Raw genomic sequence first — 210771 nt, 5'->3', positions numbered from 1 at the left:
CTTTTTTCTTTTTGGTTCTTTTTGTGGACCTGGGGTGGGGGGGGGGGGGGGGGGGGGTGGGGGGGGGGGGTGGGGGGGGGGGGTGGGGGGAAAACCCCACCCCCCCCCCCACGACCCACCCGCGCCGACGACTCGGATAGGTCCGTTCGGCCCGGAATTTCACCGACGAACGGACACTGCCGCCCGTCCCCCGGACGGGTAGTGTGCCGTGGCATGCATGAGGGGCAGATCGACCTCCTTCCGGGCGAACGGGTCATCTGGGCCGGGCAGCCGGTGCGCAGGCCCCTCTTCAATCCCGGTGACCGGTTCAACGTCCCCGTCGGACTGCTCTGGCTCGGTGGCGTCACGGCGTTCTTCGCCGCCAACCACGACACGGCGTTCCACATGGCCGCGTGGGTCGTGCTCACCGCCGCGGGCGTCTTCCATCTCGCCGGCAGGCCCCTGATCCGCTACCTCAGGCTTGCTTCGACGACGTACGCCGTCACGGACGGCAGGGTCATCGCGACCAGTTCGCTCGTCCGCCGCAAGGAGGAGTCCGCGGCGCTGGCCGGACTGGCGGATCCCGTCGTCACGCCCGGGCCGGGCAAGACCGGGACGATCACCTTCGGCAGGCTCGGCGTGCTGGCGTGGGCGTCGGCGAACTTCGGCGCGGGTACCGGGAAGGACCGCGAGCCGCCGGTCATCCTCGTGGGTGTCAGCGACGTGGCGAAAGTGCGCGAGAAGCTCGCGAAAGCCGTCGACGAGGCACGACAGCGCCAGGGATCGATGGCCGGAGAATGACCCGACTGTGTGCTATACAACCGTGCGGCTGATGTTACCGGCCGGTACACTCGGGCGGTCGTCCAGCGCCGGAGGTGCACCGTGCCCTATCCCACGGACCGTGAACGGGACCGCCCCTGGGTGATGCGGACCTACGCGGGCCACTCGTCCGCGGCCGCGTCCAACGAGCTGTACCGCCGTAACCTCGCGAAGGGGCAGACCGGCCTCTCGGTCGCCTTCGATCTGCCGACGCAGACCGGCTACGACCCGGATCACCAGCTGTCCAAGGGCGAGGTCGGCAAGGTCGGCGTCCCGGTTTCGCATATCGGCGACATGCGGCGCCTCTTCGACGGCATCCCGCTCGCCGAGGCCAACACCTCGATGACGATCAACGCGCCCGCCATGTGGCTGCTGGCGCTCTACGTCTCCGTCGCGCGCGAGCAGGCCGAAGCCGAGGGCCGTGACGTGGACGAGGTGCTGGCCAAGCTCACCGGCACCACGCAGAACGACATCATCAAGGAATACCTCTCCCGAGGTACCTACATCTTCCCGCCGGGCCCGAGTCTCCGCCTGATCACCGACATGATCGCGTGGACCGTGCACCACGTGCCGAAGTGGAACCCGATCAACATCTGCAGCTATCACCTGCAGGAGGCCGGCGCGACGCCGACGCAAGAGGTCGCGTACGCGTTGTGCACCGCCATCGCCGTCCTCGACGCGGTCCGCGACTCCGGGCAGGTCGAGCAGGCCGACATGGCCAAGGTGGTCGCACGGATCTCGTTCTTCGTCAACGCCGGTGTGCGGTTCGTCGAAGAGATGTCGAAGATGCGCGCGTTCACCGCGCTCTGGGACGAGATCACCCGGGATCGTTACGGCGTCACGGATCCCAAGGCGCGACGGCTGCGCTACGGCGTGCAGGTCAACTCGCTGGGCCTGACCGAGGCGCAGCCCGAGAACAACGTCCAGCGCATCGTGCTGGAGATGCTCGCGGTCTCGCTTTCCCGCGGCGCCAGGGCGCGCGCGATCCAGCTGCCCGCGTGGAACGAGGCGCTCGGCCTGCCCCGGCCGTGGGATCAGCAGTGGGCGCTGCGGATGCAGCAGGTGCTCGCGTTCGAGACCGACCTGCTCGAGTACGAGGACATCTTCGACGGCTCGCACGTCATCCAGGCCAAGGTCGACGAGATCATGGCCGGCGCGCGCGAGGAGATCGCGCGCGTGCAGGATCTCGGCGGCGCCGTCGCGGCCGTCGAGAGCGGCTACATGAAGTCCCAGCTCGTCGCCTCGCTCGCGGAGTACCGGCGCGGTATGGAGAACGGCGAACGGATCCTGGTCGGGGTCAACAAGTTCGAGACCACCGAGCCTTCGCCGCTGCAGGCCGAAGGGGCCAAGGCGATCGAAACGATCGACCCCGCCGTCGAGAAGCAGGCCGTCACCGCGATCGAGGAATGGCGGACGCAGCGCGACAACGCGGCCGCCGAGTCGGCGCTGGAGAAGCTGAAGGCCATCGCGAAGACGTCGGAGAACCTGTTCGAGGCCACGATCGACTGTGCCCGCGCCGGGGTGACCACCGGCGAATGGTCGGGCGCGCTGCGCGAGGTGTTCGGCGAATACCGCGCTCCCACCGGGGTTTCCGCGTCGGCGGCCGCGGGTGAGGGCAACGAGGAGATCCGCCGGGTCCGTGAACGGGTCAAGGCGACGAACACCGAGATCGGCGAGCGGCTGCGGATCCTGGTCGGCAAACCCGGCCTAGACGGGCACTCGAACGGCGCCGAGCAGGTGGCCGTGCGGGCGCGCGACGTCGGTTTCGAGGTGGTGTACCAGGGCATCCGGCTCACCCCGGAGCAGATCGTCGCGGCCGCCGTCCAGGAGGGTGTGCACGTCGTCGGGCTTTCGGTGCTCTCTGGTTCGCATCTCGAGGTCGTGCCGCAGGTCGTGGACGGTTTGCGGGCCGCGGGCGCGGGCGACATCCCGGTCATCGTCGGCGGCATCATCCCGCCGGACGACGAGAAGCTCCTGCTGGAGCGGGGGATCGCGAAAGTGTTCACGCCGAAGGACTACGAACTCACCGACATCATGGACGGAATTGTCGGATTGGTGCGGGAGCGCCACGGTCTGAGCACATAAGGTCACCGTAAATCTCGGTACCGTAACGGCAGGTGGTTCGTCACCCGCTCACACTGCCCGCGCCAAGGTACCCACCTACGTTTCGATTAAAACCGATTAATCGAAAAGAGGTGCCGCGATGGTGCACGGCGAGTGGTCGAGGCGGGAGTTCTTCCGGCGGTCAGCGGTTCTGGGAGCGGTGACGATCGGTGGTCCGGTGCTGCTGTCCGCGTGCACGTCCACGTCTTCCGGGGACGCGTTGCAGGCGGCCAAGGACGCGAAGAAGATCAGGATCGGTATCGCGAACGAAGCGCCGTACGGTTTCACGGACCAAGGCGGCAGGGTCACCGGTGAGGCACCCGAGGTCGCCCGCGCCGTCTTCAAGGCCATGGGCATCGACAACGTGGACGCCGAAGCGGTCTCCTTCGACCAGCTGATCCCCGCGCTCAACGCCAGGAAGTACGACGTCGTCGCGGCGGGCATGAACATCAAGAAGGAACGCTGCGACGCGGCGGCCTTCTCGATCCCCGACTACTCGGCGCTGACCGCTTTGCTGGTACCCAAGGGGAACCCACAGCAGGTGCTGAAGTTCGAGGACATCGCGGCCAAGAAGGTCAAGGTCGCCGTGCTCTCGGCGGCCGTGGAGAAGGGGTACGCCACCGACTCCGGCGTCGCCGAGGACCAGATCGTCACCCTCGATTCGCAGGACAACATGCTCCGCGCGGTCACCGACGGCCGGGTCTACTGCGCCGCGCTCACCGACATCTCCCTCAAGGACGTCCTGGCGAAGAGCCCCGGCGCGGCCGCCGAAGTCACGCCAGGCTTCGACCCGATCAAGGACGGCAAACCGGTCGTGTCCGCCGGCGCCTTCGTCTTCCGCAAGGACGACGACCCGTTGCGTGAGGCGTTCAACGTCGAACTCAAGAAGCTGCAGGACAGCGGCGAATGGACCAGGATCGTGACACCGTTCGGGTTCTCGGCGGACAACCTGCCGAAGCCCGGTGTCACCACCGAGACACTCTGCGCGGTGTGACGGGGCGAACCACATGTCCTCGTCGGTATCGCATATCATCACGTCCGTCCTCAGTGGACTGACCGCGACCGTCACCGCGGCGCTCGGCGGGATCGCGCTCACCGTGGTGCTCTCGCTGGCCGCCGGGCTGGCGCTGAGATCCCCGTCCCGGCCGGTGCGGGGGATTTCCCGGGTCTACGTCGAGATCTTCCGCGGCACCTCGGAAGTCGTCCAGCTGTTCTGGCTCTACTTCGTGCTTCCGGTGCTGGTCGGCCTCCAGCTGGTGCCGATGTTCGCCGGGATCCTGGTGCTGGGGCTCAACCACGGGGCCTACGGCGCGGAGATCGTCCGCGGCGCGGTGAATTCGGTCCCGCGCGCGCAGTTCGAGGGCGCCGTCGCGCTCAACCTGAGCCCGGCCCAGCGGATGCGGCGGGTGATCCTGCCGCAGGCGTTCGCGGAAATGCTGCCACCGTTCAACAATCTCTTCATCCAGTTGCTGAAGAGCACCGCACTGCTGTCGTTCATCGGGGTCCCGGAGATGGCCCGCCAAGGTGAACTGCTGCGGCCGGTGTTCAGTGCCGAGATCGGCTGGATCTACGGCACCGAACTCGTGCTCTACCTCCTGCTCGCGTTGCTGATCACGAGCGGGATGCGGCTGCTGGAACGGCTCGCCGCGCGGCGTCTCGGCCGGGCCCCGGCCAAGATGACGGCCACCGCGGGAGGTGTGTGATGGATTGGAGCTGGGAATCCGCCGCGAAATCGGTTCCCCTTCTGCTGGAAGGGCTTCTCGTCACCGTCGAGATCACCCTGCTGGCCTCGGTGGTCGCGTACGCGCTCGGCCTGGTGTTCGCGCTGATCCGCCGGACGGGGATTCCCGTGTTGTCCCAGGCGGTTCTGCTGTTCATCGAGTTCGTCCGCAGCACGCCCTTGCTGATCCAGGTGTTCGTGCTCTACTACGTGATCCAGCCGGTGGGCGGGATGACGTTGTCCCCGTTCACCACCGGTGTCATCGCGCTCGGCGTGCATTACGCGACGTATGCGGCCGAGGTCTACCGTGCCGGGATCGAGGCTGTCCCGAAAGGACAGTGGGAGGCCGCGACCGCGCTGAACCTCCCGAGGTCGCGGGTGTGGACCGCGGTCGTCCTGCCGCAGGCGGTGCCACGGGTGCTGCCCGCGCTCGGCAACTACACGATCTCGATGTTCAAGGAAACGCCGTTGCTGCTGGCGATCGGCGTCGTCGACGTCCTGGCGAGGGCGAAGGAGGTCGGCGCCGACACGTTCCGCGTCGTCGAGCCGTACACCCTGGCCGGGGTGCTGTTCCTGCTGGTGAGCCTGCCGGCTTCGATTCTGGTGAGAAGGTTGGAGCGACGTGCCGCCCACAGTTGATTCCCCGATGATCCGGTTCTCGCAGGTGGTCAAGTCCTACGGAGACCACGTCGTGCTGCGCGACCTCGATTTCACCGTCGCGCCAGGGGAGTTCGTCTCGCTGATCGGGCCGAGCGGGTCCGGGAAGACGACGATCCTGCGGCTGCTGATGACACTGGAGAAGGTCGACGGCGGCACCATCGAGGTCTGCGGCGACTATCTGAGCCATATGAAGCGCGGCGAGAAACTGGTACCCGCGGACGAGAAGTACCTGCGGGAGGCGCGCAAGCGGATCGGCATGGTGTTCCAGCAGTTCAACCTGTTCCCCAACATGAACGTGCTGCGCAACATCACCGAGGCGCCGATCCATTCGCTCGGCGTCGCCAGGGACGAGGCCGAGGCGCGGGCCGCCGAACTGCTGGAAATGGTGGGTCTCACGGACAAGAAGGACGCGCACCCCACCCGGCTTTCCGGTGGCCAGCAGCAGCGCGTCGCGATCGCCCGCGCGCTCGCGATGCGGCCGGACGTGCTGCTGCTGGACGAGGTGACGTCGGCGCTCGACCCGGAACTGGTCGCCGACGTCCTGCGCGTGCTGCGCGAGATCGCGACGTCCACCGACATCACGATCCTCTGTGTCACGCACGAAATGCAGTTCGCGCGGGACGTCTCGGACCGGGTGATGATGTTCGACCAGGGGCAGGTGCTGGAGGACGCCACGCCGGACAAGCTGTTCAACGACCCGGAGCACGACCGGACGCGGCGGTTCCTCAAGGCGGTCATCGACCGGGCGTGAGGCTCACGACCGCGTCGGTGCAACTGGTCGTGAGTGGCGATTCGGGTTAGAACACGAATCGCCACTCACGACCAACTTGACCCAGTCCGGCCCGGCAGTCTCAAAGCCTCCCGAGGATCTCCTTCGTCGAGGTGACCGTGGCGAACCCGCCCCCGTGCAGGTTCGTCGCGGTCGCCTTGGAGAGCTCGTCCGCGGTCAGGACGCTGCCGTCCGGCCCGGCGAGGTCGAAGGTGAAGGTGGCGTCGAGCGCGAAAGTCACGTCGTAGCCGAGGTTCCCGCCGACGCGCGCGGTGGTCTCGCAGCAGAAGTTCGTCTGGATACCGGCGAGCACGAACGACGTGATGCCGCGCGTCTTCAGCCAGCCGTCGAGATCGACGTCGCCGTGGAAGGCCGAGTTGACCTTCTTGCCGAACACCAGGTCCGCGCGCACGCCGTCGAGTTCGGGCTTGAAGTGGTTGCCCTCCTGTCCCGGCTGGAGCGACGAGCCGGGTTTCACGGAGTCGTGGTGCACCAGCACGATCGGCAGCCCGCGCTCCTGGTAGGCGTCGACGAGCGCCTTGATGTTGGCTTCCGCGCCGGGGTTGTTGCGCGGGCCCCAGACGGGCTTGTCGAAGCCGCGCTGGACGTCGATCACGAGCAGGGCCTTGTTTTCAGTGGTCATGGCGTCGAGTTTCACGCGTTCCGCCGTCGTCGGGGAGTGGCAGACGAAGCGCGATGCGGTACTTTCCTGCCATGCGAACCGTGGGTGTGCTCCTCCTGCCGGGCAGCCGGTCTTTCGATCTGGGTGTGATCGGCGAGGTCTGGGGCGTGGACCGGACCGACAGCGGTATCGGTCCCTTCGAGGTCCGGCTCTGCGCGTCCGGCCGCGGCTCGATCGCCGTCCATCCGTTCGGCCGGATCGAGGCCACCCATGGGCTGAGCGGGCTGGCGGGCTGTGATCTCGTCCTCGTGCCCGGCCGGGTTGACCCGCACGCCGGGGTGCCCGCGGCCGCCGTCGCCGCGCTGCGCAAGGCGCACCGGGCGGGGATCACCGTGGCGTCGCTGTGCTCCGGGGCCTTCACGCTAGCCGCGGCCGGGTTGCTCGACGGCCGCTCCGTCACCACGCACTGGCGGCTGCTGGACGATCTCGAAGCCGCCGCTCGCGACGCCGTCGTCCAGCGGGACGTCCTGTTCACCGACGAGGGCGACGTCCTGACCTCCGCCGGGGTGGTCGGCGGGCTGGATCTCTGCCTGCATCTGGTGCGCCGCGAGCACGGCGCCGAGGTCGCCGCCGCCCTCGCCCGGCGGCTGGTGATGCCGCCCGCGAGGGAAGGTGGCCAGCGGCAGTACGTCGACAACCCGTTGCCGCCCAAGCCGTCGAGGCCGAGCGTGTCGTCCACAATGGACTGGGCGCTGGAGCGGATCGCCGACGACATCGGCGTCGACGACCTCGTCGGTCACGCCGGGCTGAGCGAGCGGACCTTCCATCGCGAGTTCGCGGCGGCCACCGGCGTGACACCGGGGCGGTGGCTGCGCGCGCAGCGGGTGCGGCTCGCGCGGCGGCTGCTGGAGACCACCGAGCTCCCGGTCGAGCGGGTCGCGCAGCGTTCCGGCCTCGGCACCGCCGCCAACCTGCGGCGAAGGCTCCGTGCCGACGTCGGTGTCGGGCCCGATTCGTATCGCCGGACGTTCCGGTCGGTTACCGTCGAAGCATGGCCGAGTACGAGCACATCCTCGTGAAGCGGGACGGCGACACCGTCACGATCACCATGAACCGCGCCGCGCGGCGGAACTCGCTGTCGGCGGACCACCTCGCCGAGCTCGTCGCGGCGTTCCGCGAGGCCGGGGACACCGACGCCACCGGGATCGTCCTGGCGGGCGCCGGGCCGGTGTTCTCGGCGGGACACGACTTCGGCGACGTCGCCGCGCGCGACCTGATGGGCGTGCGCGAGCTGCTGCGGCTGTGCACGGATCTGATGGGCACGATGCGGTCCGTCCCACAGGTCGTCGTCGCGCGGGTGCACGGGCTCGCGACCGCCGCGGGCTGCCAGCTGGTTGCCTCGTGCGACCTCGCCGTCGCCGCGGAGTCCGCCGGGTTCGCCCTTCCCGGTGGCAAGGGCGGCTGGTTCTGTCACACGCCCGCGGTGCCGGTGGCGCGCGCGATCGGGCGGAAACGCCTGATGGAGCTGGCACTCACCGGCGACGTCGTCGACGCCGCGACCGCACTGGACTGGGGCCTGGTGAACCGCGTCGTGCCGGACGACTCGCTGGACGAGGCCGTCGCTTCGCTGCTCGGACGTGCGACGCGGGGGAGCCGGGCCAGCAAGGCGATGGGCAAGCAGACCCTCTACGCGCAGCTGGACCGGCCCGAGGCCGATGCCTACGCGCTGGCGCTGGAGGTGATGGCTTCGGCTTCGCAGCTGCCCGGTGCACGTGAGGGGATGGCGGCCTTCCTGGAGAAGCGTTCCCCGGTGTGGCCCGACTGAGCCACGCTGGGCGTGCCATGAAGGACGCTTTCATAGCAAAATTTGCTATGAAAGGCCCCTTCATGGCACGCGCGGGTGGGGGTCAGAGTCGCTCGCGCATGAGCAGAAGTGTGTAGGCGGCCAGCGTCTGTGAGTCGGTGATGTCGCCCGAAGCGATCATCTTCTCGAACTCCCCGCGCTCGAACCACGCCGTCCGCATGTCCTGCTCCTCGACCTCGCGCTGGGCTTCACCCTGCGTGAGATCGGTGGCGAGGAACACGTGCCCGCGCTGGCTCGAAAACCCGGGCGCGACGTCGGTCTTGCCGAGGTCGGCCATCGAGCCCGCGATCAGCCCGGTCTCCTCCCGCAGTTCGCGGGCGGCGAGTTCGAGCGGCGGGACGTCGGCCAGCTCGGGCGCGGTGCCCATCGGGAACTCCCAGCGCCGCATCCCGACCGGGTAGCGGAACTGTTCGACCAGGTGAAACCGGGCCCCGTCGAACGGGATCACCACGGCACAGGTGGGTTTGTCGACGACGGCGTAGATCCCCTCGGAACCGTCGAGCCGCCGGATGGCGTCCTCGCGCAGGGTCATCCAGTTGTTCCGGTACACCTCGCGGGAGCTGACACGCTGAACGGGGTCCATGCGCACAGTATCGCCGTGCTTGTCCTACCCTCGCGGGGTGCGCCTTGTGATCGCTCGCTGCCAGGTCGACTACGCCGGCCGTCTGACCGCCCATCTGCCGATGGCCACCCGGCTGCTGCTCGTGAAGGCCGACGGCTCGGTGTCCGTGCATTCGGACGACCGCGCCTACAAGCCGCTGAACTGGATGAGCCCGCCGTGCTGGCTGATCGAGGACGGCAAGCTGTGGATCGTCGAGAACAAGCAGGGGGAGAAGCTCGTCATCACGATCGACGAGATCTTCCACGACCACCCCCAGGAACTCGGCGCGGAACCGGGACTGCAGAAGGACGGTGTCGAGGCGCACCTTCAGGAACTGCTCGCCGAGCACATCAAGACCCTCGGTGAGGGCTACACCCTGGTGCGGCGGGAGTTCCCGACCGCGATCGGGCCGGTCGACATCATGGCCCGCGACGCCGACGGGGCCAGTGTCGCCGTCGAGATCAAGCGGCGTGGCGAGATCGACGGCGTCGAGCAGCTGACGCGGTACCTGGAACTGCTCAACCGCGACCCGCTGCTGGCGCCGGTGCAGGGCGTCTTCGCGGCGCAGATCATCAAGCCGCAGGCGCGGGTGCTGGCCGAGGACCGGGGGATCCGGTGCCTCACGCTGGACTACGACGCGTTGCGCGGCATCGAATCGGACGAGTTCCGCCTCTTCTGAGTTTCGCGAGTAGTCCTCTGGATGCGGTAGTTGAACGCGCAACCACCGCATTCAGAGGACTACTCGCGTCGGCTCCTCGCGGCGAACAGCCGATATCGAATCGAGTCCTTCGATTTGTATCTGTATTCTTTCTCGCGCCACAGAATGCCCAAAAGGGCGGCGAGAAATTAACGAACTCGCGTTCTCCTGCAAAAGAACCAGCTATTTCTGTGCCATTCGGGTGAACGCCGGATTGCCCGGTCTCGCGCTGTGTCACACTCGATTTCCGCGAGGGGTATCGCCGACATGCGGCGGTCGCGGGTGCAGGGGTGATGTGCCATGGCTGATTCTCGGAAGAACGTCGATCTCGTGCTGGAAGGCGGCGGCGTCAAAGGTATCGGGCTGCTGGGCGCGGTGCTGGAGTTGCACGAAGCCGGTTATTCGTTTCCCCGGATCGCCGGGACGAGCGCGGGCGCGATCGTCGCGACACTGGTCGCCGCGTATCAGAAGGCGGGCAAGGATCTCGGTGGTCTGGAAGCGGTGATGAACGACTTGGACTGCCGCCGTTTTCAGGATCAGTCGCTCGACAAGGTCACCGGCCCGATCGGCGACGGCGTCGATCTGCTCCTGCACGACGGGATGCACTCCGGTGAGTATCTCACCGAATGGCTCACGCCGTTGCTGGAAGAGGTCGGAGTGCGCACCTTCGCCGATCTCGCCATCGAGGATCCCGAGGGTGCTTTGCTTCCGTACCAACGGTATTCCCTCGTCGTCCACGTCAGTGACCTGACCCGTCGCGTGCTCGTCCGGTTGCCTTGGGACTATTCCCAGTACGGCCGCGATCCCGGTGCGGAGAAAATCGTCGACGCCGTCCGCGCGTCGATGTCGATCCCGCTCTATTTCCGGCCGGTGCAGTTCGACGTCCACCCCGAGGGGACCGTCACGTGGGTCGACGGCGGCCTGCTGTCGAACTTCCCGATCACCGTCTTCGACCGGACCGACGCGAAGAAGCCGAGGTGGCCGACCTGGGGCGTGAAGCTGTCCGGGGAACCCGCGGGCGGCAACGACAAACCGGTGAAGAGCGCGTTGCGGATCGCCATCGGTTCGCTCGAAACCCTGCTGTCGGACTGGAATCGTTACCGGTTGCACGAGGAAGGTGTGAACCGGCGGACGGTGTACGTCGACACGACCGGGGTTTCCGCCGTCGACTTCGGGCTCGGCGAAGAGGAGAAGAAGCGCCTCTTCGAAAGCGGGCGGGAGGCCGCGCGGCGGTTTCTGGAAAAGATTGTGCCGCAGTGAACTCGCCGGCGGTATTCCGGTGGGATGAGGGATAGGAGGATCCCATGCGTTATCGCCCGATCGGCAGCGACCCGGCGGACGGCCGCCTCGGCCGGTTCGTCCCGGACGACTGGCGCCACGTCGAGCGCTATCCGCTGACCGCGCTGGCCACCGAGGACCGGCCCACCCGGTCGCCGGTCGTCATCGGTGTCAACTGGTACAAGGAATTCGACGTACCGGAGAAGGACGAGAAGTCCGGCGAGTTCTTCGTCGCGAAAGGCGGAGCGAAATCGCTCACGAGGATCCGCGGCGGGCACTGCGTCTGCCTCGAACCCGGTGAATCGACCGACGGTGACACCCAGTACGCCTTCTACGACCAGGGCAAGGAAGGCGCCTGCGTCGGCTTCGGCTGGTCGCGCTGCATGACGATGTTCAACGGCGACCTGTACGCCGCGCGGTGGCTGTGGGACCAGTCGAAGCTCCGTGACGAATGGGGCGAGACCAACCCCGGCGACAACAACGGCACGTCCGTCCGCGCGGCGGCCGAGGTCCTGCTCGAACTGGGCCACGTCCCGTGGTCCGAGACCTACACGGACGACGACCACGTCAAGCGGGCCGCCTACACGCCCGACGTCAAGAACGGCATCCAGGCCTATCGCTGGGCGAAGACGGTCGACGAGGTGCACGAGGTCCTGGGCAACCCGCGTGCCGACGAACTCGGCGCCGTGCCGTTCCTCAACTCGTGGGGCTCGGGCTACCCGCACCGCACGTACCTGCCGGACGACGTCCTCGCCCGGTTGATCGAGGAGGACGGCGAAGTAGGCCTGCCCACGGACCGGTAAACCCCCACCGGTCACGGGAAAGGGCCGTTCCCGGCGGAAGCCCGGAGCGGCCCTTTTCGTGCTGCGTCCTAACGGTCGAAGGTGATCCCGGTCCGCACTCGCAGCTCGGTTCCGGGACAGCCCGAGCCGGCGGGACGTTCCGCCGTGAACGTGTACCCCTGGTCGCTCGCCACGGGGAACTCGACGCGCACCAGGCTGTCGCGGGAGACGGCCTCGGCGGCCACCGCGCCGCCGACCGAGACGTGCCACCGCACCTCCGCCTCGCAATCGGGCAGTTCGACGGACAGCATGCCGGTACCTCGTTTCGACGGCCGGTGGACTCCCGCGAACCGGGTCTCGACCTTCCCACCGGGAGCCAGTTCGTAGATGTGCATCGGTGCGCATAACGTCGCTTCGCCCGCGTTCGGGCACTCCTGCACCGTCCGGGGTGCGTCGCCACCCGCGACCGTGGTCCGCACGTGATCCGGCAAGGATGCCAGCACGAGCGCGATCACGCCGGCGGCGGCGAGAAACCCCGCTGCCGAGGTTGTCGTGGCCAGTACGGCGCGCACCCGCTGCCTGATGGTCTCGACCCGCTCCCGTGCGGCGGCTTCCACTCGCTCCAGCACCTCGGGTTTGTCCGTGGCCGCGGAGATGAGCAGCGCGAGATCGCGGGTCGTCCCCTTGGTGGCCCGGTATGCCAGCCAGGCCGCGATGACCGCCAGCAAGGCGCTGACGATGCCCGCGATCCAGGACGCGCGCTCGACAAGAGTCCAGTCCATCGAGGCAGCCAACCGGATGTGCCGCGGCGCCGGGACGGCAGTTCTGCCGCTGATCGGACAGGAATTGTCAAGAATTGACCCGAAACAGACACGTCAGGGCGGTCGCCGCCCACCCGTACTGCCGCTCCTGAATCCATGCAGTATGGTCCGCGATTGACGCGATACCGGCGTTTCTCGTGGACATTTTCACTATGGAGGTGGGTCGGTTGCACGTGCTGGCCGATGCGAACCTGCGGCTCGACGCAAGTCCGATCGACTACGTCCTGCTCGCCTTCTATTTCGCACTGGTGCTCGGCATCGGGTACATGGCGCGAAGGTCGGTCTCGAGCAGCCTCGACTTCTTCCTCTCCGGCCGCTCGCTGCCCGCCTGGGTCACCGGTCTCGCCTTCATCTCGGCGAACCTCGGCGCGGTCGAGATCATGGGCATGTCGGCCAACGGCGTGCTCTACGGCCTGCCGACGGTCCACTACTTCTGGATCGGCGCGATCCCGGCGATGCTGTTCCTCGGCATCGTGATGATGCCGTTCTACTACGGCTCGAAGGTCCGAAGTGTCCCGGAGTTCATGCTCCGCCGGTTCGGCAAACCCGCCCACCTGGTCAACGGCATCAGCTTCGCGAGCGCGCAGATCCTCATCGCGGGCGCGAACCTGTTCCTGCTCGCCAGCGTGGTGAACCTCCTGCTCGGCTGGCCGCTGTGGGTGTCGATCATCGTCGCGGCCGCGGTCGTGCTCTCCTACACCGCGCTCGGCGGCCTCTCCGCCGCGATCTACAACGAGGTCCTGCAGTTCTTCGTGATCGTCGCGGCGCTGCTGCCGCTGACCATCGTCGGCCTGGTGAAGGTCGGCGGGTGGCAGGGCCTTGTCGACAAGGTCACCGCGAGCCCCGGCGGCGAAGCGCAGCTGCACTCGTGGCCGGGTGACAACCTCACCGGCTTCGGCAACAGCTTCCTGTCGGTCCTCGGTCTCGTCTTCGGTCTCGGTTTCGTGCTGTCCTTCGGTTACTGGACCACGAACTTCGTCGAGGTCCAGCGCGCGATGGCGTCGAAGAGCATGTCGGCCGCGCGGCGGACGCCGATCATCGGCGCCTTCCCGAAGATGCTGATCCCGTTCATCGTGATCATCCCCGGCATGATCGCCGCGGTCACCGTTTCCGAGTACGTCCAGGACAAGCAGGTACTGCTCGACGGCGGCGACGCGCCGAGCGGCGTGACCGCGAACAACGCCATCCTGCTGCTGATGCGCGACCTGCTGCCCAACGGCATGCTCGGGGTCGCGCTCGCCGGTCTGCTCGCCTCGTTCATGGCCGGGATGGCCGCGAACCTGAGCTCGTTCAACACCGTGTTCACCTACGACATCTGGCAGTCGTACGTGAAGAAGAACGAGTCGGACGGCTACTACCTCCGGCTCGGCCGCCTGGTCACCGCCATCGGCACCGTGCTCGCGATCGGCACCGCGTTCATCGCGTCGAACTCCGGGAACATCCTGACCTATCTGCAGGATCTGTTCTCCTTCTTCAACGCGCCGCTGTTCGCCACCTTCATCCTCGGCATGTTCTGGAAGCGGATGACGCCGACGGCGGGCTGGGTCGGCCTGGTGTCCGGTACCGCCTCCGCGATCACCGTGTGGCTGCTGTCGCAGGCCGGGGTCCTCGGGCTCACCGGGCAGGGCATCAGCTTCGTGGCCGCCGGTACCGCGTTCGTCGTCGACATCGCGGTCAGCGTCGGGGTCTCGCTCGCCACCGCGCCGAAGCCGGAGGCCCAGCTGGTCGGCCTCGTGTACTCCCTCACCCCGAAGGAGTCGCTGAAGCACGACGAGACCGGCGACGACGCGGGCTGGTACCGCAAGCCGGGACTGCTCGCGGGCATCGTGCTGATCCTGACCATCGTGCTCAACATCATCTTCTAGGAGGCCGGAGATGGCTGCGTCGCAAGCTCCCAAGAAGGCCGGCGTCTTCGACATCCGGCTGATCATCGCCCTGCTCATCGGCGGCTACGGGCTGGTGCTCACGATCATGGGCCTCTGGTTCACCACCGACGAGGAGCTGACCAAGGCCGCCGACGTCAACATCAACCTGTGGGCGGGCATCGGCATGCTGGTGTTCGCGGCGCTGTTCGTGCTGTGGGCGAAGCTGCGGCCCATCGTGGTGCCGCCCAGCACCGAGGACGGGGAATAGCCGGGTTGTCCGGACACCGGCGAGGGGCTCCGGCTACCGTGCACTTCGTGCTGTTCAACGCTCGACGTCGCCGGATCGCGTCCGTGCTGGCCCTGGTGGCCGCGCTCGGCGCGGTGTCGGCCTGCGGTCAGAACCTCGGCAAGTCCAACTTCGCCCGCACCACCGTCGCCGCCGAACCCGGCTCCGGTAACGGCTCGGTGCCCGACGGGGACATCAACGATCCGGCGGTCACCCCCGCGGTGCTGCGCACGATCGACCCGTGCGGGCTGGTGAGCAAGGAAGTCATGGGCGGCCTCGGCACGCCGGAGGACCCGACGGCGAACCTCAGCTCGTTCGGCACCTGCCGGGCGAAGGCCGTGGACGCCGGCGGCAAGGCACTCACGGTCAGGGTCGAGATCGGCGCGTCGATCTACTCCTCGATCAACGGCGTCACCGTTTCGGCGGTCGACGGGCTGCCGCAGATCGAGCGGAAGGACAAGGACGGAAAGACCTGCGACGTCGGCATCATGACCCTGCGCAAGCCCGAGCGCGGGATCAACTTCTCGGTCACCTACGACGGCGGCGACCCGTGCGCGACAGGCCGTGCGGTGGCCGCGAAGGCCGTGAAGAGCCTGCACGCGTCACCGGCGAAGTACCCGGCCGTCGCGGGCACGCTCACCGGTGTCGATCCGTGCACCGCCGCCGATACCGCCGTCCTCAACGAGGTGGTGCCGCACGGCGCCGCCACGCTGAACTCCTTCCACTTCTGTGACTGGACACCGGGCTCCAATCCGCGGATCTCGATCGGCTTCCGCCGCGCCCTTCCGCCGGCGGAACGCGACGGGAACAAGAAGATCGACATCGACGGCGTCGCCGTGTACCAGAAGGTCGGCAGCGGCAGCGACGCCGAGTGCAAGCTCGAGTGGCAGCACAAACCGTGGGCGGACGACGAGGTCGAAATCGTCAGCGTCAACTACAAGAACTACGACGAGAAGAAGGACGAAGCGGCGTCGTGCGGCAAGGCGGCCAAGGTCGCCAAATCGGTGATCTCCAAGCTGCCGAAGCCCTGACGCTGGCGGCATCCGGCCGGGCGAGGTAGGAAGGGGACACCCCACCCGCCGACGGCCGGAGGCCACCCTTGAAGAAGATCATCAACGACCCGAAGACGGTGGTCGCGGAATCCCTGCGCGGCCTCGCCGCGGCGCACGCGGACGTCCTGCGCGTGGAGGACGACCCGGCGCTCGTGGTGCGGGTGGACGCGCCCGTGGCGGGCAAGGTCGCGGTGATCTCCGGCGGCGGCTCCGGGCACGAACCGCTGCACGGTGGCTTCGTCGGGCAGGGCATGCTCGCGGCCGCCGTCCCGGGCGCGGTGTTCACCTCGCCGACGCCGGACGCCGTGGAGGCCGCGGTCAAGGCCACCACCGGGGACGCGGGCGCGTTGCTGATCGTGAAGAACTACACCGGCGATGTGCTCAACTTCGAGACCGCCGCGGAACTCGCCGCCGCCGAAGGGCTGGACGTGCGCAGCGTGGTGATCGACGACGACGTCGCGGTCAAGGACTCCACCTACACCGCCGGCCGTCGCGGGGTCGGCGGCACGGTACTGCTGGAGAAGATCACCGGTGCCGCCGCCGAACGAGGCGACTCGCTCGACGCGGTGGAGGCCTTGGCGCGCAAGGTGATCGGCCAGGTCCGGTCGATCGGGGTCGCGCTCACCGCGCCGACCGTGCCGCACGCGGGCGAGCCGAGTTTCGACCTCGCCGACGACGAAATCGAGTTCGGCATCGGCATCCACGGCGAACCCGGTATCGAACGGACCGCCGTGATGACGGCCGACGAACTCGTCGCGCGCATGGTCGAAGCGGTGGTCACGGATCTGCCCTTCGCCGAGGGCGACAAGGTCCTGCTGTTCACGAACTCGATGGGCGGGACCCCGCTGGTCGAGCTGTACCTGGCCCACGGGATCGCCGAGCGGCTGCTGGCCGAGCGTGGGATCGTGGTCGAACGGCGGCTGGTGGGGCCGTACATCACCAGCCTCGAGATGCAGGGGATGAGCCTGACGTTGCTGAAACTGGACGACGAGCTGACCGAGTTGTGGGACGCGCCGGTGAACACCCCGGCCCTGAGGTGGGGAGTCTGATGGCCTGCACCGCCGAGACGCTCGCCGCCGCCTTGCGGGCGGCGGCCGTGGTGATCGCCGAGCATCGGGTCGAGCTGATCGAACTCGACCGCGCGATCGGCGACGCCGACCACGGCGAGAACATGGACCGGGGGTTCACCGCCATCGTGTCCGCTTTGGACACCGCCGTCCCCGAAACCCCCGCCGCGGTCGCGAAGCTCGCCGCCACGACGCTGATCTCGAAGGTCGGCGGCGCGGCTGGACCGTTGTACGGCACGGCTTTCCTGCGCGCGTCGGTCAAGCTGGGCGACGCGGCCGAAGTGGACGGTCCGCTGCTCGTCGAGGCCCTGCGCGCGGCACTCGAAGGGGTGCAGGCGCGAGGCAAGGCCGTCGGGGGAGACGCGACCATGGTCGACGCCCTGATCCCCGCCGTCTCCGCCGCCGAGGAAGCCTCCGGATCCGGCATCGCGGAGATCCTGACCGCGGCGGCGGACGCCGCGGACAAGGGCGCCGAGTCCACTGTGGAGCTTGTGCCGCGCAAAGGCAGGGCCTCGTACCTCGGCGAGCGGGCGATCGGGCATATGGATCCCGGTGCCCGTTCGACGGCGCTACTGCTGCGCGCGTTCGCGGAGGCCGCCAAGTGAGCGTCGGAATCGTGCTCGTCTCCCACAGCGCCAAACTCGCCGAAGGGCTCGCGGAACTCGCCGCGCAGATGGCGCCGGACGTCACCATCGCGGCGGCGGGCGGCCTGGCCGACGGCGGGATCGGCACGGATTACGACGAGGTCGTCGCCGCGACACAGCGCGCCGAGTCGGGATCGGGCGTCGTCCTGCTGTACGACCTGGGCAGCGCGCAGATGACCGCGGAACTGGCCGTCGAATCGCTCGCCGATCCGTCGGCCGCGGTCGTCGTGGACGCGCCGCTGGTCGAAGGCGCGATCGCCGCCGCCGTCGCGGCGCAGGGCGGGGCGGACCGCAAGGCCGTCGCCGAAGCGGCCGCGGCGTCGGGCGCGCCACCGGACCTGACGTTCGACGAAGGTACGCAGGACGGCGAGAGCAGTGTCGAACTCACGCTGCGGAACGACGTCGGACTGCACGCGCGGCCCGCCGCGGTCCTGGTCCGCAGTATCGCGGGGCTGGACGCGCAGGTCACCGTGCGGCTCGGCGACGAGACCGCGGACGCCAACAGCGTGCTCGCGCTGATGGCGCTCGGCGCTCGTCAGGGTGACCGGATCGAGGTCCGGGCGAAGGGGGCGCAGGCCGAGGAAGCGCTCGCCAAGGTCAAAGATCTCGTGGACCAGAACTTCGGCGAGTGAGCTGACGTCTCATGCCGTGAAGGCCTCCTTGCCTACTCTGAGGGTAGGGAAGGAGGCCTTCACGGCATGTGGGGCCGCAAAACGTTCCCTTCGGCCTTCGTCCGCGAGTGACACTTACTCGATTCGGAGGGTGACAGCCGCTGCTTTCCGCGCCCTGGCATGGCACGATCGGAGAAACTACCAGCGAGTAACCTCCGGAGGCCGGTTGTGGCGCGGGAAATCTCGAGTGTGGGAGTCATCGGTCTCGGTACCATGGGTGCCGGGATCGCCGAGGTGCTCGCGCGGAGCGGCGTGTCCGTCGTCGCGGTGGAGATCGACGACGACGGCGTTCAGCGTGGCCGGGGCCATCTGGAGCATTCGACCGAACGGGCGGTGACCGGCGGCAAACTCGACGCCGACGGCCGGAGCGCGCTGCTGGACCGGATCCGATACACCACGTCGCTGACCGAACTGTCCGATGTGGACCTGGTGATCGAGGCGATCCCGGAGAACCTCGAAGCGAAATCCGACGTGTTCGCCCAGCTGGACAAGATCACCGGCCCGGACACGATCTTCGTCTCGAACACCTCCTCCCTGTCGATCACCGAGATCGGCGTGCACACCGCGCGGCCGGGCAAGGTCGTCGGGATGCACTTCTTCAACCCGGCGCCGATCCTCAAGCTGGTCGAGATCGTCCGCACCGTCGTCACCGAACCCGAGGTGGTCACCGACGTCGTCGCGTTCGCCGAACGCCTCGGCAAGACCCCGGTGGTGATCGGCGACCGCGCCGGGTTCATCGCCAACGCCCTGCTCTTCGGGTACCTCAACCACGCCGTGCGGATGTACGAGCAGCGCTACGCCACGCGCGAGGATCTCGACGCGGCGATGCGGTTCGGCTGCGGGTATCCCATGGGGCCCTTGGCTTTGCTCGACCTCATCGGGCTGGACACCGCGTACGAGATCCTCGACACGATGTACCACCAGTCGCGCAACCGGCTGCACGCGCCGGCGCCGCTGCTGAAGCAGATGATCACCGCCGGACTGCTCGGCCGGAAGACCGGCCGGGGTTTCTACACCTACGACGAGCCCGATTCGCCGACGGTGACCGACGCGGTCACGAAGTCCACAGTGGACAGCGTGGCGCCTCGTGAGGTGCGCAAGGTAGGCGTCGTAGGGACCGGGACCATGGCGACGGGCATCGTCGAGGTGTTCGCGAAACGCGGTTACGAGGTCATCCTGCGGGCGCGGAGCGCGGAGAAGGCCGCGGCGTCGGTCGCGCGGGTGAAGAAGTCGCTGGACAAGGCCGTCGTCAAGGGCAAGCTGTCCGAGGAAGACGCCGCCGCCGCGCTGGGCCGGATCTCGCCGGCGGTGGAGTTCGAGGAACTGGCCGACGTCGACCTCGTGGTCGAGGCGGTGGCCGAAGACCTGGCCGTCAAGCAGGCGGTCTTCGCCGCGCTCGACGACGTCGTGAAGCCGGGCGCGGTCCTGGCGACGACCACGTCGTCCCTGCCGGTCATCGAATGCGCGGCCGCCACCTCGCGGCCTTCGGACGTGGTCGGCGTGCACTTCTTCAATCCGGCGCCGGTGATGAAACTCGTCGAGGTCGTCTCGACCATCGCCACCGCGCCCGACGTGATCGCGACGGTCGACGCCGTCTGCGCGGCCGTGGGCAAGCACCCCGTGCACTGCGGCGACCGGGCCGGGTTCATCGTCAACGCGCTGCTGTTCCCGTACCTGAACGACGCGGTGAAGATGCTCGAGGCGCACTACGCGGAAGCCGACGACATCGACACCGCGATGAAGGTGGGTTGCGGCCTGCCGATGGGCCCGTTCGAACTGCTCGACGTCGTCGGGCTGGACGTCTCCCTGGCGATCCAGCGGACTCTGTTCAACGAGTTCCGCGAAGAGGGCTTCGCGCCCGCGCCGCTGCTGGAACACCTCGTGACCGCCGGACGGCTCGGCCGGAAGACCGGAAAGGGGTTCAAGGACTACTCGGCCCGGTAACTTGGTGGCATGCCGGTTTCCTCGGGGGTCAGGAAGCGGATCAAGGAGCTCCTCGATCCGGACGACGAGATCCACTACGTGTTCCCGGCCGACATCTTCGGCAGTACCAATCCCAGCGTGTTCTTCGCGGTGACCCGCAAGACGATCACGGTCCTCACCACCGGGTACCTGAGCCGGAAGACCCCGAAACGGGTGGTCGCGACGACACTGCGGAATCACCGGATCGGACCGGTCGACACGTCGACCGTCCCGTGGTTCAAGTTCAACGGCGTCGACTACGAGATCGACGACGAGTACATCTCCGTCGTGCACGCCGCCGATGCCGAGATCATGCAGGCAAAACCTGAAGATCCGCTCCCGGACCTCTAAGCTCCCGGGAGTGCGTCAGCTCACCTACGACGGGGTGCCCATCCCCGGTCTGAACGACCTGGTCCGGACGGCCATCCGGCTGCATCCCGCGCCGGGAGTCCCCGGTCCGGACGAAAGCCACTTCGGCGGCCCGCTGCTCTGGCCGTCGGACGAGCCGTGGCCGGAGTGCCCGGTGACCTGGCCGCCCGACCCGGACGCGTCCGACGACGCGTGGACGGGCGGGCATCCGCTCGACGAGCCGGTCCCGGCGATGGTCGTCGCGGCGCAGTTCTTCCGCGACGACTTCCCGGAGCTGCCCTTCCCGGAGGGCACCGACGTCCTGCAGATCCTGTTCTGCCCGATGGACCACGACAGCCCGCACCAGCAGGGGCCCGCGGTCCGGCTGGTCTGGCGTGACGCGGGCGAGGTGCGGGACATCGCGGACCCGCCTCCGGCCCCCGAGAACGCCGAAGCCGCCTACGTGCCGGATCCCTGCGTTTTCGAACCGTGCTCGATCGACGAGCTGCCCCGGCTCTGCGACTTCCCGGCGGAGACCCGCGCCGCGCTCGGCATTCCCGAGGGCGCGGGCGACGACCCGGAGGGCTGGCCGGAGCTGGACCAGTACTCGAAGATCGGCGGCTGGACCGCCTGGGACGCGACCGATCGGCACGAGCTGGGCTGCCGGGAGTGCGGCGCCGACCTGCGCCAGACGATCGCGCTGGCCTCGGAGGAGCACGAGGTCGGCTGCGGATGCGAGGTCGCCGAGGGCGAGGCGGCGGGCTGGTCCTTCCACCGCCAGGGGGTGCTGAACGTCTTCACGTGCCCGACCGACGTCACGCATCCCTTCAAGGTCCGGATCGATTAGCCGGGCGGTAGCAAAGGTCCCCCGCTCCAGTGCTGGAAGACCAGGTTCGTGTGCACCCGGGCGACCTCGTCGCGGGCGGTCAGTTCGTCGAGCACCAGCCGTTGCAGCTCGGTCGCCGAAGCGGTGGCGACGTGCGCGAGGAAGTCGTCCGGGCCGGTCAGGTGGTAGACGGCGCGGACCTCGGGCAGGGCGAGCAGATGCTCGACGAACGAATCGACCAGCGCGCGCCGGTGCGGACGGACCTGCACGAACAGGAGCGCTTCGAGCGGGCGGCCGAGCTTGGCCGCGTCCACCTCGGCGCGCTGGCCGATGATCACCCCGAGCTCGCGCAGCCGGTTGACGCGATCGAGACAGGTCGAGGGCGCGACGCCGACTTCGGCCGCCAGATCCTTGTTCGAGATCCGGGCGTCGTTCTGCAAGAGCCGCAGAATTCGAAGATCAACCGTACTCAGTTCGACGGAATCCGACATCAGCGAATGATATCCGAGGATATTGCGGACAATCCGAAGAAAATCGCACTATCTGGAGTATGACCGCAACGCTGCGCACCCGAGCCGTCCACGCCGGCCGTGACGATCTCACGGACCTCGGCGTCCACGCCGCTCCGCTCGACCTGTCCACGACCTACCCGTCGCGGGACAGCGTCGAGGAGGCGGGCCGCATCGACGAATTCGCCGCCTCGGGATCACTGTCCGGGCTCCCGGTCTACGGGCGGCTGAGCAACCCGACCGTCGAACGCTTCGAGAAGGCGCTGGCCGAACTCGAAGGATTCGACGACGCCGTCGCGTTCGCCACCGGCATGGCCGCGGTCTCGGCGTCGCTGCTCGCCGCCGTCGCGCAGGGCAAACGGCATGTCGTCGCCGTCCGGCCTGTCTACGGCTGCACCGATCACATGCTCACGTCCGGTCTGCTCGGTACCGAGGTGACCTGGGCCGATCCGGAAGGCGTCGCGTCGGCGCTGCGGCCCGACACCGGGTTGGTGCTGCTCGAAACCCCCGCGAACCCGACCCTGCGCGAGGTCGACATCGCCGAGATCGTGCGTGCCGCGGGCGAGGTCCCGGTGCTGGTCGACAACACCTTCGCGACTCCCGTGCTCCAGCGGCCGGGGCGCCACGGTGCCCGATTCGTCCTGCACAGCGCGACCAAGTTCCTCGGCGGGCACGGCGACGTCATGGGCGGCGTGGTCGCTTGCAGTGCCGAAGACGCGGGGATGCTGCGGCAGATCCGCTTCGCCACCGGAGGCGTGCTGCACCCGCTCGCCGGGTACATGCTGCTTCGCGGCCTCTCGACTCTTCCGCTGCGCGTCAACGCCGCGTCCGCGACGGCCGCCGAACTCGTCGAGCGGCTTCGCGGCCACGCGAACGTGAGTGCCGTGCACTACCCGGCCGTCGGTGGTCCGTTGATCGCGTTCGAGGTCGAGGGCGATCCGCACGCGCTCATCGGCGCGGTCCGGCTGATCACCCCGGCCGTCAGCCTCGGCAGTGTGGATTCGCTCATCCAGCATCCCGCCTCGATCAGCCACCGGATCGTCGCCGAGGACGACCGGCGCGGCGCGGGGGTCACCGACCGGCTCATCCGCATGTCGGTGGGACTGGAGGACGTCGAGGACCTGTGGCACGACCTGGATCAGGCCCTCAAGTCTTGCTGAATTCTGCGATCGTCATCACCGGGATGTCGACAAATCGTCCGGCCTGGCTAACCTGGTCGGGTGAAAGATCTGGTCTCGTCCTGGGTGGAATCTTCGGCTCGTAGCACGCTTTCCCGGCTGCACCAGCAGATCGGTGTGGCCGGGCTCGCCGCGGCGGCGGCCGTGCCCGGGCTGTCGGCCGTCTTCGATCAGCACTCCGCCGCGGTGCGGGACATCCTCGCGGCGGGGGTCGAAGGTTCGGCGGCGGTCGCCGGGGTCGTCCTTCTCGCCGGCTACACGCGCGGGCTGCTCGACGAGGCGAAGGCCAAGGGGTGGACGTTCCGCATCCCGGCCGATCTGCCCGCCTGGACCACCAGCGACTGGATGACCGCGCGGCTGGTCGGCGTGTGTTCGCTGGCCGCCTCGATGGACGACCGGCGGACCCAGCCGACCGGGAACGGGTAGGGCGGCCGGACGCCCCACCCGCTCCCGTGGAAGGTCAGCGGTACTCCGGCGGAGGGGGCATGTTTCCACCGGGGGGCCGCTGGCCGGGATCCTGGTGCTGGGGCATCTGACCCTGGCTGGGCGGGAACTGCTGGTGCTGAGTCGGCGCGTTCGGGTTCGCGGCGTGATGCCCGGCGGACACCGGCTGGTGGACCGTCGTCCGCTCGGCAGGCACCTCACCCGAGCGGCCGGCGTCCTCGCGACCGCGCTGGTAGGCCTCGGCCTGCGCCTTCGCGGCGGGGATCTCCGCCTCGGCCCGGCCGAGCCAGGTCTCCCAGCGCTGCTGCATCGGCTTGATGAGACCACCACCGACACCGACGACTGCGATCCCGCCGACCGTGGCGAGCACGGTGATCAGCACCGGCATCGTGACCGCGGTGGCCACGCCGATCTGGTTCAGCGCGGCGATCGCGCCGAGGCCCCAGATGAACACCGAGGCGATGGTGGCGAGCACCTTGCCGTAGGAGACACCGCCGAGGGCGTTGCCGATCAGGTCCTTGACCGCCTTGGCGACCGCGCCGGCGATCACCACGATGACGATCGCGACGATGGCGCGCGGCAGCCACGCGACGATGTCGTTGAGCAGCGCGCTCACCGGGTTCGGACCGAACACGCCGAACGCGAACTGCAGGGCGATCAGCAGGATCGCGTAGTAGACGATCTTGCTGATGATGCTCGACGCGTCGAACTGGCTGCGCGCGAGCATCTGCTTGAAGCCCCCGCGTTCGAGGAGCCGGTTGAACCCGACCTTCTCGAGCACCATGCTCACGGCCTTCGAGAGCGCCTTGGCGATCAGCCAGCCGATGAACAGGATGACCAGGAACGCGAGCAGTTTCGGGACGAAGGTGGCGACCGAACTCCAGGCGCTCGACACGCCCTGACCGAAGTCGACGGCCGCCAGTGCTGATGTGGCCACTGGACTTTCTCCCTTCCCACCACTGGAGCTTCCAGACTGGTGGGAAGGGGGTACCCGCCGTTCGGGCGATCACACGTTGCGCCACCCGAACGGGTGGGTCAACTGCAGCAGCCGCCTCCGCAGCAACCGCCTCCACCTGCGGGAACAGGGGCGGGACCGGAGGCCGACCCGGTCAGCGCGACGGTCGTCAGCAGTTTGACGGTGTCCTGGTGGCCCTCCGGGCACGGCGCGGGCGCACCGGACTCGCTCATCGGCCGCAGCAGTTCGAAGGTTCCGGCGCATTCGCGGCAGCGGTAGGCGTAAGTCGGCATGCCGGCATTATCCCATCTCCTTCCGGCCTCCGGGATGGCAAGCTGGCCGGGTGGAACTGCCTGTCGCGGCGCATGTGCCGCACCTCGGCCAAGTCGTCCCGTCCGTGCTCTCCGCCCTCGGCGCCGACGGGTTCGTGAACTCCCTGAGCCTGGCGGAGGCGTCCAGTGCCTGCGTCCTGCTCATCGACGGTCTCGGCTGGGAACTGCTGGCCGAGCACGCCGCCGACGCGCCCGTGCTCACCCAGCTGGCGAAGTCGCCGCTGCGGGTCGGTTTCCCGGCGACGACGGCGGCCGGTCTCGGCGCGATCGGCACCGGGCTGGCGTCGGGGGAGCACGGACTGGTCGGCTACAGCTTCGAGGTGCCGGGCACCGGCGTCCTGAACGCGCTGCGCTGGAGCAGCCATGTGGACGGCGGCGATCTCCGCGGCGCGCTGCCGCCGCGCGAGGTGCAGCCGCTGCCGACGACGTTCGAACGCGCGGCGGCCGCCGGGATCACGACGAGCGTGGTGTCTTCGGCGAAGTTCGCCGACACCGCGCTCACCCGCGCGACGCAGTCCGGTGCGCGTTACGTGGGTGTCCACGCGCTCGGCGACCTCGCCGCCTGTGTCCTGCACTGCCTCGAAATGCGGCCGGCGTTCTGCTGGGGCTACCACAGCGAACTCGACATGCTCGGCCACATCTACGGGCCGGGTTCGGCGCCGTGGCGGATGCAGCTGCGGCAGGTCGACAGGCTGGTGGAGTCCATTGTGGACGGATTGTCACCCGGTGCGCTCCTCGCCGTCGTGGCCGACCACGGCATGGTGACGGTCGAGGGTGCGCTCGACATCGACGAGACCCCCGCGCTGCTCGGCGGCGTCCGGGCGATCGGGGGCGAGGTCCGGGCACGGCACGTCTACAGCGAACCGGGTGCGGAGGCCGACGTCCTGGCCGCCTGGAGCGAGGTCATCGGTGACCGGGCGTGGATCCTCCCGCGCGACGAGGCCATCGAGGCGGGCTGGTTCGGGCCCGTCTCCGACCGGGTGCGCCCGCGTATCGGCGACGTGGTCGTGGCGTCGAAGGGACGGTTCGGGCTCGTGCGGGAACTGGCCGAGGCCGTCGAGTCCTCCTTGGTCGGCCAGCACGGCTCGCTGACCCCGGCCGAACAACTCGTCCCGTTGGTCCTCGCGCGCCGTTGACCCGCATTTAGTCCTCTGAATGCGGTAGTTGCACACGCAAGGACCGCATTCAGAGGACCAAATGCGTCAGGCGGGCTTCCTGGCCGAGAACTTCACGGAGCGCTTGGGCACGTGGTCGACCTTGATGTCGGTGAACCCGGCGTCGGTGAGCCGGGGCCAGAGCGAAACCGGGTCGAGGGCGTTCATCGTGTCGCCGATGTGGAGCAGCCGGAACGGCAGACTCTCCAGGCTGTCGATCGCGCGCAGAACGCCGCCGGGGCGGAGCACGCGGAACGCCTCGGCGAAGATCGCGTCCTGCAACGCCGTCGTCGGCACGTGGTGCAGCATCGTGAAACAGACGACCGCCGAGAACTCGCCGTCCTCGAAGGGCAACGCCGCTCCGTCGCCCTGGACGATCCGCACCCGGCCGTCGAACTCCCGTTTGAGGAGGTCCGCCGACGCTTCGTCGATCTCGACGGCCGTGAGCCGGGGAACGAGCCCGACGAGCGCGCGCGTGGTCGCGCCGAAGCCCGGGCCGATCTCCAGTACGGAGTCGCCGAGGTCGAAGCCGGCGACGTTGCCCGGCATCTCGTGGGCGACGGCCTTCGCCCACAGCGCGGAACTGCAGAGTTTGCGGTGCACCAGGTTCATCGGCATGAACCCGAAGCTAGCCATGACCGGTAGGCGATAGGCTGCCAAGTGATGTCGCAAATCGGACTCCTGCCACCGATGTCGACGGCGATGGTGCTCGGCGAGATGGATCTGCCCGCGGGCACCTGGCTCCCATGGCACGAGCACGACGGCCACCAGCTCGCCTGGGCGGCCCGGGGGATCTTGAGCGTGAACGTCGGTGAGCGGCACTGGGTGCTGCCGCCGACACGGGCGCTCTGGATCCCGGCAGGTGTCGTCCACCGAACCGGCGCCACCGCGCAAACCGTGCTGCGGGGGATCTACGCCGCCCGGGTCCGCTGCCCGGTGCGCTGGCCCGAACCGACGCTCGTCGCCGTCCGCCCGCTGCTGCGGGAACTGCTGGAGCACCTCGGCGCCGCCGACCTCGGCGACGACGCGCGCCGCCGGGCCGAGGCCGTCGCCTTCGATCTGCTCGAACCGGTGGACGTCGTGCCGATCACCGTGCCGATGCCGTCGGACGGACGTGCGCTGACCGTCGCGCGAGCGGTGATCGCCGATCCGGCGGACCGCCGCGGCCTCGCGGACTTCGCCCGCGACGCGGGCGCGAGCGAACGCACGCTCGCGCGCCTGTTCCTCACCGAATGCCGTACGACGTTCGGCGCGTGGCGCGTGCAGGCACGGCTGCGCGCGTCCTTGCCGCTGCTGGCCGAGGGCATGCCGCTGACCGCGGTCTCCCGCCGGATCGGCTACTCCTCGCCGAGCGCGTTCGTCGCCGCCTTCCGCCGCGCGGTCGGTGTGACGCCGGGCGCTTACTTCGGCGGCTGACCGTGGCGTGATCCGCCTTCAGTCACGCGAGATCCGCCTTCAGTCACGCATGATCCGGCGGACGACACGCGTGATCGGATGGATGGCAACCCGCGGCACAGGGATCTCAGCGTGTTGTCCCGCTGATCACGCGAAACCGCCACGCGCTCCGTATCCAAACGTCGAGCGAGCGGGATCACACGGCACCTCGCCGTATACCGTTTCGGCGTGCCACGACGTAACCGGCCCGAACGCGGTGGACGCCCTGACCTCGGCGCGTCGACCGGCTGGGCGCGCTCCGAATCCGCCGCCGACGGCGACTGGCTGGTAAGCACCGTGCCCGGCGCACACGCCACCAAGGACTATCGCTGCCCCGGTTGCGATCACGAGATCCGGCAGGGAACCCCGCATGTGGTCGCCTGGCCCGCCGACGACACCGGCGGGGTCGCCGACCGCCGCCATTGGCACAAGGCGTGCTGGGGCGCGCGGTCCCGCCGCCGCCCTGGCCGCTGGTGATTCAGCGCCGCAGGTGCAGTGAAGGTTCGCCCGCGAATTCCTCCTCCGTGTGGATCGTGAAACCGAGCCGCTCGGCGACCCGGATCGAAGGTTTGTTGGACACCATGATGTTGGCGATCACCGGCACGTCGGGGATCTCCCGCTCCGCCCATGCGACGACGGCGGCCGCCATCTCCGTGGCGTAGCCCTTGCCCCAGGTGAACGGCCAGAAGCGGTACGCGAGGTTCAGCACGCGCTCGCCGTTCCGTTCGTGATACCGGACGCCGCCGAAGCCGAGGATCGTCTCCGGATCGTCCAAAGCGGACACCGTGAGATAGCCGAACCCGTGCTCGGCCCATTGCTTCATCCAGGCGTCGTAAAGCTCGTTCGCACCGTCGACGGTGTGCGGCTCCGGGTTGAACCTGTTCGTCTCCGGATCGGCCTGCAGCGCGACGATGTTCTCGCGATCCGCCTCGCGCAGCCTCCGCAGCAGCAGCCTCTCCGTCTTGATCTCTGTCAGCACGGATCTGACGGTAGCGCCAGGGTGCGACAGAATTGCCGCCATGAACGCTCTCCCACTGGTCCTGCTGCACGCCTTCCCCGTCGACGCCCGCATGTGGGACGCGGTCCGCGCGCCGCTCTCGGAACGCCTGCGGCTGATCACGCCCGACCAGCGCGGCCTCGGCCGCAGTCCGCTGCCCGAGACCGACCGGGAGCCGGATCTGGCCGACGCCGCGCGCGACGTCGTGGCACTGCTCGACCGGCTCGGCCTCGACAAGGTCGTCCTCGGCGGCTGCTCGATGGGCGGCTACCTGACGATGGCGGTGCTGCGCCTGGCGCCGGAACGGGTGGGCGGCCTCGTGTTCATCGACACGAAGGCGACGGCCGACACTCCCGAGGCCGTGCGGACCCGGCACGATGTCGCGGCCAGGGTGGAAGCGGAAGGCACCGGCTGGATGCCCGAGGCCGTCACACCCGGATTGCTCGCCGAAAAGGCCCGTCCGGAGGTGGCAGAACGACTTCGCGAACTGATCACGACGCAGCCTCCGTCCGGTGTCGCGTGGGCGGCGCGCGCGATGGCGGCGCGGCCCGATTCGCTCGAAACGCTGCGCTCGGCGGACGTGCCGGCGCTGGTCGTGGTCGGCGAAGAGGACGGCCTGACTCCGCTGGAGGAAGCGAACATCCTGGTGGAAACGCTGCCGGACGCGACCTTGGTCGTGCTTCCCGAGGCCGGGCATCTGACACCGCTGGAGGATCCGGCCGGAGTCGTCGAAGCGATCTTGGGCTGGTACCCCGCTTAAGAAACGTTTCCCTCGCCCCTTCCAAGGTATAGCGGACCCCGGGGCTTGCGGCAAGCCCCCATTCCCGGTCCACAATTCGTGCCTTCACGTTTTGCCGAAGGGGGATTCCCATGCGTGTACTCCTGTCCACTATCGGGACGAGGGGTGAGGTGCAGCCACTGGCGGCCTTGGCGGTGCGATTGCGGGAACTCGGCCAGGAAGTCCGGCTTTGCGCACCGCCCGATTTCCGTGACTGGGCCGAAGGTCTCGGGATCTCTTTCGCTTCGCTGGGGCCGGAACTCCGGTCGACCGCGAAGCCGGATTCCGCCATGACCAAGGCGATGGCCACACCCGAGGGGCGGCGCGCGATGGCCGAGGCCATGGTCGTCGGCCAATTCGAGACGATGCCGGAGGTGGCCGAAGACTGCGACGCCGTCGTCGCGGGAATGGCCTTGAACATCGCCGCCCATTCGGTGGCCGAGCGAAAAGGAATTCCCTATTTCTTCACCGCATACTGCCCGATAACGCTGCCTTCATTACACCATCGTCCGCCCGTTTTCGCGGGATGGGCGCCGGAGAATCCCGACGCCGCCATCCCGGCCTTGTGGGCCGACGACGCACGACGATGGAACGAGCACTGGGGCGGGGTGCTGAACGCGCAGCGGAAAATGCTCGGTCTCCCGCCCGTCGACGACGTCCGCGGGCATGTCTTCACCGAGCGTCCGTGGCTGGCCGCCGATCCGGTGCTGGCGCCGTGGCGGGGACCGTCGGCGCTCGACGTGCACCAGACCGGCGCCTGGATCCTGCCTGACCACAGTCCGTTGTCCCCGGAACTGGAGGCGTTCCTCGACGACGGCGAGCCCCCGGTCTACTTCGGATTCGGGAGTATCCGCGCCCCTGAGGAGATCGCGAAGGCGATGATCGAATCGGCGAGGGCGCACGGGCGGCGGGCGATCGTGTTCCGCGGCTGGACCGAGCTGGCGCCGATCGACGACGAACCCGACTGCCTCGCCATCGGGGACGTCAACCAGCAGGCGCTCTTCCCGCGGGTCGCGGCGGTCGTGCATCACGGCGGTGCCGGTACGACGACGGCGGCGACCCGGGCCGAGGTGCCGCAGGTGCTCGTCCCGCAGATGTTCGATCAGCCGTACTTCGCGCGGCGCGTCGGGGAACTCGGGCTGGGGACGTCGATCACCGGGGAGCCCTCCGCCGAAGCGCTGACCCTCGCTCTGGGCGAGGTGCTGCGCCCCGGCGTCGCCTCGCGGGCGCGTCAGGTCGGCGGTGAGGTGCGGACGGACGGCGTCGACGTGGCGGCGAAACTCCTGATGGACGCCGTCTGACCCCTGCATTTAGTCCTCTGAATGCGGTAGTTCGCATCGCCAACGACCGCATCGAGAGGACTAATTGCGGGAGAAGTAGCGCTCCAGGGCGGCTTCTGCCTCCGGTAGCCGCTCCGGGAACCGCCGCGCGATCACGAACCGCCAGGGGACCTCGAACAACCGCCGCAACGCGATGAACGGCTCCAGCGACGAGGGCGCCACATCGGCCGGGTACGCGTCCAACGTCGCGTGCCCGGCCTCCGCGAAGAGCACGCCGAGGTCCCAGCCGAGCGGCCCGCGCCAGGTGTCCTCGAAGTCGAGCCAGCACGGCCCGGCCGCCGTCGCGACGACGTTCCCCCGATGGGCGTCACCGTGCAACGGACGCGCCGCGGTGTCCGGCAGCGCGGCCGCCACCCGTTCGAGTTCGTCGTACAACCGGGGCGCCGCCCCGCCCATGAGGGCACCATGCCGGTCCAGCAACGTCCGGAGTTCGCGGACGGGCCCGAGTTCGGGCAGTTCACCGGGGTAGTCCGCGAGCGCGTCGTGCACCCGGGCGAGCGAAAGCGCGACCTCGTGCGGCGACAGCGTGTGCCCCGGCTCGTGCGGCGTGTAGTGCCAGAGAGTGACCGGGAGGCCGTCGGCGAAATGCGGTCCTGCCGGGGGATCCGTGGTGGGTGAGACGACGAGCACACCACGTTCCGTGAGGTACTTCGACAGCTCGACGTCGCGTCTGAGCCAGTCCTCGGGCGAGGACCGCGCGAGGCGCGTCGTGCCGGGCACCCGCGCCACCACCGGACCCAGTCTCACCAGCACGTTCGACTTGAAATGCAGGACATCGGGGGTGCCGGTCGGGAGCCCGTACCGGGCACCGACGGCGACCGCCGCGGCCACTCCCGCGCGGGTGTGTTCGTCGGTCACGGCGCGATCTTGCCAGCCGGTGCGCGCGACTGTCGGTAGTGAGGGCTACGATCCCCACTAGCCGCCGGAGTGGGTCCCGAACCCGCCCGGCGACCGCAAATTGACCACCACAAGGTTTGAGTGTTGGAGGCAGGAGTGACGGCCGTAGCCCCCAAGCCGATCGCCACGCGCCCGTATCCCGCGCGCGAGTCGGTTAAGGGTTCGTACCTGCTGCGGTTGTTCCGCACGACGGACCACAAGCAAATCGGCATCATGTACCTGGTCACGTCGTTCGCCTTCTTCATGGTGGGCGGCGCGATGGCGATGCTGATCCGCTCCGAGCTGGCGCGTCCCGGGCAGCAGTTCCTTTCGCAGGAGCAGTACAACCAGCTGTTCACCATGCACGGCACGATCATGCTGCTGCTGTACGCGACGCCGATCCTCTTCGGTTTCGCGAACTTCATCCTGCCGCTGCAGATCGGTTCGCCCGACGTCGCCTTCCCGCGGCTGAACGCGTTCTCGTACTGGCTGTACCTCTTCGGCGGCCTGATCGTGATGTCCGGCTTCCTGACCCCGGGTGGCGCCGCCGACTTCGGCTGGTTCGCCTACACCCCGCTGTCGGATGCCATCCACTCGCCCGGTGTCGGTGCCGACCTGTGGATCTCCGGTCTGGTCGTGTCCGGTCTCGGCACCATCCTCGGTGGCGTCAACATGATCACCACGGTGGTCTGCCTGCGCGCCCCCGGCATGACGATGTACCGGATGCCGATCTTCACCTGGAACATCCTGGTCACCAGCATCCTGATCCTGCTGGCGTTCCCGATCCTGACCGCGGCCCTGATGGGCCTGCTGGCGGACCGGCATCTCGGGGCGCACGTGTTCGACCCCGCGAACGGCGGCGTGATCCTCTGGCAGCACCTGTTCTGGTTCTTCGGCCATCCAGAGGTCTACATCGTCGCGCTACCGTTCTTCGGGATCGTGTCGGAGATCTTCCCGGTCTTCAGCCGCAAGCCGATCTTCGGGTACAAGGGCCTGGTCTGGGCGACGCTGGCGATCGCCGCGCTGTCGGTGGCCGTGTGGGCGCACCACATGTACGCGACCGGCGCCGTGCTGCTGCCGTTCTTCTCCTTCATGACCTTCCTGATCGCGGTCCCGACCGGCGTGAAGTTCTTCAACTGGATCGGCACGATGTGGAAGGGCCAGCTGTCCTTCGAGACGCCGATGATCTTCTCGATGGGCTTCATCGTCACGTTCCTCTTCGGCGGTCTGACCGGCATCATGCTGGCCGCGCCGGCGATCGACTTCCACGTGTCCGACAGCTACTTCGTCGTCGCGCACTTCCACTACGTGCTCTACGGCACGATCGTGTTCGCCACGTTCGCCGGGATCTACTTCTGGTTCCCGAAGATCACCGGCCGCATGATGGACGAGAAGCTCGGCAAGTGGCACTTCTGGACCACGTTCATCGGCTTCCACGCCACGTTCCTGGTGCAGCACTGGCTCGGCGCCGAAGGCATGCCGCGCCGGTACGCGGACTACCTGCAGTCCGACGGGTTCACCACGCTGAACACGATCTCCACGATCGGCGCGTACATCCTCGGTGCCTCGACGCTGCCGTTCATCTGGAACGTCTTCAAGAGCTACCGGTACGGCGAGATCGTCACGGTGGACGACCCGTGGGGCTACGGCAACTCGCTCGAATGGGCGACGTCCTGCCCGCCGCCGCGGCACAACTTCACCGAGCTGCCGCGGATCCGGTCCGAGCGTCCGGCGTTCGAGCTGCACTACCCGCATATGGTGGAGCGCATCCACAAGGAGGGTGAGATCGGCTTCTTCGGGAAGCAGAAGGTCAACACCCACCGGGCGCCGTCCCAGGTGCTCACCGAGGCGGCCATGCCGGGTGATCACTCCAAGGACAACTCCAGCGAGAAGTGACCCGATAAGCGGAAACGGCGCGTGCCTTGCCTCACACAGGGGCAAGGCACGCGCCTTTTTTTGCTTTGGCTGAGGGAGACTGACCCCCGTGACGCAGACACCAGTTCTCATCACCACCACCGGTCCCGACAAGCCGGGTGTGTCCTCGGTGCTGTTCGCCGTGCTGTCGCGCCACGACGTCGACGTCCTCGACGTCGAGCAGGTCGTCATCCGCGGCCAGCTGGTGCTCGGTGTGCTCGCCGGCGTGTACCGCGACCCCGAGGGCCTGCAGGAGTACGTCGAGCAGGCGATGGCCTCGGTCGGGATGCAGGTCGACGTGAAGATCGGCTCGGCCATCGGCGCCGACCCGTTCGCCATCGGCCAGAAGGACTCGACGCATGTCCTGCTGATGCTCGGCCGCCCGGTGACCGCGCGGGCGTTCTCCGACGTCGCGCGCCGTCTCGCCGCGCTGGACGTCAACATCGACTCGATCCGCAGCGTCGCCGACTATCCGGTCACTGGGCTGGAGCTGTACGCCTCGCTCGCCCAGGACACTCCGGAGGCCGACGCCGCGCTGCGCACCGCGCTGGCGGACGCCGCTGTCGAGGCCGGGATCGACATCTCGGTCGAGCGGGCCGGGCTCGCCCGCCGCGCCAAGCGCCTGGTCGTCTTCGACGTCGATTCCACGCTCATCCAGGGCGAGGTCATCGAGATGCTCGGCGCGCACGCCGGCGTCGAACCGCAGGTCCGCGAGATCACCGAGGCCGCGATGCGCGGCGAGCTGAACTTCGGCGAGTCGCTGGAGCGCCGGGTCGCGCTGCTGGAGGGGCTTCCGGAGACGGTGCTGGACGAGGTCGCCGCGTCCATCGAGCTCACCCCGGGCGCGCGCACGACCATCCGCACGCTGAAGCGGATGGGCTTCCGCTGCGGGGTCGTTTCGGGTGGTTTCACCAAGATCATCCAGTCGCTCGTGGACGACCTCGGCCTCGACTTCGCCGCCGCGAACGAACTCGAAGTCGTCGACGGCAAGCTCACCGGCCGGGTGGTCGGGGACATCGTCGACCGCGCGGGCAAGGCGACGGCGCTGCGCCGGTTCGCCGAGGAGTACGAGATCTCGCTGGAGCAGTGCGTCGCCGTCGGTGACGGGGCGAACGACATCGACATGCTTTCGGTCGCCGGGATGGGGGTCGCCTTCAACGCGAAGCCCGCGCTGCGCGAGGTCGCCGACACCGCGCTTTCCCACCCATACCTCGACGCCGTGCTGTTCCTGCTCGGGGTCACCAGGGCCGAGATCGAGGCTGCCGACGCGGCCGACGGTCTCGAACTTTCCCGGCCATGAGCGTCCTGGAGCCGCTGGCCGCGCGCTACGCGTTCTGGCTGGGGCTGCCCGCCGAGGATACGGTGGACACCTCCGACGAGGATCCCGCCGAGGTCCGGGCCATGCCGGTGATCCTGCGGATGGAACGGGCAGAACCGCCGTCGCGGACCGCCCTGCTGGAGGCCGCCGCGGCGGCCGCGGTCGCGGTCTGTCTCGACGAACGTGCCGAGCCCGAGGGCGAATGGCACGACCCGCTCAAGGCGTGGGTCGACGGCCGGATCCGCAAGGTCGCCCGGCGGGCGCGCGGTGCGCACTGGCGGGCGGTCCAGGAACTGCCGGGGATCACGGTCGAGGTCGACGGCGCCGAGGCGCGGGCCTTGCTTCCCTGCCGCGTCGTCGAGACGCCCAAGGAGGTCTCGCGGTTGCAGATCTCCGGGAGCGAACTCCCGGCCGACGAGCCGGGGCCCGCGCCGGACGGTGTCCCGCGGCTGCTGCTGAACCCCGAGGTCTCGATGACCGTCGGCAAGGGCTCGGCCCAGGTCGGGCACGCGACGATGATCCTCGCGTCACTGCTGGACGAGGCCGAACGGGCGGCCTGGGCCGGGACCGGGTTCCGGTGCTCGGTGCGGACCCCGCCGGTCGCGACCTGGAAGGCGCTTTGCCCGGTCGAGGATCCCGAAGGTTCGTGGCGCCGTGACGGCGTCGTCGCGGTCCGGGACGCCGGGTTCACCGAAGTCGATCCCGGAACAGTCACGGTCATAGCCCAAAGGGCTTAGCCTCCTATACTCCCCGCATGGGTGACCGGCTGATCGCCGGGCGCTATCGCTTGGAGGAGCGGATCGGCGCCGGGGGCATGGGTGTGGTCTGGCGTGCCACCGATCTGGACCTCGGCCGGGTCGTCGCCCTCAAACGCTCACAGGCCGGGGACAGCGGCCAGATCCGGCGCGAGGCACGGATCGGCGCGGGCCTGCATCACCCGAACGTCGTCACCGTCTTCGACGCCGTGATCGACGGTGACGATCGCTGGCTCGTCATGGAGTACCTGCCCTCGCGCAGCCTCGCCGACGTCATCGACGCCGACGGGCCGCTGCCACCCGGCAAGGTGGCCAAGATCGGGGTCCAGCTCGCCGCGGCGCTCGCGGCGATGCACGAGAAGGGCATGGTCCACCGCGACCTCAAACCGGGCAACGTCCTGGTGGCCGACGACGGTACGGCCAAACTCACCGACCTCGGCATCGCGCAGTGGGCGGAGGTGACCCGCACCGGCGGCGGCCTCGACGTCGGGACGCCCGGCTACGTCGCGCCGGAGATGGCCGAAGGGCGGCAGGCGGGTGCCGCGGCGGACGTGTTCTCGCTGGGCGCGACACTGTTCGCCGCCGTCGAGGGCACGTCGGTGTGGGGAGACGCGAGCGTCGGTCCGTTCGTCCAGCTCCGGCGGGCGACGTCGTACACGCTGGAACCGATCCGCCGGGCGGGACCGCTGGCGCCCGCGCTGATGGAACTGCTGCGGCGCAAACCCGCCGGGCGGCCGGACGCCGTCCGCGCCGCCGAGCTGCTGTCCGAGGTCGCGGACGTCGCCGTACCCGTGCGGACGCGACGTTTCCGGGTGACCAAGCGCGCCATCGCGATCGCGGCCGTCGCGGCCGTGCTGATGTTGACCGGGGGCCTGCTCTACGCCACTAGGGAACCCGCGTCGATCGCGGCTGGCCCGCCGTCCGAACTGGTCGGTGACCGGCGGACGGCGGATCCTTGCTCGCTGGTCGACCCTTCCGTGCTGAACCACCTCGGGACCCCCGAGCCGGACAGCGCCACCGGCAACTTCAACGCCTGCGGTGTCCGGCTGCGCCTGAGCCCCGACGAAGAGGACATCGTCGACATCCGGCTCGAACTGACGACGCCGACGTCGCCGTTGCTGGACAAGCCGATGCCAGGGCGGCTGATCGTGCGCGAGATCCCGAGCGACTCCGAAGACAAGTGCGCACGGGGTATCCCGCTGCCGGACGGCAACCAGGTATGGGTGCACGCCCGGCACATCCGGAATTGGCACGCGCAACTCTGCGACTACGTCGATCCGGTGGCCACGCACGCGGTGAGCGTGCTGAACCGGGAGCCGGTCGAACGGCGTCCCGCTCCCTTTCCCGCCGGTTCGCTCGGGAGTCTCGACGCCTGCGCGCTGGGCGGGGATCTGCCCCAGGCGATCGTCGGCGGTCCGGCCGCGCCTAATCCGGTGTTCGGCAACTGGGAGTGCTCCTGGAACCATCGCGAGACCGAGGTGACGATCCGGTTCGAACGAGAGCGGGCGCCGTTGGAGGACGACGGCAGACGGGTCGCTCTCGGATCGCGGGAAGCCTTCGTCGAGGTCTCGGCCGAGTGGAAGGCTTGTCAGGCCGAGATTCCGCACCGGACCTTCGCCGGCAACGGTCGTGCCATGATCGAGACGGTGGAGATCTACGTCGCGGACAAGGTCAAGCAGCCGCAGGAGATGTGCCCGGCCGCGGAACGGCTGGCCGGCGAGATCGCCCCCAGGCTGCCGCCACTCTGAAAGAGAAAGACCAGGCCGCGTCCTGCCGACGTCGATGGCGGACGCGGGTTCGCCTACGGACACTGAAAGGGAAGCCGTGTCTTTGGAAGTCCAGCGCGACGGTGAGCACCGCTTCATCGGCCGCAACGAACGCGGTGCCGAGGTCGTGATCGGCCGCAAGGGCGCCGAGGGCGCCTTCTCGCCCGCCGAACTGCTGCAGATCGCGGCGGCGGGCTGCTCGGCCGTCACCGCCGAGAACCTCATCACGCGCCGGATCGGTGAGGACTCGAAGTTCCGGGTCGGCGTGACGGCGGACCAGCGGGAAGGCGCTTCGGAGCTCGACGCCGTCCATGTGGCTTTCGACGTCGACGTGTCTTCGCTCGCCTCTGAGGAGCGCGAGGCGCTCGCGGGGGCGGTGGACCGCGCCATCGAGCGGCTGTGCACGGTGAGCCGGACGTTGAAGAAGGGCATCCCGGTCACGGAGAGCTTCCCGGTCGAGTAAGCCCTCCCTCGCGTGCAATGAAGGGGCCTTTCATAGCAAAATTTGCTATGAAAGGCCTCTTCATTGCACTTGGGCTCAGTGTTTGGCCGGGTGGCCTTCGGCACTCCAGACCACGTACGCCTCGTCGGCGTCGGTGGTCATGGCCTCGATGAACTTCTCGTTGTCGAAGCCGGGCAGCGTCTGCAACCGCTCGATCAGCGCGTCGGCGGCCGGGTCGCCGCTGGGGATCGCGGTGCCCTTCCCGTCGGCGCCGGCGAGCATGAAGAAGACGTCTTCCTTCCACGGGCCTTCAGGGATCACTCTGACCACCACCGCGGACAGCTCGGACCACGTGACGGCTTCCTCGCTTCCGTCCGCGAGCTGGCGCCGCACTCCGGTGTCATCGACGCTGACGGTCCGGGATTGTGCGTTGGGCGACTCGTGGGACAACCGGTTCTCCCTGTCTTCGGCGTTCCGTTAACGGTACTCGGCCGTGTTCCAGGCCACTCAGGCCGGGGCGGCGGCGTCGAGGCGGCGCAGCGCGTCGCGGGCGACCTTCGGATCCATGGTCGGCCAGAACGGCGGCAGCGAGGCGCGCAGGAATCCGCCGTAGCGGGCGGTGGCCAGCCGCGAATCAAGGATCGCCACGACGCCGCGGTCGCTGACCGAGCGGTGCAGCCGTCCGGTGCCCTGTGCGAGCAGCAGCGCCGCGTGCGTGGCCGCGACGGTGAGGAAACCGTTGCCGCCTCTGGCTTCCACGGCTCGCTGCCGGGCCGAGGAGACCGGGTCGTCCGGGCGGGGGAACGGGATCCTGTCGACCACCACGAGCTGGAGCGACGGGCCGGGCACGTCGACGCCCTGCCACAGCGAAAGCGTGCCGAACAGGCAAGTGCGCGCGTCCTCGGAGAACTTCTGCACCAGCAGGCCGGTGGCGTCGTCACCCTGGCAGAGGATCGGCAGGTCGAGCCGCTCCCGCATCTCCTCGGTGGCCTGCTTCGCCGCGCGCATCGAGGAGAACAGGCCGAGTGTGCGCCCGCCCGCGGCCTCGATCAGCTCGGCCAGCTCGTCCATGGTCGAGGGCTGCAAGCCGTCCCTGCCCGGCGGCGGCAGATGCTTGGCCAGGTAGAGGATTCCGTTGCGTTTGTGGTCGAACGGGGAGCCGACGTCGAGGCCGGTCCACTTCGGGCCGTCGGCGTCGTCGCTGTCGGCGGGGGCGGCCTTGTCCGTCGCCGCGCCCGGTGCCTTGTCTACCCTGGCGCCGCCGGGCGGGAGACCCCATTGGCGGGCCATGGTGTCGAACGTGCCGCCCAGGGTCAGCGTCGCCGAGGTGAGGACGGTCGTGTGCTGGTTGAAGACCCGCTCCCGCAGCAGACCGGCGACACCCAGCGGAGCGACCTTCAGCGCGGGCGGGCGAGGGTTCGTGGAGAAGCGGTCCCCGGTCAGCCAGACGACGTCGCGCTGATGCGCCTTGTCGTCGTCGAAGGCCTCGAGCAGCCGGACCGCGGTGTCGTGGACCTCTTCGAGCAGCGACCGCGCCAGCTTGCGGGCCGTGGCCTCGTCGACGTCCTCCTTGCGGTCCTTGCCGAGCGCGGTGAGGCAGCGATGCGCGGCGTCGCGGACCGCGGGGATCGCGCCGGTGAGGGCCTGCGGCAGCGAATCCATCCGGCCGGACGGCAGGTCGTCGAGGATCAGGGCCAGCCCGTCGCCCGCCTCCAGCAACTGGTCGGCCACCTCGTCGTCGACCAGTTTCCCGCAGCGCCGGGCGGCGGCGGAGACCATGCCGCTGGTCAGCTCTCCGGTCGCCACGGACGTCACGCGGTCCACGAGGTCGTGCGCCTCGTCGATGATCACCAGGTCGTGCTCGGGGAGCACCTGGTAGCCCTGCAGCGCGTCGATCGCCAGCAGCGCGTGGTTGGTGACGACGACGTCGGCCTTGCCCGCCTCGGCGCGGGACCGCTCGGCGAAACAGTCCGTGCCGATGGGGCAGCGCGAGGCGCCCAGGCATTCCTTGGCGGTGACCGACACCTGGCGCCACGCCTGGTCCGAGACGCCGGGGACCAGCTCGTCGCGGTCACCGGTTTCGGTGTCGGACGACCATTCCCGCAGCCGCGTGACCTCCTTGCCGAGCCGGGAGACGGCGAACGGGTCGAACAACTGCTGATCCTCCGGCTCGTCCGGGGCGCCGGAATCGAGCCGGTGGAGGCAGAGGTAGTTACGGCGGCCCTTGAGGATCGCGAAGGTGGGCTCGCGGCCGAGGGGCTTCTTCAGCGCCTTCGCCAGCCGGGGGAGGTCCCTGTCGACGAGCTGGCGCTGCAACGCGATGGTGGCCGTGGAGACCACGACCGTGGCTTCCTTCTCGACCGCGTGCCGGATCGCGGGAACGAGATAGGCCAACGACTTCCCGGTACCCGTGCCCGCCTGGACGGCCAGGTGCTCGCCGGTGCGGATGGCGCGGCCCACGGCGTCCGCCATCTTGACCTGGCCCTCGCGCTCGGCACCGCCCACGGACTCGACCGCGTGGGTCAGGAGTTCGAGGACACCGGGGAAATCAGCACGGGAGGGCACGGGACAAGACGATAGCCGGGGGCACCGTCAAGATCGTCCGCCCCGTGCAATGAAAGGTCCCTTCCTTGCAAATTTTGCGAGGAAGGGACCTTTCTTGCAGCTCGTGGGGCTATGAAAGGACCGGTCACGACTCCTTGCGGCCGTGCTTGTCTTCAAGGAGAGGCGAGACCAGCGCCCAGGTGCCCGGAAGCAGCGCGGCCGCGACGGCGATCTTCAGCGCGTCACCGATCAGGAACGGCACGACACCCTTTTCGAGCGCGGTCGACAGGCCGAAGCCGGTCGACGCCATCAGCCACGGCACGCCGACCGAGTAGATGGCGAGGTTGCCCAGCACCATCGTCCCCGCCGTGCGCAGCGGCGTGCGGTCCCCGCCGCGGCCGGCGAGCGCGCCGACCAGTGCGCCCGCGAGCACGAAGCCGACGATGTAGCCGGCGCTGGCGCCGAACAGGCCGGAAGAACCGTTCTGGAACCAGCCGAATCCGGCCGCGCCGACGGCGAGGTACAGCGCCATCGACAGCGCGCCGCGCTTCCAGCCGAGCGCGGCGCCGACCAGCAGGGCGGCGAACGTCTGGCCGGTCATCGGCACCGGGGAGCCGGGCACCGGGATCAGGATCTGCGCGGCCGCGCCGGTCAGGGCGGCACCACCGGCGACCAGGACCGCGTCACGGACCAGTGCGCCGGGAACGAGGTCGGCGAGAACCGGACGGGTGCCGGTCACAGACAGCGAAGACACTCAGACCTCCTATGAGTACACGAATGTGAACCGAGGTTAACGTCAGAAGACGGGTCGCGGACCGAATGTCGGCCACCTCACGGTCATCGCGCGTCCACTCGTCCGGGTGGCATGACCCTGCACGGGACCGGTGGTTGGTGGAGGCTGCCGGACATGAGGAAACCCGTTTCGAGGCTGTTGTCGGTGACGATGCTGACCGGGGCGCTGGTGGCGGGAGGTCCGGCGGTCGCGTCGGCCGGGCCCGCCCCCGCGACGGCGGCCGCGTCGGTCGGATCGCTCGACGTGGAGATCGGCGACGAACACGTGGTCACGGGCGAACTCGCGCCGTGCGACGTCGACGGTCCCTTGACCGCGAAGACCCAGGGCGGCGTCGTCGGCGACTTCGCCCGGTTCAGCGGGGGTGAGTCGCGCTGCGGCCGGAACGGCGCGGTGGCCGTCGGCGAGGCGGCCGGGCGGCGGTTCGAGACCACCCTGCTCAAGCGGTTCGGCGGTCCGGTGATCAAGGTTCGCACGTTCATGGCGAAGTGCAGCACCACCGAGGACGGCAGCCTCGGCTACATCGAGTTCGGCGACGTCACCGGGTTCACTCTGCCGGAGAACATCCCGCAGAACTACCGGCTGACCATCGCGGGCGGCAAGGGCGGGACGGCGCTGGCGTCGCTCACGGTCAACGAGACCGTCACGCCGACGCCGCCCGACGGGAGCCTCGTGACGCACATGCTGCACATCAAGCTGTTCCCGCAGGGTGGCGGTCCGGCGAAGGGCGACATCTACCTCGGGACCGCGCGCTGCGACCCGTACGGCAAGAAGAAGCCCTAAGCCGCATTTCGTCCTCTGGATGCGGTCCTTGCACACGCAAGTACCGCATCCAGAGGACGAAATGCGTCAGGTGCGTGAGACGTACTTCGCGGCCGCCGCGACGAACTCACTCGCGCGGGTCGCCAGATCTGTCAGCGACCCTTTCGAGGTGAGCGCGTCACCGACCAGCGGCGTGGCGGCCGCGACGGCGATCGAGCCCGACTCGAGGTACTTCGCGACGTCGGCCAGGTGCACGCCGCCCGTCGGCACCAGCGGGATGTCCGGCATCGGCGCCCGGACCGCCCGCAGGTAGGCGATCCCGCCGACGGCCGCGATCGGGAAGACCTTCACCGCCGCCGCGCCGAGACGCCACGCCTGGTCGATCTCGGTCGGGGTCAGCGCGCCGCAGATCACCGGCAGCCCGCGTTCGTGCGCGCGCTCCATGACCAGCGGGTTCACCGTCGGCGTGACCAGGAAGGTCGCGCCGGCGTCCGCCGATTTGTCCACATCGGACACCTCGCGCACGCTGCCGGCGCCGATATGCGCGTCGTCGCCGAGCTTCTTGCGGATGGTCGCGATGGCGTCCGTGGCGCCCGGCGTGGTCAACGCCGCTTCGAGCACTCGCAAGCCCGCCGCGTGCAGCACCGTGGCGGCGTCGGCGAACCGGCTCGCTTCCGCGGCCCGCAAGATCGCGACGAGCCGGTTTTCGATCAGGGTGTCCTGGAGGTCGTGCTGGATCATGCGGCCGGGACCGGCGCCTTTCCGGTGTAGGTCACGCCCGCCTCGTCGAAGTCCTTGAGCGCGGCGTCAACGGTCGGCTGCGAGCCGCCGACCGTGAGGTCAAGCAGCACCCGGACCTTGAAACCGGCCTTCGCCGCGTCGAGCGCCGTCGCGCGGACGCAGAAGTCGGTCGCTATGCCGACGACGTCGACCTCGGTGACGTCGTGCTCCTTCAGCCACGCGTCGAGCGTCTTGCCGTCGCGCGCGTTGCCTTCGAAGCCGGAGTACGCGGCGGTGTACTCGCCCTTGGAGAAGACCTCGCTGATCGGGACCACGTCGAGCGCGGGGTGGAACGACGCGCCGGAAGTGCCCGCGACGCAGTGACGCGGCCAGCTGTCCTTGAAGTCCGGTGTCTCGCTGAAGTGATCGCCCGGGTCGATGTGGTAGTCGCGAGTGGCGACGACGTGCGCGTAACCGCCTTCCGCGGCCTGCTTGGAGATCGCTTCGGCGGCGGCGGCGCCGCCGGGCAGGCCGAGCGACCCGCCTTCGCAGAAGTCGTTCTGCACATCGACCACGATCAAGGCGGTCCCCATGTGTTGCTCCTGAGTTCTCTTCAGACGAATACGGTCGGGATGGCGGGCTCCCCGTGCGAGAGCTTGAGGCCTTCCCATGGAAGGCTCACCAGCGCCCGCCGAAGCCGCTGGCGCGCGTCGTCCAGCGTGGGCAAATCATCCACTGTCCGGCCGTCCCGGACCAGCGGAATCTGCAATTCGTGGTCGTTCGGTCCCTGTTCCGGGACCTGCGAGGCGGCCGTCCAGATCACCTCTTCGACGGCGGTGCCGGTCTCGCGGTGCCGTCGCAGCGCGGATTTCCGGCCGCCGCGGGATTCCTTGTGCGCGCTGCGCTTGGCGACCGGCCTGCCGTCCACCTCGACGAGCTTGTAGACCATCCCCGCGGTCGGCGCGCCGGAACCGGTGACGACCGAGGTCCCGACGCCATACGCGTCGACGGGTTCCGCGCGCAACGCCGCGATGGCGTGCTCGTCGAGGTCGCCCGACACCACGATGCGGGTGTCCTTGGCGCCGAGAGCGTCCAGCTGCTCGCGGGCCTTGCGCGCCAGCGGGCCCACGTCGCCGGAGTCGATGCGGATCGCGCCCAGTTCGGTCCCGGCCACCCGGACGGCCGTTTCGATGCCCTTGGTGATGTCGTAGGTGTCCACCAGGAGCGTGGTGTCGGTGCCCATCTTGTCCACCTGCGCGCGGAACGCCTGTTCCTCGCTGTCGTGCAGCAACATGAAGGCGTGCGCGACGGTGCCCCGCGTCGGGATCCCGTAGCGGCGGCCGGCTTCGAGGTTGGAGGTCGTGGCGAAGCCGGCGAGGTACGCGGCCCGCGCGGCGGAGACGGCGGCGTACTCGTGCGTGCGGCGGCCACCCATCTCGATGATCGGCCTGCCGTGCGCGGCACCGGACATCCGCGCCGCGGCGGACGCGATCGCGCTGTCGTGGTTGAGGATCGAGAGGATCAGCGTCTCCAGCACGACGGCCTCGCCGAAGGAGCCGGTGACGGTCAGGATCGGGGAACCGGGGAAGTAGAGCTCGCCCTCGGGGTAACCGTCGATGTTCCCCGAGAAGGAGTAGTCCGCGAGCCACGAAAGGGTGGCGTCGTCGACGACGGCCGTCGCTTCCAGCTGGCTCAGCTCGGCGTCGGTGAACCGGAAGTCGGCGATCGCGTCGAGGACCCGCCCGGTACCCGCGACGACGCCGTAGCGGCGGCCGTCGGGCAGACGACGTGCGAAGACCTCGAAGACGCACGGCCGGTCCGCCGTCCCGTCGGACAGGGCGCTGGCCAGCATGGTCAGCTCGTAGTGGTCGGTGAGCAGCGCGGTGCTGGCGCCAGTGGCCGCCTCGGGGAAACCCATGGCACCAGCCTATTCACCCACATGGCCGGACCTGCCAGCCCATACCGGAACGGGCCCGTGACACCATGGAGTGCATGTCCACGCCTGTCGCATCCGAGCAGACGCAGGTTGATCCACAGGGAGTAGAGGTCGTCTCTGAGGACAAACCCTGGCGGACGGTCGTCTGGAACGATCCGGTGAACCTCATGTCGTACGTGACGTACGTGTTCCAGAAGCTGTTCGGTTACAGCCGGGACCACGCGACGAAGCTGATGCTCGACGTGCACCAGAAGGGCAAGGCGATCGTGTCGTCCGGTTCCAAGGAGAAGGTGGAGACCGACGTCGCGAAACTCCACGCGGCCGGCCTCTGGGCCACCATGGAGCAGCCTTCATGAACGGATGGCGCCGCAAGGGCGACACCATCGTCGCGGGGTTCGAGCAGCAGGAGGCCGCGGTGCTGCGTGGCCTGGTCAGCCAGCTGGAGGACATGCTCACCGCGCGCGCCGAAGAGGCGCCGCAGGACGAGTTGGCCGAACTGACCGGCATCCGGATGGGCCCGACCGAATCGCCGGACGACCCGGTCCTGTCCCGGCTGCTGCCGGACTTCCACAAGCTGGACCCGGACAACCCGACCCGCGAGGACATCGACTCGGCCGCCGCGATGCGGTCGATCCACGAGCCCGAGCTCCTGGACAAGAAGGTCGGCGTCGCCAAGATCGTGCTGGACACCCTGCCGCGTGACGGCGGGAACGTCCGGCTGACCTTCGAGCAGGCCGACGCGTGGCTGGGCGCGCTCAACGACGTCCGGCTGGCGCTGGGCACCGCGCTCGACGTCACCGAGGACATGCCCGACGAGTTGCCCGAGGACGATCCCCGCGCGCCGCATCTCGGCGTCTACCACTGGCTGACCTGGGTGCAGGAGACCCTCATCCAGTCGCTGACGTCATGATCACCGACGTCCCGGGGGTGCTGGTCGGGCATCACGAGCGGGTCGGCGACGGCTGGGCGACCGGGACGACGGTCGTGCTGGTCCCCGGCGGCGCGGTCGGGGCCGTCGACCAGCGCGGCGGCGCGCCCGGAACGCGCGAGACCAACCTGCTGGAGCCGGAGAACCTGGTCCAGCACGTCAACGCGATCTGCCTGTCCGGCGGGAGCGCGTACGGCCTGGCCGCCGCGGACGGCGTCATGCGCTGGCTCGCCGAGCGGAACCTGGGCATCCCGGTGGGAGCCGAACCGCACGAGGTGGTGCCGATCGTGCCCGCCGCGGTGCTGTTCGACCTGCCGCGCAGCGAGTGGGGCAACCGTCCGGACGCCTCCTTCGGTTATGCGGCCTGCGAAGCGGCCGTCGGGGGTCCGGTCGCGCTCGGGACCGTCGGTGCGGGCGCAGGGGCGAAGGCGGGATCACTCAAAGGCGGGATCGGGACGGCCTCGGAGAAGGTCGGGGAGTTCACCGTCGGCGTCGTCGCCGCCGTGAACGCCGCCGGCGAGGCCGTGGATCTCTCGACGGGGCGCGCGTACGCGGCGGACCACGAGGTCGACGGCGAGTTCGGCGTCCGCTGGCCCGATCGGCCTGGTGACGTCGAGGCGAAGGCGGCGGGGCTCAACACGACCATCGGCGTGGTCGCGGTCGACGCGGCGCTGTCCAAGGCGGAGGCGCGGCGGCTCGCCGTGGCCGCGCAAGACGGTCTCGCCAGGGCCGTGCGGCCCGCGCACACGATGTTCGACGGCGACACGGTGTTCGCGCTGGCGACCGGCGATCGGGAACTCCCCGGCGGCGCGGGTCCCGTCGCGGCGGCGCGGCGCGCGTTGGTGCTGGACACACTGTGCTCGGCGGCCGCGCGGGTCTTCGGGCGCGCGATGGTGCACGGTGTGCTTTCGGCCACTTCGGCGGGGGACATGCGCGCGTACCGCGACGTCTGGCCCGAAGCGTTCTCCTGACCACGCGTTTCGTCCTCTGAATGCGGTAGTTGCACACGCAAGGATCGCGTTCAGAGTACGAAACGCGGGTGTGAGTGGCGGCGATCTCAGAGTGTGGACCAGCCCTTTCCAGCACCTAAGATAGGCGACGTGCTCCGGATCCGCCGTGAACTCGTCGACGAGATCGTCGCCCATGCCCGTCGTGACCATCCCGACGAGGCGTGCGGGGTGATCGCCGGTCCCGAGGGATCGGACAGCCCCGAGCGGTACATCCCCATGTTGAACGCGGCGCGCTCGCCGACGTTCTACGAATTCGACTCGGGTGATCTGCTCAAGCTCTACCGCGAGATGGACGCCAACGACGAGGTGCCCGTCGTCATCTACCACTCGCACACCGCGACTGACGCCTATCCGTCCCGAACCGATGTCTCGTACGCCTCGGAACCCGACGCGCACTACGTGCTCGTTTCCACCAAGGACCCCGATTCGCACCAGTTCCGGTCGTACCGGATCGTGGACGGGGAGATCACCGAGGAGCCCGTCGAGATCATCGGCTGAACCCGGGCCTGGGAATAACCCGGCCCGAACAGAACGTCTGCGTAGCAGAGAACCCACCGGAGGTAGAAAACCATGGCCGTGACCGTGTCCATCCCGACCATCCTGCGTACGCACACCGACGGCGAGAAGTCCGTCGAGGCGACCGGCAAGACCGTGCTCGAGGTGATCGACGACATCGAGTCCCGCCACGGCGGCCTCAAGGCCCGCCTGGTCAAGGAAGAGAAGCTGCACCGCTTCGTCAACGTCTACGTCAACGACGAGGACGTCCGTTTCTCTGGCGGGCTCGAGGCCGAGGTCAAGGACGGCGACACCCTGACCATCCTGCCCGCCGTGGCCGGTGGCTGATCGATGGCTCGCTTCGAGTCGCTGCTCGACGCGCTCGGCGGCACGCCGCTGGTCGGCCTTCCCCGGCTTTCGCCCACCCATGACGTGCGGTTGTGGGCGAAGCTGGAGGACCGCAACCCGACCGGTTCGATCAAGGACCGCCCCGCGCTGGCGATGATCGAGGCCGCCGAACGCGAAGGCACGCTCCGGCGCGGCTCCACGATCCTGGAGCCGACGTCGGGCAACACCGGGATCGCGCTCGCGATGGCCGCGAAGCTCAAGGGCTACGGCCTGGTGTGCGTGATGCCGGAGAACACCTCGACCGAGCGCAAGCAGCTGCTGCAGGCGTACGGCGCGCGGATCGTCTTCTCCCCGGCCGCCGGCGGGTCCAACGAGGCCGTGCGCCGGGCGAAGGAACTGGCCGAGGCCAACCCGGACTGGGTGATGCTCTACCAGTACGGCAACCCGGCCAACGCCGACGCGCACTACCGCGGCACCGGGCCCGAACTGCTCAAGGACCTGCCGACCCTGACGCATTTCGTCGGCGGTCTCGGCACCACCGGCACCCTGGTCGGTGTCGGGCGCTACCTGCACGAGGTGAAGCCGGACGTGCAGATCATCGCGGCCGAACCACGCTACGGCGAGCTGGTGTACGGCCTGCGGAACCTCGACGAGGGCTTCGTGCCGGAGCTCTACGACGCGAGCGTGCTCAATGGCCGGTACTCCGTCGGCGCGTACGACGCGCTTCGCCGGACCCGCGAGCTGCTGGAGCACGAAGGCATCTTCGCGGGGATCTCGACGGGTGCCGTGCTGCACGCGGCGCTGGCCGTCGCAGAGAAGGCCGCCGCCGCGGGGAAGCCCGCCGATGTGGCCTTCGTGGTCGCTGACGCGGGGTGGAAGTACCTCTCGACGGGCGCGTACTCCGGCTCGCTCGACGAAGCGGCCGAAAGGCTCGACGGGCAGCTCTGGGCCTGATCCGCGTCACCCTGGCCTCGTGAGTGGTAAGGACGGTTAGGGCTAAGGGTGTCTCAGGCACCTATTGAATGTGGCGGCATTGGTCGTGAGTCCGTGAAGGCCTCCTTCCCTACCCTGAAGGTAGGGAAGGAGGCCTTCACGGACTACGCGATCGCCCACCCGCAGCCCCAGCAGCCCAGCAACACCAGCAGCCCCAGCAACACCAGCAGTCACAGCGGCGCCGCGTGAAGGCCCCCTTCCCTCGGCTCAGCCGAGGAAACTCGACCTGCACCCCTTCCCGAGTACAGGAAGGGGTGCAGGGGCGAGCAAGGGTGGCGGTGGCGTGGTGGGGCATGTCTCGTGAGTGGTAAGGACGGCTAGAGCCAACGGTGTCTTGCGTACCTACCGGAGGTGACTGCCGGTCGATCGCGGGTCCGTGAAGGCCTCCTTCCCTACGCTCAAGGTAGGGAAGGAGGCCTTCACGGACACCAGAACGCCGGCAACGGCACGTTCAGGCTGGTCCAGGTCCCCTCGTGAGTGGTAAGGACGGTTAGAACCGTCCTTACCACTCACGAGACCCAGCGCAAGGGCGACGCTGGCACGATGGCGGGTATGAAGGTCATCGGGTTGCTGGGCGGGATGAGCTGGGAATCGTCGGCCGAGTACTACCGGCTGGTCAACGAACGCGTCCGCGAGCTGCGCGGCGGGTATCACTCCGCGCGCACCGTGTTGTACTCCGTGGACTTCGCCGAGATCGAAGCGATGCAGGCCGAAGGTCGCTGGGACGACGCCGGGCGGGAACTGAACCGCGCCGCCCTCGCGCTCGAAGCCGCCGGAGCGGACTTCGTCGTCCTCTGCACCAACACGATGCACAAGGTCGCCGACCAGCTCGTCGACGGCCTGGGCGTGCCGCTCCTGCACCTCGCCGACACCACGGCGACCGCGATCAAGGCCGCGGGCGTCGGGCGTGTCGGGCTCCTGGGCACCGGTTTCACCATGGCCCAGCCGTTCTACCGCGAACGCCTCGCCGCGCACGGCCTCGACGTGCTCGTGCCCGGCGAAGAGGACCGCAAGACGGTGCACGGGGTCATCTACGACGAACTCGTCCACGGCGTCGTCACCGAAGACTCCCGTGAGCGGTACCGCGACGTCATCGCGAGGCTCGTCGAGGAGGGCGCGGAGGGCGTCATCTACGGCTGCACGGAGATCGAGCTGCTCGTCGGCCCTGAGGACAGCCCGGTGCCCACCTTCCCCACCACCAGGCTGCATGCCGAAGCGGCCGTGGACTACGCGCTGGGCAAGGCCTCACTCCCTCCCGCGGTGTGACGTTCGTGCTGGGCGACGGCCTGCCGCCACAGCCTGTCCTGTTCCTCACCGGTGAAACCGCCGCGCGGCACGCCGAAGACGTCCTCGATCGCCGCCCACCACTCGGCCGGTGATTCCAGCACGGTCTTGCCGCCCGGCAGACCGCTCAAGGTCAGCGCGCGCAGCGAATCCACTCCCTCCGCGTCGCGCCGCTGCACCACCAGCGTGCGGACGAAACCGGAATCCTCGGACGTGGACAGCTCGACGTGCTTCTCGGCGAAGTCGGCCATCACGGCCGCCTCCGGCGCGAAATCCATCCCGACGAAACTGCCCTGCGGATCGTGATCGAGCCGCCAGCCGCCGGGAGTGACCTCCGAGGGCCGTATACGGAACACCAGCGGCCCCTGTTTGTACTCGCCCTCACGCAGCGGGAGCGGCTCGTGGACGCCGTCACCGAGCCCGACGTCGACCAGCCAGCCGGCGTCGGGTTCCTCCGGCAGCCCGGTCACCGTCAGCGCCAGATGGTTGAGGTGGATCCCGGACCGCGCGCCCGCCATCTGTGCCCCGCTCGGATGGCGGGTGACCTGGTAGCCGAGCGCCCGCAGCAGTGCCGAGAAGGCGCCGTTGAGGTGATAGCAGTAGCCGCCGCGGCCGGCGGCGATCCGGCCGAACGACACCGCCGGGTCCAGGGACGTCACCCGGCCCAGCTGGACCTCGAAATCCTCGTATGGCACCCGCTCCACATGGGCCGCGTGCAGCCGGAAGAGCGCGTCGCGGCTCGGCGGCTCGTGCTCGAGGCCGAGTCGCGCGAGGTAGGCGGGCACGTCGACGTGCTCGGAAGAAGGAATCCCCATGTGATCGACCGTAACGGCACCCACCGACAAATCAGGGTTCTCACGGAGGCGATCTCGCCGTTCGCCGTCGTAGCCTGTGGAGGTGACCACTTTGCCTCCCCTGCCGGCCCCGGCGAGCGAGCCGTCCGGTACGGATCCGGCCAAACGCGTCCTGCCGCCGAACCCGAGGGCCGCGGCGATCGTCGCACTGGCCTTCACCGTGCTGCTCTACCTGGTCGAGCTGGTCGACGTCGTGCTGCCCGCCGACCTCGACCAGGGCGGCATCCTCGCCCGTGACCTCTCCGGGCTTGACGGCGTGCTCTGGGCGCCGTTGCTGCACGCGGGCTGGGGGCATCTGTTCTCCAACACCGTCCCGGTGCTGGTGTTCGCCTTCCTCGCGATGTCCGCGGGCATCGGCCGGTGGGTGCTGGTCACCGCGATCATCTGGGTGCTCTCCGGCGTCGGAGTCTGGCTGATCTCGCCGGGCGGCACGGTGACCGTCGGAGCGTCCGGCGTCGCCTTCGGCTGGCTCGCGTTCCTGCTGGTCCGAGGCATTTTCAACCGCGCTGTCGGGCAGATCCTGGTGGCCGTGGTGCTGCTCGGCATCTGGAGCGGGATGCTCTGGGGACTGCTGCCGGGTGATCCGAACGTCTCGTGGCAAGGCCACCTGTTCGGTGCGCTGTCCGGGGTCTTCGCGGCCTGGTTGATGGCGCGGGTGGACAGGTCCCAAGCCAGGAAAGCGACCGGTCCCGGTAGCCTCGCCGTGTGACCAAGCCGAGCGCCGACGCCCCCATCGGCGTCTTCGATTCCGGAGTGGGCGGGCTCACCGTCGCCAGGGCGATCCTGGAACAGCTGCCCGGTGAGCAGTTGCGCTACGTCGGCGACACCGCCCGCAACCCGTACGGTCCGCTACCCATCGCCACCGCGCGCCAGTACGCGCTGGAAGCGCTGGACGACATCGTCGAAGGCGGGGTGAAGGCACTGGTCATCGCCTGCAACACCGCCTCCGCCGCCTGCCTTCGCGACGCGAGGGAGCGCTACGACGTCCCTGTGATCGAGGTCGTCCTCCCGGCCGCGCGCCGGGCCGTGTCCGCGACGCGCTCCGGCCGCATCGGCGTGATCGGCACCGAGGGCACCGTGCGGTCGCGCGCCTATGACGACGCCTTCACCGCCGCGCAGGATGTCGAGATCACCAGCGTCGCGTGCCCGCGGTTCGTGGACTTCGTCGAACGCGGGATCACCACCGGGCGCCAGGTGCTCGGGCTCGCACAGGGCTATCTCGAACCACTGCTGGACGCGCAGGTCGACACGCTGGTCATGGGCTGCACGCACTACCCGTTGCTGTCCGGGGTGCTGCAGATCGTCATGGGCCAGGACGTCACGCTGGTGTCCAGCGCCGAGGAGACCGCGCGTGACCTCGTGCGCGTCCTCACCGAGGCCGACCTCCTCGCCGAGCGCGACACCCCGCCGCGGCACGAGTTCGTCGCCACCGGATCCGCCGAGCCGTTCACCAGACTCGCTCAGCGGTTCATGGGCTTCGCTCCGGGTGTGCTGGCTCCCACCAGCGCCTAAATCGCCGATTCCGTGCTTAAGGTGTCACAGTGCGTCTCACGATCCTCGGCTGCTCCGGCAGCATCCCCGGGCCCAACGCCGCCGCGTCCGGCTACCTGATCGAGGCGGACGGGTTCGTCCTGGGGCTCGAACTCGGCAACGGGACGCTCGCCAGGCTTCAGGCGCTGCGCGACCCGTTCGAACTGGACGCGCTGATCCTGTCGCACCTGCACCCCGATCACTGCGCCGACGTCAGCGCGCTCACCGTGCTGCGGCGCTACCACCCCGCGCTGCCGTACCCGGCTAGGCCGCGGCGGCTGCCGGTGTACGGGCCGTCGGACGTGCGGGAGCGGCTCACCTACGCGTACGCGGCGAACGAGGACGAGCGGGCGACCACCGATCTCTCGGACGTCTTCGCCTTCGACGTCCTGCGGGCCGAGCCCATGAAGATCGGGCCGTTCGAGGTCACCGCGGTCCCGGTCGACCATCCGACCCCGGCCTTCGGCCTGCGGTTCGCGCACGGCGGCAAGACCCTCGCCTACACCGGGGACACCGGCGTCTGCGACACCCTGGCCGATCTCGCGGGCGGCGTCGACGTCCTGCTGTCCGAAGCGTCGTGGACCGACTCGCCCGACCGGCCCGCCGGCGTCCACCTGTCCGGCAAGGAAGCGGGGGAGCTGGGACGCAAGGCCGGGGTCGGGCGGCTGCTGCTCACCCACGTCGCGCCCTGGACCGACCGCGACGCGGTCCTCGCCGAGGCGGCCGTCGCGTTCCCCGCGGCCGAGCTGGTCGAGCAGGGCGCCGTCTACGACCTCTGACGCGGGGTTCTAGAGTGGCTGCCGTGGCGAGAAAAGACGGCAGGAACGACGACCAGCTTCGCGACATCAAGATCACCCGTGGCTTCCAGCGGTGGCCCGCGGGTTCGGTGTTGATCGAATTCGGCGACACCCGGGTGCTGTGCGCGGCGAGCGTCACCGAAGGCGTCCCCCGCTGGCGGGCCGGTTCCGGCCTCGGCTGGGTCACCGCCGAGTACGCGATGCTGCCGTCGGCGACCAACACCCGCAGCGACCGCGAATCCATCAAGGGCCGCGTCGGCGGCCGCACCCACGAGATCTCCCGGCTGATCGGCCGGTCCCTGCGCGCCTGCATCGACCTGGCGGCGCTGGGGGAGAACACGATCGTCATCGACTGCGACGTCATCCAGGCCGACGGCGGCACCCGCACGGCCGCGGTGACCGGCGGCTACGTCGCGCTCGCCGACGCTGTCACCTGGCTCGGCGCGGCTGGCCGCCTCGCCGACCCGCAGCCCCTTTCGTCTTCGGTGGCCGCGGTGAGCGTCGGCGTCGTCGACGGCCGGGTGCGCCTCGACCTGCCCTACGAAGAGGACTCGCGCGCGGAGGTCGACATGAACGTCGTCGCCACCGACACGGGCACCCTGATCGAGGTGCAGGGCACCGGCGAGGGGGCCACCTTCGCGCGGTCCACTTTGGACACCATGCTGGACGTGGCGCTCGCGGGCTGCGAGGAGCTGACCCGGTTGCAGACCGAGGCGCTCGCGTTGCCGTACCCCGGCGAACTGCCCGAGCCGCGTCCGGACAAGAAGAAGGGCGCGAAGTGACCAAGCTGCTCCTCGCCACCCGCAACGCGAAGAAGCTCGGCGAACTCCGGCGCATCCTGGTCGCCGAAGGGATCGAGGGCGTCGAGGTCATCGGCCTCGCCGACGTCCCCGAGTTCCCCGAAGCACCCGAAACCGCTCCGGACTTCGAAGGCAACGCGCTCGCGAAGGCCCAGGACGCGGCCGCCGCGACCGGTCTTCCGGCCATCGCCGACGATTCGGGCATCACCGTCGACGCGCTCAACGGCATGCCGGGCGTGCTCTCGGCACGCTGGTCGGGAAAGCACGGCGACGACGAGGCGAACCTCGATCTCGTGCTGGCACAGCTGTCCGACACCCCCGACGAGCGCATGGGCGCCGCCTTCGTCTGCGCGGCCGCGCTCGTCGTCCCCGGTGGTGACGAAACCGTGGTGCGCGGGGAATGGCGCGGCTCGCTGATCCGGGAACGTCGTGGTGCCAACGGATTCGGGTACGACCCGATCTTCGTGCCCGAGGGTGAGACTCGGACTTCCGCGGAGCTGGAACCGTCCGAAAAGGACGAAGCTTCGCACCGGGGGAAGGCGTTGCGGGCGTTGGTGGGGGAGCTGCGGAAGCTGGCCGGCTGACCGTCAGAGGATCTTCACGCTGGGGCCGAGTTCGTCGAGTCCGATTATGCGGGATTCCGGCCATGCGGTGAGAGTGATGTCGAGATCCGCCAGTGGTCGAACGTCCACAGTGTCCCCCTCGGCGCCGGCGTAGATCAAGATGTTCTTCAGCGTGGGATGCGAAGCGAGTTGGCCGAGATCGTTCAGTTTGCACGACCAGAGACCGAGCGTAGTCAATGGAAGGTCGGCCAGCGGAGTCAAATCCGTCAGGTTGAAGGAGGATGCCCAGAGGTACGTCAGGCACGGAAAGGTCTCGGCGATCAACTGTGCGGTTATTCCGGTCTTCAATCCGCTGAACAGTCTCAGGCTGGCGATTCCGGGCATCGGCGGTGTGGTGGTCAGCGCACGCCGCGAACACTGCCACAGAGCGAGTCTGGCCAGTGAGGTTATTGAGGTGAGAGCCTCGAGGCTGGTGACCGACTGAAGGTGATCAAGCGACAGACTCCGTACTTGTGTCAGACGGCCGAGTGTTTCCAAGCCGCGCCAGGGCGAAGACCGGAAGAGGGTCAGCTCTTCGAGTCCTGCCAGGGCTTTCAGAGCTTGGATACCGGTGTACTTCTTGGCAAAGTGCAGGCTCACAGCTGTCAGCGCCGGATGGTTGGCGAGCGGGGTCAAGTCCACAGTGGCGTCTTCGTAGAAGTCCAGGTCGAGTACCCGAAGAGCGGGCACACCCGAGAGCAGGTTGAGATCGGGCAGTTCTTCAGAACGGGGGAGGCTGACGGACAAGGCGTCGAGATGGCGAAGCCGTCCCGTGTATGGCACCAGCCTGCCGACATTGACTTCGAACTTGCCGTTCTGCAAAGGGGAATCGGCCAGCACTTCATCGGCGAAGCGTTCCGGGTCGAAGTATTGCCAAGCCTCACTGAGCTGATGTTGGACCTTCTCCCGGCTGTCCTGAGCGTAGCTGCGCAGAAGCGGCAGAGCGTCGTCGTCCGCGGTGAGCGTGGCCGCCCGGACGGTCGCGGCGGCGGCCGGTTCACTGAGCCCGTCGGTGGTTTCCGGTAGGTAGCGCAAAAGCCGGGATCCCACAGACGCGAGTGATGAAGTTTCGCGAACGTCTCGTGGCGGGACGAGGTGCTCCCGGATGACCCGTTCGACCCGTTCGATCACGGCCGGATCGACATTGCTGACCGTCTCCAGGCAGGCAGCCGCGAGCAGACGCAAGCGACGGGTGTGCTGCTGTTCCGCGTCGGCACGGTCGAGGATCTCGGTCAGCAGCTTGTCGGCCTGATGGTGTTTGGCGTGACCGCAGGCCATGATCACGGTCTCTCGCCAGGTGTCCCGATGCGCGTTCGCGATCAGAGTGTCCAGATAACGCGCCTCGGTGGCTTCGCTCGCGGCGAGGAACTCCTGGAAGGTCCGGTGCACGAAGTCCACCCGGCCGCTCACCGGCTCCCGCAGCACACCGCTGCGTTCGAGGAGATGGTTCAGTACTTCTTCGGCGCCGTGGTCGACGTGCGGAATCCAGCGCAGCCGATAGGCGATGTGCTCCAGGACTTCGTCCTTCGGCAGTTCGACCTTGCCACTGGAAGTGAGCCGCCAGGCGAGATGCCCGAGAAGGATCTGTTTCTGCTGCTCGGTGAGCAGGACGGTGATGCTGCGCGCGGTGTCGCGCAGGTGCAGCAGCATCGACAACGCCTTGCGGTACAGGTCCATCCGGTCACGCGGCAGTTCCGAACGGTGCGCCCAGTTCAACGCGCACAGCATCGAGCAGAGCAGCGGGCTCGACGCCAGCGTGCGCAGATGCGGGCGGTTGTTCAGCTGATTCAGCAGCCGCCGCCGGGCATCGTCGAGTTCCTCTTCTGGGCGTACGGAAACCGCGGCCTCGTGCCATTTGTCGACGAGCGCGTGGATGTCGGTCGCGCTCATCGGTTCCAGCAGAACGGAACCGAAGCCTTCCTGGTACAGCCACCGCTGGTCGGCCGCCGCGCTCCGGGAAGTGACGACGAAACGTGCTTCAGGGTAGGTCAGCCCGAGTTCGTGGAGCCAGTCCTTGACCTTGCGGCGGCGGGGAGGTTCGACCTCGTCGACGCCGTCGACCAGGATCATCGCCTTGCCGCTTCGCAGCACACGGTCCGCCCAGTTCGCGGGCGCCCGTCCGGCGAGCGTGGCGGCGGCGTGAGCCACGAAGTGTTCGGCGCCGGGGAGATCGCCGGAGGCGAAGCTCCGCAGCCGGATCGGGAACGGGACGAATCCGTTCCACGACGACAGTTTCCCGGTGAACCGGCCGCCCGCCGCACTGATCGCGAGCCAGTTCAGCAGAGTGGTCTTGCCGGAACCCGCTTCGCCTCGGACCAGTGTCCGATGCTCCTCACCGATCGCGCTTTCCGCCCGCATGGTCGTCCCGTCGCGGCGGGCGGGGTGTTTCTCGAACCAGTCTTTCGGCCGGTCGTCGCCGCGCGAGCTTTCCGAAGACACGGAAAGGCTGAGGTAAGCGACCGTCAGCGGCAATGTCGGCTGGTCGTCTTTGGTCAGCCCGAGCAGGTCGAGCCTGTCCAGTTTCCGGGAGAGCAGGCTCAGGTACTCCGCCCTGAACTCCGCGTCGTGGTCGGTTCCCGCGGGAGCGGTGAGGCTCGTCTTCGGGATCCGCGCGAGGAGTTGGTCCAGCTGGTCCGATTGTCGGGTCAGCCGTCCCAAGATCTCGGCGAGCGTCGTCGGCTGGAACGATGGCAGGTGCCGCACCACCATCACCAGGTGGCGGCAAGACTGATCCAGTACCAGCTCGTACAGATCCGCCGCCCGCCCGGCGAGCAGGGCCGAGCGAGCGGGAAACTGTTCGCGGACGCGCCGGGCCAGGAGTTCCGGGTCGGCGTCGTCCGCCAGGAGGGCTTCATCGGAGAGATCGACCTTGCCGAGCGTGTCCTCGACCGCGAGGAACGCCGCGGCGATCTCGTTCTCGGGCAGCGTCGAGAACCGTGCGACGAGGACCGGTTTCAGCTCTTCGGCCACTTGGAGGCCGATCGTCTCCACCAGATTCTCGAGCTTGCGTTTTTCCAGCGGCCCTTTGAGTTCGTCCGCCGCCAGTTCGGCGAGGCTGGACTCGCGTTCGGTCTTCTTCCGCCGTCGTTGCAGCCACGACTTCGCCGCGTGCGTGGCGATACTGCCGCCCAGTTTGAGTGCGGGTCCCTCCAGCCCCGTCATCGTCAGGACGCCAGGGAGAGGTCCCGCAGCAGCTTCGCGACGTGGCCGGTCGCGCGCACGTTGTACTGCGCCACGGCGATCTTGCCCTCGGGGTCGACGACGAACGTCGAGCGGATGACGCCTTCGTAGACCCTGCCGTAGTTCTTCTTCTCGCCGAAGGCGCTGTACGCCTTGAGGACGGTCTTCTCCGTGTCGGACAGCAGCGGGAAGGTCAGCCCCTCCGCCTCGACGAACTTCGCGAGCTTCGCGGGCTTGTCGGGCGAGATGCCGAGCACCTGGTAGCCGGCGTCGTTTAGTTGCGCGAGGCTGTCCCGGAAGTCGCATGCCTGCTTCGTGCAGCCCGGCGTGCCGGCGTTCGGGTAGAAGTACACGACGACCGAATTGCCGCGGAAGTCGCTGAGCTTGACGTCGTTGCCCTCACTGTCGGGGAGGGTGAAGTCGGGCGCTTTGTCGCCGGGGGAAAGTCGCTGCTCGGTCATGACGCACACGGTAGCGAATCGGCGGCGTCAGACCTTTCCGCAGTACTTCGCGGCGACAGGCTCCGAAGGGCTGGGCCGCACCTGAAGGCGCAGCCTCACCGGCCTGTCCGGAACGGCGAAGGCGAGGTTGAGCTGGACCGACCGGCCGGGCGCCACGTCCTTGCCCGCGTCCGCGATGCCGTTGTACCCCTGCACGGGGTCGACGACCTGTTTGACCGCGGCGGTCTCTCCGTCGACCTCGCCCGTGACGGACAGGCCGGAGAGCCGGTAGGTGCCCTCGCCCGCGTTCGTCACCTCGATGCCGAAGGCCACCGCGCGCGGGCTCTGCGGGTACGCGGACGCGCTGGGACGGAACGCTTTCGGCGCGGAAACGGAGATCGTGACCCCGGTCGCGAACCGGTGCGGGGCGCCGAAGGCGAGGTCGCCTTCCGCGTGCGTCGCGGCCAGGCCCTGCGCCGGAGTGTCCGCGCCGAGTACGGCGGCCCCTTTTTCCGGTGCCGGAACCCCGCACGCGGCCGCCAGCAGCAACGAGCAGGCGGCGATCAAGAGCTTCGGGGTGCGCGGGGGCGCCATGTGGGGTTACTCCAGTCGGCGGTGCGGGTGGGCCGTTCGAGGTAGGTATTAGTGCCGAAGAGTCCAGAGTGACGGTCTTCCGGAGCCGAGAGGAGCGGCGAGGCCGGGTTGACGCGCACCTGGTGTACAGCCGTGGCCGATCCGTGACCGGAAGGACACGACTAGTGACAGTCGTCACCTCGGTGGCACATCGCCGAGGGGTCAGACGGCGAAGGCGAAGAACAGGATGAAGATCGCCAGTCCGGACACCCAAGCCACGATCAGCCAGCCGAAATCGCGCATCGGATCGACCGCCCGGCTTTCTTCGCCCGGGACGTAGACGCCGCGCTCTTCGAACCAGTCGGCCCATCGGGTCAGCCAGCGAATGGGGCTTCGAGACGCCATGTCGTCACAGTACGGGTATGGATGAGCCGCGTCAGCCAGGGAGGGCCCGCCCAAAAGGGCGAATCGGGGCATACCAGCTATCGCCCACTAGGCCCTTTTGTCCAACTGGTTCACCCGTCAGGCTGTAACAATGGCGCTGGGAATAGATATCTACAGTCGCTTTCAATCCGTTACCAATTGGCAGGCTGTCAAGGATCACGGCGTGACCTTCGTCTTCGTCAAGCTCACCGACGGCGGTGGCCTGCCGAACGGCGGGCGCAACACCGGCGACGCGCTGGTGGCGGGCGCGAGATCCGTGGGAATCCCGGTGGGCGGCTATCACTACGCTCAGGCGAGCCCCTCGCCCGAGGCGCAGGCCGACGTGTTCATCGCGGAGGTCCGGCGGCTCGGGGCGACCGGCTGCGTCCCGATGCTCGACCTAGAGGACAACCCGCCGGGTTCGGGGGCACCGAACATCCCCGACGGGCGCAAGCGCGACTTCTCGATCAGGTTCTGCGACCGCGTGGCGGGACACGGGTTCCGCCCCGGGATCTACATGAACAACTCACTCGCCAAGATGCTGCGCCCCGACCAGTTCGGCGTACGGGACCTCGTCATCTGGATCGCGCGCTACGGCGCCAGACCCGATGCCGCGGCGGGCCGCTACGACGTGCACCAGTACTCGGACGCCGGTCAGATCCCCGGCATCCGCGCGAGCAGTGTCGACCTCAACGAGTCCTACACGAACGCCCACTTGACCGGCGGCGGCGCCGCCCCGAAACGGAAGGCGACGACAGAACTCATGGAACGCAGGACCATTCCCGCCAGCAAAGACACCACGTCGGTGCGGCTGCTGCTTTCGGGCAGCGAAACGGCCGCGATCATCGTGCGGCCGCGTATCGACGGCGACGGCATCTCCGAAGCGCCCGTGTGGCAGGGCAACATCTACGCCTGGGGCAGCGACAAGGTCGGTGTCGGCGGGAATCCCACGCAGATACCCGGATTCGACCCGAAGACCGCTTCGCACCGGCGCTACCACCTGCCGGGCGCGGTCTGGGCCGACTTCGAGTACAGCTCGGCCGTGGACTTCGAGATCGACATCGTCGGCTGAGCCCGGAAGTCCGTGAAGGCCTCCTTCACTACCTTGAGGGTAGGGAAGGAGGCCTTCACGGACTTCCGGCCGCCCTCACTGATCCGCGCTCATGGCCTCCCGATCCGACGCCGGGAGCCAGTGCCGCTCCGGATCGAAGGGCCGGTAAGCGGAGCGGACGTGCTCGATCAGCAGCCGCAGCGTGGGGTGCCGGTTCTCGTGCCGCCACAGCAGGGAGAACGGGTACACCGGCGTCGGGTCGACGAGCGGGATCTGGACGACGTCCGGATGCCAGGGCACGTGCATCTTCGCGCCGACGAAACCCAGCCTGTCCTTCGACTCGCTCAGCACCTCGATGTGGTGTTCGAGCCCGAAGTTCGGGCCGTCGGTGTCGACCAGGATGCCGAACTCCGGGCACAGTTCCTGCCAGAACTCCGCCCATTCGCTGGCCCGTGCGTTGTAGGGCATCCACGCCGTCAGGCCGTCGAGTTCCGCCATCGCGACCCGGCGCCGACGTGCGAGCGGATGCCGCCGTCCGACCAACAGGTTCGCCGGTTCCAGGTAGGCGGGCGTGCGGCCGATCCCCGGGGACGGCACGGTGCTGACGCGGGCGAAGGCGGCATCGACGGACTCGGGCAGCAGGGACCGGCGCAGCGCGCCCAGCCCGGGCGTGACGAGCTCCAGTTCGTCGTCGTGGTCGGCGTGGAAGGCCCGGATGACCTCCATGGTCGCCAGCCGCGTGCCGAGGACGTCGACGCGCAGCGCCCGCCGCCTGCCGTGGAGGCGCTCGACGGCCTGGTCCGCGAGGCTGATCAACGTACGGGCGTGCTTGAGGAACTCCTCACCGTCTTCGGTCGGCTCGGCCCCGCCGCGCGTCCGCGACAGCAGTCGTACGCCGAGATCCGACTCGAGTTTCGCGACGCGTTTGGAGATCGCCTGCTGGCTGACCTCCAGCCGGATCGCCGCCTCGCCGAAGTACCGGTCATCGGCCACCGCGACGAACGCGCGCACCGCGCCCAGGTCCAGCTCCATTGTGCACTCCCTACAACTTCTGGTTGTCGCTGGTCGCGTGTCGCTTGTTGGACAACACCGGCGACGCTTGGGTCCAATCGCCGCGTCGGACCGGAATCGTACAACCGTGGGGAGTGGCCGGTGGACTCCTTCGTGCACCTGCACGTTCATACCGAGTACTCGATGCTCGACGGCGCGGCCAAGATCGCGCCCCTGTTCGCGGAGGCCCAGCGGCTCGGCATGCCCGCGGTGGGCATGACCGACCACGGGAACATGTACGGCGCGGACGAGTTCTACCGGCAGTCCGTCCAGGCGGGGCTCAAACCGGTGATCGGCATCGAGGCCTACGTCGCGCCCGAGTCCCGTTTCCACAGGAAACCGGTGTTCTGGGGACGGCGTGGCGACGGCGGCGACGTCTCCGGTGGTGGCGCCTACACGCATATGACCATGCTTGCGGAGAACGCGACCGGGTTGCGGAACCTGTTCAAGCTGTCCTCGCTGGCCAGCCTGGAGGGCTACTACCGCAAACCCCGGATGGACCGGGAACTCCTCGCCCGGCATCACGAAGGCGTCATCGCCACCACTGGATGCCCGTCCGGCGAGGTGCAGACCAGGCTCCGGCTCGGGCAGCCCGGCGAGGCGATCCAGGCGGCGTCGGACTACCGCGACATCTTCGGCGCGGACGACTTCTTCCTCGAGTTGATGGACCACGGGCTCCCGATCGAGCGGTCCGTGCGGGACGGGCTGCTGGACATCGGGCGCAGACTCGGGCTGAAACCCTTGGCCACCAACGATTCGCATTACGTCACGCGGGGTCAGGCGTCCGCGCATTCGGCGTTGCTGTGCGTCCAGTCCGGCAAGACCCTCGACGATCCCGGCCGGTTCAAGTTCGACGGCGACGGCTACTACCTCAAATCCGCGGAGGAGATGCGGGAGTACTGGGACACGGAAGTGCCGGGAGCGGCGGATTCCACGCTGCTCATCGCCGAACGGATCCAGCCCTACGACGACGTCTACCGGCACGTCGACCGCATGCCGGTCTTCGAGGTTCCCGACGGACACGACGAGGAGTCCTGGCTGCGCGAGGAGGTCGCGGCCGGGCTTCGCCGCCGTCTGCCGGACGGTGTCCCGGAGGCGTACCTCGCCCGCGCCGACTTCGAGATCGGTGTGATCGCCGACAAGGGTTTCCCGGCGTACTTCCTGATCACCGCCGACCTGATGAACCACGCCCGCCGCGTCGGGATCCGGGTCGGGCCCGGCCGCGGTTCGGCGGCGGGCTCGCTCGTGGCGTACGCGCTCGGCATCACCAATCTGGACCCGATCGACCTCGGGCTGCTCTTCGAGCGGTTCCTCAATCCCGAGCGGGTCTCCATGCCGGATATCGACATGGACTTCGACGACCGGCGTCGCGGCGAGATGATCAGGTACGCCACCGAAAAGTACGGTGCCGAGCACGTCGCCCAGGTGATCACCTTCGGCGCCATCAAGACGAAGGCGGCCATCAAGGACTCCGCTCGTGTCCACTATGGACAGAGTGGGTATGCGATCGCGGACCGGATCTCCAAAGCGCTCCCGCCGCCCGTCGCGGCGAAGGACATCCCGCTCGCCGGGATCGTCGAGCCGGACCACGAGCGGTACGCCGAGGCGGCGGAGGTCCGCGCGCTGCTGGAAGGCGACGGCGAGGCGGCCAAGATCTTCGAGACCGCGCGCGGGCTCGAAGGCCTGATCCGCAACGCCGGCGTCCACGCCTGCGCCGTCATCATGTCGAGTGAACCGCTGCTCGACGCGATCCCGTTGTGGCGGCGGGACGACGGCGCGGTCATCACCGGCTGGGACTACCCGTCGTGCGAGGCCATCGGCCTGCTGAAGATGGACTTCCTCGGCCTGCGGAACCTCACCGTCATCGGCGACGCGCTCGACAACATCAAGGCCAATCGCGGCGAGGAGATCGATCTCGACACGCTCGGCGTCGACGATCCGGCGACCTACGAACTGCTCGCCCGCGGCGACAGTCTCGGCGTCTTCCAGCTCGACGGCGGCGCGATGCGGGATCTGCTGCGCAGGCTGAGGCCGACCGGTTTCGGCGACATCATCGCGGTGAACGCGTTGTACCGGCCGGGTCCGATCGCGATGAACACGCACAACAACTACGCGGACCGCAAGAACGGCAGGCAGCCGATCGAGTCGATCCATCCCGAACTGGCCGGGCCGCTGCGCGAGATCCTGGCCGAGACGCACGGCCTGATCGTGTACCAGGAACAGATCATGCGGATCGCGCGTGACGTCGCGGGATATTCCATGGGCCGGGCCGACGTGCTGCGCAAGGCGATGGGCAAGAAGAAGAAAGAGGTACTGGAGAAGGAGTTCGAGGGTTTCCGCGATGGCATGGTCGCCAACGGCTTCTCGCGCGAGGCCGTGCAGGCACTCTGGGACGCGATCCTGCCGTTCGCCGGCTACGCGTTCAACAAGTCCCACGCCGCCGGCTACGGCCTGGTCGGCTACTGGACCGCTCATCTGAAGGCGAACTACCCGGCCGAGTACATGGCGGGGTTGCTGACTTCGGTGGGGGACAACAAGGACAAGTCGGCGGTCTACCTGTCGGAATGCCGTCGGCTGGGGATCAAGGTGCTGCCGCCGGACGTCAACGAATCGGGGCTCCGGTTCTCCGCGGTGGGGGGCGCGATCCGGTTCGGGCTGGGCGCGGTGCGCAACGTCGGCGCGAACGTCGTCGACTCGATCATCAGGACCCGGCGGGAGAAGGGGAAGTACGCGTCGTTCACCGACTTCCTCGACAAGTCGGAACTGGTGGCCTGCAACAAACGCGTCATCGAATCCCTGGCCAAGGCCGGCGCGTTCGACTCGCTGGGGCATACGCGGCTCTCGATCCAGCGGGTGCACGAGGACGCGGTGGACGCCGTGGTGCCGTTGAAGCGCAAGCAGGCGATGGGCCAGTTCGACCTCTTCGGCCCGGGCGAGGAGAGCGACGAGGGCACCTCGCCGCTCGCGCACCTCAAGCTCGGCGTCGAGGAGTGGCCGCGTAAGGAACTGCTCGCGCACGAACGGGAAATGCTCGGCCTGTACGTGTCCGCGCATCCGCTCGACGGGGCGGAACGCGTGCTGCGCGGTCACGCGCCCCGGCCGATCGCGGCGATCCTCGACAACCCGCCGCGCGAGGGGGAACTGGTCGTCGCCGGGCTCATCACGTCGCTGGAGCGGCGGGTGAACAAGAAGGGCGAGCCGTGGGCGATCTGCACGATCGAGGACCTCGACGCGGCGCTCGAAGTGCTGTTCTTTCCCAAGGCGTATGCGCTGTTCGCGGCGGATCTCGCCGAGGACAACGCCGTCCGCGTCAGCGGGCGGGTGAACTGGCGGGAGGACAAGATGTCCGTGTTCGGCGGCGGTCTCGTGCCGCTCGATCTTTCCGCGGCGGAGGATGGGGAACCGCCGCTGACCCTGCACGCGACCGCCCAGCGACTGACCGAGGACGCGGTCCTCGAACTGAAGCGGACTTTGCTGGCGCACAAAGGACGAACACCGGTCCGGGTGAAACTCTCCGAGACGGTGTACGCCCTCGACGACTACCCGGTCGCCGTCAGTTCGATGCTCCTTGGCGAGCTGAAGTCCATCCCCGGCATCACACCGAGCTGCGCCGCAGCAACCTGAGCTGTCCGATCTCCGACACGTTCTTCATCAGTTCGGAGTTCACCCAGGCGACTGTGTGGGCGAAGGTCAGCCCGGCCTCCTCGCCCCACGGATAGGCGGAGGGCGCGTCGAGATCGGCGTCGGTCAAGCGATCCAAGACGGCCAGCCATTCTTCGTGAAGCCCGCGCAGCCATTCGACGGTGGATTCTTCACCGGGCCAGGTGATCTCCTCGCGCTCGCGCGGAGTCCGCCCGTTCGCGTGATCCAGCGTGACACTCCACCACCAGCCGATATGCCAGGTGAGCCAGGCGATCGTGGGGACCGGGATGGGGTCGGGTTCGGTGTCGGCCCAGTCGGGAGTGCCGTCCGGCCGGATCGTCCAGCAAAGCGCCGACGGCTCCCAACGGAAGTCCGCCGGTTCGAGGTCGGCGAGGTGGTATTCGAACAACGACCAGGTCAGATCGAACTGCCAGCGCGACAGTTCGGTACGCGATGCGGACACCCGCGGGATCCTTCCTCCGGGACAGGGCGGCCGCAACCGGTTTACCGTGCGGGCATGACTACTCATGTCGCGCGGCTGAACGGCCGGACGGCGACCGCCGAAGAGCTGGCGCAGCTCGCCTTCGCCGGTTTCGCGCACTTCACGGCCATGCAGGTGCGTGACGGCCGCGTGCGCGGTCTCGACCTGCATTTGGACCGGCTCCGGACCGCCTCGCTGGAGCTGTTCGGCGACGCCCTGCCCGACGACCGGATCCGTTCGTACGTGCGCGAGGCGCTGGAGCCCGGCCCAGCCGATGTCTCCCTCACCGTGACGATCCACCAGCCCGGGGAGCTCGAAGTCCTGGTGCGCACCCGGCCGCCGGCGTCCGGTCCGGCGGGGCCGCTGGCGCTGACGGCCGTCGGCCACGAGCGCGTCCTCCCGTCCATCAAGCACACCGGCGAGATGGCGAAGACGTACTTCCGGCGGCAGGCCATCGGCGAAGGGTTCGACGACGCGGCGTTCGTCGACCGCCGGGGAAGGCTGAGCGAGGCGACGATCTGGAACCTCGCGTTCTGGGACGGCGATACGGTGGTGTGGCCCGACGCCGGCCTGCTACGGGGAACGACGATGGGCATCGTCCAGCGGCGGCTGGGCGCACTCGGCGTGCCGCAACGGGTCCAGGAGGTCACGATCGCCGGCCTGCCGGCGCTCGCGGGCGCGGTGGTCATGAACTCGTGGACGCCGGGGATCGCGGTGCGCCGGATCGGCGCGGCGCCGCTGCCCTCCGCCCCGGCGTTCGTCGCGGCACTGCACCAGGCTTACGAATCCGAACCTCTCACGCGACCTTGAAGGGAAGACGCCGATGAAGATCCTCGTGGTCGGTGCCACCGGGACGATCGGGACCGCGGTCACCGAAGCGCTCACCGCGCGCGGCCACACCGTGCTCCCCGCGTCCCGCTCCAGTGAGATCAAGGTGGACGTCGAGCAGCCCGCCACGTTCGACGCGCTCTTCGGCGCCGAGCCGGGGATCGAGCACGTCGTGTGCTGTGCGGGGAGCGGCTCGCTGGTGCCGGTCGACGACGGCACCGACGAAGAGTTCACCCAAGGGCTGCAAGGAAAACTGCTCGGGCAGGTGTTCCTGCTGCGGCGCGCGATCCCGCGTCTGCCGGACGGCGGCTCGATCACCTTGACCGCAGGCCGGATCCCGGAGACGTTGCGTGGCAGCGCTTTCGGCGTCCTGACCAACGCCGGTCTCGAAGCGTTCGTCGCCGCGGCTGCGCGCGAACTGCCGCGCGACCTCCGGGTCAACGCCGTCAGTCCCGGCTGGGTGAGCGAAACCCTCGCCGCACTCGGCGAACAGGATGGCGGCACCCCGGCGGCCGACGTCGCGCGGAGCTACGTCGAGGCCGTGGAGAACGGGGACCTCACCGGACGCACGTTGGTGCCGTAAGTCGCTTGACCCCGCTGCCACAGTGGACAGTCGTGACGATCCATGACAAGGACAGACAGGAATTCCTCCGGCTGGCCGGGCTCGCGACGCCGATGGCGCTGCGGGTCGCCGTGACCTTGGGACTACCGGACCGGTTGTCCGAGCACGGCGCGGCCGTCGACGAGCTGGCGGCGGAGCTGGGCCAATCTCCGCTCGCCCTCGGCCTGTTGCTCGGACATCTCGCGACCCTCGGCGTCGTCGAGGCGACTCCGACCGGCTACCGCACCACCGACTACGGAGCGAAACTCCGCGCCGACGCCGGGAACGGTCTGGCCGGGCTCCTGGACATGAACGCCGCCGGCGGGCGGGGCGAGCTGGCGTTCATCGAACTCGCGCACAGCGTAGCCACCGGCCAGGCGGGGTACGTCCGCCGCTACGGCAAGGACTTCTGGACCGATCTCGCCGAGCAGCCCCAGCTCCGGGAGACGTTCGACCGGCAGATGACCCAGCGGTTCCTGACGCAGGTGCCGAGGCTCGTCTCCGGGTTCGACTGGTCACGGTTCGGCACGCTCGTCGACGTCGGCGGAGGCCACGGCAGCCTGCTGGCCGCGATCCTGAAGGCCAACCCCTCGATGCGCGGCCATCTCGTCGACCTCGCGCCGACCGCCGCGGCCGCGGAACAGGAACTGCTCGCGCAGGGCCTCGAAGACCGCGTCGAGGTCACCGCGGGCAGCTTCTTCGACCCGCTCCCGGCCGGCGCGGACGCCTACCTGCTCTCCGACATCCTCCACGACTGGGACGACGAGCACGCCCAGCACATCCTGGCCCGCTGTGCCGAGGCGGCCGAGCCCGGAGGCCGGGTCCTCGTCATCGAGGCGGTCGGCGGGATCGGGGCGCAGACCGAGTGGGACCTGGTGATGCTCGTGCTCTACGGCGGCCGCGAGCGGCGCCTCGACGAACTTCGCGAGCTCGCCGCCGCGCACGGACTGGTCTTCGACTCCATCACCACGCTGACCGAGGAGCGAAGTCTGCTGGAGTTCCATCGCGAAGATATTCCTTGACAAGAATATTCGAATGAGTGAATACTTCTGGGCATGGAGCCGATCGCAGCAGCACTGGGAGACGGGGCGAGGCGGCGCATCGTCGAGCTTCTCGCCGAGCGGCCCCGGTCCGTCGGTGAGCTCGCCGAGCTGACCGGCCTGCGGCAGCCGCAGACCACCAAGCACCTGCAGACCCTCGCCCGCGCCGGCCTCGTGACGGTTTTCCCGCTGGGCCAGCGTCGGGTCTATGCGGCCGAAGCGGGCCCGCTGAAGGAATTCGAAGGGCGGCTGCGGGCGCTGATCGCGACCATCGAGGCGAACGAGGGCGAGCGAGATGTCCTCACGCGCTATCAGGACGCGATCTCCGCGGACGCCGTCTCCGCGAAGCAGGACCGGTGGGCGGACGGGCGGGCGTTCTCGTTCGACCGTCTGCTCGCCGCTTCGCCGGACGCAGTCTGGCGGCATTGGACCGAGCCCGCGCTGCTCGCGTCCTGGTGGGCGCCGCCTTCGATGACCGTCACCGACTGCGTCATCGAGCCGCGGGCCGGGGGCCGGGCCGTGCTCGACTACCGCGACGCGGAAGGGCGATACCGCTCCGCGGGCGAGGTCCGCGCCGCGACCGAACCCGAACACCTCGAATTCGACCTCTCGGTACTGGACGCCAAGGGGGACGTCTTCTTCACCGGTCACTACGACCTGAAGTTCACCGAGGCGCCGGGCGGGACCCGGCTCCGGCTCGATCTGCGCATCACCGAAACGACCGTCGAGGCGGTCCCCTTCATCGCCGGGATCGAAACCGGCTGGGGTCAGGTGCTCGACAACCTCGCAGCTCGGCTCACTCACGAAAAGGACTGAACGACATGACGAATCCGACCGGCCGCCGCGTCACCGCGAACATCAGCCTCACCCTCGACGGCCACTACAGCGGCCCCGGCGGACCCGGCGACATGGGCGCGATCGTTTCGTACGCCACCACCGACGTCGCCCGCGCTCACCTCGCTCGCATCCACGAGAAGGCGACCACCGCGGTGCTCGGCAGGCTGAACGCCGAAGGATTTCTGGGCTTCTGGCCCACCATCGCCGCCGACGAGAACGCCGACCCGCGCGACCGCGCCTACGCGAAGTGGCTGGTGGACGCCGAAAAAGTCGTCTTCTCGAAGACGTTGACCGAAGCGCCGTGGGACCGCGCCCGCGTCGTGAACGCCCCGGCCGCCGACGTCATCGCCGGCCTGAAGGCGAACGGGGAAGGCGACATCCTGGTCAACAGCAGCGCCAGCGTCATCAAGGCCCTGCTCGCGGACGACCTGATCGACCGGCTGTACCTGATGATCTGCCCCGAGATCACCGGCGGCGGGCAGCGGCTGTTCGTCGACGGCCTGCCCGCCTCGAAGTGGGCGCTCGCTTACCGGGAGGCCGGGGAACTGGGGGAGATGGCGCTGGTCTACGACCGGGTGCGCTGAGCGGCGTCGAGTTCGAGGATCGCGCTCGCGACTTCTGACGGGAACAGTGTCGACCAGGCGATCTCGCCGGGCGCCGGTTCATTGCCGCCAGCTCGGACGGCTCGGGTTGCCAATCGTCCTTTGTGACGCCGGGAACGCAGTCGAGGAGCAGGGCGAAGATCTTTGGATCCGGGATTCCATCGGCGATGATCACCAGGTAGGCCTCGTGGGCGTCATCGACGCGGACGAGTGCCTTGATGCGATGGTTCTGGAACTCGGCTACCGCGAGCTTTCCACTGGTGAGCGACATGGCGATGAGATGGACCACCAACTGCTTCATCTCGCGTCGCCAGGCGACCGCTTGCTCCGCGCTGAGGCGCTTCCAGTCCCATTCGACGGGGAGGAGATGCGTGGTCGAAACGGTCTTGCCGTCAGTGCACTCGCCCTGATCGACTCGTAGAAGTCGCGTTGCGGACTGTCGGCTTGGCGATGGCCGGCCGCGCCGTCTTCGCCAAATCCATGTCGATCTCAGGATGCAACCCCGCCACTCGGCTGGTTGCTGTGAGGGGTGGGCCCGGAGAGACTCGAACTCTCACTGGCACGGACCTAAACCGTGTGCCTCTGCCAATTGGGCTACGGGCCCCCAGTACTGCCCCGAAATCGTAGCGTGCGACACGATCGGCGTTTCTCGGCGTGGCCGGTGCCACCGCGCGGGGTGGCGTCCTCTAACGTGGGCTTCCAGCAAGTCCGTCGCGGCGAGGAGGACACGTGGCTCGCGATCCCGAGACCATCGAGCGTGAGATCGAGCAGGCCAGGAACGCGCTGGTCGCCACGCTCGACCAGCTGGGCACGAAGGCGAACCCCGCGAAGCTGGTGGATTCCGCGAAGACCGGTCTGCGCGCGAAGCTGGACGAGCCCAAGGTGAAGTACCCGCTCATCGGCGGGGCGGTGCTGATCGGCGTGCTGCTGATCCGCAAACTCCTGAAGTAGGTCTCAGGAGGTCTGAGCCGCCTTGGCGGGTGTCTTGGCAGGCTCGGACTTCTCCTTGGACTTCGCCTCGTCGACGGCCTTCGGGAGTTCCTTGCCCTGCGGCACCGGGGGCTTGCCGCCGGTCTTCTCCTTGGCTTTGCCGTTCGCCGGCGGAGGAACCTCGAGTGGTTCGATCTCCGGAAGCGTGAGCCTCGCCGTCATGTAGGCGGCGGTGAACTCGAGGGCGCTGCCGTTGAGCAGGTGCACCACCGTCGAATGTTCCGGCGGGGACAGTTTCTCGACCAGCTGGTCGGCCCGGTCCCGTGCCGCGATGATGCCCGGCGCACGACCGGTCAGTTCCTTGCCGGAGCCGCTGACCGTTATCTTCCAGTCGTCGTCCTCCTGGACGTACGACGCGGTGATCGGTTCGGTCATCCGCCTCACCCCTCTCCTCGCGAGCAAGCGTCACTCAATGGACTTCGTCACGCCGCCGTCATGACGCCACTTTCGGGTGGTGGCGCCCCCTCCTGACGGAGGCCGCGACTGTCCATCAGACTTTCTACAGTGTTATCGATACAGTAGGACAACTCTGTGTCACAAGACACTGGCGGCAATGTGCTCTGAGTGACGACCGAATGGCCTAATGCACGAGCATCTTCACAGTCGTTTCAGCGGGCCCGCGCGGACAGGCCTGACCAGAGGACATCCATGGCGTATCCGGTCGCGGTTTCGGGGCTGACGTCCTCGTGTCGTTCGCACCAGATCGCGAGCCGCTCGCACGCGCCGACGACGAACTCCGCGGACGCCTCGGCACGGAGGTCGTCTCCCGCGTCGAAGTAGTCACCCATCAGTGCGGCGATCAGGTCGGTCTGCTGGCGCCGGGTCTGCTCGATCTCGTCGGCGGCGCCGGTCCCGATCAGTGCCATCTCGTGGCGGAGCAGCGACCAGGCCTGCCGTCGTTCCCGGATGAAGACGAAGAAGGCGAGCAGTCCGCGCCGCAGCGCGTCCTCGGCGGAGGTCGCGCCGACGGTCGCCCGTTCGGTGACCTCGCGCAGCGCCGCCCGCGACTGCTGGATGCAGGCCAGCAGCAGCCCCTCTTTCGAGTTGAAGTACTCGTAGAGCATCGGCTTGGAGACCCCGACGCGTTCCGCGATGTCGTCCATCGAGGCCGCGCTGTAGCCGCGTTCGGCGAAGACCTCTTCGGCGATTTCGATCATCTGCCGCATCCGCTCTGCTCGTGGCATGCGTTTGCGCTTCGCCGTCGTCACCTCAACACTCTACCGAAGGTAACCTACTTCGAGTAAGGTGAACTCCCGGTAACAGGTAAAACGAACGAGAGGCCGGGGTCATGGGCAACCGCACCGAGACCGGTGTCGTCATCGTCGGGACCGGCTTCTCCGGGCTGGGCATGGCCATTCAGCTGCGCAAAGAGGGCCGCGAGGACTTCGTCATCCTGGAGAAGGCCGACGACGTGGGCGGCACGTGGCGGGACAACACCTACCCCGGCTGCGCCTGCGACATCCCCTCGCATATGTACTCGTTCTCGTTCGAGCAGAACCCCGGCTGGTCCCGCGCGTACTCGCCGCAGCCGGAGATCTGGCAGTACATGCGCGACGTCGCCGCGAAGTACGACCTGCACCGCTTCATCCGCTTCGGCCAGGAGATGACCGGCGCCCGCTGGGACGCGGACGAGAACCGCTGGCACGTCGCCTCGAAGTCGGGGGACGAGTTCGTCGCTCCCGCGCTGGTCGCCGGGGTCGGCGCGCTGCATCTGCCGCAGATCCCGAAGCTGCCCGGCATCGAGCGTTTCCACGGCCGCGCCTTCCACTCCGCGCGGTGGGAACACGACTACGACCTCACCGGCAAACGCGTCGCCGTGGTCGGCACCGGCGCGAGCGCGATCCAGTTCGTGCCTCGGATCGCGAAGGACGTCGCCGAGCTGACGCTCTTCCAGCGGACGCCGCCGTGGATCATGCCGAAGCCGGACCGCGAGATGCCGGAAGCGCTCAGGAAGACGTTCAGCTCGGTGCCGCTGCTGCAGCGTGCCTTCCGCAACGTCCTCTACTGGGGTCTCGAAGCCCGCGCGATCGGCTTCAACGGGCAGCCGTGGGTGATGAAGATCGGCCAGCGCATCGCGAAGCGCAACATCCACAAGAGCGTCAAGGACCCGGAGCTGCGCCGTAAGCTGACGCCGGACTACACCATGGGCTGCAAGCGGGTCCTGGTCTCCAACGACTACTACCCGGCGCTCGCGCGGGACAACGTCGACGTCGTCACCGACGGCGTGAAGGAGGTCCGCGAGCACAGCGTCGTCGACGGCGCCGGTGTCGAGCACGAGGTCGACGCGATCATCTACGGCACCGGATTCCACGTCACCGACGCCTTCGACGACCTGGAGATCATCGGCCGCGACGGGCGCAACCTCGGCAAGGAGTGGGCGACCGAGGGGATGCGGACATATCAGGGGATCACCGTGTCCGGGTTCCCGAACCTGTTCTTCCTGCTCGGGCCGAACACCGGGCTGGGGCACAACTCCGTGGTGTTCATGATCGAAGCGCAGATCTCCTACGTCGCGCAGGCGCTGCGGCTCGCGCGTGGCAAGGCGCTCGACCCGCGGCCGGAGGCGCAGGAGCGCTTCAACGGCGAGATCCAGCGCAAACTCGCCAAGGGCATCTGGACCCAGGGCGGCTGCAAGAGCTGGTACCTCGACGCTAAGGGCGTCAACCGCACGATCTGGCCGGGCTTCACCTGGCGGTACTGGCTCGACACCCGCAAGGTTCGCCGCGAGGACTACGAACTGCTCGGCTGAGCCGGGAAGAGGGAGGGTCCGTGAAAGCCAAGATGGGGGGCATGGCCTTCACGGACCGCGGAACGCCGCGCTCATGAGGGGTTGAGCCGGCGAAGCCTTCCGATGAGATCGACGGTGGGGATGCCGCAAAGCTCGGCCATCCGTTCCAGCGCCGCGAGATCGAGATGGACCTCGGCGGAGCCGTTGTCGCTCGACCGCTTGAGCCGGTCGTCCGCCCACCGCCGCAGGGGGAGCAGTTCCTCCTGCTCGTCCTTGATCACCTGGCGCAGGTCGATCCGGACCCGGCCCGGTTCGTCCACGAACACCCGGCGATGCACCTTGGCCAGCAGATCCTGTGGCAGTTCGTCCATCGCGACGCACAGTTCGACCAGCCGCACCACGGAACAGTGCCGGGTGCCCAGCTCGTAGGTCGCCAGCGTCTGGAGCGAGATCTCGCTCTGCAGATGCTGGTTCAGTTCCTTGCGTGTCCAGCCACGTTTACGGCGGAGCTTGCGGAGCTCGTCTCCGAGTATCCGCTGATAGCTCTCAGCGTCGATCAGCACTCCCCATCTCCTGCCTTGCCAACCTTCTCCGCCGCCCGCTCCGTGTGACAAAACCGGGGACGAGCGCGCTCACGTGTATGAAAGTCGGCAGGGTCGCCGCTCTTACGCGGTTTCGGGGGTGCTTTTCCTATCGATTTCGGCTCGCTGGGCCGAATGGGTGAAGGAAAGGTGGCTGGAGGGCCGTTTCGGTGGCCTTCGGCGTGCTCCTGAGCGTGTCAGTGCTGCCCGCCGCCCGCCGCCTGACGCGGCGGTGGCTTCGCGACACACGTCCGGACAAGGGGCTCGCCAAAGCCACGCCGGCGGGTGGTGAAGGCCTCCTTCCCTACCCTGAAGGTAGGGAAGGAGGCCTTCACCACCCGCTCGCCCGTTGTCAGTTGACGCAGGGCACGCCTTCGGCGGTGATCGGCTTCTCGTCGGACTGCTCGGGCGGGGGTGCGGCGGCCGACGAACCGGCGGCGTTCTGCGAGGAGCCGGAGCCCTCGGCGCCGCTCGGCGCCTTGAAGTCCGAGCCGAGGAAGACCATCACGTGCCCGGCCTCGACGCTCTTGTCCTCCTGGACGGTCGGGTTGCCGCCGAGCGCGTCGGCGACCGCCTGGCCCGCCGCCTTCTCGCCCTTGGCGACCCAGACCACCGTCTTCTTGCGCGCGCTCGCGGTGGCCGTGTCGCCCGCGGTGAAGCCCTTGTCGACGAGCTGCTTCAGCACCGACGAGGCCAGCCCGTCCCGGTTCGTCGAGTTGCGGACGTCGACCGTGGTGGCCTTGTTGGGCGACTCGGCGGGCGGCGCCTGCTGCTGTTCGCCCGGCTGCGGGCCCGCGAGCCCCTGGACGAAGTTCTTCACCTGCTTCGGATCGACCTGGATGGCGACGCCGTCGTTCGGGGTCTTGTACTCGATGTTGACGATCGGGATCGTCCGGAACTCGAGCTGGCCGCCGGTCAGGCTCTTCATCTGCTGCGCGAAGCCGAAGACGTCCCAGTTCTGGTTGAGCACCACCGACTTCTTGATGGCCGTGATCAGGTCGTTGAGCTTGCCGGGGTTCGCGAGCGTGCCCGCCGACAGCACCTTCCGCGCCATCCCGGCCATGAACACCTGCTGCCGGACGACGCGGTCGAGGTCGCCGCGCGGCAGCCCGTGCCGCTGCCGGACGAAGCCGAGCGCCTCGACGCCGGAGATGGTGTGCGGGCCCTTGGAGAACTTCGCGCCGGAGAACTGGTCGTTGACGTCGTTGTTGAGGCAGACGTCGACCCCGCCGATGGCCTGCGTGATCTCGCTGAAGCCCAGCAGGTTGATGGCGGCGTAGTTGTCGATGGTCGAGCCGGTCAGCTGCTCGACCGTCTTGATCAGGGTCTTCGCCCCGGCCTCGTTGGCCTTCTGGTCGAGTTCCTTCGGGTCGGAGACGCCGTTCTCCTGCTGCTTCTTGCGCTCGTCGAGCATCGCGCGGGCGTAGGCCGAGTTGATCTTGTGCTTCCCGTAGCCGCCGGGGATGTCGACGTAGGAGTCGCGCGGCAGCGAGATCGCGACGGCCTTGGAGCCGTCGTTCGGGATGTGCACGAAGATCAGCGAGTCGGTGTTCAGCTCGCCGTCCGCCTGCCCGGCGCGCAGCTGGGCCAGGACTTCCTTGGACAGCGGGTTGCCCTGTGCGTCCGTGCGGCTGTCGAGGCCGACCAGCAGGATGTCGCGGGCGCCGTCGGCGGGCTTCTCGCCCTCGTCCGCGCCGATGCCGACGTTCGCGAAGGTCAGGCCGTCCATCGCGGCCCACGCGTACCCGGTCAGGCCCATCACCAGCAGCGAGACCAGCCCGAGAGCGATCTTGGGGCCGCGGAACGACCGCCGGCGCGGTGCCGGGCGCCGGGGCGGCATGCCCGCGGCCTGACGGGCGGGCGCCGGGCGGGCTCCACGTGGCGGGGCCGGTCGGGAAGGAACGCGTCCGGGCGCGTCCTGCCTAGGCCGGGCGGGACGTCGATCCCCATGCCCATTCCGAGGCGGGTACTCCACGCGGTCTGCTCCTTCTGGTCGTTACCGGTTCGACGGTCTCTTCAAGGGACGCATGGTGCCTGTTGCGGGTTGTCGCAGGATTACACATCCCCCCGAAGATGTGGCACGCGCCACCGGTTTCCTCGTAATGGTACGGAGAATGCCTGGTCAGCGCCGTATGGATCAGGGGAGGACACGCCGGGCCGCGCGGGCCGGGACCAGCGTGGCGGCCGCCGCGAGCATCGCGACGACGATCGTCGCGACCGGCAGCGCGACGGACGCGGCGCTCACCTGCTTCCCGTCGAGGGCGGTCATCAAGGGCGGCGCGCACGCGACCGCGCAGACGAGCCAGGTCCCGGTCATCCGGCTGGTGCCGTTCCGCACGGTGTGCAGCAGGTACACCCCGAGCAGCAGGTTGACCAGGCTCTGGACCGGGCCGAACCGGATCCCGAGGAGGTCGGCGTCGGCGGACGCGCCACCGAAACGGGTCAGGGCGAACCCGAACACGCCGAGCATCGCGTACGCCATCCCGACCGTGGCCGCCGCGCGGCAGAAGACCATGGCCCGCAGGCCCGGCTCGTCGACCGTCCGCTGTTGCGGCCCCGAATGCCGCTCGAACCACCAGAAGACGAGCACGGCGGGCACGGCCAGCAGCGCCATCGCGAGCAGGACCCTCGGGCGCGCCAGCCAGCTGAGCCCGTCCACGAACGGCCCCGGCAGGTAGACGACCGCCACGAGCAGCAGCATCGCGGACAGGAAGCCGAGGTACAGGCTCATCGGGGCGCGCAGCACGAGGCGCGCGGTGGCGGCGACCGCGGGACGGCCGCCGAGCCGGGCCAGCGGCCGCGCGAGCAGGCCGAGGAGCGCGAGCTGCACCAGGCCGAGCAAGAGCACTCCCCACGGCGGACCCGACAGGGCCGCCGGGGCGCCGGGCCCGCCGAGCAGCATCGGCCCTTCGCCGCGGACGGCGACCGCGAGACCCAGCCCGGCCGCGCCGGTGAACGCCGTCACCACGAGGGCGGCACGCGGCAGGCGGACGCCGTCGGCGTGGGCGAACGCCAGTTGCTGGACGAACAGGGCGAGGAACAACGTCTCCGCGTAGCGCGGGACGGCCGAACCGGACCACTGCGCGGCGGCCTCGCTCGCCAAGGTCAAGGCCAGTAGCCCGGCGACGGAGGCGGTCCGCGTCCGGCGATACAGCGTCAGCAGCGCCGGCGCGAGGACGACGGTCAGCAGGAAGACCCCGAGCAGCCAGAGCGGATGCAGCGCGATCCGCATGACGGTGGCGTTCGTGCCCGTCGGGATCCCCAGTACCTCCAGCGCGAGGGGCACGACCAGCGCGACGACAGCGAAGATCAGCGCCGGGCGCAGCAACGGGCTCGCGCGGTCGGCGAGGTACTGCGGGTAGCGGCCGCCGGTCGCGCGGATCGACCGCCAGCCGGCCTCGTTGATCCGGCCGACCGCGAAGAAGATTAGCGGGCAGAGCTGGGCGAGCCAGGTGAACGGCCACAACGACCGCTCCGGCGCCCCCGCCCAGTGCGCGAGCGCGACGGCGGATTCGCCGAGCAGCATGAGGACGACACCGGTGACCCCGAGCAACGCCCACCGGCCGACCGGGACGACCGGCCGCGGCTCGGCCGGGAGCGTGACGGCGGCCCGGCGGTTGCGAACCCAGCCGCGCAGCCGGAACACCAGCAGGGCGCCGATCACCAGCACGCCGACGATCATCGGGCCGAGCGGGTCGCCGACCGGCGGCCCCCAGCGCTGATGCCAGGAGTTGAGCACGAGACCGGCCGTATAGAGGGAGGCGACGACGTCGCAGGTGCCGCGCGAGTCCATCGGGTTGAGGACGCAGGCGTTGTGCATGTCCGCCGAGAGCCGGTCGTCGAGCGAGGCCCTGGCCTCCTGCCCGAGCGGGTGCCCCTTGCGTTCGGCGTAGCGGAGGATGTCGTAGCCCAGGTCGTGCGCCTTGCAGGGGACCGCGTAGTCCCACTTGGTGTTGTCGTCGCCCCAGGGCGCCGAGCATCCACCGTCGGTGTGGACGGCGCGCACGGTGCCGTCGCGTGCCGTCATCACCCCCGGGGTGATCCCGCTGACCGCGGTGAAGTCGGCGGGCAGTGCGGCGATCGCGTTCTCGACCGGGCCCGGCCGCACCAGCGCGTCGACCGCGTTCTGCGCGGCGAGGATGTCACCCGTCGGTGGCCCCTGGTCCGGCGGCGAGGCGGGCCGTGACGCGATGAGCCCGAAGCCGAACACCAGCACGGTGACCAGCAGCAACCAGCCCGAAGTCGACCACGGCCGCCGGATCCGGGCAGGACGAGCGGCGGCTTCGGCTGTCGCTGGCATGGCGTCCAGGGTGCCATCCGCCGATCAAGGCCGACATCCGGATAACCCCCGGGGTTTCTTGGGCGGTCCCCTGATGGCGTGACCGGCCGAACGCGTTCAGTCCTCTGAATGCTCGTCTTCGGTGGACGGTGGAGGAGCGGGCCGGTCCACGTCCTGGGCGAAGCGCACCTGGTTGCGGCCGTTCTCCTTGGCCACGTAGACGGCGGCGTCGGAGGCGTGCAGGAGTTCCTCCAGGGATTCACCGTGACGAGGGAACAAGGCCGCCCCGATCGAGGCGGTGCGGCCCGAGATGGTCACCCGGCTGCCCCTTTTGTCGGTAGTCACTATATGCAGTTCGGCGATAGCACTGCGCACTCGCTCGGCGGCGAGTTTGGCCGCCGTTTCGTCGATATCCGGCAGGAGTACGAGGAATTCCTCGCCGCCGAAGCGGCCGATGACGTCGGCGGGCCGGGTGACCTCGTCCAATTTCCGTGCCACATCGCGGAGGACGTCGTCGCCCGCCGGATGTCCATATGTGTCGTTAATCCACTTGAAGTGGTCGAGATCAATCATCAGAAGGGCCAGGTTGTCGTCCGATCGGGCAGTCCTTCCGAGCGCCCGATCGGCCGACTCCGACCATCCGCGCATGTTGAGAACGCCGGTTTTCGGGTCCGTCCGCGCGTCGTTTTGCAGTTGGTCGATCTCGGCGAGGCGATTGAACACCACCGTCACCACGGCCATCACGATCACCATCGGTGGCATGATCAACAGCAGTACCGCGGTGACCGCGCCGAGGCCGATCGTGATGGCCTCCAGCAGGTTGTCCGCCGCGTTGCCGAGCACTGTGGAGATCGACGGCCGCTTCGGCGAGCCGAGCGCGAGGATGCCGCCGATGTAGGCGATCTGCACCGCTTCGAAGACCATTCCGGTGACGATCAGGACACCGAACTCGCCGAGGGTGTCCCAGCCGGAGATCCTGCCCCATTCATGCGGCCCGAACGCGGCGAAGGTGAGCGACGTCAGTGTCACCGAAACGCCGTGGGTGACCGACGAGAACACGAAGTTGTGCGCGGGACGGCGGGCGATGAACCAATGCTGGATCCGGACGATCGCGATGATGGAAAGCGTGAGCGAAAGTGGCAGGATCACCGCGGCGGGAAATGTCCAGACCGCCGTGAGGTCGATGAGGACGGTGCGGCTTCGGTCGCGCCGTCTTTCTTCTTGCCGCTGGGTGAGCTGAATATGTGCCGTGGCGCCGACAGCGAGAACCGCGAAACGAACCCAGTCTATTCTTCCCGGATTAGTGGAATTCATCGTCGCGACGACCATGATCGCGATTCCGATGGCCTCCATCGCGAAAAGGAACGCGATGAATCGCTTCGGCCGCTGCCACAGCGCCCACGCCCTGGGATCGTAGGGATGGCGTTCCGGCGGCCCGGTCCGGTCACCTTCCGGACTCGCCTGCCCGCGTTCGGTCACCGGTACACCGCTCTGGGCGGCGGGTGTCGCCGTCGCGTCGTCAAGGTCGCCGGTGCCGTCACCGTGCTGGCGGCGGTCACCGGTCTCGGCTGGCAATTGCTACCTCTTTTCCGCGCGGACGGCACGGCTGAGTAATCTCACCGGTACCGACTGATACACCGTTCGTATTCCACGGCCGGTATCATCCCATCGCATCGGTTGTCCGACACAGGCAAGGGTGCCCGCGAACACGGACCGGAGGTGCCAATCGTGTCCCGTGATTTCTGATCTTGGCAACTGAATGTTTTTCGAGACGTGACGCGGAAGGGGTGACGGATAGTGTCCAGTCGTGACTTCTGAGCCCGGACAAGGTATTAGTTCGCAGCAACGAGGTGGCCGGGAGGTGTGTGACCGTGTCGAGCCGTGACTTCTGATCAGAAGCCGTTTCTTTTCACTGAGGTGCCGAAGCAGTGTCGTGTCGAGATTTCCGAGTACGAACCCGCCGGGCGGCCGTGCCGCCCCAGGGGTCGTCCAGTGTGGATTCCTCATGACAGCAGCGGTTCCGGGCTGGATCCGTTGATGTGTCCCCAGCTGAGTGCGACCAGTACGGCCAGCAGCAGGCCGACCACGCCCGCCAGCGCGATGGCCGAGGTCGCCGACCCGAGCCGGTCGGCGGCGAACCCGCCGAGTCCCGCCCCTATTCCTTGAGCCACCCGCAACCCCGTGCGGTACACCCCACCCGCACCGCCCCTGAGTACGTTCGGGACCCACGTGATGAACGTGGCGCTCACCGTGATCAGGTACGCCCCCGCGGCACCCGCCGCCGCCAGCAGGAGCAACGCCGGGATCAGCCCGGGTTCGAGCGCGAAGGCGATCAGGGCGACCATCGGTAGTGCCGCCAGCACGCCGAGCAGCTTTCGCCGCTGTTCCGCCGAGACGAACCGGGACAGCAGGAACGCGCCGATGACGAAGCCCAGCGGATCGGCGGCCAGCAGCCAGCCGACGGCCTGTTTCCCCACGCCCAGCTCCGCGGCGAGCGGCGCGGCCAGCCCCTCGGGGACGACGGCCAGGCCGACCAGCCACGAGAACCAGACCAGCACCCGCAGGTGACGGTTGCCGAAAACCTGCCTCACCGCGCCGAACCAGCTGCCGTTGCCGTCGGACGCCGCCGCCCGCCGGGAGACCGAGAAGCGGACCACGGCCGCGCTCAGCAGGAACGTCGCGGCGTCCAGCGCCAGTGCCCAGCTCACCCCGACCTGAGACACCAGCAGGCCGCCGCCCGCCAGGCCGAGCAGCATGGCGGTGTTGGTCGAGATGCCCCTGATGTCCTGGCTCTTGAGATAGAGGTCGTCGTCGGTGAACACCTCGCGGGTCAGCGCGTTCTGCGCCGCGTTGCCGGGAGCGTTCACGAGCCGCGCCAGCACCACCAGCCCGCACAGCAGGGCGAGCGGGGTGCCGGGGATCGCCATGATCGCGATCAGCACGCCTTGGATCAGGGACGAGACGACGAGGACGGTGCGCCTCGGGTACCGGTCGGCCAGCTGGGAGAGGCCGAGACCGCCGGCCAGCGCGGGCAGGAAGGTGAGGGAGTAGACCACCGCGGAAAGCAGTGCGGAGCCTGTCCGGTCGTAGACGAGGATCGCCAGCGCGACGATGGTGAGCTGGTCCCCGATGAGGGACTGCACCTCGGCGAGCCAGAGTGCGCGGAACTCGCGGTTCGCCAGGGCGGCGGTCATCCGCGGCGCCGCGTTCGTCTTCACTGCGTGACCACCTCCCCCCGATCGGGTGAACTTACGTCCCTCGCATTCTTGCCTGCCGTGTTACGCGGTCGCTGAGGGAGTCACAGTTTTCGTCCCGCCGGACAACGTTCAGTATGCCTCCGGCTACAGGGAGACCAACAGAAGACCGCTGAATCCTTCGCCTGTTGAGCTGATCGGGCTACGCCGTCTGACCGGTGGGTGACGTCGGCTGACTCGCCCGCGGGTATCTGCGCGCCGATCGCCCCGCCCTCGCTCGGCGCAGCCGGGCCGCCGTTCGCCGCCGCCGGCGTTCCGGTTGGGCCGAATGGTCCAACACTGAGTAGAGACCGGTCTGGAGGTGGAGGCCGGCTGGGTCAAAGGGGTGAAGGCGATGAACGGGTTGCTCGAAGACAAGGCCGTCGTCGTGACCGGGGCGGGGCGAGGCCTCGGCGAGGCGTTCGCGGTGCACGTCGCGAGGGCGGGCGGGGCCGTCGTGGTCAACGACATCGACGCCGAACTGGCCGAACGGACGACGGAGAACATCCGCCGGTCCGGGGGCAGGGCGGTCGCCAGCGGGCACAGCGTCGCGGATCCGAAGCAGGCACAGGAGATCGTCGACCTGTGCCTCGCCGAGTTCGGCGCGATCGACGGGCTGGTCAACAACGCGGGCCTGAACTACGAGGCGCTTCCGTGGGAGGACGACGTCGAGCAGGCCCGCGAACTGATCGAGGTGAACGTCCTCGGCGTCATGTACACCGGGCTCGCCGCGATCAAGGCGATGGTGGCGCGGGGCAAGCCGGGCTCGATCGTCAACATCTCTTCGGGGGCGTCGCTCGGGCAGCGCAAGCTCGGCGTGTACGCCGCCAGCAAGGGCGCCGTAGCTTCGCTGACCTACTCGTGGGCGCTCGACCTGGAGGAGAGCGGGATCCGGGTGAACGCGGTCTGCCCGCTCGCGCATACCCGAATGGTGTGGAAATCCGAACGGTCGCTGCGGGCCTGCCCGCCGGACCGGACGCCGTCGCGGATCGCGCCCGTCGTGCTCTTCCTGCTCGGCTCCGGATCCGACGGGATCACCGGGCAGATGATCCGCTGCAACGGGCCGCAGCTGCACGTCATGGGGCAGCCGTATCTGAAGCAGCCCATCCTCGAGCGGCCGGTGTGGGACACCGAGACCGTGCAGCGCGCCTTCGACGAGGTCTTCAGCGCGCACCTGGAGAACTACGGCCTCGAAAAGCGTGTCCCGCCCCGGCTGCGCAAGTGGACGGAGTCGACCCGGACGGCCTGATCACGCGAGTCGGCCGCTGCCCTGAGACTTAGCCGACGACGAACGGCAGCTTCGCGGCCAGGTCGCCTAGTTCGGCCTTCTCGGCGTCCGTCGGCTGACGGCGGCCGGTGCCGACCAGTAGCGCGTCCGTGTCGGCGAACGACGCCGGGAGCGTTTCGCCGGTGCGCTGCTCCAGGATCTGCCGTGTCCTGGCGAGGCTGTCGGCGGCGGGGCCGTCGAGGTGCGGAAGATGCGCGACCAGGTCGAGGTGGTGCAGCGTCCACTCCAGGACGTACGCGGAGAGGAAGTCCCCCGCGGTCAGGACGATGTCGCGGGTGGCTACCCGCGTCGCAGGGTCGGCCAGGCCGGCGGCGCGGCCCGCGGCGGAGCCGACGTCGTCGAGGTGGAACTTGAGCAGCCGCGGCTCTTGGTAGGCGGCGGCGAGCCGCACGATCAGTGCGTCGAGGTCGTCCTCGCCGGTGGGCGGCTTCTCGGCGACCTCCCAGTAGGTGACCGCGTCGCGCGTGGGTTCCGTCTCGGCGGGAGTGGCGAGGGTGATCAGGACGTCCTGGGCGTCGATCACCAGGTGACACACCAGGTCCTGCACCAGCCAGCCGGCGCAGCCGGACGGTTCGGCGAAGTCTTCGTCGGGGGTTTCGGCGACGGCGGCGAGGAGCGCCGCCCAGGAGCGGGAGAAGAGATCCACGGCGGCAAGTTAGCAGCGGTCGCTCGCCGGTCGCGACTCCTTCGCCCCGTGCTCGAAGCCGTAAGACGCGTGCTCGAACTCGTAACTCGCGTGCTTGAAGACGTAACTCGCGAGTTACGGCTCCAGACACGCGAGTTACGGCTTCAAGCACGCGTCTTACGGCTTACGTGCGTCAGGAACCGGCGGCGGGGGCGGCTTCCGGAGCGGCCGCGTACAGGTCCGCGATCGTCGGCGCGTACCGGTCGTTGATGATCCGCCGCTTCAGCTTCAAGGTCGGGGTCACCTCGCCGCTTTCCGGCGTCCAGGCCTTGGGGATCACGTGGTACCGCTTGATCTGCTCGATCCTGGCCAGCCGCGCGTTCGCCGCCTCGACGGCCTTCTCGATCTCCGCGCGGACCTCCGCGTTGTCGGCGAGCGATTCGCCTTCCGCCGGCTGGATGCCGTTCGCGGTCGCCCAGCCCGGCGCGATCTCGTCGTCGATGACGATCAGCGCCGTGACGTACGGCCGTTTCTCGCCGATCGCGACGGCCTGCCCGATCAGCGGGTGTTCCTTCAGGAGACCTTCGATCTTCGTCGGGGCGATGTTCTTGCCGCTCGAAGTGATGATCAGTTCCTTCTTGCGGTCGGTGATCGTGACGAAGCCGCGTTCGTCGATCGTCCCGATGTCGCCGGTGGCGAGCCAGCCGTCGGCGTCGACGTCCGGGTTGATCGTGCCGTCCGCCTGCAGGTAGCCGAGGAACACGATCGCGCCGCGAACGAGGAGTTCGCCGTCCTCGGCGACCTTCACCTCGATGCCTTCCAGCGGACGGCCGACCGAACCGGCCTTGAACGCCGACGGCGTGTTCGAGGTGACCGCGCCGGTGGTCTCGGACAGCCCCCAGACCTCCTGGATCTCGACGCCGAGCCCGGCGATGAAGTACAGGATCTCCACCGGCAGCGCGGCGGCACCGCTGGAGGCGACCTCGATCTGGTCGAGGCCCAGCATCGCCCGCACCGGCGCGAGCGCGGCCGCGTCGGTCCGCGCGATCTTTTCGGCGAGTTCCGGCGGCACCTCCTTGCCGTCACTGCGCAGTTTGTAGCCCTGCTGCAGCAGTTCGTTCGCGGCGATCAGGCCGTTCCGCTTGTCCTCCGGCAGCGAGCCGAGCAGGTTCTTGAGGCCGGCCACCATCTTTTCCCACACCCGCGGGACGCCGAAGAAGCTCTTCGGGTGCACCTGGCCCAGCGCGCCGACGACGCCCGTCGGGTCGGCGACGGTGTGCACGTGCCCGGCCCACACGATCGGCATGTAGATCGACAGTTCTCGTTCGGCGATATGGGCGAGCGGCAGGTACGCGATGTTCGTGGCGTGCATCGGCGAGTCGTGCAGTTTCTGCACGGCGACGGCCTGGTAGATCGCGTTGCGGTGCGACAGCACGACACCCTTGGGGTCGCCGGTGGTGCCGGAGGTGTAGATCATCGACAGCGGATCGTCCGGGGTGATCGCGGACCACGCGGTCTCGAACGCCTGCGGGTCCGCCGCGTGCGCTTCGGAGCCGGCCGCGCGCAGCTCGGCGAACGACAGGAACCGTTTGTCGTCCTTGGGGACCACGGACGCGTCGAGCAGGACGACGTACCGCAGCGCGGGCAGGTCGTCAAGGACCTGCGACCAGCGGCCGAGTTCGTCGGCACCGGCGAGGACGACGACGCCGGCGGCGCTGTGCCGGGCGACGAACCCGATCTGCTCCGGGCTGAGCGTCGCGTACGCGGTACAGGGGATCGCGCCGAGATGGGCCGCGGCGAGATCGGCGATCAGGTGGTCCGGACTGCTCGGCGCCATGATCAGCATCCGGTCGCGGACGCCGAGCCCGAGGCCGGCGAGTCCTCGGGAAACCTCCGCGATGGCGGTGCGGAATTCGGCCCAGTTCAGGGTCGGCTTGCCCTCGATGTCGAGTGACGTGACCGCCGGCAGGTCACCGAACTCCTGGGCGTTGCGGTGAAGCAGGGCGGGGATGGTCTGGCCTTCGATCTGCTCGGCGACGGTCGGCTGGGTGGTCAACGCTGGCCTCCTCGATGCTGCCTGATCAGGCACACTGTAAGGGCTGCCGGCAGTGCTGGATAGAGAATCGCGGCCACGGTCGTGCTCCGCGAAATGTCCACCTTTCCCGTTTTCACCGCGTCAGTCCCGCACCAGGAGGAGCCTCGACGATGACCGGTTCGGCACGCGAGTTGATCGACGCGGTCCAGGCGGAGCTGGCGCCCCGCGACGACGAGAACAGGCTCATCCCGTTGGTCGAGGCGGGTGAGGCGCCGCGCGAGGTCTTCGCCGCGATCGCCGCGGAGGAGTACCGGATCGTCCGTAGTGACTGGCGCAGTTTCCTCCATCTCGCGTCGCGTTCCCAGGAGCAGCGGGCACGGGAGTTCTTCACGGCGTTGGCCTCCGGCGAGGGGCTGGCGCTCGGCAAGCTGGCGGCGCTCGCCGAGGAGTCGCCCGGCTTCGAGCCGCGCGCGGGATGCCAGGCGTACCCGGCGTTCGTCGCCTGGCTCGCGCTCAACGGCGAACCGGCGGACGTCATCGTGGCGATCGTCGCCAACTTCGCCGCCTTCGGCCGGTACTGTGCCGCGATCGCCGCCGCGATGCGCGAGCGGTACGGCTTCGACGACGAGGCCTGCGCCTTCTTCGACTTCTTCGGCGCGCCGTCGCCCGAGCTCGAAGAGCTGGCCGTCCGGGCCGTGCAGGCCGCGCTCGACGTCCATGAACTGTCCGAAAAGGACGCTCGGACGCACGCGCGGCTCTTCCAGTCGTACGAACTGGACTTCTGGAACACTCTCGCCGACGATGGTCGCCGTGACTGACCTCGTAGCCGAGGCCGCGGCGCTGGACGCGGCCGATCCCTTGGCGCACAAGCGAAACGAATTCGACCTCGACGCGGACGTCGCCTATTTCGACGGCAACTCGCTGGGGGCCCCGCCGAAGCACGTGGCCGGACGCGTCGCCGCGGTCGTCCGCGAGCAGTGGGGCGGGCGGCTCATCCGATCCTGGTCGGAGGGCTGGTGGGAGGCTCCGGTGCGGGTCGGTGAACGGATCGCGCCGCTGGTGGGCGCCGCGCCGGGGCAGCTCGTCGTGGCGGATTCGACCAGCGTGAACCTGTTCAAGGCGCTGGTCGCCGCCACCCGGCTCAAGCCCGGCCGCGACGAGATCCTCGTCGACGCGGACACCTTCCCGACCGACGGCTACATCGCCGACGAGGTCGCCCGGCTGACCGGGCGCACGGTGCGCCGGGTCGTCGCCGAGGACCTGCCCGCCCAGGCCGGCGAACGGACGGCCGTCGCGCTGATCAACCACGTCGACTACGTCACCGGGCGCGCCCACGACATGGCCGGACTGACCGCGGCGCTTCACCGCGCCGGGGCACTGGCGCTCTGGGACCTCTGTCACAGCGTCGGCGCGCTGCCGGTCGAGCTCGACGCGGCGGGCGTGGATCTCGCCGTCGGCTGCACCTACAAATTCCTCAACGGTGGTCCCGGCTCGCCCGCTTTCCTTTATGTGGCAACGAAATGGCTGGACCGGTTCGAGCAGCCGCTGGCGGGCTGGGCCGGCGACCGCGACCCGTTCGCGATGCGGGGCGCGTACGAGGCGGACGCGGGTATCGCGCGAGGCCGCGCGGGCACGCCGGACATCCTTTCGCTGCTGGCACTGGACGCGGCCCTCGACGTCTGGGACGGCGTGGACCGCGGGCTGCTCCGGGAGAAGGGCCTCGCGCTCGGCGAGTTCTTCTTCCGGTGCGCCGACGAACTCCTCGACGGCGCGACGATCCCGACCCCGCGCGGTGAAGACCGCGGCCACCAGATCTCGGTCGTCGACGACGACGCGGCCAAGACGATGGCGGCCTTGACCGACCGCGGCGTGATCGGCGACTTCCGGCCGCCCAACGTGCTGAGGTTCGGGCTGGCGCCGCTCTACACGACCTACGGCGAGGTGCTTCGCGCCGTGACGACGCTGCGGGATCTCCGGAGCTGAGCAGGTATTTCGATCATTTTCGAAGGCTCCGGTCTGTCTTCCGGATGACACTGGCGGTGGCGAAAAGGGTGAACGTCATTCGGGAATCCGTGGCAAATAGGTGATCACCTCGCCCCGGCGGGGGAGAACGCGCGATCTTTCGCGAATCCGCTGTTAATCTCGATATTCGCTCGCCGCGTGTGTGACGTAGATCCTTCCCTTGTGGCGTAAGGAAAACCCGCGTCGCCCGTCTTACCGGCGAGGCGCGGGCCGCAGCGCCGGGAGAAGGAGGGGACCATGTCGTTCACCTATGTCGCCGTCGCCGTGTCCGGTGCCGCCTCCGGTTTTCTGCTCAACGAGTTCGGTACCCGGTATCCGGTCGAGACCGCTCTCGTCGTGATCCTCGTCTGCGGGGTGGCGACCTTGTGCTGGGCGGGCGCCCGGATCCTTCGCGACGCCTCCGGGAGGGTCGACGCGCTCCTCGACGACGAGCTCGGCGGTTCCCGCGAAGATCATTTCGCCGAATCGACGGCAATGGGCGGCGGGAATTCTCGATTTCGTGGCGCGAAGGGCGTTACGACGGCGTTGCTCCGCGGTGATGTCGTTCGCAAACCGAACGGTATGTGAAGCTCTGTTCCGAAAGCGTGAGCGAGGTCACGGCGTGTAGTTTTCGTGGACTTTCCGGCTCGGACACGAACGCGCCGAGGTGTGACTTGATCGAGTCCGAAGAGTGCCGATCAAGCCGCTGCCTGCGGTAAACCGCCAGGTGATCTACTGGTGAGTCACTTAGCCGGGCGCCCCGTCCCACGTGGTGGACTTTCCTGGTCCGGCTGCCTCTTGTCAGCAGGTCACGGCCATACGCGACTACCCTTCGCGTCCGGACTTGACTCACCCGTTTGGGTCTCCTAGCGTCTTCGCGGGCGGAGCGGACCACGCTGTGTTGATCCGGCTATCGGATCCCGCGGGTAGGAATCCCCGGCGACCCGACACCAAAAACTGCCGGAAGGAAAACGGACCACGGTGAAGCAGAATTCCCTTCGACGAGGCCGCGGCTCTTCGATTCGTTCGCGCGTTCTGACGATCGCGCTCATTCCGAGCATCGCGCTGATGCTGGTCGGTCTGGCGATCGGCGGGTACCTGATCTCCGACGCGGTCGACGGCCGTGACTACGCGCAGCGAATCCGTGACTCGGAAGCCCCCTCTCTTCCCTTCTTCGTCCAGGTTCAGGAAGAGCGGCGCCTGACGCTGCGCGAGCTCGCCGGCGACCGGTCGCAGCACGCCACGCTCACCGAGCAGCGCGCCAAGACCGACGCCGCCGCCCAGGGCGTCGCCGCGCATCTGCAGAAGTTCGTCGGTGACTCGCCCGACAGCGTGCAGCGCAACATCGCCACGCTGAACGGGCTCCTGCAGAAGGCGCCGCAGATCCGGCAGTCGGCCGACTCCGGCCAGCTCCCGCTGCTGGACGCCTTCACCTTCTACAACCAGATCCTCGACCAGTTCGTCGAGGGCCTCACCGGGCTGGCCCAGGACGCGCCGAACGCCGAGAACGCCTATCAGCGGATCACCGCGGTCCCGTTGTTCACCGCCATCGACCAGATGCAGCGCGCGAACGCCCTCGCCGCCGCGGCCGTCGCCGGCGGCGGCTTCACCGACGAGACCTACCGCGCCTACGTGACCGAGGTCGGTTCCTACCGCTCGCAGCTGGAGTCGTCGGTCTCGCGGATGCTCCCGGACGTCAAGGCGAAGTTCGACCAGCTCGTCGCGAGCGATCCGTGGAAGGCCGTCACCACGGTCGAGAACACCTTCCTGCAGAACAGCAAGGCCACGCTCCCCATCCCCGAGCAGACGTGGCTGCAGGCCGCGCGCGGCGTCAGCGACGCGATGATGCGCGGCTTCGTCGAGCAGAGTGGTACGGCCACGACGCAGGCGGTCGACGACGCCGACCGGACGCTGATCACGTCGGCCATCGCCGCGGCCCTCGCGCTGCTGGTGGCGATCGGCGTGTTCGTCATCGCCCTGCGGCTGTCCAACCGGCTCATCGGACGGCTGGCGCGGCTGCGTGAGGACACCCTCGACGTCGCCGAGATCCGGCTGCCGGAACTGGTGGACCGCGTGCGGGCGGGCGAACCCGTCGACCTCGACGACAAGGGCCACTTCCTCGACCACGGCGACGACGAGATCGGCCAGGTCGCCGAGGCCTTCAACAAGGCGCAGCAGACCGCCATCGCGGCCGCGGTCGAAGAGGCCAAGACCCGTGAGGGCACCAAGACGGTGTTCCTCAACATCGCGCACCGGAGCCAGGTCATCGTGCACCGCCAGCTCAAGGTGCTCGACCAGGCCGAGCGCAAGCAGGAGGACCCGGAGCAGCTGGAAACGCTCTTCCAGCTGGACCACCTCTCGACCCGCGCCCGCCGCAACGCGGAGAACCTGATCATCCTCGGTGGCGGACAGCCCGGCCGTCAGTGGCGCAAGCCGGTGACGCTGGCCGAGCTGACCCGCGGCGCCTCGGCCGAGACCGAGGACTTCGCCAGGGTGAAGACGGCGAAGATGCCCGCGATGGCGGTGCAGGGCCCGGTCGTCGGCGACCTCGTGCACCTGCTCGCCGAGCTGATCGACAACGCGACGTCCTTCTCGCCGCCGCAATCGCGCGTCGAGCTGCGGGGCAACGTGGTCGGCAAGGGTGTCGTGATCGAGGTCGAGGACCAGGGCCTCGGCATCGAGCCAGAACAGGCCGCCGAGCTGAACGCGATGTTGGCCGATCCGCCGGACTTCGGCATCATGGCCCTGTCAGCCGAGCCACGGCTGGGCCTGTTCGTGGTCGCGCGCCTCGCCGCGCGGCACGGGATCTCCGTGCACCTGCGCGAATCCGCGTACGGCGGCACCAGGGCCATCGTGCTCGTCCGCACCGACCTGCTCGCGCCGGTCCCGTCTGATCAGCCGGAGGACGAGGTGGACCCCGAGAGCACCGAGGTGCCGGAAGCCGCGCCGCTGCTTCCGGGCCGTCGTGCCCGCCACCGCACCGAGATCCCCGCGGAGCGGCCCGAGCTGCCCGTGCCGATGCCGGTCGCGCCGCAGCCGCAACCCCAGCAGCAGGCCCCGGAACAACCCGGATCCGCGTTGCCGCCGTTGCCCCCACGTCCGCCACGGGTTCCCCGGCCGGAGACTCCGCGGCCCGAGCCGATCCGCTCCGAGCCCGTGCGTGCCGAGGGTCGTCCGCAGCCGGCGCAGCCGCCGGCGTGGCCGCCCGCCGACACCCGGCCGCAGGACGGCCGTCCGCCGCAGACCCGGCGGCCCGGCCCCGAGGCGCCCGGCAGGCCACCGCTGCCGCAGCGCCGCCGTCAGGCGAACCTGGTCCCCCAGCTGATGGAGGACCGGCCCGCCGCCCAGCGCGAGGACGTCCGCGAGGACACCCCCGAGCTGGCGAGGAACCGCCTCGCCGCGTTCCAACAGGGCACGCGCCGCGCGCGGGACACCGAACCGACCGACGATTACACCGACCTCGACATGTACGGAGATCGTGACTAGATGGCCAACGCGGGAGTCAGTGAACTCGACTGGTTGCTGGATGACCTGGTCAAGCGCGTCAGCGGTGCCGACAGGGCGGTAGTCCTGTCCTCCGACGGCCTGCTCATCGGTCGGTCCGGGAACCTGTCGGAGCAGGACGGTGAGCACCTGTCCGCGGTCGCGTCGGCGTTCCAGAGCCTCGCGCGGGGCACGGGACGGCATTTCGGTGGCGGCAACGTCCGCCAGACCATGGTCGAGATGGACCACGCCTTCCTGTTCGTCACCGCGGCGGGCCGCGGTGCGTGCCTCGCGCTGCTGGCGAAGGAGGACGCGGACATGGGCCTCGTGGCCTACGAGATGAACCTGATGGTCAAACGGGTCGGCGCGGTGCTCACCTCAGCGCCCCGCGCCGCGACTCCCACGTCGCCATGAGCGGGCGGCACGAGTCGTGGTTCGAGGAGGAGGCCGGGCCGCTGGTCCGGTCGTACGCCGTCACGGGCGGGCGCACCCGCTCGGACACGATCGGCCTCGACCTGATCACCCTGGTGGTCGCGATGCGCTCCTCGCAGGAGGTGGCGGGCTTCGAGCCGGAGTACGGGCGGATCCTCAACCTGTGCCAGAGACCGACTTCCGTCGCGGAGGTCGCCGCGCGCATAGACCTGCCGCTGCCGGTGGTGAAGGTGCTGCTGAGCGACCTCATCGAACAGAACCTCGTGCTGTTCCGCACCGCGACCCCGGTCACCGACACCCCCAACAAACACGTACTCCAGGCGGTTCTTGATGGCATCCGGAAACTCTGAGCCCCGGCGATCCTTGACCGCGAACGCGGTCAAGGTTCTCATCGCCGGCGGGTTCGGGGTCGGTAAGACCACGATGGTCGGTTCGGTCAGCGAGGTTCCCCCGCTGCGCACCGAGGAGGTCATCACCGCGGCGTCCGAGGGCGTCGACGACCTCACCGGTGTCGAGAAGAAAACGACCACCACGGTGGCGCTCGACTTCGGCCGGATCACCATCAACCCCGAGCTGATCCTTTACCTGTTCGGCACGCCCGGACAGGACCGGTTCTGGTTCATGTGGGACGAGCTGGCCGAAGGCGCGCTGGGCGCGGTCGTGCTGGCCGACACTAGGCGGCTCGACAGCTGCTTCGCGGCCGTGGACTTCTTCGAGCGCCGCGGACTGCCGTTCGTCGTCGCCGTCAACTGCTTCGACAACGCCTACCGTTACGGCACCGAGGAGGTCCGGCAGGCGCTCGACGTCGGCATGGACGTCCCGCTGCTGCTGTGCGACGCGCGGGAACGCGATTCGACGAAGCAGGTGTTGACCGTGCTGATGGAGCACGTGCTGACGCTGTCGGACCTGGCCGCGGGGCTGCCACAGGGCCGCTGACGCCCCTCGCCGTTGTGCAATGAAGGACGCTTTCATCGCAAATCTTGCGATGAAAGCGTCCTTCATGTCATCCGAGGCGGGGGCTCAGGGACTTGCGGCGGCGGAGCAGGGTGTCGAGGGCGTAGGTGCCCGGTCCCACCACCGCGAACAGCAGGAAGATCCAGGAGTACAGCGCGGCCGTCTCGCCCTTGTTCTGCAACGGCAGCAGCGCGTCGGGCTGGTGTACGACGAAGTACGCGTACGCCATCGTGCCCGAGAGCAGCACCGCGACCGGGCGGGTGAACAGGCCCGCCAGGATCAGCAGCGAGCCGACCGTTTCGATCACCCCGGCGTACCAGCCCGGCCAGGTGGCGAACGGTACGGCGGGCTTGTCGAACAGGCCCATCTTCTGCAGGCCGTGGCAGAGGAAGAGGAACGAGACCACAACGCGGACGACGGAGAGGGCCAGTCCCTGCCACTTGGGAGAGGTCGGGCCGACTTCCGTGGTCGTGGCGGCGGCTGTCTGGGTCATGACGCATCCTTCCGGCTCAAGGTGGTCTAAACCATTGATGCGATAGAGGATGCCGGATACCCCCATCGGCAGGGAACTTTCTTTCGGGGGGTAATTCCATGGTATGCCCCGTTTATTGACAGCGAATCGACAGGTTCGCGATAAAAAGGCCCCTTTCCTGGAATGGTTCCAGGAAAGGGGCCTCGCGTTTTCCGTTCAGCGGCGGCGGCGCAAGGTGTCGAGGGCGTAGGTGCCCGGGCCGATCGCGGCGATCAGCAGGAAGATCCAGCAGTAGAGGGTCGACAGCTCGCCCATGTTCTGCAGCGGCAGCAGGCCTTCCGGCGCGTGCACGGTGAAGTAGGCGTAGGCCATGACACCGGAGAGGAGCACCGCGACCGGCCGGGTGAACAGACCGACCAGCACGAAGGCGGCGCCGACGAGTTCGATCACGCTGCCGTACCAGCCGGGCCAGGAACCGAGCTCGACCGAGCCGCCCGCACCGTCGACGCCACCGAAGAATCCGAATCCCTGCAAACCGTGGCAGAGGAAGAGGAACGAGACGACGATCCGGACGGCGGACTGGATCGCGCCCTGTGCCTTGGCGGCACGCGGGGTGGTGGTGGCGGCGGTGGTCTTGGCGGGGGTGATGGTCTGCGTCATGGTTCCGGTCCTTCCGGGAGTGTCTGTCGGGCGGCTTCTGACAACGCGTCGGACAGGCCCGGCGTGAATCGACATCCGCGCGGAAACTTTTTTCGCGGGCCGGTCACATCACCCGGTCGGAGCAAGGCCAGACTGGACGGCATGGCGGGTAAGACGAGTGCCGGGATCCTGCTCTTCCGCAGGTCGGGCGAGGTGACCGAGGTGCTGCTCGGGCATATGGGCGGGCCGTTCTGGGCGAAGAAGGACGCGGGCGGCTGGTCGGTGCCCAAGGGCGAGTACGAGCCGGACGAGGCACCGGAGGCCGCGGCGCGGCGCGAGTTCCAGGAGGAACTGGGGTTGCCGGCGCCCGAGGGGGAGTACCTCCCGCTCGGCGTCGTGAAGCAGTCCGGCGGCAAGGTCGTGACGGTCTGGGCGGTGGAGGGCGACCTCGACCCGGCTCAAGTGGTGCCGGGCACCTTCGAGATGGAGTGGCCGCCGCGGTCGGGCCGGACGCAGGAGTTCCCGGAGGTCGACAGGGTCGCCTGGTTCGCGCTGGCCGAAGCGGAGGAGAAGCTGCTCAAAGGCCAGCGCCCGTTCCTCGTCCGGCTGGGTGAACTGCTCAACGGTTGAGTAACTCGCCGAGTGGTTTGTCGGCCAGCGAACCCAGTACGAGGTCGGCGTGGTCGAAGTTCAGTACCGCGGTGATCTCGTTCGGCACGGCGACGCATTCGAGCCCGGCGGCCTTCGCCGCGGTGACGCCGTGCGGTGAGTCCTCGAACGCGATCGCCTCGGCCGCGGGCAGGTCCAGCGCGGCGAGCGCGGCAAGGTAGAGGTCCGGGCTCGGCTTCGCCTCGTGGAGGTCACCGGTGAGGACGGCCTCGAACGCGTCCGCGAGGCCCAGGCGGTTCAGGTGCGTAGTGACCCAGTCGCCGGTCGAACTGGACGCGATGGCCAGCCGCAGGCCGTGCTCCTTCGCGTCCGCGAGGTACTTCACGACGCCGGGACGTGGCCCCGCCGACTCCAGCAGCTCGGTGACCCTGGCGCGGACGCCGGTGCGGACCGCGACCCTGTCCAGGTTCTCGTCGTTCTTCTCCAGTAGTTCGAACATCGCGACGGCGGTGTTCTGCGTGCCGATCACGGTGTGCCAGACGTCGAGGGGGAGCTCGCCGCCGCGAGCGCGGAAGGTCTCCTGCCAGGCCGCGAGGACGGCCGCCTCGGTGTCGACCAGCGTCCCGTCGAAGTCGAAGATCAATGCGCCGGTCATGGGACGAGTCTACGTCTTGACTCACTGAGTGGTACGGATTACCGTACGCATTCGTTAGGAAACTTACCAAACGAACATGTGTACTCGAAGTGAACGCCGCGCACCCGTCCCTCTCAACCCGCCGCCACGGATTCCCGGGGAGATCGATGTGAAGGCCCGAACCCGACTACTGCCACTAGGCGCGGCCGTCATCCTGTTGCCGACGCTGCTCAGCGGTAACGCACAAGCCGCTGATGTCCTTTTGTCCCAAGGTAAACCCGTCCTCGTCTCCTCGGTGGAGAACTCCTCTTACGGCGGTCCGCTCGCCGTCGACGGCAAGAGCACCACCCGCTGGGCGAGCGCGGAAGGCGTGGACCCGCAGTTCATCCGCGTCGACCTCGGCGGCCCTTCGGCCATCAACCGGGTCAAGCTGAACTGGGAAGCGGCGTACGCCACCGCGTACCGGCTGGAAGTCTCCAACGACGGCTCGGCGTGGACCTCGATCAAGTCCGTCACCAACGGCAACGGCGGGACCGACGACCTCACCGGGTTGGCCGCCCGCGGCCGGTACCTGCGCCTCGTCGGCACCAAACGCGCCACCAGTTACGGCTACTCCCTTTGGGAGATGCAGGTTTACGGGACGTCGGACTCCTCCGGCGACACGCAGGCGCCCACCGCGCCGGCGAATCTCAAGGCCGGTTCGGTCACCGCGTCCACTGTGGACCTGACGTGGACCGGCTCGACGGACAACGTCGGCGTCAGCGGCTACGAGGTGCTGCGGAACGGCCAGGTCGTCGGCACTACGGAAAGCGCTTCCTATACCGACAGCGGGCTGAGCGCGTCGACCGCGTACACGTACACCGTCCGCGCGAAGGACGCCGCCGGCAACACCTCGGCGACCAGCAACCAGATCCAGGCGACCACACAGGCGGGCGGTTCGTCGTTCGTCCTCGCCGCCTCCGGCGACATCGCCGAACAGTGCACCGCTTCGTCGTCTTCGTGCATCCACCCGAAGACGGCCGCGCTGGTCGGCCAGATGAACCCGGCCGCGGTCATCACCATGGGCGACAACCAGTACGACGACGCCCACATCGAGGACTTCACGAAGTACTTCGACAAGACCTGGGGCAAGTACAAGAACATCATGCACCCGGTCCCCGGCAACCACGAGACCTACGACCACACTCCGCTGGGCGCCTACAAGCAGTACTTCGGCAAGATCGCGACGCCGAACGGGAAGACCTACTACAGCTGGGAAATGGGCAACTGGCACTTCGTCGCCATCGACAGCACGGAGTTCTCGCCCGGCCTCGCCGCGAACGCGATCAGCGACGAGCAGCTGAACTGGATCAAGCAGGACCTGAAGAACAACACGAAGCCCTGCGTCGCCGCGTACTACCACCACCCGCGCTACACCTCCGGTGACCACGGCGACAACAGCAAGATGGCCACCCTCTGGGAGACCCTGGTCCAGAACAAGGTCGACCTGGTGCTCAACGGGCACGACCACCACTACGAACGGTTCTACCCGCAGAACGCCGACGGCGACAAGGACCCCGCGGGTCCGGTGCAGATCATCGGCGGCGGTGGCGGGGCGAGCCTGTACCCGGTCAAGACGGAGCACCCGGCCACGGCGAAGGCGATCTCGACCTACGGGGTGCTCAAGCTGAACATGTCGGACAACGCCTTCTCGACCCAGCTGATCGGTCTCGACGGCAAGACCATCGACTCCTCTCCCACCTACACCTGCCACTGATCCCCGTGAGGAGGTGCCGCGTCGCGGCCCGGCACCTCCTCACGGCGCTGGAGGTCTCCCATGTACATAGCCACCAGTAGAGGAGCGGACGCCGCGGCGGATGTCCCGAAGAGCGGTGTGAAACGGGCCGTCACCGGGAACGTCGTCGCGCTCGGCCTGGTCAGCCTGGTCACCGACATCTCGTCGGAGATGGTGACCGCGGTACTCCCGCTCTACCTCGTCCTCGGCCTCGGCCTGAGTCCGCTGCAGTTCGGTGTGCTCGACGGCCTCTACTCCGGTGTCACCGCCGTCGTCCGGCTCGTCGGCGGCCACCTCGCGGACCGCTGGCAGAAACTCAAGGCGGTCGCCTGCTTCGGTTACGGGCTCTCGGCACTGGGCAAGATCGGCCTGATGCTGGCGGGTTCGTCCACCGTCGCGATCGGTGCCGTGCTCGCGGCAGACCGCACCGGCAAAGGCGTCCGGACCGCGCCGCGGGACGCGCTGATCACCTTGAGCAGCGACCCGGAACACCTCGGCCGCGCGTTCGGTGTGCACCGCGCGATGGACACCTTCGGCGCGTTCCTCGGACCGCTGGTCGCGATGGCGGTGCTCTGGCTCAGCCTCGGCAGCTACGACTCTGTGTTCTTCACGAGCTTCTGCATCGCCGCGATCGGCGTGATCATCCTGGTGGTGCTGGTCAAGGACCATCAGCCGAAGCCGCGAGCCGAGCGGCCCAAGGTCTCCTTGCGCGAGACCGCCGGCCTGATCCGGCAGGCGTCGTTCCGCCGGATCTGCGTCTGGGCGGCGCTGCTGGGCCTGGTCACCCTCAGCGACTCGTTCCTCTACCTCGTGCTGCAGCGCCGTTGGGAACTCGGCGCGGTCTTCTTTCCCTTGCTGCCATTGGGAACCGCCGGTGTGTACCTGCTGCTCGCCGTTCCGCTCGGCAGGCTTTCGGACCGGATCGGCCGCTGGAAGGTGTTCCTCGGCGGGCACGTCGCGCTGGTCGTCGCGCTGCTGGCGCTGCTCGGGCCGGTGGACGGCGGCATCCTCGCGGTGCTGGCGCTCGTGCTGCACGGTGTCTTCTACGCGGCCACCGACGGTGTCCTGATGGCCGCCGCCGGGCCGCTGCTGCCCGAGCACCAGCGGGCGAGCGGGCTGGCGCTGGTGCAGACCGGGCAGGCGACCACGCGGATGCTCGCGTCCGTCCTTTTCGGACTCGCCTGGACCACGTGGGATCTGCACGCCGCGGTCCTGGTCGCCGCGGGCGCGCTGGCCGTGGTGGTCGTCGTCGCCGCCGTGCTCCGTCCTTTGCGGACATACGCATGAAAGCGCGGATCCTCGGAGTGGTGGCGGCCGTCGTCGTCTTGATCGCGGCGGCCGTCGGCTACGGTGTCGTCTCCCGGGACCGCGGACCGGACGTCAACGCCGTCGCCGTCGTGTCCGGGCAACCCGTTTCGGTGCAGGCGAAGGGACAGCTACTGTTCCGCAACACCGCCGAAGGCCCCGACTTCGGCCATCTCGCGACCGTCCCGGTCGACCGGCCCGGCGAGCCGAGGAAGGTGTCCGGCCTCAGCTGCGACCGGTTCGCCGCCTCGGCGGGGACCGCGCTGTGCCTGGCCGCGCAACCCGGCGTGCTGCCGCCGATGACCGACGTCATCGTGCTGGACAAGGACCTCAAGGAGATCCGCCGGATCGAACTGCCCGGCACCCCCAGCCGCGGCCGGGTCTCGCCGGACGGGAAGCTCGCCTACTGGACGCTGTTCGTCAACGGGGATTCCTATGCGGAGACAGGGTTTTCGACCAGGGCGGGGATCTTCGACCTGACGACCGGGAAACTGATGAAGAGCATCGAGGAGATGGGGCTCCTGCTCGACGGCAAGCCGTACTACTCGTCCGACGTGAACTACTGGGGGATCACCTTCACCCCCGACGGCAAGCGCTTCTACGCGACTGTGGGGACGAAGGGGAAGACGTACCTGGTCGAGGCGGACTACGAGAAGCTCGTCGCGAGGATGATCCGGGAGAACGTCGAATGCCCGTCGCTCTCACCGGACGGGAAGCGGATCGCCTTCAAGAAGAAGGTTTCCGCCGACCTCGCGGCGCCGTGGCGGCTCGCCGTCCTCGACCTGGCCTCCGGGAAGGAGACCATGCTGGCCGAGACGCGCAGCGTGGACGACCAGGCGACCTGGCTCGACGACCGGACCGTGGCGTACGGCGTGGACTCGGCGATCTGGGCGGTTCCGGCGGACGGGAGCGGGGCGGCCCGGGTGGTGGTCGAGCAGGGCAGTTCGCCGGCGGGCGTGTAGTGGGCTCGTGAGTGGTAAGGACGGTTCTATTGAGGGGAAGGGCGAACGTGGCGTGATCGACTCCCTGTCACGCGGGCCGTCTTCGCCGGCTTCGTGATGAGATCGGCCGACTCCGGCGTGAAGTGTCCATCTGGGACGCTTCACGCCGATTGTGCGCCCGATTGATGTCATGATGTCCGCTTCTTGCCGGGGTCGTGAGCGGCAAAGACGGTTAGAGCGATCATTGCCACTCACGACCCCCACGCAAAGCGCCCAAATCGGGCACCCGGGGGTGTCTTTGTGTCCCTTGTGGACAGTGGGGTCGCGATCAGCCCGGCAGGCCGTGCCTCCAGCACGCAGCACGCCACATTTGCCTTACCCCTCAATAACCGTCCTTACCACTCACGAGGCCCATGGCTTCCGCCTGCTCGCGGAACACGTCGTAAGCGGGCTTCCCGAACAGTGCGAACCGCACCAGCTCCACGGAGCACGACCCGGCCGAGAGCGTGTTCACCACGGTCTCGAGGGCGATCTCCGCCGCGGATTCGACCGGCCATCGGTAGATCCCGGTCGAGATCGCGGGGAACGCCACGGTGTGCGCGCCGAGATCGGCGGCCACGTGCAGCGAGTTGCGGTGGCTGGCCGCCAGTAGTGCGGAGCGGTCTTCGGAATCGGACCACATCGGCCCGACGGTGTGCACCACCCAGCGCGCCGGGAGGCGGCCCGCCGTGGTGGCGACCGCCTCTCCGGTCTTCAGTCCCTTGCCGTAGTGCCCCGCGCGCAGCGCCCGGCATTCGGCGAGGATCTCCGGCCCGCCGCGGCGGTGGATCGCGCCGTCCACCCCGCCGCCCCCGAGCAGTGACGAGTTCGCGGCGTTGACCACGACGTCGACCCGCTGCTCGGTGATGTCGCCTTCGACCAGTTCGATCATCGTGATCGCTCCGTCAGTCGGTGAAGTACTCGATCAGGACCGGGGCCACGGCCTTCGGCTTGAGCATATGCGTCTGGCCTTCGATCGTGCGGTGCTCGGCGCCGGGGACCGCCTTGGCCAGCGCGGCGACACCGTTGCGGACCCACGCGGGGCTCTTGCCGCCGTCCATGACCAGCGTCGGCACGGACACGCTCGCCCAGTGGCCTTCGGGCAACGGGGTGCCGTCGTGCAGACCGTCGAACAGGGCGGCGTCGTAGCGCAGGGTCGGCGCGACCTTCTTCAGCTTCGGCCAGGCCGGCATGAACTGCATCATGAAGACGACCGGAGCCGGGACACGGACGCCTTCCCGCATGAAGGTCTTGATCGCGGTGCCGGGTTTGCCGGTGGCGATGGCCTTCTCCAGCCGTTCGGCGTAGTCGGCCGGGACCGGCGGGCGGGTGTCGTCGACGACCAGCGGGAACTCGTAGACCGCAAGTTTCGTGATCGGGAGCCCGGCTTTCGCGGCTTCGAGGGCGAGCGCGGCGCCGGACGAGATCCCGTAGACGTAGGCGGTCCCGCCCGCTTCCTTGATCAGCGCGGCGATGTCCTCGACTTCGCGGGCGACGGAGAACGGCGCGGTGTCGCCGCTTTCGCCGCGGCCGCGGCGGTCGTAGGTGTAGACGGTGAAGTGCGCGGCCAGTTCGGCGGCCAGCGGCGTGGCCGGGCCGAACTCCCGGTGGCACATCGCGCCGTCGACCAGGATGACGGCGGGGCCGGAGCCGATGCGGGTGTAGGCGATGGTGGTGCCGTCTTGCGAGGTCACGGTGCTCATGGCGGTAAGTCTCCTGGATGTGTTCAGCGGTTGGTGCGGAGGATGACGGCGGTGACCCAGCCCCAGGCCAGCATCACGGTGGCCCAGAAGGCGAGCATCACGACGGCGTTCGCGTTGCCGGAGCTCATCGTGGCGAAGGCGGCGAAGAACGCGATGCCGGTGGAGCGGGAGTAGACGGCCCAGCCGCGGCTGCCCTCACGGGAGAAGCGGCTCGCGAACACGAAGGTCGCGACGATCAGCGACAGGAAACCGATCGAGCCGGCGGCCATGTGCAGGACGCCCGCGGTGCTGAGGGTGGCGGGGCCGGTGCCGACCGGGAAGCCGTTGCCGGGGTCGGCCTTGAAGACCGCGGCGAACAGCAGGCTGACGCCGAAGACGCCCAGCAGCCGTGGCCCCCACGTGCTGCCTCTGCCCGATTCGAGCGTCCGGCTCAGCCCGATCGCTCCCGCGATCATCAGGACCCCGGTGACCAGGAAGTTCGTCACCTGGATCCAGCCGGCGTCGCCGTTGCTCAGCATGCTCGCCGGGTGCTTCGCCGGGTCGAAGCCGTCGCGCACGGCGGCCTGGGTGAGCGAGGTCAGGAAGTACAGCGGACCCGAGACGGCGCCGCAGGCAAGCAGGGCGCGAGTGGGGAGCGCGACGTGGGTTCGGGTGGCGGTGATGGTCATCGTTTCGGCCTTTCGGGGCGGCTAATGCGTTGGCACAACTCTCGCTCCGAAAGCCTCAGTTGTCAAGACAAAAAAATTTGTCGGTTGTGGGTGGTGCGACGCCGGAGGTGTCGCGACCCGGTGACTACTTGCCGTTTCGCAAGGTCAGGAGAGTGATCTCGCTCGGCGCGAAGACGCGCAGCGGCGGTCCCCAGAAGCCGGTGCCGCGGCTCGTGTAGAGCTGCGTGCGCTCGCCGTGGCGCGAAAGCCCGGCCAGTACGGGCTGGTCGAGCCGGACCAGGAGATGGAACGGCCAGATCTGGCCGCCGTGGGTGTGCCCGGAGATCTGGAGATCGATACGGGCTTCGGCGGCCTGCTTGACCTGCTTCGGCTGGTGGGCGAGCAGGACGACCGGAGTGCTCGCGGGGACGCCGTCGAGCGCGGCGGGCAGGTCGGGGCCGTGGCCGGGCAGGCCGGAGGCGGCGCCGGTCGGGTCGTCGATACCGGCGAAGACGAGCGTGTCCCCGCCGCGGCCGACGGGCACGTGCCGGTTGTGCAGCGTCTCCCAGCCGAGGTCGCGCATGTGGTCGAGCCAGGCCTGCGCCTCGCCGAAGTACTCGTGGTTGCCGGTGATGTAGAACTTGCCGAGCTTCGCCCGCACCTTCCCGAGCGGCGCGACCTGCTCCTGCCGCTTGGCGACGGTACCGTCGGCGAGGTCGCCCGCGTGGGCCACGACGTCCGCGTCGAGCTCGTTCACCACTTCGACGACCTTCTCCGACCACGTCGTCCGGTTCAGCGGGCCGAAGTGGGTGTCGGTGATGATCGCGAAGCGGAGACCGTCGAGCCCGGCGCCGAGGCGGGGGAGCACGACGTCGAGTTCTTTGAGCCTCGGCACGCGCCGGGCCTCGAACATCCCGTACGCCGCCAGCGCCGCGAAGGCGACCAGGACGACGCCGGACACGATTCCCGCCGCACTGTCCACTCCGGACACGGCGAGGGCGAGCCGCAGCACGTTTCCGAGTACCGACAAGGAGAACAGCAGCCAGATCAACCCGAGCGAGAGATCACCGATCTTCGCCGCGAGATCACGCTGCCACGGGCCGTGGCCGAGGACCATGCACGCGGGGACGGCGACCGCGGCGGTGGCGAACACGACCGTGCCGAGGACTTCGAGCGCGGCCGGGAGTGCGGGGGAGCCGACGATCGTCCACCACGGCACTCCGAACAGGAGGGCGAGAACGGCGATCAGCGCGGCGACGCGGACAAGGATGCGGGGCATGATGTCGGCCAGACTAACAGACCATTGGTCTCTACCGCCGTCTTCGCTGAGGGCGTCTCAGGTACGTAGATGGGCGTACGCGTGGTGTCGCTTCACGGCCGACGCTTTTCGTCTCGCCGCGGAAGAGACTCTTCGGCATGAAGACACGGACGATCGAACGCGTCGCCTACGCGACCGGGGCGCTCCTGTTCCTCAGCGGTCTCGTGCACGCGGTCGTGCTGGTCGCGTCCGGCGGTTCCTGGACCGGGCCGCTGTCGATGCGGAAGGCGGTCACGTTCGGCCTGTCGTTCGGGCTGACGCTGATCACCGTCGCCTGGGCGACGTCTTACGTCGCGGTGCGGCCGCGCGTGCGGAACATGCTGCTCGGCGTCTTCACGGTGGCGAGCGTCGTCGAGACGGTGCTCGTGAGCATGCAGGCCTGGCGCGGGGTGCCGTCGCATTTCAACTTCGAGACCGGCCTCGACAACGCTGTGTCGACGACACTCGCCGCGGGCGGCGGCGTCATCATCCTGACGGCGGTCTCGTTCACGGCCGCGGCGCTGCGCGGCGAAGGGGAGACCACGGCGAGTATGCGGCTCGCGGTGCGGTTCGGCCTCGTCGCGCTGCTGGTGGCGCTGGGCGCGGGCGCGGCCATGATCGCGAGCGGCGTCGTGGCGGCGCGGGGCGAGAACCCGCAGGCCGCGTACACCACCGCCGGTGCGCTGAAGCCGCTGCACGCGGTGGCGATGCACGCGATCCTCATCGTGCCCGGGCTCGCGTGGCTGCTGCGGTTCGCGGACTGGACGGAACGGCGGCGCGTGCGGCTCGTGTGGGTGGCGATCGGTGCTTACTCGGTGCTGACCGCGGTGGTGGGGCTGGAGTCGGTGACCGGGGTTTCGCCGGTGGCGGCTTCGCCGGTCGAGATGGTGACTTCGGGGGTCGCTTTGGGGGTGCTGGGGCTTATCGGTGCCGTGGGTGCTCGTGAAGCGGTTCGGCGCCGGTCCCGCGTGCTATGAAAGGCCCCTTCCTTGCGAAATTTGCAAGGAAGGGGCCTTTCATAGCACGCGCTAGCGGCCCACGTAGGTGCGAAGGTGCCGCGCCGTGAGCGTGTCACCGGAGGCGACCAGATCGCCCGGAGTCCCCGTGAACACCACCTGACCCCCGTCCGAACCCGCGCCCGGCCCGAGATCCACGATCCAGTCCGCGTGCGCCATCACCGCCTGGTGATGCTCGATCACCACCACCGTGTTCCCGTCGTCGACGAGCCGGTCCAGCAGGCCCAGCAGCTGGTCGACGTCGGCGAGGTGCAGGCCGGTGGTCGGTTCGTCGAGGACGTACGTCGCCGACTTCTCCGCCATCCGGATGGCGAGCTTGATCCGCTGCCGTTCCCCGCCGGACAGGGTCGTGAGCGGCTGCCCGAGCCCGAGGTAACCGAGGCCGACGTCGGAAAGCCGGTCCAGGATCGTCCGTGCCTGCCCCGAGGGGAAGAACTCGCGCGCCTCGGCGACGGGCATCGCGAGGACCTCGCTGATGTTCTTGCCCCGCAGCTTGTACGTCAGCACCTCGGCGGTGAACCGCTTGCCCTCGCAGTCCTCGCAGACCGTCGCCACGCCGGCCATCATCGCCAGGTCCGTGTAGATCAGGCCGATGCCCTTGCACTTCGGGCAGGCGCCTTCGGAGTTCGCGCTGAACAGGGCCGCCTTGACGCCGTTGGCCTTGGCGAACGCGGTGCGGATCGGGTCGAGCAGGCCGGTGTAGGTCGCCGGATTGCTTCGCCGCGAGCCGCGGATGGCCGACTGGTCGAGCACCACCACGTCGTCCCTTGTGGACAGTGAGCCGTGGATGAGCGAGCTCTTGCCCGAACCGGCGACGCCGGTGACCACCGTCAGCACCCCGAGCGGGATATCCACGTCGACACCGCGCAGGTTGTGCCGGGTCGCGTTCCGGATCTCGATCTGCCCGCGTGCCACGCGGACGTCGGTGCGCAACCGCGCCCGGTGGTCGAGGTGCCGCCCGGTCAGCGTGCCGGACGCGCGCAGTCCGGCGACGTCACCGGTGTAACAGATCTGCCCGCCGTTCGGCCCGGCGCCGGGGCCGAGGTCGACGACGTGGTCGGCGATCTCGATCGTCTCCGGTTTGTGCTCGACCACGAGCACCGTGTTCCCCTTGTCCTTCAAGAGCAGGAGGAGACCGTTCATCCGCTGGATGTCGTGCGGGTGCAGCCCGACGGTCGGTTCGTCGAAGACATACGTGACGTCGGTGAGGCTGGAACCCAGGTGCCGCACCATCTTCACGCGCTGCGCCTCGCCGCCGGACAGCGTCCCCGATTCACGGTCGAGGCTCAGGTAACCGAGGCCGATCTCGACGAGCGAGTCGAGGGTGCCGCGCAGGGTCTGCATCAGCGGCCCGACCGACGGATCGTCGATCTTGCGGAGGAAGTCCGCCAGGTCGTTGATCTGCATAGACGAGCAGTCGGCGATGTTCAGCCCCTCGATCTTCGAGGACAGCGCCGCCTGGTTGAGCCGCGCGCCTTCGCACGCCGGGCACCGCCGGAAGGTGATCGCCCGGTCCACGAAGGCCCGGATGTGCGGCTGTGTCGCTTCCTTGTCCTTCGACAGGAACAGCCGCTGCACCTTCACGAGCAGGCCTTCGTAGGTGGTGTTCATCCCGCCGAGCTTCATCTTGGTGGCGGGCTTGTGCATGAAGTCTTCCCACTGCTGCGGGGTGTAGTCCTTCAGCTTGACCGCGGGATCGACGAAACCGGACTCCGCCAGCCCCTTCCAGTACCAGCTGCCGGGCGTGAAGTTCGGGACGGTGATCGCCCCTTCGTCGAGCGAAAGCTCCTTGTCGACCAGCTGGTCGATATCGATGCTGGAGACCTTGCCCAGCCCCTCGCATTCGGGGCACATCCCCTCGGGAAGGTTGAAGCTGAACGCTCCCGACGTCCCCACGTGCGGCGTTCCCAGCCTGCTGAAGACGATCCGCAGCATCGTGTGCGCGTCGGTCGCGGTGCCGACCGTGGACCGGGAGTTGGCGCCCATCCGCTCCTGGTCGACGACGATCGCGGCGCTCAGGTTCCGCAGCGCGTCCACGTCCGGCCGTCCGACCGGGGCCATGAAGGACTGGATGAACGCGGTGTAGGTCTCGTTGATCAGCCGCTGCGACTCCGCGGCGATGGTGCCGAACACCAAGGACGACTTCCCCGAACCCGAGACACCGGTGAAGACGGTGAGGCGGCGTTTGGGGATGTCGACCGAGACGTCGGCGAGGTTGTTCTCTCTGGCTCCGCGCACCTGGATCATGTCGTGGCTGTCGGCGGCCGAAGGCATGGCTCTCCCCTGGTTGAAACTCTTTAGCCTGTAAAGTGAGGGTAGCAGAGGTTAGTTTATGCTGTAAGGAGTTGGCAAGTGGTCGTCTACGCGGCGCAGGGAGACCCCCGGCGGTCGATGGCACTGCTGTGGCGGACCGAGTCGCGGGACGCCGAGCGACCCGGCCCCAAACCGGGGCTTTCGGTGGATCTGATCGTCGAAACCGCCATCGCCATCGCGGACGCCGAAGGTATGGCGGGCCTTTCGATGCGGGCGGTCGGGGACCGGCTCGGCCGCACGGCCATGGCGCTCTACACCTATGTCCCGAGCAAGAGCGAACTCGTCGATCTCATGTACGACAAGGCGCTCGCCGAGCTTTCGACTGCTTACGACGGAGATGGCTGGCGGGCCGACGCCGCACGCTGGGCCGAGGACCTTTGGGACTTCTACCTGCGGCACCCCTGGGTCCTGCAGGTCTCGCAGGCGCGGCCGGTGCTCGGGCCGAACGAGTACGTCGTCCTGGAGGCGCTGGTGAAGATCCTGCGCCGGACCGGATTGCGGCCGACGGCGTTGCGGCGGCTGGTCAGCGCGCTGTACTCGTGCGTGCGCGAGCCTGCCAGGACGGCCTCGGAGGCGCGGCTGGCCGAAAAGGTGACCGGGCAGTCCGACGACGAGTGGTGGTACGCGCGCTCCGCGCATCTGAAAGAGGTCTCGCCGGACTTCGCCGAACGTTTCCCGACGTTGACCTGGATGGAGAGTGAGCACGCGTTCCGGATGGAGGACGAGACGGTGTCCTATCTGGAGCAGGAGGCGAGGGAGGCCTTCGAGTTCTCGCTGGCGGTCATCCTGGACGGAATCGAAGTCGCGACGAAAGCGGAGTAGCCTTCTCCGCATGCCCTCCGATTTCGCCTTGAAGACCATGAACGCCGTCCACCGCGTCATCCAGAAGGTCAGCGGCGGCCGCGCCGGCTGGCAGGTCGCCGGGATGACCGTCCTGGAGCTGACCACCATCGGCCGCAAATCCGGCCAGCCGCGCACCGTGCTGCTGACTTCGCCGCTGCGCGAGGGTGACGCGTACGTCATCGTCGCCTCGCGCGGCGGTGACGACCAGCACCCGGCGTGGTTCCTCAACCTCCGAGACAACCCCGACGTCCAGGTGACCCTGAAGGGCGAGAGCGCGAAGCCGATGGTCGCGAGCGTGGCCGACGCCGAGCAGCGCGCCCTCCTGTGGCCCAAGATCACCGCGGACTTCAAGAACTACGCGCAGTACCAGACCAAGACCGAACGCGAGATCCCCGTGGTGCTGTTGTCGCCCAAGGCGTAGGTGCGTGTTCGGTCCGGTTGGTCGTGAGTGGCGATTCGGGTTCTGACCCGAATCGCCACTCACGACCAACCGGCCCCATCCCCCGCACGGGCCGGGTCCATCGGCCCTACCGGCGAGTCGGTAAGCCGGGGACCGTGGATCTCGACGAACCACACGACGAGAACGCGGGGATGCCGATGTCCGACTCCTTGGGTCTCGCGACGCTCGGCCGCGAGCAGTGCCTGGCACTGCTCGCGGGTGCAGGGCTCGGCCGGGTGGTGTTCACTTCGCGGGCCATGCCTGCGATCCAGCCCGCGCGGTTCGCGCTCCACCACGGCGCGATCGTGGTCCGGACGCCGTCCCAGAGCGCGTTGTTCGCCGGGATACTCGACAGTGTGGTGGCGTTCGCCGTCGACGAGTTCGGAAAGGACCTGGGGACGGGCTGGTTCGTCACCGTCGTCGGCCGCGCCTCCGAGGTGCGTGATCCAATCGTGATCGCCGAACTCGAGACCCTGCCGCTGAGCTGCTGGACTGGTCAGGCGGATTTCCGGTACCTTCGCATCCCGATCGAATCGGTGACCGGTCGAAGGATCCTCGGCGCTTGCAGTAACGAAGCGCTGTCTGTGATCGACGCACCAGATGAGCTATCCGGGCGCGTCTGTCATTCCTGACCCCACTGCCCGGGGAGTTACTCCGGGACGGTGACGTCAGTGCGGCGGATGAGTGCGGCGAGCGACGCCAAGGCGCCCAGGATTCTGGACGCGGTGGCCGGGATCGCCCACGATCTCAGCCTCTCCGACGTCCTGCGGCGGATGGTCGAATCCGCCTGCGAGCTGACCGGTGCGCCGTACGGGGCGCTGAGCGTGCTCGATTCCGACGAGTTCATCCGCTTCGGCGACGCATGGGAGCTGCCGCCGTCCGAGGACGAGTCCCGCGTGATGCCGATCCGCATGCGCGGGCGCATCTTCGGGATGCTGTACCTCGCCCGCAAACCGGACGGCGAGGAGTTCACCGAAGCCGAAGAGGATCTGCTCGTCGCGCTCACCGCGGCGGCCGGTGTGGTGATCGAGAACGCCGCGCTGTTCGAGCAGGTGCAGCGGCGCGAACGCTGGCTCGAAGCCTCGTATCACGTCACCGGCGCGCTCCTGACCGACCAGGATCTGACCGCGACCCTGCGCCTGATCGCCGAGCGCGCCCGCGTCGTCGCCGGTGCCACCGCGGGCGCGGTGGCCCGTCCCCGCGGCGACGGGCAGCTGATCTTCGAGGTCGTCGAGCCGCCGGGCCCGGACGCGGACCGGCTCGCCGGGATGGTCGTGCCGACCGAGGGCACCGCGACCGGGATGGCGTTCACCACCGGCAAACCCGTCGTGGTCCGGGACTACGGCGAGAAGGTCGTCGAGTACCAGAGCGGGCGCGGTGCCGTCATGCCCGCGGCGATCAAGGACCTCGACTCCACGGTCGTCGTCCCGCTGATCGCCGGCGAGGAGAAACTCGGTGTCCTGCTGGTGGCGAAGTTCCGCGACAGGACCCCTTTCTCCGCCTACGACGTCCAGCTCGCGGAGACCTTCGCGGCGCACGCCGCGCTCGCGGTCGAATTCGCCCGCGCGCAGCAGGACAGGCAGCGGCTCGCCGTCTTCGAGGACCGCGATCGGATCGCCCGCGACCTGCACGACCTGGTGATCCAGCGGCTGTTCGCGATCGGGCTCGGTCTGGAGGGACTCAGCAGGCTCGCGGTCGAACCCGCCGTCGCCGGTCGCGTGACCGGGTTCGCGCACGAGATCGACCGCACGATCCGGGAGATCCGCAACAGCATCTTTTCGCTGCAGGAACCGGCGGAGGCACAGGGCAGCCTCCGGTCGGAGCTGCTGCGCGTCGCGCTGGACGCGGGCTGCGCGTCGGAACCCCGGGTCGGGTTCGACGGGCCGCTCGACTCGAGCGTGCCGGACACCGTCCGCTCGGACCTCATCGCGACCCTGCGCGAGGCACTGTCCAATGTGGTCAGACACGCCGCGGCGACGACGGTTTCGGTCGACGTCTCGGTCGACCGCGACGGGCGACGGCTGAAGCTTTCGGTGGTGGACGACGGCGTCGGCATGCCCGCCGAACCAGGTCATCGCAGCGGGGTGGCGAACCTCGCCGAACGCGCGGCACGCTGGAACGGGTCGTTCAGCGTCGAAGCGAGGCCGGAGGGCGGGACGAGGCTCGACTGGTCGGTGGAGCTGCCGGCCCGACAGGGGAGCGTGGGATGACGATTTCGGTGTTCCTGCTGGACGATCACGAACTCGTCCGCACCGGGCTGAAGACCGTCTTCGAGGCCGAAGACGATCTCACCGTGGTCGGCGAGGCGTCCACGGCCGCCGAGGCCTACGTGCGGATCCCCGCGGTCAAACCCCAGGTCGCGGTGCTCGACGTCCGGCTGCCGGACGGTGAAGGGGTCAGCGTCTGCCGGGAGATCCGGGCGTCCGTCGATCCGCCGCCCGCCTGCCTGATGCTGACCTCTTATTCGGACGACGACGCGTTGTTCGGCGCGATCATGGCGGGTGCGGCCGGGTACATGCTCAAGCAGGTCTCCGGCGACGCGCTCGTCAAGGCGGTCCGCACGGTCGCCGCGGGCGGATCGCTCCTGGACAGCACGCTGACGGCGTCGGTGATGAACCGGCTGCGCGGGGAGAGCGACCTCCAGGACCCGCGATACGAACAGCTGAGCCCGCAGGAGCGGCGGGTGCTCGACCACATCGCCGACGGGCTGACGAACCGCCAGATCGCGGAAAAGCTGTATCTGGCGGAGAAGACGGTCAAGAACTACGTGTCGTCCCTGCTGCACAAGCTCGGTTTCGAACGCCGGACCGCCGCCGCCGTCTACGCCACGCAACGCCGCAGGTCCACCTCCTAGAAGAAGGTGAACCCGCCGGCGAAATCGGGATCCTCGCGCAGCACCCGGCGCAGTTCGTGGAGCGCCCGGTGCTGGGTGACGCGGACCGCGCCCGCGCTCGCCATGCCCAGCGCGACGGCGGTCTCTTCGGCGCTGTACCCGTGGACCACGCGCAGCACCAGCACGGCGCGTTGCTTCGCCGAAAGGATTTCGACCAGCCGCGACAACCGGCGGCCGCGGTCCGCCTTCTCGACCTCTTCGAACGTCGGATTCCACGGCCCGTCCTGTTCGGGCTCCGGATCGGGCACCGGCGCGGACGGGTCGCGGGCGAGGTTCCGGCGGACGTCGGCGACCTTGTGCGAGGCGATCCCGAAGACGTACGGCAGGAAGCTGACGTCCTGGTAGCTGTAACGCGGCAAGGCGACGAGGACGGCCATCAGGACCTCCTGCGTGCAGTCGTCGGCGCTGGAGACGCCGCGTGTCGTCATGCCCAGCCTGCCCACGCAGTATCGGAACACGATCGGCCGGAGAAGCGCCAGCAGGCTCCCGACGGCCCGCCGGTCACCCTTGATCGCCGCACGGATCAGTTCACCGTCCGGCTCTCCCGGGCGGGGCTGATATGTCGGGCGTACGGCTTCGGACACGGTCATCACGCCGGATCGGCCGTTCTCGGCGCGCCCCTGTGCGTTTTCATCGTCCCCACCTCCCGAAAGCCCCCAGGCCTGTCTGGCCCTCTTGACGTTACGGAGCGCGTCCGCGCGTCACACCGGTACAGCAGCCCGGAGTAGTCGGGTCTTTAGGCCCTGGTGTCCCCGGGGTATGGACTTTCGCCAGATTGGTCTAGACAATTAGCCCAGCGCGGCGGCAGGCCGCCCTTTCACGGAGGAATCGCGATGAGGCGTTCCAGATCCTTGGCTTTCCTGGCCGTTTTGGTGCTCACCTTCACCGGCCTGATAACGGGCGGCGGCACCGCGAACGCGGCCAACCTGCTCCTCAATCCCGGTTTCGAGGCGGGTTCGACGTCCGGCTGGTCCTGCGCGGCGGGCGCGGCCGTGAGCACACCGGTCCGTTCGGGTGGTCATGCCGTCGCGGTGACGCCCGGCTCGACGATCGGCAAGTGCGCACAGACGGTATCCGTCCAGCCGAACACGACCTACGCGGTTTCGGCCTGGGTGAACGGGAACCCGGTGTATCTCGGGGTCACTGGCGGGCCGTCGACGTGGACCGCGGCGACCTCTTACACGCAGCTGTCGCTTTCGTTCACGACGGCGGCCACACAGACGACGGCGGAGGTGTACGTCCACGGCTGGTACGGGTCAGGCACCTTCTACGCGGACGACATCAGCCTCGACGGACCCGGCGGTGGCAGCCCTGGAGCACCGCCGACGCCGGGAAGTCCGGCCGTGGGCACGGTGACGAACTCGTCGATCGCGCTCTCGTGGGGCGCCTCGGCGGGGACGGTGACCGGCTATCGCGTGTACGAGGGCGGGAACGTGGTCGCGACGGTGACCGGCACTTCGGCGACGATCTCGGGACTGACGGCCTGTTCGTCGCACAACTACTCGGTGGCCGCGTACAACAGCGCGGGCGAATCGCCGAAGACCACGGAGGCGGGCGCCACGACCTCCGGTTGCGTCGATACCGGCCTGCCGAAGCACGCGCTGATCGGCTACTTGCACGCGAGTTTCGCCAACGGTTCCGGCTACACGCGGATGGCCGACGTCCCGGCGGCGTGGGACATCGTCAACCTGGCCTTCGGCGAGCCGACCTCGGTGACCTCCGGCGACATCCGCTTCACCCGGTGCCCGGTCGCGGAATGCCCGGCCGTGGAAAGCGACGCGGACTTCATCGCCGCGATCCGCGCGAAGCAGGCGCAGGGCAAGAAGGTCCTGATCTCCATCGGAGGCCAGAACGGACAGGTGCAGCTGACCACGACCGCGGCACGCGACGCGTTCGTCGGTTCGGTGTCCGCGATCATCGACCGGTACGGGCTGAACGGGCTCGACATCGACTTCGAGGGCCACTCGCTGTATCTCAACTCCGGCGACAACGACTTCCGCAACCCGACCACGCCGGTGATCGTCAACCTCATCTCGGCGCTGAAGACGTTGAAAGCGAAGTACGGCGCGGGATTCGTGCTGACGATGGCGCCGGAGACGTTCTTCGTGCAGACCGGATACCAGTACTACGGCGGCCTCGGCGGCGCCGACAACCGGACGGGCTCGTACCTGCCGGTGATCCACGCGCTGCGGGACGCGCTGACCGTGCTGCACGTCCAGGACTACAACTCCGGGCCGGTGATGGGGCTGGACAACCAGTACCACTTCATGGGCGGCGCGGATTTCCACATCGCGATGACCGACATGATCAAGGCGGGCTTCACGGTGTCCTCGACCGGCTTCCGGTTCCCGGGGCTGCGTGAGGACCAGATCGCGTTCGGCCTGCCGGCCGCGGTGAGCGCGGGCAACGGGCACACCGCGCCGGCGGCGGTGCATGCGGCGCTGAACTGCCTGGTGAAGAACTCCGGATGCGGGTCGTATTCCTTGCGCGGCGGCGCTTCGCCCGCGTTGCGGGGGCTGATGACGTGGTCGATCAACTGGGATCGGTACTACGGGTGGGAGTTCCAGAACGCCCACGAGCCGTTCCTGAACGCCCTGCCCTGACCGCTCCGCGCATGGGGTGCGTTCTGACTTTCCGTGAAGGCCTCCTTCCCTACCCTCAAAGTAGGGAAGGAGGCCTTCACGGACCGGCTCGCGGCCTCCCGCATTCAGAGGACTAATTGCGGGAGAAAGGAGCGGGCCCGCACCGTGCAGCATCGGTGCGGGCCCGCGGTTCGAAGGGGACGTCAGAAGGCCGCGGTGATCCGCGTGAAGTCCCAATCGTTCTGCGCGATGCCACTGCAGTTCTCGGCGACCCCGCCGTTCGGGCAGCCCCGGTCACGGTTGGCCGACCAGAACGCGAGCCTGGCGATCTTGTTGGTCTTGGACCACTCGGTGATCCGAGTCCAGGTGTCGAGACTCGTCAGCTCCCGCTGGTCCGAAAGACCGTTCATCCCGCTGATGCCCAGGTGGCTGTACGCCGTGGCGTCGTTCCACCCGAAGGTCGACTTCAGCTTGTCCCGCAGGCCGTTCGCGGCCCGGATGGTGTTCCCGTACATGTCCGCGCCACCACCGAAATCGAACGGCATGATCGTGTAGACGTCGATCCCGGCGTTCAGCGCCTTCGACTGGTCGATGAGCCGGTTGCCCCAGGAGTTCGGGCCGCTGGTCGTCGTGCCGAAGGTGAGGATGGTCTGGATGCCGGGGTTGTTCGCCTTCACGATCTTCAGCGCGTTCAGCACGCGGTCCTGCACGACCGCGTTCTCGAACTCGTCGGTGTTCTCGATGTCGATGTCGATCGCCTTGAGAGCGTAGGCGTCGATCACCTTCTGGTAGGCCCCGGCGAGCGCTTCCGGCGTCGAGCAGTTCGGGCCGAGTTTGTTGCCGCTCCACCCGCCGAAGGACGGCACGATCTGCCCGCCCGCGGCCTTGATCTGCGCGATCGCGTTCGCGTCGACGCCGCCCTGCAGCGGACGGCTGCCGTCCCAAGCGGGATTGCACCCACCGGACGACAGGATGAACGCCATCGTGAACCACTTGATCCCGGTCGCGTTCATGACCGTCTGCGGGTTCGGCGGGCTGCCCCAGCCCATGTACAGGTACGGCGCGCCACGGCCGCCGGGCAGCGGCGGGTTGCTCGTGGTCGTCGTCGGAGAGGTCGTGGTCGTGGTGGTCGGCGTCGTGGTCGGACCGCCCCCGCCCGGATCGCAGGACCCACCGTTGATCTTGCAGTTCGCCGGGGCGACGTAGCCCCCGGAGTACTTGACGTTGAAGCCGAAGCTGGTGGAACCGCCGTGGGAAAGGTTGCCGTTCCAGGTGTTCCTCACCGTCACGTGCTGCCCGGAGACCGAGTAACTGCCATCCCACAGCGAAGCGATCGAGTGCCCCGCGGGGAGGTCGAATTCGACCGTCCACGAAGGAAGGCTCGATCCGGAGTTGTTGCTGATCGTGTACTTGCCTTCCCAGCCGGAGCCCCAATCGGAGCCCTTGCTGAAGGCGGCGCCGACGCCGCCGGCCGCGGAGGCCGGCGCGATCACGAGGACCGCGCCGGCCGTTGCGGCAGCGGCGGCCAGGCCCACGGCCTGGATCCAAGTCCGCTCAGCCACTGTCAACCTCTCAGTTCAGGCCGTTGCGCATGGCCGTGACGAGCTCACCGTTGGAGGTGTCACCACTGAGTTCCCAGAAGAACGCGCCGCCGAGACCCTGGTTCTTGGTCCAGCCCATCTTTCCGTTGATGGTCGCGGGAGTGTCGTAGCTCCACCAGTTGTTGCCGCACTTCGCGTACGCGGTGCCCGCGATGGTGCCGGTCGACGGGCAGCTGTTCTTGAGGATCTTGTAGTCCTCGATGCCCGCCTCGTAGGTGCCCGGTGCCGCGCCGGTCGCGGTGCCGCCCGGGGCGTCCTGGGTGACGCCGGTCCAGCCTCGGCCGTAGAAACCGATACCCAGCAACAGTTTGCTCGCCGGTACACCCTTGGCCTTGAGCTTCTGGATGGCGTCGTCGGAGGTGAAGCCCTGCTGCGGGATGCCGGGGTACGAGGTCAGCGGCGAGTGCGGGGCCGTCGGTCCCTGCGCCGCCCACGCGCCGAAGAAGTCGTACGTCATGACGTTGTACCAGTCGAAGTACGCCGAAGCGGGGCCGTAGTCGGCGGCGTCGATCTTGCCGCCGCTGCTGGCGTCCGCGGTGATCGCGGCGGTGACCAGGAACGAAGAACCGAACTTGGTGCGCAGCGCCTGTGCCACGTTCTTGATCGCGGCGGGGCCACTGGTGTCACAGGTGAGACCGCAGGCGTTCGGGTACTCCCAGTCGATGTCGATACCGTCGAAGACGTCGGCCCAGCGCGGGTCCTTGATGAGCTTGTAGCAGGATTCCGCGAACGCGGCCGGGTTCTTCGACGCCTGGCCGAAGCCGCCGGACCAGGTCCAGCCGCCGAACGACCACAGCACCTTCAGGCCCGGGTACATCTTCTTCAGCTTGCGCAGCTGGTTGAAGTTGCCGCGCAGCGCGCCCGCGTCCCACGAGTCCGCGACACCGTCCACACTGGACCCCGCGTCGTAGAACTTGTCGTAGTCGGCGTAGGTGTCGTCGTTCGCGGTGCAGGAACCGTTGGTGACGTTGCCGAACGCGTAGTTGATATGCGTCAGCTTCGCCGCGGAACCGGAAGTGTGAATGTTCTTCACGTGATAGTTGCGGCCGTAGACGCCCCACTGCACGAAGTAGCCGAGGTTCTTCTTCGCGCCCGGGTTCGGGTTCGAAGTCGTGGTGGTCGGCGGGTTGCTGGTGCTCGTCGACGTCGGGGGATTGGACGTCGTGGTGGTCGGCGTGGTCGGCGTCGTGGTCGGGTTACCGCCGCCCGGGTCGCACGAGCCGCCGTTGATCTTGCAGTTGGCGGGCGCGGTGTAAGCGCCGGAGTACTTGACGTTGAAGCCGAAGCTGGTGGAACCGCCGTTGGAAAGGTTGCCGTTCCAGGTGTTCTTGACGGTCACGTGCTGGCCGGAGACGGTGTAGCTGCCGTCCCACAGCGAAGCGATCGAGTGGCCCGCCGCGAGATCGAACTCGAGGGTCCAGTTGGACAGGCTCGATCCCGAGTTGTTGGTGATCGTGTACTTGCCTTCCCAGCCGGAGCCCCAGTCCGACCCCTTGGTCAGAGTGGCTCCGACGCCACCGGCCGCGTTCGCCGGCACGGTCACCAGACCGACCGCCAGCGCCGCCACGGCCGTGAACAGGCCGACCAGATGCCATCTTTTTCTCGACATTTCACTCCTTACAACCCGGTGCAGGGAAATGATCTTGGAGATGATTTCGTCAAAGGGAAATCAGCGACATCGCGTTGCCGCGGCCGGAGCCGGGCAGGCGGGGATGCGTCTTCATCGACCACCTCCACGGGAGAACGCTTTGTTGCGGGAGACGGTACGTGGTCTGGACCAATATGGGAAGCATCACTACGTAGAGTGGTGATTTTCCTGCGAACGGCCTAATACGTTCGACAGCGTTAACCGTTCACTGGTTCGGTGCCGCCTATCGGCGAAAATCGTCCATTTCGCCGAGCCGGGCGATATTCGCCGATTCGTCGGGGTCGGGCAGGACACCGGAAAGGAACACGTCGGTGATTTCGACGGCCACGTCGGGGGCCAGGCGCTTGAGGCTCAGCGCCAGCACGTTGGCGTCGTTCCACTTGCGCGCGCCCGCGGCGATCCACGTGTCCCAGGCCAGTGCCGCGCGGACGCCGGGGACCTTGTTGGCCGCGATGGCCGTACCCGTCCCGGTCCAGCACATCACCACGCCGAAGTCGGCCTCGCCTTCCGCGACCGCTCTGCCCACCGCCGCGCCGAGCTCCGGCCAGACATCCGAAGTCGACGGGCGGAACACCTCGTGGCCCGCCTCGGCGAGATAGGCCTGGACGGCGTCCGTGGTGGCGTTCCGGTCGTCGGCGGCGAAGGCGATCCTCATGTCCGGATCGTAACGCCGCGTCGACGGGTGACGAACCGGAAGTCATGGGAGGATCGCGGCGTGGACTCGTCTGCGGAGGAGCACCAGGTCCAGCGTGACCAGGAGATCGCACGGACACGGATTCTCGACACCGCCGCCCGCCTGATCGGCGAGGCAGGTTTCGCCCGGCTGAAGATCGGCATGATCTGCGCCAGGACCGGCTATCCCAGCGGCGTCGTCTACCAGTTGTTCGGTTCGAAGGAGACGCTGGTGCAGCGGCTCGTCGAGTTCGCCGCGGAGAAGTTCGCCGACGTCTTCAGCGCCGCCGTCGCCACCCGGACCGGCGGGCTGACCCCGAGCCCGATGGACATGCTGCGCGCCCTGCTGGACGTCTTCTTCGAGCTGCTCACCGACATGCCGCCGCTGAACCGGGCGTTCGTGGTGCTCTGGACGGACGCGACCGTCGGCGATCCGGCGGTGCGGTCGGCGATGACCGAGGCCGATCGCCGGTACCGTTTCGCCATCGCGCAGACCGTCGCCGCCGGGATCGCGGACGGCTCCATCACGGGCGTCCGCGACCCGGACGCGTACGCGGCGGCGCTGGTCGGGCAGCTGCGGGGGATCGCCGTGGCCTCGATCATCGATCCCGGCGGCATCGACCTGCGTGCCGTCCGCGCGGAGATGGAGTACGCCGTGGACCGGCTCGCCTAAACCCTGGTCAGCGCGGCCGCACCGAAGGAGACGCTGAACCGCTCGCACCAGATGGTCACACTCGAATAGCGCGCCAGATCGGTGCCCGCGGGCAGTGTGTAGTTCTGATTTCCCTTGTTGCCCTTGAGTTTCCCGGCGCTCACGTACGCGCCGTCGTCGAACACGAACCAGCCGTCCTTACCGGGGATGACCGGCGCGTCGGTGAGCCAGACCCGCAGATCCGGCCCGTTGCTCGTGTCGAGGTTCTCCAGGCGCAGCACCAGCGATCCGTCGGCCGCGCGCAGGATCCGGACCTTGCCGCTGGTCGCGTGCTCGTGGCTGATCAGTTCGCCGGTGGCCACGACCGAGGGCTCTTTCGGGGCGGACGTGGCACTTTCCGAGGGTTGAGCCGTCGGCTGAGCCGAGGACTGGGCGACGACGGGCAAGGCCTCCTGGACCGTTTCGTTCACCCAGAGCTTCCACGGCTGGAACCAGTAGAGGCCCGCGGCCACCGCCACCATCAGTCCGGCCGCCACGACGGCGAGCACCCGCTTGCGTTTCATGGGGGACATTCAACCGCGCGAACCGTCCGGATCGCCCGGTTCGCCTGGTTACCGACTTCTTACGGCGCCGATCGGGCGGGGTCACGGCTGGGTTTCGGTACCTTGACCCCGTTCACGCCGCTTGACACGATTGCCGATCTGAAAAGGGCATATCGGACGGAGGCCCCTCGATGGGTTCGGCGATGTTTTCCATCCTCCTGCCGGTAGCGCTGGCACTCGTCATGTTCGGGCTGGGGCTGACCCTGACCGTCGGCGACTTCACGCGCGTGCTGAAGTACCCGAAGGCAGCCGTCATCGCGCTGGTGTGCCAGATGATCGTGCTGCCCGTGATCTGCGTCGGCCTCATCGTGGTGTTCGGCCTCGAAGGCGTGCTCGCGGTCGGCATGATGCTGCTCGTCGCCTCGCCCGGCGGGACCTCGGCGAACCTGTTCAGCCACCTCGCCGGCGGCGACGTCGCCCTCAACGTCACGCTCACGGCGATCAACTCGGTACTGGCCGTGTTCACCCTGCCGCTGGTGGTCGGCCTGTCGATGGCCGAATTCCTCGACGGCGGCGCCTCGGTCGGGCTCCAGCCCGCGAAGTTCGTGCAGGTGTTCGCGATCGTGCTGATCCCGGTCGTGATCGGGATGGCGGTGCGGCACCGGTTCACCGACTGGGCCGAGCGGATGCGCAAACCGGTCAAGATCGGCTCCGCCGTGGTGCTCGTCCTGGTGATCGCGGCGGCGATCGCGCAGGAATTCCGGACGCTGGTGGACAACATCTGGACGCTCGGTCCGGTGGCGCTGGCGCTTTCCGTGCTCAGCCTCGTGATCGGGTACTACGTGCCGCGGCTGTTCCGGGTGGACCGCGGGCAGTCGATCGCGTCCGCCATGGAGATCGGTGTCCACAACGCCACGCTCGCGATCGCGGTGGCGATTTCCGTGCTCGGTGACAAGGCGATGGCCGTACCCGCCGGGATCTACGGCGTGCTCATGTTCCTTCCCGCCGGGATCGCGGCGTTCCTGTTGTCCCGCAGCAGGGAGAGCACGCCGGTCTGAGCTAATTTGGGGGAGTGCCTCGTTCCCCCATCGGTGAATTCCTCGACGTGAACGGCGTCGCCGTCCACGTCCGGCAGGACGGTGCCGGGCCGCCGTTGGTGCTGCTGCACGGGTATTGCGGGTCGGTGCACTGGTTCGACAGGCTCACCCTCGGCCTGGCCGCGCGACATCGGGTGATCCGGGTGGATCTGCTGGGACATGGGTGCACCGGTGGTTCGTCGGGTTTCGACGCGGCGTCACAGGGGCTCATGGTGGCCGCCGTCCTCGATGCGCTGGGCGTCGAGGATGTCCTGGTCGCCGGGCACTCTTTCGGTGCGGACGTCGCCTTGGCGCTGGCCGCGATCTCCCCGCGAGTCGGTTCCCTGGTGCTGATCGGACAGGCGCCGGACTACAGCTACGCGTCCTTTCCACCGGGCAGTTCGGTGCTGCTGCCGATGGTCAGCGCGCTGGTGCGGCGGGTCGCCGATCGGCGATGGGTCCGGTTCGCTTCCCGGTTCCGCCGAGGCGGCTGGTTCGACGATCCCTTGCGGGACTTGGCCGATCACGCCGTCACCGCGCCGGCGATGGCCCGGGTGGTGCTCGTGGAACGTGCGCGACTACTCGCGTTTCGTCCTCTCGATGCGCAAGTGGCGGCCTTGGGGTTGCCGTGCCTGGTGATTCTCGGGCGACGGGACCGTTTTTACGACTGTGACAAGACTTTCGCGCGGTACTCGGCGGCAGGGGCCCGCGTGGAGGTCGTGGAGGACGCCGGGCACTCGCCGTTCTTGGAGCGGCCGGGCGAGGTCGCTCGGTTGCTTCGCGAGTTCAGTGGGTCGTGAGTGGCGTTTCGGGTTGTTGAGGGGTAAGGCAAATGTGGCGTGTTGCGAAAGCCACTTTCGCACCGTCAGTTCAAAGTGATCGACCCAGGTGGTGGTGAAGGCCTCCTTGCCTACTCTGAAGGTAGGGAAGGGGCCCTTCGCTACGCCGCCGACGTGGCTTTCGCGACACGATCGAAGGCGGCCATGAGCGGACCGCCCACCGCACCCGACACGTTTGCCTCACCCCTCAATAACCCTCTTTGCCACTCACGACCCCCTCGCCAAACCGCACGAATCGCTCAACTCGGGCACTGACACCTCGGAAAACGTCCCTTATGGACAGTCCGGAAGGTGTCTCGTCGACGAGTCCCGCTCCTGCCGCCGACTCCGGCACGCCACGTTTGCCTTACCTCTCTATAGAACCCGAGACGCCACTCACGACCAGCGCGCCCCACGACCGACTTGCCTCTTACGTGCTTGCTTCCCCGATCGCCTGATCCAGCACGGCCAGCCCTTCCGCCAGTTCGTCCTCGGTCGCGGTCAGCGGGGGAGCGATCCGGAAGACCCCGCCCATCCCCGGCAACTGCACGATGTTCATGTGCAGCCCCAGTTCGAGGCACCGCCGCGTGACGAGCGCGCCGAGTTCGTCGGAGCTGCGTTTCGTGGCTCGGTCCACGACGAGTTCCACGCCGACCAGCAGACCGCGCCCGCGGATGTCGCCGACGACGGGGTGACGGGCGGCGAGGTCGTCGAGACCGCGGCGGAGGAAGGCACCCAGTTCGGTGGCGCGTTCGTCGAGCCGGTCGCGGGTGAGGACGTCGAGCACGGTGTTCCCGACGGCCGCCACCAGCGGGTCCGCGACGTGCGTGGTGAAGAACAGGTAGCCGCGGTCGTGCGCCTCCTGCTCGATTTCCGCGCTGGTGATCACCGCCGCCAGCGGGAGTCCGGCGCCCAGCGTCTTGGAGAGCGTGAGGATGTCGGGGACGACGCCGTCGCGTTCGAACGCGTACCAGTTTCCCGTGCGGCACAAGCCGGTCTGTGCCTCGTCGAGGATCAGCAGCATCCCGCGTTCGCGGCACTTCTCTCGCAGAGCGGCGAAATACCCCACCGGTGGTTCGATGATCCCGCCCGAACTGAGGATCGGTTCGACGATGCACGCCGCGAGGCTGCCGGCGGACTGGGCGTCGATCATCTCGAACCCGAAGTCCAGCTGCCGCTTCCAGTCCAGTTCCCCTTCCGGGGTGAGGAAGTCCGGCCGATAGGCGTTCGGCGCGGGAATGGCGAAGTTACCGGGAGCGGTCGGCCCGTAGCCCTTGCGGCCCGCGCTGTAGGTCGCGTTCGCCGCCGCTTGCGTCATCCCGTGCCACGACCTGGCGAACGACACGATCTCGTGCTTCCCGGTCACGAGTTTCGCCATCCGGATCGCGGCCTCGTTCGACTCCGCGCCGGTGGTCAGCAGCAGCGCCTTTTCCAGCGGTGACGGCAACGTCTCGGCCAATCGTCGTGCGAGGTCGACGACGGGGCGGCTCAGCATCCCGCTGAACAGATGGTCGAGCGAGCCGATCTGCCGTCGTACGGTCTCGACGATCTCGGGATGCGAATGCCCGAGGATCGCGCTCATCTGCCCGGAAGTGAAGTCGAGGATCCGCCGCCCGGACTCGGTGAACAGGTAGCTCCCGGCGGCGTGGTCGATGATCTCGCGGGTGAAGTCGCCGGCCCCGGCGTAGCGCACGAGGTGCCGGTCGGCGTCGGCCCAGAAACGGTCGGCGGTGGACAGGTCGGTGATGGGAGCAGCCATGTCTCGACGGTAAGTCCCCGCCGAGCGACACGTCCATCTCGCGATTCCGGCTGTGCTGTGCGGCTGATCCGTACAACAATGGCGCCATGCTCAACCCCTGGAGGCTCAGCCTGCTGAGCAAGCTGGACACGCTCGGCACCGTCCGCGCGGTCGCGAAAGCGGCCAACCTGAGCGCGTCGAGCGTGTCCCAGCAGCTCGCGGTCCTCGAGGCCGAGACGCGCACGCAGCTGCTGGAGCGCACCGGTCGCCGCGTCCGGCTGACTCCGGCCGGGCGGATGCTGGCCCGCCGCGCGAGGGAGATCCTCGACCACATGGACACCGTCGAGGCCGAGCTGCGCGGTCTGGGTGAGGGACCGGCGGGGCTCGTCCGCCTCGGCGCCTTCCAGAGTTCGATCCACACCATCGCCGTCCCCGCGGTGAACCGGCTGGCGCGCTCGCATCCGCGCCTGCAGATCGAACTGCTCGAACTCGAACCGCACGTGAGCATGCCCGCGCTCCGCGTCGGTGACGCCGACGTCATCATCACCACCACGGACTTCGTCGAGCAGCCGCTGGGGCCCGACGTCGAACTCGTACCGCTCGCGACCGACCCGATCGTGCTCGTCGTCCCGCCCGGTCATCCGGCCGCGGGCCGCGGCCCCGCCGACCTCGCCGCCTACGCGAGCGAGCCCTGGGCGTTCGACGTCCCCCAGTCGTACATGGCGAACCTCGCCACCCGGCTCTGCCGCGAAGCCGGTTTCGAGCCGCGCGTGATCGCCCGGTTCAGCAACTACATGATGACCTTGCAGCACGTCGAGGCCGGGCTTTCGATCGCTCTCCTGCCCGGCCTCGCCGTCGACCGGCGCTACCGCGTCGCCACCCGTGAGCTCGCGACGCCGGTCGACCGCTCCATCACCGCGGCGATCAGGCGCGGGTCCGCGCCTCGCGCCGCCGTCGACCTGGTTCTCGAGGCGATCCGGAGTCATCCGGAACTGCCGCTGTGAACCCGTGCCGCCGCGCCACCAGCACCACGGCCAGCGTCGGCACGAGCAGCACCAGGACACTCCAGGGGAACGACCCCGCGCCGAAGCCGTCGAGGAGGACGCCACCGGCGATCCCGCCGCCCGCCATCGCCGCGTTCCACAGGGTGACCAGCATGGCCTGCGCGATATCCGCCGCGCCGCCCTTGTCGCCCGCCTGCGCGGCGGCGGTCTGCAGCAGCGTCGGGATGCCACCCCAGCCGAGCCCCCACAGTGTCACCGCGAGATAGACCAGTGCCGGGTTTTCACCCGGCAGAGCCAAAATCGTCGCTCCGAGCGCCACGAGAAGGGTGCCGCCGACGGTCAGCGGACGCAGCCGGCGGTCGATGAAGAGGCCGACGAACCAGATGCTGACCATCGACGCCAGCCCGAACACCAGCAGGATCCGATCGACCGAGCCGCCCATCGACACGTGTCCGAGGAAGGTGGCGATGTAGGTGTAGAGGATGTTGTGCGCCAGCACGAACGTCAGCGTCACGAACAGGACCGCGGCCACGCCGGGCACGGCGAGGGTCCGGCGCACCGGGAGCCTGCCGCCCTTGTCCTGCCCGGGGAAGTCGGGGACGGCCAGCGCGATCCAGCCGAGCAGGCCGAGCGCGAGCGCCGACATGAGCGAGAACGTCACTTGCCAGCCGAAGAGGCCGCCCAGGAAGGTGCCGGCGGGGATGCCGAGCGAGAGCGCGAGCGGGATGCCGGTCATCACGACGGCGATCGCCTTGCCCCGCACCGGTTCCGGCGCCAGCCGCCGGGCGTAGCCGGCCAGCAGGGCCCAGACCACGCCCGCCGCGATGCCGGCGACGAACCGCGCGCCGAGGGTCAGGGGATAGTTCGTGGACAGCGCCGTGACCGTGTTGGCGACGGCGAAACCGGCCACTCCGGTCAGGAGCAAGCGTTTGCGGCGCCAGCCCGCGGTCGCGGCGGACAGGGGGATCGCGGTCAGCGCGGTGCCGAGGGCGTACACCGTCACCAGTTGCCCGGTCGCCGCTTCGCCGACGCCGAGGCCGGCGCTCATCGCGGGCAGCACCCCCGCGGGCAGGGCTTCGGTGAGGACGGTGACGAACGCCGCCGTGGTCAGCGCGAGCAGCGCGCCGAGTGGGAGTTTCGCGGTCATGCTCCGTATGCTCGAACCATCACATAGATGTGAAGGTCAAGTCGGCCGGGGTGAGGTGGCGCACATGCGGATCGGGAAGCTGTCGGAGCGGACGGGCACGTCGCGCCGTCTGCTGCGGTACTACGAGGAGCAGGGACTCATCGTCTCGGAGCGGCTGCCCAACGGCTACCGCGACTACGCCGAGCCGTCGGTCGACCGGGTCATCCAGGTCCGCGGCCTGCTCGACGCCGGGCTGCCGACCCGGATCATCAAGCAGATCCTGCCGTGCCTGGACAAACCCCGGCAGATCTACTTCCCGGACGCGACCCCGGAGATGCTCGGAACCCTGGAAGCCGAGCGCGACCGGATGACCCGGCGTGCCGAATGCCTGCTCCGCAACCGGGACGCCATCACCGAGTACCTCGACGCCGTCCGCGCCTACGACCCGGCGTCCTGAGCCGAAGGGACTTTCCTCGCACGGCCTTGACAGGGCGAGAAAGCGCTTTCAGGATGTGGACAGGAAAGCGCTTTCAAAGGAGAACGGATGACCACGCGGAAACTCGGCGTCGTGATGAACGGCGTCACCGGGCGGATGGGCTATCGGCAGCACCTGGTGCGCTCGGTCCTGGCGATCAGGGAGGCCGGCGGGGTCGAGCTGGCCGACGGTTCGCGGGTTCAGCTGGAGCCGGTCCTGGTGGGGCGCAACGCGGACAAGCTCGAAGAGATCGCCACCCGCCACGGCCTGACCCGCTGGACCACCGACCTCGACGCCGCGCTCGGAGACGACGACCTCCCGCTCTACTTCGACGCGCAGCTGACCGCGGTCCGCGAGAAGTCGATCGTCCGTGCCATCGACGCGGGCAAGCACATCTACACCGAGAAGCCGGTGGCCGAGTCGGTCGAAGGCGCGCTCGCCCTGGCGCGGCACGCCGAGGCGGCCGGGGTCAAGAACGGCGTCGTCCACGACAAGCTGTACCTGCCCGGCCTGCTCAAGCTGAAGCGCCTGATGGACAGCGGCTTCTTCGGCCAAGTGCTGTCCGTGCGCGGCGAGTTCGGCTACTGGGTCTTCGAGGGCGACTGGCAGTCGGCGCAGCGCCCCAGCTGGAACTACCGCGCCGAAGACGGCGGCGGCATCGTCGTCGACATGTTCTGCCACTGGAACTACGTACTGGAGAACCTCTTCGGGGCCGTCAACGCCGTGACCGCGAAGGCCGTCACGCACATCCCGGAGCGCGTCGACGAGAAGGGCGACCGCTACGCCGCCACGGCCGACGACTCCGCGTACGCGATCTTCGAGCTCGAAGGCGGGATCATCGCCCAGCTCAACTCGTCCTGGTGCGTGCGGGTCCACCGCGACGAACTGGTCGAGTTCCAGGTCGACGGCACCAACGGCAGCGCCGTCGCGGGCCTGCACAAATGCGTCATCCAGCCGAGGGAGGCGACGCCGAAGCCGGTGTGGAACCCGGACCTCGCCGAGACGCGGTCGTACCGTTCGCAGTGGCAGGAAGTGCCGGACAACGAGGACTTCGGCAACGGTTTCCGCGCACAGTGGGAGCAGTTCGTCCGCCACGTCGTGGAGGACGCGCCGCATCCCTACGACTTCATGGCGGGCGTGCGCGGCATCCGGCTCGCGGAAGCCGGCCTGGAGTCCTCGCGCGAGAACCGCCGGGTCTCCCTGGCCTAACGCCCGAAAACCGCTCCCGGGTCTTCCACGATCAGCACCGAGATCTCCCGGATCTTGCGGTTCGTGTGCTGTGACGCCTCGGTAAGCCAGCGGAAGGCTTCCTCGGCGTTCAGCTCCAGACGTGCCATCACGATCCCCTTCGCGGTGGCGATGGCGTCCCTGGTCTCCAGCGCGGTGACCAGGGTCTCCGCCTGTCGTTCGGCGGCGGCCCAGCGGGACGCGGTCAGGATGATCGCCGAGATGGCCGAGGTGAACATCGCGATCAGGGCCGCCTCGACCGGGTCGAAGGCGTTCTCCTGGAAGCTCCAGACATTGAGGGCACCGGCCAGCGGCTCGGTCTCGCGCCGCTTGACGTGGGATTCGCCGGGGACGAACAACGGGCAGGCCAGCGCGGTCCGCACGCCGAGCTGGTCGGCGGCGGCCGCGAAATCCGGCCAGCGCGCGGCCGCGTCGGCGTCCAGCAGGGTGCGGACGATCGACGCGCTCTCGGCGGCTTTCAGGCAGGGGCCTTCGTCCGCGCTGTACTGCGCCTTGTCCAGGGCCAGCAGGGACTCGTCGGTGGCGGCGACGGTGCTCGGCTCGTTGTCGGAGTACAGCGTCACCGTGGCCGCGTCCGCGCCCGGCAGCAGCCCGACCACCTTCTTCGCCACCCGTTCCAGCAACTCGTCGCGGGACTCGTCGAGCCGCATCGACTCGGTGAGCTCCCGCAACGCCGAAGCGGTGTCGCGAAACTGATCCATCATGGCCCTTTCCCTCGGACGGCGGATTTCGCCGACCACCAAGAACGTACTCGTTCCGGCTAGCCGGGCATTGGCCGATTCGGGCTAACCCGTGACCGGTGACCGGCCGGTTCGGTGCTCATCAGGCCCTCGCCGCGGGTGAGCCCGGGCAACCGCTGCTCGAACCGGGCGACCTCTCCCGTGGGCAGGAGACCCGTCAGCTCGGCCCGGTCGCCCCGCGCCACCGAGCCGGTGACGGTGCCGCCGCGTTCGACCAGCCGGGAGAGTGTCGCGGTCACCGAATCGGCGGGCAGTTCCACCTCGATCCGGCTGACCGGTTCGAGCACCTCGGTCCCCGCCTCCCGGAGCGCTTCTTCCAGCACGAACGGGGTGATCTTGCGGAAGTCGCCCGCCGCGCTGACCGGGCTGAAGTAGCCGGTGTGGGTGACGGTCACCACGCAGTCGATGACCTCCCGGCCGGACGGGCCACGCCGCAGCGTCGCGTCGACGGTCTCCTCGATGGCCTTGTGGAAGGCGAGCGGGAGGGAGCCGAGTTCGACGTCGAGGCCGAAGGTCAGCCCGGAGCCGGGCGCGCCGGGGCCGACTCGCAACCCGAGCGTCGCGAAGTACGGATTCCGTTTCTCCGTGATGAACCACACCGAATGCCCGGTGCCGATCGGCCGTTCGACACAGACCGGCCGGGTGAGGCTGAACGTGACGTCGAGGCCGTGCTGAGCGGCGATCGTCTCCGCGATGATCTCTCCTTCTGCACCTCGCCTTGGAGCCGCACCGAGATCCGGCGGGTCTCGTCGTCCTGCCGGACGGTGATCAGCGGATCCAGTTCCGCCAGTTCCCGCAAGGCCGCGAACACGGCGGGCGTTTGGGCGGGCAGGGCGGGGCTGACCACGGTTTCCAAGGCGGGCGGCGGAAACCGCGTGGTGGCGTCCTCGCCCTCGGGAACGCCGATGAGGTCGCCGATCCGGATTTCCTTGAGCCCGGTGACCTTGGCGATCTGACCGGCTCGCGCGCGGCCCTCGACGGTCTCGTCGCCGAGTTCGGAGACGTGCACCGAGCTCACCTTCCCTTCCGCCGTGACCGCCCCGCCCGGGCGGTGGAACCGGACGTGGTCCCGCGCGCCGATCTCGCCGGAGAACACGCGGACATAGGCGATCTTCTCGTGCGCGCGGCCGCGTTCGGTTTTGAACACCGTGGCGCGCAACCGGCTGTCCGGCACCGGTTTCGCCGCTCCGGCAAGGAATTCGCGGATACCGGAAGTCAGCTCGGCGATCCCCTCGCCGCTGCGCGCGGAGCCGAAGAATACGGGGGAGACGTGGCTGAGCCGGGTCTGTCGGACGACCTCGGCCCGGTGGTCCTCGGCCGTCACGGTGTCTTCGAGATACGCGGCGAGGAAGGCGTCGCTGTGCTCGGCCAGTCGTTCGGCCAGCCCGGGCGATGGTGAGATCGGCCGGACCTTCGCGCTCGCCGTGCCGATGCCGTCGACTTCGGACATCGGCACGCAGGCGACGCCGAGGCGTTCGGCGAGCTCGGCTGGAAGGCCGTCGTGGCGAGCGCCCGCCCTGTCGACCTTGTTGACGAAGAACAGCACGGGGATCCGCAGGCGGGCGAGCGCGCGTATGAGCACGCGGGTCTGTGCCTGCACCCCCTCGACGGCGGAAACGACCAGAACGACGCCGTCGAGCACCCGCAGCGCACGGTCGACCTCGGCGATGAAGTCCGGGTGGCCGGGCGTGTCGATCAGGTTGACGTGCAGGTCGCCGACGCGGAAGGCCACGACGGCCGAGCGGATCGTGATCCCGCGACGGCGTTCCAGCTCCATCGTGTCGGTGTGGGTGTTCCCGGCGTCGCCGCGTCCGAGGGTGCCGATGGCACCGGTGTGATGGAGCAGGCGCTCCGTCAGGCTCGTCTTACCGGCGTCGACGTGGGCGAGGATTCCCAGGTTCAGGTACTCCATGGATGAACGGCTCCAGGGCTGTCGAAAGGTCCGTACGGCTCGGGGACTCGACAGCTCGGCGCACGCCGTTCTCCTTCTTTCCGGGAAAGCGCCTGGTCGCGCCGGACGTTAGCAGCGTGTTTCCGGCCGGTCACGCGATTTAAGGCCGGGCGTTGACTTGTGGCGCTCAGTGGGCTGTAATTCTTGAACATTTCAGCGCAATAACATGACAAGAGTCAGGAAGAATCCGCTCAGTCCCCTCCCGGAACAGAGGAATGTCATGAGAACGAGGCGCCTTCTGACGTACGCCGCCCTGTCCCTTCTTCTGGCCCCACCCGCCGTAGCCGCGAGCGAAGCTCCAACGAACCTCGCGACTCCTGCCGCCGCCGAAGCCGCCGACGCGATGTACACCGCCAGCAGCCAGCTGGCCGGCTACGCCGTTTCGAACGTCGGGGATGGCAACCAAGCCACCTACTGGGAAAGCACGAACAACCAGTTCCCGCAATGGATCCAGGCCGACCTCGGCGCGGCCACGAACATCGCCCGGCTCGTGCTCAAACTGCCATCGGGCTGGGAAGCCCGCACGCAGACCTTCTCGGTGCAGGGCAGCGCGAACGGCACGAGCTTCAGCGATCTCGTGCCGTCGGCCGGGCACCGGTTCGACCCGGCGACCGGTAACACGGTCACCCTCGACGTCACCGGGAACACCCGGTTCGTACGGCTGAACATCACCGCCAACACCGGCTGGCCCGCGGCGCAGCTCTCGGAGTTCGAGGTGCGCGCTCCCGCGGGCGGGGACACGCAGCCACCGTCCGCGCCGGGGAACCTCGCCTACACCGAGCCGTCGAGCGGCAAGATCCGGCTCACGTGGTCGGCGTCGACCGACAACACCGGAGTCACGGGTTACGACGTGTACGCGAACGGGCAGCCACGCGGCGGCGTCGCCGGGGACGTCCTGACCTACACCGACGACCAGCCGGAGAGCGCGACGGTCGCCTATTCCGTGCGGGCCCGCGACGCGGCGGGCAACCAGTCGCCGAGCAGCGGCACGGTGACGAGGACCGGTACGCGGGCAGGGGCGAATCTCGCGCTGGGCAAGCCGATCACGGCGTCTTCGGTGCAGCACGGTTATGTCGCGGCCAACGCCAACGACGACTCCGTGACCACCTATTGGGAGGGCGCGGCATACCCGAACCTGCTCACCGTCGCGCTCGGGTCCAACGCCGACCTCGACCGGATCGTCGTCAAGCTCAACCCCGATCCCGTGTGGGCACAGCGCACGCAGACGATCGCCGTCGAAGGGCGTGACCAGGGTGCGGCCGCGTTCACCACAGTGGTGCCCGCGCAGACGTACACCTTCACTCCCGCGAGCGGCAACACCGTGACGATCCCGGCCGGTGGCCGCGCCGCCGACGTCCGCCTGCGGATCACCGCCAACTCCGGTGCCCCCGGCGGTCAGGCCGCGGAGTTCCAGGTCTTCGGTGTTCCCGCGCCGAACCCCGATCTGACGGTCTCGGGGGTGTCCTGGTCGCCTCAGAACCCGGTGGAGACCGACGCGATCACCGTGTCGGCGACCGTCCGCAACGCCGGAACGTCGGCCTCGGGTGCGACGAACGTGAACCTCTACCTGGGCACGGCGAAGGCAGGTACGGCGCAGGTCGGCGCGCTCGCGGCCGGTGCGTCCGCGACGGTGTCGGCGGACATCGGCACCAGGGAGACGGGCAGCCATCAGCTCACCGCGAAGGTCGACGAGGCCAACTCCGTCGTCGAGCAGGACGAGAGCAACAACTCCTACACCGGCGCGACGGCGCTCGTCGTCGGTCCGGTGGCCGGCTCGGACCTCGTCGCGGCCACCGCCTGGTCGCCGAACAACCCGACGGCCGGTGACACCGTCACCTTCGCCGCCACGGTGCGCAACCAGGGCACGGTCGCTTCGGCGGGCGGCGCCCACGGCGTCACGGTGACGATCGCGGACCAGAACGGTGCCGTCGTCAAGACACTCACCGGCTCGTACACCGGCGCGATCCCGGCCGGGGCCACCGCGCCGCCGGTGAACGTCGGCACCTGGACGGCCGGGAACGGCCGGTACACGGTCAAGACCGTCGTCGCGAACGACGCCAACGAGCTGCCCGCCAAACAGGGCAACAACACCAGTACGCAAGCGCTGTTCGTCGGCCGCGGCGCGAACATGCCCTACGACATGTACGAGGCGGAGGACGGCGTGGTCGCCGGCGGCGCGTCCGTGATCGGCCCGAACCGGAAGATCGGCGATCTCGCGGGCGAGGCGTCGGGCCGCAAGGCCGTGACGCTGAATTCGACCGGCTCCTCGGTCGAGTTCACCACCCGCGCGGCCACGAACACCTTGGTGACCCGGTTCTCGATGCCGGACGCCGCGGGTGGCGGCGGGCAGAACTCGACGCTGAACGTCTACGTCGACGGCACGTTCCTGAAGGCCATCGACCTGACCTCGCGCCACGCGTGGCTTTACGGTCCCGAAGCCTCTCCGCAGAACTCTCCGGGAGCCGGGCCCGCTCGCCACATCTACGACGAGGCCAGCATGCTGCTCGGCGCCACAGTGCCCGCCGGGCACAAGATCAAGCTGCAGAAGGACGACGGCAACGGCTTGAACTACGCGATCGACTTCGTGAACTTCGAGCTGGCCACCGCGGCCGCGAATCCGGATCCGGCGCGCTACGCCGTCCCGGCCGGGTTCACGCAGCAGGACGTGCAGGCCGCCCTGGACAAGGTGCGCCAGGACCCGAACCTCACCGGTGTCTTCCTGCCGCCGGGGCAGTATCCGATGACGAGCAAGGTGACCGTGTACGGCAAGCCGATCAAGGTGCTCGGCGCCGGGCCGTGGTTCACGAGGTTCACCGCTCCGAGCGGGCAGGAGAACACCGACATCGGCTTCGACGCGCAGGCGAGCGCGAGCGGTTCGACGTTCGGCGGGTTCGCCGTGTTCGGGAACTACACCTCCCGGATCGACGGTCCCGGCAAGGTCTTCAACTTCACGAACGTCACGAACATGACCATCGACGACATCTGGGTGGAGCACCAGATGTGCCTGCTGTGGGCGACCAATGTGGACAACACGACGGTGAAGAACTCGCGGATCCGCGACATGTTCGCCGACGGGGTCAACTTCACCAACGGCAGCACTGGAAACCGGGTCACGAACAACGAGGCCCGCTCCACCGGTGACGACAGTTTCGCGCTGTTCGCCGCCACGGACCTCAACGCGGGCAACCAGTACGACAACGTGTTCGAGAACCTGACCGTGCTGCTTCCGTGGCGCGCGGCGGGGCTGGCGGTGTACGGCGGATACAGCAACACGTTCCGCAACCTCTACATCGCGGACACGCTGACGTACTCGGGGATCACGATCAGCTCGCTCGACTTCGGCTACCCGTTCCTGGGGTTCGGCCCGCGGCCGACGACCGTCCAGAATGTGTCACTGGTCCGCACCGGTGGCCATTTCTGGGGGCAGCAGACGTTCCCCGCGATCTGGATGTTCTCCGCCTCCAAGGAGTTCCGCGGTATCCGGGTGTCCGATGTGGACATCCAGAGCCCGACCTACAGCGGCATCATGTTCCAGACCAAGTACACCGGAAGCCGTCCGGAGAACCCGGTCGAGGACACGGTGCTGACGAACGTGTCGATCACCGGCGCGCACCGCAGCGGTGACGAGTTCGACGCGAAGTCGGGGATCGGGATCTGGGTCAACGAGCTGCCGGAACCGGGACAGGGCCCGGCCGTCGGCTCGGCGACGTTCACCGGGCTCACCCTGAGCGACAACGCCGAGGACATCCGGAACACGACGAGCACGTTCACGATCGACCGCGACTGAGTGCTCCGCCTCGTGAGTGGCGTTTCGGGTTAGAGCCAACGGTGTCTTGCGTACCTACCGGAGGTGACTGCCGGTCGATCGCGGGTCCGTGAAGGCCTCCTTCCCTACGCTCAAGGTAGGGAAGGAGGCCTTCACGGACACCAGAACGCCGGCAACGGCACGTTCAGGCTGGTCCAGGTCCCTCGTGAGTGGCGTTTCGGGTTAGAACCCGAAACGCCACTCACGACCACCTTGCGCCGACCATGCCACATTCGCCTTACCCCTCAACAGCCGTCCTTGCCACGCACGAGGCTGGACTGAAGAGCGGAATCCGTGCTTCACTCCTTGGCATGCCGTACCGCCGGACCCCGAAGACACAGGCCAGGCTGGACTCGCAGCGAGGCGAGATACTCGCCGCGGCCATCGCGCTGCTGGCCGAGACCGGTTACGCGGGCTGCTCCATGGCCGCGGTCGCCGCGCGGGCGGGCGTGGGCACAGGCAGCGTGTACCGGCAGTTCCCGTCCAAGGCCGACCTCGTCGTCGAAGTCTTCCGCGAGGTGGTCTCCCGGGAGGTCGACGCCGTCGAGGCCGCCGCGTCCCAGGGTGACGTCCGCGAGCGCGTGGTCGCCGTCATCGAGACCTTCGCCGGACGGGCGTTGAAGGCGCCGAGGCTGGCGTACGCGCTGCTAGCCGAGCCGGTCGACGCCGTGGTGGAGGCCGAGCGCCTGGTGTTCCGCCGCGCGTTCCGCGAGGTCATCGCCACGAACATCGCCGACGGCGTGGCGAGGGGACTGCTGCCACCGCAGGACGCGGAAGCGACAGCCGCGGCGCTGGTCGGCGCGGGCGCGGAAATGCTGGTCGGCCCCTTGGCCGGGGAAAGCGGACCGGACACGATCCCGCAGCTGGTCACGTTCACCCTGCGTGCGCTGGGAGGTTCCGATGGCGTTTGAGACGCTCACGTACCGCGTCGAAGACCGGAAGGCCTACCTGACGTTGAACCGCCCCGAGCGGCTCAACGCGATCAACGACGTCATGCCGTGCGAGATCCGCCAAGCCGTGGAGCTGGCGAACGAGGACGACGGGGTCCGGGTGATCGTGGTGCGCGGCGGGGGCCGGTCGTTCTGCGCCGGATACGACCTCAAGCAGTTCGCCGAGGACGACGCCGAAGGCCGCTGGAACCAGGGCCCGGTCTGGGATCCGGTCAAGGACTACCGGGTGATGAAGCGCAACACCGACGATTTCTTCAGCCTGTGGCGATCGCTGAAACCCACCGTCTGCCAGGTGCAGGGCCACGCGATCGCCGGCGGCAGCGACATCGCGTTGTCGTGCGACGTGCTGATCATGGCGACCGACGCGCGCATCGGCTATCCGCCCGCACGGGTGTGGGGCTGCCCGACGACCGCGATGTGGGTCTACCGCGTCGGCGCTCAGCGGGCGAAGCGGATGCTGCTCACCGGCGACACCATCGACGGCGCCACCGCGGCCGAATGGGGACTCGCGCTCGAGGCGGTGGAACCCGGACGGCTCGAAGCGGCCGTCGAGGAACTGGCCGACCGGATGGCGGGCGTGCCGACGAACCAGCTGGTGATGCAGAAACTGATGATCAACCAGGCCTACGACAACATGGGCCTTTCCGGCACCCAGACGCTCGCGACGCTTTTCGACGGCATCACCCGGCACAGCCCCGAAGGCCGCTGGTTCCGGGAGTTCGCCGAACGCGATGGTTTCCACGAGGCGGTGGCCTACCGCGATTCCGGGCAGGTCATCCCGGACGGCGGCGGACCGCTGCCCGAGCACAAGGATCCGAGGAGGTCGTCATGACCGCGAACACCGAAAGCGAACGCGTCGCCGAGCGCCTGCAGCGCTCCTCCGCGCGGCTCTCCTACGACCCGGACGTCGACGTCGACTGGCTCGCGCCGCTCGTCGACGGGGCGTACGGCAAGGCACCGGAGCGATGTTCCCTGTACGGCACGGAGTTGTGGGAACGTCTCGACGAAGACCAGCGCGCCGAGCTGAGCCGTCAGGAGGCCGCGGCCGCGGCGGCGTCGGGTATCTGGTTCGAGCTGATCCTCATGCAAGGCCTCGTGCGCCACGTCTACAACAGCGACCCGACGACGCACAACGCCCAGTACGCGCTTACCGAGATCGCCGACGAATGCCGTCACAGCACCATGTTCGCCCGCTCGATCGAGAAGAGCGGCGGTGTCGTCCGGCGCCCGAGCCGCTCGGCGCACCGCGCGGGCAAGGTGTTCGGCGCGATCTGCGGCCCGGCGCTGCTGTTCGCCGGCGCCATCTACGTCGAGGAACTCGCCGACGGCATGCAACGCGAGATGATGCGCGACGACAACCTGCAGCCGATGATCCGGATGATCTCGCGTATCCACGTCATCGAAGAGGCACGGCACATCAGCTTCGCCAAGGACGAACTGAGCCGGGCCTGGGCGCGTCACGGCCGCGTCGGCCGCGAACTGATCCGCTGGGCGATCGCCGGGATGGCCTACGTCGCGACGTCGGAGTTGTTGCACCCCAAGGCATACACCTCCGTCGGCCTCGACCCCCGCGAAGCCCGCCAGGCCGCCGCCGCGAACCCGCACTGGCGCCGGACCAAGGCGGCGTGGGCAGCCAAGGCCGTCGAACACTTCACCGAGATCGGCCTCATCGGCGGCCCCAGCCGTCGTCTCTGGCGCCGCGCCGGCGTCATCGACTGAACAAGGAAGGCACTCCATGTCCAAGCTCCTCGGCCTCGGCATCGCCGCGACCGGCCTCGCCCACTTCGCCGCCCCGGCGGCCTTCGAACCTGTGACGAAGATGGCCTTCGCCGACGACGTCCGCAACTGGACCTACCGCAACGGCGCCACCGAACTCGCCATCGGCCTGGCGATCGCGGCCCGCCCCACGCGGAAGGCCGGGTTCGCGGGTCTGGCCGTCTACGCGGGCTGGCTGGGCAAGCGCGTCCTCACCCGGCGCTAGTCAGGCGTCGAGGCACCACGCGGGCTTCGCCGACGAAGTCCGCGTGGTGCCTGGCGACGAAACATCCCTCTGCACAAAGAAAAGACGAATACATCGTCCACGGTGGACTATCAGGCCGGGCTCCTCGCGCCGTCGCCGGTGGCTCGCGCGAGGAACACACTCCGGGTGCGACGCGATCATCCGCCGATGAGTCCTGATCACGGAGCGCGGCGACGAGTGGACGCTCAGTGACTTTGCTCCAAGCAGGTGAACTCTTCACCGGATAGTTGCCTGTTCGCGGAGCCGGTCAATACGGTCAAGATCGCGGACGGACCTCGGGGGTCGGCGTTCCGTGTCGTACGCTTTCCGCGGAGACTGTCGCGGCGGGCGTTCCTTTTATTTTCCGATCACGCAAAGCGCGCATTCTGTCGTAATGCCTGCGCCGAAGATCGGTACAACGACTCTGTTGCGGGTGCCAATCCCGCGTGCTAGCTTGAATCGAGACGTACTGGGGAAGCAAGCCGGGGAATTCACCGGCCGGAAAACAAAGAATTACTGGGGAAGCAAGCGCGGGCGCCGTCGGGCGCTCGTGTGCAGTGCTCGCCGATACTGGGGAAGGCGCGCAACAATGACGAACTGGGGATCTTTCATGCCCATGCATGCCTTGTCCGAAGGTGTGTCCGGGTAAGCGCGGCTATCGCCGACATATTCGCGTTTCACACTGTCTCGTGTGCGCACGTTCCGAGCTCTATTCGGCGTGCCCTGAAAACTTGGGGTCCGACCGTCGGTACCTCATGTGAAAAGGAGGAAAGAATGCCCAAGGTGACTATCAGTGCCAAGCTCGGCGACGGAATGCTCCAGCACCTCTACGCGGAGCCGACCGTGGTCGAGGAGGCCTGTGGCATGCCGGGTGACGGTTGTGCCTGGGACTCGCAGTGCTGCCCCGGCCACCTGTGCAACTGGTTCCACTGCCAGCAGATCTGAGCCGGTCGAGCCTGACGTGAGTTGACGGGGGGCGCGGGTCTCGGGTCCGCGCCCCCTCTCCCGGACGTACCGTGACGGAAAGATGAAGGCAGTGAGAGTAAAAGAAGCAGGGCGGCGGGCAGGAGAATTCGTCGAATCCGTCCGTGATCCGGCGGGTGGGTATCGGATCGAGCGCTGGCCCGCTCTCGAGGGACGCCGCGCCGGACGTTTCGACCTCACCCGGGCCGTCGCCCGATTGCGCACTTATCAGCGGAAGAGATTCGGCTTTCTCGACCCCGTCGACGACGCCCTGTTCCTCACCGCCGGACTGCGTGCCATGGGTGCGCCCGCGTCGTTCAATCTCGGTCGCGAGATAGTCCCCGCGAGGGCTCCTGCCAGTTTCTTCGCGTGGGTTTCCTGCGAAGAGACCGTGGTCAGCACCTCCGTCCCGGTTCGCGAAGAGTATGTCGTCGTTTTCCAGTCGAACGGGGGTGAGTAGGCCGTGCTGAGGCAAATAGAGCTGGACGACGGGAAAATCGTCTGCCGTGGCGGGGAAATCGATCCGCGGGCCGGCCTGACCGTGCGTTCCACCGCCTCCGAATTCGAGATCGGCCGACCGGAACCGACGTCGCGGGAGATCTTCTACCGGATCGGCGCCGGCCGCATCGAATTCAGCGAAGACGTCGAGGCGTTCCGAGCACGTTCCGACGCCGCTCTCGACCACGGACGGCTCCTCGCCCTCGTCGAGGGCTTGCCCGAACCTCCCGACGGCAGCCCGATGGCGGGCGTGTACCGCCTCACGGTCGGTTCGTACCTGACCCTGGGCGTCGACGGCGTTTCCGTCAGGCAGCGAAAATCCGAGGTCGTGCCCTCCCGTAAGCCGCTGCACAAAGCCGTCACCGGATACCTCGAGGGACTCGGCGGGGATTACGGGATCGCCTTCAGCGGCGGCCTGTCCTCGACGTTCCTCGCGACCTGCGCGCGTGCCGCCGGCCACACGCCCGTGCTCTTCCACGCCGGCGGCGCTCCCCGGCCGCCGTTCCCGGCGCCCGCCGGGCAGCGGATCGAGCACGTCCCCTGTGATCTGGCCGAGGTACTCGATCAGGACACGATCACCGGGGAGGAAGTGGCTCCGCCCACCCCGGAACTGGCGATGCGCCGCCATCTGGTCGATCGCCTCACGGGTTTCGCGCAGCGTCCGCTCGTGCTGGGGTCGCTGCTGGAAAGCCTGGTCACGACGACACTTTCCGAGGTCGAGGTCGGTCGCGGTGGACGGCATCTGCTGGCCTGCGAACCCTTCCACACCACCGGTGTGCTCCCCGACGTCGCCGCCGCGCTCGCCGCGCTCAAGACCCGGGGCGCCAACGCCGCGGCCGCCCGTGCGGCCGAGGAGCAACCGGGCCTCACCGCTCCCGCCACCGGTCACGGCGGGCACGGTCTGCCGGGGCTCACCGAAGAAGGACGGGAAGCGCTCAAGTCCGCGCAGCTGGCGACGGGCGCACTCTGGCGGGCCTACCTGGACCACCTTCCCGCGCCGGTCGGACGGGCACAGGCACGGCTGTGGGAGAACGGGGCGCTGGCCGTGGCGGGAGACCGGACGATCGTCCCCGGTCTCGACGCGGGGGTACTGGCGTCGGTCGCGGGTTACGACTCGCGGCGCCTCGGCCATATCCGCGACGGTCTCTTCGTCAACCAGGTCCCGATGCGCGAGGCGCTCGCGAAAGGCACCGGGCCCGTGCGCGAGGCGTCTTCGGCGTTCGCCCTGCGTGCCGCCGCGGCCCGGCACCTGCATCGCGAGCGCAAGAAGGTCGCCATCGAACTCTCGAACGGCAGCGTGCTCGCCGACCTGGGACTGCTCGACATCCGGCCGGTGCTCCGGATCCTCGACGACGCCGTGCTGACCGCGGACCGCGCGCCGATGCTGTTGCGCCTGACCTGGCTGGAGAGGTGGCTGAGGAAGCGATGACCTACGAACTCGCCGAAGGGGTCGTGTTCACCCGGCTCCCGTTCGGGGGTGGTGTGCTGGTCGAAGGCGCCACCCTGGCACTCGCCGAATGCACCGAATCCCAGGCCGTGGTGGTCCAGGACCTGCTGGGCTCGCCGGAGACGAAGCCGGAGGACGGCTTCGCCCGTGACCTGCTCGCATCGGGCTGGCTGGTCGAACGAAAGGACGTCCGTTGATCTCCGCACTGGGCCAGGCCGTGTTCGGCCTGCTGGCCGCGCCCCTGGTGGTCGCCGGTCTCTCCAAACTGTTCGTGCCCGCCGCCGAACTGTCGTGGCCGTACGGTTCCCGTCTCCTCGCCGCCCCGCACGGACCCCGGCTCGTCGGCGCGGGAGAGATCGGCGCCGCGGCCTTGATCATCGCGCTGCCCGGCGGTTTCGCCGCCTTGGTGGGGCTGGTCTCCTACACCGTGCTCGCCGTGGTGGCCTATCAGTTGCGCGGGCAGAAGTGCGCCTGCTTCGGGGCCGCGCGCCTCGCCTCCGTCGGCAGCGCGCATATCGGCGCGAACCTGGCGGGCGCGGTCGTCTCGGCCGCCGCTTTGCCCTTCCTCGCCGAACCTTCGCCGCTGCCGCGGCTCGCAGCCTGCGTCGCCGGTTCGGCGGTGCTCGTCGTCGTGCTGCGTCACTGGGACCGGCGGGCGGCCGAGGGTGACGGCGCCCCACCGTGCCTGGAACCCGTTTTCGGGGTGCGTCTCTACGTTTCCGGCTCGTGCCCGGCGTGCCGGTCGCTGCACACCCTGATCGACCGGATGGAGCCGGCGCGCCGGGACTCGATCACCACCGTGGTGCTCAACCCCGGCGACGAACGCCCGGCGGGTTTCGAAGGTCTCGGTGTGCCGTCCGCGACCGGCCTCGACGCCGCCGGGGAGCCGGTGTGTTCGGCCGTCGCGGGGATCGGCGACGTCAAGGCGCTCATCGACCGCATCGTGGTGCGCCTCCCCGGAGGGACCCATGCCGGTTAGCCACTCGCTCGGCCATCCGCACGGCGACGGCTCGCTCTCGGTGCGGACGACGCTGCCCGAGTGGCCGAGCCTGGCGGACCACCGGGGCGACCTCGGCGAATGGTGCGGTCTCGAACTCGACCCGCACCTCGTGGGGCTCGCGGTGGATCGCGCCGAACCCCTCTCCGTCGTGGTGCGGTATCCCGACGGTGACGAGTGGCGTCCGCCGGTGTCCCGGGCGACCGGCTTCGGGTACGCCTGGCATCCGCGTCTCCCCCTGCTCGCCGGCTTGGCGCACGGTCTCGGCGGGATCCACCCGTGGATCGCGGATTGCGCCGCGCGCACGGTGACCGAGCTGGACGGGATCAGGGTCGCCGCGTCCCTCACGACGTTCGGTAACGCCGCCGGCGCGCCCCTGTGCTGGCTCGACCGCGATCGCCTGCTGGTGCTCTGCCCCGAGAACAGCGAAAAGGCCGGGGCGGAGACCCCGGCCGATCCGCTCGTCTACGAGGCCGCCGGTCCCGGCTACGTGTCCTTCGAGCCCGGTATCGAAGCCTTGCTGGCAGCGGTGGGGGCGCGGGCGATCGAACTCGACCTGAACCGCGGCACCGGGCGTCCGTTGCTCCCCGAGGCACTTCTGGTGCGGCACCTCGAGCGGGGGACCGACGGCTCCGTGCTCGTCCACCACGTCTCCGGTCTGCGGCCGAGCGCCCGTGCGGGCACCGGGGCCCGGCGGCTGGCCTGGGCGGTCGGCAGGCTGACCGAAGCGGGCTTGGAGCCGCTGGCGCCCAGCGCCGGGCCGATGCCTCGCCCGGTCCGTCCTTCGTGGACTCCCCGGGCCGGGTCCGCGGAACGGGTCGTCACGATTCCGACGGGGTTCCACGACGCGGCGCTGACCGTGTCACCGCCGGGCGAGGTCGACGCGACGGTGCTTTGGCTGCGAGCGACGTCCGGCCCGCTGCGGGCCGAGCCACCCGCGCCGAACGGGTTCGTGGGGGCGGACTGCCGTCAAGCCGTCCTCGATCTGCCCTTGCATTGGCCCGGTGACGTCACCCTCGAACAAGTACACCGGCAACTCGAGCGCACCATCGGGGAGAGTCTCGAACACCTCGGTGACAGGGTCGTCGTCGCCGGGCACAGCTTCGGGGCCACGCTCGCCCTCTACGCGCTGGCGCACTTCCCCGCCCTCGCGGCGGGTATCGCGCAGAGCGGTTGCTACAACAGGACACGCGTTTGCGGCGGTTTCCAGTACGAGAAACGGCCCTATTGGGCGATTCCCGAGATCTACCACGCCTTCAGCGCGCTCTTGTTCGCCGACCGGATCCGGCGGCCGGTCCTGATCGCGCACGGTCTCGACGACGCCAACCCCGCGACGCATCCCGACCAGGCCGTCGAGTTCTACCAGGGACTCGTCGCCGCCGGAGGAGAAGCCCGACTCGCCTTGTTCCCCTGCGAGGGCCACACTTTCCGCTACCGCGAAACCCACGATCGGCTGCGCCGGATCCAGACCGAATGGCTGGCGAACGTGCTCGAACGAACCCCGGCCGGGCGATGACCGCCGCGAAGGGGCTCTCGACCAGAAGCCTCGCCGGCACGGCGGTCTTCGCGCTGCGCCTGATCTGGGCGGCCGACCGGAGACGCTTCACCGCGATCCTGGTCCACCAGCTGTTCTCCGCCGCCACCCTCAGCCTCGTGATGCTGTTCACGAAGGAACTGCTGGGCGGCCTCGGCGGAGACGGCCGCGCCGACCTCTGGTCGAAACTGATCCCGCTGCTGATGGCCGCCATGGTGCTGATGTCGATCAACGGTGCCTTCCGTGGCCTCGCCCAGTCGTGGCAGCGCGTTCTCGCGGTCAAGACGGATCGGCACATCCTTTCCCTGGTGCTGCGGTCGACGATGAAGACGGATCTGCTGACCTTCGAGGACCCGGCCTTCTACGACCGTCTCCAACGCGCGGTCTTCGCGTCTCGCGTGCAACCGATCACGCTGGTCTCGTCCGCTGTCGCGATCATCCAGACGTCGTTCAGCCTGATCGCGGTCGGAGCCACCTTCGTGGCCATGACCTGGATCCTGCTCCCGCTGTGCCTGCTCGCGCCGATCCCGTTGATCCGTGCCGCCAAACAGGAACGCGACGCGCGCTACGGGCTCAACGAGACACTCGCCGAAAACCGCCGTGTCCGTGACTACCTCGAACGCCTGCTGACCGGCCGTGACGAGGCGAAGGAGATCCGCGCGTTCGGTATCGGCCAGACGTTGTTCGACCGCTGGGATTCCTGCTACGAAAAGGAAATCGCGGACACGACGGTGGTGCAGCGACGGCATGCCAAGCGCAAGATCGCCGCCAGGCTGGCCGGGGATCTGATCACCGTGGCGATCATCGGCGGCGTCTGGCTCTACGTCGGTTCTGGAGGGATCGACGTCCCCACCGCGATCGCCGCCCTGCTGGGGCTCTTCCTGCTCAACACGCGGGTGCAGTCGATCACCTTCCTGTTCTCCGCGCTGGGCGACGTTCTCCTCTACCTGGCGGATCTCCGGCTCTTCGCGGCCGCGCGACCGGCGGAGGCGGCCGAAATACCTCGGCGGGCGTCGGCGGGATCGCTCACCGCCCGCGGCGTCGGCTTCCGTTATCCCGGCGCGTCGGAGCCGACGCTGCGTGGGGTGGACATCGACCTGCCCGCCGGCGGGATAGTCGCCTTGGTGGGCACCAACGGATCGGGGAAGACGACCCTCGCGAAGGTGCTCGCGGGGCTGTACCCACCGAGCACGGGCACGGTGTCGATCGACGGGGAACCCGTTCGTGAGCCCGAGGTCCTTCGTGATCGTGCGGCGGTGTTGTTCCAGGACTTCGTCAAATACCGGCTGACGGTCACCGACAACATCGAGTTCGGCAGGCCGGGTGCGGAAGATCCGGCGCGGCGGCTGGCCGAAGCCGCGCGCAGCGCCGCCGTCGACACGATCGCCGAGCGTCTCGACCACGGATACGACACGGTGCTCGGCGCGGAATTCTCGGGCGGAACCGACCTTTCGCTCGGGCAATGGCAACGCCTGGCGCTGGCGCGGGCGTTCTACCGCGATTCGCCGTTCGTCATCCTCGACGAGCCGACGGCCTCCCTCGACGCCCAAGCGGAAGCGGAACTGTTCGACAAGCTGCGCGACCTGTTCGAGGGGCGCACGGTCCTCTTCGTCTCGCACCGGATGTCGAACGTGCGCGGGGCCGACCGGATCTACACCTTGGACCGCGGCCGGATCGTCGAATCGGGCGACCACGAAAGCCTGCTCGCCGCGGACGGGATCTACGCGAAGCTGTTCCGCTTGCAGGCGGCCGGATACGAGGAACGCGTGACTACGCAGAGTGAGACCTTCTGAGTGTAGGGTGATCTTCGATGGTCGACCGACAGCGTCCGCGGGAATGGTGGGAAACCCTCCGCCACGTGGCATTCACCGGCACGGACACCCCGCCGACGCGCTCGGCGGGGCTGCGCACCCTGCGCCGCGTCGCTCTCACCGGATTCGGCCTATGGGCGGGTTTCCTCACCTTCGCGATCGTTTCCGCACCGCCCGCGGTGAAGACGTTCAACGTCGTCCTCAGCGTGCTGCCCTGTCTGCTCGCGATCCGTTCACCGCTGTGGGGCTGGCGGGTGCTGCTCGTGGGCATCGTGCTGACGCCGCCGACGCTGCCGCAGATGGTCCAATTCTGGAGCTGGCCGTGGTCTCCCGGCCTCGCGCTCGCCGCCGCTGTCGTCTTCTACCTCGTCGGGGTGGGCAACGACCAGCGGGAACTGACCTGCGTGGCGCTGATCTCGTTCGCCGTCATGGCGCCCTTCTTGCGCGATTGGCGGGACGGGGCGTTGCTCGCGGTGCTGGCCGGCGCGCTCTTCTTCCTCGGTAACACCGTCCGCCAGCGCCGTCTCGCCGACGAAGCCCGTGTCGCGCAGCAAGACCGCCGGATCGCCGAGGAAAGACGGGCGGCGGTGCTGGAAGAACGCGCCGTCATCGCGCGCGAGCTGCACGACGTGGTCGCCCATCACATGTCCGTCCTCGCGTTGCGGGCGGATTCGGCACGATTCCGCTTCGCCGGTCCCGGCAAGGCCGACGTCGACGACGGCGTGTGGCGCGAGTTCGCCGACCTCGCCGGGACGGCCCGCGAAGGGCTGACCGAACTGCGCAGACTGCTCGGTGTCCTCCGTTCGGAGGACCGCGAGGTCCTCATCGCCCCGCAGCCGGGGCTGGCGATGGTTTCCGAACTCGTCGAGCGGGTCCGGGCCGTCGGCACCCCGTGCGAGCTCGACGTCGGCGGCGACCTGGACGCCGTCCCCGCCGGGGTCGCGCTGTCGGTCTGCCGGATCGTGCAGGAGGCGCTCAGCAACGCGATCCGGCACGCTCCCGGCGCGCCGGTGTCCGTCGAACTCGTGACCGGCCCGCGGTCGATCCGGCTGGTGATCGAGAACGGGCCAGGGGAGCGGCCGCTGCGAACCGGGCAGACCGGCACCGGTCACGGGCTGCTGGGAATGCGGGAGCGGGCCGCTATGCTCGCGGCGGATCTCGAGGCGCGGGTGAGACCGGACGGTGGTTTCCGGGTCGCGCTGACGGTTCCACTCGACGACGGGGGGCGTTCGGAACCGTGATCACGGTGGTCATCGCCGACGACCAGACCATGGTCCGGCAGAGTTTCCGCGCCGTGCTCGACGCGCAGGACGACATCCGGGTGGTCGGCGAGGCGCCCGACGGGGCCGCCGCCGTCGCCCTCTGCGCCGAACTGGCACCGGACGTGGTGCTGATGGACGTCCGCATGCCCGGGCTGGACGGGCTCGAAGCGACCAGGCGCATCGTGGAGAGGTGGCACGAGATCCGCGTGCTGATGCTCACCACCTTCGACATCGACGAGTACGTGTTCGGCGGACTGCGGGCGGGTGCCAGCGGCTTCCTGCTGAAGGACGCTCCGCTGGACGACCTGGTCACGGCCGTCAGGGTGGTCGCCGCGGGCAACGCGCTCTTCGCGCCGGCGATCACCAAACGGCTGGTCGGTGAGTTCACCCGGACCCACGCCGCCGCGCAGGCGGGCAACACCCGGGTGGCGGACCTGACCGCGCGGGAAACCGACGTGCTCCGCCTGATCGCGCGCGGTCTGTCCAACGCCGAGATCGCCGGAGCGCTGGTGATCGCGGAACAGACCGCGAAATCCCATGTCAGCAGGGTCTTCACCAAACTCGGCGTCCGTGACCGCGCCCAAGCCGTCGTGGTCGCCTACGAGGCAGGGCTCATCGTGCCGGGCAGCGACTCCTAGTACCGGAGTACGGGTTCGCCGTCCGGCGGTACCCGGGTAGCGGGGACAAGACGGTTCCGCCGGGCGATGTGCCGCGGCCTCGAAACGGAGATCGTTTCACCCATGGTTCGGATCAACGCCCTGACCGCGGTCGGCACCGCGGTCACCGTGCTCGTCGCGATCGCGTTCGTCTGGTGGCTTTCGGACATCCCGCTGGGGGTCGACTCGGCCGTCTACCGCGCCGGTGGGTCCGCCGTGCTCCACGGGGAGCCGCTGTACGCACACCTGACGGCATTACCCGACTGGGCGCCGGAACTCCCGTTCACCTATCCGCCGTTCGCCGCGCTGCTCTTCGTCCCGCTGACCGCGCTGCCGGCACACGTGTGCTGGGGGCTGCTGGCGATCGCGGCGGCACCTTCGCTCTATGTCGCGCTCCGGCCTTTCACCGAGCGCGCATACGTCCCGCTCCTGCTGCTCGGCGCCTTCGCGCTGCAACCTGTATGGCAGACGATCGGGCTCGGCCAGGTCAATCTTCTCCTGATGGCCGTCGTGGTCGCGGATGTGCTGCTGCTGCGCGAATCGCGCTTCCGCGGAATCGGGATCGGACTCGCGGCGGCGGTCAAACTGATCCCGCTGATCTTCATCGTCCACCTCCTGCTCGTCCGGCGGATCGCCGACGCGGCCCGCGCCTTGGCCGCCTTCCTCGGCGCGACGACACTCGCGTTCGTTCTGCTGCCGAAGGATTCCCTGCGCTACTGGACGTCCGCGATCTTCAACAGTCACTTCGCGGAGATGAAAGGCTGGGTGGGAAACCAGTCGTGGCAAGGATTCATCGCACGTACGCTGCCGGAGGGCAGCATCGCGACAGTGCTGATCGGCTGCTTCGGGGTCCTCTGCGCGGTGGTGATGATGTGGCTCGTCCGACGTCTCCACCGCGCGGGCGACGACCCCGCCGCCCTGCTGGTGACGGCCGGCTGCGCCTTGCTGGTCAGCCCGATCTCGTGGACGCACCATTGGGTTTGGGTGGTGCCCGCACTCGGCTACCTGTGCGCCAGGCGGCCGGCGATGGGCATTGCCGCCGTCGTGTTCACGGGCTGGACCGTCGCCGTGGTTCCTGGTGGAGGCGGCGCCGAACGAACGTGGAACTTCGGCCAAGCCGTCGTCGGCAACGCCTACCTGATCGCGGCGCTCGCCCTGATCTTCGTGCTCTACCGCCGGCTATCCGATGTGGACAGCGAGACCGCCGTTTCGGCCGTGGCGCGGGGGAGATGATCGTGCTCACCCTGAAGACCTGTGCCTTCGTACCCCTGACGGACAAGGCCGTGCCCTTGCAGCGCAGCACGTCGTCGCGGGCACGGCTGGTGGCGGTCGGTAACTGAATCGGGGTGACACGTCGGCTGCACCCGGGCTGCACCTACGATCAAAGCCCACCGACGGCATCCGGAAATCCGGGATAAGACCGTTGGTGGGCTTCGATTCGGAACTGTGCGCCATCAGGGACTCGAACCCCGAACCCGCTGGTTAAGAGTCGGAACCTTGGCGTGTCGGATGGTGCCGAGTGAGGCCGGACAAGACCTTTTCGTCTGGTCGCGGGGCAGTCGCTGTGTCGGGGTGTGTCGCCTGGTGTCGGACTGTGTCAGACCTCTCGGGCTCGTCTCGGGCTCGCAAATGCCGGGTTCTGTCGCTTGGTCCAGACGCCTTGGACGGCCGCGTTGCCGGTTGGTGTGGATGATGACGGTGGCGGACCGGCGCGATCCGGTTGTGTCGGCGGTGAGCACGATGGTGGGGACCGTCGTCGGGTTGACGTTCCTCTTCGGGTTCGGCAATGTGTTTACACTCGCTCTTCGGCTCGGTATCCCGGTGTGGGTCGCGCCCTTGGTCGCGCCCGCGGTGGACCTGACGGTCGTGGCATTGCGTGTGGCGATCCGCCGCCTCTCGGAGCACGGAGCGGCTCCTGAGGTGCAGCGCTCGGCGCGGCGGCTCCTTGTCATTGCGAGCGCGGTGACGCTGGCGTTGAACGTGGCCGAGCCGCTGATCGCTGGAGAGGTCGGCAAGGCGTTGTTCGACGCGGTGGGGCCTCTGTTGCTGATCGGCAGGTCTGAAGTCGGGCCGGGCCTGCTGCAAGCGCTCGCCGATCTTCGCCAGAGTGTGGAATCTCCTGCCGATCCGGTACCGCTGACCGCGATGGCAGAATGTGAATCGGAGATGTCGAACGTGGTCGACACTGGCTTGGACGGCGATTTGGTCGAGCGGGCGAAGTATATGGATGCCCGGCATCGGGAGTTGCGCCAGCGACCGATCTCGGCCGAAGGGCTTCATAAGGCTTTGGGCGTCGGAGCGGAGCGTTCCCGATCCCTCACGCGCCTGGTCCGGTCGGAATGGCGCGATCCGTTGGCTGTGAACTCGGAGTCCGCTTCGTAGCTGAGCTCGGGATGGTATGCCCTGCAATGCTTCGTGGGACCGTTGACCCAGCAAGGCCACCACCGGAAGCCTTGGGGGTCGATTCGCTCCTCCAACGCGTCGACGACCAGACGCGGCCAGTTGATGACCACCTGGCGCATCAGCTCGGGGTGCATGTACGAGTGCTTCTGAGCGCCCTCGTAGTAGTCGAGCAGCTTCCGCAGCTCCGGCAGCTCAGCGTTGTGCAAGCGTCAGCCGGGTAATCCGCCGGTGGTCAGCTTGAGGAGGAACTGTCAGCACGTCGGCACCCCCTTGGTAATCTTGTCGACAGCTGGCCCCTCGTTACGTGACACTGCAAGAGTCACCATGTAACGCCCATATCGAAGGGACGATGCGGATGAGTTGCCAGTGCTCACTCGTGCGGCGTAGACGGAATGACCTGAAGAAATTGTTGAGAACTATCGCGGCTGTGCTGATCATCTGGGCATCGCTGACGATGTGGCTTCTCGCGGGAGTGGTGGCGAATATCGTCAGCGCATCGATGGCATCGCTGATCGTGCCATTCATATATTTGATCGGGATACTCTTCTGGCTTTCGATGGCACAGCAGCACCGGCCCAAGGTCGCCCCGAGGTCGATCAGCCTGCCCGACCTGTGTGGGATCATCTTCTTCGTTGTCAGCGGCTCATGGGGCTTTTACTCGTATTTCAAGGGAGGATTTACCAGTCCGTGGGCGTGGGTGGCGACTGCGGTGATGATGAGCGCGCTTGCATGGTTCGGTTGGGACTTCGTTCTCAGGATTCCTGGCAGGGCAGAAAAATTTCGGGTGGACTACCTCTCCGTGAACGCAACGCCTGAGGCCATCAGGCTTCAGTTCGAATGGGTCAGGCATCGACGAAGGTGCCTGGGGAAGCCCAAAAATGACGAAGACCTGCGCGCGAGAAGGGCGGCTGCGCGGCGCAGAAGTGATCGGACCACGGGAACGTTTCCGCGCTTCATCTATGTGCGTTTGAACGGACTTGTCTCCGCTTACGAAGACCGCTCGCTCATGATCGCGCTGTTCACGGGTACTGCGGGGCTGGCACCCAACTTTCTCGCCGACCTGGAGCCGGGCCTCGGGGCTGCATCGCTTCTCATTGCCCCGTTTATTCTCGTGCCATTTATACACACGATGCGACAAGGGTCTCGTCGTTCGGCGGCAGCTGTCAGGGCGGTCGACTAATTCTCATCGTATGACCATCCTTCCCGATCGTAGACGGTTGATGGTCACCAAAGCCAGCAGGGCACTGGTGGCGAGCGCGCCGATGACGACGGTTCCGGCTGATCAGTCAGACGTTGCCGCCGGGCACCTGGTCGGTCGTTCTGCCCATCGCGAGCATGCCTGTCAGCAGAACGGCGTAGGTGGCGAGTGCGATCCAACCGGACACCTGCGGATTCGCATCGCGGACAATATAGATCAGTGCGGCGATGGTAATCCCCGCCGGCGATTACCGCGACGTCGGCCGACCACAGCCCGCCGACCACAGCCCGCCGAGCACGGCTGCGAAGACGGACAGCCTGCTGTCGGGGTCGAACGCGGAGGTCGCCAGCGATTGCTAGCCGGGTGGTTTGGTCAGAAACCATGACACGACAACGAAAACACCGATGGCACCGGGAATCAGGATGCGCAGACGCGAGTTGTTGCGCAGAAAGGCGATCAGTGCCAGGACGAACCAGATCGGCAGCGCCGCGCCGAAACTGAGGCAACCCAACACCGCGGCGACACCCGCAGCTCAGCTCAGGCCGCGATGCGCGCAGGGGATCGCGAGCACGCAGAAGAATACTGCGGGGATCCAGCTGGTCCCGTTGGTGCCCTGCAACCACAGTTCCGCCGCGTGGGAGCTGAACAGCACCCTGCCGACCAGTGTTATTAATAGGTAGGCTGAGCACGCGTTCGGTCAGTTCCCTGGCACGCCGATGAGGGCGTGCTCGGTGCGCGCGTATTGCCCCGCGGTGAGGCGTTTGCTGCGTGATGATGCCGTGGTGCGGACAGGTGCGACGTTTCGGATCTCTGGTGATCGCGGTAAGTAGTGACGCTGGTGAAGGCCACCTTGCGGGTATCCACTCCCGCGAGGTGGCCTTTGCGCTTCATGCGGGTCCTTCCTGCGGTTCGGGGATTGCTTCGAGCGGTCGCCCTTCGCTCCGCAATATGCGGAGCGCCATGACCGCTCCATCGCCATCCATGGTTATGATTCCCGTCCAGTCCCGCTGTACCGCCGCCCAGCGCCTCTTGCACTCGGCGACCACCTCCGGCATCGTCTCCGCGTAGGCCCGGGCGCCGTCACCCGTTTTGAGGATCTCGTGCAGTTCTTTCGGCATCGCCGAGAAGACCTCGACTCGCTCACGTGCGAACCGGAAGACGTGGTCGGTCCCGACGAATGCGATCCCGCCGAGTTCGATGCGAACGTCACATTCCGCGTTGACTGCCTGCGGAGAGTGATCGGCGCCTAGTCGCCGTTGCTGCCGCACGGTCAGGTACTTGTACGCGTTGTCGCGATCACCGACGAAAGTCAGGAGCGCTGCAGCGCTTGCGCGGACCAACACCCGAGAGAACCACTCAAACCTATCCGATGTGATGTGGAAACCGGGACGGCTCGCGGTCTGGCCCTGTGCGTCGACGGTCTGGATGTCCGGGAAGAAGTTCTCTTCCTGTAACGGGCCGTACGGGTCGGGAGGGGGCTTGCCTGGTTCGGCGAGTACACCGCCGCCCACGGGATCGAGCAGGCGTATCTCGATCCCGCCTTCCGCGACGAACGCCGTCGACATCAGCAGGCTCGGCAGCGGATCGGCACTGCCGCGCCCATCGCCGAGTGCGATCACTTGGACCCGCTCGGCCGAGGCCATCAGCTGACTGTGCTGCGCGCTGGGCTGACCGTGTGACCCACGTCCGTCAACCAGCGCGATGCGCAAGGGCTCACCGGCTTTCCTGCCAACGAGAAAATGCCCAGGTCTGCTCCGTCGTGTGCCCTTCGCCTCCGCACCTTGACCCCGCAGTGCCCAGCCTGCGTCTAGTGCGAGGTCCACGTCGACGGGCTCGAAACGGTACCCAGAATGCCTTCGCTGCAAGATTTCCCGCGCCGCAGTCAGCGCGAACGCTGCACCGAGTTCCTGCGCTTGCACACCCTTGCGGTGATACCTCGGGTCATGTCCGTCGGGTGAGAGTGCCATCCGGCCGCCATGAGCTTCCAGCGTGGTGAGGTAGCGCAAGCAGTTCCAATGCTGGGAGAGGCCGCGCGACGGGTTCTGCCCGGACAGCGTGGTCGCGCGGCCGAACGTCTGCAGCAACTCCCACGGCGTGATCGTGAAGCCGTTTCGGTGTTCGGCCGGAGGGACGGGCCCGATTTTAGGCTTGCGCAGCACCTCCGGTTTTTCGTCTTTGGAACGCTTCTCGTCTTGTTTCGCGATGTAGCGGGCTACGGCTCCGGACAGCTCTGCGGTGGAGTGAATCGCCACATGAGAGCTCTGCAAGAGCTTTTCCAAGGCGTCTCTGAGCTCCATGGTTATCCCCGTCCCCTCGTGCGTCCGCCGTGATGCACTGCCTTCCAATTCACCGGATTTCCCGGAGTTTGTCTGCCGCCTGAAGGATGACGATCCGCGCAGGACAGTTGACGCTGCGTATGCCTTGTCCGGTGAACAGCGGAAACCGTCCGCTCAGCTGCCTTCCACACCACTCGTTCGGCCCAGCGGTACTACCGACCCGAGTGAGAGTCCCCTTGTAGGACGGCAGCTCAGTTCCACAGTCGGACGGATTGTGCGTCGAAGAAGGCGATCTCCAAGCCGACCTTCGCGTACGACGTCGCTCGACGTGATTGCATGTCCTGTACGGCCTTAATCGTCGCTTCGTTTGACGGCGAGGCGACGTCGCCGAAGAGGGATACGACCAGTCGGGTGATCTTCGAGTGGACGATGGCGTCCATAATGTGTGCGTCGTTCTTGCTGAACGACATCCCGTACGACAGCAAACCGCCGCTGATCGCTGCGAGTGACCGAAGCGCGCGACCGAGGTAGTCACTGGTGCCGATACGGGTCAGCTTCTCGCTGCTCGTCCCTTCTGCCACGTATAGAGGGAACGAGTCCGCTTCGAGCTGGGCGCGGATCTGGTCGATCAGCGGTTCGTTGGTCCGGCGCCACGTCAGCTTCTTCAAACCACCCTCGCTGCGGTACAGGTGAAGGGCTCCGTGGAGGTAAAATACAGTCTGCGAGTAGGGATCCAGGTGGTTCCACACGACGTAGTCGGCAGCTTGCCCAGGATCTCGAAAACCGTCGTCCGCTTGTCTTGTCTTCAGGGCTGACTTGGGGAAGTCCTGCATGAGAGTCCAGTAGAGCAGGAGGTCATAGTTCGCAGTGTAGGTCCCATCGAACTGGTCTAGGAACCTGCGGACACGCAAGTAGACCTCGTCTTCGATCTCGTACGGCCGCTCAGGGTGAAGCGCCGCGAGGATGTGAGCCAGTGCGTCCTTGAGCTTCGCGGCTTCCTCACTAAGTATCGCGGCTTCCGCCGAGTACTTCGTTGCATCGAGTGCGCAGAGCCCAATAGCGGCGTCCTCGAGCGTCTTGATAACGATCTCGAAGTCCTGAGTATCCAATTTATGGAAAAGGTGCAGGGCGGTGAGGCTGAGCATGCCTTGGCTCTCAGCCTGGGATCGCAAAGCCGAGTATGAGAATCGGGCGGGGTCGAACGCGATGCTGAATCCGTTTCCCAGTATCAGTCGAGTGGGCAACGCTCTGCCCTTGGAGTTCGTCGTTTCGCTCAGCCAGGCGATGGCCTCGTTGTAGTCCATGACGTCCACTGGTCCACCTCGAATCCGTGTCTACCGAGAGTATCCGGGCTTATGTGTCGCGGCCAACCGCTGGCTGGAACGCCATTCCTGTGCTTCCGGCTCCTCGACGTAGTCCAGGAGGTTGTCCTTCAGGCCCATGTCTTCGAGGATCGTGAGAATCTCGGCTGGAGTGGCGTAGAAGAACTCGCGCCGAAGGTTGACCCGATTGACGCGCCGGTCGGCAAGGTGTTGGTGTAGCCGCGTTTCCAGGCTCACAGCGTCGGCGTCGAAGATCTTGGCGTGGACGTCGAACCTGAACGGAACCGAGGCGTCGCCGAGTTCACGAACGCGTTCGAGCGGATCGAGCCGCCGGGTCAATCCGACCTTAACGACACTGTCGCCGAACGATCCAACATTGGAGATCACGTAGACCCACCCAGTGCGGATGTTCGCTTCGCGCTCCTCAACCCCTCTGATTGCGTCACCGATCTCGTCCAGCTTTGCCCGTGCAGCCGCGGCCTGCTGCTCGTCGCCAGATGTGGCCCACTTCTGCAGGGCGTTCTGCCAGTGTGCCTCTTCTTTGGTCAGCCTGGCTTTCTCGCGTTCGAACTCTCGTTGAGCCTGCTGTTCATCCCGTTGCCGCTCCCGTTCAGCTCGGATGCGCTCCTTGTCTTCTTCGACCTTCGCGAGGTGGTCGGCAGTGAGCTCGAGTTCTTCGAGGCGCAGCTTGTGATAACTGGGAGAGATGTTGATCTTCATGGTTTTGCCGAGACGAGAGATGACTTCACGGGTCTTGGTCAGACGGTCTTTGGCGGAGTCAAGTCGGTAGGGGCGCATGGATCTCACGCAGTTGTCCGCTTCGGCGTTGTAGGCGCGCAGCATGAGCTTGGAAAAGTCTCTGACCATGCGCTGGCCTTCGACGGTGGAACCGTTCACGGTCCAGTCTGTGGTCGCGGTGATCGCATGGTTGTTCTTTGCGGAGATCTTGATGGAATCCTTAAGACGCTGCAGGGCGGCCTTGTAGGCAACGGCGTCGGCCAGCCGGTGCCGGAACTCGTAGATTCCGGCCTCCTGGAGCAGCGTGATCTCTTCAGTCTCGACGATTTGGCCGTGCAGTGACTTGAGCTTGATTGCCGCGTCGTCGGTCTGCCGTCGGATCGAGGCCAGCTGTGCCTCGGCGTCCTTCTGGCTTTGTGCCTGGGCTTCTCGTTGTTTCTGCGCCTCTTGCCCGAGTTCGGCGATAGTCTGGCGCATCTGCCGGATTTCTCGCTCTGCCTCCAGCGCGTCCTTGCCGCGGAGCTCATTGTACTTGGCGTTGAGATCCGCCAGTTTCGCGCTCAACGTAGCGTTGTGTGTACCGAGTTCGCGAACTTGGGATGCCGCTTGTTGGAACTTGGCGGTCTCCGTGCTGAGTTCGGCTTCGAGTTCTCGAACCCGTTTTCGGGAGCCGAACAATCCAGGCTTGCTCGATGCTGCGGGACCGGGTGCTGCTTGGACGGGCGCCGTTTGAGACCGTGGCTCGGGATCAAGTGTCCACAGCTGCCAGAATTTCGGCGGTGCGGGCCAGTCGGCTGGTGGCTGCCAGCCGGGCGGAGGCGCCCATCCGGAGGGGACTGCCGGCCAGTTCGGTGGCGGATTGAACCTATACCCCATACCACTGCCCTCCGCTGTTCCTGATCACCGCAGAAGTCGCGGTTTCGTGAGAGTGTGTTACACGGTCTGGCCCGGTTGTGTGTGGAAGCTGCAACTCTCGTCGGCAAATGCGCCGACGTTAGCAACCGCGTCTCGCGCGATGAAGTCAACGGAGGTATGCGGCATCGCCGCGGTGGCTTCTTGCAAGGCGCCGTTCGCCTGCGATCGAAGTGGCAGGTGTTCGTTGTTCACCAACCAGAACGGCGGACTGCTACTGGGGTTGACCCGTTTTGACGGACAGGGTCGTTGAGTTGGTGTCAGGCTACCTGACGGCTGGTGGCGTCTTCGGTCGCGTTGCGGTTCGTTTCGTAGGTGTTGGGGCTGAGGTAGCCGAGGCTGGAGTGGAGTCGGCGGGTGTTGTACCAGCCTTCGATGTATTCGAAGATCGCCTTGTGCGCGGCGGTGTGGGAGGGCCAGCCGCGGCGGTCGAGCAGTTCCGCTTTGATGGTGGCGAAAAACGATTCGGCGACGGCGTTGTCCCAGCACTGTCCCTTACGCCCCACCGATAGTCGCAGCCGTGCTCGTTGGCGAGATCACCGAACTGGGCAGAGGTGTACTGGCAGCCTCGGTCGGAGTGGAAGATCACGCCAGGTCCGGGGCGACGCTGCGCCACAGCGTTGTTCAGCGCTTCGGCGATAAGGTCGGTGCGCAGGTGATCCGCGGTGGCCCAGCCGACAACTCGTCGGGAACCGAGGTCGATCACGGTCGCGAGGTAGAGCCAGCCTTCCCAAGTGTGGATGTAGGTGATGTCCCCGCACCATCGGGTGTTGATATCGCTTACGCCGCAGGAGAAGTTCCGCTTGATCAGATCATCCGGAGTAGACGCGGCCGGGTCCGCGACGGTAGTGGTGCGCCACCGCTTCGGGGCCCGTCCGGCCAGGCCCGCGGCGCGCAGCAGCCGGGCGACGCGTTTGCGGGAATGCCGCCGTCCCTGAGCTCGCAGCTCGGCGTGCACCCGCGGTGTTCCGTAGGTGCCCTTCGACTCGTCGTGGATCGCGACGATCTCCTCGGTCAACTGGGTGTCCTGCTGCTTGCGGGCGGACGGTTCGGCGGCACGGTGGGCGTAGTAGGCGGCTCGGGAGACCTTGAGTAGCTCACAGGAACGTTTCACGTTGCCGGTGGGGCCGGCGTTCTCCGCCTCGATGAACGGGTACACGTTCACCGGGTCTCCTTGATGCTCCTATGTCAAGCCGCCTGCGGCAGCCATTCATATCCGGTCGTATTGGGCCGTTGACTGGCACGTTGCTCATCGGCCAGCAATGCGCGGAACACCACGTCGGAGAGCCGGCGCCGGAGCAGCCGGATGGCTTCTTTGCGGGTCTTACCGCGGGCGAGGAGCTTGTCGACGTAGTCCTTGCCCGGTCCGATGCCACGGATCTGGGTGATGGCGATCATGTGCAGGGCGCAGTTGACGGTGCGGTTGCCGCCGCGGTTGAGCCGGACCTTGCTGGAGTTGTTGCCCGACCACACCGGAATCGGGGCCGTGCCGGTGAACCGAGCGTAGGCGTCTTTGGAGCGAAACCGTTGTGCCCCAGCGGTTTCCCCGATAATCACCGCAGCACCGAGCACGCCGCAGCCGGGGACCTCCAGCAGGGTCGGCGCCAACACGCGCACCCGGTCGCGCAGCTCACGCTCCAACCCGTTGATCTGCACCGTCAGTTCACGGCAGCGAGCCAGCAGCTCGCGGGCGATGCGCGCCACGAGACCGTCGCTGCCGGCCAGGCGGCGAGCCAGGTCATCAATGACGCAGTAGCGGCGCAGGCCACGCGAGGGGACCTGCAGGTCTGGGTCGAGTTCGTGCAGGTGCCAACGCAACCGGTTGACCAGCTCGGTGCGCTGCACCACCAGATCGTGCCGGTAATCGACCAGCAGCTTCACCTCGCGAGCGGGCCCGTCCAGCTGCGCGACGGCCAGGTTCGGTTCGCGCAGGGCGGCGTGCGCGACTGCCAGCGCGTCGATCGGGTCGGACTTCCCGGGCTCGCGCCCGCCGCGGCGAGACGCGGCCATCAGGTGGGTGGGCACGCGCACCACCGCGCACCCGGCGCCCAACAGGTCACGTTCCAGCCGACGTGTGACATGCCGGCAGTCCTCCACCGCGAACCGCGCGTCTGGCCACTGACCGGCCCATTCCACGATCTTCAGGTGATTTTCGCTGGTGGTGCCGACCGTCCGCTCGGCCAGTTTCCGGCCGATCCCGTCGACGGCCACCAACGTGTGGCTGCGCTTGTGCGCATCCACCCCGATCACGACCACGCTCAACCCGAATCCCCTTTCCTCGCCCCCTCAATGGACACCACCGGGCGAGGCGGGCACGCGTCAATCGGGCACGTGGCGAACTCCTATCAAGCCACATCCCCACCCAGCAGGTGCCCGGCGGGCCGCACATCAGGACAAGCCACCAGTCACGTGGGGCAGCGAAGAAACGAGCGAACCCCACCGGGCACCAAGATCATGACATTGACGCGAAGAAAGCCGTGGCTCGTTTGAGGATCTCCACGTCCTCGGACAGGCGGCGGTTTTCTCGCCGCAACCGAGCCAGCTCGGCCCTCTCATCGGTGGACAGCCCGCCGTCGGTGCTGGTCCCGGCGTCGCGTTCGGCCTGCTTGACCCACTCCCGCACGCCGGTCTCGGTCAGGTCGAAGTCCTTCGCGACCTGACCGATCGACCGGTCGCCGCGCCGGCATAACTCGACGATCTCGGCCTTGAACTCCTGCGTGAACGAACGACGAGCCCGAGGCTTCTTCCTGCCCATGGTCTCCATGATGGAACATCCTTCCGGAGGCACAAAGCCCCTGATCTTGGATGTCCGTCAAAACGGGTCAGGCCCACTACATTTCGGGCACGTGATGCGCCTCTTTACCCAGTTCGTTACTGAGTCCGAGGGACTGTTCGATTTGGGTGACGGCGTTGTGATGTGTTCCGATGGCGGGATCCATGATCCACAGTTGTTCGATGGCGGGTTGGAATCCGAGTGCTGCCCAGGTGCGGCGTACTTTTTCGAGTGCTGGTTCGAAGGTCGAGTCGTCTTTGAGCAGGGCGCGGTCGAGGTCGATGGGGAACGGCAGTACAGCGACGAGGCGCGGGTCGGCGCAGACCCAGCGGAGCAGGCGGGCGGTGAGTAGCCGTCCGACTCCGCCGAGGCCGCGCCAGGCCGGCGCGAGCTGTACTCGATCGATGATGACGACGTGGCTGCCGAGCGACTCGACCTCATCTTCGAGGTCATCTCGGAGTGTGACGAAACCGAATTGATCGCGGCCGCCGAAGAGGGGGATGAATCTTGCGTAGTCCTCGCTACGGGCATCGAGTGCGACGTGGATGTTTTTGACGTGCTGGAGGTCGAGGGTTAACCCGTTGGCTTCGAATATCGTGACGTCGAGAGCTTCCTCGTCGAGTCGTTTCGTCGAGAGTGCCGTGCCTTCGATTTCGTGCCAGGGGTTGATGCCGTCGGCTTCGTCCTCGTCCGGCAGGACGCGTACGGTTGCGCTGGCCCACCAATCACTTGTTCCGGGATCGGTTTCGCCGCCGCCGACGAGGTTCGCATGGTTTTTCAGGTGCAGTTCGACCCACTCAAGCTGAGCAAGTAGTTGCTGCGCTAGGTCTGGATCACTGTGGAGTGCAGCCATAGGACGTTACTACTCGGATTTCGCCATCGGCTCAAGATGAGCGCATTCTGGTCTGACGGAATGGATCAGAGTCAGGGAGTCGTGATGGGTGAGCGTGGTGTGTGGAAGCGGTGTGGGTGTGTTGATCAGGAGACGGGACGTCGGTGTGGTCCTCGGTGTCCGCGGCTGCCGGTGCGGGGGCACGGTAGCTGGTATTTCACGGTGGAGTTGCCGGGGCGCAGGGATGGTGGGCGGCGCAGGCTGCGGCGTGGCGGATTTACCTCGCGGACGGCGGCTACGCAGGCTCGGCGGTATTGGCGGGGTGATGATGTTGATCCTGATCTGAGTCTGGTGACGGTGGGGCAGTGGCTGGATATCTGGCTGGCGACTCGTCACACGATCCGTCCGGCGACTCGGACGATCTATACCCAGCTCGTTCGGGATTACTTGAAGCCTCGCCTTGGCAACGTGGTGCTGGCGGAGTTGACGATCGGGCGGGTGCAGGCGATGTTCACGGGCCTGCTGCGCGCGAATGCGACGCGGGCGCGGCCGTTGTCGGCGGCGACGGTGCAGCGGATGCGGGAGGTGCTGCGTGCCGCGTTGAACGGTGCCATCCGGCGTGGGTTGATCACGAGCAATCCAGCGCGGTGGGTGGAATTGCCCTCGCCGCAGCGGCCGCGTCCGGTGGTGTGGACGGAGGCGCGGGTGGCGGTGTGGCGGGCGACCGGGGAACGTCCGCCGCTGGCGGTGTGGACGGCTGAACAGACCGCGGCGTTTCTCCAGTTCACCGGGCAGCACCCGCTGCATCCCTTGTTCCACGTCGCGGCCTTGACCGGGCTGCGACGTGGCGAGGCCCTTGGCCTGCGCTGGTGCGACCTCGATTTGAACGAGTCGACCTTGACGGTGACTCATCAGATTCAAGAGCGAGACGGCCAAGCGGTGGTGTGCCTGCCCAAGACCACGGCCAGTGGTCGCACGGTGTCACTGGACCGAAGCACGATAGCTCTACTGACTCGGCTGCGTGCCTCCCAACTCCAGACGGCCGGAGGAGCTCCGGATGGCTGGGTCTTCGCGCATGACAATGGGCAGCACTGGAGTCCGAGCTACGTGTCGCACGCGTTCAGTCGGCTTGTCACCAAGTCTGGACTGCCGCCGGTACGGTTCCACGACCTCCGGCACGGTGCTGCAACGCTGTCGCTGGCCGCGGGGAACGACCTGAAGACGGTGCAAGCGCTGCTAGGCCACGCCAGCATCGTCCTGACGGCCGACACCTACACCAGCGTGCTCCCGTCCCTCGCCCGTGCAAGCGCCGAAGCGACCGCGAGCCTTATTCGTCGCGCCGGCTACGAACGGGGTCAGAAGATCTGCAGGTCACGGGCCACTCGCGGTCGACAACAACGAAGTCAGGGCAGCGGCCGAGGTCCGCGCCTCATCTATCGAGGAGAGGCACTCGAACGGGCTCACGGTGGCCCCACCTCGGGCTCACACATCAACAAAGCCCACCAACGGCACCCCTGAAATGACGGGAAAATCGTTGGCGGGCTTTGGTTTCTTACTGTGCGCCATCAGGGACTCGAACCCCGAACCCGCTGGTTAAGAGCCAGCTGCTCTGCCAATTGAGCTAATGGCGCCTGCTTGTTCCGCCGCTTTGGTGTTCCCCTCGGCGACGTGGAAAACATTAACACAGGGTTGCTGGGGCCCGTTTCAGGGGGGTCCCCTAACGACGGGCCGGGACGTATTCGGCCATCCGGCCGCGAGCGTTGCGGCCGGTCAGGCAGACTATAGCCAGACGTTGGGGTTGGTACCACGCGAAACGGGCGGTGTGCATGAGGGTCTGGGGAGCGACGGGGCGGTCGCGGGTGGCTGTGGTGGCATTGGTGGCCGGGTTCACACTGGCCGCGTGCAGCAGTACACCGTCGGGTGAATCGCCGTCGCAGGGTGGTGCTCCTGGGGGTTCGCAGCAGAGTGCCGCGCCGGCGCCGGAGCCGAAGCCGGCCGTGATGACGCTGACCCCGACACAGGGTGCGGCGAACGTGGCGCCCGGCGAGCCGGTCACGGTGGCCGTGGCCGACGGCAAGGTCGGCGAGGTCAAACTGACCGGCGCCGACGGCAAGGTCGTCGCGGGCAAGCCGAAGGAAGACGGTACGGGCTGGGAGTCGGCGGAACCGCTCGGCTACGGCAAGACCTACACCGTCACCGCGGCCGCGACCGGGACCGATGGCAAGCCGGTCACCGCGACCTCGACGTTCTCCACCGCCAAGCCTGGCCGCCAGATCGGCGTCTCGATCAACCTGGTCGAAGGCGAGACGGTCGGCGTCGGCCTGCCGTTGATCTTCACCTTCACCGGCAACGTGCCGGACAAGGCGGCGACCGAGAAGGCGTTGAAGATCGTCACCGAGCCGCAGGCCGAGGGCGCGTTCCACTGGTTCGGCGAGAAGACCGTGATGTGGCGGCCCAAGGAGTACTTCAAGCCGGGCACGAAGATCTCGGTCAACGCGGCGATCTACGGGAAGAACCTCGGCAACAACACCTTCGGCCGCGAGGACAAGCCCGCCAAGGTGGTCGTCGGGGACAAGCTGGTCGCGACCGCGGACGGTGGCACGCACCAGATGAAGGTCGTGGTGAACGACCAAGAGGTCAAGCAGATGCCGATCTCGATGGGCAAGCCGTCGAGCAGCACCCCGGCCGGGACCTACACGGTGATGAGCGAGCACAACGGGTACACGATGGACTCCAGCACGTACGGCGTCCCGACGGACAGCAAGGCCGGCTACCGGACGTTCGTGAAGTACGCGGTGCGGATGTCGAACAGCGGCATCTTCTATCACTCGGCACCGTGGTCGGTCGGTTCCCAGGGCAAGCGGAACGTGAGCCACGGCTGCATCAACCTGTCGACGGAGAACGCGAAGTGGCTGATGGACACTTCGAAGAAGGGTGACATCATCACGGTCACCAACTCGGGGCCGCAGGTGCTCGAGCCGACCGACGGCTGGTCGGTGTGGCAGATGTCGTGGGACGACTGGAAGACCGGCGGCGACCGGAACTGACCCATTGCCATGAGGGGTCCCCTTAGGACGGAATTCGTCCTAAGGGGACCCCTCATGGCGTTCCGGGCTCGGGCGTCCCGTTGAGGGTGTCCCAGGTCTTCTCTGGATCACGGACGCATCTTTGGTACTCGAGCTCGGCGAGGTACTTCTGCGACTGGGCCTTGGTGCAGTTCGGGTAGCCGGGCTCGCAGCGCCACGGTGACTTCTTGGCCGATGTGGTCGGCTTGGGCGGGCTCACCGTCACGGTCGTGACGGGTGTCGACGTCATCGCCGGCGCCGGTATCTGGTTCGGCGGAGAGGCGCTGCGCAAATCCGCCCGGGACGATCGCCCCTCACGGCACCGATCTGATGGGGGTCCGGGGGCTCGGCCCCGAAAAAAGGCGAAACCCCAGCCCGTTGGAAGGGGCCGAAGGCCCCGAACAGACTGGGGTGATGGGGTGAGCGACGGGTTTCGAACCCGCGACCTCCTGGACCACAACCAGGTGCTCTACCAGCTGAGCTACGCCCACCATCGCCGGGCTCGGGGAGCTCCCCATCACCTCGGCCGCACTATATTAGCGTGCCCGTTTCAGGGGCTCGCAACGGGTTACCCTTCGTGGCGTTCCTGCACTTCAGCGGCCGCGGCCTTGGCCTGTTCGGTGGTCGGGCCGGGCTGCGGGACGAAGGCGACGCGACGGTAGTAGTCGAGCTCCCCGATGGATTCCCTGATGTCGGCGAGCGCGCGGTGCGCGAGGCCCTTCTCGGGCTTGGCGTAGTAGATCCGCGGGTACCAGCGCCGGACGAGTTCCTTCACCGACGAGACGTCGACCATGCGGTAGTGCAGGTGCGCGTCGAGGAGGGGCATATCGCGGGTGATGAAGCCGCGGTCGGTGGCGATGGAGTTGCCGGCGAGCGGGGCGACGTTCGCCTCGGGCACGTGCGCGCGGATGTACTCGAGCACGCGCTGCTCGGCTTCTTCCATGGTCACGGTGGAGCGCCGGACCTCTTCGGTGAGGCCGGAGTGGGCGTGCATCTCGCGGACGACCTCCGGCATGCCGTCGAGAGCTTCGTCGTCGGCGTGGATGACGATGTCGACGCCTTCGCCGAGGACGTTGAGCTCGGCGTCGGTCACCAGCGCGGCGATTTCGATCAACGCGTCCTTGCCGAGGTCGAGCCCCGTCATCTCGCAGTCGATCCAGACTAGGCGGTCGTTCACCCCGGAACCCTAACCCGACCCGGGGATTCGTGACGCGCGACGTGCGGGTTCGGCGCGTTGCTGGCAGCGTGTGCATCCTCAGGTGAGTCATGTCACAGACCAGGGAGCGACAGTGGTCGAACAAGGTCCAGCCCAGGAGATCGCGCAGGGGTACGTGAGCGAGGGCGCGGCGGTCGAGCTCGGCGCGGTCGTGATCGACGGCAAGGCCGACGCCGGCGCCGCGGTCCGCCTGCCGCTGGCGACGCTGAACCGGCATGGGCTGGTCGCGGGCGCGACCGGCACCGGCAAGACGAAGACCCTGCAGCTGATCGCCGAACAGCTGTCGGCCGCGGGAGTGCCGGTGGTGCTGGCGGACGTGAAGGGTGACCTGTCGGGGCTCGCCGCGCAGGGCGAGAGAAACGACAAGATCGCCAAGCGCGCGGAAGAACTGGGTGACTCCTGGGAGCCCGCCGCCTTCCCCGTGCAGTTCCTGTCGCTGGGCACGGGTGGGAAGGGGTCGCCGATCCGGGCGACGATCACGAGTTTCGGCCCGATCCTGCTGTCGAAGGTCCTGGGGCTCAACGAAACCCAGGAGTCGACGCTCGGCCTGATCTTCCACTGGGCCGATCAGCGCGGGCTGGCGCTGCTGGACACGAAGGACCTCCGCGCGGTCATCACGCACCTGACGAGTGACGAGGGCAAGGAGGACCTCAAGGGCATCGGCGGCGTCTCGGCCGCGACGGCCGGGGTGATCCTCCGCGCGCTGTCCAATCTGGAGGCTCAGGGCGGCGAGGACTTCTTCGGCGAGCCCGAGCTGGACGTCCACGATCTGATGCGCGAGGTCGACGGCAAGGCGATGGTGACCTTGCTGGAACTGGACAACCTCCAGTCGAAGCCCGCGCTGTTCTCGACCTTCCTCATGTGGCTGCTGGCCGAGTTGTTCGAGGAGCTGCCCGAGGAGGGCGACCTCGACAAGCCGAAGCTGGTGTTCTTCTTCGACGAGGCACATCTGCTGTTCAACGACGCGTCGAAGGCGTTCCTGGAGCGCATCGAGCAGACCGTGAAGCTGATCCGGTCGAAGGGTGTCGGCGTGTTCTTCTGCACGCAACTCCCGACGGACATCCCGAACAACGTCCTGTCCCAGCTGGGCGCGCGGGTGCAGCACGCGTTGCGCGCGTTCACGCCCGAGGATCAGGCGGCGCTGACGAAGACGGTGAAGACGTATCCGAAGACGAAGCACTACGAGCTGGACTCGGCGCTGACGTCGCTCGGTATCGGCGAAGCGATCGTCACCGTGCTTTCCGAGCGGGGTGCGCCGACGCCGGTCGCGTGGACCCGCCTGCGTGCTCCGCGTTCGAAGATGGGCTCCATCGGCGCCGAAGCCATCACAGCGGCGACGACGTCTTCGGACCTGCACGCGAAGTACTCCGAGACGATCGACCGTGAGTCGGCCTACGAGAAGCTCGCCGCGAAGGTGGCCGCGCCGCCCGCCGGTGAGGCTGCTCCGGAGGCGCCGGCTCCGAAACCGGAGAAGGAAGGCCCCGGCATGGTCGAGCAGGCGATGAAGAACCCGGCGGTGAAGTCGTTCCTCCGCTCGGCGGCGAGCGCGCTGGGACGGGAGATCACCCGTGGTCTCTTCGGGAACCGGAGGCGGTGAGGAAAACCTGACGGGATCTGTCAGGTATGTCCGGCAGGGTCAGCGGCATGACCAACACCGCGACAGCATCGTTCACCGTGGACGGCTGGGATCCGCAAGCCACCGAGAAGGCCGAAGGCACCGAGTTCTCACGGGTGCTGCTGACCAAGACGTTCACCGGTGACGTCGAAGGGGCCAGCGCCGTGGAGATGCTGACCGCGGTGAACGAGACGTCGTCGGCGTACGTCGCCTTCGAGCGGCTGGCCGTCTCCGTCGACGGGCGCAAGGGCGGCTTCGTCCTGCATCACTCGGCGGGGGAGAACGGGCACCACCTGATCGTCTTGCCGGGCTCCGGTCACGGTGAGCTGGCAGGCATCACCGGAACGGCGGAGATCGTCCAGGACGACGAGGGCAACCACACCTTCACCCTCAGCTACGAACTCTGAACGCGTGTGAAGGACTCCTTCCCCCGGAGGAGTCCTTCACACGCTCACCGGCTGGGCCGCCCCCTGACGCGGTCCAGACGGCCGGGTCAGCCGACGATCTGCTCGACGATCTTCTTCGCGTCGTTGATGGGGATCGCGAAACCGATGCCGATGCTGCCCGTCGAGGCCGGGTTGTACAGCGCCGAGTTGATGCCGATGACGTTCCCCTGCGCGTCCACCAGCGCCCCGCCCGAGTTGCCCTGGTTGATCGGGGCGTCGGTCTGGATCGCGGTGTAGCTCGGCCCGGCTTCGTTCGTGGTCCTGCTGTAGGGCGAGCGCCGCTCCTGGCCGCTGCTCAACTCGTCGAGCTTGCGGTTCAGCGCGCTCACGATCCCGGTGGTCACGGTGTTCTGCAGTCCGCCGGGCGAGCCGATCGCGACGACTTGCCGGCCGACGGCGAGCTTGCTCGAGTCGCCGAGCGAAGCCGGCGTCAGGCCGCTCGCGTCCTTCGCCTGGAGCACGGCGATGTCGGCCTTCGTGTCGGCGCCGACCACGCTCGCCTTGTACTGCTTGCCGTCCGACAGGGTGACGGTCACGTCGCCCTCGGCGTCGGCGACCACGTGTGCGTTGGTGAGGATGCGCCCGTCCGCAGTCAGGATGACGCCGGAGCCGACCGCCTCGCCCTGCGCGGTGGTCACGTTCACCTGGACGACACTCGGCGTCACCTTCGCGGCGACCCCGCTGACGTCACCCGAAGTGTTGTTCCCGACCAGTTGCCCGTTGGCGACCGCGGACGAACCCGTGCCCGACGCCGACGACGCGGTGCCGAGCCCCGTGATCGCCGCTCCGCCGACACCGCCGACGAGTGCGGCGGCGAGTGCCGTCGCGCTGACGAGGACGGCGACCCTGCCGCCCTTCTTGCGTGGTGGCGGGGTGACGAGTGGATTCGGCGCGGCCTGCCAAGGGGTGTAACCGGGGTACTGCTGCTGGTGCGGCGGCTGGTGCCCACCGGTTGAGGCGGGACCTGGCCGACTCTCGTTCTCGGTCATGGAACAAGATTCGCGCCCGTACTTGTGAACCGCCTGTGGAATCCCCCTGTGCTTTCCTGAGAAGAATTACCTGAGAACGCTCAGTCGAAGAACGCCGGGACGTCCAAAGCTCCGCCCGACGCCTCGAACTCCTCGTGCACCGCGGCGCGGAGTTTCGCGTCGGCCAGGTAGTCGACGGCGGTCAGCGCCAGCCCCAGCGCACCGTCGACGACCGCGCGATCGCCGTCCGGCGAACCGGCCGCGGCCGCGAACTCCTTGGTGTGCAAGGCGGTCGTCGGTCCGGCGATGGCGATCATCGGGTGGATCGCGGGCATCCGGTAGGAGAGGTTGCCGAGATCCGTCGAGCCGGTGAGGAATTCGGGCACGATACCGGGCGGCAACGGTTTGCGGCCGGCGTCGACCTGGTGCACCGACCAGCGGCCGGCGAGGGTGGAGTTGAACCGGATCGGCAGATACGCGGGCTGGGCGTCCCACAGCAGTTCGACTCCGCAGCCGGTCATTTCCGCCGCACCGCGCGCGATCGCCGAAACCCGCTCGGCGAGGTCGCGCAGCGTGTCCGGCTGCGCGGAGCGGAGATAGAACAGCAGGGCCGCGCGTTCGGGGACGACGTTCGGCCGCGCGCCGCCGTCGGTGAAGACCCCATGGACGCGGTCGCTGGAAGGCAGATGCTGCCGAAGCGCCGCGACTCCCTGGTACGCGGCGACGGCGGCGTCGAGCGCGTTGCGGCCCATGAACGGCTGAGCCGAGGCGTGCGCGCCGACACCGTGGAAGACCATTTCCAGCTGCCGCCTGCCGAGGAACGGGTGCATGGCGATGTCGTGGCTGAACGGATGCAGCATGACCACGGCGTCGACGTCGTCGAAAACGCCGGCGCGGGCCATTGTCTCCTTGCCGCCGCCACCTTCCTCCGCCGGCGTGCCGATCAGCGAGACCCGGCCGCCCAGCCGTTCGGCGACCGCCGCCGCGCCGAGGAAGCCGCCCGCGCCCGCGGTGCAGATGACGTTGTGCCCGCAGCCGTGGCCGAGCCCGGGAAGCGCGTCGTATTCGGAGAGGACCGCGATATGCGGCCCGCTGCCGGGGGTGGTCGCGACCAAGGCGGTGTCGAGGCCGCCCGCGCCGATCGTCACCTCGTGGCCGTGCCGCTCGAGCAGGTCGCCGAGCGCGCGGACCGAGCGGTGTTCGGCGAAACCTTCTTCTGGATGAGCGTGCAGGTCTTGGCTCAGCCCCACCAATTCCGCCGCCAGCGCGCGGATGTCGGCGCTTACGGCGTCTCGTGTGGCGGCGTCCGCGCCGTCATGGGGCGAACCGAGGGGTTCGGCCGCGGCGACGGCGTCCGCGGTCGCGTCGACCAGCGAGCGGAGGTAGCCGTCGTCGGGAGGAATCGGCGAAGCGTGCTCAGAGCGGATCATTTCCGGATGTTAACTCCTAGCTCGCCCGTGACGATCTGCGTGACACCGGAGTACCGCTCTTCGACGTGGTCGAAACCGCGCTGGAACAGCTTGATCGCGATCTCGCCGCGGTCGAACATCCGCTGCCCGCTCAGCCTGCCGAGGACGGTGTCCGCGAGCCGCATCGGCTGATCGCTGTGCCGGGCACTGGTCAGCATCACCAGCGAGCCACCGGGTTTCAGCGCACGGGCGAACGAATCCAGCGCCGCGTCGGGATCGGCGAACATGTGCAGCGCGGCGAAGCAGCAGACGGCGTCCACAGTGGAATCGTCGAGCGGCAGGTCGACGGCGTCGGCGCGCAGATAGGTCACCGAAGGGGGATTGGGCGCGGCGAGCGCCTTCTCCAGCATGGTGACCGAACCGTCGAGCCCGATCGACAGGCCGTCCGGCCCGACCGCTTCGCCGAAGGCACGAGTGAACCGGCCGGTGCCGCAGGCGACGTCCAGCGCGACCTGACCGGCGTGCAGGCCGAGCGCTTCGATCGCGAGGCGGACCTCGTCCGCCATCGTCGGGCCGTTCAGTCCTTTCGCGACCCTGCCCAGCGCCGGGCGCCAGTACCGCTCGTAGATCATCGGCACGGCGGAGGTGCGCATCAGCCGCTGCGCGAGTCCGGTCGGCGGCCCCGCCTGCGGGATTTCTCCCAGCAGGTCAAGGAAACCCTTCCCGGTGGTGGTGGGCGTGGTGCCCGGCCTCAGCAGGCTTTCGAGACGTTCGCGATGGTCCGGCATGGCTGCTCCCTTCACGGTCCTCACCGGAGAATCTGCCATGACCGGTCCGTTCGCGACATTCCCGCCGCCGCGACCCGAAACTGTCGGTGGCCGTCTCTAACGTCGGAGGGAGTCGCCGTTCCCCAGCCGAAGGAGCACGAAATGACCGGCTCGATCCTGCAGCACACCGCCACGACCACGCTCCGCATCCCGGTGCGCGGCCCGTTCGACCTCGACAAGTCCATCCGTTTCCTGACCGATTTCCCGCCCGCGTGCCGCGCGGACGCGGCCGCCGAACCCGGCACCCTGCGCTTCGCCTTCCCCGCCGAAGCGGGCTGGGAGCATGTCGGTGCGGCCGTCAGACAGAGATCGCCCGGTTCGATCGAGGTGGAGGTCTTCGCCGAAGAGGGGCTCGCCGTCGAAGTCGGCGCCCAGGTCCGGCGGATCCTGTCGGTGGACGTCGACGGCGTCGGCTTCGCCAAGATCGGCACGGCGGATCCCGTGGTGCGCCGCCTCCAGCAGGCGCACACCGGCCTGCGGCCGGTGCTGTTCCATTCGCCCTATGAAGCCGCATGCTGGGCGATCCTGAGCCACCGGGCGCGGATGTCCCAGGCCGCCACGGTGAAACGTCGGCTCGCCGAGGAATTCGGCAGGCCGGTGGACGTCGGAGGGAAGGTCCTCAGGTCGTTCCCGGCGCCGGACGTACTGGCCGGGCCGGAGGTAGGACGCGGCCTGCCGGAGGTGAAGGCCGAGCGGTTGCGCGCGGTGGCCAACGCCGCCAAGGACGGTCTGCTCGACGCCGCGTACCTGCGCGCGATGCCGGTGCCGGACGCGTTGCGCTGGTTGCAGCGCTTGCCTGGGATCGGCCCGTTCTCGGCACAGCTGATCCTGATCCGTGGTGCCGGGCATCCGGACGTCTTCCCCAGTGGCGAGCCCCGGTTACAGGAGGCCATGCGGGCCGCGTACGACCTGCCGATGGCGCCACCCGAGGAGTTGGAGGAGTTGTCCGCGGTATGGCGGCCGTTCCGCAGCTGGGTGGCTTTCGCCCTGCGCAACGACGGGAGTTTCGCACGCGCGGGATCGGGAGTTCGATGACCGCCTGACACGGGACATATCCGGCTTGTGGTGAGCTGGTGAGGTGAGCTCGTCTCCCGCCGAAACGGTTTCCGACATCGCCCAGTCCACCCCGCCCGGCACGATCACCCTGGTCACCGGTGGTCTCGCGCTGCTCGTGGTGCTCTCAGGCAGGCCTTGGCGGATCGCCCGCAACCTGATCACGCTCGTCCACGAGGCGGGTCACGCGCTGGCGGCGGTGCTGGTCGGCCGTCGGCTGCAGGGCATCAAGCTGCACTCGGACACCTCCGGAGTCACGGTCTCCCGTGGCAAACCGGAGGGCCCGGGGATGGCGTTCACCGCGCTGGCCGGGTACCCGGCGGCCGCGGTGCTCGGGCTGGTGTTCGCGGGGCTGCTCTCGTCGGACCTGATCACCGTCGTGCTGATCATGATGGCGTTGATGCTGCTGGGCGTGCTGGTGATGGTGCGCAACACCTACGGCGTGTTCACCGTGGTCGCCAGCTCGGTGGTGCTCGGGCTGGTCGCGCTGGTGGCGCCCTCGTGGTTCCAGGCGATCTTCGTCTACCTGCTGACCTGGTTCCTGCTGTTCGGCGGTGTTCGGCCGGTGGTCGAGCTCCAGATCAAGCGGCGCCGGGGAGCGGCGCGGGATTCCGACGCCGATCAGCTCGGCAGGCTCACCGGGATGCCCGCGGTGCTGTGGGTGCTGGTGATGGCCGTGCTGACGGTGAGCTGTCTCTTCGCGGGCGGGTTGTGGCTGCTGGAGCCGACCGTCGCCTGACCGGGGCGGTACGGCAGACTGATGGCTCGTTCCGCGCGGAAGGAGTCAGCAGATGGACGAGGTCGCCAAGGCCGTCGAGGAATGCGCTCGATCGGCGAAACGGGCCGCGCCGTCGCTGGCCGCCGCCACCGCGGAGGCGATCGACGCCGCGCTGAACGCCATGGCGGACAAGCTGGTCGAGCACGCCGACGTCGTGCTCGAAGCGAACCAGGCCGACATCGCCAAGGCACGCGAGGACGGCATGAGCGCGGGCCTGCTCGACAGGCTCACCATCACGCCCGAGCGGCTGACCGGCATGGCCGAACAGCTCCGTCTCCTGGCGGGCGCGCCGCATCAGGAGCGCTCCGTCGATGTGTCCACTTTGGACGGAGGGCTGCGGCTGGTGGAGCGTCGCCGCCCGGTCGGTGTGATCGGCGCGAACTACGAAGCGCGCCCGAACGTCACGGTGGACGTCGCCTCGCAGCTGGTGAAGTCGCGCAACGGTGGCGTGCTCCGCACGGGTTCCGCCGCGCTCGGCTCGGCCCAGCGTCTGCGCGAGACCGTGATCGCGCCCGCGCTCTCCGAGGCGGGAATCGACCCGGACGTCATCCAGCTGGTGCCGCGCGCCGAGCGTGAAGCGGCGTCCGCGCTGGTCCGTTTCCCCGAGCTCGTGCCGCTGGTCATCCTGCGTGGCAGCGGTGACAGCACCCGGGCACTGGCCACCGAGGCGGCCGTTCACGGCGTCCGGACGCTGGCCCACGCCGACGGCGGCGGCGTGCTGTACGTCGACGAGGCGGCCGACACCGACAAGGTGCGCGACCTGGTCTTCAACAGCCTCGACCGGCTCGGCGTCTGCAACCGGCTGAACCTGCTGCTGATCCACGAGAACGCCCACGACCGCGTCTGGCCCGGCATCTCCGGCGCGCTGGCCGAACGCGGCGTCACGCCCTCGCTCGCCCCGCACGAGCACGCCATCGGCTACGAATGGGCGCTCGACTCGGACCGCGAAGCGACCGTCACCGTCGCGAAGGTCTCCGGCCTGCCCGAAGCGGCGGAGATCGCCAACGAGCGGACCTCCGGCCTGGCCGCCGGCATCGCGACCGAGAGCAGCGAAGCCGCCGACGCGTTCTTCGACGCGTACACCGGCACCGGCGTCTTCTGGAACGCCCCGACCCGGCTGCTCGACGGCTTCAAGCTCCTCGCCGTCCCCGAGACCGGCATCAACCTGGACAAGGTCCCCGGCCCGCGTGGTCCGGTCACCTACACCGATCTCTACGTGCGCCAGTACGCCGTGCTGCCCGCCTGACGCGCGGTGGTCGTGAGTGACGATTCGTGTTCTAACCCGAATCGTCACTCACGACCCGCGGAAGTGGTAGCAAAGGTCCCTTGCTCCCCGGCAGGGGATCAGCGCCGCCGCCGCTTGGACCGAGGCCGAGGCGGCACCGAGTCCGCGGTGGCGTCCTCGACCTCGTCCGAAGCAGGCGTCGGGTCCGGAGTGGCGTCGCCCAGCCCCAGCATCTCCGCGGCGAGCTGTTGCGAAGACGCGAACATGCCCGAAGGCCGGTCCCGCGCCCGGCGCAGGGACGAAGGCCTCAGCCGGGTGTAGCCCCGCACCGAAACCGGCCGCCGCGAGCGGACCTCGTACTGCGGGAACCCCGAAAGCTCGCCGGCGAGTTCCTTGTCGACCAGGATGGTGCCCGGCCGCGCGGTCGAGGTGAGGCGGGCGGCGAGGTTCACGACCGAGCCGTAGACGTCGCCGAACCGGCTGAGGATCCGGCCCGAAGCCAGCCCCGCGCGCACGGAGGGCAAGGTCTCGTCGGCATCGGCGCGTGCGGACAGGGTAAGGGCGATCTCGGCCCCGTCGACGGCGGAATCGGCGACGAACAGGACCTCGTCGCCGATCATCTTCACGATCCGCCCGTGGTGATCCGCGACCACCTCGGTGGCGACGGATTCGAACCGGTCGAGGATGTCGGTCAGCTCTTCTTCGTCGACCTGCCTGGTCAGCCGGGTGTAGCCGACCATGTCGACGAAGCCGACCACCTCGGTCCTCGCTTCGAGGTCTTCGTCCGGCAGTGCCAGCGCCCGGCCCGCGTAGGCGGCCAGGTGGCGGCGCCAGACGAATTCCTGCACCTTCTCCAGCTCGGGCAGCAGCCGCTCGACGAGCCGCCCGATCTGGCGTTCGCTGCTGCCGATCTCCTTGTTCTCGGTGATCATCGTCCACAGCATGTGGACCTGCCATTCCGCGAGACGCGAAAGGTGCTGGCCCAGCGCGCGTGTCACGGCCAGCTCGATGCTCGGGTCGATCAGCCCCGAGTTCATCAGCTGATCGGCCGTGCGGATCGCTTCGATGTCGGCGTCGGTGAAGACGACCTCGTCGTCGTCGACCGTCGCGAAGCCCAGCGCACGCCAAAGGCGCCGAGAGCGTTCCTCGGGAACGCCTGCCTTCTCGGCGACTTCGAGCCGGGTGTACTTGCGCCTTCCGCCGAGCAGGATCCGTTCGAGGCGCTGTTGCAGCGCGTCGGGCGAGATCTCGCCGGGTTCGGGCATCAGGTGGTGTGGACGATGAGCACGTCCACCCCGGACTTCCGCGCGACCTCGGACGGCACGGAACCCAGGATGCGGCCCGCGAGCGTGTTCAGCCCGCGGTTGCCGACCACCAGCAGGTCCGCGGAGCGCTCGGAGACGACCTTGCGCAGTGAGTCGACCGGGTCGCCGACGACCGCGGCGGTCTCGATGCTCTTCGCGCCGGCCTTCGCCGCCCGGTCACGGGCGGACAGGAGGGTGTCCTCGGCCGGGGCCGAGCCCACCACCTGGTACGCCTCGTCACCGAGGACGTCCTGCGCCTTCTCCACGTCGCCCTTCGTGGCGGGGTAGTAGGCGCACACGATGACCAGGGTCGCTCCGGAGTCCCCGGCGACACCCGCCGCCCGGTCGACCGCGGCGAACGAGGAATCCGATCCGTCCGTGCCCACGACCACGGTCCGATATGCAGCCATCCGCAACCTCCACCGATCTGACAGCCCGCACGTGCGCGCGAGCAGCGACGATAACCGCTCGTCGGCGGCCTCGCAGGCCGCCGTGAGCACGGTCGGGTGAAAAGGTTACTCGCCAGTCGGTTTCTGCGCTGCCGCAGGTCGCGGTGAAGGCTTCGCGCCGGATGTGGCCTTCGGCACATCGGCCGTCCGGAGCTGCACGGTGGCTTCCGCGTCGGGCGACGGCTTCGCCTTCAGGTCCGCCGGGACATGCGGTTCGTCGCCGAGCACGTGCGTCGCCTCGGCGAGCGCGGCCCGCGCGGAGCGGACCTGCTCGGCCAGGCTGGAGCGCACCTTGCGGAGCGCTTCGACCCGTTCGGTGGCCTGTGTGATCCGCCGGTTGGACTCTTCGGTGGCCTGCCGGACGCGGCGGCGTGCCTCGTCGGCCGCCTCGGCGAGCCGGGCGTTGGCCTCGGTGATCGAGTCCTGCTTGCGCTTGTTGGCGTCGGCGACGGACTCGCGCTGACGGCGCTCGATGTCGGCCTTGGCCGCCGTCTCCTCTTCGAGCACCTTCGCGCGGATGGCGGCGGCGTCCTCGGTGGCCTCGCGGACGCGGCGGGCCGCCTCGGCCTTGCTCGCGGCCTCCTGCTCGGCCAGCGCGTGCATGGCCTCGGTGCGCCGCGACGCCATCGCGATCTCGAAGTCCTCTTCGACCTGCGTGCGGCGCTGCTGCGCCTCGGCGTCGAGCTTGTCGCGCTCGGCCTTCGCCTTGTCGGTGATGTCCTTCGCCTCGGCGCGAGCCTTCTCCAGCACGCCGCGGTGCTCGGCCTCCATCTCCTTGCGACGGAGGTCGAGCTCGTTGAGCAGTTGCTCGTAGCGGGCCCGCATGGCGCTCGCGTCGGTCTCCGCCTTGGCGCGGATGTGCCCGGCTTCGGCTTCCGCGCGCGCCTTGGTGTCGGCGGCCTCGTCCTGCGCGAGCCGCAACATGCGCTGCAGGCGCTCGGAAAGGCCTTCGACACTCGTCGGCGGCTGGGCGAGCCTGTCGACCTGCCCGCGCAGGTCCGCGATCTCGCCGCGCGCGATCTCCAGCTGCCGTGCCAGGTCGCCCGCCTGTCCGATGGCGGCATCGCGATCGGCGGTGAGCATCTTCAGATCGGCGTCCAGCCGTTCGAGATGTTCGTCGACCTGCGCACGGCTGTAACCGCGCTTCGCCACGTCGAAGCCGGCTCCCAGCGGCACTAGCTCCCGTTCCTCGCCAAGGCTCATCCTTCTACCGTAGTCGAGCTGGAGTCACGGAAGGGTGAGCACCCACGCAACGCGCGGCGAAACCACGGTTCGGCGCGCTAAACGTTCCGGAAAGCGTTGATCCCGTCGATGTGCTTTTCGCGCAGCTCGTGGTTCCGGACACCCAGACCTTCTTCCGGCGCAAGGGCGAGCACGCCGACCTTGCCCTGATGCGCGTTGCGGTGGACGTCCAGCGCGGCCTGCCCGGTGTCCTCGAGCGAGTAGGTCTTCGACAGCGTCGGGTGGATCAGACCTTTCGCGATCAGCCGGTTCGCCTCCCACGATTCGCGGTAGTTGGCGAAGTGGCTGCCGATGATCCGCTTCAGGTTCATCCAGAGGTAGCGGTTGTCGAACTGGTGCATGTAGCCGGAAGTCGACGCGCACGTGACGATCGTGCCGCCCTTGCGCGCGGCGTAGACGGACGCGCCGAAGGTTTCGCGGCCCGGGTGCTCGAAGACGATGTCCGGGTCCTCGCCGCCGGTCAGCTCGCGGATCTTCTTGCCGAACCGCTGCCACTCCTTCGGGTCCTGGTTGTGCTCGTCCTTCCAGAACTTGTAGCCCTCGGCGTTGCGGTCGATGATCAGCTCCGCGCCGAGCTTCCGGCAGATCTCCGCCTTTTCGGGGCTGGAGACCACGCACACCGGGATCGCGCCGCCGTTGAGCGCGTACTGCGTCGCGTAGGAGCCGAGGCCGCCCGAAGCGCCCCAAATCAGCACGACGTCGCCCTGCTTCATGTCGGCGCCGTTGCGCGAGACGAGCTGGCGGTAGGCCGTGGAATTCACCAGGCCGGGGGAGGCGGCTTCCTCCCAGGTGAGGTGTCCCGGCTTGGGCATCAGCTGATTCGCCTTCACGAGCGCGATCTCCGCGAGCCCGCCGAAGTTCGTCTCGAAACCCCAGATCCGCTGCTCGGTGTCGAGCATCGTGTCGTTGTGCCCGTCCGGGCCCTCGAGTTCGACGTTGAGGCAGTGCGCGACGACCTCGTCGCCCGGCTTCCAGTTGTGCACGCCGGGCCCGGTGCGCAGCACGACGCCGGACAGGTCCGAGCCGACGACGTGATAGGGCAGGTCGTGGCGCTTCGACAGCGGCGAGAGCCGCCCGTAGCGCTCCAGGAACTTGAACGTCGAGACCGGTTCGAAGATCGAGGTCCAGACGGTGTTGTAGTTGATCGCGCTCGCCATGACCGCGACCAGCGCCTCGCCGGGGCCGAGTTCCGGCGTCGGGACCTCGTCGACATGCAGGGACTTGCGCGGGTCCTTGTCGCGGCTTTCGAGGCCTTCGAACATGCCGGCCTCGTCCTTGTGCACGGTCACCCCGCGATAGGACTCCGGCACGTCGAGCGACGCCACGGCGCCGAGGTCATCGTTCAGAATGGCCTGCTGGATCTCGCCGAGCTGCGACATCGGAACCTCCGCGAATGGGGTGGTGGACGGCGTGTGGCGCCACTGCGCCGATGTGGCCTCACCGGCAAAGAGTGGTTCGCCCAAATTACTCATGGGTAACCAGGTCCACAACTGTACGAGACGTGGAGCACGTACACATCCCGAAGTGTTATCGACCGGTCTTGACCGGCCGGCCAACCAAGCGGACCATGGGCTGTGGAGATCTCTCCGACCTGCAGGTTCAGCCGATTTTCGGAGGTGAGCACGCATGAACGAACCCACGACGCGCCCTTGGACCCGTCCCCATGACTGGGCGGAGGTGGTCATCGGTGTCGTGGTCGCGCTTTCACCCCTCTGGATGACCACGGACAACACCGCCATGTGGACGCTCGTCATTCTCGGCGCGCTGGTCGCCCTAGACGGTTTCGCGTCGCTTGCGATGCCTGGCATGGTCTACGGCGAAGGCATTCAGATCGTCCTGGGCGCGCTGCTGTTCATTTCGCCCTGGGTGATGGGATACGCCGACTTCATGGGCGCGTCCTGGACCGCTTGGATCGGCGGCGTCCTGACCGTGGTGGCCGGGGCGGCGGCGATGCCGATCGCCCAGGCGACGCACCGGACGGCGGGGCAGCACTGACCCAGGAGGAAACGGCGTGAAAGAGGATTCGGCGAAACAGCGCATCCTGCGGGCCGCGGAGGCGCTCTTCGCCGAATCCGGTTTCGACGCCACGCCCACTTCGCGGATCGCGGAGCGGGCGGGCGTGCCGAAAGGCTTGGTGCACTACTACTTCCGGCGTAAGTCGGATCTGCTGGCCGCGCTGGTCGCCGAACTGCCCGACGCCCGGATCGAACCGGCCGTCGTGGTCGTCCCCGGCGACCTCGCGGGCAGTCTTCGCGGCCTCGTCGTCGAACTGGACAGGCGGTTCAACCGGTCCTTGGCGCTGTCACACCTGTTGTGGCGCGAGGCCGACACGCACCGCGCGGTCCGCGACGCGCTGGCCGAACGCTTCCAGCAACTCGTCCGGCAGGTGAAGGCCGTGATCGTCGCCGCGACGGGCGGCAAGGTCGCCATCGCCGACGTCGATTCGGCGTCGGGACTGCTCGCGCGGGCGGTCAGCCACCGTCACGCGACAGCGCGGCACACCGAGGACGGGGACCCCGCCGAGATCGACCGCGAGGTCCTCTTCATCGCCTCAGCGTTGACGCGGGGTCAGTGACCGTCTTTCGCGGGCTCGACCAGTTCCACGAGCACACCGCCGGCGTCCTTGGGGTGCACGAAGTTCACCCGGCTGTTGGATGTCCCCCGCTTCGCCTCGTCGTAGAGCAGCCGCAGTCCCTGCGCGCGCAGCGCCGCGGCGGCAGCGTCCACATCGGACACTCGATACGCCAGCTGCTGCAGCCCGGGGCCGCTCTTCGCGAGGAACTTGCCGATCGCGGAATCGTCGCGCAGCGGCGCGAGGAGCTGGATCGCGGTCTCGGTCCCCGCGGTGCCCGGCGCGCGCAGCATCGCCTCGCGGACGCCCTGCTCCTCGTTGACCTCCTCGTGCGCGACCTCCAGGCCGAAATGCTCGGTGTGGAAGGCGATCGCGGCGTCGAGGTCGGGTACCGCGATGCCGACGTGGTCGATGGCGGTCACGAACGGTTTCAGCGCCTGGTTCATGCAGAGCAGGATAGGTGCGCGAGCGAGTGGACCGGCGTGCGCCGCCTCACACTGGCTCCATCAAGAGACCCGCGACCCGGGTATGGTCGCGAAGACCCCCTTTGCCCTTGCGCCGATGCTTGGAGGACGCCGTGTCCGGTTCCGTGATCCTGGGTGCCGCCCGTACACCGATCGGGCGATTGCTCGGTTCCCTGAAGGATTTCTCGGGCGCGCAACTCGGCGGATTCGCCATCAAGGCGGCGCTGGAGCAGGCCGGCGTCTCGCCGGACGCGGTCCAGTACACGATCATGGGCCAGGTGCTCACCGCGGGCGCCGGCCAGATCCCGGCCCGTCAGGCCGCGGTCGCCGCCGGTATCCCGATGAGCGTCCCGGCGCTGACCATCAACAAGGTCTGCCTCTCCGGCCTCGACGCCATCGCGCTGGCCGACCAGCTCATCCGCGCGGGTGAGTTCGACCTGATCGTGGCGGGCGGCCAGGAGTCGATGACCCAGTCGCCGCACCTGCTGCCGAAGTCCCGCGCGGGTTTCAAGTACGGCGATACCACGCTCGTCGACCACATGGCGTACGACGGCCTGTTCTGCGCCTTCGACCAGGTCGCCATGGGCTCGTCGACGGAGAAGTACAACAGCCGCTACGGCATCACCCGTGAGCAGCAGGACGAGTTCTCCGCGCGGTCGCACCAGCGCGCCGCCGCCGCCATCGCCGAGGGCCGGTTCAACGTCGAGATCGCGCCGGTGTCGATCCCGCAGCGCAAGGGCGACCCGATCGTCTTCTCGCAGGACGAGGGCGTCCGCGCCGACACCACCGCCGAAAGCCTCGCGAAGCTGCGTCCCGCCTTCGCCTCCGACGGCACCATCACCGCAGGCTCGGCGTCGCAGATCTCCGACGGCGCGGCCGCGGTCATCGTCGCGAGCAAGGCCAAGGCCGAGGAACTGGGCCTGACCGCGCTCGCCGAGATCGGCGCGCACGGCGTGGTCGCCGGTCCGGACGCCAGCCTGCACGAGCAGCCGTCGAACGCGATCCTGGCCGCGCTGGCCAAGGAGAAGCAGACCGCGGACGCGCTCGACCTCGTCGAGATCAACGAGGCGTTCGCGGCCGTCGGCCTGGTCTCGGCCGACAAGCTCGGACTCGACCCGGAGAAGGTCAACGTCGACGGCGGCGCCATCGCGCTCGGTCACCCGATCGGCGCGTCCGGCGCGCGGCTCGCCGTGCACCTGGTGCACGAACTCCGCCGTCGCGGCGGCGGGCTCGGCGCGGCCGCCCTCTGCGGCGGTGGCGGCCAGGGCGACGCGCTGCTGATCCGCGTTCCGTAAAGCCCTTGCCGGTACAGCTGGACATCGACGAACTGGTCGGTCGCGCGCGGGACGGTGTCCCCCGCGCGATCGCCCGGTTGCTGTCGCTGGTCGAGGACGCTCATCCACGGTTGCCCGAGGTCGCGGCGAAGCTGACGCCGCACACCGGCAACGCGCGGGTCGTCGGTCTGACCGGTCCGCCGGGTGTCGGTAAGTCGACATCGACGTCCGCGCTGCTCACGGCCCTGCGGGCGCGGGGCCTGCGGGTCGGGGTGCTGGCGATCGACCCGTCGTCGCCGTTCTCCGGCGGCGCGCTGCTCGGCGACCGGATCCGGATGACCGAACACGCCACCGATCCGGGCGTCTTCATCCGTTCGATGGCCACGCGCGGTCATCTCGGCGGGCTGTCGTGGGCGACGCCGCAGGCGGTCCGGGTCCTCGACGCGGCCGGGTTCGACGTCGTGCTGATCGAGACCGTCGGCGTCGGTCAGTCCGAAGTGGACGTCGTGAAACTGGCCGACACCACGGTGGTCCTGCTCGCGCCGGGGATGGGCGACGGGATCCAGGCGGCCAAGGCGGGCGTGCTGGAGATCGCGGACGTGTTCGTGGTCAACAAGGCCGACCGCGAGGGCGCGGACGCCACCGTGCACGACCTCAAGCAAATGATCTCCTTGGTGCGCAGGGAGATCCGCGGTCCGAGCTGGCGTCAGCCGATCGTGCGAACGGTGGCCTCGCGGGGCGAAGGCGTCGAGGACGTCGTCCGCGCGCTCGACGAACACCACGACTGGCTGGTCCGGCGCGACGAACTGCCCCGCCGCCGTGCGGCGCGGGCCCGGGACGAGGTCGAGGCGATCGCCGTGCAGCGGCTGCGCGCGGAACTCGTCGACCTGCGCTCCGGCGACCGGCTCACCGAATTGGCCGAACGCGTGGTCGCGCGGAAACTCGACCCGTTCGCGGCGGCCGAAGAACTCATCGGAGATCTTCGCGACTCGTGAGTGGTAAGGACGGTTCTAACCGTCCTTACCACTCACGAGGTTGTTGGTGCGGCAGCGGTCAGAATTCGACGTACATCTTGATGTCACCGAAATCGCTGTCGAGATTGTCCAGATGGGCGATCGCGTCCTCTTTCCAGACTTCGAGCTGGTTCGTCTCGCCGTAGGTGAGCTGCTCGCCGTCGGCCACCTTGTGGGCGTACTTCGTGATCGTGACGGTCTGGCCCCGGCAGAACTCCACGCGTTCCAGGAACCTGTCTGCCATGTCGGGATCGAAGACGCGGCCCATCCGGACGTAGCCGTTGTTGATGTGCTCCTCGCAGTAGAAGTGCGCCGCGGCCGAGGCGACCCACTCGGTGAGCGACGCGTCGCGAGGCGGCCACTTCTCCCGGACGTGCGCTTTGATCTCCCTGGCGAGGCGGACGACCCGGCGCCGTTCGAGATCGGTCAGCCCGTCCTCCTTGCGAAAGTCGAGGATCATGTCGTCGACGACCTTGGCGAGCCTGAGCATGCGCGGCTTGTCGAGTTCGGCCGGTTTCTCCGGCGGCAGCCCGGCCATGACCCTCTCGTGCACGAGGACGTACTGCGTGTACGCGTACAGGAAGGTCAAGGCGTTCAGCTGCCATTGGTGTCGTTCGGCGATCTCCACGGCTTCGACCCTAATCGCGGACCTACTTCCGGACCTGTGTGAGCGCCGGGGATTCACCCTATGCTCTCTTCTTCGTCCACGGCTGGGAGGCAGGAACCGTGCAGAGGATCGCGAAGGTCTTTGTGGCAGTGCTGGGGGCAGGGCTGATGCTCGCGGCCGGCACCGGAACGGCGTCGGCGGAGGGCGCGCCACCGAAGGTCACGAAGGGGCCGTGCCAGTACACGCAGACCCCGGATGAGCCTGCCGCGCGGCCGGTCCCGCTGCCGCCGGACCCCCGGCGCACGCCGGACCGGGGCAAGGTCCCGGTGCAGCTGAGGACCAACCAGGGCAAGATCGACCTGACGCTCGATCGGGCGAAGGCGCCGTGCACGGTGCAGAGCTTCCTGCACCTGGCGAAGCACCGTTTCTACGACCGCACGACGTGTCACCGGCTGACCGCGTACCCGACCTTGAAGGTGCTGCAGTGCGGTGACCCGAGCGGTACCGGCGAGGGCGGCCCCGGCTACAAGTACAAGGACGAGCTGCCCGTGGGCCTGCCGCCCGCGCCGACCGACCCGACCGGCGAGCGCAAGGTGTACGCGCGTGGCGTCCTCGCGATGGCCAACGCGGGCCCGGCGACCAACGGAAGCCAGTTCTTCGTCGTGTACGGCGACTCCGCGCTGCGCCCGAACTACACGATCTTCGGCACCGTGGGTCACGAAGGCCTCGAAACCCTCGACGACGTCGCCGCCGGTGGCATCAAGCCGACCCCGGAGAACCCCGCCCCGGTCGACGGCGCCCCTGTCCTGAAGACCGACATCCTCCGGGCGCGCCCCTGGTTCTGCTGACCCCCCTTATGCATTTCGTCCTCTGAATGCGGTGGTTCGTTGGACGTACTACCGCATTCAGAGGACGAAATGCGGGGAGTCAGGTGACTTCGAAGATGGCCTCGCGCAAGGCTTGGGTGGCGCCGCCGAAAGCGTGCTTCGCGGCGGCGCCATACCCGATGATGAGCCCTTCGCGCCGCGGCTCGCCGATCCAGTACTCGCTGAGCCCTTCGAGCCCGATGGCGCGGCGGCGGCAGGCGGCCAGCACCTCCATCTCCCGCGGAAGCTCGCCGGGGAACTGGAGCACCAAATGCAGCCCGGCCGAGATCCCCTGCGGCAGCACGGAATCCGGCAGGGCCGCGAGCAGCTTGTCGCGCCGGGACCGGTATTCGACGCGGCAGCGGCGGATGTGCTGGTCGTAGGCGCCCGATTCGATCAGTTCGGCCATCGCCAGCTGGTCCAGCAGCGCGGGCCGCGCCCCGCTCTCGGCCAGCGCCGCGCGCACCGGCTCGACCAGGAACCGCGGCAGCACCATCCAGCCCAGGCGCAGCGACGGCGCGAGCGTCTTGCTCGTCGTGCCCACGTACACGACCCGTTCCGGAGCCAGCGCCTGTAGCGCGCCGACCTGCTGATGGTCGAAGCGGAATTCGCCGTCGTAGTCGTCCTCGATCACGACGGCACCGGTTTCCTCCGCCCAGCGGGTGAGTTCGGCCCGCCGCCGCGGCGCGAGGGTGACGCCGAGCGGGTACTGGTGCGCCGGGGTGACCACCACCGCCGGACTGTCCAAAGCGGACACCGTGATCCCGTGGTCGTCGACGGGCACGCCGACCACGCGGGGACCGTTGGCGGCGGCGATGTTCCGGTAGATGTGCAGCGACGGGTTCTCGAACGCGATCTCGTCCGCGCCGCGCGCGTGCAGGACCCGCGCCAGTACCGCGATCGCGTGCGAGAACCCGGAACACACCAGGATGCGGGCGGGGTCGGCGATCACGCCGCGGCTGCGGGCCAGATACGCGGCGAGCGTTTCCCGCAGCTCCGGGGCACCGGACTCGGCCGTGTAGTCGAACGCCGACATCGGCGCCTGGTGCAGTGCCCGCCGGGTCGCCGCGAGCCAGGCGGAGCGGGGGAACGCGGACAGGTTCGGCCTGCCGGGGCGCAGGTCCCAGCGCGGCGCCGGGTCGCGGGGGACGGGCCGCGGCGGTGACGCGGGCAGCGCGCCCGCCGTCGCGACGCGGGTCGGCGCGCCCTGCGTGGTCCGCAGGTATCCCTCGGCGGCGAGGTCGGAGTACACCCTGGTGACCGTTCCCCTGGCCACGCCGAGGTCCTGCGCCAGTGCCCTGGTGGAGGGCACCGCGGCGCCCGCCTGCCAGCGTCCCTCCCGGATGGCCGCGCGGATCGCCGCGGCGAGCCCGCTCCGGCCGCTTTCGGGACGCCAGTCCAGATGGACGTCTATTCCCGAACTGGACCACGATTCCGCCATGATACTGGACCATACTCGTGGGCCAGTCGCCGCTAGATTCGACGGCATGACCGAGCGAATCCATGTGGGCAAGCGAGTGCCCGAGATCTACCAGGCCATGGCGAAACTGCAGGCCGAAGTCGAGAAGGCCGCCGCCAACGCCGGTGTCGACCAGAAGATCCTCGAACTGGTGAAGATGCGGTCGTCGCAGATCAACCACTGCGCGTTCTGCCTCGACATGCACTCCCACGACGCGCTGCAGATGGGTGAGTCGCCGCGGCGGCTGTTCGTGCTGCAGGGCTGGCGCGAGACCGAACTGTTCACCGAGCAGGAGCGCGCCGCGCTCGCGCTCACCGAGGCGATCACGAACGTGGCGACCCTGCACGACGTCCCGGACGACGTCTACGAAGAGGCCACCCGCGTCTTCACCGAGGAGCAGTACCGCGCCGTGGTCTGGGAGGCCATCGCGATCAACAGCTGGAACCGGATGTGCGTGACCAGCCACGCGCCGCTGCCCGAGCGCGCCGAATGACGGCGGCTCGGCTGCGGGAACTGCACGTCGCGGGTACTCCGCTGCTCCTGCCGAACGCGTGGGACGCCGACAGCGCGCGTCTCGTGGAAGCCGCCGGGTTCCCTGTTGTGGCGACGAGTTCCTTCGCCGTGGCCAAGGTCCTCGGGTACGAGGACGGGGAGGACGCGCCCGCCGCCGAGATGTTCGCGGCGGCGGCGCGGATCGCCCGTGCGGTCTCGGTTCCGGTGACCGTGGACGCGGAAGGCGGGTACGGGCTCGAAGCGGGAGAACTCGCGGCGAGGCTGGCCGAGGCGGGTGCCGTCGGCTGCAACTACGAGGACACCGATCACGCTTCAGGTGGGGTACGCCCGCTCGAGGCGCAGGCGGAACGGGTCGCGGAGTTGCGCGCGGCCGCCGGGGACGCACTGGTGATCAACGCCCGCGTCGACGTCTTCCTCGGCGCGTCCGACGAACGAGCGGTACTGGACGACGCGATCCTGCGGGCCAAGGCGTACTTCGAGGCCGGGGCGGACTGCGTCTATCCGATCCTGGTGAAGTCGCCGGAGGTGCTCGGCGAGTTCGTGAAGGCGGTCGCGCCGGGAGCGGTCAACGCCGCTCCGATGCCAGGAGGCCCCGATCTCTCCGCGCTCACCGCACTGGGGGTGGCGCGGATCTCGCTGGGCACCGGGCTGTGGAAGTCGGTCCGCGCCGATCTCCGCGCGAAGCTGGCCGAACTGACGGCGGGGAAGCTGCCTTACTGAATGGGAACCGGGGCGGTGCGGCCGGGGGCGTTGGATGCCGGCCGCACCGTCCCGGCGACTAGTGGGCGATCGCCTTCTCGGCGCCCGCACCGGTGAGTGAGCGGACCTCCATCTCGGCGTACTTCTTCTGGTTGTGTTCCTTGGACAGCACGGTCCCGAGCCAGCCGAGGAAGAAGGCGACCGGGATCGAGACGATGCCCGGGTTGTCCAGCGGGAACCAGTGGAAGTCGACGCCCTGGATCATCGAGGCGCTCTTCCCGGTCTTCGGGTCGACGGGCTTACCCGAGACCGCCGGCGAGAAGACGATCAGGACGACGCACACGCTCAGACCGCCGTAGATGCTCCACAGCGCGCCCTGGGTGTTGAACCGCTTCCAGAACAGCGAGTACAGGATCGTCGGCAGGTTCGCCGACGCCGCCACCGCGAACGCGAGCGCCACCAGGAACGCGATGTTCTGCCCGTTGGCGAGGATGCCGCCGAGGATCGCGACCGCGCCGATCACCAGCGCGGTGATCCGGGCGACCTTCACCTCCGAATCCGGGGACGCCTTGCCCTTCTTGATCACGCTGGCGTAGACGTCGTGCGCGAACGACGCCGATGCGGTGATCGTCAGTCCCGCGACCACCGCGAGGATCGTCGCGAAGGCGATCGCCGCGATCAGGCCCAGCAGGACCGGCCCGCCGAGTTCCAGTGCCAGCAGCGGTGCCGCCGAGTTGACGCCACCCGGCGCGGCCTTGATCTTGTCCGCGCCGACCAGCGCGCCGGCGCCGTAGCCGAGCACCAGGGTGAACAGGTAGAAGACGCCGATCAGCGCGATCGCCCAGACCACGGAACGACGGGCTTCCTTCGCGGTCGGCACCGTGTAGAAGCGCATGAGCACGTGCGGCAGGCCGGCGGTACCGAGGACCAGAGCGATGCCCAGCGACAGGAAGTCGAGCTTCGTCGTACCGGTCTTGCCGTACTGGTTACCCGGCCCGAGCAGCGCTTCACCGGCGCTGCCCGCCCTGTCCACCGCGCCCTGCAGCAGCGCGGAAAGGTTGAAGCCGTACATGCCCAGGACCCACAGCGTCATCGCCAGCGCGCCGGCGATGAGCAGCGCCGCCTTGATGATCTGGACCCAGGTGGTGCCCTTCATCCCGCCGATGAGCACGTAGGCGATCATGATGATGCCGACGATCACGATGATCGCGGCCTGCCCGGCCTTGCTCTCGATCCCGAGCAGCAGCGCGACGAGGCCACCGGCCCCCGCCATCTGCGCGAGCAGGTAGAAGAACGAGACGGCCAGCGTGGACGTCGCCGCCGCGGCCCGCACCGGGCGCTGCTTCATCCGGAACGCCAGCACGTCGCCCATGGTGAACTTGCCGGTGTTGCGCAGGAGTTCGGCGACCAGCAGCAACGCGACCAGCCACGCCACCAGGAAGCCGATGGAGTAAAGGAATCCGTCGTAGCCGTAGACGGCGATCGCGCCCGCGATCCCGAGGAACGACGCGGCGGACAGGTAGTCACCCGCGATGGCGACGCCGTTCTGCGGGCCGGTGAACGCGCGGCCGGCGGCGTAGTAGTCCGACGCCGTCTTCGTGTTGCGGCTCGCCCGGAACACGACGAACAGCGTGACCACCACGAACAGGCCGAAGATGGTGATGTTGAGTACGGGGCTGCTGCCCTCGACTCCGGCGGCGAGGGTCATTTGGTCTCACTCTCGATGTCCGTGCGGATCTTCTCCGCGATGGGGTCGAGTTTCTTGTTCGCGTAGCGGACGTAGAGCCCAGTGATCACGAAGGTCGAAACGAACTGCAGCAGACCGAAGACGAGGCCGACGTTGATGTTTCCGACCAGCTTCGTGCTCATGAAGCCGTGCGCGTAGTCGGCGAGCAGCACGTAGAGCAGGTACCAGAGGAGGAACAGCGCCGAGACGGGGAACACGAACCGGCGCAACCGAGCCCGCAGTTCCTTGAACTCCGCGCTGTCATGGGCTTTGTCCCAGTCCGTTTCCGGCGGACTGGGAGCGTTCGTTTCGGTACTCATCGTGCTCTCCTCGCACCGCGAATGTGTTCCGCGACACGTTAAGGAGAGGTCAAGGAGACCGGAACCTTCAGCGGTTCAAACGTCTGCCGAGACGACGAACGGTCGACGAACGGTAGTCCGACCACGACGAGGGGGTTTCGGCTGTGCGATCGTCCAAGTGCAGCCGCAGCATGGCGGCCGTCGACCAGGCGGGAGGCCTGCCCCGCCAGGAAACCACGATCATTACTCCGAATGCCAGCGGAACCGACCAAGGTGCGGGCTGCGACACGAGAATCGCGGGCAGACCGCTCAGGCTGGGGACGAACAAGGCCACGAGGATCGAGCCCGAAGACGCGACGAGCCCGGCGAGGACGCCGCTGATCGCGCCCGCGGCGGTCAGCCGGTTCCACCAGATGCCGAGCACCAGCAACGGGCAGAACGTGGACGCGGCCACGGTGAAGCCCCAGGTGACGAGGACGCCCGCGTCCAATCTGGCCGACGGCAGCGCGAGCAGGACCATCACCGCCGCCGCCCCGAGCACCGACCAGCGCAGTCTCCGCAGGCCGCCGGGCGCCAGGTCGTGCGCGACCGCGCCGGAGATCACCAGCAGCAGCCCGAGCGACGTCGCCAGGAAAGCCGCGAACGCGCCCGCCGTCAGCAATCCGGTGAACAACGACCCCGCCCAGCCGTCGTCGATCTGCGCCGGCAGCGCGACGACGACCGTGTCCGTCGCGCCCGAGACGTACAGCTCGGGCACCAGCACGCGGCCGAAGACGCCGTAAACCCCTGGGAACAGGTAGAAGACGCCGAGCAGGGCGACGGTGATCGCCGCGGTCCGGCGGGCGGCGCGGCCGTCCGGGCTGGTGTGGAAGCGCATCAGGACGTGCGGCAGGCCCATGGTGCCGAGCATGGTGGCGATCAGGATCGCCCACGTGCCGAGCAGCGGATAACCCTGATCGCCGAGGTCGAGCAGCGGCCGTTGCCAGTCCGGCCCGCCCAGCGGGGCACCGCCCCGGACGGCGGGAACCGGCGTGCCCTCGGCGAATTCCAGCGTTTCCCCGCTCCTGGCCACCAGTTCTCCCGGCGGCACCACGTGCTTTTCCGGGGTGAGCAGGGTGGTCGGCTCGCGCAGGGTCAGTGTCACGTCGATCTCGAAGGACAGCTGGGTGTCGCGGGCGAAGTGGGTGAATTCCACCGGGTGCACCGAAGCCGACCGTTCCTCCGGGGAGACCTGGGAGACCAGCCAGATCGCGGGGATGATGAACAGCAGCAGTTTCAGCACGAACTGGAACGCCTGGACGTAGGTCGCCGCGCGCATGCCGCCGAGTGCCAGTGTCGCGCTGACGGCGGTGCCCGCGATGACGACGCCGACCCAGTACGGCGTGCCGCCGACGGCGGTCAGCACGAGCCCCGCGGTGCGGAACTGCGGGACCAGGTAAAGGGTTCCGATCACGAGGACGACGACGGCGGCCAGACGGCGCAGTGCGGGGGAAGCGAGCCGCGCCTCGGCGAAGTCCGGGACGGTGAGCGCGCCGGAGCGCCGCATCGGCGCCGCGACGAGCACGAGCATCGCGATGTACCCGGCGGTGAATCCGACCGGGTACCAGAGCGCGCCGATGCCGTCCTTCACCACCAGGCCCGCGACGCCGAGGAACGACGCCGCGGACAGGTATTCGCCGGAGACCGCGGCGGAGTTGACCAGCGGCGAGATCCGGCGCGAGGCGACGAGGAAATCCGACGTCGTGCGCATGGCCGCGACCCCGCGCAACCCGATCAGCAGGGTGACCAGCACGACGGGGGCCACCGAGAGCGCTGCGACCACTACTCGTCCTCGATCTTTTCCGCCCGGCGCAACTGCCACCACGACAGCAGCGCCATCGCCGGGTACGGGAGGATCGCGATCATCAGCCAGGACAGCGGGATACCCACCAGCCGCACCGAATCCAGCCCGGGGAACACCCCGAACACCAGGGGGAGCCCGAACACCAGCCCGAACATCCCGGCCAGCGCGGGAATCCCTCGGCGGCGCTGGGCCCGGTAGAGCGCGTCCGCGCGTTCGGCGTCACTCGCTGCCAGCCGGGGAACCCGCCAACGTCCGCGCGAACGGCGCCGCGAATGCGCGAGCCGGGTCTGCGGGCTGGTGACGGCGACCCGTTTGACACGGCTCACGAGCGGCTTCCCCGGCCCAGTTCGCCGCGCTGCGCGGCGGCGAGCAGCCGGTCGCGCAGGTCGCGCGCGTGGCGGCGGCTCACCGGCACGTCACCCGCTTCGGTATGCGCCAACAGCCCGCCGGTCGTGTCGCTGCGCAGTTCGAGCACGGCGTCCACGGCGAGCAGGAAACCCCGGTGCACGCGGGTGAATCCCGTTCCCTCCCAATACTCTTCGAGCCGGGAGATGGGCATCCGCGTGACGTGGACGCCGGATTTCGTGTGCAGCCGGACATAGTCGCCGTGCGCCTCGACGAACTGGACGTCGTCGCGGCGGACGTACCGCGTGCGCCCGCCGGATTCCACCGGCAGCGCGGACATCGCGTCCGGCGCGGGTTTCGGCTCGTCGGGCTGGTTGCCCGCCATCCGGACCACTTTGGACAGTGCGGCGGACAGCCGTTCCGCGCGGACCGGTTTGAGCAGGTAGTCGACCGCGCCGATCCCGTACGCGGCCACGGCGTGCCCGTCATGCGCGGTGACGAACACGATCACCGGTGGTTCGCTGAGCCGCGCCAGCAGCGAGGCGAGCTCGAGCCCGTCGAGGCCGGGCATGGAGATGTCGAGGAAGACGGCATCGAAATGACTGCCCTGCAAAAGTTTGAGCGCGTTGACGGCGTCACCGGCGGCGACCACCTCGGCGACTTCCGGTGCCTCGCGCAGCAGGCTGCACAGCTCGTCGAGAGCGGGCGGGACGTCGTCGACCGCCAGCACCCGCAGCCCGTTCGTCACGGCAGCACCCCCGGCTGGAATCGGGGCACGCGCACCACGACCCTGGTACCCGCGCCGGTCTCGGTCTCGACCGTCAGTCCGTACCACGGGCCGTAGACGCTGCGCAGCCTTCTGTCCACATTGGCCAGTCCGACGCCGCCGTCGTCGCCGCGCCCGGCCAGGATCGCCGCCGCGCGTGCGGGTTCCATGCCGACACCGTCGTCCTCGACGCTGATCACGCAGTCGTTCCCTTCCGCCATTCCCTGAACCTGGATGAACCCCGCCTCGGCGCGCGGCTCGATCCCGTGCCGGATCGCGTTCTCCACCAGCGGTTCCAGCACGAGGTACGGCACGGCGACGGCCAGCACCTCCGGCGCGACGCGCACCTGCACCCGCAGCCGTTCGCCGAGCACGGCGCGCTGCAACGCCAGGTACGTCTCGATGGCGCGGAACTCTTCGGCGACCATCGTGTACTCGCCGTGCCTGGCGAGGCTGTAGCGCGTGTACTCGGCGAAGTCGAGCATCAGGTCGCGGGCGCGATCCGGGTCGGAGCGGACCAGCGAGGAGATCACGGTGAGCGCGTTGTAGACGAAATGCGGTGAGATCTCGGCCCGCAGCGCCCGCAGTTCGGCCTCCGCGGCCTGCTCGGCGGAGGCCTCCAGCCTGCCGCGTTCGAGCGCGTGGACGACGAGCTCGGCGGCCTGGCGGGCGAGGGCGTTCTTGCCATCGGCGACCAGGAGGACGCCGGCCAGTTCGTCGTGGACGTGCAGGGGCAGCGCCAGCAGCCCGGGCTCGGACACCGGCGTCTCGGAGTGGAGGACCTCGTCGAGCGCCGCGATCACGACGTCGTCGGCGGCCGGTCTGCCCGACCAGATCAGCGAGCCGGAGAGGTCGGTCAACCCGAGGCCGGGGACGCCGAACAGCCGCCGGAGGCCGTGCGCCGCGTGGCGGGCGCGGGGCCCGGCCAGGCCGTCCATGAGATCGTCGGAGACACGCTGGGCGGCGGCGAGCACCGGCACCGGATCCGCGCTCGCGGCGGGACGCCAGGGCAGACGGGTGGTCATCCGGCCTCCTCCGCGACGTCGGGGCCTAGATCCTAACGTCGCTGCGTGGATTCGGCGGTTACGCTCCGGGCATGGTCACTGGGGATGCGGTGGTGCTCCGGCTGGACGTCGTGATGCGCCGGTTCGCGTGGGCGGGGTTCGTGGTGTTCGGCGGGGGCGGCCTGGTGGCCGTCGTTCTGGCGTTGTTCTCCGGCTCGGTTTCCGGGGTGGTGTTCGGCCTGCTCAGCGTGGCCTTCGCCGGGCTGATCCTGCTCGCCCTGCGGCGCTCGGCGGGCTCGTTGGCGATTTCCGCCGCGGGGTTCGCGGTCCCGGGTGTGTTCGAGGTCCGGTGGACCGAAGTGACGCGGCTGCGGGCGTGGCGGGAGAAGCGCCGCGTGGGGCGGTGGATGCACTGGTGGCACTACCGGCTCGAATGGACCGGCTCGGGGCCCGAAGTGCTGCTTGAGGACGGCGAGTACGCGTACGCGCTGGGTCACCTTGGTGGGGGCGCTGCGCTCTATGGGGCTCTCACGCGCTTCGCACCCGCTGGGGTGGTCGAGTTCGCCGAGTGAGCGCCCCCCCCCCCGAACGCTATGAAAGGTCCTTTCCTTGCGAAATTTGCAAGGAAAGGACCTTTCATAGCAGTACCGAGGCGCGTCAGCAGCTCTGCTTGTAGAAGTACTGAGCGTTCGCGTCCATGTTCGCCTTGGTGATGGAGTGCAGCGAAGCGGTCAGGTTGCGCGTCACCGGCTTGCCCTCCAGGGCCGCGATGGCCTGCTGCACACCCTGCTGCCCGATGGCGGCCGGGTCCTGCGCGATGAGGCCCTGGTACTCGCCCTTCTTCAGGCCCTCGATCTCCGACGGCGAAGCGTCGAAGCCGATCAGGTTGACCGCGCCGATCTTGCCCGCGTTCCGCAGGCCGGTCGCGGCGCCCTCACCGGTGTTGAGGTTGGTCGCGAAGATGCCGATCAGGTCCGGGGTGGAGGCCAGCGCGGCGGTCACCTTGGACGCGGCCTGGTCGGGCTCGTTCTGGGTGAACTGCACGCCCGCCGACTTCAGGTTCGGGTAGTTCTTCAGCTCGTCCTCGAAACCCTTCGCGCGGGTGTTCGTGGTCGAGGTGCCCGCGATGGTGTCGAGAACCAGCACCGACCCGGTCTTGCCCGCGGCCAGCTCCGCCATGGTCTTCGCGGCGAGCTTGCCGCCCTCGGCGTTGTCCGAGGAGATCGACGACTCGGCCACACTGGTGTCCTTCAGCGCGGTGTCGACCTCGATGATCTTCGCGCCGCGCGACTTGACCTGCTGGATCGGCGCGAGCATCGCCTGCGCGTCGGTCGGCGCGATGAGCAGGGCGGCGGGCGGGTTGGAGCCCAGCGCGTTGACCAGCTGGGTCTGCATGGCCGCGTCGAATTTCTGCGGGGCCTGCGTGGTGAGCTCGTAGCCCGCCTTCTTGGCCTCGGCCTCGGCGCCGCACTGCATCGAGATGTAGAACGGCTCGGCCTGCACGCCCGGGATGAGCGACAGCTTCTTGTTGTTGGTCTTGGCGCCGGAATCGCCCGACGGCGCCTCGCCGACGGTGCCACCGCCGCACGCGGTGAGCAGGAGGGCCGCGGAAACGGCGGCACCGGCGGCGAGCAGGGTCTTCTTCATGGGGAATGCACCTCTTTGTGCGTAGGGAGAACTAACGAGAGTTGCGGCGACGACGGCGCCGCTGGTCGAACCAGACCGCGGCGATCAGCACCGCGCCGACCGCGATCATCTGCCAGAAGTCCTGGACCTGCGTGATGTTGAAGCCCTTCTTCAGCACGGCAGGGATGAACACGCCGATCACCGTGCCCAGCACCGAACCGACACCGCCGAAGAGGCTCGTGCCGCCCATCACCGTGGCGGCGATGGCGTTGAGGTTGTCGGTGGTGTGCGCCGAAATGGTCGTCGACGCGTAGTACGCCAGCGAGAGGAAACCGGCGACACCGGCGAGGAAACCGGTGAGCGTGTACACCTTCAGCAGGTGCGCGGTCACCCCGATGCCCGCTCGGCGCGCGCCCTCGGCGTTGGAGCCGACGGCGTAGGTGTAGCGGCCGAATTTGGTGGTGTGCAACAGCCAGGCGCCGATCAGCGTGATCACCACGGCCACCAGCACCAGATTCGGCACGCCGCCGAACGACGTCCCGTAGCCGAGCGTCTTGTTGAGCTCGGTCGGGACGCTGCGCACGTCGGACCCGTTGTTCAGCAGGTACGCGGCGCCGAGCGCGGCACCCATCGTGCCGAGCGTGACGATCAGCGGCGGGATGTTCGCCACCGCGATCAGGAACCCGTTGATGAGCCCCCAGATCGTGCCCGCGACGACCGCCGCCACGAGCCCGGCGGTGATGACGCCCCAACCGGCCTTCGTCGCGTCGCCGTCCGGGCTCAGCGCCTCCATCGTCTTGCCCGCCACCATGCCCGCGAAGATCAGCACCGAACCGACCGAGAGGTCGATCCCGGAGGTGATGATCACGAACGTCATGCCGACCGAGAGCACCAGCAGCACCGAGGTCTCGATGAGCAGGGTCTGGAAGGTGAACAGCGTCGCGAACTCGGCGGGCGCGATCGCGGTGAACACGATGATCAGCGCCAGCAGCACCAGCGCGATCCAGAACGTGTTCGCCCCGATCAACCGCTGGCCGATCGATCGTTTGCCGAAACCACCGTCCACCGAGGTCTGGATCTCGGGGCCGTTCTTCGTCGGAGTGGACACGGTCACGCCGCCTCCTCTTGTACGAGGGCGCCCGTCATCGCGGCGACCAGGTCTTCCAGTTTCGTGTCGGCGCCGGTGAACCGGGCGACGCGTTTGCCGAGCCGCAGCACCTCGACGCGGTCGGCCACCGACAGCACCTCGGGCATGTTGTGGCTGATCAGCACGACGGCGATGCCCTTGTCCCGCACCTTCTTGATCACGTCGAGCACGCGTTCGCGCTGCACGACGCCGAGCGCGGCCGTCGGCTCGTCCATGAACACGACCTTCGACGCCCAGACGACCGACCGCGCGACGGCGACACTTTGCCGCTGCCCGCCCGAAAGCGAGCCGATCGGGACGTCGGTGCTCTGCAGGGTCACGCCGAGCCGCTGGAACTCCTCGACGGCCTGGCGCTTCATCTCCTTCTTGTCCAGCATCCCGAGCTTGCCGAGGATCCCCTTGCGGTGGATCTCCCTGCCCAGGAACAGGTTCGCGGCCGGGTCGAGTTCCGGTGCGACCGCGAGGTCCTGGTACACCGTCTCGATCCCCATCCGCCGTGCCGTGGTGGGGGAGTCCAGCACCACTTCGGCACCGTCGAGCAGGATGCTGCCCGACGTCGGCTGTTCCGCGCCGGACAGACATTTGACCAAAGTGGACTTCCCGGCGCCGTTGTCGCCGATCAGCGCGGTGACCTCACCGGCCCGCGCCTGGAACGACGCGCCGCGCAGCGCCTCCACCGAGCCGTAGCGTTTGACCAGGTTCTGTGCGTCGAGCAGGAGTTCGCTCACGATCGCTCCCTCTTCTCGGGTGCGGGCGGACGGCAGCGGATGACGGTGACGTCGCCCTCCACAGTGGACTGCCCGGCGTCGTGCGGGACCACGTACGTCTCGCCCTTGCGCAGCGCGTACTCGCCGCCGTGTTCGGTGCGGAGCGTGCCCGAACCGGCCATGACGACCAGCACCGCGAACGACGGGTCGAGTGACAACGTTGTCGACCTACCGGAAACGGCGGGACGGAGCTGGTCGGCGCGGAAGAACGCGTCACTGCCGTCGGCGAGGAGGTCCACAGTGGACGCTTCGTCGGCCGCGGTGCGCTTGACGATCGAGCCGAGCCGTTCTTCGTCCCAGCCGGAGGTGTCCAGGGTTTCGATGGCGCTCTCGAAGCCGATACCGAGGTGCGCCTTCTCCGGGTTCGCCAGGAAGTCCCGCCATTCCAGGGTCAGCGAGAAGTCGGTCGGCTGCTGGAGCTCGACGACGAACACGCCTTCGCCGATCGCGTGCGGCAGGCCCGCCGGGATGTAGACCGTGTCGCCGGGCGTGACCGCGACACTGTTCAGCGCCCCGAGCATGGCGGGCGCGTCCTGGGTGCGGGCCCATTCGTTGACCGTCGCCTTGTCGACGGTCTCCTTGAAGCCCGGGTAGACGCGGGGGTCGTCGCCGTAGGTGCCGACCACGATCCACGCCTCGGTCTTGCCGAAGTGCGAGTCGAAGTGCCGCCTCGCGAACGAGTCGGACGGGTGGAAGTGCACCGGCAGGCGCTGGCCCGCGTCGAGCAGCTTCACCAGCAGGCCGGTCGAATCGCCGAGCGCCTCGACGTGCTTGGCGCCGAGCCACGCGGACGGGTTCTCACGGACGGCGTCGCGGAGCCAGACCCCGCTGGGCAGCTTGGTCAGGCCGTTGGTCTCCTGGCCGAACATCGTGGTGGCCGAGCCGACCCAGTCTTCGGGGCCGAATTTCGACTCCGAGGGGGCGCCCCGCAACGCGGCGATGGCGTCGCCGCCGCGGTAGAACTGCGGCGGCTGGTTCGCCGGCAGGCGGATCGGTTCGAGGTGGCCGCTCATGAAGGGGCGACCTCCCCGGAACCGCGGGCTACGAGGTGCACGGGCAGAACTACCTTTCTCGGTGCGGATTGATCTCCCTGGACCCGGGCGAACAGCAGTTCCGCGGCCGCCCGGCCCAACGCGCTCACGTCGTGCGCGATCACGGAGACCGGCGGATCCAGCAGATCCGCCAGTTCGAAGTCGTCGAAGCTGATCATCGCGGGACGCCGCTCCGCGTGCGCCAGCGCGCGCAGCAGGTGGACGGCGACCCGGTTGTTGCCCGCGATCACGGCGGTGGCCGGATTCGGCCCGGTGAGCAGCCGCCGTACGGCGTCGCCGACGCTCTCGGCGGTCGGCGTACGCATCGCGACAAGGTGCTCGTCGTAGGGGATCCCGTTGCGGACACAGCCTTCGCGGAAGCCGCGCAGCCGTTCGCCCGCGGTGAAGATGTCCGGGCTGTCGGCGAGGAACGCGATCCGGCGGTGGCCGTGTTTCGCGAGGTGGGCGACCGCTTCGACGGTGCCGCCGATGTTGTCGACCAGCACCGTGTCGGCCACTATGTCGCCGGCGGGCCGGTCGAGGAACACCACGGGCGTGCCCGCGCGCATCTCGGGGACCAGGTAGCCGTGCTGCATCCCGGCCGGGACGACGAGGATGCCGTCGACGCGACGGGAGCAGAACTCCAGGACCAGTTCGCGTTCGCGGTCGGAGTTCTCCTCCGACGAACCGGTCAGTACCTGGCGGCCGAACGAGGTCGCGATACGTTCGACGGCCCGGTTGAGCTCGGAGTAGAAGGGGTTTCCGACATCCTCGACGATCAGGCCGATCGTCCCGGTCGTCGAGCCGCGCCGCAGGTTCCGCGCGCCGAGATTGCGCCGGAACCCGAGCTGCTCGATCGCCGCCATGACGCGCTCCGCGGTGTCCGGATGGACGGCGGGCTCGTCGTTCACCACTCGCGAGACGGTTTTGATGCTCACGCCCGCGAGCCGGGCCACGTCACTCATCGTGGCCCGTCGGCCGGTAGTGCGGTGGCCGTTGTCCGGTCCGCTGGAAGACAACGTTGTCATAGTGGCGGGAATTGAACGCCAGCGGCGCGGTGATGTCAATGCCCGGTTCGTCCTGGAGGCGCCTTCCGAAGTCGAACCGTTACGCGGGCCGGGGCTTCGTGCCCCGCTGTGGCAGGGTCTTGTCCGATCGAGGGGAGTGCGGAATGCCGTATGTCGAAGCGTCGGTGCGCAGCAGGCAGTTCGTCGCCGCCGCCCGCGAAGTGATGCAGCGCGACGGCGTCGCCGCGACGACCTTGCGGGCGGTCGCGGCCGAAGCCGACGTCCCGCTCGGCACGTTGCAGTACGTCTTCTCCAGCAAGGAAGCGCTGCTGCGGGCCGTGATCGAGGACGTGGTCGAGGAGATCTCGACCGTGCTGACCGGGACGGTCGAACTCGACCGGGGGCTGGCGCACGCGATCCGCCAGGGGCTGACGAGCTTCTGGTCCGAGCTGGTCGCCGATCACGTCAAGCTGCAGCTGATGCAGGGCGAACTGCTCCATTACGCGCTCCGTAAGCCGGGGCAGGAAAGCATGGCGAGCTGGCAGTACCGGCGCTACGTCACGGTGCTGACCGACTGGTGCCGGGAGGCGGCCGTCAACGCGGGCGAGCAGTGCGCGCTGCCCTACGAGCGGCTCGCCAGGGTCATGCTCGCCGGCGTCGACGGGCTCATCGTGCAGTACGTCTGCGAACCCGACGAAGAGCGCGCTCGCGCCGACCTCGAAACCGTCATCGGGATGCTCATCGCCTCGGCGGACATCCGGCCTGTCTGAGGTCTGACCAGCATCGTTGCGGGTCGCCTTAAGCTGCTTTAAGGTCAAGTCATACGACTGACTGAATTGCGGAGGTTGACGAATGGACACGACTGTCGTGGTCATCGGTGCCGGTTTGTCGGGGCTGGTGGCGGCACGCGCTCTGCACCGGCGAGGCGTCGAAGTCGTCGTACTGGAGGCCGCGGGCCGGATCGGCGGACGGGTCCTTGGCGAGACGACCGTACTGGGTTCCCGGCTCGACCTCGGCGGGCAGTGGATCGGGGCCGACCATCACCGGGTCAGGGCGCTGGCGGCCGAATTCGGCGCCACCGAGTTCCCCATGCACACCGGGCCGCATCCCGTGTTGATCGAGGCGGGCCGGCGGGTGCCGCTCTGGTCGCCCGCCCTGCTGCCCGCCGGTCTCGCGCTGGTCGCGGCGGGTGTGCTGGGCAGGACGGGTACGCCGAAACGGTGGAACCGCACGACGCTGGGATCGGTGCTGCGCGCGGTGCCGGGCCGCCGGGCCCGCGGGTTGCTGGAGGCGGTGGCCGCGGTGTCGTGGACCGCCGACCTCGACCGGTTCTCCGTCGAAGCGATGACCAGGGTGATCCGCGCGCAGGGCGGATTGCGGACCATGCTGTCGACGGCAGGCGGGGCGCAGGAGGCCTTGCTCGCCGAGAGCATGGGGGCGCTCGTCGACGGTCTCGCCGCCGAACTCGGCTCACGGGTGCGGACCGGGGCGGCGGTCACCTCGATCGACCGTGACGTCGACGGGGTCACCGTGCGGACCGGGACGGACACCCTGCGGGCAGCGAAGGTCGTCATCGCCGTGCCACCGCCGGTCGCCGCCCGGATCGCGCACGAGCCCACGCTTCCGCGACAGCGGCTCGATCTGGAAAAGAACTCGTACATGGGGACGGTGCACAAGGCGATCGCCGTCTACGAGCGGCCGTTCTGGCGGGAGCGCTCGAACGGGGAGTTCCTCGTCCTGGACGGTGTCGGACACACGGTGTTCGACACGACCGCCCCCGGCGGGCCCGGACACCTGTGCGTGCTGGTCGGCGGACCCCGGGCGCGGCGGCTCGACGAACTGGACACCGCTGCCCGCCGTGACGCGCTGCTCGGGCCGCTGGTCCCGCATCTCGGCTCCGCCGTGCTCGAACCCGTGGGCTGGCACGAAAAGGCGTGGCATCTCGACGAGCACGTCGGTGGTGGTTACACCGCGCTTCCCGTGCCGGGCACGACCGACGGTTTCCCGCCGCTTCCGTCGGCTCCGGCCGGGCATGTGCACTGGGCGGGTTCGGAAACCGCCCGCGAGCACCCCGGTTACCTCGACGGCGCCATCGAGGCCGGCGAACGCGCGGCGCGAGAGGTGGCCGAAGCGCTCAGGTGAGCTTGTCCCGAAATGGACAGGGTTTGGCGGCCCTCTTGACCAACTGGTCTGTTCTTGTCGAAGGTGAACAGGCAGCGACAACGTTGTCAGGAGGCGGCCTTTCCCATGCCCGCACGTACTTCGATCCGCGTCGCCGGATTGCTCACCGCGCTCGTCGTCCCCGCCGGGCTGGTCACGCCCGCCGCGGCGGCGGCGCCCGGTGGCGACTCCGTGGACGCGGTCAACACCTTCATCGGCACCAAGGACGACGGCAACACCTTCCCCGGCGCTTCGGCGCCTTTCGGGATGACGCAGGTCAGCCCGATTTCCTCGCATTACGCCGGCTACCGCTACGACGACACCGCGATCCGCGGCTTCGGGCATTTCTTCCTGTCCGGCGCGGGCTGCTGGGAACAGGGCGGCCTCGTGTCGACCCTGCCCACCACCGGCGCGGTCGGGCCCGGCGCGGCGTTCGACACCACGAAACCCGAGACGTTCGACCACAGGAAGTACGCCTCGCCGTACACGCACGAGGGCGAGGTCGGGAAGCCCGGCTACTACAAGGTGCGGCTCACCGGCTACGGCGGCGTCGACGCGGAGACCACCGCGACCACGCGGACCGGCGTCGAGCGGTACACCTTCGCGAAGTCCGGCGACGCGAATGTCTTCGTCAACGTCGGGCAGGCCAACGACAAGGAACCCGTGACGGCGAGCCAGATCCGCGTCGTCGGCGATCGGACGGTCGAGGGCATGGTGGAGTCGCAGGCGTTCTGCGGCGGCAAACCGTACAAGACCTGGTTCACCACGACGTTCGACACGCCGTTCAAGTCCTTCGGTACCTGGTCGCCGACGGGCGGTACCCCGGGCTCGAAGGAGTCCGCCGGTGGTGAAGGGCTGCGTGGCGCGTGGCTGACCTTCGGCGGCGGGCAGGTCACCGCGACGACGGCGATCTCCCATGTGGACGCTTCCGGCGCGAAGCTCAACCTGGCCTCGGAGAAGGGGCGTTCGTTCGACGCGGTCCGGGACGGCGCACAGCGCGCCTGGCGCAAGGAACTGTCCTCAGTGGACATCAAGGGCGGTACGAAGGACGACCGCACGGTGTTCTACACCTCGCTGTACCACGCGCTCCTGCAGCCGTTGACCGGCAACGACGCCGACGGCCGTTACCGTGGGTTCGACGACAAGATCCACCGCGCGCTGGGCTGGACGTACTACGAGTTCTTCTCGCTGTGGGACACCTACCGCACGCAGAACCAGTTGCTCGCGCTTTTGCGGCCGGCGCGCGCGAAGGACGTCGCGAAATCCGTGCTCGCCATCCACGACCAGGGCGGCTGGTTGCCGCGCTGGGCGTACGCGAACCAGGAGACGAACACGATGACCGGCGATCCGGTCACCCCGTTCCTGGTCGACCTGTGGCGGTTCGGTGCGCTGTCCGGCCAGGAATTCAAGGCCTACCAGGCGCTTCTGCAGAACTCGCGGGAGATCCCGCCCGCGTCGTCGCCGTTCCAGGGCCGCTCGGGGAACGCGAGCTACCAGAAGGACGGGTTCGTCCAGTACGACAAGGACTTCCCGAAGAAGGGTCAGGACACCGACCCGAACCACGGCGCTTCGGCCACGCTGGAATACGCGCTCGCGGACTGCTCGCTGTCGATCATGGCCGCCGGTCTCGGCAAGCAGGAAGACGCGAAGGCCTTGGCGGAGAAGGGGCGCAGCTATCGCACACTGTGGGACTCCTCGGTGACCGACCGCGGCTTCACGGGGTTCTACCGGCCCAAAGTCGAGGGCGGCGAATGGTTCAGCCCGGCGGGCAAGCCGTTCGACCCGCAAAGCCAGGACGGCTTCCACGAGGGCACGTCGTGGCAGTACCAGTGGCTGACCCAGCAGGACGTCCCCGGACTCGTCGAGCGCATGGGCGGCAAGGAGAACGTCGGCAAGCGGCTCGACGACTTCTTCGCCTACGGGGATCTGGTCAAGGACCCGGCGAAGACCGTGCGCGAGGAATGGGTCGTCGGCCCGTACAACTACTACAACCAGTTCCGCTACAACCCGAACAACGAGCCGGATCTGCACTCGCCCTGGATGTACACGCTGACCGGGCAGCCGTGGAAGACCTCGGCTGTCGTTCGCGCCGCGCACACGCTGTTCACCAACGCGCCCAACGGTGTCACCGGCAACGACGACCTCGGGACCATGTCCGCGTGGTACGTCTTCAGCGCGTTGGGGCTGTATCCGGCGGTGCCGGGCACCGGGCAGTTCGTGCTCAACGCGCCGCGGTTCGAGAAGTCCGTGGTGCGTCTGGAGAACGGCCGTGACATCACCATCAAGGCCGACGGCGCCGACGGGTCGAAGCTCCAGTACGTCCAAGGACTGGGAGCCGGTTCGCAGCGGGCGTATGTCGGGTTGGAACAGTTGACGCGAGGGACCACTTTGGACTTCAAGCTCACGGACGACCCGTCGAAGGCGACGTGGGCGACCGGTCCCGAAGGTGCCCCGGAATCGCCCTGCGCCGGGTGATCCGAGTGGTTTAGACCGGTTCGTACCGGGGGTCGTGAGGAGCATCACGGCCCCCGGTGTTCCGGTGAGCGTCGTCACGCCTCACACTGGTATTACCACGTCCGACAGCGCTGTTGACGTTCTTGGCGAGTCCGCCTTGGACAGTGCTCGTCGGACGTAGTCATGTAGACACACACAGTGGTGAGACCCCACAGGAGGAGAAAGTGTCCAGCAAGGCCGCTCTAGTATTCCGCGTGGCCGCGGTAGCCGAAGCCCTCTCGTGGGCCGGGCTGCTGGTCGGGATGTTCCTCAAGTACGGCGTCAAGCTCGGCGAGGGCGGCGTTCCCGTCCTCGGCATGGTGCACGGCGTCGTGTTCGTCCTCTACGTGCTGGTCTCCCTGTCCGTGGCGAAGCCGCTCGGCTGGCGCCCGAAGACCCTGATCCTCGCGCTGCTCTCCAGCATCCCGCCGCTGTTCACCTGGCTGTTCGAGTCCTGGGCGCTGCGCAACGGCAAGCTGGACGGCCCGCAGCGGCTCTCGCACGGTGGGGTCGGCCTGTTCGCCAAGACCCCGGAAACCGCCGCCGCCTGATCTTCTTTTAAGCGCGTGAAGGCCCCCTTCCCTCGGCTCAGCCGAGGGAAGGGGGCCTTCACGCGCTATTCGGTGAAGTCGCCGGTGGCCTTGCGGACCTTCGTGAGCAGGTCGGTCAGCTGCTCGGTCTGCTTGCCGGTGAGCCCGGTCAGCCCGAAGTCGATTTCGGTGACCGCCTTCGTGGCCTCTTCGCGGCGTGCGCGGCCTTCGCCGGTGATCTCGACCAGCGTGGTCCGGCGGTCGGTCGGATGCGGCACGCGCTTGACCAGGCCGTCCTTCTCCAGCCTGTCGACGATGTTGGTGACGCTCGTCGGATGCAGTTGCAGCCGCTCGCCCATCACGCGCATCGGCAGCCGGGACGCGCGGGCGAAGGTCAGCAGGACCAGCGCCTCGTACCGGGCGAAGGTCAGCCCGTGCGGTTTGAGCGCACCGTCCACCGCGGACTGGATGATCTGTTGCACGCGCATGATCCCGGTCACCGCGGCCATGGTCTCGGACGGCCCGATACGGGCCTCCCACAGCTGCGCCGCGCGGGCGATCGGGTCGAACGGCAACGGACGGCTCATGGCGCTCGAAGTTACCAGCGGGTACCCGTGCCACGCCGCACCACCGGGTGTTATGCGTGGGAAAAGCGTCTGAACGAGGAGCAGAACATGATCGTGGCCTTCAGTGTCAGTCCGTCCGCGGCCGAGGAAGACGGCGGGGTCAGCGAAGCGGTCGCCCGTGCGGTGAAAGTGGTGCGGGAGTCCGGCCTGCCCAATTCGACCAACGCCATGTTCACGAACATCGAGGGTTCGTGGGACGAAGTGATGGACGTCGTCAAGCGGGCCGTCGAGGCGGCGGGCGAGGGTTCGTCGCGGGTCGGGCTGGTGCTCAAGGCCGACATCCGGCCGGGTTACGAAGGCCAGCTGACCGCGAAGGTGGAGCGCGTCGAGAAGCACCTGAGCGAATGAGTCAGGGGAGTGGCGGGGTGAACGAGACCAGCCACAGCCTGTCCTTGACCGTGATGGCCACCGGATAGCCGAAAGAACTGCCGTCGCCCAATTTTCCGCTGACGGTCGCCGAAGTCGGCGCGAGATCGTCCGGGGCGAACTTCACCGTGACGTCGTGGGCGCCACGGTCGGCCAGCGCGTCGATATAGGACTTCGCGAAGTCGCCCGCCGAAGCGGGCGGATAGTCGATGAGTTCGGAGAGGGCCTCGACGTCGTGTTCGTTGAGCGCGGCGGTGAGGGCCTCCCGGAGTTGCCCGGGACTGGCGACACCGGGGTCGGGTTGATGGGCGATCAGGACCGTGATGACGCTCACCCACGTGATGGCGATGGCGATCGCGACTGCCACCGTGGCCGTCCTGCGTGTCGGAATGTCGATCACCCCCTCGTGGCGAGCCTGCCGGAACGTGACCGTCCTGCCAAGCGGGCAGCCGGGGGCATGCGGTGAAACGCTCGGGGATGCGTGCCAGGATGGAACCGTGACACACCCACGCGGATCAGCATCGAAGACGGCGGCCCTCTCCGCCGCGCTTTCCGGCGCGGTCGACCTTTCCGCGCTCAAGGCGCGTGCCGAGGCGCCCCAGAAACAGCCTCCTGCCCCACCTCGCCCGACAGACGGTGCCACCCCCGCCGTGGGTGGCGCCGTGATCGACGTCACCGAGGCGACGTTCCAGGCCGAGGTCGTCGAGCGCTCCCTGCAGCAGCTGGTGGTCGTCGACCTGTGGGCCGAATGGTGCGGCCCGTGCAAACAGCTCAGCCCGGTGCTGGAGCGCCTCGCCGCCGAGTCCGGTGGTGCCTGGATGCTCGCGAAGGTGGACGTCGACGCCAACCCGCGCATCGCGCAGCTCTTCGGCGCGCAGTCCATCCCGACGGTCATCGCCATCGGCGGCGGCCAGCCGGTCGACGCGTTCTCGGGCGCGCTGCCCGAACCCGAGATCCGCAAGTGGCTCGGCTCGCTGCTCGACGCGCTGCGCGACCGGCTGCCGGGCATCAAGTCCGCCGAGCAGAACGGCGGCGGTGTCGAGGTGCCGGAGGATCCGCGGTTCACCGAGGCCGAAGAGGCCTTCGAACGCGGTGACTTCGCCGCGGCGCAGGCGGCCTACGAGCGCATCCTCGACGTCGAGCCCGCGAACGAGGAGGCCAAGACCGCGCTCGCGCAGGTCAAGTTCACCGCCCGCGCCGAGGCCGCGGGCCCGGACGCGATCGCGAAGGCCGACGCCGACCCGGCCGACCTCGACGCCCAGCTCGCCGCCGCCGACCTCGAAGTCGCGGGGCAGCAGCCCGAGGCGGGCTTCGCGCGGCTGATCGCCGTCGTGCGGCGTACCGCGGGCGACGAGCGCAACAAGGTTCGGGAGCACCTGGTGGCGCTGTTCGACCTGTTCGACTCGGCGGACGAGCGCGTCATGAAGGCGCGGCGGGATCTGGCGAGCGCGCTCTACTGAGGTTTCTTTCGGTACATGAAGGCCCCCTTCCTTGCGCCTGGCGCAAGGAAGGGGGCCTTCATGTACCCGGGGGCGTCCAGCCCGTGCGCTCCCGAGCCAGGTTTCGCCCCCGCCCGAACGCCATGAAAGGTCCTTTCCTTGCAAAATTTGCAAGGAAAGGACCTTTCATGGCACTTCAGGGAGCGGTGACCGGACCGATCAGCCGTACTGGGTCGAGCAGACCGACGAGCTCTCCAGGTAGCCCTTCCGCAGTGCCTCGATCCGCTCGAAACCGTTGTCCACGCGCTTGCCGTTGACGTCGGCCGAGACGAGGCTCTCCGGGCTCAGCAGGTCCGAAATGGCCTCGTCGAGGTCGCCGGAAGAAAGCCGCAGCGTCGCGCCGGGTACGGTGCTGGCCTTCGCCCACGCGCCGACCAGGCAGGCGGTGCGCAGCCCCGCGTTCGCGTTGTCGATCGACGCGCCGACACCCTTCTGGATGCCCATCGCGTACCGGGACGCGATTTCCGAGAACGCGGCGAAGTCGCCCTTGCCCTCGCTGTGCCCGCTTTCCCATTCCGCCTGCTGGTCGACCGGCTGGGCGAGTTCGCGCAGCTTGGCCATGTCGATGCTGACGGTGTTGTTCGACGGGCAGTACGACGCGGGCGGGGTGCTCGGGCCGCCGGGGCAGCTGCCGTTGCCGTCCTCGGTGATCTCCGGGCCAGGGACGCCGGCGCCCTCGAAGGCCTTGTCCAGGCTCTTCTTGAGGATCCCGACGACCTCGGCATTGAACTTCGAGTCGCCCTTGCCCTTGTCACCCTTGTCGAACGGGCGCTCGGTGATCCGCGCCTTGATGTTCTCCTCGTTCATCGCCGCGCATTCCTTCGGGCCCTTCTCGAACCCGACCTGGAACGCGTACGTGCGGTCGAACGCCGTGCCGTGCGCGCCCTGTTTGGTCGCGCTGGTGCCGGCCTGGTCGCGGATCAGGAACAGCGACGCCATGACCTGGTTGAGGCCCTCGGACGTGGAGACGCGGTAGAACTTGCTCTTGTCCTCGGCGACCCAGCGGAAGTAGCCGCCAGCGAAGCAGTCGGCCTGCTGCTCCTTGACGATCGACGGGGTGTTCTTCTTGATGCTGGCCTTCTCGCCGAGCCGGTACTGCACGGCGTGCCCGAGTTCGTGCGCGAGTACGACGGCGCCCGCCATCTTCCCGAACCGTTCGCGCAGCATGGGCAGCAGCACGCCGCGGTCCCACGCCACCAGGTCACCCGGCGGGCAGTAGAACGCGTTGACGAGCTTCTTGACGCTCCCGCATTCGGTCTCTTCGTTGTCGGTCTTCGCGCTGTAGGACAGCAGTGACTTCAGCGGCTCGTACGGCTGCCCGAAGTCGCGCGGCATGACCTCGGTCCAGTAGGCCTGCGCGTCGGCGATCGCGGCGATGGCGAGCTGGTCGTCTTCGGAGCCGTCCTCGTTGCGGACCTGCAGGTCCGGCTTGGGCGCGTTCGGCTTCAGCCCGCTCTCGAAATGCGTGACCGGCAGACCGGCGATGTCACCGGCGCCCGGCTGGCTGCCCTGCTGGCCGGTCGAGCCTCCCTTGTCGCTGCAAGCGCTCAGCCCGAGGGCCAGCACCGTCACGACCGCGATCAGAGCCGGGCGGCGTATACCCCGCGCTCCCCCTTGGATCATGTTCACTCGCTTGTCGTCAGGGCCCCGACCGGGCCGCGTACTCCGGCAAGCAGGGACCCTACCCAGCGCTTATGGCCCGCGTGCAGGTAATCCCCGAAGTGGGTCTTGAGCGGGGGAGGGGCGCTGCCGATATGGTCGCTCCTCATGAGAGCAGTCCGCCGGTTCACCGTCCGCGCGAGCCTGCCGGAGTCGCTCTCCGGCCTCGGTGACCTCGCCACGAATCTGCGCTGGACCTGGCACCCGCCCACGCGCGACCTGTTCGCGTCGATGGACGCGGAGCTGTTCAACCGCGTCCGCGACCCACTGCGGATGCTCACCGCCCTGCCACCGGCCCGGCTCGACGAACTCGCCGTCGACGACGCCTTCCTCGCCCACGCGCGCGAGGCGGTCGCCGATCTGGACCGCTATCTCGCCGAGCCGCGCTGGTACCAGAAGCAGGACGACGCCGACCTCCCGCCCGCCGTCGCGTACTTCTCCATGGAGTTCGGGGTCACCGAGGCGTTGCCGAACTACTCCGGCGGCCTCGGCGTGCTCGCCGGTGACCACCTCAAGGCGGCGTCGGACCTCGGCGTGCCGATGGTCGGTGTCGGGCTGCTCTACCGCGCCGGGTACTTCCGGCAGGCGCTGTCGCTCGACGGCTGGCAGGTCGAGCACTACCCGGTGATCGATCCGAACGCCTTCCCGCTGGAGCTCGTGACCGACGGCGGCAAGCCGGTGCTGGTCGACGTCGCGATGCCCGCCGGGCGCACACTGCACGCCCAGGTCTGGAAGGCCCGCGTCGGCCGGATCCCGCTGCTGCTCCTGGACACCGACACCGAGGCCAACGACGAGGACCTGCGAGCGGTCACCGACCGGCTGTACGGCGGCGACGCCGATCATCGCATCCGCCAGGAGATCCTGGCCGGGATCGGCGGCTTCCGCGCGGTGCGGCGCTACTGCGAGCTGACCGGGCATCCGCAGCCGAAGGTGTTCCACACCAACGAAGGCCACGCCGGATTCCTCGGGCTGGAACGCGCCCGCGAGATCATCCAGGCCGACGGGCTGGCGTTCGACGAGGCGCTGCCCGCCGTCCGCGCCGGCACCGTGTTCACCACGCACACCCCGGTGAGCGCCGGGATCGACCGGTTCCCCGTCGACCTCGTCCAGCGGTACTTCACCGACGGCAGGCTGGTCCCGGACGTCGACCCGCGCCGCGTGCTCGCGCTCGGCGCGGAGGACAACCCCGGCCTGTTCAACATGGCGCACATGGGACTTCGGCTCGCCCAGCGCGCGAACGGCGTCTCCGCGCTGCACGGTCGCGTGTCGCGGCGGATGTTCTCGCGGCTGTGGCCCGGGTTCGACTTCGACGAGGTGCCGGTCTCGTCGGTCACCAACGGCGTCCACGGGCCGACCTGGGTGGCGCGCGAGCTGAGCGCGCTGCTCGGGCGCAACCACGAGGAGCTGGGTCTCGACGGCGGTCAGGGCAAGCCGCTGCGGGACGGCGTCACCGACGAGCAGCTGTGGGCGCTGCGACGGGAGCTGCGCGAGAAGCTCGTCGCGGAGGTGCGGCGCCGGGTGCGGGCCGCCTGGATGCAGCGTGGCGCGTCCGCGCTCGAACTCGGGTGGACCGACACGGTCTTCGACCCGGACGTGCTGACCGTCGGCTTCGCGCGCCGCGTGCCGACGTACAAACGGCTCACGCTGATGCTGCGCGACCCGGATCGCCTGCGCGCGCTGCTGCTGGACGAGCGGCGCCCGATCCAGCTCGTCGTCGCGGGCAAGTCGCATCCGGCCGACGAGGGCGGCAAGCAGCTGATCCAGCAGATCGTCCGGTTCGTCGACGATCCCGAGGTCCGGCGCCGGATCGTGTTCCTGCCGGACTACGACATGTCCATGGCGCGCTACCTCTACCGCGGCTGCGACGTCTGGCTGAACACGCCGGTGCGGCAGCTGGAGGCGTGCGGCACCTCGGGGATGAAGTCCGCGCTCAACGGCGGCCTCAACCTGTCCATCCGCGACGGCTGGTGGGACGAGTGCTACGACGGCAGCAACGGCTGGGCGATCCCGACCGCGGACGGCGTCACCGACCCGCTGCGCCGCGACGAACTGGAGGCCGCCGCGCTCTACGACTTGCTGGGCCACCAGATCGCGCCGCTGTTCTACGACCGCGGCGCCGATGGCGTTCCCGGCGGCTGGATGTCGATGGTGTGGCACACGCTGGAGACCCTCGGGCCGCGCGTGCAGGCTTCGCGGATGGTGCGGGAGTACGTCGAATCGGGGTATCTGCCCGCCTCGCGCATGGTCGCCGAAGCCACCGGCGACGGATACCGCGGCGCGCTGTCGCTGGCCGACTACCGGACCAAATTGGACGTCTCCTGGCCGCGGGTGCGGATCTTCGACACCGAACTGCTCGTCGAGGACTCCGCGCCGATGGTCACCGGGACCGAGGTGACCATCCGGGCGCGGATCGACCTCGCCGGACTCGAACCGTCCGAAGTGGACGTTCAGGCCGTCGTCGGGAAGGTGGGTGACGGGGACGAACTGAGCGACCCCGTCACCGTCCCGATGTCGGGTGACGGGATCGGCGCGTTCGCGGCGCGGCTGAAACTGCCGCATCCCGGCTCCATCGGTTACACCGTCCGTGTGCTGCCGAAACACCGTCTGCTGGCCACGCCGGCGGAACTGGCGCGGGTCGTCCACGCTTAGGCCGGTACCGAACAAAAGAAACCGCCGATTCCTGATTTCCGCCGGACAATGCGGAACGGCCAGGTGAAATACACTTTGCCGGGCCCTTCCCGAACGGCGGAGGAATGGTGGCTTCGGCTAAGGAAACGAAAACATCGCGCAGAGCCAAGGACCGGCTGCACCATGTCCACGCCCGCGCCGGGATCCGGCAGGAGGGGCTGAGCCAAGCGCTGGGGCCGGAACTGCGGGGCATCTGGGGGATCGCCGAGGAGGCCGAGCCCGGCCGGGTGCGCGAAATCGTTCTTCTGCGGCTGAACCGCGTTCTCGAACGGTTCGCCGACCCGCTCATGCCCGAGATCGTCTGGACCGCCTACAACCTCGGCGTGGATCCGGTGCACGGCGGGGCGGGCATGGTCGGGCGGATCAGGACCATGGTCGGCCGTGGCCGGGTGCCGGTCTCCGAGCGGACCTGCACCCGGCGGTTCTACGACTTCCTGGGGAGCGTCAAGAACAGTCTCGACGGTTTCCAGGAGGACCTCACCGGCGAAGACTTCAGGCTCGCTTCGCGGTGGATCGCCGAGAACGTCCGCCCGGGACCGGAACAGCCCGGTGGCGCTCCGCGCGACCCCGTTCCCTCGGTCATGCGGATGTTCCTCGACGGCACGGTGTGCGGCCCGGCGGACGAAGCCGGCGCCCCGGTCCCGGCCCGGCTCGGCGCGCACGGCGACTGGCTCTGCGTCTTCACCGACGAGCGGTTGCTGGCCGAGTACCGCGCCGTCACCGGCATGGGCTGGGGCCGGATCCGGCACCGGACCGGCCGTGAGGTCGTGCTCGCGGCCGCCGGCCGTGCCGCGGCGACGGGCGTGCTGGTCAACCCCAGGCCGACGCGAGGCGCCGGGATCCACGCCGCGCTCCCGCTCTCCCCGGAGTCGGTCGCCAGGCTGGCGGTCCGCCGGTAGCGGTTCAGGGAATGGCGGGGGTGCCGCCCTCCCGGATCGGGAGACCCGCCGAACGCCAGGCCCGGAACCCGCCTTCGAGGTCGGTGGCACCCGGCAGGCCGAGCCGCTGCAGGTCGGCGGCGGCGAGGCTCGACGAGTACCCCTCGTTGCACACGACGATCACCGTCGAGTCCGGTTTCACCTCCGGCAGCCGCCATTCGCTGTCCGGCGCGAGCCGCCACTCGAGGTGGATCCGCTCGACGACCACCGAGCCGGGGATTTCGCCCTCTTCGGCCCGGTTGACAGACGGGCGGATGTCCACGATCAGGGCACCGTCGCGTTGCAGCCGCAGCGCCCGCTCGGGCTCCGCCCGGTCCAGACCGGACCGGGCGGTGGCCAGCAGTGCGTCGATCGCGCTCATCGGCCCAGTATCGGGGTGAGTGAGGGGATCTCGGCGGGAACGTCGGCGAGCGTGGCGTATTCGCGCGTCGCGACCAGCGGCGGCGAGTAGGCGTGGACGCTGGCGGCGGGCTCGGTGCCGATGCCGGTCACCTGGTGCGCCCGCCCCGCGCCGAAGCCGATGCCCTCGCCCGCGACGTGGGTGCGGCGCCGGACCGGGCCGCCGGGGTAGCGGTACTCCTCGCCGATCTCGCCCTGCAGCACGGTGAACGAACCGGAAGCGCCGCCGTGGTCGTGCGGTTTGGTCTGCTGGCCGGGCAGCCACGACAGCAGCCACAGTTCGACGCCGTCGGTCAGCGCGAGCCGCGCCCACCAGCGGTGATCGGGGTCGAAACGCAGCAGGCCGCGCAGGCCCGAGGTCAGCTCGGTGGTGACCGTGGAGGTCAGCTCGGCCAGTTCGCGGGACGTCCAGAGCAGGCGATCGGGGTGCAGCAGTTCGGGGAGCAGCGGATCGGCCAGCTGCGGGTGGATCTCGAAATCCTGGCGGGGCGTGATGGACGTGGTCACGGAGAGGCTCCTCGTGAAGGTTCGCGGGCGCGGAAGCAGGGCCGAGCGCGGCGCGACACGGGGTGCCGTCGGAAGAGGGGAACTCAGCCGTGTCGCGCGGTGGTACACCCGCACGAGGCGACGAGGAGCAGGTCGATGGTCCGGCGGCGCCAGAAAGAGCCCCCGATGACGGGGAAGGCGGCGGACACGGACCTGATCACGCCGTCGATGGTGCCACAGTGTCCCGCCAAGGGTCGCTTCGTCCCACTTCCTGGACCAGCCGCTTTCCACCGACCGGCGGCCCGGTGCACACACGCGCGCGAGTGCGGACACAATGGGCGCGTGAGCGAGCCGATCCAGCCCAGCGAACTTGACGACCTCGTGGTGAGGATGACCGGTGTCGGGGTCCGCCGAACAGGCAACGACCTCCTCGCCGACCTCGATTGGACCGTGGAACTGGACGAGCGCTGGGTGGTGCTCGGCCCGAACGGCGCGGGCAAGACCACCCTGCTCCGGCTGGCCGCGGCCGAACTCCACCCGACCACCGGAACGGTCGACCTGCTCGGCGACCGGATCGGCAAGGTCAACATCTTCGAGCTGCGCCCGCGGATCGGGTTCACCTCGGCCGCGATCGCCCAGCGTGTGCCGGGCGAGGAGCGCGTCGTCGACGTCGTGGTGAGCGCCGGTTACGCCGTCGTCGGCCGCTGGCGTGAGGAGTACGACAGCCTCGACACCGACCGCGCCATGGAGCTCCTGGGCGCCCTCGGCATCGCGCACCTGGCCGACCGCACCTTCGGCACACTGTCGGAAGGCGAGCGCAAGCGGACGCTGATCGCGCGTTCGCTGATGACCGACCCGGAGATGCTGCTGCTCGACGAGCCCGCCGCCGGGCTAGACCTCGGCGGCCGCGAGGACCTCGTCGCCCGCCTTTCGGAGCTGGCACTCGACCCCGAGGCCCCGGCCATGGTGCTCGTCACCCATCACGTGGAAGAAATCCCGCCGGGATTCACCCACGCGCTGCTGCTGCGCGACGGCCGCGCGGTCGCTTCCGGACTCGTGGACGACGTCGTGACCAGCGACAACCTGTCCAAGACGTTCGATCAGGACCTCTTGCTCGAACGGTCCGGTGATCGCTTCTTCGCCCGTCGCCGCTGACGGGTCGTACTGACCGGTAGCCTGCAATCTGTCTTGGACGGTTAAGGAGGACGGCGTGGGAGAGTTCGTAAGTCTCGAGGTCGAAGGCGGGGTCGGCACGATCCGGCTGGACCGCCCGCCGGTCAACGCGCTGAACAACCAGGTGCAGGCCGAGCTGGCCGAAGCGGCCCGTGAGGCCTCCGAGCGCGACGACGTGCGCGCCGTGATCCTCTACGGCGGCGAGAAGACCTTCGCGGGTGGCGCGGACATCAAGGAGATGGCCGAGCGCACCTACCCGGAGATCGCGAAGTTCGGCGCGGCGCTGACGGCGTCGCTGGCCACCATCGCGAACATCCCGAAGCCGGTCGTCGCGGCCATCACCGGCTACGCGCTGGGCGGCGGGCTCGAACTCGCGCTGACCGCCGACCGCCGGATCGCCGGCGACAACGTCAAGGTCGGCCAGCCGGAGATCCAGCTCGGCGTCATCCCCGGCGCCGGCGGCACGCAGCGCCTGGCGCGGCTCATCGGCCCGAGCAAGACCAAGGACCTCGTGTTCACCGGCCGTTTCGTGAAGGCCGAGGAGGCTCTCGCGCTGGGCATCCTCGACGAGGTCGTGGCGCCGGACGACGTCTACGCCGCCGCGCACAAGTGGGCCTCGCAGTTCGCGAACGGACCGGCCGTGGCGCTGCGCGCCGCGAAGGCCGCCATCGACGGTGGTCTCGACACCGACCTCGCGAGCGGTCTCAAGCTCGAATCCCACCTCTTCGCCGCGCTCTGGGCGACCGAGGACCAGCGCAACGGCATGAAGTCGTTCATCGAAAACGGTCCTGGCAAGGCCACCTTCGAGGGGAAGTAAGCGCGATGACGCAGGTGAACGATCCGGCGCCGAATCCGCACGCCACCGCCGAAGAGGTCAAGGCCGCCTTCGGCGACCCCAAGCTCGCCAACGTGCTCTACCACGACTGGGAAGCCGGGACCTACGACGAGAAGTGGTCCATCTCCTACGACGAGCGCTGCATCTCCTACGCGACGGACGTGTTCAACGCCGTCGCCGGTGAAGACGGCCAGCCGTACCCGACCGCGATGGAACTGGGCAGCGGTACCGGTTTCTTCCTGCTCAACCTGATGCAGGGCGGGGTGATCAAGAAGGGTTCGGTCACCGACCTCTCGCCGGGCATGGTGCAGGTCGCGCTGCGCAACGCCGAGAACCTCGGCCTCGACGTCGACGGCCGGGTCGCCGACGCGGAGCGGATCCCGTACGAGGACAACAGTTTCGACCTCGTCGTCGGGCACGCCGTGCTGCACCACATCCCGGACGTCCGCGCGGCGTTCGCCGAGGTGCTGCGGGTGCTGAAGCCGGGCGGACGGTTCGTCTTCGCGGGCGAGCCGACCAAGGTCGGCGACTTCTACGCGCGCAAGCTCGGCCAGATCACGTGGTACCTCACCACCAACCTGACCAAGCTCCCGGTGCTGAACGGCTGGCGGCGTCCGCAAGAGGAACTCGACGAGTCCTCCCGCGCGGCCGCGCTGGAGGCCGTGGTCGACATCCACACCTTCGACCCGTCCGAACTGGAGTCGATGGCCCGCGGCGCGGGCGCGCAGGACGTCCGCGCGGTCACCGAGGAGTTCGCCGCGGCGCTCGCGGGCTGGCCGATCCGGACCTTCGAAGCCGCCGTGCCGCAGGAGAAGCTGACCTTGCGCTGGCGTCTGTTCGCGTACCGGCTGTGGCTGCGGCTGTCCGCTTTGGACAAGAAGCTGCTCGCCAAGGTGCTGCCGCGCGAGCTGTTCTACAACGTGATGATCACCGGTACCAAGCGATCGTAGGTTGCCGTACCACTTCACCCTCGACGACGTCGCCTTCCTGCACTCCGGCGCGGGAAGCGCGGCGCTCGCCGAATGCTCGGCCCTCCCGCTGACCGACAAGACCCGTATCGCCGACGTCGCCGCCGTGCGCCGGATCGCCCCGGACCACGCGGCCGCGGTACTGGAAACGGTGGTGCTCCGGCGGAAGTCGTCGCCCAAACTGGACGCGGCGGGTTCATGGCTGTTCACCGGCGACGCCCTCCAGCAGGCCAGCGCCACGCTGGTCGCCCGGCACCGGGCCGCGCGGCTCGTTGGTCGTGACGTCCACGACGTGACGTGTTCCGTCGGCGCGGACCTGATCGAGATCGCCCGCGTCGCTTCGAAGGCGCTCGGCTCGGATCTGGACGAGATCCGCCTGGAGATGGCGCGCCACAACGCTTCCGAAGCCGGGGTTTCGCCGGCGTTGCTCAGGGCCGACGCCTTGCGGCCGGTCAGCCGGGCATCGGTCGTCGTCGCCGATCCCGCCCGCCGTGACTCCGCCGGGCGCCGGGCGTGGAAGCCCGCCGATTTCCTGCCGCCGCTGGACGGCTTGGTCGACGTCTATCCGGGACGCGAGCTTTCGGTCAAATGCGCGCCGGGCCTCGATTTCTCCATCGCGCCCTGGGCGGACGAGGTCGAACTGGTCTCTTTGGACGGCCAGGTCCGTGAGGCGTGCCTGTGGCGCGGAGTGGGCTCGACGGTGGCACGCCGGGCGACGGTGCTGCGTTCGGATGGTACACAGTGGACGGTCACCGACGCCGACCCCGACGAGATCCCCGCGTGTGAGCCGGGTGAATGGATCGTCGATCCCGACGGCGCGGTCGTCCGGGCCGGACTCGTGCGGCATTACGCGGCGCGGCACGGTTTGTGGCAGCTCGACGAGCGTATCGCGTACCTGACCGGGGACACTCCGCCGCCGGGAATCCGGGCGTTCCGGGTGTTCGAGCACGGACCGTACAGCGAGAAGAATCTTCGTGTATTGCTGAAAAAACACGATATCGGTCGTTTGGAGATTCTTGTCCGAGGTCTCGATATAGACCCGGATGCCTTGCGGCGCAAGCTGAAACCGCGTGGTGGTGAAGAAGCTACTTTGGTACTGACCAGAATCGGTCGTTCTGGAGTAGCGTTCCTTTGCCGCGCACAGCTGACGTGAGGAGCATTTCCATGAGCCGGTTCACCGGTCTGCTGAAACTGGCCGCCGCCGCGGCCGCCGGAGCCGTTCTCGCGGGCGGCGCCACCGCCGTCGCGAACACCGGCGACGCCACCGGGCGGCACGGTCACGAGCCCGCCAACATCGGCCAGGTCAAGCTCGACGTGAAGGCCTACTACGGCGATGTCGTCGGCAGCGACGGCAAGCACCGGTACTCCGACGGCAGCCGGTTCGTCTCCGACACCCGGCGCCAGGTCGAGGACGCAAAGCGCTACCTCACGCGGCGGCTGGACCGCGGCGTGAAGAACCCCGCCGTCGTGTTCGACGTCGACGACACCGCCGAGGTCACCTACGGCTGGGAAGCGGACAACGACTTCGGGTTCGACCCGGTGAAACAGCAGGAAGCGATCGACAAGGGCACGTTCGTCGCGAACAAGCCCGTACTGGAGCTGGCGAACTGGGCGGCGCAGCGCGGCGTGAAGATCTACTTCCTGACCGGGCGCAACGAGTTCCAAGGCCCGCAGTCGCTCAAGAACCTCGCGAACGAGGGCTACCCGGCGCCGGCGGGGGCGTTCTTCAAACCGAAGACCACCGCGCCGGACTATCTGCCGTGCGGGCTGACCTGCACCACCGTTCAGTACAAATCGGGCACGCGGAAGCATATCGCCTCGACCGGCGCGGCCATCCTCGCCAACTTCGGTGACCAGTTCAGCGACCTCGAAGGCGGTTACGCCGAGTTCCCGGTCAAACTGCCGAATCCGATGTACTACCTGCCTTGAGGGGAATATCCGCGCGGGCGGTGTCGCTGTGCCCGGTATGTCTGACAAGAAGGTGTTGAAGCCCAGCGCGGCCCACCCGATCACGGTGGAGCCGAACAAGGCGCGCGTGGTCGTCACGGTCGGCGGGAAGGTCGTGGCGGACAGCGCGAACGCGCTCACGCTGCGGGAGGCGAACTATCCGCCCGC

General features: G+C 68.4%; 209 protein-coding genes, 3 tRNA genes and 2 pseudogenes (1 of these 214 only partly in view). 126 read left to right on the top strand and 88 right to left on the bottom strand.

All coding sequences use genetic code 11. The annotated features are described in order from the left end of the window. Nucleotides 1–213 precede the first annotated feature (213 nt). From AC069H_RS08685 to ehuA, 6 genes are all read left to right on the top strand, one after another. A complete protein-coding gene (locus AC069H_RS08685) occupies nt 214–780 on the top strand; it encodes a YdbT family protein (RefSeq protein ID WP_478231821.1) in 567 nt (188 codons plus the stop codon). 81 nt (nt 781–861) lie between these two features. Continuing rightward, on the top strand, nt 862–2883 hold the full coding sequence (locus AC069H_RS08680; protein ID WP_478231820.1) for a protein meaA: 2022 nt from the start codon (nt 862–864) through the stop codon (nt 2881–2883). Between the two features lie 118 nt (nt 2884–3001). Next, nucleotides 3002–3895, top strand: a complete 894-nt coding sequence (gene ehuB / locus AC069H_RS08675) for an ectoine/hydroxyectoine ABC transporter substrate-binding protein EhuB (protein ID WP_478231819.1) — start codon at nt 3002–3004, stop codon at nt 3893–3895. A gap of 13 nt (nt 3896–3908) precedes the next feature. After that, entirely contained in the window at nt 3909–4604 is a 696-nt protein-coding gene (ehuC, locus tag AC069H_RS08670; protein ID WP_478228584.1) for an ectoine/hydroxyectoine ABC transporter permease subunit EhuC, read from the top strand. Next, the gene (gene ehuD, locus AC069H_RS08665; protein ID WP_478228585.1) at nt 4604–5260 is read left to right on the top strand and encodes an ectoine/hydroxyectoine ABC transporter permease subunit EhuD; all 657 of its coding nucleotides are present in this window, start codon (nt 4604–4606) and stop codon (nt 5258–5260) included. The genes ehuC and ehuD overlap by 1 nt, the downstream gene beginning before the upstream one ends. A 7-nt stretch (nt 5261–5267) precedes the next feature. Beyond that, nucleotides 5268–6032, top strand: coding sequence for an ectoine/hydroxyectoine ABC transporter ATP-binding protein EhuA (ehuA, locus tag AC069H_RS08660; protein ID WP_340688750.1), 765 nt, complete (start codon nt 5268–5270; stop codon nt 6030–6032). 100 nt (nt 6033–6132) lie between these two features. Here ehuA and AC069H_RS08655 read toward each other — a convergent pair whose 3' ends face one another. Then, nucleotides 6133–6693 (bottom strand): cysteine hydrolase family protein, encoded by a 561-nt coding sequence (locus AC069H_RS08655; RefSeq protein ID WP_478228586.1) that lies wholly within the window; start codon nt 6691–6693, stop codon nt 6133–6135. Between the two features lie 71 nt (nt 6694–6764). Between AC069H_RS08655 and AC069H_RS08650 the strand changes: the two genes are divergently transcribed. Further along, a complete protein-coding gene (locus AC069H_RS08650; RefSeq protein ID WP_478228587.1) occupies nt 6765–7751 on the top strand; it encodes a GlxA family transcriptional regulator in 987 nt (328 codons plus the stop codon). Next, nucleotides 7724–8497 carry an enoyl-CoA hydratase-related protein gene (locus tag AC069H_RS08645; RefSeq protein ID WP_478228588.1) on the top strand — a complete coding sequence of 258 codons (774 nt, stop codon included), beginning with the start codon at nt 7724–7726 and terminating at the stop codon, nt 8495–8497. Before AC069H_RS08650 ends, AC069H_RS08645 begins: the two co-directional genes overlap by 28 nt. Nucleotides 8498–8579: 82 nt before the next feature. Here AC069H_RS08645 and AC069H_RS08640 read toward each other — a convergent pair whose 3' ends face one another. Next, nucleotides 8580–9119, bottom strand: coding sequence for an NUDIX domain-containing protein (locus AC069H_RS08640; protein ID WP_478228589.1), 540 nt, complete (start codon nt 9117–9119; stop codon nt 8580–8582). Nucleotides 9120–9156: 37 nt separating this feature from the next. On the opposite strand from AC069H_RS08640, the gene nucS reads away from it, so the two are divergent. From nucS to AC069H_RS08625, 3 genes are all read left to right on the top strand, one after another. After that, complete coding sequence (nucS, locus tag AC069H_RS08635) at nt 9157–9816, top strand: endonuclease NucS (RefSeq protein ID WP_340683735.1); 660 nt, start codon at nt 9157–9159, stop codon at nt 9814–9816. A 318-nt stretch (nt 9817–10134) separates the two neighbouring features. Then, the gene (locus AC069H_RS08630) at nt 10135–11094 is read left to right on the top strand and encodes a patatin-like phospholipase family protein (protein ID WP_478231818.1); all 960 of its coding nucleotides are present in this window, start codon (nt 10135–10137) and stop codon (nt 11092–11094) included. Nucleotides 11095–11138: 44 nt separating this feature from the next. After that, entirely contained in the window at nt 11139–11915 is a 777-nt protein-coding gene (locus AC069H_RS08625; protein WP_478231817.1) for a hypothetical protein, read from the top strand. Between the two features lie 68 nt (nt 11916–11983). On the opposite strand, the gene AC069H_RS08620 is transcribed toward AC069H_RS08625, so the two are convergent. Beyond that, nucleotides 11984–12676: a hypothetical protein gene (locus tag AC069H_RS08620; RefSeq protein WP_478231816.1), complete on the bottom strand. Its 693-nt coding sequence runs from the start codon at nt 12674–12676 to the stop codon at nt 11984–11986. Nucleotides 12677–12882: 206 nt separating this feature from the next. Between AC069H_RS08620 and AC069H_RS08615 the strand changes: the two genes are divergently transcribed. The 9 genes from AC069H_RS08615 to AC069H_RS08575 all read left to right on the top strand — a co-directional run bounded on the left by AC069H_RS08615 (nt 12883) and on the right by AC069H_RS08575 (nt 21457). Next, nucleotides 12883–14580 (top strand): sodium:solute symporter family protein, encoded by a 1698-nt coding sequence (locus AC069H_RS08615; RefSeq protein WP_478228682.1) that lies wholly within the window; start codon nt 12883–12885, stop codon nt 14578–14580. Nucleotides 14581–14590: 10 nt separating this feature from the next. Then, nucleotides 14591–14848, top strand: a complete 258-nt coding sequence (locus AC069H_RS08610; RefSeq protein ID WP_478228593.1) for a hypothetical protein — start codon at nt 14591–14593, stop codon at nt 14846–14848. Nucleotides 14849–14895: 47 nt separating this feature from the next. Further along, a complete protein-coding gene (locus AC069H_RS08605; RefSeq protein ID WP_478231815.1) occupies nt 14896–15897 on the top strand; it encodes a DUF3558 domain-containing protein in 1002 nt (333 codons plus the stop codon). A gap of 68 nt (nt 15898–15965) precedes the next feature. After that, the gene (gene dhaK / locus AC069H_RS08600; RefSeq protein ID WP_478228595.1) at nt 15966–16967 is read left to right on the top strand and encodes a dihydroxyacetone kinase subunit DhaK; all 1002 of its coding nucleotides are present in this window, start codon (nt 15966–15968) and stop codon (nt 16965–16967) included. Then, entirely contained in the window at nt 16967–17590 is a 624-nt protein-coding gene (dhaL, locus tag AC069H_RS08595; RefSeq protein ID WP_478231814.1) for a dihydroxyacetone kinase subunit DhaL, read from the top strand. Before dhaK ends, dhaL begins: the two co-directional genes overlap by 1 nt. Beyond that, nucleotides 17587–18261: a dihydroxyacetone kinase phosphoryl donor subunit DhaM gene (dhaM, locus tag AC069H_RS08590; RefSeq protein WP_478231813.1), complete on the top strand. Its 675-nt coding sequence runs from the start codon at nt 17587–17589 to the stop codon at nt 18259–18261. The genes dhaL and dhaM overlap by 4 nt, the downstream gene beginning before the upstream one ends. 207 nt (nt 18262–18468) lie before the next feature. Further along, on the top strand, nt 18469–20244 hold the full coding sequence (locus AC069H_RS08585; protein ID WP_478231812.1) for a 3-hydroxyacyl-CoA dehydrogenase family protein: 1776 nt from the start codon (nt 18469–18471) through the stop codon (nt 20242–20244). A 9-nt stretch (nt 20245–20253) separates the two neighbouring features. Continuing rightward, nucleotides 20254–20613 (top strand): hypothetical protein, encoded by a 360-nt coding sequence (locus AC069H_RS08580; RefSeq protein ID WP_478228599.1) that lies wholly within the window; start codon nt 20254–20256, stop codon nt 20611–20613. Nucleotides 20614–20623: 10 nt separating this feature from the next. After that, nucleotides 20624–21457 carry a YwqG family protein gene (locus AC069H_RS08575; protein ID WP_478231811.1) on the top strand — a complete coding sequence of 278 codons (834 nt, stop codon included), beginning with the start codon at nt 20624–20626 and terminating at the stop codon, nt 21455–21457. On the opposite strand, the gene AC069H_RS08570 is transcribed toward AC069H_RS08575, so the two are convergent. Next, a complete protein-coding gene (locus AC069H_RS08570; RefSeq protein WP_016336815.1) occupies nt 21454–21927 on the bottom strand; it encodes an Lrp/AsnC family transcriptional regulator in 474 nt (157 codons plus the stop codon). The genes AC069H_RS08575 and AC069H_RS08570 overlap by 4 nt on opposite strands. Nucleotides 21928–21986: 59 nt before the next feature. On the opposite strand from AC069H_RS08570, the gene AC069H_RS08565 reads away from it, so the two are divergent. Both AC069H_RS08565 and AC069H_RS08560 read left to right on the top strand, forming a co-directional pair. Further along, entirely contained in the window at nt 21987–23105 is a 1119-nt protein-coding gene (locus AC069H_RS08565) for a trans-sulfuration enzyme family protein (protein WP_478228601.1), read from the top strand. 60 nt (nt 23106–23165) lie between these two features. Further along, the gene (locus tag AC069H_RS08560) at nt 23166–23549 is read left to right on the top strand and encodes a DUF6401 family natural product biosynthesis protein (RefSeq protein WP_478231810.1); all 384 of its coding nucleotides are present in this window, start codon (nt 23166–23168) and stop codon (nt 23547–23549) included. Between the two features lie 34 nt (nt 23550–23583). Here AC069H_RS08560 and AC069H_RS08555 read toward each other — a convergent pair whose 3' ends face one another. Both AC069H_RS08555 and AC069H_RS08550 read right to left on the bottom strand, forming a co-directional pair. Continuing rightward, complete coding sequence (locus AC069H_RS08555) at nt 23584–24504, bottom strand: membrane protein (RefSeq protein WP_478231809.1); 921 nt, start codon at nt 24502–24504, stop codon at nt 23584–23586. A gap of 98 nt (nt 24505–24602) precedes the next feature. After that, nucleotides 24603–24815 (bottom strand): FmdB family zinc ribbon protein, encoded by a 213-nt coding sequence (locus AC069H_RS08550; RefSeq protein WP_038508997.1) that lies wholly within the window; start codon nt 24813–24815, stop codon nt 24603–24605. A 50-nt stretch (nt 24816–24865) separates the two neighbouring features. Here AC069H_RS08550 and AC069H_RS08545 point away from each other — a divergent pair, with 50 nt between their 5' ends. After that, nucleotides 24866–25990: an alkaline phosphatase family protein gene (locus AC069H_RS08545; RefSeq protein WP_478228603.1), complete on the top strand. Its 1125-nt coding sequence runs from the start codon at nt 24866–24868 to the stop codon at nt 25988–25990. Between the two features lie 66 nt (nt 25991–26056). Here the strand turns inward: AC069H_RS08545 and AC069H_RS08540 are convergent, their stop codons facing one another. Beyond that, on the bottom strand, nt 26057–26620 hold the full coding sequence (locus AC069H_RS08540) for a class I SAM-dependent methyltransferase (RefSeq protein WP_478228683.1): 564 nt from the start codon (nt 26618–26620) through the stop codon (nt 26057–26059). 51 nt (nt 26621–26671) lie between these two features. On the opposite strand from AC069H_RS08540, the gene AC069H_RS08535 reads away from it, so the two are divergent. Together AC069H_RS08535 and AC069H_RS08530 are read left to right on the top strand one after the other, a co-directional pair. Further along, nucleotides 26672–27424 carry an AraC family transcriptional regulator gene (locus AC069H_RS08535; protein WP_478231808.1) on the top strand — a complete coding sequence of 251 codons (753 nt, stop codon included), beginning with the start codon at nt 26672–26674 and terminating at the stop codon, nt 27422–27424. Between the two features lie 207 nt (nt 27425–27631). Further along, on the top strand, nt 27632–27919 hold the full coding sequence (locus AC069H_RS08530) for a hypothetical protein (protein WP_478228605.1): 288 nt from the start codon (nt 27632–27634) through the stop codon (nt 27917–27919). Nucleotide 27920: 1 nt separating this feature from the next. Here AC069H_RS08530 and AC069H_RS08525 read toward each other — a convergent pair whose 3' ends face one another. Then, nucleotides 27921–28463: a GNAT family N-acetyltransferase gene (locus AC069H_RS08525; RefSeq protein ID WP_478228606.1), complete on the bottom strand. Its 543-nt coding sequence runs from the start codon at nt 28461–28463 to the stop codon at nt 27921–27923. Here AC069H_RS08525 and AC069H_RS08520 point away from each other — a divergent pair. Both AC069H_RS08520 and AC069H_RS08515 read left to right on the top strand, forming a co-directional pair. Further along, nucleotides 28462–29199 (top strand): alpha/beta fold hydrolase, encoded by a 738-nt coding sequence (locus AC069H_RS08520; RefSeq protein WP_478231807.1) that lies wholly within the window; start codon nt 28462–28464, stop codon nt 29197–29199. The two genes, AC069H_RS08525 and AC069H_RS08520, sit on opposite strands and share 2 nt — an antisense overlap. A gap of 110 nt (nt 29200–29309) precedes the next feature. Beyond that, complete coding sequence (locus AC069H_RS08515; RefSeq protein ID WP_478228608.1) at nt 29310–30518, top strand: glycosyltransferase; 1209 nt, start codon at nt 29310–29312, stop codon at nt 30516–30518. Nucleotides 30519–30578: 60 nt separating this feature from the next. Here the strand turns inward: AC069H_RS08515 and AC069H_RS08510 are convergent, their stop codons facing one another. Further along, the gene (locus AC069H_RS08510) at nt 30579–31415 is read right to left on the bottom strand and encodes a phosphotransferase (protein ID WP_478231806.1); all 837 of its coding nucleotides are present in this window, start codon (nt 31413–31415) and stop codon (nt 30579–30581) included. A 135-nt stretch (nt 31416–31550) separates the two neighbouring features. Between AC069H_RS08510 and ctaD the strand changes: the two genes are divergently transcribed. From ctaD to AC069H_RS08485, 5 genes are all read left to right on the top strand, one after another. Continuing rightward, complete coding sequence (ctaD, locus tag AC069H_RS08505; RefSeq protein WP_034308844.1) at nt 31551–33329, top strand: aa3-type cytochrome oxidase subunit I; 1779 nt, start codon at nt 31551–31553, stop codon at nt 33327–33329. Nucleotides 33330–33417: 88 nt separating this feature from the next. After that, nucleotides 33418–34647 (top strand): phosphoserine phosphatase SerB, encoded by a 1230-nt coding sequence (gene serB, locus AC069H_RS08500; protein WP_340683710.1) that lies wholly within the window; start codon nt 33418–33420, stop codon nt 34645–34647. After that, nucleotides 34644–35402 carry a peptidyl-tRNA hydrolase gene (locus AC069H_RS08495; RefSeq protein ID WP_478228610.1) on the top strand — a complete coding sequence of 253 codons (759 nt, stop codon included), beginning with the start codon at nt 34644–34646 and terminating at the stop codon, nt 35400–35402. Before serB ends, AC069H_RS08495 begins: the two co-directional genes overlap by 4 nt. Nucleotides 35403–35419: 17 nt before the next feature. Further along, nucleotides 35420–37168 carry a serine/threonine-protein kinase gene (locus AC069H_RS08490; protein WP_478231805.1) on the top strand — a complete coding sequence of 583 codons (1749 nt, stop codon included), beginning with the start codon at nt 35420–35422 and terminating at the stop codon, nt 37166–37168. 76 nt (nt 37169–37244) lie between these two features. Further along, nucleotides 37245–37649 carry an OsmC family protein gene (locus AC069H_RS08485; protein WP_478231804.1) on the top strand — a complete coding sequence of 135 codons (405 nt, stop codon included), beginning with the start codon at nt 37245–37247 and terminating at the stop codon, nt 37647–37649. 75 nt (nt 37650–37724) lie between these two features. Here the strand turns inward: AC069H_RS08485 and AC069H_RS08480 are convergent, their stop codons facing one another. From AC069H_RS08480 to AC069H_RS08470, 3 genes are all read right to left on the bottom strand, one after another. After that, nucleotides 37725–38078: a hypothetical protein gene (locus tag AC069H_RS08480; RefSeq protein WP_126732697.1), complete on the bottom strand. Its 354-nt coding sequence runs from the start codon at nt 38076–38078 to the stop codon at nt 37725–37727. Between the two features lie 57 nt (nt 38079–38135). Then, nucleotides 38136–40193 carry an ATP-dependent DNA helicase gene (locus AC069H_RS08475; protein WP_478231803.1) on the bottom strand — a complete coding sequence of 686 codons (2058 nt, stop codon included), beginning with the start codon at nt 40191–40193 and terminating at the stop codon, nt 38136–38138. A 124-nt stretch (nt 40194–40317) separates the two neighbouring features. Beyond that, the gene (locus AC069H_RS08470; protein WP_478228614.1) at nt 40318–40926 is read right to left on the bottom strand and encodes a biotin transporter BioY; all 609 of its coding nucleotides are present in this window, start codon (nt 40924–40926) and stop codon (nt 40318–40320) included. Nucleotides 40927–41079: 153 nt separating this feature from the next. Between AC069H_RS08470 and AC069H_RS08465 the strand changes: the two genes are divergently transcribed. Next, a complete protein-coding gene (locus tag AC069H_RS08465; RefSeq protein WP_478231802.1) occupies nt 41080–41745 on the top strand; it encodes a choice-of-anchor P family protein in 666 nt (221 codons plus the stop codon). 66 nt (nt 41746–41811) lie between these two features. On the opposite strand, the gene AC069H_RS08460 is transcribed toward AC069H_RS08465, so the two are convergent. From AC069H_RS08460 to AC069H_RS08450, 3 genes are read right to left on the bottom strand one after another with little or no spacing between them, the layout of a single operon-like run. Next, a complete protein-coding gene (locus AC069H_RS08460) occupies nt 41812–42465 on the bottom strand; it encodes a bifunctional 4-hydroxy-2-oxoglutarate aldolase/2-dehydro-3-deoxy-phosphogluconate aldolase (RefSeq protein WP_478231801.1) in 654 nt (217 codons plus the stop codon). Beyond that, entirely contained in the window at nt 42462–43037 is a 576-nt protein-coding gene (locus tag AC069H_RS08455; RefSeq protein ID WP_007028267.1) for a nicotinamidase, read from the bottom strand. The genes AC069H_RS08460 and AC069H_RS08455 overlap by 4 nt, the downstream gene beginning before the upstream one ends. A 20-nt stretch (nt 43038–43057) precedes the next feature. Next, entirely contained in the window at nt 43058–44362 is a 1305-nt protein-coding gene (locus tag AC069H_RS08450; protein ID WP_340683703.1) for a nicotinate phosphoribosyltransferase, read from the bottom strand. Nucleotides 44363–44436: 74 nt separating this feature from the next. Between AC069H_RS08450 and clpS the strand changes: the two genes are divergently transcribed. The 7 genes from clpS (at nt 44437) to AC069H_RS08415 (ending at nt 49420) form a co-directional block, all read left to right on the top strand. Then, nucleotides 44437–44736: an ATP-dependent Clp protease adapter ClpS gene (gene clpS, locus AC069H_RS08445; RefSeq protein ID WP_005165655.1), complete on the top strand. Its 300-nt coding sequence runs from the start codon at nt 44437–44439 to the stop codon at nt 44734–44736. Then, on the top strand, nt 44733–45290 hold the full coding sequence (locus AC069H_RS08440) for a DUF2017 domain-containing protein (protein ID WP_034308812.1): 558 nt from the start codon (nt 44733–44735) through the stop codon (nt 45288–45290). Before clpS ends, AC069H_RS08440 begins: the two co-directional genes overlap by 4 nt. Continuing rightward, on the top strand, nt 45287–46279 hold the full coding sequence (locus tag AC069H_RS08435; protein ID WP_478231800.1) for a P1 family peptidase: 993 nt from the start codon (nt 45287–45289) through the stop codon (nt 46277–46279). The genes AC069H_RS08440 and AC069H_RS08435 overlap by 4 nt, the downstream gene beginning before the upstream one ends. A gap of 129 nt (nt 46280–46408) precedes the next feature. Continuing rightward, on the top strand, nt 46409–46816 hold the full coding sequence (locus tag AC069H_RS08430) for a M67 family metallopeptidase (RefSeq protein ID WP_007028263.1): 408 nt from the start codon (nt 46409–46411) through the stop codon (nt 46814–46816). 72 nt (nt 46817–46888) lie between these two features. After that, nucleotides 46889–47161, top strand: a complete 273-nt coding sequence (locus AC069H_RS08425; RefSeq protein ID WP_340683701.1) for a MoaD/ThiS family protein — start codon at nt 46889–46891, stop codon at nt 47159–47161. Between the two features lie 3 nt (nt 47162–47164). Continuing rightward, on the top strand, nt 47165–48115 hold the full coding sequence (locus AC069H_RS08420) for a PLP-dependent cysteine synthase family protein (protein ID WP_340683700.1): 951 nt from the start codon (nt 47165–47167) through the stop codon (nt 48113–48115). A gap of 591 nt (nt 48116–48706) precedes the next feature. Next, nucleotides 48707–49420: an aspartate/glutamate racemase family protein gene (locus AC069H_RS08415; protein WP_478231946.1), complete on the top strand. Its 714-nt coding sequence runs from the start codon at nt 48707–48709 to the stop codon at nt 49418–49420. On the opposite strand, the gene AC069H_RS08410 is transcribed toward AC069H_RS08415, so the two are convergent. Next, nucleotides 49381–50253 carry an arylamine N-acetyltransferase family protein gene (locus tag AC069H_RS08410; RefSeq protein ID WP_478231799.1) on the bottom strand — a complete coding sequence of 291 codons (873 nt, stop codon included), beginning with the start codon at nt 50251–50253 and terminating at the stop codon, nt 49381–49383. The two genes, AC069H_RS08415 and AC069H_RS08410, sit on opposite strands and share 40 nt — an antisense overlap. 82 nt (nt 50254–50335) lie before the next feature. Here AC069H_RS08410 and AC069H_RS08405 point away from each other — a divergent pair, with 82 nt between their 5' ends. From AC069H_RS08405 to rdgB, 5 genes are read left to right on the top strand one after another with little or no spacing between them, the layout of a single operon-like run. Further along, nucleotides 50336–51001 (top strand): rhomboid family intramembrane serine protease, encoded by a 666-nt coding sequence (locus AC069H_RS08405; protein ID WP_478228619.1) that lies wholly within the window; start codon nt 50336–50338, stop codon nt 50999–51001. Then, nucleotides 50998–51804: a glutamate racemase gene (gene murI / locus AC069H_RS08400; RefSeq protein ID WP_340683698.1), complete on the top strand. Its 807-nt coding sequence runs from the start codon at nt 50998–51000 to the stop codon at nt 51802–51804. Before AC069H_RS08405 ends, murI begins: the two co-directional genes overlap by 4 nt. A 29-nt stretch (nt 51805–51833) precedes the next feature. Beyond that, on the top strand, nt 51834–52601 hold the full coding sequence (locus tag AC069H_RS08395) for an MBL fold metallo-hydrolase (RefSeq protein ID WP_478231798.1): 768 nt from the start codon (nt 51834–51836) through the stop codon (nt 52599–52601). A 23-nt stretch (nt 52602–52624) separates the two neighbouring features. Beyond that, nucleotides 52625–53401: a ribonuclease PH gene (rph, locus tag AC069H_RS08390; protein WP_125673747.1), complete on the top strand. Its 777-nt coding sequence runs from the start codon at nt 52625–52627 to the stop codon at nt 53399–53401. Next, a complete protein-coding gene (gene rdgB / locus AC069H_RS08385; RefSeq protein ID WP_125734467.1) occupies nt 53398–54003 on the top strand; it encodes an RdgB/HAM1 family non-canonical purine NTP pyrophosphatase in 606 nt (201 codons plus the stop codon). Before rph ends, rdgB begins: the two co-directional genes overlap by 4 nt. Nucleotides 54004–54006: 3 nt before the next feature. Here the strand turns inward: rdgB and AC069H_RS08380 are convergent, their stop codons facing one another. The 4 genes from AC069H_RS08380 to AC069H_RS08365 form a co-directional block, all read right to left on the bottom strand. Beyond that, complete coding sequence (locus tag AC069H_RS08380) at nt 54007–57183, bottom strand: NACHT domain-containing protein (protein WP_478231797.1); 3177 nt, start codon at nt 57181–57183, stop codon at nt 54007–54009. Between the two features lie 2 nt (nt 57184–57185). Next, nucleotides 57186–57662 (bottom strand): thioredoxin-dependent thiol peroxidase, encoded by a 477-nt coding sequence (gene bcp / locus AC069H_RS08375; protein ID WP_478228623.1) that lies wholly within the window; start codon nt 57660–57662, stop codon nt 57186–57188. 27 nt (nt 57663–57689) lie between these two features. Further along, nucleotides 57690–58235, bottom strand: coding sequence for a hypothetical protein (locus AC069H_RS08370; protein WP_340683692.1), 546 nt, complete (start codon nt 58233–58235; stop codon nt 57690–57692). 201 nt (nt 58236–58436) lie between these two features. Beyond that, nucleotides 58437–58619 (bottom strand): hypothetical protein, encoded by a 183-nt coding sequence (locus tag AC069H_RS08365; RefSeq protein WP_034308775.1) that lies wholly within the window; start codon nt 58617–58619, stop codon nt 58437–58439. Between the two features lie 130 nt (nt 58620–58749). On the opposite strand from AC069H_RS08365, the gene AC069H_RS08360 reads away from it, so the two are divergent. After that, complete coding sequence (locus AC069H_RS08360) at nt 58750–59709, top strand: glycoside hydrolase family 25 protein (RefSeq protein ID WP_478231796.1); 960 nt, start codon at nt 58750–58752, stop codon at nt 59707–59709. A gap of 75 nt (nt 59710–59784) precedes the next feature. Here the strand turns inward: AC069H_RS08360 and AC069H_RS08355 are convergent, their stop codons facing one another. Continuing rightward, complete coding sequence (locus AC069H_RS08355) at nt 59785–60720, bottom strand: LysR family transcriptional regulator (RefSeq protein ID WP_478231795.1); 936 nt, start codon at nt 60718–60720, stop codon at nt 59785–59787. Between the two features lie 120 nt (nt 60721–60840). On the opposite strand from AC069H_RS08355, the gene dnaE reads away from it, so the two are divergent. After that, nucleotides 60841–64362 carry a DNA polymerase III subunit alpha gene (dnaE, locus tag AC069H_RS08350; protein ID WP_478231794.1) on the top strand — a complete coding sequence of 1174 codons (3522 nt, stop codon included), beginning with the start codon at nt 60841–60843 and terminating at the stop codon, nt 64360–64362. Here dnaE and AC069H_RS08345 read toward each other — a convergent pair. Beyond that, on the bottom strand, nt 64334–64843 hold the full coding sequence (locus AC069H_RS08345) for a DinB family protein (protein ID WP_478231793.1): 510 nt from the start codon (nt 64841–64843) through the stop codon (nt 64334–64336). The genes dnaE and AC069H_RS08345 overlap by 29 nt on opposite strands. Nucleotides 64844–64897: 54 nt before the next feature. Here AC069H_RS08345 and AC069H_RS08340 point away from each other — a divergent pair, with 54 nt between their 5' ends. From AC069H_RS08340 to AC069H_RS08315, 6 genes are all read left to right on the top strand, one after another. Further along, nucleotides 64898–65671, top strand: coding sequence for an aminotransferase class IV family protein (locus AC069H_RS08340; RefSeq protein WP_478228629.1), 774 nt, complete (start codon nt 64898–64900; stop codon nt 65669–65671). A gap of 13 nt (nt 65672–65684) precedes the next feature. Next, the gene (locus AC069H_RS08335) at nt 65685–66272 is read left to right on the top strand and encodes a short chain dehydrogenase (protein WP_478228630.1); all 588 of its coding nucleotides are present in this window, start codon (nt 65685–65687) and stop codon (nt 66270–66272) included. 32 nt (nt 66273–66304) lie between these two features. Then, nucleotides 66305–67312: a methyltransferase gene (locus tag AC069H_RS08330; protein WP_478231792.1), complete on the top strand. Its 1008-nt coding sequence runs from the start codon at nt 66305–66307 to the stop codon at nt 67310–67312. Nucleotides 67313–67345: 33 nt separating this feature from the next. Then, nucleotides 67346–68146, top strand: a complete 801-nt coding sequence (locus AC069H_RS08325; protein ID WP_478231791.1) for a metalloregulator ArsR/SmtB family transcription factor — start codon at nt 67346–67348, stop codon at nt 68144–68146. 5 nt (nt 68147–68151) lie between these two features. Next, nucleotides 68152–68751 (top strand): dihydrofolate reductase family protein, encoded by a 600-nt coding sequence (locus AC069H_RS08320; protein ID WP_478228633.1) that lies wholly within the window; start codon nt 68152–68154, stop codon nt 68749–68751. A 205-nt stretch (nt 68752–68956) separates the two neighbouring features. Continuing rightward, nucleotides 68957–69190 carry a hypothetical protein gene (locus AC069H_RS08315; RefSeq protein ID WP_478231790.1) on the top strand — a complete coding sequence of 78 codons (234 nt, stop codon included), beginning with the start codon at nt 68957–68959 and terminating at the stop codon, nt 69188–69190. 109 nt (nt 69191–69299) lie between these two features. Here the strand turns inward: AC069H_RS08315 and AC069H_RS08310 are convergent. Beyond that, a tRNA-Leu gene (locus tag AC069H_RS08310) sits at nt 69300–69373 on the bottom strand. Between the two features lie 125 nt (nt 69374–69498). Here AC069H_RS08310 and AC069H_RS08305 point away from each other — a divergent pair. Further along, nucleotides 69499–69720, top strand: coding sequence for a DUF3618 domain-containing protein (locus AC069H_RS08305; protein WP_005165704.1), 222 nt, complete (start codon nt 69499–69501; stop codon nt 69718–69720). 3 nt (nt 69721–69723) lie between these two features. Here AC069H_RS08305 and AC069H_RS08300 read toward each other — a convergent pair whose 3' ends face one another. Together AC069H_RS08300 and AC069H_RS08295 are read right to left on the bottom strand one after the other, a co-directional pair. Next, a complete protein-coding gene (locus AC069H_RS08300; protein WP_199745356.1) occupies nt 69724–70134 on the bottom strand; it encodes a hypothetical protein in 411 nt (136 codons plus the stop codon). A 233-nt stretch (nt 70135–70367) separates the two neighbouring features. Next, entirely contained in the window at nt 70368–70925 is a 558-nt protein-coding gene (locus AC069H_RS08295; RefSeq protein WP_192744090.1) for a TetR/AcrR family transcriptional regulator, read from the bottom strand. A 122-nt stretch (nt 70926–71047) separates the two neighbouring features. On the opposite strand from AC069H_RS08295, the gene AC069H_RS08290 reads away from it, so the two are divergent. Continuing rightward, nucleotides 71048–72508 (top strand): flavin-containing monooxygenase, encoded by a 1461-nt coding sequence (locus tag AC069H_RS08290; RefSeq protein ID WP_478231789.1) that lies wholly within the window; start codon nt 71048–71050, stop codon nt 72506–72508. A gap of 71 nt (nt 72509–72579) precedes the next feature. On the opposite strand, the gene AC069H_RS08285 is transcribed toward AC069H_RS08290, so the two are convergent. The 5 genes from AC069H_RS08285 to AC069H_RS08265 form a co-directional block, all read right to left on the bottom strand. Then, complete coding sequence (locus tag AC069H_RS08285) at nt 72580–73050, bottom strand: helix-turn-helix domain-containing protein (RefSeq protein ID WP_478228637.1); 471 nt, start codon at nt 73048–73050, stop codon at nt 72580–72582. A gap of 370 nt (nt 73051–73420) precedes the next feature. After that, nucleotides 73421–75043, bottom strand: a complete 1623-nt coding sequence (locus tag AC069H_RS08280; protein WP_478231788.1) for an LCP family protein — start codon at nt 75041–75043, stop codon at nt 73421–73423. Between the two features lie 162 nt (nt 75044–75205). Further along, entirely contained in the window at nt 75206–77368 is a 2163-nt protein-coding gene (locus AC069H_RS08275; RefSeq protein WP_478228639.1) for a phospholipase A2, read from the bottom strand. A 96-nt stretch (nt 77369–77464) separates the two neighbouring features. Beyond that, nucleotides 77465–78922: a GGDEF domain-containing protein gene (locus AC069H_RS08270; RefSeq protein ID WP_478231787.1), complete on the bottom strand. Its 1458-nt coding sequence runs from the start codon at nt 78920–78922 to the stop codon at nt 77465–77467. A 428-nt stretch (nt 78923–79350) separates the two neighbouring features. After that, a complete protein-coding gene (locus AC069H_RS08265) occupies nt 79351–80565 on the bottom strand; it encodes an MFS transporter (protein WP_478231786.1) in 1215 nt (404 codons plus the stop codon). Nucleotides 80566–80935: 370 nt separating this feature from the next. Between AC069H_RS08265 and AC069H_RS08260 the strand changes: the two genes are divergently transcribed. After that, complete coding sequence (locus AC069H_RS08260; RefSeq protein WP_478231785.1) at nt 80936–81829, top strand: SDR family NAD(P)-dependent oxidoreductase; 894 nt, start codon at nt 80936–80938, stop codon at nt 81827–81829. 28 nt (nt 81830–81857) lie between these two features. Here the strand turns inward: AC069H_RS08260 and AC069H_RS08255 are convergent, their stop codons facing one another. After that, a complete protein-coding gene (locus AC069H_RS08255; RefSeq protein WP_478231784.1) occupies nt 81858–82514 on the bottom strand; it encodes a maleylpyruvate isomerase N-terminal domain-containing protein in 657 nt (218 codons plus the stop codon). Nucleotides 82515–82686: 172 nt separating this feature from the next. Beyond that, the gene (locus AC069H_RS08250; RefSeq protein ID WP_478231783.1) at nt 82687–84549 is read right to left on the bottom strand and encodes an AMP-dependent synthetase/ligase; all 1863 of its coding nucleotides are present in this window, start codon (nt 84547–84549) and stop codon (nt 82687–82689) included. A gap of 149 nt (nt 84550–84698) precedes the next feature. On the opposite strand from AC069H_RS08250, the gene AC069H_RS08245 reads away from it, so the two are divergent. The 7 genes from AC069H_RS08245 to AC069H_RS08215 all read left to right on the top strand — a co-directional run bounded on the left by AC069H_RS08245 (nt 84699) and on the right by AC069H_RS08215 (nt 91380). Beyond that, nucleotides 84699–85346 carry a transcriptional regulator gene (locus AC069H_RS08245; protein ID WP_478231782.1) on the top strand — a complete coding sequence of 216 codons (648 nt, stop codon included), beginning with the start codon at nt 84699–84701 and terminating at the stop codon, nt 85344–85346. Continuing rightward, complete coding sequence (locus AC069H_RS08240; protein ID WP_478231781.1) at nt 85330–86511, top strand: kynureninase; 1182 nt, start codon at nt 85330–85332, stop codon at nt 86509–86511. The genes AC069H_RS08245 and AC069H_RS08240 overlap by 17 nt, the downstream gene beginning before the upstream one ends. A 276-nt stretch (nt 86512–86787) precedes the next feature. Then, a complete protein-coding gene (locus AC069H_RS08235) occupies nt 86788–87117 on the top strand; it encodes a hypothetical protein (RefSeq protein WP_478228647.1) in 330 nt (109 codons plus the stop codon). Nucleotides 87118–87510: 393 nt separating this feature from the next. Then, on the top strand, nt 87511–90015 hold the full coding sequence (locus tag AC069H_RS08230) for a sensor histidine kinase (protein ID WP_478231780.1): 2505 nt from the start codon (nt 87511–87513) through the stop codon (nt 90013–90015). Then, the gene (locus AC069H_RS08225) at nt 90016–90426 is read left to right on the top strand and encodes a roadblock/LC7 domain-containing protein (RefSeq protein WP_037341577.1); all 411 of its coding nucleotides are present in this window, start codon (nt 90016–90018) and stop codon (nt 90424–90426) included. Further along, entirely contained in the window at nt 90423–90794 is a 372-nt protein-coding gene (locus tag AC069H_RS08220; RefSeq protein ID WP_034315285.1) for a DUF742 domain-containing protein, read from the top strand. Before AC069H_RS08225 ends, AC069H_RS08220 begins: the two co-directional genes overlap by 4 nt. Further along, complete coding sequence (locus tag AC069H_RS08215) at nt 90775–91380, top strand: GTP-binding protein (protein ID WP_478228649.1); 606 nt, start codon at nt 90775–90777, stop codon at nt 91378–91380. Before AC069H_RS08220 ends, AC069H_RS08215 begins: the two co-directional genes overlap by 20 nt. A gap of 67 nt (nt 91381–91447) precedes the next feature. Here the strand turns inward: AC069H_RS08215 and AC069H_RS08210 are convergent, their stop codons facing one another. Continuing rightward, a complete protein-coding gene (locus tag AC069H_RS08210) occupies nt 91448–91891 on the bottom strand; it encodes a DoxX family protein (RefSeq protein WP_478231779.1) in 444 nt (147 codons plus the stop codon). Between the two features lie 195 nt (nt 91892–92086). Then, nucleotides 92087–92530, bottom strand: coding sequence for a DoxX family protein (locus AC069H_RS08205; protein WP_478228651.1), 444 nt, complete (start codon nt 92528–92530; stop codon nt 92087–92089). A 141-nt stretch (nt 92531–92671) separates the two neighbouring features. On the opposite strand from AC069H_RS08205, the gene AC069H_RS08200 reads away from it, so the two are divergent. After that, a complete protein-coding gene (locus tag AC069H_RS08200) occupies nt 92672–93139 on the top strand; it encodes an NUDIX hydrolase (protein WP_340683668.1) in 468 nt (155 codons plus the stop codon). On the opposite strand, the gene AC069H_RS08195 is transcribed toward AC069H_RS08200, so the two are convergent. Beyond that, nucleotides 93129–93773, bottom strand: coding sequence for an HAD family hydrolase (locus AC069H_RS08195; RefSeq protein WP_478228653.1), 645 nt, complete (start codon nt 93771–93773; stop codon nt 93129–93131). The two genes, AC069H_RS08200 and AC069H_RS08195, sit on opposite strands and share 11 nt — an antisense overlap. 148 nt (nt 93774–93921) lie before the next feature. On the opposite strand from AC069H_RS08195, the gene AC069H_RS08190 reads away from it, so the two are divergent. The 3 genes from AC069H_RS08190 to AC069H_RS08180 are packed head-to-tail and all read left to right on the top strand — an operon-like array spanning nt 93922 to nt 97793. Continuing rightward, nucleotides 93922–95508: a discoidin domain-containing protein gene (locus AC069H_RS08190; RefSeq protein ID WP_478231778.1), complete on the top strand. Its 1587-nt coding sequence runs from the start codon at nt 93922–93924 to the stop codon at nt 95506–95508. A gap of 60 nt (nt 95509–95568) precedes the next feature. Continuing rightward, nucleotides 95569–96813: an MFS transporter gene (locus AC069H_RS08185; protein ID WP_478228655.1), complete on the top strand. Its 1245-nt coding sequence runs from the start codon at nt 95569–95571 to the stop codon at nt 96811–96813. Continuing rightward, nucleotides 96810–97793 (top strand): TolB family protein, encoded by a 984-nt coding sequence (locus AC069H_RS08180; protein WP_478231777.1) that lies wholly within the window; start codon nt 96810–96812, stop codon nt 97791–97793. Before AC069H_RS08185 ends, AC069H_RS08180 begins: the two co-directional genes overlap by 4 nt. Nucleotides 97794–98154: 361 nt before the next feature. Here the strand turns inward: AC069H_RS08180 and AC069H_RS08175 are convergent, their stop codons facing one another. The 4 genes from AC069H_RS08175 to AC069H_RS08160 form a co-directional block, all read right to left on the bottom strand. After that, on the bottom strand, nt 98155–98703 hold the full coding sequence (locus AC069H_RS08175; RefSeq protein WP_478231776.1) for an O-acetyl-ADP-ribose deacetylase: 549 nt from the start codon (nt 98701–98703) through the stop codon (nt 98155–98157). 13 nt (nt 98704–98716) lie between these two features. After that, nucleotides 98717–99514 carry an alpha/beta fold hydrolase gene (locus AC069H_RS08170; protein WP_478228658.1) on the bottom strand — a complete coding sequence of 266 codons (798 nt, stop codon included), beginning with the start codon at nt 99512–99514 and terminating at the stop codon, nt 98717–98719. A 23-nt stretch (nt 99515–99537) separates the two neighbouring features. Beyond that, entirely contained in the window at nt 99538–100182 is a 645-nt protein-coding gene (locus tag AC069H_RS08165) for a DUF998 domain-containing protein (RefSeq protein ID WP_478231775.1), read from the bottom strand. A 124-nt stretch (nt 100183–100306) separates the two neighbouring features. Next, nucleotides 100307–101440: a metallophosphoesterase gene (locus AC069H_RS08160; RefSeq protein WP_478231774.1), complete on the bottom strand. Its 1134-nt coding sequence runs from the start codon at nt 101438–101440 to the stop codon at nt 100307–100309. A gap of 137 nt (nt 101441–101577) precedes the next feature. On the opposite strand from AC069H_RS08160, the gene AC069H_RS08155 reads away from it, so the two are divergent. Continuing rightward, complete coding sequence (locus AC069H_RS08155) at nt 101578–102435, top strand: hypothetical protein (RefSeq protein WP_478231773.1); 858 nt, start codon at nt 101578–101580, stop codon at nt 102433–102435. A gap of 51 nt (nt 102436–102486) precedes the next feature. Here the strand turns inward: AC069H_RS08155 and AC069H_RS08150 are convergent, their stop codons facing one another. Further along, nucleotides 102487–104748 (bottom strand): ATP-binding cassette domain-containing protein, encoded by a 2262-nt coding sequence (locus tag AC069H_RS08150; protein WP_478231772.1) that lies wholly within the window; start codon nt 104746–104748, stop codon nt 102487–102489. 78 nt (nt 104749–104826) lie between these two features. Between AC069H_RS08150 and AC069H_RS08145 the strand changes: the two genes are divergently transcribed. From AC069H_RS08145 to AC069H_RS08125, 5 genes are all read left to right on the top strand, one after another. Continuing rightward, nucleotides 104827–105609, top strand: a complete 783-nt coding sequence (locus AC069H_RS08145; protein ID WP_478231771.1) for a TetR/AcrR family transcriptional regulator C-terminal domain-containing protein — start codon at nt 104827–104829, stop codon at nt 105607–105609. 10 nt (nt 105610–105619) lie between these two features. Beyond that, nucleotides 105620–106051 (top strand): nitroreductase/quinone reductase family protein, encoded by a 432-nt coding sequence (locus tag AC069H_RS08140; protein WP_478228664.1) that lies wholly within the window; start codon nt 105620–105622, stop codon nt 106049–106051. Between the two features lie 134 nt (nt 106052–106185). After that, complete coding sequence (locus tag AC069H_RS08135; protein WP_478231770.1) at nt 106186–106701, top strand: pyridoxamine 5'-phosphate oxidase family protein; 516 nt, start codon at nt 106186–106188, stop codon at nt 106699–106701. Between the two features lie 48 nt (nt 106702–106749). Then, a complete protein-coding gene (locus AC069H_RS08130; protein WP_478228666.1) occupies nt 106750–108279 on the top strand; it encodes a sensor histidine kinase in 1530 nt (509 codons plus the stop codon). Continuing rightward, the gene (locus tag AC069H_RS08125; RefSeq protein ID WP_340683654.1) at nt 108276–108923 is read left to right on the top strand and encodes a response regulator transcription factor; all 648 of its coding nucleotides are present in this window, start codon (nt 108276–108278) and stop codon (nt 108921–108923) included. The genes AC069H_RS08130 and AC069H_RS08125 overlap by 4 nt, the downstream gene beginning before the upstream one ends. Here the strand turns inward: AC069H_RS08125 and AC069H_RS08120 are convergent. Then, nucleotides 108920–109552: a sigma-70 family RNA polymerase sigma factor gene (locus tag AC069H_RS08120; protein WP_478228667.1), complete on the bottom strand. Its 633-nt coding sequence runs from the start codon at nt 109550–109552 to the stop codon at nt 108920–108922. The two genes, AC069H_RS08125 and AC069H_RS08120, sit on opposite strands and share 4 nt — an antisense overlap. A gap of 243 nt (nt 109553–109795) precedes the next feature. Between AC069H_RS08120 and AC069H_RS08115 the strand changes: the two genes are divergently transcribed. Further along, complete coding sequence (locus AC069H_RS08115; protein WP_478231769.1) at nt 109796–111565, top strand: chitinase; 1770 nt, start codon at nt 109796–109798, stop codon at nt 111563–111565. A gap of 182 nt (nt 111566–111747) precedes the next feature. Here the strand turns inward: AC069H_RS08115 and AC069H_RS08110 are convergent, their stop codons facing one another. The 3 genes from AC069H_RS08110 to AC069H_RS08100 form a co-directional block, all read right to left on the bottom strand. Continuing rightward, on the bottom strand, nt 111748–113106 hold the full coding sequence (locus tag AC069H_RS08110) for a cellulose binding domain-containing protein (protein WP_478231768.1): 1359 nt from the start codon (nt 113104–113106) through the stop codon (nt 111748–111750). A gap of 10 nt (nt 113107–113116) precedes the next feature. Next, entirely contained in the window at nt 113117–114754 is a 1638-nt protein-coding gene (locus AC069H_RS08105) for a glycosyl hydrolase family 18 protein (RefSeq protein WP_478231767.1), read from the bottom strand. A 262-nt stretch (nt 114755–115016) separates the two neighbouring features. After that, nucleotides 115017–115448 (bottom strand): RpiB/LacA/LacB family sugar-phosphate isomerase, encoded by a 432-nt coding sequence (locus AC069H_RS08100; RefSeq protein ID WP_478231766.1) that lies wholly within the window; start codon nt 115446–115448, stop codon nt 115017–115019. A 60-nt stretch (nt 115449–115508) separates the two neighbouring features. Here AC069H_RS08100 and AC069H_RS08095 point away from each other — a divergent pair, with 60 nt between their 5' ends. After that, nucleotides 115509–116138, top strand: coding sequence for a TetR/AcrR family transcriptional regulator (locus AC069H_RS08095; RefSeq protein WP_478228671.1), 630 nt, complete (start codon nt 115509–115511; stop codon nt 116136–116138). Here the strand turns inward: AC069H_RS08095 and AC069H_RS08090 are convergent. Continuing rightward, nucleotides 116135–116680, bottom strand: a complete 546-nt coding sequence (locus tag AC069H_RS08090) for a DM13 domain-containing protein (protein WP_478231765.1) — start codon at nt 116678–116680, stop codon at nt 116135–116137. The genes AC069H_RS08095 and AC069H_RS08090 overlap by 4 nt on opposite strands. Before the next feature lie 182 nt (nt 116681–116862). Between AC069H_RS08090 and AC069H_RS08085 the strand changes: the two genes are divergently transcribed. After that, nucleotides 116863–117717 carry a bile acid:sodium symporter family protein gene (locus AC069H_RS08085; RefSeq protein WP_478231764.1) on the top strand — a complete coding sequence of 285 codons (855 nt, stop codon included), beginning with the start codon at nt 116863–116865 and terminating at the stop codon, nt 117715–117717. Nucleotides 117718–117731: 14 nt separating this feature from the next. Then, entirely contained in the window at nt 117732–118535 is an 804-nt protein-coding gene (locus tag AC069H_RS08080) for an alpha/beta fold hydrolase (protein ID WP_478231763.1), read from the top strand. A 448-nt stretch (nt 118536–118983) separates the two neighbouring features. On the opposite strand, the gene AC069H_RS08075 is transcribed toward AC069H_RS08080, so the two are convergent. After that, nucleotides 118984–120312 (bottom strand): aspartate aminotransferase family protein, encoded by a 1329-nt coding sequence (locus AC069H_RS08075; protein WP_478231762.1) that lies wholly within the window; start codon nt 120310–120312, stop codon nt 118984–118986. A gap of 86 nt (nt 120313–120398) precedes the next feature. Here AC069H_RS08075 and AC069H_RS08070 point away from each other — a divergent pair, with 86 nt between their 5' ends. Beyond that, complete coding sequence (locus tag AC069H_RS08070; RefSeq protein WP_478231761.1) at nt 120399–121295, top strand: LysR family transcriptional regulator; 897 nt, start codon at nt 120399–120401, stop codon at nt 121293–121295. Here the strand turns inward: AC069H_RS08070 and AC069H_RS08065 are convergent. Beyond that, on the bottom strand, nt 121216–122442 hold the full coding sequence (locus AC069H_RS08065) for an MFS transporter (protein WP_478231760.1): 1227 nt from the start codon (nt 122440–122442) through the stop codon (nt 121216–121218). The two genes, AC069H_RS08070 and AC069H_RS08065, sit on opposite strands and share 80 nt — an antisense overlap. A 64-nt stretch (nt 122443–122506) precedes the next feature. Between AC069H_RS08065 and AC069H_RS08060 the strand changes: the two genes are divergently transcribed. Then, the gene (locus tag AC069H_RS08060) at nt 122507–122878 is read left to right on the top strand and encodes a MerR family transcriptional regulator (RefSeq protein WP_478228678.1); all 372 of its coding nucleotides are present in this window, start codon (nt 122507–122509) and stop codon (nt 122876–122878) included. An 87-nt stretch (nt 122879–122965) separates the two neighbouring features. Next, a complete protein-coding gene (locus AC069H_RS08055) occupies nt 122966–124105 on the top strand; it encodes a Gfo/Idh/MocA family protein (RefSeq protein ID WP_478231759.1) in 1140 nt (379 codons plus the stop codon). Here AC069H_RS08055 and AC069H_RS08050 read toward each other — a convergent pair. Both AC069H_RS08050 and AC069H_RS08045 read right to left on the bottom strand, forming a co-directional pair. Further along, nucleotides 124102–124845, bottom strand: coding sequence for an ANTAR domain-containing protein (locus AC069H_RS08050; protein WP_478231945.1), 744 nt, complete (start codon nt 124843–124845; stop codon nt 124102–124104). The two genes, AC069H_RS08055 and AC069H_RS08050, sit on opposite strands and share 4 nt — an antisense overlap. A 59-nt stretch (nt 124846–124904) precedes the next feature. After that, nucleotides 124905–126796, bottom strand: a pseudogene (locus AC069H_RS08045) (GTP-binding protein). Between the two features lie 259 nt (nt 126797–127055). Between AC069H_RS08045 and AC069H_RS08040 the strand changes: the two are divergent. From AC069H_RS08040 to AC069H_RS07960, 17 genes are all read left to right on the top strand, one after another. Beyond that, nucleotides 127056–130622 carry a discoidin domain-containing protein gene (locus AC069H_RS08040; protein WP_478231758.1) on the top strand — a complete coding sequence of 1189 codons (3567 nt, stop codon included), beginning with the start codon at nt 127056–127058 and terminating at the stop codon, nt 130620–130622. Between the two features lie 329 nt (nt 130623–130951). Further along, nucleotides 130952–131551 (top strand): TetR/AcrR family transcriptional regulator, encoded by a 600-nt coding sequence (locus tag AC069H_RS08035; RefSeq protein WP_478231757.1) that lies wholly within the window; start codon nt 130952–130954, stop codon nt 131549–131551. Beyond that, nucleotides 131541–132422: a crotonase/enoyl-CoA hydratase family protein gene (locus AC069H_RS08030; RefSeq protein WP_478231756.1), complete on the top strand. Its 882-nt coding sequence runs from the start codon at nt 131541–131543 to the stop codon at nt 132420–132422. Before AC069H_RS08035 ends, AC069H_RS08030 begins: the two co-directional genes overlap by 11 nt. Further along, the gene (locus tag AC069H_RS08025) at nt 132419–133309 is read left to right on the top strand and encodes an AurF N-oxygenase family protein (protein ID WP_478228575.1); all 891 of its coding nucleotides are present in this window, start codon (nt 132419–132421) and stop codon (nt 133307–133309) included. Before AC069H_RS08030 ends, AC069H_RS08025 begins: the two co-directional genes overlap by 4 nt. Nucleotides 133310–133325: 16 nt before the next feature. Further along, the gene (locus AC069H_RS08020) at nt 133326–133571 is read left to right on the top strand and encodes a hypothetical protein (RefSeq protein ID WP_340683632.1); all 246 of its coding nucleotides are present in this window, start codon (nt 133326–133328) and stop codon (nt 133569–133571) included. A 792-nt stretch (nt 133572–134363) separates the two neighbouring features. Further along, nucleotides 134364–134534 carry a hypothetical protein gene (locus AC069H_RS08015; protein ID WP_158509147.1) on the top strand — a complete coding sequence of 57 codons (171 nt, stop codon included), beginning with the start codon at nt 134364–134366 and terminating at the stop codon, nt 134532–134534. Between the two features lie 91 nt (nt 134535–134625). Continuing rightward, on the top strand, nt 134626–135012 hold the full coding sequence (locus AC069H_RS08010; protein WP_478231755.1) for a hypothetical protein: 387 nt from the start codon (nt 134626–134628) through the stop codon (nt 135010–135012). Nucleotides 135013–135015: 3 nt separating this feature from the next. Next, a complete protein-coding gene (locus tag AC069H_RS08005) occupies nt 135016–136479 on the top strand; it encodes a hypothetical protein (protein ID WP_478231754.1) in 1464 nt (487 codons plus the stop codon). Then, a complete protein-coding gene (adfB, locus tag AC069H_RS08000; RefSeq protein ID WP_478228572.1) occupies nt 136476–136694 on the top strand; it encodes an actinodefensin-associated protein B in 219 nt (72 codons plus the stop codon). Before AC069H_RS08005 ends, adfB begins: the two co-directional genes overlap by 4 nt. Continuing rightward, nucleotides 136691–137476, top strand: a complete 786-nt coding sequence (locus tag AC069H_RS07995) for a hypothetical protein (RefSeq protein WP_478228571.1) — start codon at nt 136691–136693, stop codon at nt 137474–137476. The genes adfB and AC069H_RS07995 overlap by 4 nt, the downstream gene beginning before the upstream one ends. Further along, the gene (locus AC069H_RS07990; protein ID WP_478231753.1) at nt 137466–139010 is read left to right on the top strand and encodes an alpha/beta hydrolase family protein; all 1545 of its coding nucleotides are present in this window, start codon (nt 137466–137468) and stop codon (nt 139008–139010) included. The genes AC069H_RS07995 and AC069H_RS07990 overlap by 11 nt, the downstream gene beginning before the upstream one ends. Continuing rightward, nucleotides 139007–140821 carry an ABC transporter ATP-binding protein gene (locus tag AC069H_RS07985; protein WP_478231752.1) on the top strand — a complete coding sequence of 605 codons (1815 nt, stop codon included), beginning with the start codon at nt 139007–139009 and terminating at the stop codon, nt 140819–140821. The genes AC069H_RS07990 and AC069H_RS07985 overlap by 4 nt, the downstream gene beginning before the upstream one ends. 17 nt (nt 140822–140838) lie before the next feature. After that, complete coding sequence (locus AC069H_RS07980; RefSeq protein WP_478231751.1) at nt 140839–142080, top strand: sensor histidine kinase; 1242 nt, start codon at nt 140839–140841, stop codon at nt 142078–142080. Beyond that, the gene (locus AC069H_RS07975; protein WP_340683625.1) at nt 142077–142739 is read left to right on the top strand and encodes a response regulator transcription factor; all 663 of its coding nucleotides are present in this window, start codon (nt 142077–142079) and stop codon (nt 142737–142739) included. Before AC069H_RS07980 ends, AC069H_RS07975 begins: the two co-directional genes overlap by 4 nt. 102 nt (nt 142740–142841) lie before the next feature. Further along, on the top strand, nt 142842–143990 hold the full coding sequence (locus tag AC069H_RS07970; RefSeq protein WP_478231750.1) for a glycosyltransferase 87 family protein: 1149 nt from the start codon (nt 142842–142844) through the stop codon (nt 143988–143990). A gap of 456 nt (nt 143991–144446) precedes the next feature. Then, complete coding sequence (locus AC069H_RS07965; RefSeq protein WP_478231749.1) at nt 144447–145139, top strand: hypothetical protein; 693 nt, start codon at nt 144447–144449, stop codon at nt 145137–145139. 448 nt (nt 145140–145587) lie between these two features. Continuing rightward, on the top strand, nt 145588–146340 hold the full coding sequence (locus tag AC069H_RS07960) for a hypothetical protein (protein WP_478231748.1): 753 nt from the start codon (nt 145588–145590) through the stop codon (nt 146338–146340). A 373-nt stretch (nt 146341–146713) separates the two neighbouring features. Here AC069H_RS07960 and AC069H_RS07955 read toward each other — a convergent pair whose 3' ends face one another. From AC069H_RS07955 to AC069H_RS07915, 9 genes and pseudogenes are all read right to left on the bottom strand, one after another. Then, a complete protein-coding gene (locus tag AC069H_RS07955) occupies nt 146714–146872 on the bottom strand; it encodes a hypothetical protein (protein WP_478231747.1) in 159 nt (52 codons plus the stop codon). A gap of 373 nt (nt 146873–147245) precedes the next feature. After that, nucleotides 147246–148655, bottom strand: coding sequence for a hypothetical protein (locus tag AC069H_RS07950; RefSeq protein WP_478231746.1), 1410 nt, complete (start codon nt 148653–148655; stop codon nt 147246–147248). A 230-nt stretch (nt 148656–148885) separates the two neighbouring features. Further along, complete coding sequence (locus tag AC069H_RS07945; protein ID WP_478231944.1) at nt 148886–149938, bottom strand: DUF4917 family protein; 1053 nt, start codon at nt 149936–149938, stop codon at nt 148886–148888. A 30-nt stretch (nt 149939–149968) separates the two neighbouring features. Then, nucleotides 149969–151258 (bottom strand): SNIPE associated domain-containing protein, encoded by a 1290-nt coding sequence (locus AC069H_RS07940; protein WP_478231745.1) that lies wholly within the window; start codon nt 151256–151258, stop codon nt 149969–149971. A 608-nt stretch (nt 151259–151866) separates the two neighbouring features. Beyond that, a complete protein-coding gene (locus tag AC069H_RS07935; RefSeq protein ID WP_478231943.1) occupies nt 151867–152112 on the bottom strand; it encodes an integrase core domain-containing protein in 246 nt (81 codons plus the stop codon). An 8-nt stretch (nt 152113–152120) separates the two neighbouring features. Then, nucleotides 152121–152720, bottom strand: a pseudogene (locus AC069H_RS07930) (IS3 family transposase); the annotation flags it as partial. Nucleotides 152721–152794: 74 nt separating this feature from the next. Then, nucleotides 152795–153862, bottom strand: a complete 1068-nt coding sequence (locus AC069H_RS07925; RefSeq protein ID WP_478231942.1) for an IS110 family RNA-guided transposase — start codon at nt 153860–153862, stop codon at nt 152795–152797. Nucleotides 153863–154058: 196 nt separating this feature from the next. Beyond that, a complete protein-coding gene (locus AC069H_RS07920) occupies nt 154059–154361 on the bottom strand; it encodes a transposase (protein WP_478231744.1) in 303 nt (100 codons plus the stop codon). Nucleotides 154362–154437: 76 nt separating this feature from the next. After that, nucleotides 154438–155232 carry a hypothetical protein gene (locus AC069H_RS07915; RefSeq protein WP_478231743.1) on the bottom strand — a complete coding sequence of 265 codons (795 nt, stop codon included), beginning with the start codon at nt 155230–155232 and terminating at the stop codon, nt 154438–154440. A gap of 330 nt (nt 155233–155562) precedes the next feature. Here AC069H_RS07915 and AC069H_RS07910 point away from each other — a divergent pair, with 330 nt between their 5' ends. Then, nucleotides 155563–156729 carry a tyrosine-type recombinase/integrase gene (locus tag AC069H_RS07910; RefSeq protein WP_478231742.1) on the top strand — a complete coding sequence of 389 codons (1167 nt, stop codon included), beginning with the start codon at nt 155563–155565 and terminating at the stop codon, nt 156727–156729. 40 nt (nt 156730–156769) lie between these two features. Here AC069H_RS07910 and AC069H_RS07905 read toward each other — a convergent pair. Next, nucleotides 156770–156842 (bottom strand) — tRNA-Lys (locus AC069H_RS07905). Between the two features lie 195 nt (nt 156843–157037). On the opposite strand from AC069H_RS07905, the gene AC069H_RS07900 reads away from it, so the two are divergent. Then, nucleotides 157038–158258 (top strand): L,D-transpeptidase, encoded by a 1221-nt coding sequence (locus tag AC069H_RS07900; protein WP_478231741.1) that lies wholly within the window; start codon nt 157038–157040, stop codon nt 158256–158258. 52 nt (nt 158259–158310) lie between these two features. Here AC069H_RS07900 and AC069H_RS07895 read toward each other — a convergent pair whose 3' ends face one another. The 3 genes from AC069H_RS07895 to orn form a co-directional block, all read right to left on the bottom strand. Then, nucleotides 158311–158526 carry a hypothetical protein gene (locus AC069H_RS07895; protein WP_478231740.1) on the bottom strand — a complete coding sequence of 72 codons (216 nt, stop codon included), beginning with the start codon at nt 158524–158526 and terminating at the stop codon, nt 158311–158313. Between the two features lie 165 nt (nt 158527–158691). Then, nucleotides 158692–158767 (bottom strand) — tRNA-His (locus tag AC069H_RS07890). A 77-nt stretch (nt 158768–158844) separates the two neighbouring features. Beyond that, entirely contained in the window at nt 158845–159453 is a 609-nt protein-coding gene (gene orn / locus AC069H_RS07885) for an oligoribonuclease (RefSeq protein ID WP_478228556.1), read from the bottom strand. Between the two features lie 112 nt (nt 159454–159565). On the opposite strand from orn, the gene AC069H_RS07880 reads away from it, so the two are divergent. Both AC069H_RS07880 and AC069H_RS07875 read left to right on the top strand, forming a co-directional pair. Next, the gene (locus tag AC069H_RS07880) at nt 159566–161089 is read left to right on the top strand and encodes a helicase HerA-like domain-containing protein (protein ID WP_478231739.1); all 1524 of its coding nucleotides are present in this window, start codon (nt 159566–159568) and stop codon (nt 161087–161089) included. Between the two features lie 47 nt (nt 161090–161136). Beyond that, nucleotides 161137–161514, top strand: a complete 378-nt coding sequence (locus tag AC069H_RS07875; RefSeq protein WP_478228554.1) for a DUF3224 domain-containing protein — start codon at nt 161137–161139, stop codon at nt 161512–161514. Nucleotides 161515–161600: 86 nt separating this feature from the next. Here the strand turns inward: AC069H_RS07875 and AC069H_RS07870 are convergent, their stop codons facing one another. The 3 genes from AC069H_RS07870 to AC069H_RS07860 all read right to left on the bottom strand — a co-directional run bounded on the left by AC069H_RS07870 (nt 161601) and on the right by AC069H_RS07860 (nt 164718). Continuing rightward, a complete protein-coding gene (locus tag AC069H_RS07870) occupies nt 161601–162542 on the bottom strand; it encodes a S1C family serine protease (RefSeq protein ID WP_478231738.1) in 942 nt (313 codons plus the stop codon). Between the two features lie 80 nt (nt 162543–162622). Further along, on the bottom strand, nt 162623–163951 hold the full coding sequence (locus AC069H_RS07865; protein WP_478231737.1) for a M20 family metallopeptidase: 1329 nt from the start codon (nt 163949–163951) through the stop codon (nt 162623–162625). Continuing rightward, entirely contained in the window at nt 163948–164718 is a 771-nt protein-coding gene (locus tag AC069H_RS07860) for a class I SAM-dependent methyltransferase (RefSeq protein WP_478231736.1), read from the bottom strand. The genes AC069H_RS07865 and AC069H_RS07860 overlap by 4 nt, the downstream gene beginning before the upstream one ends. 141 nt (nt 164719–164859) lie before the next feature. On the opposite strand from AC069H_RS07860, the gene AC069H_RS07855 reads away from it, so the two are divergent. From AC069H_RS07855 to AC069H_RS07845, 3 genes are read left to right on the top strand one after another with little or no spacing between them, the layout of a single operon-like run. Further along, on the top strand, nt 164860–165792 hold the full coding sequence (locus AC069H_RS07855; RefSeq protein ID WP_478231735.1) for a DNA-3-methyladenine glycosylase family protein: 933 nt from the start codon (nt 164860–164862) through the stop codon (nt 165790–165792). Nucleotides 165793–165835: 43 nt separating this feature from the next. Next, entirely contained in the window at nt 165836–166549 is a 714-nt protein-coding gene (locus AC069H_RS07850) for a M50 family metallopeptidase (protein WP_007031724.1), read from the top strand. Nucleotides 166550–166601: 52 nt separating this feature from the next. Further along, nucleotides 166602–167834 (top strand): aldehyde dehydrogenase family protein, encoded by a 1233-nt coding sequence (locus tag AC069H_RS07845; RefSeq protein WP_478228549.1) that lies wholly within the window; start codon nt 166602–166604, stop codon nt 167832–167834. Nucleotides 167835–167932: 98 nt separating this feature from the next. On the opposite strand, the gene AC069H_RS07840 is transcribed toward AC069H_RS07845, so the two are convergent. The 4 genes from AC069H_RS07840 to ccrA all read right to left on the bottom strand — a co-directional run bounded on the left by AC069H_RS07840 (nt 167933) and on the right by ccrA (nt 172187). Beyond that, nucleotides 167933–169078: an adenylate/guanylate cyclase domain-containing protein gene (locus AC069H_RS07840; RefSeq protein WP_478231734.1), complete on the bottom strand. Its 1146-nt coding sequence runs from the start codon at nt 169076–169078 to the stop codon at nt 167933–167935. Then, nucleotides 169078–169527: a universal stress protein gene (locus AC069H_RS07835; RefSeq protein WP_478228547.1), complete on the bottom strand. Its 450-nt coding sequence runs from the start codon at nt 169525–169527 to the stop codon at nt 169078–169080. The genes AC069H_RS07840 and AC069H_RS07835 overlap by 1 nt, the downstream gene beginning before the upstream one ends. Before the next feature lie 105 nt (nt 169528–169632). Continuing rightward, complete coding sequence (locus AC069H_RS07830) at nt 169633–170769, bottom strand: coiled-coil domain-containing protein (protein ID WP_340683601.1); 1137 nt, start codon at nt 170767–170769, stop codon at nt 169633–169635. Between the two features lie 77 nt (nt 170770–170846). Beyond that, on the bottom strand, nt 170847–172187 hold the full coding sequence (gene ccrA / locus AC069H_RS07825) for a crotonyl-CoA carboxylase/reductase (protein WP_340683600.1): 1341 nt from the start codon (nt 172185–172187) through the stop codon (nt 170847–170849). 247 nt (nt 172188–172434) lie between these two features. Here ccrA and AC069H_RS07820 point away from each other — a divergent pair, with 247 nt between their 5' ends. Both AC069H_RS07820 and AC069H_RS07815 read left to right on the top strand, forming a co-directional pair. Continuing rightward, complete coding sequence (locus tag AC069H_RS07820; protein ID WP_478228546.1) at nt 172435–172803, top strand: SPW repeat protein; 369 nt, start codon at nt 172435–172437, stop codon at nt 172801–172803. A gap of 16 nt (nt 172804–172819) precedes the next feature. Continuing rightward, nucleotides 172820–173383, top strand: a complete 564-nt coding sequence (locus AC069H_RS07815; protein WP_125673592.1) for a TetR/AcrR family transcriptional regulator — start codon at nt 172820–172822, stop codon at nt 173381–173383. On the opposite strand, the gene mce is transcribed toward AC069H_RS07815, so the two are convergent. Beyond that, on the bottom strand, nt 173377–173826 hold the full coding sequence (mce, locus tag AC069H_RS07810) for a methylmalonyl-CoA epimerase (protein ID WP_410652210.1): 450 nt from the start codon (nt 173824–173826) through the stop codon (nt 173377–173379). The genes AC069H_RS07815 and mce overlap by 7 nt on opposite strands. A 131-nt stretch (nt 173827–173957) precedes the next feature. Here mce and AC069H_RS07805 point away from each other — a divergent pair, with 131 nt between their 5' ends. After that, nucleotides 173958–175139, top strand: a complete 1182-nt coding sequence (locus tag AC069H_RS07805) for an acetyl-CoA C-acetyltransferase (protein ID WP_478231733.1) — start codon at nt 173958–173960, stop codon at nt 175137–175139. Nucleotides 175140–175144: 5 nt separating this feature from the next. Further along, on the top strand, nt 175145–176113 hold the full coding sequence (meaB, locus tag AC069H_RS07800) for a methylmalonyl Co-A mutase-associated GTPase MeaB (protein ID WP_478228543.1): 969 nt from the start codon (nt 175145–175147) through the stop codon (nt 176111–176113). Nucleotides 176114–176171: 58 nt separating this feature from the next. Here meaB and AC069H_RS07795 read toward each other — a convergent pair whose 3' ends face one another. Continuing rightward, nucleotides 176172–176759: a hypothetical protein gene (locus AC069H_RS07795; protein ID WP_478231732.1), complete on the bottom strand. Its 588-nt coding sequence runs from the start codon at nt 176757–176759 to the stop codon at nt 176172–176174. Between the two features lie 146 nt (nt 176760–176905). Between AC069H_RS07795 and AC069H_RS07790 the strand changes: the two genes are divergently transcribed. Continuing rightward, complete coding sequence (locus AC069H_RS07790; protein WP_478228579.1) at nt 176906–177586, top strand: peptidylprolyl isomerase; 681 nt, start codon at nt 176906–176908, stop codon at nt 177584–177586. Nucleotides 177587–177665: 79 nt separating this feature from the next. Here the strand turns inward: AC069H_RS07790 and pdxR are convergent, their stop codons facing one another. Continuing rightward, entirely contained in the window at nt 177666–179045 is a 1380-nt protein-coding gene (gene pdxR / locus AC069H_RS07785) for a MocR-like pyridoxine biosynthesis transcription factor PdxR (protein WP_478231731.1), read from the bottom strand. A 46-nt stretch (nt 179046–179091) separates the two neighbouring features. Between pdxR and AC069H_RS07780 the strand changes: the two genes are divergently transcribed. Both AC069H_RS07780 and AC069H_RS07775 read left to right on the top strand, forming a co-directional pair. Continuing rightward, nucleotides 179092–179556, top strand: a complete 465-nt coding sequence (locus AC069H_RS07780) for a carboxymuconolactone decarboxylase family protein (RefSeq protein ID WP_007031709.1) — start codon at nt 179092–179094, stop codon at nt 179554–179556. Continuing rightward, entirely contained in the window at nt 179553–180296 is a 744-nt protein-coding gene (locus tag AC069H_RS07775) for an isocitrate lyase/PEP mutase family protein (RefSeq protein ID WP_478231730.1), read from the top strand. The genes AC069H_RS07780 and AC069H_RS07775 overlap by 4 nt, the downstream gene beginning before the upstream one ends. Before the next feature lie 58 nt (nt 180297–180354). Here AC069H_RS07775 and AC069H_RS07770 read toward each other — a convergent pair whose 3' ends face one another. From AC069H_RS07770 to AC069H_RS07745, 6 genes are all read right to left on the bottom strand, one after another. Then, nucleotides 180355–181983, bottom strand: coding sequence for a solute symporter family protein (locus AC069H_RS07770; protein ID WP_478231729.1), 1629 nt, complete (start codon nt 181981–181983; stop codon nt 180355–180357). After that, entirely contained in the window at nt 181980–182321 is a 342-nt protein-coding gene (locus AC069H_RS07765; RefSeq protein ID WP_340683592.1) for a DUF485 domain-containing protein, read from the bottom strand. Before AC069H_RS07765 ends, AC069H_RS07770 begins: the two co-directional genes overlap by 4 nt. A 67-nt stretch (nt 182322–182388) precedes the next feature. Then, on the bottom strand, nt 182389–184122 hold the full coding sequence (locus tag AC069H_RS07760; RefSeq protein WP_340683591.1) for a sodium/solute symporter: 1734 nt from the start codon (nt 184120–184122) through the stop codon (nt 182389–182391). Next, nucleotides 184122–184469 carry a hypothetical protein gene (locus AC069H_RS07755; RefSeq protein ID WP_478231728.1) on the bottom strand — a complete coding sequence of 116 codons (348 nt, stop codon included), beginning with the start codon at nt 184467–184469 and terminating at the stop codon, nt 184122–184124. The genes AC069H_RS07760 and AC069H_RS07755 overlap by 1 nt, the downstream gene beginning before the upstream one ends. Continuing rightward, the gene (locus AC069H_RS07750) at nt 184466–185236 is read right to left on the bottom strand and encodes a LytR/AlgR family response regulator transcription factor (protein ID WP_340683590.1); all 771 of its coding nucleotides are present in this window, start codon (nt 185234–185236) and stop codon (nt 184466–184468) included. The genes AC069H_RS07755 and AC069H_RS07750 overlap by 4 nt, the downstream gene beginning before the upstream one ends. Beyond that, nucleotides 185233–186279 (bottom strand): sensor histidine kinase, encoded by a 1047-nt coding sequence (locus AC069H_RS07745; RefSeq protein WP_478231727.1) that lies wholly within the window; start codon nt 186277–186279, stop codon nt 185233–185235. The genes AC069H_RS07750 and AC069H_RS07745 overlap by 4 nt, the downstream gene beginning before the upstream one ends. 71 nt (nt 186280–186350) lie before the next feature. On the opposite strand from AC069H_RS07745, the gene AC069H_RS07740 reads away from it, so the two are divergent. Continuing rightward, the gene (locus AC069H_RS07740) at nt 186351–186830 is read left to right on the top strand and encodes a hypothetical protein (protein WP_478231726.1); all 480 of its coding nucleotides are present in this window, start codon (nt 186351–186353) and stop codon (nt 186828–186830) included. A gap of 85 nt (nt 186831–186915) precedes the next feature. Here AC069H_RS07740 and AC069H_RS07735 read toward each other — a convergent pair whose 3' ends face one another. Genes AC069H_RS07735 through AC069H_RS07715 form a run of 5 tightly spaced genes read right to left on the bottom strand, consistent with a single transcriptional unit; the run spans nt 186916 to nt 191794 of the window. Then, a complete protein-coding gene (locus tag AC069H_RS07735; RefSeq protein ID WP_478231725.1) occupies nt 186916–187905 on the bottom strand; it encodes an ABC transporter substrate-binding protein in 990 nt (329 codons plus the stop codon). Between the two features lie 31 nt (nt 187906–187936). Then, complete coding sequence (locus AC069H_RS07730; RefSeq protein WP_073848166.1) at nt 187937–188998, bottom strand: ABC transporter permease; 1062 nt, start codon at nt 188996–188998, stop codon at nt 187937–187939. After that, entirely contained in the window at nt 188995–189759 is a 765-nt protein-coding gene (locus AC069H_RS07725) for an ATP-binding cassette domain-containing protein (RefSeq protein ID WP_478228533.1), read from the bottom strand. The genes AC069H_RS07730 and AC069H_RS07725 overlap by 4 nt, the downstream gene beginning before the upstream one ends. Further along, nucleotides 189756–190811, bottom strand: coding sequence for a class I mannose-6-phosphate isomerase (locus AC069H_RS07720; protein WP_478231724.1), 1056 nt, complete (start codon nt 190809–190811; stop codon nt 189756–189758). Before AC069H_RS07720 ends, AC069H_RS07725 begins: the two co-directional genes overlap by 4 nt. Then, complete coding sequence (locus tag AC069H_RS07715) at nt 190808–191794, bottom strand: LacI family DNA-binding transcriptional regulator (RefSeq protein WP_478231723.1); 987 nt, start codon at nt 191792–191794, stop codon at nt 190808–190810. Before AC069H_RS07715 ends, AC069H_RS07720 begins: the two co-directional genes overlap by 4 nt. A 206-nt stretch (nt 191795–192000) precedes the next feature. On the opposite strand from AC069H_RS07715, the gene AC069H_RS07710 reads away from it, so the two are divergent. The 4 genes from AC069H_RS07710 (at nt 192001) to AC069H_RS07695 (ending at nt 197040) form a co-directional block, all read left to right on the top strand. Continuing rightward, entirely contained in the window at nt 192001–192606 is a 606-nt protein-coding gene (locus AC069H_RS07710) for a TetR/AcrR family transcriptional regulator (protein WP_478228530.1), read from the top strand. An 82-nt stretch (nt 192607–192688) separates the two neighbouring features. Next, nucleotides 192689–193978, top strand: a complete 1290-nt coding sequence (locus tag AC069H_RS07705; protein WP_478231722.1) for a flavin monoamine oxidase family protein — start codon at nt 192689–192691, stop codon at nt 193976–193978. Nucleotides 193979–194083: 105 nt separating this feature from the next. Continuing rightward, nucleotides 194084–196471, top strand: a complete 2388-nt coding sequence (locus tag AC069H_RS07700; RefSeq protein WP_478231721.1) for a GH92 family glycosyl hydrolase — start codon at nt 194084–194086, stop codon at nt 196469–196471. A 203-nt stretch (nt 196472–196674) separates the two neighbouring features. Next, on the top strand, nt 196675–197040 hold the full coding sequence (locus AC069H_RS07695; protein WP_478228527.1) for a DUF3817 domain-containing protein: 366 nt from the start codon (nt 196675–196677) through the stop codon (nt 197038–197040). Nucleotides 197041–197105: 65 nt separating this feature from the next. Here AC069H_RS07695 and AC069H_RS07690 read toward each other — a convergent pair whose 3' ends face one another. Beyond that, nucleotides 197106–197606, bottom strand: a complete 501-nt coding sequence (locus AC069H_RS07690) for a MarR family winged helix-turn-helix transcriptional regulator (protein WP_478228526.1) — start codon at nt 197604–197606, stop codon at nt 197106–197108. An 87-nt stretch (nt 197607–197693) separates the two neighbouring features. Between AC069H_RS07690 and AC069H_RS07685 the strand changes: the two genes are divergently transcribed. Further along, a complete protein-coding gene (locus AC069H_RS07685) occupies nt 197694–197993 on the top strand; it encodes a thiamine-binding protein (RefSeq protein WP_005167823.1) in 300 nt (99 codons plus the stop codon). 1 nt (nt 197994) lies between these two features. Here AC069H_RS07685 and AC069H_RS07680 read toward each other — a convergent pair whose 3' ends face one another. Continuing rightward, nucleotides 197995–198411 (bottom strand): hypothetical protein, encoded by a 417-nt coding sequence (locus AC069H_RS07680; protein WP_478231720.1) that lies wholly within the window; start codon nt 198409–198411, stop codon nt 197995–197997. A 97-nt stretch (nt 198412–198508) separates the two neighbouring features. On the opposite strand from AC069H_RS07680, the gene AC069H_RS07675 reads away from it, so the two are divergent. Beyond that, nucleotides 198509–199471, top strand: coding sequence for a tetratricopeptide repeat protein (locus AC069H_RS07675; RefSeq protein WP_478231719.1), 963 nt, complete (start codon nt 198509–198511; stop codon nt 199469–199471). Between the two features lie 198 nt (nt 199472–199669). Here AC069H_RS07675 and AC069H_RS07670 read toward each other — a convergent pair whose 3' ends face one another. Further along, entirely contained in the window at nt 199670–201139 is a 1470-nt protein-coding gene (locus AC069H_RS07670; RefSeq protein WP_478228523.1) for a neutral zinc metallopeptidase, read from the bottom strand. A 138-nt stretch (nt 201140–201277) separates the two neighbouring features. Here AC069H_RS07670 and glgP point away from each other — a divergent pair, with 138 nt between their 5' ends. Next, nucleotides 201278–203818 carry an alpha-glucan family phosphorylase gene (glgP, locus tag AC069H_RS07665; RefSeq protein WP_478231718.1) on the top strand — a complete coding sequence of 847 codons (2541 nt, stop codon included), beginning with the start codon at nt 201278–201280 and terminating at the stop codon, nt 203816–203818. A gap of 104 nt (nt 203819–203922) precedes the next feature. Continuing rightward, a complete protein-coding gene (locus AC069H_RS07660; protein ID WP_478231717.1) occupies nt 203923–204756 on the top strand; it encodes a hypothetical protein in 834 nt (277 codons plus the stop codon). Nucleotides 204757–204760: 4 nt separating this feature from the next. On the opposite strand, the gene AC069H_RS07655 is transcribed toward AC069H_RS07660, so the two are convergent. Together AC069H_RS07655 and AC069H_RS07650 are read right to left on the bottom strand one after the other, a co-directional pair. Further along, nucleotides 204761–205156, bottom strand: coding sequence for a rhodanese-like domain-containing protein (locus AC069H_RS07655; protein ID WP_478231716.1), 396 nt, complete (start codon nt 205154–205156; stop codon nt 204761–204763). Further along, nucleotides 205153–205701, bottom strand: a complete 549-nt coding sequence (locus AC069H_RS07650; protein ID WP_478231715.1) for a cysteine dioxygenase — start codon at nt 205699–205701, stop codon at nt 205153–205155. The genes AC069H_RS07655 and AC069H_RS07650 overlap by 4 nt, the downstream gene beginning before the upstream one ends. Before the next feature lie 321 nt (nt 205702–206022). Here AC069H_RS07650 and AC069H_RS07645 point away from each other — a divergent pair, with 321 nt between their 5' ends. The 6 genes in view from AC069H_RS07645 to AC069H_RS07620 are tightly spaced (at most 55 nt apart) and all read left to right on the top strand, a layout consistent with a single transcriptional unit that may run on beyond the window. Next, nucleotides 206023–206835 (top strand): ABC transporter ATP-binding protein, encoded by an 813-nt coding sequence (locus AC069H_RS07645; RefSeq protein WP_126732852.1) that lies wholly within the window; start codon nt 206023–206025, stop codon nt 206833–206835. A 55-nt stretch (nt 206836–206890) separates the two neighbouring features. Further along, nucleotides 206891–207670: an enoyl-CoA hydratase/isomerase family protein gene (locus AC069H_RS07640; protein WP_005167845.1), complete on the top strand. Its 780-nt coding sequence runs from the start codon at nt 206891–206893 to the stop codon at nt 207668–207670. A 5-nt stretch (nt 207671–207675) separates the two neighbouring features. Further along, entirely contained in the window at nt 207676–208638 is a 963-nt protein-coding gene (locus AC069H_RS07635) for a methyltransferase domain-containing protein (protein ID WP_470276583.1), read from the top strand. Between the two features lies 1 nt (nt 208639). Continuing rightward, nucleotides 208640–209809 carry a class I SAM-dependent methyltransferase gene (locus AC069H_RS07630; RefSeq protein ID WP_478231714.1) on the top strand — a complete coding sequence of 390 codons (1170 nt, stop codon included), beginning with the start codon at nt 208640–208642 and terminating at the stop codon, nt 209807–209809. An 11-nt stretch (nt 209810–209820) separates the two neighbouring features. After that, a complete protein-coding gene (locus tag AC069H_RS07625; protein WP_478231713.1) occupies nt 209821–210585 on the top strand; it encodes an HAD family acid phosphatase in 765 nt (254 codons plus the stop codon). 37 nt (nt 210586–210622) lie between these two features. Continuing rightward, nucleotides 210623–210771, top strand: partial view of a DUF427 domain-containing protein gene (locus AC069H_RS07620; protein WP_478228515.1) — the 5' end (the start) only. 226 nt of this gene lie beyond the right edge of the window; 149 of the gene's 375 nt are visible here — the first part of the coding sequence; it begins with the start codon at nt 210623–210625; the stop codon falls past the right edge of the window.

This window comes from Amycolatopsis sp. NPDC043887, from assembly GCF_056435665.1.
The sequence above is the reverse complement of the archived record's forward strand: the minus strand, read 5'-3'. Positions and strand labels throughout refer to the sequence as shown.

Excerpts from the sequence above, each read along its gene's own strand:
- AC069H_RS08170 (WP_478228658.1), bottom strand. The coding sequence starts at position 99,514 with ATGAGCACCGTGACCTCGCAAGACGGCACCACCATCGCCTACACCCGC.
- AC069H_RS08215 (WP_478228649.1), top strand. The coding sequence starts at position 90,775 with ATGGCATCCGGAAACTCTGAGCCCCGGCGATCCTTGACCGCGAACGCG.
- AC069H_RS07820 (WP_478228546.1), top strand. The coding sequence starts at position 172,435 with ATGAACGAACCCACGACGCGCCCTTGGACCCGTCCCCATGACTGGGCG.
- AC069H_RS07660 (WP_478231717.1), top strand. The coding sequence starts at position 203,923 with ATGGTGGCTTCGGCTAAGGAAACGAAAACATCGCGCAGAGCCAAGGAC.
- AC069H_RS08220 (WP_034315285.1), top strand. The coding sequence starts at position 90,423 with ATGAGCGGGCGGCACGAGTCGTGGTTCGAGGAGGAGGCCGGGCCGCTG.
- AC069H_RS08440 (WP_034308812.1), top strand. The coding sequence starts at position 44,733 with ATGAACGGATGGCGCCGCAAGGGCGACACCATCGTCGCGGGGTTCGAG.
- AC069H_RS08455 (WP_007028267.1), bottom strand. The coding sequence starts at position 43,037 with ATGGGGACCGCCTTGATCGTGGTCGATGTGCAGAACGACTTCTGCGAA.
- AC069H_RS08225 (WP_037341577.1), top strand. The coding sequence starts at position 90,016 with ATGGCCAACGCGGGAGTCAGTGAACTCGACTGGTTGCTGGATGACCTG.
- AC069H_RS07775 (WP_478231730.1), top strand. The coding sequence starts at position 179,553 with ATGACGGCGGCTCGGCTGCGGGAACTGCACGTCGCGGGTACTCCGCTG.
- AC069H_RS08125 (WP_340683654.1), top strand. The coding sequence starts at position 108,276 with ATGACGATTTCGGTGTTCCTGCTGGACGATCACGAACTCGTCCGCACC.
- AC069H_RS08155 (WP_478231773.1), top strand. The coding sequence starts at position 101,578 with ATGAAGACACGGACGATCGAACGCGTCGCCTACGCGACCGGGGCGCTC.
- AC069H_RS08655 (WP_478228586.1), bottom strand. The coding sequence starts at position 6,693 with ATGACCACTGAAAACAAGGCCCTGCTCGTGATCGACGTCCAGCGCGGC.
- AC069H_RS08075 (WP_478231762.1), bottom strand. The coding sequence starts at position 120,312 with ATGGCTGCTCCCATCACCGACCTGTCCACCGCCGACCGTTTCTGGGCC.
- AC069H_RS08645 (WP_478228588.1), top strand. The coding sequence starts at position 7,724 with ATGGCCGAGTACGAGCACATCCTCGTGAAGCGGGACGGCGACACCGTC.
- AC069H_RS08435 (WP_478231800.1), top strand. The coding sequence starts at position 45,287 with ATGATCACCGACGTCCCGGGGGTGCTGGTCGGGCATCACGAGCGGGTC.
- AC069H_RS08650 (WP_478228587.1), top strand. The coding sequence starts at position 6,765 with ATGCGAACCGTGGGTGTGCTCCTCCTGCCGGGCAGCCGGTCTTTCGAT.
- AC069H_RS08360 (WP_478231796.1), top strand. The coding sequence starts at position 58,750 with ATGGCGCTGGGAATAGATATCTACAGTCGCTTTCAATCCGTTACCAAT.
- AC069H_RS08450 (WP_340683703.1), bottom strand. The coding sequence starts at position 44,362 with ATGGGTTTCCCCGAGGCGGCCACTGGCGCCAGCACCGCGCTGCTCACC.
- AC069H_RS08210 (WP_478231779.1), bottom strand. The coding sequence starts at position 91,891 with ATGACCCAGACAGCCGCCGCCACGACCACGGAAGTCGGCCCGACCTCT.
- AC069H_RS08580 (WP_478228599.1), top strand. The coding sequence starts at position 20,254 with ATGCCGGTTTCCTCGGGGGTCAGGAAGCGGATCAAGGAGCTCCTCGAT.
- ccrA (WP_340683600.1), bottom strand. The coding sequence starts at position 172,187 with ATGTCGCAGCTCGGCGAGATCCAGCAGGCCATTCTGAACGATGACCTC.
- AC069H_RS08020 (WP_340683632.1), top strand. The coding sequence starts at position 133,326 with ATGTCCAAGCTCCTCGGCCTCGGCATCGCCGCGACCGGCCTCGCCCAC.
- AC069H_RS07765 (WP_340683592.1), bottom strand. The coding sequence starts at position 182,321 with ATGAGTACCGAAACGAACGCTCCCAGTCCGCCGGAAACGGACTGGGAC.
- AC069H_RS08165 (WP_478231775.1), bottom strand. The coding sequence starts at position 100,182 with ATGACCATCACCGCCACCCGAACCCACGTCGCGCTCCCCACTCGCGCC.
- AC069H_RS07790 (WP_478228579.1), top strand. The coding sequence starts at position 176,906 with ATGCTCGCGGCCGGCACCGGAACGGCGTCGGCGGAGGGCGCGCCACCG.
- AC069H_RS08490 (WP_478231805.1), top strand. The coding sequence starts at position 35,420 with ATGGGTGACCGGCTGATCGCCGGGCGCTATCGCTTGGAGGAGCGGATC.
- AC069H_RS07980 (WP_478231751.1), top strand. The coding sequence starts at position 140,839 with ATGGTCGACCGACAGCGTCCGCGGGAATGGTGGGAAACCCTCCGCCAC.
- AC069H_RS08040 (WP_478231758.1), top strand. The coding sequence starts at position 127,056 with ATGAGAACGAGGCGCCTTCTGACGTACGCCGCCCTGTCCCTTCTTCTG.
- AC069H_RS07865 (WP_478231737.1), bottom strand. The coding sequence starts at position 163,951 with ATGATCCGCTCTGAGCACGCTTCGCCGATTCCTCCCGACGACGGCTAC.
- AC069H_RS08640 (WP_478228589.1), bottom strand. The coding sequence starts at position 9,119 with ATGGACCCCGTTCAGCGTGTCAGCTCCCGCGAGGTGTACCGGAACAAC.
- AC069H_RS08425 (WP_340683701.1), top strand. The coding sequence starts at position 46,889 with ATGGCCGTGACCGTGTCCATCCCGACCATCCTGCGTACGCACACCGAC.
- AC069H_RS07965 (WP_478231749.1), top strand. The coding sequence starts at position 144,447 with ATGATGACGGTGGCGGACCGGCGCGATCCGGTTGTGTCGGCGGTGAGC.
- AC069H_RS08420 (WP_340683700.1), top strand. The coding sequence starts at position 47,165 with ATGGCTCGCTTCGAGTCGCTGCTCGACGCGCTCGGCGGCACGCCGCTG.
- AC069H_RS08130 (WP_478228666.1), top strand. The coding sequence starts at position 106,750 with ATGAGTGCGGCGAGCGACGCCAAGGCGCCCAGGATTCTGGACGCGGTG.
- dhaL (WP_478231814.1), top strand. The coding sequence starts at position 16,967 with ATGGCCTGCACCGCCGAGACGCTCGCCGCCGCCTTGCGGGCGGCGGCC.
- AC069H_RS08620 (WP_478231816.1), bottom strand. The coding sequence starts at position 12,676 with ATGGACTGGACTCTTGTCGAGCGCGCGTCCTGGATCGCGGGCATCGTC.
- AC069H_RS07945 (WP_478231944.1), bottom strand. The coding sequence starts at position 149,938 with ATGGACTACAACGAGGCCATCGCCTGGCTGAGCGAAACGACGAACTCC.
- AC069H_RS07655 (WP_478231716.1), bottom strand. The coding sequence starts at position 205,156 with ATGAGCGCGATCGACGCACTGCTGGCCACCGCCCGGTCCGGTCTGGAC.
- AC069H_RS07705 (WP_478231722.1), top strand. The coding sequence starts at position 192,689 with ATGGACACGACTGTCGTGGTCATCGGTGCCGGTTTGTCGGGGCTGGTG.
- AC069H_RS07740 (WP_478231726.1), top strand. The coding sequence starts at position 186,351 with ATGGTCACTGGGGATGCGGTGGTGCTCCGGCTGGACGTCGTGATGCGC.
- AC069H_RS07840 (WP_478231734.1), bottom strand. The coding sequence starts at position 169,078 with ATGCCCGAACCCGGCGAGATCTCGCCCGACGCGCTGCAACAGCGCCTC.
- AC069H_RS08465 (WP_478231802.1), top strand. The coding sequence starts at position 41,080 with ATGAGGAAACCCGTTTCGAGGCTGTTGTCGGTGACGATGCTGACCGGG.
- AC069H_RS08535 (WP_478231808.1), top strand. The coding sequence starts at position 26,672 with ATGTCGCAAATCGGACTCCTGCCACCGATGTCGACGGCGATGGTGCTC.
- ehuA (WP_340688750.1), top strand. The coding sequence starts at position 5,268 with ATGATCCGGTTCTCGCAGGTGGTCAAGTCCTACGGAGACCACGTCGTG.
- AC069H_RS08260 (WP_478231785.1), top strand. The coding sequence starts at position 80,936 with ATGAACGGGTTGCTCGAAGACAAGGCCGTCGTCGTGACCGGGGCGGGG.
- AC069H_RS07700 (WP_478231721.1), top strand. The coding sequence starts at position 194,084 with ATGCCCGCACGTACTTCGATCCGCGTCGCCGGATTGCTCACCGCGCTC.
- AC069H_RS08550 (WP_038508997.1), bottom strand. The coding sequence starts at position 24,815 with ATGCCGACTTACGCCTACCGCTGCCGCGAATGCGCCGGAACCTTCGAA.
- AC069H_RS08275 (WP_478228639.1), bottom strand. The coding sequence starts at position 77,368 with ATGCCAGCGACAGCCGAAGCCGCCGCTCGTCCTGCCCGGATCCGGCGG.
- AC069H_RS08180 (WP_478231777.1), top strand. The coding sequence starts at position 96,810 with ATGAAAGCGCGGATCCTCGGAGTGGTGGCGGCCGTCGTCGTCTTGATC.
- AC069H_RS07835 (WP_478228547.1), bottom strand. The coding sequence starts at position 169,527 with ATGGCTGCATATCGGACCGTGGTCGTGGGCACGGACGGATCGGATTCC.
- AC069H_RS08205 (WP_478228651.1), bottom strand. The coding sequence starts at position 92,530 with ATGACGCAGACCATCACCCCCGCCAAGACCACCGCCGCCACCACCACC.
- AC069H_RS08515 (WP_478228608.1), top strand. The coding sequence starts at position 29,310 with ATGCGTGTACTCCTGTCCACTATCGGGACGAGGGGTGAGGTGCAGCCA.
- AC069H_RS08105 (WP_478231767.1), bottom strand. The coding sequence starts at position 114,754 with ATGTCGAGAAAAAGATGGCATCTGGTCGGCCTGTTCACGGCCGTGGCG.
- clpS (WP_005165655.1), top strand. The coding sequence starts at position 44,437 with ATGTCCACGCCTGTCGCATCCGAGCAGACGCAGGTTGATCCACAGGGA.
- AC069H_RS08525 (WP_478228606.1), bottom strand. The coding sequence starts at position 28,463 with ATGGCGGCAATTCTGTCGCACCCTGGCGCTACCGTCAGATCCGTGCTG.
- AC069H_RS07895 (WP_478231740.1), bottom strand. The coding sequence starts at position 158,526 with ATGACGTCGACACCCGTCACGACCGTGACGGTGAGCCCGCCCAAGCCG.
- AC069H_RS08415 (WP_478231946.1), top strand. The coding sequence starts at position 48,707 with ATGAAGGTCATCGGGTTGCTGGGCGGGATGAGCTGGGAATCGTCGGCC.
- ehuC (WP_478228584.1), top strand. The coding sequence starts at position 3,909 with ATGTCCTCGTCGGTATCGCATATCATCACGTCCGTCCTCAGTGGACTG.
- AC069H_RS08035 (WP_478231757.1), top strand. The coding sequence starts at position 130,952 with ATGCCGTACCGCCGGACCCCGAAGACACAGGCCAGGCTGGACTCGCAG.
- AC069H_RS07770 (WP_478231729.1), bottom strand. The coding sequence starts at position 181,983 with ATGACCCTCGCCGCCGGAGTCGAGGGCAGCAGCCCCGTACTCAACATC.
- AC069H_RS08540 (WP_478228683.1), bottom strand. The coding sequence starts at position 26,620 with ATGAACCTGGTGCACCGCAAACTCTGCAGTTCCGCGCTGTGGGCGAAG.
- AC069H_RS08365 (WP_034308775.1), bottom strand. The coding sequence starts at position 58,619 with ATGGCGTCTCGAAGCCCCATTCGCTGGCTGACCCGATGGGCCGACTGG.
- AC069H_RS07625 (WP_478231713.1), top strand. The coding sequence starts at position 209,821 with ATGAGCCGGTTCACCGGTCTGCTGAAACTGGCCGCCGCCGCGGCCGCC.
- AC069H_RS08290 (WP_478231789.1), top strand. The coding sequence starts at position 71,048 with ATGGGCAACCGCACCGAGACCGGTGTCGTCATCGTCGGGACCGGCTTC.
- AC069H_RS07685 (WP_005167823.1), top strand. The coding sequence starts at position 197,694 with ATGATCGTGGCCTTCAGTGTCAGTCCGTCCGCGGCCGAGGAAGACGGC.
- AC069H_RS08325 (WP_478231791.1), top strand. The coding sequence starts at position 67,346 with ATGGAGCCGATCGCAGCAGCACTGGGAGACGGGGCGAGGCGGCGCATC.
- AC069H_RS08015 (WP_158509147.1), top strand. The coding sequence starts at position 134,364 with ATGCCCAAGGTGACTATCAGTGCCAAGCTCGGCGACGGAATGCTCCAG.
- AC069H_RS07875 (WP_478228554.1), top strand. The coding sequence starts at position 161,137 with ATGACCAACACCGCGACAGCATCGTTCACCGTGGACGGCTGGGATCCG.
- AC069H_RS08610 (WP_478228593.1), top strand. The coding sequence starts at position 14,591 with ATGGCTGCGTCGCAAGCTCCCAAGAAGGCCGGCGTCTTCGACATCCGG.
- AC069H_RS08685 (WP_478231821.1), top strand. The coding sequence starts at position 214 with ATGCATGAGGGGCAGATCGACCTCCTTCCGGGCGAACGGGTCATCTGG.
- AC069H_RS08570 (WP_016336815.1), bottom strand. The coding sequence starts at position 21,927 with ATGTCGGATTCCGTCGAACTGAGTACGGTTGATCTTCGAATTCTGCGG.
- AC069H_RS08565 (WP_478228601.1), top strand. The coding sequence starts at position 21,987 with ATGACCGCAACGCTGCGCACCCGAGCCGTCCACGCCGGCCGTGACGAT.
- AC069H_RS07745 (WP_478231727.1), bottom strand. The coding sequence starts at position 186,279 with ATGACCACCCGTCTGCCCTGGCGTCCCGCCGCGAGCGCGGATCCGGTG.
- AC069H_RS08200 (WP_340683668.1), top strand. The coding sequence starts at position 92,672 with ATGGCGGGTAAGACGAGTGCCGGGATCCTGCTCTTCCGCAGGTCGGGC.
- AC069H_RS08025 (WP_478228575.1), top strand. The coding sequence starts at position 132,419 with ATGACCGCGAACACCGAAAGCGAACGCGTCGCCGAGCGCCTGCAGCGC.
- AC069H_RS08090 (WP_478231765.1), bottom strand. The coding sequence starts at position 116,680 with ATGAAACGCAAGCGGGTGCTCGCCGTCGTGGCGGCCGGACTGATGGTG.
- AC069H_RS08340 (WP_478228629.1), top strand. The coding sequence starts at position 64,898 with ATGACTACTCATGTCGCGCGGCTGAACGGCCGGACGGCGACCGCCGAA.
- AC069H_RS08520 (WP_478231807.1), top strand. The coding sequence starts at position 28,462 with ATGAACGCTCTCCCACTGGTCCTGCTGCACGCCTTCCCCGTCGACGCC.
- AC069H_RS07710 (WP_478228530.1), top strand. The coding sequence starts at position 192,001 with ATGCCGTATGTCGAAGCGTCGGTGCGCAGCAGGCAGTTCGTCGCCGCC.
- AC069H_RS07990 (WP_478231753.1), top strand. The coding sequence starts at position 137,466 with ATGCCGGTTAGCCACTCGCTCGGCCATCCGCACGGCGACGGCTCGCTC.
- ehuB (WP_478231819.1), top strand. The coding sequence starts at position 3,002 with ATGGTGCACGGCGAGTGGTCGAGGCGGGAGTTCTTCCGGCGGTCAGCG.
- ehuD (WP_478228585.1), top strand. The coding sequence starts at position 4,604 with ATGGATTGGAGCTGGGAATCCGCCGCGAAATCGGTTCCCCTTCTGCTG.
- pdxR (WP_478231731.1), bottom strand. The coding sequence starts at position 179,045 with ATGGCGGAATCGTGGTCCAGTTCGGGAATAGACGTCCATCTGGACTGG.
- AC069H_RS07985 (WP_478231752.1), top strand. The coding sequence starts at position 139,007 with ATGACCGCCGCGAAGGGGCTCTCGACCAGAAGCCTCGCCGGCACGGCG.
- AC069H_RS07855 (WP_478231735.1), top strand. The coding sequence starts at position 164,860 with ATGACCGGCTCGATCCTGCAGCACACCGCCACGACCACGCTCCGCATC.
- bcp (WP_478228623.1), bottom strand. The coding sequence starts at position 57,662 with ATGACCGAGCAGCGACTTTCCCCCGGCGACAAAGCGCCCGACTTCACC.
- AC069H_RS08295 (WP_192744090.1), bottom strand. The coding sequence starts at position 70,925 with ATGCGGCAGATGATCGAAATCGCCGAAGAGGTCTTCGCCGAACGCGGC.
- AC069H_RS08410 (WP_478231799.1), bottom strand. The coding sequence starts at position 50,253 with ATGGGGATTCCTTCTTCCGAGCACGTCGACGTGCCCGCCTACCTCGCG.
- AC069H_RS08115 (WP_478231769.1), top strand. The coding sequence starts at position 109,796 with ATGAGGCGTTCCAGATCCTTGGCTTTCCTGGCCGTTTTGGTGCTCACC.
- AC069H_RS08460 (WP_478231801.1), bottom strand. The coding sequence starts at position 42,465 with ATGATCCAGCACGACCTCCAGGACACCCTGATCGAAAACCGGCTCGTC.
- AC069H_RS07915 (WP_478231743.1), bottom strand. The coding sequence starts at position 155,232 with ATGGCTGCACTCCACAGTGATCCAGACCTAGCGCAGCAACTACTTGCT.
- AC069H_RS07845 (WP_478228549.1), top strand. The coding sequence starts at position 166,602 with ATGGACGAGGTCGCCAAGGCCGTCGAGGAATGCGCTCGATCGGCGAAA.
- AC069H_RS07735 (WP_478231725.1), bottom strand. The coding sequence starts at position 187,905 with ATGAAGAAGACCCTGCTCGCCGCCGGTGCCGCCGTTTCCGCGGCCCTC.
- AC069H_RS07830 (WP_340683601.1), bottom strand. The coding sequence starts at position 170,769 with ATGAGCCTTGGCGAGGAACGGGAGCTAGTGCCGCTGGGAGCCGGCTTC.
- AC069H_RS08630 (WP_478231818.1), top strand. The coding sequence starts at position 10,135 with ATGGCTGATTCTCGGAAGAACGTCGATCTCGTGCTGGAAGGCGGCGGC.
- AC069H_RS07900 (WP_478231741.1), top strand. The coding sequence starts at position 157,038 with ATGAGGGTCTGGGGAGCGACGGGGCGGTCGCGGGTGGCTGTGGTGGCA.
- AC069H_RS07950 (WP_478231746.1), bottom strand. The coding sequence starts at position 148,655 with ATGGAGCTCAGAGACGCCTTGGAAAAGCTCTTGCAGAGCTCTCATGTG.
- AC069H_RS08235 (WP_478228647.1), top strand. The coding sequence starts at position 86,788 with ATGTCGTTCACCTATGTCGCCGTCGCCGTGTCCGGTGCCGCCTCCGGT.
- AC069H_RS07720 (WP_478231724.1), bottom strand. The coding sequence starts at position 190,811 with ATGAGCGGCCACCTCGAACCGATCCGCCTGCCGGCGAACCAGCCGCCG.
- AC069H_RS08175 (WP_478231776.1), bottom strand. The coding sequence starts at position 98,703 with ATGATCGAACTGGTCGAAGGCGACATCACCGAGCAGCGGGTCGACGTC.
- AC069H_RS07970 (WP_478231750.1), top strand. The coding sequence starts at position 142,842 with ATGGTTCGGATCAACGCCCTGACCGCGGTCGGCACCGCGGTCACCGTG.
- AC069H_RS08245 (WP_478231782.1), top strand. The coding sequence starts at position 84,699 with ATGACCGGTTCGGCACGCGAGTTGATCGACGCGGTCCAGGCGGAGCTG.
- AC069H_RS08185 (WP_478228655.1), top strand. The coding sequence starts at position 95,569 with ATGTACATAGCCACCAGTAGAGGAGCGGACGCCGCGGCGGATGTCCCG.
- AC069H_RS08065 (WP_478231760.1), bottom strand. The coding sequence starts at position 122,442 with ATGACCGCGAAACTCCCACTCGGCGCGCTGCTCGCGCTGACCACGGCG.
- AC069H_RS08150 (WP_478231772.1), bottom strand. The coding sequence starts at position 104,748 with ATGCCTTCGGCCGCCGACAGCCACGACATGATCCAGGTGCGCGGAGCC.
- AC069H_RS08050 (WP_478231945.1), bottom strand. The coding sequence starts at position 124,845 with ATGGATCAGTTTCGCGACACCGCTTCGGCGTTGCGGGAGCTCACCGAG.
- AC069H_RS08055 (WP_478231759.1), top strand. The coding sequence starts at position 122,966 with ATGACCACGCGGAAACTCGGCGTCGTGATGAACGGCGTCACCGGGCGG.
- AC069H_RS07870 (WP_478231738.1), bottom strand. The coding sequence starts at position 162,542 with ATGACCGAGAACGAGAGTCGGCCAGGTCCCGCCTCAACCGGTGGGCAC.
- AC069H_RS08380 (WP_478231797.1), bottom strand. The coding sequence starts at position 57,183 with ATGACGGGGCTGGAGGGACCCGCACTCAAACTGGGCGGCAGTATCGCC.
- AC069H_RS08320 (WP_478228633.1), top strand. The coding sequence starts at position 68,152 with ATGACGAATCCGACCGGCCGCCGCGTCACCGCGAACATCAGCCTCACC.
- AC069H_RS07860 (WP_478231736.1), bottom strand. The coding sequence starts at position 164,718 with ATGCCGGACCATCGCGAACGTCTCGAAAGCCTGCTGAGGCCGGGCACC.
- adfB (WP_478228572.1), top strand. The coding sequence starts at position 136,476 with ATGACCTACGAACTCGCCGAAGGGGTCGTGTTCACCCGGCTCCCGTTC.
- AC069H_RS08495 (WP_478228610.1), top strand. The coding sequence starts at position 34,644 with ATGAGCGTCCTGGAGCCGCTGGCCGCGCGCTACGCGTTCTGGCTGGGG.
- AC069H_RS07920 (WP_478231744.1), bottom strand. The coding sequence starts at position 154,361 with ATGGGCAGGAAGAAGCCTCGGGCTCGTCGTTCGTTCACGCAGGAGTTC.
- AC069H_RS08625 (WP_478231817.1), top strand. The coding sequence starts at position 11,139 with ATGCGTTATCGCCCGATCGGCAGCGACCCGGCGGACGGCCGCCTCGGC.
- glgP (WP_478231718.1), top strand. The coding sequence starts at position 201,278 with ATGAGAGCAGTCCGCCGGTTCACCGTCCGCGCGAGCCTGCCGGAGTCG.
- AC069H_RS07690 (WP_478228526.1), bottom strand. The coding sequence starts at position 197,606 with ATGAGCCGTCCGTTGCCGTTCGACCCGATCGCCCGCGCGGCGCAGCTG.
- AC069H_RS07780 (WP_007031709.1), top strand. The coding sequence starts at position 179,092 with ATGACCGAGCGAATCCATGTGGGCAAGCGAGTGCCCGAGATCTACCAG.
- AC069H_RS08300 (WP_199745356.1), bottom strand. The coding sequence starts at position 70,134 with ATGACCGAACCGATCACCGCGTCGTACGTCCAGGAGGACGACGACTGG.
- AC069H_RS08070 (WP_478231761.1), top strand. The coding sequence starts at position 120,399 with ATGCTCAACCCCTGGAGGCTCAGCCTGCTGAGCAAGCTGGACACGCTC.
- AC069H_RS08085 (WP_478231764.1), top strand. The coding sequence starts at position 116,863 with ATGTTTTCCATCCTCCTGCCGGTAGCGCTGGCACTCGTCATGTTCGGG.
- mce (WP_410652210.1), bottom strand. The coding sequence starts at position 173,826 with ATGAACCAGGCGCTGAAACCGTTCGTGACCGCCATCGACCACGTCGGC.
- AC069H_RS07715 (WP_478231723.1), bottom strand. The coding sequence starts at position 191,794 with ATGAGTGACGTGGCCCGGCTCGCGGGCGTGAGCATCAAAACCGTCTCG.
- AC069H_RS08370 (WP_340683692.1), bottom strand. The coding sequence starts at position 58,235 with ATGGCGCCCCCGCGCACCCCGAAGCTCTTGATCGCCGCCTGCTCGTTG.
- AC069H_RS08160 (WP_478231774.1), bottom strand. The coding sequence starts at position 101,440 with ATGCCCCGCATCCTTGTCCGCGTCGCCGCGCTGATCGCCGTTCTCGCC.
- AC069H_RS08195 (WP_478228653.1), bottom strand. The coding sequence starts at position 93,773 with ATGACCGGCGCATTGATCTTCGACTTCGACGGGACGCTGGTCGACACC.
- AC069H_RS08030 (WP_478231756.1), top strand. The coding sequence starts at position 131,541 with ATGGCGTTTGAGACGCTCACGTACCGCGTCGAAGACCGGAAGGCCTAC.
- AC069H_RS08140 (WP_478228664.1), top strand. The coding sequence starts at position 105,620 with ATGCCCTCCGATTTCGCCTTGAAGACCATGAACGCCGTCCACCGCGTC.
- AC069H_RS08120 (WP_478228667.1), bottom strand. The coding sequence starts at position 109,552 with ATGACCGTGTCCGAAGCCGTACGCCCGACATATCAGCCCCGCCCGGGA.
- AC069H_RS08355 (WP_478231795.1), bottom strand. The coding sequence starts at position 60,720 with ATGGAGCTGGACCTGGGCGCGGTGCGCGCGTTCGTCGCGGTGGCCGAT.
- AC069H_RS07635 (WP_470276583.1), top strand. The coding sequence starts at position 207,676 with ATGACGCAGGTGAACGATCCGGCGCCGAATCCGCACGCCACCGCCGAA.
- AC069H_RS08100 (WP_478231766.1), bottom strand. The coding sequence starts at position 115,448 with ATGAGGATCGCCTTCGCCGCCGACGACCGGAACGCCACCACGGACGCC.
- AC069H_RS08060 (WP_478228678.1), top strand. The coding sequence starts at position 122,507 with ATGCGGATCGGGAAGCTGTCGGAGCGGACGGGCACGTCGCGCCGTCTG.
- AC069H_RS08335 (WP_478228630.1), top strand. The coding sequence starts at position 65,685 with ATGAAGATCCTCGTGGTCGGTGCCACCGGGACGATCGGGACCGCGGTC.
- AC069H_RS08240 (WP_478231781.1), top strand. The coding sequence starts at position 85,330 with ATGGTCGCCGTGACTGACCTCGTAGCCGAGGCCGCGGCGCTGGACGCG.